A 227,385-nucleotide genomic window follows, 5' to 3' on the forward strand; every position below is an offset into this window, starting at 1 on the left:
CGGCGAGAACGGCGCCGGCAAGTCGACCCTGATCCGCATTGTCACCGGGCTGACCGTGCCGACCGACGGAACTGTGCGATGGGACGACACCGATCTGTCCGGCGCCGACGCGGAATCGGTCTGGCGGCACGTCGGCCTCGTCCCCCAGAAGAGCGGACACTGGCCGCTCCGCGCCAGGGAGAACATCACCCTCGGCCAGCCCCGCGAGCACACCGACGACAGGATCTGGGACGCCGCGGACCAGGTCGGCATGACGGAGGCACTCCAAGGGCTCCCGGACCGGCTCGACACCCTGCTTGCCCGCTCGGTGTGGGGCGGACACGAATTGTCCGGCGGGCAGTGGCAGCGCCTGGCCTGCGCGCGGGCGATGTACCGTGCGCCTGCCGTACTCGTCCTGGATGAGCCGACCAGTGAGATGGACGCCCGCGGCGAGCACCTGATCTTCCGAAAGCTTCGCGAAATGGCCCCGGACAGGATCACAGTGGTCGTCACGCACCGTCTGGACAACGTGCGGATGGCGGACCGCATCATCGTCCTCGATCACGGACGCATCCGCGAGGAGGGCACCTTCGACGCCCTCGTCACGACCGAGGGGAGTCTGCTGGGCGAGCTGTACGCACTCTCCCAGGACCGCTGACCCTCCTCACGCATCGACGGCGGGCCGCGTCCCGGCGCAGGCCCGCCCCCGCGTTCCCGAGGACCTCAGGAGCATCATGACCGGCACCAAGCCGGACCGTTGTCAGTTCCGGCGAGAGGTACGGCTGCGTCGGTACGGCTGCGTTGCCCGTCAGTGTGGGTCACCCCAGTTCACGCTGATCACGGCGTACGTCTCCCCGTCTTCCGGTGGTCGCGTCCATGAGCGGGTGGTGAACGTGTGCGGCCGTCCCCGCGTGATCGCGTGGCGCGGCAGGTGGACACCGAACTCCCCGGTCACGGCCTCCAGCAGCGACCGTTCCACCTCGATGTCCACCTCCCGGGAACCGAAGAACCGGCAGGGAGTCCGACCACTCCCCGCTCCATCTGAGCAGGAACGGCCGCCAGTCGAACGCTGGTGTATTCGTCATGCGCCCGATGCTGCCATCCGGCGCTGACACTGCTCTGCAATCCTGGTGTGGGCAGGCCGTCGGCACTTGTCGCGGCCGGTCCGGCGGTCGAGGAGGTTTCATGGCTCGGGATGCCGCAGGCCCCTGCCGAGATGGCTGGGGACCCGCGGCATGAGCAGCGGAGGACCGCCGGGACCTGTCGTCGACGAGCAACATCCTTGCCGACACGGCCTACCGTCGGCCGGTGGCCCGACGGCCCGGCCTCACTTCAGGTGCCGCACGAAGAACCGGGCCGCGTCGTCCCCCGCGAACTGCGGGACGCCGGTGTGCCCGCCCATGTTGGCGTGCAGCGTCTTCTCCTTGGAGCCGAAGGCGTCGAACAGGTCCAGGGCCGCCTGCCGGTCGTTCCCTTCGTCGTCCCACTGCAGCAGGACGTGCAGCGGAACGGTGACCCGGCGGGCCTCCTCGAACATGGCGCGAGGCACGAAGCTCCCGGCGAAGAAGCCGGCGGCCACGATACGCGGCTCGACCACCGCAAGCCGGATGCCGATGGAGATCACTCCTCCCGAGTACCCGACCGGCCCGCCGATCTCGGGCAGCGCCAGGAGGGCGTCCAGGGCGGCCTGCCATTCCGGGACCGACTTTTCGACGAGCGGGAGGATGAGGGCGTCGATGATCTCGTCGGTGACCGGCTCACCCGCCTCCAACGCCCGGCGCAGGTCGACGCGGGCCTGTTCGGCGGCGGCCCAACGGGGCCGGTCACCGCTCCCGGGGAGCTCGATGGTGGCCGCGGCGAAGCCATCCGCCGCAGCGTGCCGGGCTCGCCCCGCCAGCCGGGGGTACATCCTGTGCAGGCCGAGTGGGGGATGGCCGAGGAGGATGAGCGGCGCCGGTGCCGATGCGGTTGCGGATGCGGGCGTCCACAGGACGCCGGGAATCTCGCCGAGGGTGAATTCGCGTTCGAGGACGCCGTCGTCGAGGCGCTTTTCTGAAGTGAAATGCATGGTCGTGCCTTTCGGGAGTGCTCTGGAACGGCGCTCCCGGACGACCTATCGCCCGACCGTGACCCCGGAGGGGAGCACCCATGTCGATACTGCGTTCACGGGTACCACCTCCTCGTTCTCTCGCACGGCCTCCGGAAACGTAGCAATGGTCGCCGTGTTCCGCCAAACGGATTCTGGCCTCATCGCGGCTTCACCGCGGCGGGGCGTGCTGGGGGCGCTGTCGTGTTCCTCATGAACTTCGGCCATGCCGCGCCGGCAGCTCAGGAATCGCGAGACCGATCAGAGCCACCGCGACGGGGTCACCAAGAACGGTTCGCCCCTGATTCGACCCTGGCCCGCCCCGGAACGGCCCCTGACAACGGCACTGGGCGGCCGTCGGTGCACCGAGCCTGCTGGGGCAGTCCCGGCCGGACTCGCCCATTCATGAGCGCGTCTCCCACTCCCGGTCTCGTCAGGAGAACGATTCATGCTGTTCAGAAGCAGGTCCGCGCTACGGCGCGTCGCCTTACGAAGCACGGCCGTGATCGCGGGCGCCGCTTTTGCCGTCGGCACCGGTTTCACGGCCGCCGCACCTGTCGTGTCCGCGGCGCCCGTGACCGCCCGAACTCTGCACTGGGCTCCGTGCGACGCTCCGGACAACCCTGGCGCCGAGTGTGCCACCCTCACGGTGCCGGTCGGCTGGGCCCATCCGGACGGGCCGATACTCGGCCTGGCAGTGGCCCGCCGCCAGGCCACCGGCCCCGGTACACGCCTCGGCTCTATGGTGTTCGGCCCAGGGGGGTCCGGGCGACTCCGGCGTGGAGCGGGTGGTGACCGGAGTCAGCCGGTTCAGTCCCGAGGTCCGCCGCAGGTTCGACATCGTCAGCTTCGACCCGCGTGGCGCGGGCCGGAGCAACCCGGTGACCTGCTCAGGCGAATTGCTCGCCCGGCGACCGTCACCGCAACTGGCCGGCCAAGCGGACTTCGACTCCACCTTGGCGTACAACAAGCGGCTCCGGGCGGACTGCCGGGCACGCACCGGCCCGGTGTTCGACCACCTCGACACCCTCCAGACGGTCCAGGGCCTGGACACCCTGCGGACCGCCCCCGGCGAGGCCGAACTGACCTTCCACGGCAGCTCGTACGGCACGTTGCTCGGGGCGGAGTACGCAGAGACCTATCCGCACCGCGTTCGGGCGATGGTGCTGGAGAGCGTGATGGACCACAGCGTTTCCACCACTCGCGAATTCTTGCGGTCGGAGGCGATCTCCGCGCAGGACTCCTTCGACGAGTTCGCGAGATGGTGCGCCGGTGACTCGACCTGCTTCCTGCACGGCCGCGACATCCGCACCGTCTGGCGCGGGCTGCTGATCCGGGCCGAAGGAGGCGAGTTGGAGGACCCCGCCAAGCCGGGAACTCCCCTCTTGTCAGCGGATCTGGTCAACAGGATCGCCTTCCGGAAGTACTACACCGCCGACTACGCGGGCCTGGCGAAGGCCGTCGCCGAAATGGTGTCGAGCAGCCCGCTGCCCGCCTCGCACACCTCGGTGTCGCCGCTGCCGCCGGCGACCCCCGTCTTCTGCACGGAATGGCATCTTCCGGTGCGCGACCACCGGGAGTACGCCTCGCTCATCGGCATGATGAGAAGGACCGCACCCGACCTTCCCTCCCTGCTCCCGATCCAGATGACAGCTGCGTGCCTGGGCGCGCCGACCACCAACCCGCAGCATCCTCTGGCAGCCCGCGGCGTCCCCCCGATTCTGGTGTCCAACGCCCTCCACGACCCCGCAACCGGCTACCCCTGGGCAGTCGCGGTGGCCCGGCAGCTCGGCCGCAGCGGCGTGCTCCTCACGTACGAGGGCCATGGCCACGGCAGCGTCACCCGCGGCCCCTGCATGGAGTACGCCGTCGACAGCTACCTGACCGACCTGGCAGTTCCGCCGCGCGGCACCAGGTGCCCGGTCGTGCCGTCCTGAGAGGGAAGAGTTGCGGACTGGTTCTCCCGCGCACCGGACTGAGCATCGGAGTGGCGAGCAGGCGTACACAGACCGGCTGGAGCCCGTCTCTTTGACCGGTGAGTGCCTCGTGGTGGGGGCTGGTTGGTCTGCTGCGATGACGAATAGTGAGCTGATCGTCGACCTGCGCGGTCGGCCGATCGAGACACTCGACGACTTCTGGGATGCTGTCGCCGAGCCGTGCGGGCTACCGGAGTGGTCTGGTCGGAACCTGGACGCGTGGTCGGACACGATCGAGACCCGGGGCATCTCCGAGGTGATCGACAGCCACGACATTCCGATCGTGCACGTCGACCAGCGGGGTCTCTTCGGTGGGGACCGGCGGGAGGCCAACGTCCTGGCCGGCATCTTTGACGGGGAACAGAATCGCCTCGTCGTCCATGGGCTGGTCTGACGAAGCCTTCGAACGCCTTGCTCAGTGACGGGTAAAGATGAGGATGGCAGCAAGGTGGAGTGCGGCCTGGTAGGCGATGGCGAGCTTATCCGTCCGCATTGCGAGGCCGCGCCACTGCTTGAGTCGGGCGATGCACCGCTCGACGGCGTTGCGCTCCTTGTATGTCTCGGCGTCGAAGCCGGGCGGGCGGCCTCCGGCGCGACCTCGCCGCAAACGGTGACCGATCTGATCGGCGGGCTGGGGGATGACCGCACGGATGCCACGCCGACGGAGGTGTCCACGGATCGCGCGGGAAGAGTGGGCGCGATCCGCAAGGACGATCGCAGGGCGGGTCCTTGGCCTGACGAGTCCTCTTCGCGGGACCCGGATTCCGCGGATGCGGGGCCGGCCCAGCCCGAGGCGACGAACCCGGATGCCTTCCAGCGTGGCTGTGAACTGCGGGCTGTCTCCCCGCTGCCCAGCTGTGACCAGCAGCGATAACGGTTCTGCCCTTGTTCGCAGGCCAGGTGAATTTTGCGGTCGTGGCGGCTGGAAGTGCGGAGACGTCTGATCCAACCGCTGGAATGAAGGCCCTTGACGGGCGGCTCCCCCCGGCTGGCGTATCCGGGCAGGCGTACCGGCGGGGTGGGCCCGAGTCTGGAGTCATGCACAGGCCCAGGGTTGTCGTGGAACCACCGGACAGTCGTGGCCTGCGGAAGGTCCGTGTGGGGGGTGAAGTCGTGGGTGCGGCCTGGTCGCTGCGCGATCTTCGGAAGATCCTCGTCCGCAATGGCTTCCCACCGGACATGAGCCTTGAGGATCGGGTGCTCATCTCCTGGCGCGAGGCGGGCAGCGACAGCTGGCCCGACCGCACGCGCACGAGACGCGCGACCGCCGTAGCCATGACTGCGGGCTTGATCGGGTCGGCGGTCTTCCTCATCGTCATCGGCAGCGAGGATGCCTTCGGCGCGCTGACCTTCGCGTCGCAGGCAAGCGGCTTCCTCCTCTTCCTCGCGGGCGTCACCCAGTTCCTGGCTGCCTGTGCTGTGCAGGACTACTGGGGCAAGCGGACGGTGCGGTACTCGGGGATGCTGATCCTGGTCAGCGTCTTCATTGCGCTGCTGGTCCATTCCATGCTTGTGGCCATCTGGTTCAAGGAGATGGAGTTCACGCCCTGGGTCTTCAGCTATGTGCCGCTGTTGGTGTGGTCCCTGTGGGCAAGCTGGCTCGTCGTTCGGGAGAAGGTCTGGCGTGGCACCCCGCACCCCAGACAGGTCACTGCGGGAGTGCTGGTGACTGCCCTCATCGCCGGGGCGAACTTCGCGTACTCGGCCGCGTATCAGCCGTACGCCACGCACCCCCAAGTCACGCTCAGCGCCAAGTTTGGTACGCCGCAGCTGGACCCCAGGGAGTCCGTAATCCATATTCCGGTGAGGTTCTCCCTGCAGAACACTGGAAAAGTGTCGACCATGATCCTCGGCAGCGAGTTCCAGGTGCTCGGCCGGTTTTCGGCCCCTGAGACCGGCGAAATGGGGCTGGATGGGGTCCGAGAGGATGCGGTGTCGGGCACGGACAGTGAGCTTTATGCCGGCTTGCAGAAGCGGAGTCTGATCATGACTGGGCTGATCATCGGTCCCGGAGACTGGTTCGACCCGGGGACGGGGCACGTCAAAGAGGTAACGGTACAAGTACCGAAGGAAGCCCCTTACGAGAGTCTGGAGGTCCACGGAGGCGTCACCGTGCTCAGAAGAGACCGGGGAAGGGTCGACGACTCCTTCCAGTATCCGAGGTGGTCCTGGAAGAAGGGGAAGACTGACATCTTCGAGTGTCCGCCGAAGAAGTGCGGTGACTACGTGCTGTACGTGGGCAAACTGACCCACAACAACAACATCATCAACGTGACGCGCAGACAGCGCTACGTCTTCGCGCGGCGACAGCTTGGCGACGAGTCGTTCGTGTATACGTTCATTGCCCCGCTCAATGCCCAGGGGAGGGTGTCCTACAAATACGAATCCGAAGAGACATATGGGATGGCAACCGTCCCTACCGGAACCGTCGTCATCCCCTATGCCACTGTCCTGAAAACCGCCGCCTAATGCTTCTCCTGCAATCGTTCAGGCGCGTGGTGTCCCGCAGTCAGCTCGGTACGGCGAGTGTCCGGCCCCAGCCGCGGATGACAGTCGGGGCGTCCTGGGCCGCCAGTCTCGCGGAGGACGGAGATTGCGACCGGACTGAGCCCGCGCCAGTTCCGGAAGCAGGGGACCGCCCCACGCCGCGAAGGCGCCGATGATGTCAGGCCGGGCCGCCCCTGGCGCCTGCCGCTGGATGATCGCGTGCGGCTGATCACGGCGTACTGGCGCGCCAACTTGACACTGCGACAGCTCGCCCGGACGGCACCCGGTACCTACCCGTGATCACGAGATCACCGAGCAGTTGCTGAGCAGCCCACGGAACAGGCCGGACGGGCTCGCCCCCCAGTCCACACCACAGCACCCGGAGGAACCCGGACGGACCGCCAGCCCTGAACAGCCCCGCCCGCCGGAGCGCCCCCAACCGTCCCTGGAGCCAATGCCATCCAGCCGAGGGGCGCCATACCGGGAATGCGCCTGGTCCCTCCCGCCATGCACGAGGCCGCGAGGGACCTTCACGGACGAAATGCGGCGCATCTCGTCCGCCGGATACGCAACGCACCGCACGACCACAGTCTGAATCACTCTGGTCAACTCAGAAGGGTTCAGATTGAACAATTTCTGGTCGCCCGGCTCCTTTCGGAGTGTGTGCGCCCGAGTTGCGGGATGCGGTGCGGGAGCCAAAAGTGGATATGACCTCCCTGCGCCCGTTGAGCTTTGGATCACCAGTGCCTCGGGCCGACACAAGCACATCCGGGGTAGAAGAGCACGTCCCGAGAGCATCTGGAGCCATCATGGCCAAAACCTCCCGGCGACAAATCTCCCGCATCATTGGCGCGTCCTGCTTGGCTGCCACATTTGCCCTGCCGGGTGTCAGCAGTGCTGCTGCCGCGCCTGATGCCGTCGCTCGTGCCACGACCCCAGCGCCGACCCAACCCACACCCCCAACGCCGAACCCGTCGAAGCCGGAGATGCCCCCACCTGTGGATGGTACGCCGTCGGCTACGCCACCATCTGCCGACACCCCACCCTCTGCCGACACCCCACCGTCTGCCGACACGTCGGCGCCGCCGGACTCGCCACCCCCGGATGCGTCGCCGCATCCGGAAGAGCCCGGGGAGCTTGAGGCGGAGGTGGAGAATCGGATAGCCCAAGCGCCGGCAGAGGTGAAGGAGGAGGTCAAGGAGGTGCTGACCAAAATGCTGGACCTCATCGATGACCCGAATGCGACGCCGGAGGATCAGGCCACGTACATGAACATCGCGGGAGGGCTGACCGCAACGCTGAAAGCTATCCAGGATCCGGATGTTATGCCGGAGGATCGGGCCGCGTACATAGGGATCGTGAAGGCGATGACCGCAGCGGTGATAGCAACCCTGGGACCGTCGCCACAGTCGAATGCACCGCAGGGGCCCAAATGGGCCATGAGGGCCCTGAGTGAGAACAGCGCGGGGTTGAAAGAACTCCTTGACTCGCAGTCGGCGCCGGCGAATCCGAAGGAGCGAAAGATGATCCAGAAGACCATCGCGACAGGCTTTAAGTCAGTGTCGACGGTTCAAGATCCGAAGGCATCACCGAAAGAGCGGAAGGGGGCACAAGAGACGGTGAGGCAGCAGCTCGAAGCGCTCAAGAGTCCCCAGTACCTGAAATTGATGAAAGAGATCAAGCGATACAAGCCGTCGGCGGCATGTGTCGAGACGATCGAGAACCGAACGCGTCAGGTCGGTTGGTCAGACGGATCTCTCTGGGGTCTGTCTGGTTCGTCGTGCGCTGCGACGGTGGCTGCGGGTACCAGTCAGGAAAGCACAGAGTGGCACGCCCTGTTCGTGTGCGTGCAACGAAAGCCGTTCTCTTCGTGTGTGGACTACGTACCGGAGGGTTGACAAGGCAAAGCCTGAGGCCGACTGTCCCTGACCCGGCCTCAGGGGGGAGGCGGTCTTCGGCGGGCCTTGGCCGCAGGCAGACTCCGACGCTCGCGGACGCGCATGGCTCTGCCTCGCGGCTCTGCCTCGCAACCGGTTCGGGCTCCAGGAGCCTGAGCCTGTGCGCCGTCGGACCGCTTCCACCCCTCTCCCAGGGAGTCCCGATGCGGACGACCGTGGACTCAGCGCTGCGATGACGGCAGCCCGCGGACTCCCTTCAGATTCGCGCCCGTGCAGCTCGCGTCGGTCGTGTCCGCGCCAGTCAGGTGCGCACCGGTCAGGTCAGCCTCTTGAAAATCCATCGCAGCGAATTTACTGCCGCCTTGCCCGGACCTCAGCCCCACAGATCGGTACAACTCACATCGAGCCCACCTACCTCGCCGACACCGAGCGGGCGTTTAGGACTCTAAACAAAAGTGGTGGGATTGACCTGGTCAGCGGTCGGTATCGTGCACGAGGCCGCCGGGTAGCAGGACGCGGTCAGCCGCGCAGTCGCACGCGATAAACCCGGCGACGCAGACGGTCATCCCCGGGATACTGGCTGCCCGTGGATGAGGTCAAAATTGTCGTCGCCCATTCCGAGCGCGCGACCCTGCGCGTCGGCGATGTGTTCCTGAAGGTGGACGCCGACCAGGCGCGCATCGACGTCGAGGCGATGGCCCTGGCGCCGGTCCCGACCCCGGAGGTCCTGTGGCGCAAGCCGCCCGTACTCGCGATCGCCGCGGTCCCGGGGACGGCACTCGGCCGCCTCGGCGAGCGTTACGAAGCCTGCTGGTGGTTCGCTGGCTGGCCGAACACAGCTTCGACCGTTCACGGTGGGCTGTGAGTCGACGTGCTGAGATCCCGGATGTGAGGCTGCGCGGGCCCGCTGCTGTGAGTGCCTTCTGACACATCGAACAGACCATCTCCCGGGGTGTATCGCCGGGGTGCATCGCTTGCCCCTACTCCCGACAAAGCGCGGTGCGGAGTCGTCGCCAGCAGATGACGGCGCAGCCGGACCTGGCCGAGCAGGCCATGTCCGTGCACACGGACGGGCCTGTTGCCGGGCTCTACGCTGGAAGGGACCGCAGTCGAGCGGCATCCCTCCGCAGGAGATCCTTATGGACTACTACGACCTCGGAACCCTGACCCGGCCCGTATCGACCCGTTCGCCCGATGCACAGCGCTGGTTCGACCGCGGTCTGGTCTGGAGCTACGCGTTTCACCACGAGGAGGCGGTCACCTGCTTCGAATCGGCGGCGACCGCGGATCCCCAGTGCGCCATGGCGCACTGGGGCATCGCGTACGCCCTGGGCCCCAACTACAACAAGCCCTGGGAGTTCTTCGACGAAGCCGACCTGCGGCGCACGGTGGAACGCACCCACGCCGCCGTCGAACGAGCCCATGCGCTGTGCGACGGGGCCACGCCGACCGAGCGGGCCCTCATCGACGCGCTGCGCGCACGCTATCCCTCCGCGCGCGCCGCGAAGGACTGCTCGATCTGGAACGAGCCCTATGCCGACGCCATGCGTGCCGCGTACGAACTTGCGCCCGACGACCCGGACGTCGCCACGCTCTACGCGGACGCGCTGATGAACCTCACCCCCTGGGAGCTGTGGGATCTACGCACGGGCGAACCCGCCGCCGGTGCGCGCACGCTGGAGGCGAAGGCCGTCCTCGACCGCGCGCTGCTGAGCGATGCCGGCGCCGACCACCCGGGCATCCTGCACCTGTACATCCACCTACTGGAGATGTCCCCGGCGCCGGAGCAGGCCCTTGCGGTCGCCGACCGGCTGCCGGGACTGGTACCGGACGCAGGGCACCTGCGCCACATGCCCTCACACCTCGACGTGCTGTGTGGCGACTACCGACGAGTCGTGTCGGGCAACAGCGATGCGATCAAGGCCGACGAGAAGTATCTGCGCCGGGCCGGGGCGATGAACTTCTACACGCTGTACCGCTCGCACAACTATCACTTCAAGATCTACGGCGCGATGTTCCTCGGCCAGTCCCGGACGGCCTTGGAGACGGCCGTGCAGCTCGAGGCATCCATCCCGGAGGACCTGCTGCGGGTCGAGAGCCCGCCCATGGCCGACTGGCTGGAGGGGTTCCTCGCCATGCGGGTCCATGTGCTGATCCGGTTCGGCCGGTGGCAGGACATCCTCGCGCTGCCGACGCCGTCCGACCAGAAGCTGTACTGCGTCTCCACGGCGATGCGGCACTACGCGCGCGCAGTGGCGTACTCGGCCACCGGGGCGATCGCCGAGGCCGAGGCTGAACAAGACCTGTTCCGCCGCGCGGTCGACCGTGTCCCCGAGACGCGCATGCTGTTCAACAACACCTGCCAGGACATCCTGGCGATCGCATCCGCCATGCTCGACGGAGAACTTGAGTACCGCAGGGGCGAGTACGACCTGGCGTTCGCCTCCATGGAGCGTTCCATCGACCTGGACGACGGCCTCCCCTACGACGAACCGTGGGGCTGGATGCAGCCGACCCGCCACGCGTATGGGGCCCTCCTGCTGGAGCAGGGCCGTGTCGAGGAGGCCGAGGCCGTCTACCGGGCCGACCTCGGGCTCGACGACACCCTGCCCAGGCCCTTGCAGCATCCGGGGAACGTCTGGGCTCTGCACGGCTTCCACGAGTGCCTCGTGAAGCTCGGCAAGACGGGCGAAGCTCGCATCGTGGCGCAGCAGCTCACCGTGGCCACCGCACTCGCGGACGTACCCGTCCATGCGTCGTGTTTCTGCCGCCTCGACAACATGGGCGGGAAAGACGGCGGCTGCTGCTCCGACTGACCGGCGCCGGGGCGGTGGCCCGCGCGAGGGCCACCGCCCCGGCGCTGGGAGAAGGCCACCGTGTACCCCCTGGAGGCGAACTTCCTTTTCACCCAGGACAGTTACACGGTGACTGATCTCGTGTTGCTGCTGGCCAGGCTCAGCACGGCGAAGCAGCTCGACCGGTCGCGGGCGGTGAGCGACTCCTCCCATGTCCGGGCTGCTCGGCGGGGCCCGAATGCGGCCCCAGCCCGGTTGGTGGCGCACGGCCGGGCAGCAAGCACCACATCCACGTCGACGGACAGGGCGTTCCGATCGCGGTCTCCGACCGGCGCAAACCGCAACGACGTCACCCTGCTGCCCTGCGCGCGAAGACCCCCTCGGTCCCGGACTCGTGGGACGACCGCGTCGACGGCCTGATGACCTGCTCAGCGACCGCGGCTACGACCACGACAGGTACCACCGTGCGGTCTGAGCTCAGGGCATCAAACCGGTATTTTGCCCGCCGCGGCGTCCCGCACGGCTCCGGCCTCGGTGTTCACCGCTGGGGAGTCGAGCGCACGAACGCCTGGTTCCACGGCTTCAGGTGTCTCCGCATGCGCTGGGAATGACGCGATGACCGAACTCGCCCGGGCGGCCCCGCCCATGAGGCCGGACTGCCTTTACAGGTCGAGTTCGGCGACGATGGCAGCGTGGTCGGAAGCCTGGTCGTCGGGCCCGGTCACGGTGTCGAACGGGGTGCCGGACTCGAAGATCCCACGCCGCTCCACCTCGACCGTGTCCACCTTGGCGAACAGCTCCGGCGAGAACATCAGGTAGTCGATCTTGTCGTTGGGGCTCGTGCACTTCCCATGGGTGCCGGGCGGTCCCTCGTAACTGCCATGGGTCATCGCGTCCTTCAGGCTGGTGGCCTCGAGGAACGCGAGCGGCGGGCTGCCCGGGGTGTCGTTGAGGTCCCCGGCGACTACGACATGGGCCGAGCGCTCGAGCGCGGCCTGGTAGAGCTGGGCGACGCGCTCGCCCTGGAGCTTGCGCTTGTCGCCGCCTCCGCCGCCGCGCTTGCTCTTGAAGTGGTTCCCGAGGAGCCAGAGCGGTTCGCCATCGATGTCGATCTCGTATTCCGGGCAGTCCCGGCTGAAGATGTCCCGGGAATCCTTCTTGTCGAAGATGTGCGAGCGTACGGAGGTGATCGGGTGCCGGCTGAACAGCCCCACGTCGATGCCGCGAATGTCGTTGCCGTCGATCAGCATGTTGAACGGATACGCTTCCGCTTCGAACTGGCCCGCCAGCACCTGTTTGTTGAAGCGGTGCAGGGTGAGCCGATCCTCGACTTCGACCGTCAGCAGTATGTCGGCGTTCACCTCGGCGATCACCCTGGCGGTGTTCTTGACGGCCTCCCAGCCGAGGTCGTCCTTGACCAGTTCGGCCCAGCCGACCCAGGCGGACCGTCCCGTGGCCTCGGCCCTGACCTCGATGTTCCTGCCCTCGCCCTTGAGTAGCCGGGCCCGTCCGCGGGGCTCGTTCACCAGGATCGTCTGGGTGGAGATTTCCTGGGAGACATCGACGCTGTGCTTCTTGAGAAGCTCGATGATTCTTGTCTTGTCGTTGGCCGTATACGTTTCGTGATCGAGGATTTCGACAAGTTTCCTGAAGTCCTCGAGCACGGCGTCGCGTATGGGGTCGTTCCCGCTACCGAAGACGACGGGCCTCCGGAAGAGGTTTTCGCAGTTGAAAGTGGCTATGCGGATGCTCATGGCCCCTCCTTACACACATCCGATTCTCCGGCGGCGTGCCGTGGCTGTCGAACGGAGCAGGGCCGCTCCCGGGGAGCAGTTCTCAAGGGCGTCAGCCGCAGAGCGGGCCCTCACAACGCTGGTCCGCCGACCCGACAGGCGATGATCTCCGAAGGCGACATGTTGCTTGCCCTGATCGGCGAGACCCGCCGCTGGGAACCCAAGCGCCTTCACCTGCGGCTGTTCTCCGCCGCTGCTCGGCTCGTGCACACCGGCCGCTGCCACTGGCTCTGCAGCCGACTGCCACTGGCTGAGCACGATGCTCGGACGAGCCGACTGAGCCGCTCAGGAACCAACTGACGTGCTCAGTAACCTCGATTGTGACTGAGCGCGCTACCTGGCCCGTATGGACAACTTCGATGCTCAGATTCCGCTCGCCCTCACCGCGCTGCGGCCAAGCGCGGGGTGGCCTCAGTCGTCGCTTCCGGCACCGCGATCGGGTGCGCTCATGTCCCCCGTCGCGGGCGTGCCGTCGGCGAGCCCGTAACGCAGGTACACGGTGCCTTTCGGGCCGGCTACCGGAGGTGCGAGGAGCGTGACGTTCGTGGGCACCGCGCCATCCTCGAACACCTTCTTCCCGACGCCGAGCACGATCGGATGCAGCCAGAGGTCGAGACGGTCGAAGAGCTTTTCGCGCAGCAGGGTCTGCACGAGGTTCAGGCTCCCGACGACCTTCACGTGCTTGTGCCGGTCACGGATCTCGCGCACCGATTCGGCGAGGTCCGGGCCGAGCTGCGTGGATCCGGCCCAGGAGAGGTCGGGCCTGCCGCGAGAGGCCACGTACTTCGGGACGCTGTTGAAGAGGGTGGCGATCTCGTTGTCCTCGCCGCCCTCCTGGTGAGGCCAGTAGGCGGCGAAGATCTCGTACGTCCGCCGGCCGAGCAGGAGGGCGTCCGTGCCCTCGTACGCGGCACCGACCTGTGCCCCGGCGACCTCGTCCAGCAGGGGCGCCTGCCAGCCACCGAACGGGAACCCCACCGGGTCCTCTTCGGGGCCGCCGGGCGCCTGCCCGACAAGGTCGAGGGTCGCGAACAGCTCGATGTGGATGGAGCCCATGACTTACTCCCGATGAGTCGGTTGTCTCCCCCAAGAAATAGACCAGCGGACGCCCGCAGACTCATCGCCACGACGGCACCCGGGTTCACCCGGTCGGGCGGAATGACCACGAGGTCGCCTCGCCAGGGAACGGTAAGAAGACCAGTCCGTTGCGACGGCGATTCACCGGGCCGGCTCCCCCGCGGGCCGCCTATCGCTCATCCGGCCAACCAGAACGCCTCAGGGGCCATCTGCAGCGCTCGGCCCCTCGGCCTCGCGGACGCTGAAACCCAACGGGAACGGCTCTCTTCCAGCTGTCCAACGCCGCCGACTTCCCCGGACCGCCGCCCCACCTGGCCCGAGGGTGCGAGTCCATCCCTCCAACGGCCCCCGCCACCTGCGAAGACACCCACACCCATGCCATGTTCGCTTCGTGTGTGTCCGACCGAAAGGCTTCCCATGGACCAGCAGATCGTGCAGGTGAAGATTCATCCGGCGATCGGTGTCGCCCGGGTCGGCAACAGTTCCGCAGCGCCGTTCATCGGCCCCGAGTCACCGCACCAGAGGCCGCTTTCTCCCGGTTCCACCAAGGACGCGTCCGGGGCGGTTATCAAGCAGGCGGCCCGGTTCCGGGTTTACGGCTACAACCAGGCGGGCCAGGTTGTCCGCGAGCTGAAGCTCGGCCAGGACGGCGTGAGCGAGATCCGCTGGTCGGTGCACCTGGCCAACAAGAAGGCCGCCTGGTACCGCTTCCACATTCCGCTCGACATCCCCGAAGCGGCCTCCCTGACGCCGGAACAGCGAGGCAGGCGAAACGCCGACGTGATCGGCGCCGAGCGCCGGAATCTCGTCATCGACCCCGGCATCCGTACCGTTCGCGCCTCCCTGCATGACGTGGGTACCTTCGACACCGGCACGATCATGGGCCGAAAGGTCCCGCTCGGCACGATCTCTACCGAGCCCACCGGCCGCCTGCTGGTCGTCGGCGGCAACGGGAAGTCGTCCTCCTACACCACCCCGGAGAAGCCGATCACCGGCGTCACCAACAACGACACCTGGTACGACGACGTCTCCGACGGCCCTGTGACCGCGGAGGTCGCGATCGGCGGACAGACGAGGACGGCGACGCCGGCCTGGGTCGTGGTGGCCCCACCGCACTACGCCCCTGGCGTGAAGACCGTCCGCACCCTCTACGACGTACTGCAGGACGTGTTCACCACGGAGGGAACAGTGCCGGGCGAGGACGTCGTCGCCTATGCCGACCACATCGAGCCGATCCTCAGCAGGTTCTGCGGGCTGCAGTGGACCAACCACGGCTTCGCCACCCAGTTCGGCTGGAAGGGCCCCCACAACTTTCTCGACCCCGCACTGCGTGCACGCCTCGCTGACCCGGGCGGCAGCAGCCAGGAGCTGCGCCGCCAGATCTACGTCCAGATGCGCGACTACGCACGGGACGGAACGTCACCGCTGCCGTGGCCCTGGCTGTACGGCGACGCGATGTCCAGCGGCGGGGGCACCTCGGAACGGCAGCACATCAGGCTCTCCCCGACCCAGGACCGGCTGCTCGCCCGGTGGGCGGAGGGCCGATTCCAGCCCGGTCCGCTCCACACTCACCACGAGGACCTCGATGAGGCACCCGTCCAGGAGCAACCGGCCCTGCTCGACCGGGCCGCGCTGGACAACTGCGCCGCGGACGCTTTCCACCCCGGCTGCGAAGTCACCTGGTCTGTACGGAGCAAGACCATGTACGCCGAGCCCTTTCGCATCCTGCACCGCTCACCGGGCACCCCCGAACGCGACTACGGGGACGTCCTCAGCGACCAGGAGGTCAAGTCCAAGGACGGCCCACTGTCCGCGCAGGGCCCGGGAGACCTCACCCGTTGGATGGCCGCCCCCTGGCAGTGCGACGCCGCCAGCTGCCGCTCCGGCTACCAGGTGCTGAGCGGTCTTGGCCCGCGCTACAGCCCCTACCTGCCCACTTTCTGGCCCGCCCAGATCCCCAACCACGTCCTGAAGCGCTCGGACTTCGACATCGTCAACGACCCCGGCGCCGACCTCCAGGCCAGAGAGCAGGCCTTCGAACGACGCGCCGTGTGGCTGCGCGGCCTGACCGGCTCCGACTTCAACAAGCAGCGCCGGCAGATGATCGACGACTGGCCCGACTTCGGCATCGTCGAGACCCACAGATACGAGGGTGGGGACGGCAGGTTCCCGGAGTTCATCCAAGTCGAGTCCATCCCCGGCGAGCAACTGCGAGGGGCACCCGATCACGCCAACCTCGTCAACGTTCAGGTCCCGCAGGCCGCCAGCCCTCTACTGGCCGCTGAGGCCGGCAGTTGGAGCGGGGAACTTTCGGCCGAACAGGTGGAGGACGCCCTGGTGACCCAGGCCATCGGCGAGGCCATGCGCGCTACCGGCCATGACGAGGCGGCGATCGCCGCCGGCTATCTGGAGAACCTCGACCCGCTCCACGAATCCCAGTGACCTCCCAGACGGCGACATGCAGACCGCCACGCGAACACTACGACGTCGTGGTCGCGGGCGGCGGCCCCGCCGGCTGCGCCGCCGCCCTCACACTGTCCAGGGCAGGCCGCACGGTGCTTCTTGCCGATTCCGCGACCGGCCCGCCGAAGACCGGCGAGGCCTTGGTGCCGGCGGCGAGCCTGCTCCTGCACGACCTTCAGGTCCCCGACACCGTCCTGACCACAGGACATCTGCCGTGCCACGGCAACCACTCCGCCTGGGGCTCCGCCACCCTGCGTACCGTCGACTTCATCCGCGATCCCTACGGCCACGGCTGGCACCTGGACCGCTCACTGTTCGACCGCACCCTGCGCATAGCGGCCCGCGCGGCGGGAGCGGACGTGGCCGAACACACCGCGGTACGCCGACCCGTACGCCACCGCGATGGCACCTGGCGGCTCACCCTGCACGCGGCACCCGCCGGACCGTGCACCGTCACATGTCGCTGGATCGTCGACGCCACCGGCAGACGCGCCGCGATCGCCGTCACCGCAGGTGCCCGCCGACACGTCGAGGACCGACTGACCGCCCATCACCTCACCCTCGGTGCCCTGCCCGATGCCACCGACGGCCACTCCCTGGTCGAATCCACCCCTGACGGCTGGTGGTACACCACCCTGCTGCCCTCCCGCCGCCGTCTCGTCTCCTACTTCACCGACCCCGACCTGTTCACCCCTGCGGACTTCCGCCGCCGCCTCCTCACCACCCGGTATGTGGCGCCCACCGCCGACGCGCACGGAATCGGGACACCGAACCATCCCCGCCGCGCCCCCGCCCACACCGCCCACCTGGACCAGGTTCACGGCGACGGCTGGATCGCGGCAGGAGACGCCGTCCTGGCCTTCGATCCCGTGTCCTCCCAGGGCATCCTCACCGCCCTCTACACCGGACTCGGCGCGGGCCAGGCGATCGACACCCACCTGCGTGGCATCCCCGGCGCTCTGGACGCGTACACAGCCAAGATCACCACAGCCCGCACGGCGTACCAGCACGCGCACCGGACCGTTCACGCCCAGGAGACACGCTGGCCCGACCGCCCGTTCTGGTCCCGAAGACAAGGGACGGCGGCGGCACGGACGGTTGGTCCAGCACATGCTCCTGGACTGCATGTCTACCGAGAAGCTGACCGATGACATTCTGGCTGCGTGTGTGCCGGCCCTGGTGCTACCGGAGGGGGCACAGCTCGCTGCGCCCGAGAAACTCGGCGCGAGAGGCTACGACTGATCGGTCAGCGTGTAACCCTGCATCCTCGGCTGCGCGACAGCGCCGCGGCGCCCCTGCACGAGGCAGCTTCCTCTGCGTGGGTGCAGGGCATCGGCCACGCCAGGAATCTGCGCGCCTTCGGCCGCACGAAAGGGCATCCCTGGCCCGTGGGCTCGCGCTGACCAGCGCCGACGCCAAGGGTTTGGCGAAGGTGTGGGGGTTGTCGTACTTCTCCCCCGGCCCACAGCTGTGGAACGCCCCTCCCCCTACGACGTGCATGAAACCCCTTCGCCCAAACAAATCCTGAGCGACGACCACCGGGTCAGCGCTCATGCCGCCCTGACGTGCATCCCGCACCTGCGACGACGCGGTTCCGTCCTGGCTCAAGGAGGCCGCGGTCTGGCACGCCGAGCCCGGCCCCGCAGCAGCTTCATGCGCTCCGTGTCCTGGCCCGCCTGATCACCCGACCCGTCCCATACGGCGACGGGCTGCTGCCGCTGTTCCGTCTCCCTCAGTGCCGCCGCCCCGGCCGCCATCGGGAGCGGCGGCCGGCCGACCTTCATGAGGGCTGCTGACGCAGCGATGTACGCGGGCAGGCAGCACACCGGTGCCATCGCCCAGGCCAGCCCCGACCACGCCCAAACCCCCAGACAGTGTGGCAGTCGCGCAGGATGCTGCCGGGCCGGTCGATACGGATGCCGAGTCCAAGACCTGCGAGGTCGTCGACACCGGTGTTCTGGGTGATCCGGGCAACCACTTTCTCAAGGGTAGGTTCACGTCGAGAGTCTGGCTGTCCATCAGCCCGCAGTGGCGGGTACCCAGATCAAGTTCAAGGTGTCCGCCGCCCACCCCGCCATCCGTAAAGTCTGAGTCGACGGCGGCTACCGCAATACTTCGTTGAGGGCACAATTTTCCCTCCACTGGCCGTCCGCCATATGGATGTGCGGCCGAACGGAACCTGTGTCAGCGTGGAGAGGTAGAGCTATCGGCACCGTCATCCTGTCGATGTCATTCCGGCGGTTCAGACGACGGGTCGTAGTTCAGGAAGTACGGCCGCGCGCCGGACTCAGAGGCTGAAGCCCGTACGGCAGACCTATGCCTTTCCGGCGCAGACACTTGCGGATTTCGATCCGACCCCCAGCCGGAGACTCTCACGCGTCACCACGTGGAAGGGGAGCGAATATGCCCAGGCAGGGAATGAATGACGGAAACCGCCGACCGCAGTACGACGAAGTGCGAGGACATCCGGAACTCATCTGCGCGGTGGCGGAGGACGTGGGCGTGGAGATCACGCCGTCGGGCGCCTCGTCGGCCCTAGGCGCTGATGTGGCCGGTCTGAATGAGTTGGCGGCTGCGCCCGACATCGTCCTGAAGCCGCTGTTCGACGCCGACCTGGGGCGACTGGGCCGCCAGGTCCACCAGATGCCGCAGGCTGGCGAGTCCGCTGACCATGTCCAGGAGAGCCTCAGCAGAATGGTGCGCTTCTACCAGGTGGACGCGCCCGAGGAGCGACTCGAGGAGATCGCCGAAAGACTCCGGCGACTCGATGTCATCGAGGCCGCCTACATTAAGCCGGCCGCCCAACCCGCCCGGGCCGAAACCGGGGCCCGGCCCTGGACACGCCCCTTCTCCAAGGCCGAGGAGCGCAGCAAGGAGTCGCCCATCAACGACATGGCCCCCACAGGGCCGGACGCACCGTCGATGACGCCCGACTACACAGTCCGCCAGATCTACCTGGACCCGGGGCCGGCCGGCATCAACTCCCGCCACGCATGGCAGCAGCCCGGCGGCACAGGGCACGGGGTCCAGGTGATCGACTGCGAATGGGGCTGGCGCTTCGGCCACGAGGACCTGCTCCAGAACCAGGGGGGTGTCATCTCAGGAATCAACAGCACCGACACCGATCACGGCACCGCCGTCCTCGGTGAAATCAGTGGTGACGTGAACGGGTTCGGCGTCACCGGTATCGCGCCCGACGCGGTGATCAGCGCCTCATCGTTCTCCCTGCCGACCGCGACCGCCATCCGGGCCGCCGCTGACCGACTGGGTCCCGGAGACGTTCTTCTCCTGGAGATTCACCGGCCGGGGCCACGGGCCACCGGGACAGGCCAGCAGGGGTTCATCGCAGTCGAGTGGTGGCCGGATGACTTCCTTGCCATCCGGTATGCCACGGACAAGGGCGTGGTCGTCGTCGAAGCCGCCGGCAACGGCGCGGAGAACCTCGACGACCGGGTGTACGACGGGTCCCCCGGCTTCCCCCCGTGGTGGGCCAACCCATTCCGGCGCAACCCGCTCGACTCCGGTGCCGTCATCGTCGGCGCCGGAGCTCCCCCGCCCGGCACCCACGGCGCAGACTGGGGCCCCGACCGTTCCCGCCTCGACTTCTCCAACTTCGGCTCCTGCGTGGACGCGCAGGGTTGGGGCCGAGAGGTCACCACGACGGGATACGGCGATCTGCAGGCCGGAGGGAATCCCGACTTCTGGTACACCGACAGGTTCAGCGGGACGTCAAGCGCGTCCCCGATCGTCGTTGGCGCTGTCGCCTGTGTGCAGGGCGTACTGAAGGCGAGCGACCGTATTCCGCTGGACGGGTGGCAGGTCCGGAACGTGCTGAGGAACACCGGCTGGCCTCAGCAGGACGCGCCCGGACGCCCGGCCAGCCAGCGGATCGGAAACCGGCCCGACCTGAGTCAGCTGATTCCGGCCGCGCTGGCGTGATCGTCGGCGATCGCCGACAACAGCAGGCGTTGTGACGGCTGGACCGCCCGTCGCAGCGCCTGGGCGCGCTTGCGCCGCATGATGAGACGGGAGTCATAGTATGACCTCATTCACCCCTGATGGCTGCTACCGGATCAGTGCTCCCGGCGGCGACCTTCTCACCCTGGAGAACTCGGACGACGACTCGTCACCGGTACAGTTCCTGCCTCCCAACGGCAGTGGCGAGCAGGAGTGGAAGGTCCACCCCGCCAGTCACGGCACCTGCACGATCACGAACGTCAGAAGCAAGACGTTCCTGGGCTTCGCGGGCGAGCCCGACCACAATGTTCCGGTGGGCGGATCCACAGAACCTAGCGCATGGCAACTCACTCCCGTTGAGGAGCCGGACCGCTTCGTTATCGGTGCTCCCGGCACCGAACTCGTCCTGGGGCGCAGCCCGGTGCGTATCCTTCCGCCGCGCACCGCCCTGGTGGAACCTCATGGCGAGGCCATCGCATGGCACTTCCAGCTGGTCGGTCAGGTTCTGGCAGCACCGGCTGAGCGGAATTCTCCCGTGCCCCCTGAGTGAACTCCGTCGGGCCGAAACCCCCTCGGCGAGGAAGGAACCGAGCACCATGTCGGACCCCAAGTCATTGGTCGTCGAGCGGTATGGGGTTGGGCGTGAGGTGACCATGCGGTTACGTCGTCGTAGAGGGTAGCTGCGGGTTTTGAGGCAGCCGTGGAGACTCTGCTTCTGGAAGGGCCGAGCGCTGTGGGTCCAGCACTTCCACCTGGTGGAGGGCGAAGGTGGAGCGGCAGAACCCGGCATTCCGGCCGGGCGCGGAATGCCGGAGGCCGGTCTGCCGGAGGCCGGTCTGGTGGCCGCCGGGGCAAGCAACACCGACGCCTGGAGCTGGAGATCTTCCACCTTCAAGGCGAAATCGGCCGTCTCGAGGGGCTGCCAGATCCCTGGTGGGCGAAGCGGGCCGCCTCGTGGTGTGCCCTCAGCCATTGCAGATGTTCGAGGTGTTTGCCGCGTCGTTTGCGTGGTGGGGTGACGACCAGGCCGTAGGTTTGCGCCGCGAGGCCCTGAGAGCCGGCGTCGGCAAGGATCTGCAGGTCAATGGTGTCGGCGAGCAGGTCGACCAGGCCGGCGTCACGTGCTTGGGTGATGTCAGCGACGGATCCGGCCCGGACCTCGCCGCAGAACAATGGCCGTCCGCGCTCATCAGTGACGACGAGGGCTTTCATGGCGTTGATGCGGCTCTTGCCGGAGATCGACCGGCGGCGTCCGCCGCGGTGTGCGCTCGGGCGACGGACCCTGATCTCGGTGGCGTCCATCAGTGCCGGCACCCTCGATGCGGCAGCCGCGGTCGGCGAGTAGAGGCCGGATCTCGCCGACCGCACGGGTGATGGTCGACCGGTCCACCTGGAACCAGCAGGCCAGCACGTCGTGGGTAACGCCGTGCCTCAGGCGAACTTGTGTGGCCAGGAGTCGGTCGACGAAGACCAGCTTGTACTTCGCGCCCGCTCCGACCGCTCGCCGGCGCGGTCGGTCGAGTAGCTCGAGCTCGGCATCTCTGCGGGCCTGCCAGAAGCCCCAACTCCGCTGCCAGATCGGCAATCACCGCCGTTGAAAGGCCCGTGACCCGACGCTCAGACATGATCAACCCACGCGCGCCTGCATCCCCACCACGAACGGCCTAACGAGCAGGCAGGGCCAACGTCACTGCTAACCATGCACGAACTCGTAAGGGGCCGACGAGTTCTGCTCGCCCCCTGCGCCCTCCGAAGAACCGAACCGCGACCGGGCCGCCGTCTCAGCTCTGCCCAGCTCCCGCCAAGGCGGTGAGGATGCGTCGAGTCTTGCTCTCGGGGTGCTCGGAGAGCGCGACCCCGCGCTCCCGCACCGTATCCTCCAGCTTCCGCTGCTTGCGCTCGGCCCGCGCCGTGAACTTCTCGATGTCGTCCTCGTCCTTGGGCTTCACCCGGATCGAGACCTCCAGGAAGTCCAGGTCGGCAACCGACCATGCCTCCAGATCGACCTCCAGGTCGTCAAGTGGAACGTCCTCGGCCTTCGTCGAGAGGATCGGCCCCAGCGCGACCAGCCCGTCCAGCTGGACGGCGGGCGCGCAGACGTGCAGGAACTGGTTCTGCACCGCGTCGATCGACGCGGCGGGATCGGCCCCGGGCTTCACCGCGTCCGGCAGGACCCCCGGCGGGTGACCATGCACCAGAGAGGCCGCCAGCACCTGATGGTTCCCCGACCAGTCCTCCTCGATCTTGTACGTGAACGGGTCCGCTTCGAACGGAGCGGAGAACCGGCCGGCCAATTGCTTCCCGGTGCACGGGCGCAACTTGACGGTCAGATCGTCCCGACTCCCGCCGATCCTGAACCGTACGATGACGCCGCAGTCCAGCAGCCGCACCCGGCCCTCGGCGACGCCGTTCCGGTCCTCGGCAAACCAGATTCGACGCTTCGTCATCGGGCTGCTGGACGCGCCCAGGGCCGACAGTGCGGCCGCCACGTCACCCTCGATGTTGACCTTGACCTCGATCGGCAACAGGTGCATCGCATCTCTCCTATACGCTTCCTGAACCTTGTCGCGGGCGTCCTGCAAGTTACTGCCGGACGAGGGCATTGAACGCCGTATGCCGGCCTTGCTCTTCCTCCAGCTCGGGGGCGCCCCCGTCCGGGTACTCCCGGAAGACGAACTCGCCGAGGCCGTCCGGCCGCATCGCGCACGAACCGGAGATGCCTCGGCGAAGAACCCCATCCCGGGTGCCGCCCCACGCGAACTCGTTCCGAGCCGGGCGGTCCACTTGCTGGTCTCCGCCGGGCCAAGAATCACCGCGCGGAGACCACGCTCGCGCATCCCGCGACACGCGCGAATGATGACTCGTCTCCGGTTACCAGTCGGGTCTCACGTTGGATCGGAGGCCGCCACCTGCGGGGCGCTTTTCGAAGTGCAGATGGGGGCCGGTGGCATTCCCGGTGGAGCCGACTTCTCCAACCTTCTGGCCTGCCCTCACAGAACCGCTGCGCACCGTCCGCTCGTCGAGGTGGCAGTACCAGAAGTCGAAACCGCCGACGCGCAACACGACGAACTTGCCGAAACTGGGGTCGAGTCCGCTGCGGACTATGGACCCGCTGCGCACCGCGACACATGGCTCACCCTTCGGAGCGGCATAGTCCGCGCCGGTGTGATAGCCCAGGCTCCAGTGAGGCCCCTTCTTGCGGTAAGGGGTCGTGACGTCGCGTCCCGGTACGGGAGATGCAACGCGGGCACCAGAAGGTGTGGGCGACGCAGTCGGCACGTGGAGCCGGTCCCAGGAGGTCTTGCCCGGAATACCGTTGGCATCGGCCCCGTCAAACTTGAGCTTGCGCTGCCAGGCGGCGTACGACTGTCGGTCGGCATCGGACCACTCGAGATCGGGACCCGCCCGGTACTTTCCGCACCCTTCCGCCACCAGGCGTTTACCCATCGCGGTGATCACGGGACTGCGTTGTCCCTTGTGGAAGAATTTTGCTCCTGGGAACGGCGCCAACGCAGGCATAACCTTCCCTGCTTTCAGTAAGGGGCCGGATCGCGATGCGGACTCGCCTGCTGAACGTGCGAGATGTCACCGTACCGGCGCCAGATGTAGTTGATTGCTGCCGCGATATTCGCCACCGGGTCGTAGATTCGGTCGGACGTGCCCGCCTGGTGGTTCTCGGCGAACGTATCGGGTATCACCTGGGCATAGCCCCGCGAGCAGTTGAGCCTGGCACCATCCGACTGGACCGAGCCTGTTGCGTTGACGTCGTCCCGGTTCACCGCGTTCGGCTTGAAGGACGACTCGCGGAATATGAGGGTCAGCAGGTTCGCTCCGTTTCCGACCCCCGTTACCCAGCTCCTCGGTGCACCGGTCCTGTCGCATGCCTGCTCGGCAAACACGCGGGCGGTGCCCTCGTCGATGGCCAATCCCGAGTTCTTCGAGAAGCGCACCGAACTCTTGCTGAGGGCACCGGGATGGCGGCAGTCCACTACGAACCCGGCTTTGGCACCCAGTTTCGCCAGTGAGGAGCAGCCGGGGGAACCATCGGCAGCCGAGCCCGTGAATCCCAGCATGCGCTGCCACGCCGCGTAGGCCGATCTTGTCTGCTCGCCGAAGAACCCGGTGGCGCCCGCGGGGATGCTCATGCCGACTGTCATGAGCGCCGCCTGAGTGGCTTTGACCTCATCGTTGCGCTTGCCGAACCGCACGTTGGAGAGAGTAACCATCGTGCCTCCTCGGACTGTTGGAGGCCGGAATGGAGTGAGTCTGCCGGTAGGAGCAGCAGCGCCCCTGCCTGGAAGCTGCGCACCCCCGGGACTGTGTGCTGCTCACGTAACAGCTCTCCTTCTTTCACCATGCGCCTGATGAGAGTCGCGCGCAAACCCGACAACGTGCAGGCCATTGGAGGTTTCGGACGACCAGTCCCGTCAATGCCCTCGGACCGGGGAGTCGTTGCTGTGCAACCCAGTTTTCGCGAGGTTCTTGTAGCAGGTCAGGGCGGCGGCCATAGCAAGGCCTCGGCTCTGCCAGTCGTTGCGGACCACGTACGGGATCTTGAGACCACGAGCAGCCCATGGCAGGCTCATGCCGCATGATCGATGAATTCGCGAAAGACAACCTGCACGGGAGACTGCGGCGGGACCGCAAGGCGTTGCTCTGGAAACTCGACGGCTTGTCCGAGTACGACGCCCGCCGACCTTTGACAGCGACCGGGACCAACCTCCTCGGCCTGGTCAAACACGTGGCCACCGTCGAGGCCAGGTACTTCGGCGAGGTCTTCGACCGCCCTTCCCCGAAACCGCTGTCCCGGTGGCAGGACTCCGACGGCAGCGATCAGTGGGCGGCCGAGGACGAGACCCGCGATCAGATCATCGGGTTCTACCGGCGCACGTGGGAACACTCGGACGCGACGATCAACGAGCTTCCCCTCGACGCTCCCGGCCACGTGCCGTGGTGGCCGGAGCCTTACGCCAACACGAACCTGTTCGCTGTCATGACCCATGTCCTCAGCGAGACCGTCCGGCATGCCGGGCACGCCGACATCCTGCGCGAGGGCCTCGACGGCCGAACCGGGCTGCGCGCCGAAAACGAGAGGCAGATCGACGAGGAAGTTCGTGCGGCCTACTGTGCGAAGATCGAGCAAGCCGCCAGGTCGGCCGCACCAATCAAGGCTTGGAGTTTGTCTCACGTGACTTGATGTTCGTGCGGCATGATGCCGGTCGTGGGTGCTGATCTATCGAAGCGTCTGGTTTCTGATGAACTCAGGTAGCCGGCCGCCCCGTTGCTGCCGTTCCCTGCTCGTCCGCAAGGTGGTGGGACCGCTCCGTGTGACGAGCAAGCCGTGTTCACGGCAGTGGTGCAGACGCAGCACCTGACGGCGGCGACCGCTCAGTGGGTGGTCGCGGCTGTCGCCGCGCGCACCTGATACCTCACCGGCATTGTCTAAAAATCGGCCGGGTGAAGTGGCTGGACAATCCTGAAGCAGGCGGACTGAAGCTCGTCAGGGGTTACCACCGACTCGGCAAAGAGTTCGAAGTTCCTGTGCCGGATGAATCGATCTGGGAACTTCACGGAACGGAACGAGGCCTGGTTCGGGTCGATTTCCGCCCGTTCCAGGACGTAAGTCGATTCCTCGATGACTTGGTCTCTTACCTGGGGGTCCGTGATTCCGGTGAGGAACTTGCTGTGTATGCGGAAGTCGTCGAACGTCGCGATGCGCAGACAGAAGCCCGGCGGAGCAACTGCTCGTACCAGCATTCCTTCTTCGCCGAAATTCAAGCTGCGGCCGGTCCACTGGAACGTGGCATTGCGACGATCATCTTCGGTCTCGATCTTGGCGATGTCGGCGAGGCCGCTGTGATCGATGATGAAGAAATCGGGAAGGTTATTCGAAAAGAGTGAAAGCTTGAGCACCGTCACGGTGTCCCTCGTTCCATGATGCGTCCACTTGAGTCGACGGGTAGCGGACTACTCGAATCGGCATCAACCACGCCAGCTCTTTGGGGCGTAGGGCCGATAAGCCCGTCACTCTCCTGCATCCATGCGGGTGAGAGCACTGTCTTCATCATGCGCCGCCACGAACGTGAACGCCAGCGCTTCACACGGTTACCAGTTCAACCATACGACTACGTCGAAGCCTGCAGTTGATGACGGCGATGCCTGCGAGGTTCTCGGCACCGGTCCGCGGAGAACCGATGCCCGAGGCCCGAGCCGAATGACCCCGCACCCAGCGGAGCCGTGAGCGTACGCTTGGCGGACGTGAGCCAGACGGTCGCGACGCTCGTTCTCACCGACCTCTCCGCTTCTTTTCGGGTGACTCCTCCCCCGGCTGAGCCGGGGGTTTCCCAGCTTTGCCGGGTTGGCGTCGCGACGGAGCAGCCCGGGCCGTAGAACTTTGCCGGCTGCCCCTGTGTCGACGCGCGGGTTGTGGCCGCAGCTTGACGCAGTGGCACCTCTCCTGGGTGGGCCGGCTCCCCGCTGAGACGTGGCCGCATTCGAGGCAGGTCCGGGAGGCGTTGCGGGGGCCACGGCGATCACTACCCGGCGGCGGAGCGGGATGACCCCAGCGGTGTCAGCTGTACGTGGATCACGAAGCCTGGGCATAGGGACCGACACCGCGATCGCCTCTCGAGTATCAGCAGCCTCGTTCAACGACCAGATGATCCAAACGCAAGGCCCTGGCTGAGCGTTGCCTGCACACCGAGGGCCTACGAGCCAGCGGCCACGTTCGGAGGCCTGCGGTACGACGTGTGACGGTCGGCACATGACGACGAGCCAGTGACGCTCCTTTCGATGCTCCGGCCGGGCTCGTTCACGGTCAAGTCGCCCTGCCCTTCCAGGTCAGGATCACCCAAAGATCGGTAACCGTACCCACGTCGAAATGCAGTGCCGTTTCACCCACGGCCGGGGGCAGCGTGATGTTGGCGAGTCGACCCGTAAACAGGCCACCGAGTGCGTCGTCCCGGCTGAGCACGTCGCTGGGCGCGGTCTGCTCCGGCCCCGCGTACACGTTGATCGCGTCGGCGTCTGCCGGTCCGCGAGCCAGCAGCATCACGCTGGTGGTCTCCCGGGTGTGCCCGAGCGACCAGTACGGGTAGTGCTCCTCCCGCAACGTGACGGTCAGCCGGGGGCGGTCGCCTTCGTCCGCGCGGAAGCGCGCCCACTCGCCCGGGAACTCCAGCCGCGTCGCAAACAGCCGTGCCGTGCAGTCGGCTTCCGCCCGGCCGATCAGCTCCCCCAGATGACCGGTGGCCTTGTTGCGCAGCACTTGGCCGCCGTCGCGGGCCGTGTAGCCGAGGTGCACGACGACGTCGGCGATGGTGTCGTACGCAAACTGCCGCAATTTTGTGGGGAGTTCGATCCGCCAGGTGCTGATGGCGCCGGCGCCCTCGAAGGGCAGTGGACGGTCTTCGGACGCCGAGGAGGCGAACATTCCGGCGTCGTCCCGGGCGGTGCTCGTCACGATGGCCCGGATCGCGCCCGAGTAGTCCTGGAAGCGTTCGTCGTTGTCCTCGTGCCGCGGGTAGTCGGCGCCGGTCGCGACCGTACGGACCGAACTGCGCAGCAGGGAGAGTGTGCAGTTCACGCTGGTGTAAGGGCCGGTGACGGCGGGGATCGACACGCTCACGTGCTTGAGCCGGCGCATGTAGTGCCCGGGGCAGTCGAGATCGAAGAGGGACTCCGGGACCGTGATCTCGCAGGTGCCGGTCTCACGCAGGCGCACGAGTGCCAGGGGGTCGAGCTGATTGACCGAGACATGCCGCACCAGTTCGCACTCGCGGTGGCGGTTCTCCTGATGGGCCACCTCCAGTCGGCGCAGGTCAAAGGCGAGGGAGTCGGCCGCGAGCAGGCCCTTGCGTCCGGCGTTCCAGTAGTCGCTGCGGATGAACTGCACCGCGTCGAATTCGGGCTGCATCAGCTCCCGTTTGAGGGTCAGCTCGGCCTTGCGGGCGACGTCGAGCGCGAAACGGTAGGAGTCGAAGTAGACGCGGGACAGCTCGCCCTGCATCCAGCCGTAGAGCTCGCGGTTGGTGTATTTCTCCTTGAGCAGGGCGTCGATCTCCGACAGGTCCGCGATCTGCGCCCGGGTGTTGTGGTACTCGCGGTGGGCGGCCTGTTCGGCGATGATCGCGCCGAGCATCTGCCGTCCCAGGTGCATGAGCTCGTGCGCGGCGACGTTGGTCTGCAGCCTCCATTCGTCGGCGCGGCGTTCGTACGACGCCGTGCGGGCCGCCATGCCGGCCTGGTCGTGTTCCCAGGCGGCCTTCGTGCGGACGATACCGGCGGCGATCTTGCTGATCTCCGACAGTTTGTCGCCGCCGAACACCTTGCTGTGCAGTCCCAGGCCCCAGAAGTGCAGGTCGACGTCGATGTCGGGAATCATTCTCACCACAGAGGCGACCGTGTCGAGGATGGAGGACGACAGATTCAGGTCGCGGGACGCCGGGAGGTGTTCGTTCAGCTCCTTGTCCTCATTGGCTGTCAGGTTCAGCCGGCCGGGACTCGACGCGCCGGCGCTGGCGGTCGGGCCGCCTCCGGCGAGCTTCAGCTGGGGGTACAGCTGCAGCGGGAGCGGCCGGTCGAACTGCAGGACCAGCTGCCGGTAGGCCTCGTCGAAGTCCTTCTCGGTGGTCAGTTTCGGTGCTTCGTGAGGCGTGGCCGGTCGGGGAGCCACGAGGGGACCGGAGGCGGCGTGGTCGGAGTCGAGACCGAGCAGGCGGAGGTGGAAGCGGTAACGCTCGAGTGCCATCTCCCGGCTGCGTGCCAGCGCGTCCGTGCTCTCCTGCGCCTGTCGCCAGGCCAGGTAGCGCACGTCCTGGGCCCGCTGGTGGATCTTCAGCTCATGTTCCTGCCGCAGCAGGACCATCGCCTCTGCGTCCTCCTTCTCCAGCGCGCTCAGCAGGGCGTTGCCCAGGGCACGCACGTCGTCGCAGAGCCCGCGGGCCAACTGGAGGAACGTATGACCGCGCACCGAGCCGGCGGGGCCGGAGAATCCGGCGGCGACGGCGCCGGTGTCGATGCCGGCCGCCGCCGCCTTGACCAGCAGGCCGGGCTCGATCGCGGGTTCGAAGAGGGCTAGTTGCCGGACGACACCTTCGAGGCTCATACAGTTACGGATCTTGGACAGCCGATCGGTCACACGGTCCCAGTAGGCGAGCATCCGCTGGTTGCGCGGGACGCAGAAGTAGGGAGCACGGGTGATCCAGTCGTGGGAGACCTCCGGGCTGCCCGGCGTCGAGGGCGACGGTGCGGGGGCGAGGTTGAACGGGAACTGACTCTCCAGCTCCACCAGGACGTTCCCGATCTCCTGGAGCCGGGCTGCGCGCAGCTGAAGGAAGCTCTGGGGCTGCCGCTCGCCCTGCGCCGGGACTTCCTGTGGCCGGGGCCCGAGGATGTTGGCGGCCAGCACATAGCGCTGTGTCGCCTCAGTGACCGACTCGGCGGTGTCCTCGCGGAACAGACTGTCGCCCCAGGCGATCAGGTTGTCGAGGTACTTCATCACCACCTGGTATTGGTAGGCGACCGGGCGGGTGGCTGCGACGCGGTGCGGTTCGAAGGGGAACCGTCTGATGGAGCCGTAGCCCTCCAGCAGAGTGTCCTTGGTCATGCGCTGTTCGGCCGACAGCTCGTCGTCGGGCGTGCTGAGCAGGTTCACCACCTGGGTGATGTTCTGCGTCTCGGCGTCCCCGCGGAAGGCCAGGAACTTCCAGTAGCGCGCGGGCCCCTGAACGCTGGTGTCCGTGCTCGTGGGATCGAAGATGTAGTGGAACCAGCGTTGCGCCTCCGCGAAACGCTGGTTGTTGCTCAGGTGCACGGCGATCGACAGTGGAACGTGGAACAGCAGTTCCCAGTTGTAGTTGGCGTACGGCCCTCCCGGACGCACGTCGATGTCCTTCGGGAACGACGTCACCAGGCCGGTCGGGGCAGGATCGTAGAAGCTCTCGAAGAAGCCCTCGCCCTTCGCGTTCAGCTTCTCCTGGTAGACCGGGTCGAGCAGTCCCGCCACCGAACCCTTGTTGAGGCGCTCGATCAGCTCCCCGACGTAGGGATGGAAGAAGTTCTGGAACGTGTAGGAGAACTCGCTGTCGGCGACGTCCTCGCCGGCGGTCGAGGCGCCGAGCCGCGTGTCTCTGCGTTCATGGAATCCAGGGCTCCGTCCGCGGTCAGGCATGGCGCGGCCTCCTCGTCCTGTTCTCGGAGTTCGGTCTGCCGACCCGTCCCGTGGGCGCGATCTCGACGTCGCCGTGTACGACGCTGCGGGGCGAGTCGATCTGGAAGGTCAGGGAGGCGTCGGTCGCCGTGTCCAACGGCGTCAGGATCCTGGGGATCGGCTGCGGGATCGGCTCCGGGCGGGGCAGCCCGAAACGCGGGCTGTCGGCGAACGGCGGAGTCCGCCGACGGGTCGTCACATAGAAGGCATGCCGGCTGTCGCTGTACAGGAAGGGCGCTTCCCACGGGTTCTGGATCAGGCTCTGCTGGTCGCCATCGGGGAAGTAGCTGATATGGAACGGCGAGGAGACGCGGTACGACGTGCCGTCCCGGACGGTGATGACGTCCCGCGCGGTCTCGCCCTCTTCGGCTCCGATGTAGGAGATCCGCAGGGTGGGAGACGATGGTTCGATGTGCCGGACGAAGCGTGCGAAGCTCTCGACGTCCAAGGGGTCCTGGGACCGGTCCTCCTGGCGTTCGGGGAGACTGTGAGTGTTGTAGAACATGAACGAACTGCCCTTGCCCTGTCCCCGGATGCGGATCCGCAGGGCGTCCGATTCCAGGGTCTCGCCCAGCACCAGCAGGTCGCGGTGGAACGCGCCCTCGCCCGACGTGTCGAATGGCCTGCCGAATCCGGTCGGCATGGTGATGTCGGAGGTTTTCGGCGGCTGCCAGCGTCCGTTGTAGTACTCGCTCCAGCACAGGGCAGCCTGCGGAAACAGCTTGACGTTCTGCGTGCCCTCGCCCTGCACCTGCCCGATCGTGAGGTCGGTGAGGGCCGTGCCGGCCAAGCCGGGGGTCATCGGCTGGACCGGCGGGGCGGTGCTCATGAGCTTCAGCCAGAACAGAAGCAGCCGGCCTTTCCACAGCACCGGTGCCACCGGATTGTCCTCGATGTCGAGGCTGATCTGCTCCCATGCCGTCCAGGTACCGGTGGCTCGCCTGCGGTAGTAGTACTTGCGCTGGGCGCCCGCGGTGCGGGCGATCACATGGGCGACCTCGTCCCCGAAGTCCTTGTCGCCCTCGTCGTAGTGGATGGCGCATGGTTCGAGCTTGGCGACCTCTTCGAGCCGTGACAGATAGCCGAGCAGCGCGGTGGTCGCGGTCTCCTCGGTGATGTCGCTCTGCAGCAGCTCGCTCAGCGCCTGGCGGAAGGCGGGCGACTGGTCGGTGCGCAGCTCGGGCTCGAGCCAGTTCTCGGGCCAGAGGAAGACCTGCCGGTTGGCCTCCCACAGCCGGTAGCGCTTCATCCAGTTCCAGCGGGAGGCATTGAGCGCCGCTGCGGGGACGTCGGGGTCCAGGTTCATGAGCGCGCGTTCGATGAAGAGCTGCACCGCGGAGATGGCACTTCGTACGCGCGAGGTCCGCATACACGGTTCCAGCCGTACGTCCATCAGGAAGAACTCGAACAGCTTGTCCGCGGTGTCGATATGCGCGGTACCGGGCCTCGATCGCAGCTCGCGGAGGATGTACGCCACCAAGGCGTCCCGGCGCCGGGAGCGAAGGGGGTCGTTGACGGACTTGAGCACCTCGAGCAGGCCCGACCCGTGCCGGGCGCGCAGCGCGGATTGCATGAGCTGCACGGCCTCGGGGCCGGGGTCGGGGGTGACGGCTGTGATCAGGGTGTCCATGGAGGTACCGAGTGCGGAGGCGAGCGTCATCGCGTCGGCGACCCGGCGGAGCACGGACACGTCGCCCAGGTCCTCGGCCACCAGCTCGCGATGCTGCAGCAGCGCCTTCAGGGAGTCCTGGTCCCATCCGGTCGCGCGGATCAGCGCCGGCTCCTGGTTCTGCGGCTGGTCACCGGGCGACCGGAGTGCCGCCAGGTCGCCGCCCTCGAGCTTCAGGGCCGCACGCAGGCGGGAGAAGTCGAGGAGCGCGTCGAGGACGGCGCCCATGTGCGGTTCGTCCGCGTCCACCGGCACGGCCAGCGTGTTGAGCCAGCCCACACCGTCGACCGCCAGCCGGTCCAGCCGGGCAAGATACGCGATTCCCTCGGTCCCCAGCGAGAATTCCTGGGCGACGTCCCTGGCCGCCAGGTAGCGGGCCAGGATTTCGCGCAGCCCGGCTACGGCGGCTTTCCCGTAGAGCGCCTCGGGCGGGACGGGCTGCCAGTCCTGCCCGGCGCGCTGCCATTCCAGGGCCGGCTGCTCGGTCTGCGCGGCTCCGACCGTCAAGGTGATGGCGAGCAGCCGGTTAGCCGGGAGGCCGACTTCGTTCAGTGTGCGGAAGGAACCGCCCTCGTCGACCAGTTTCGTATCGGCTTCGTCGAGCATGAGTTTGACGCGGGTGTCCGGACGAGTGTGCACTCTGATCCGGTACCGGCCGGTCTCCGCGACATCGAGGTAGCCCCTGTACACGGTTGACGTGCCGTCACCCGTTTCGGCTTCCAGGCCCGCCTCGCCCGCCTCGAGCAACGCGGTGAGTGCCGCCTCGTCGCTCCTGTCCGGTGCGTGGACGGCCCGTGCGTCGGTCAGCAGCGTCTCCGCCAGGGCGAGCGGGGTTCCCGTCCCGGCCACGACAGCCGTCAGCGCCTGGGCGCGCCGCCGTTCCTCGCGCACGGTCGTCAGGACGTCGCGCAGCAGCGTGCGCCTCCGGGCGGCCGGTGGGTCGGCCGACGTGAGGTGGCCGCGAAGGAGTGCCTCGAAGTCCGGATACCGCTTGAGGGACCGTTCGATAAGCCGGCCGGCCTGGGCGAAGACACTGTCGCGGGACCGCCGGTCCTCGCTCACCGCGAAGAGCGCGTCGACAGCGGCGCCGAAACCCTGAGGGGTGCCCTGTACGGCTTTCAGCGCCCCGTGCGTCGCGGCGTGGAGCGCTCCGGCGTAGGAGAGGCGCCCGCCTTCGGCGTCGTAGGCGATGCGGCAGCCGGCAGCCTCGACCACGGCCGCGGAAAGGGCCGGAGCCTCCTGCCTGTAGGGCACTTCGACCGCGGTCGACCGGCTCAGCAGGCCTGTGAAGGCTTGGGCGGCCTCGATCCCGAACCGTGCGGCAAAGAGCGTCTGGATCCGGTCGTCCGTGGTGGACTCGTCGGCGTCCAGTTCGGCGTCCACCACGCTCCGGCGGCCTCGGAGGTCGCGCAGGAGCGAGAGAGCCGTGCCGTCCGGCTGGGATCCCTCCGCGGGAACCCCGGCCGGCCAGAGGGCGGCGAGGACAGCCGTCGGTGTCGTACCCGCCGCCGCCAGCGTGTCCAGGCGATCGAGCAGTTCGGTCATCCCGGGCTGCGGGCGGCCGTCCCAGCTGAAGGGATCGATGCCGGTCAGCCGGAGCAGCCGGGAGAACTCACGCTGCTCCAGGCCGAGAGTCCGCGCGAGCCAGGCCCGGCGGTGGGCGGCGCTCACGTTCGCGAGCGTGAGCGGCGTACCGTCGTCGAAACCCAGATCGTCGACCAGCGCCTTGAAGCCGTCCGCCGATACGTTGCACGCGGCCCGTACCGCGTCCGCGTGGAGGAGAAACCCCTGGCCGGGATCGCGCAGGACGTCACCGAAGCCGTTGTCGGCGAACACCTCCGTGTCGGCGCGACCGGTCAGGAACAGCCGCCGGTACAGCGAGCCGGGGCCGTACGTATCGAGGTCGGCCCAGCAGGCGAGCAGGTGCGGCAGGTGGTCATCGGGGTTCAGCGAGCGCCGATTCAGCACCGCGACGACAGTGCCCAGCCGGTCCAGGACCGTGGCGACGCCGCTGTCCAGTCCGGCGAGGGTCGGCTCACCGCCGCCCTGCTCGCCTTCCACACCGGCGGGGAACAGGGCGCCGAGCGCGCTGTCCGTCTGCTCGATGGTCCAGCCGAGTTTGCGCCACAGCCGCACGAAGCGGACCAGGCGTACCGCGTCGACGGACTGCAGGGCCGCGCCCGCGGGATCAGGACCGGCGCGGCGCACCCGGAAGTCATCGAAGGGCGGGGTGGCGGCCCGGCCGCCACCGTCCTCCGCGGGAGGAGGCGGCACGGTGACGAGCAGGCGCATGATCCGCCTGTGGTTGGCCTCGTCCGTGGCCCATGCCGCCACATCGCCGCCGTACGCGCTGCGATCGAGGCCGGGCGGGAGCATGGCATCGAACTGCGCGACGGACAGCGTGCCGTTCTTGAGTCGCTGGAGGTCGGCGAAGGAGACATTGAGGAGAGCGATGCGCGGCTTGAGCGTGACACTCGGATTCACGAATCTGGTGTCGAGGACTCTGACGATCTCGTCGTACGTCAGGGCGAGCCGGTTCGCCCAGGTCCGTACGGAGGAGAGATCCTCGAGGACATCCGCCGCCGGAGTGTTGTCCGGGTATCCGAGCAGCCTCGGCAGCGGCACCGAACTGTCGGTCAGCAGCTGCGCCTCGGGTGGGGAGATGCCGATCCGCTCATGTGCGATCTCCCGTAGGCCGTAGCCGGCCGGGTTCTCCGGCTTGTCGTTCTTTCGTAGCGTGAGCATGGCGTCGGCCAGCGGGACGCCCATGCGTGCGAACAGCGCCCGCAGGGTTTCCAGGTGTTTATGGAAGGGCAGCGGAGGCGGGAACAGCGCGTTGCGTAGAGGCTCGTACGCGTCGTCGTCGATGAATTCCGACTGCGCCAGGAGCTCTTCGGGGGTCCGGCGGGCGGGTGTGCTGTGACCCACGAATTGCTGGAGCGAGAGCGAGTGCGCGACGAAGTGCTCCAGCGTTTCGTTCACGAGGTCGATATGCGGCAGGACGGTTTCGGCGTTCTCGCAGCTCAACGGCAGATGCCCGATGTCGGGTCGGCGTGCCATCAGGACGTCCAGAGGGTTCTTGACCGCGTCGGGCAAATCCATGAAATGCAGGAGGTCGACGAGGTACGCCGCTGGACTCAGGATGGATCCGCAGTGCTCGCAGGCGGCCACATTGAGCGACCCGAACAAGCCTTCGAGGGTGGGAAAGGCGACCACGCCCGCCGGCGCGTCGGAGGAGTCCGGGGTCGCGACGATCGGGGCGGCGAGTCCGAGCGAAGGGGCCCTGCGCGCAACCAGAAAACCGGTGGCGATGTTGGCCACCGCATCGGAGATCTGCACGGCGCGGGCATGGACGGCACGGGCGTCGGACTCCCCGAGATCGCGGGAGCGTGCCGCGATGAATTCGCTCTCCCGCAGCCCGGCGATCTTGGTCGCGGAGTCGAGCCCGTTGGCGAGTAGCACGGCGAGGGCGTTGTCGTCCGGGGTGAGCTGGTAGACGCGCTGGAGTTGCCTGATCGCTTCGAGGGTCTGCGGGTCGTCGGGTGCCGTCACGTCGTCATTGCGGGCGATGAACCGGTCGACCGGTTCCACCCCCATTTCGAAACGGCCCACGTGCTCGGAGAGGAATCCGGCGACGCTGTCCCGGACGTCGGGTTCCGCGGTCACCGGCAGGTCGCCCTCCGAGACTCTCACCGCCATGACGGCGGTGGGAAAGCTCAGCCGGACCTGGGCGGCCAGGAAGTCCGCGTAGTTGGCCTTGCGTTCCTCCGGCCCTGTGCCGGGGACGCCGTCCGGCACGGTGTCGCCGAGAAGATCCAGCCAGCGCTCGGGCCGGAAGTACGAGCGCCGGGCCAGGTCCTCGGTGACTGTCAGGGGACCGTCGGGGTTCTGTTCCTCTGCCGCGTGCAGGGCCTTGATGAGCGGCGCATTGTTCACGGTGAGCACGCCGAGCCGCCCGTCGAGCCGGAGCCGCCGGCTGTTCTCCGGGCCGAACGAGGATTCCACCTGCTCCCAGAAGGGTCCGCCGCCCTCGGGCATGGCTACGTGCAACCTGGCGAAGGCACGCTTACTGTCCTCGTCCCCGGGAAACGTGCGGTCGAGCAGGCCGCCCACGGACGACGCCCCGACGGGGTCCGCCTGCAGCATCCGGCCGGCCGATTCCTCCGCGAACGCCGACAGCGCACCCGGGAGTTCAGCCTCGGCGGTGCGGGGCACGACACCCAGATCGATGGCCTCGCGCCAGACCGCCTCGACCTTCCGGATCTCCGTCCGGTACAGGACGTCCGCGGAGGCCGGCAGTCCCGCACGGAGCAGGGCGTAGAAGAACGGTGCCGAGATGGTGCCCCCGCTCTCCGTCGCCAGCAGGTCGGCCTGCGCCGCCATCGCCACCGCGCGCGCGTCCCAGCCCGTCTTGTTGAACAGGTGGGTGACGTCCCGCCTGGTGTCCGACTCCTCGATGTCGGCGATGCGGCCGTTGACGAACGGCCGCATCGATCGCTCCAGGGCGTCGTACTCGCTCTCGAGGGCGGTCGAGTCCGGTGGCACTTCGACATCGAGCCGCACCACCGGCGCCGTGGCCCCGTAAGCCACCACGGATTCGCCCACGAAGGCCGCCGTCTCGTCGTCGCTCGTCCACACCCGGGCCTGGAGATCAGGCGCCGGCCGCGCGGTGTCCACGACGTCGGCACGGAAGGCGCCGTGCCCATCGGTGACCGCGGAGCCGACCCGAACGTCCTGTCCGACGAGGCAATCGACGATCTCCACGAAGAGTCCGGAGGATCCGGTGCGTCCCGGGGCGAAGACCCGGCCCTCGCCAACCGGACGCCGGGCGGCCGACGACCCCGGCTCGGCGGAATTCATTGTTTCTCCTCTGGCTCAGCGGGGTCGGCGACGATGGTGGCGCCGACTTCGGGACGCTCCGCGGCTCGGATGAATGTCCGCCCGAGCGGCTCGGGTTCATCGTCCGGGGAGTCGGCGGCCGGTTCCTCTTCCGTGGAGCCGACTACGTCACGGAAGCCGGTGGCCTCGGGTGCGTCGAGTGACTCGAAGTCCTTTTCGAGTTTCAGGAAATCCTTGTCCTGCTTGTCCTGGAAATCCTTCCCGTCCTTCAGCTGTTTCTCGGTGGGCGTATCGGGGTCATCCTTGCTATCCTTTCCGTCCTTTTCCTCCTTACTGTCTTTCTCGTCCTTCTCATCTTTCACATCCTTGTCCTCCTTCTCCTTGTGTTCCTTTCCGTCCTTGTCGTCCTTCTGCTCCTTGTCGTCCTTCTGATCTTTTTCGTCCTTTTGCTCCTTGGTGTCCTTGTCGTCCTTCTGCTCCTTGTCGTCCTTCTGCTCCTTGTCGTCCTTCTGTTCCTTGGCGTCCTTGCTGTCCTTTTGCTCCTTGGTGTCCTTGACCTCCTTCTCCTCCTGGATCAGGAACTGTCCGAAGAAGGCCACCTCGTCGTCCCAATAGGGCGGGAGGACGTCGAAGACGGCTCCCAGGTTGGGGTCCTGGCGGGATCTGGTGATCCAGACCGTTCCCGCGGCCCGCTCGCCGACGGCCAGCTCGCCGACCGACCGCATCGCGTCCGCGTCGCGACAGTCGTTGATGACATGCACCCCGCGCCACCGCAGGCCGGCCCCCGGATCCCACCAGTCCGGCACATTCGGGCTCGCGTCGGGACGACAGGCGTCGCGCGCGTGAAACCGCGAGCGGTACGGCAGGACACCCGCCTCCCACAGCTCGAGGAAGTCGGCCTCCAGTGCACGCAGCCACGGCTTGTCCGGCTGGCTGCCCGGCTGGTTGTCCGGATACTGCGCGGCCTGGACGAACACGCTGTAACCGGGCTGACGGGCAGCCAGCACGTAAGCCGCGTAGTTGGCCGGAATGCCGAGCACGCTTCCGGGACGTGCGGGGTCGGTGCAGTCGACCGGGCCCGAGTCCAGGTAGATTCCTGCGATCTTGTCGCCGTAGAGCCTGCGCCAGGCGTCGATCTGATCCGCTACCGCGGGGACCTGACGTCCCGGCCTGAGCGGGTCGTCCAGCAGCGTTCCCACGGCGCCTAGGCCGAGCTTGCCGCCCGCGACATAGACGCGCCCGAAGACGAGCTGCTCCGCGTCCCCGCACGCGGTGAACTTGGCGCGAGCGGCGTCGCGCCGGACCTCCCCGGCAGGCGTGCCCAGCTCGATGCGGCTGTAGGGCTGGTCGGCCACGACCAGCCGGACTACCGCGCCCGCACCCGCGACACGGTCCCACTGCCTCATGGCCCAGTCCCAGTCGGCACGTGTCCCGTCGGGGTCGATCACGCGTCCGTCGAAGGGGAAGTATCCCCAGACAGCCATGCGGGGCCCGACGAGCCTGGGCGGAATGGTCGGTCTCATCAGGCGGCCTCCGCCTGCAGCAACCGGGCGACGGATCCGGCGATGTCCTGTCCGTGGCGGTCGTAGAACGTGAACGCCGGTGAGGGGTTGACCTCGAAGCAGTACCAGGCCGCGTCTGGGGTCAACCGCAGATCGATCCCGGCGAGCGGGAGACCGAGGTCGGCGGCGAGCTCCCGGCACCGGTCGGGCAGGTCGTCGGGCAGGCAGGCAGGCGACAGTGAGACCTCGGCGCCCTGCCTGGCCGCGTAACGGTAGTCGTCGGCCCCAGACTCGATCCGCGAGCAGAAGACGTCGTCACCGACGACGTGCACCCGGTAGTCGACGCCCGGCACGTGCTCCTGGAACTGGGTGGGGCACCACGCAAGGTCGGCGAGCCTCTCCTCGTCGGGCCTCAGCCGGGAGACGATGCTGCGGACGCCGCTCACCGACTTGTAGACGACGCTCTCGTGGCCGGCGGCGAAGGCACGGGCCTCGTCTGCGTCCGTGGTGATGAGCGTGTCCGGTACGCGGAAGCCATGGGCCCGGAGGGCTGTGGACTGGCGCGGTTTGGAGGCGTTGCCGGCCATCCGGCTCGGGCGGTTCACGACACGCGCGGCGGTCAGCTCGCACCACAGCCACAGGCTGTCGTCGAACTGGGCGGTGTGCCGGCACTCGTCGCTGTCCCGGCCCGCGCGGGCGACCGCGCCGATGCGCCAGGAGTCGTACGGGCGTACGTAGGCCGCGGTGACGTCCATCAGGTCGACCTCGACGTCACCGACCGTGAGCACGCCGCGGATGTCGTCGTCGACCTCGACGCGGATCCCGGAATCCAGCACCGCCCGTTGGTCGACGAACACCACGGGGGCACCGAGGCGCTGGAGTTCGGCGTGCACCCGCGCCAGCGGCATATCCTGAAGCAGTCCCCACAAGAGGATCACGGCTTCACGCTCCCTCGGTGGGTATCCGGCGCCGATGCGGCGCCGGCTCGGCGAAAATAGTCACGCATGGCGTCGGGGACCTGCGGGTCGAACGCGTTGGTCCATGGGTGAGCGTCCACAAACCTGACCTCGGAACCGTGCTTGTCGAAGAACGCCGTCAGCGCCGGAACGCCGGCCGCCGTCGCCAGGGCTTCGGCGTACTCCGCCAGGATGTGTTCGCCTCCGCCGATGCACCTTCCGCCGATCACGGCTACCTGGAACCCCGCTCGGCCGACCGGTGGAGCGTGTGTCCCCTTACCCGAGGACGCACGACCCCCGGATGCGGCGCGCAGATACGGCTGCACGTCACGGCTGCGCGGCCGGACCGGGATCCCCAGGCGACGCGCGACCATGACCCACTGCTCGCTTCGCCAGCCCGGACCGCACAGCCCGGTGGGAACGGGTGGGTTGAGGACCGGGCACGGCAGTACCGAGAGCCAGTAGTTGAGGAACGCCGTCATCTCGCTCGCGGCGTAGTCGCGGTCCTCCGGCTGGATTCTCCTGACCTCGTGTGAGGTCACCGCGGGAAGACGCGTCACGACACCGGTGAGCTCACCGACCGTGATCACCTCGCCCTGAACGACCGCTCTGGAGGAGGACGGGTCCTCCGTGCGGATGCTCCAGCCCGGGCTCGACAGGTCGTCGGCCGTGAGCAGGCGGGCCTGCCCGGGGCCCCACGCGTTCACCAGCCGACGCGCTCCGCCGTCTCGGCGCGAAGCGAGGACGAGAATCATGAAACGGCCTCCCGGGTCGAGCAGGTGCCTGCCCTCTCGCTGATCATTTCTTGATCCGATCGCCCATGGTCCGCCCAAGGGCTACCGACGGCGCCACGGTGGTCGCGCTCACGCCCGCGACGATCCCGCCCGCGACCAGTGCCGTGCCGTCATGGCCGACCCGTTGCCTGACGCCCTGCCGGACGCTTTCGCCGTGTTCCGCCGCGACCTGGTCGATGCCGGGGAGGCTGTTCCCCGCCTCACCCGCATCCGTGCACAAGTGCCCGGCCCCGACCGCTGGGACGGTCTCCGCCGCGTCCCAGGCAGCAGGAGTTACGGCCAGGACGCGTTCCACGGGACCGAAACCGCCCTCCCCCATGGAGGGGTGCCACGTCGGAGCGTCGCCCTCCGTGATCAACACGTCGGCAGGGCCGTCGCCGGCGAGGTCGGTGAATGACAGGCTGTTGTCTCCCCAGGAAGATCGGGAAGCTGCTCGAACGCGCGGAACGGTGCCCAGCCGCGCTGGTCGGTGCGCTCGAAAAATCCGGGCGACGGTCCCTCGAACGCCACCAGGTCGAGACGGCCCTCCCCGGGGAGCTCGAGCAGTTGGCCACCCTCGCCCGGCGCGACGGGGCTGTAGCCGAGTTCGAGCGCCGACAGGGCACGACTCGTCAAGTCGTCGGACGTCCGCCGGTATCCGCGTTGCGTCCCTGGCAGCGCACCACCGCCCTGGGGCAACGACACCGACGGCGCTGCGACTGTCGGGCGATCATCCGTGGGAGACGCCTGCTTTCGTGGACCATCCGCCGGCTCCATCGCGTCTCCTCAGCCATCGCGGGGGATTTGCACCATTAGAACCATTACCGGGCCCTGATCACTGGAGAAACTCCGGGGAATCACCTGGTTGGACCCGCTCCCCCGGCCGTTCCGGACCGCTCACCGAGGGGAAGCCCCCGCACGCACCGCTCCTGGCGCGCCAGGGCTGTCGTCGCCCGGCCACCCACCCGTATGGGTGCGCTGGACGAGCAACATGTGGCGCGAATTGTGGAGGCTGGCGAAGAGGCCCTCGCCCCGAGGCACCTATCCCCCGCCGCAGTAAAGGTGACGTATGAACGCCGACCCGTCGGATTCCTCCCACCGAACCAGGAAGACCGCTGCCCGGAGTGCAGCGGCCAAGAAGGCGACCCCTTCAAAGAAGAAGGCAGCTCGCAAATCCACGTCCTCCGCCAACGGGACGGGCAGCGGGGAGCTCCGCTCGGGCCCTGTCGCCGGAACCACGCTGGTGGACGGTGTGAACTTCCGAGCGAAGGCCCTGCATTACGCCGAGGTGGACGGGCTGGCGATGTTCGAAGGGGACATCGTGCTCGGTACCGTGGAGGAGATGACCCAACGGGCCGACGCAGGGCCGGTGCTCGAGTCTGTCGGGATCGTGCCGTTCGAGGAGGGGCAGCAGCGTCGCTGGCCGAACGCGACAGTGCCGTTCGAGATCGATCCCGGTCTGCCCAACCAGCAGCGCGTCACGGACGCCATCACCCACTGGGAGTCCCGTACCCGCATCAGGTTCATCGAACGGACCCCTGCCAACGCGGCTCAGTTCCAGGACTTCGTGCGCTTCATGCCAGGGAGCGGATGTTCTGCGAACGTCGGCCGACGCGGCGGTCTGCAAAGAGTCACACTCGGCCCCAACTGCTCCACCGGCAACGCCATCCACGAGATCGGTCACACCTTGGGGCTGTGGCACGAGCAGAGCCGCGAGGACCGGGATCAGCACGTCGCGATCGTGTTCGCGAACATCAAGCCGGACATGCAGCACAACTTCCTCCAGCAGATCGCGGACGGCGACGACCTGGGACCGTACGACTTCGGCTCGATGATGCACTATCCAGCGACGGCCTTCGCGATCGACCCGACCCAGCCGACCATCATTCCGCGGGTGGCGCTGCCGCCCGGCGTGACGATGGGGCAGCGCACGGGGCTGTCCCAGGGCGACATCGACGGAGTCCACATGATGTACCCGGCCGATCTCACGCCTGCCGAGGAAGTGTCCAAGGACCCGGTGGGCCATTGGACTGGCAAAATTCCCGGGCTGGACATCATGAGCCCGCCGGCGTATGCCATTCCGTTCGTGCTGGCCACACCCCACCAGTCACCGATGATGACCGGTCAGCCGGACGGAGTGGTCGAACAGGTACGCCAGTTGGGCCAGATGGTCGCCTCGCTGCAGCATGGGTTGTCCGCAGTCCAGGGGAGCTACAACCTCCTTCTGGCCCAGGTCGGCGCCCAGCCTCCCGGTGGTGGCGCCTGGCAGCCGCGTTGACATCCTCCCCCTCGTGAACGAGGGGATACCTCACTTCGCAGTAAGGGATCCTGCTTCGCGGCAGGTTGCCCCGTCCGGGAGGACTCCCGTTGAGGCCTTACACCCGCTCCACAGGCTGTAACCGCCAGTCCGGCGGCCAGAACGGTGCGTGCCGCGTTCACGTCACGGTCGTGGGTTGCACCGCAGCCGCACGTCCGTTCCCGGACGGTACCGCCTGCGGAGCACAGCTACGTGGAAGGGAACCAGCGGTCGATGGCGACCAGGTTCCTGCCGCACCACGTGCACTTGTACTCCAGCGTGGACCGCATATCCGTCCAGGCCGCGTCCGAGATCGCGCGGGCCAGATCCTTGTTCCTGACCATGCTGCGCACAGTCAGGACCGGGTGAACCCGGCGGGTCAGCCGTCGTTCGTGGAGGAGCGGACCGGACTGCCCATCACGGCCGAGATCGCCGTGCTCCTGTCGCATCTCGACGGACGTGAGACCGGACCGGCCACGGCAGTCTGGTCTCTGCCAGGAGAAGCGCTGTGACAGACACCGTCACGGGATTCGTGTCCCTGCCACCCGACACGCCGGCGGGAACGGCCGCCTCCTTCCTGGTGGAGGTCCGCGACGTTTCCCGGGCCGACGCCCATTCCACAGTCGTCGGGGCACAGGTACAGACAGACGTCCAGCTGTCTCCGGGCGAGCGGGTGCCCTTCAGCGTGACCGTGCTTGCACTCGACCCCTCCGCCTCCTACGGACTGCGTGTCCACATCGACCGCTCAGGAAGCGGAACCCTCGAATCAGGCGACCTCATCAACACCCAGGCCGTATCCGTCCGGGCAGAATCCACCGAAGGACTGGAGGCGCCGGTGAGCGTTATCTGACCTCAAGCGGTCTGCGCGCCCGAGCTGGTTCGAGATGATCGATGTTGATCACCTGCAGGAAGCCGGAACTGCTCACGCCCAGTGTGCATCTCAGCACCACAGAGCCGTGGCTGAGAGGTATTCGCCCCAGGTGGCAGTCAGGGGCCATCCCACAGAAACTGGATTGTGTGGTGAGGCGCCACCTCTGGAGGACACCGTCCGCCCGACGCAGGACGGCCCACCTCCTCACGAAGGTGAACAGTTACTCCTCGGGACCCAGTCGGGAGGAGACATTCATGTACGGGCATGTGCGAGCCATCACCAAGAAGCAGCCGATCCACATGATCAAGGTCAGCGTCTATCGCGACACGGCTCTCGTCGACCACGCATATACCGACACCGAGGGGCGGTACGACCTGGCGATTCCCGCCGGTGACACTGTGACCGTACGGTTTGACACCCATGAAACGCTGAACAACGCCCGGGACTGGCATCCGTCGGTGGTGGCCAATGTAGTGGCAAGCGACGGGGTTCCCTTCGACCGGTATCTGCTCCCCACCGGCCACGCCGCTGCAGAGGATTCGTCCGTGGACGCCCTGAGCGGATATCTCTTTGCGGCGGGCCTGTGGTCCGATTCCGAAAGGAATGCCCCATACGCCCATACGGCAGCCTCGCGCCTGTCCGGCCTCAAGCAAACCAGCAGGGTGCTTCAGGACATCCAGCAGCGGCTCGTCGAGTACTTCCGGACGCCCGAGGAGTAGGTCGTTCGGCCCCGCGCCAGCCGCGTGTCGCCCCTCTCCCTCAGCTCGTGAAGTCGACCGGAACTGGACAAGTCGCTCCTGAGCCACACTCGTAGAGAGTCACGCAGCGTCATACCGGGGCTTGTTCATCGAGGACCTCCGGGCGGGCGACCCGGACGGTGCGTCATGAGAGCGGGCGAGCGAGCAGTTGCTATCGTTTTCTGCATACCATGACGTAATTAAGGAAACGCCCACATCGCCTCATAAGAGTATGGACTTATACGCAAAATTCGGGAGGTAGCGGATGTTCAGGTCCGGTGAGGGTGCCCGGTCGGCCGCTGGTGTCCGGGGCCAGGTGTGAGCGCTCCTGGCGGTGATACTGGCACGAGTGACGTGTCCGGTTCCCATGACACGTTCACCGTCACCGCGCCTTCCGTCAGCATGCCGAAGGGCGGAGGCGCGCTGCGCGGTATCGGTGAGAAGTTCGCCGTGAGCGCGGTGACCGGGACGGCGGGCCTGCAGATTCCGGTCCCCATGCCGCCCGGGCGGGCGGGCTTCGGCCCGCAGTTGAGCTTGACCTACGACTCAGGTGCGGGGAACGGCCCGTTCGGGCTGGGATGGAGTCTGGGCCTGCCTTCGGTCACGAGGAAGACCGACAAGGGCCTGCCGCGATACCTCGATGCCGAGCACTCGGACGTCTTCCTGCTGTCGGGCGCGGAGGATCTGGTACCCGTACTGGTCGAGGAATTGGCGGGGCAGTGGGTGCGCATGGTGCTGCCGGACCGGACCGTCGACGGTCGCACGTACCGGGTGCGCCGCTACCGGCCGCGCACAGAAGGCCTGTTCGCCTGTATCGAGCGCTGGACCGAGACCGCCACCGGCGTCGCGCATTGGCGTTCGATCAGCCGAGACAACGTCATCACCCTTTACGGCACGGACGACGAGTCGCGCGTGCAGGGGCCCCCGAATCCTGACGGATCGCCGCGACAGGTGTTCAGCTGGCTGATCAGCGAGACATCGGACGACAAGGGCAACGTCGTCCGTTACGAGTACCGCGCGGAGAACTCCGACAAAGTGGAGGTGACCACCGCTCACGAACAGTGCCGCACCGAGACATCCCGAGCAACTCAGCGCTATCTCAAGCGCATTCGGTACGGCAACCGGACCTCGGCGCTTGTCGGCCGACGCCCTGACGTGGACGAGTGGATGTTCGAAGTGGTGCTGGACTACGGCGAACACGACACGGCCGACCCCTCTCCGAGGGGTGAGGGAACGTGGCTGTGCAGGCGCGATCCCTTCTCCACCCATCGCGCCGGTTTCGAGGTGCGCACCTACCGCCTGTGCCAACGCATCCTCGTCTTCCACCACTTCCCGCTGGAACCGACGGCCGGCCCGGACTGCCTGGTGCGGTCCCTCGAACTGTCGTACAACGACGAGCCGACGACAGAGGACGGGCGCGGGGACCGGGCGGTGTCGCTGCTCATCTCGGCGACCGAGTGCGGGCACCGCCGGACCGATGGGGGGAGGCTCCGCCGAGCCCTGCCCCCACTGGAGTTCGCCTACTCGCCGCTGTCGCTCGACGCTGCCACGGACGTCCGTACACCGGAGGGGGAAGCGGCACGTCTGCCGGTGGGCGCTCCCGGCACAACCGCCCGGTGGGCCGACCTGGACGGCGAGGGAATCCCGGGCGTGCTCGCAACCGAGCCGGGCGCCTGGTACTACGCGCACAACCGCGGCGGCGGGAGCCTCGGCGCCCTCCAGCAGGTCATCACCACACCGACGTCGGCGTCACCGGACAACGGCGGCACGTTGCTCGACCTGGCCGGCGACGGACAGCTCGACATGGTGTCTTTCACGGGCCCGTGCCCCGGCTTCTCCGAGCGCACGGCGGACCGGGGCTGGGCCGCGTTCAAAGCCTTTGCCCAACTCCCCAACCTTCGCTGGGACGACGGCAACCTGCGCTTCGTCGACCTCAACGGGGACGGGCACGCCGATGTGCTGGTAAGCGAAGGGGAAGCGCTGACCTGGTACCCCTCGGCAGGCGAAGCAGGATTCGGCCCGGCAGTCCGGGTGCCGACCGCTCTGACGGAGGCAAAGAGTGCCCGGCTGGTGTTCGCCGGCGGGCAGTACGCGATCTTCGTGGCGGATATGTCCGGTGACGGGCTCGCCGATCTGGTGCGCGTGTGTCACGACGAGGTCTGCTACTGGCCGAATCTCGGGTACGGCCGATTCGGCGAACGTGTGGAGATGGACGATCCGCCGCTGCTGGACCATCCGGACGTGTTCGATCCCCGTCGTGTACTGCTGACGGATCTGGATGGCGCCGGCCCGCAGGATCTGCTGTACGCGGGAGCCCGCGGGGTGCGGGCCTACCTCAATCTCGCGGGGAACCGCTGGAGCCCGGAGCCCGTGGAAGTGGCCACCTTCCCGGCGCCGGAGGCCGTTGCCACCGTGGACCTCCTGGGTACCGGAACGCCGTGCCTCGTATGGTCCTCTGCGCTACCGGGCACCGCGCACGCCCCCTTGTGGTACCGCGAACTGATGCCCGTCGGCAAGCCGCACCTGTTGGTGGGCGTGCAGAACAACCTGGGCGCCGAGACGTGGATCTCCTACGCCTCCTCCACCTCGTTCTACCTGGCGGACCAGGCTGCGGGGCGGTCGTGGTCCACACGCCTGCCGTTCCCTGTGCACGTGGTCGACCGAGTGGACACGGTCGACCACGTCAACTGGAGCCGGTTCGTCACCCGCTATGCCTACCATCACGGCCACTTCGACGGGGAAGAACGCGAATTCCGCGGCTTCGCCTGCGTCGACCAATGGGACACCGCGCACCTCGCCACGCTCAGCGCCTCGGACGAACTCCCGGCGCACGTGCCCCACGCGGTGAACCTCGACGCCGCCTCCCACGTACCCCCGGTGCGAACCACGACCTGGTACCACACAGGAGCATTCACCGACGGGCGCGATGTGCCCCAGGCGTTGGCCGCAGAGTACTACCGCGAAGGCGATGCCGACGAAGATCTGCCCGGCCTGGGCCCGGACGACTTCGCCGCGATGCTGCGCCCCGACCAGCCGCCGCCCCCGCTGCACCGCCTGCCGAACGGCACCCTGACACCATGGCCCCTGTCCCCGGAGGAGATGCGGCAGGCCTACCGGGCGTTGCGGGGCTCGGTACTGCGTCAGGAGATCTACGCTGAGGATGCCTCCGACGCGTCCGACCGCCCGTACTGGGTGGATGAACGCAGCTACGCGGTGGAGGTCGTGCAGCCCGCCGGGCCGAACTCGCACGCGGTGTTCTTGTGCCATCCGCGCGAGTCCGTTCAGTTCCATTACGAACGCATGCTCTACGACGCCGACAGTTCCGACGGTCGCGCCCCACTGAGGGTCGCCGACCCGCGGGTGAGCCATGAACTGGTGCTGGCCGTCGACGCCTTCGGCAATGTGCTGCGGTCCGCGAGCGTCGCCTACGGACGCCGTCACCGCGACACCGACGAGCGGCTGACCGACGACGACCACGCCGTCCAGCGGCGCTGCCACGTCCAGGTCACCGACACAGCCTGGACCGCCCCGACCGACGCACCGGACGCGTGGCAGGCACCGCAGCCCTGTGAGCGGCGCAGTTACGAGATCCACCACTACCCGGTGCCGCACGGCACGCCCGTGGCGTCCGGTGTCGCGATCACACCGCTGCTCGCCCCAGGAGCCCTCGCCGCTGATCTGACCGCGCTCGAGGACGGCCACGCCGACGTGCCGTACGAGGATGTCACCGCGGCGACCGTGACTGGACAGGGCCCGCACCGGCGACTCATCGAGCACACCCGCACCCTGTTCCTCAGCGACGACCTCAGCGGGCCGCTGCCTCTGGGCTCGGCGGGGGTTCGGGCGCTGCCGTTCGAGCGCTACCGGCTTGCGTTCACCCCGGGCCTGCTCGCCGCCGTGTACCGGCGGGACAGCGGCGGCGCCACCGAGCCGCTGATCCCCGAACCCGGCACGGTCCTCCCGGGCATCGGCTACGTCGACGGCGGCACGCTGCGCGGTGCTGGAGGCTTCCCCGGCGACGACCCCGACGGGCACTGGTGGCAGCGCTCCGGCACCGTTGGGTACGCCGCCGCAGCAGGGGATGCGACGGACGAATTGTCCGAGGCACTGAGCCACTTCTTTACACCCCGCCGATTCCACGACCCGTTCGATGCCGTCACGACCGTCCGGTACGACCCGTACGACCTGCTGGCCCGGGAAACGACCGACGCACGCGGCAACCAGGTCACCGTCGGTGAGCGCCGACCGGACGGCACCGTCTGGCGCAACGACTACCGGGTCCTGGCACCGGCAGTCATCACCGACCCCAATGGAAACCGAGCCGCGGCCGCCTTCGACGCGCTGGGCCAGGTCACCGGAACCGCGATCATGGGCGAGGTGCGTGCCGACGGCACCGATGAGGAAGAGGGCGACAGCCTGGCCGGCTTCGAACCCGACTTGCCCGACGCAGTCGTGCGAACACATCTGGCGCAGCCACTGCACGATCCGCCGGCGGTGCTCGGCCGGGCGAGTACCAGGCTGCTGTACGACCTCGGCGCCTTCCACCGCTGGCGTACCGCTCCGACAGAAGAGGGGGTGGCCCCCGCCGGCGCTCCGCCCGCCGTCGTGCTCACACTGGCGCGGGAACGACACGCCGCCGGCCCGGACGCCGACGCCGACCCGCGGGTCCAGGCCCGTCTGTCGTACTCCGACGGCTTCGGCCGCGAGATCCAGCACAAGGCACCTGCGGAAAAGGGCCCGCTTGCCGCCGGCGGCGAGGACGTCGGCAAGCGCTGGGTGACCAGCGGCTGGACAGTGTTCGACAACAAGGGCCGGCCGGTGCGTCAGTACGAGCCCTTCTTCAGCTCCACTGCGGCCTTCGAGTTCGCCCGCGCCGAAGGGGTGAGCCCGGTGCAGTGCCGTGACCCGCTCGGCCGTGTCGTGGCGACTTTGCACCCCGACCACACGTGGGAGAAGGTGGTCTTTGACCCGTGGCGGCAGGTCACCCACGACGTCGGTGACACCGTCGCCGTCGACGACCCGTCGACCGACAAGGACGTCGGCGGCTTCTTCCTGCGGTTGCGCCCTGACGAGTACCTGCCGTCGTGGCGGACCACCCGCCTGGCAGGACCTCCCGGGCCTGAGCGCGAGGCTGCCGAACAGTGCGAGGTCTTCGCCGACACGCCGACCACGGCATTCGCCGACAGCCTCGGCCGCTCGCTTCTCACCGTCGCCGTCAACCGGTTCACCCGGGACGGCGCCGCCGTCACCGAGCAGCACGCGACCCGGGTCGCCCACGACATCGAGGGCAACGAGCGCGAGTTCAACGACGCGCTTGGCCGCGTCGTCATGCGCTACGCCTACGACCTGCTCGGCCGGCGCATCCACCGAGCAAGCATGGAAGCCGGCGAACGCTGGACCCTCGTCGATGCCGCCAGCCATCCGGTGCGCATCTGGAACAGCCTCGGCAACGACCTTCGCCTCACCTACGACACACTGCGTCGGCCCACCGGAGAATGGCTCCGGCAGGCCGGCACCGCTACGGAACTCCTGGTGTCGCGCATCACCTACGGCGACGACCCCGACCACCCCGGTGGCCGGCCCACCGCCGCATCGGGGAACCTCCTGGGCCGCGTCCACCAGCTGTTCGACGGAGCCGGCGTCGTCACCCACCTTCAACACGACTTCGCCGGAAATCTCACGCACAGCGAGCGCCGCCTGGCCGCGGAGTACCGCCATGTGCCGGACTGGGCAGTCTCACCCGCCCTGGACGGGCCCGCCTACGCCACCAAGACCCACTTCGACGCACTGCACCGTCCGGTATCGGTCACCACGGCGGACGGCACCGTCATGGCACCCACGTACAACGACGCCGGCCTCCTGGAGACCATCAACGCGAACGTGGGCGGGGCCGCCGGCACCACCACATTCGTCGCCGGCATCGGCTACGACGCCAAGGGTCGCCTGACCGACATCAACTACGGCAACGGCGTACGCACCGAGTTCCGGTACGATCCGCACACCTTCCAGCTCACGAGCCTGCGCACCAGGCGGGGCGAGCTCTTCCCCGACGACTGCCCCTCGCCCGGCCGAGTTCCTTGCGGCATCCAGGATCTGACGTACGTGTACGACGTGGCCGGCAACGTCACACACATCCGTGACAACGCCCAGCAGACCCTCTTCTTCCGCAACCAACGGGTCGAACCGAGCACACGCTACGTGTACGACGCCGTGTTCCGGCTGATCGAATCGGCAGGACGCGAACACGTCGGCCTGACGGCCGGGGCACGGTCGGCACCCACACCCTCAACCTGGACCGACACTCCCAGAACCGGCCTCGCCCACCCCGGCGACGGCAACGCCATGGGCACCTACCGGCAGCGATACACCTACGACGCGACCGGCAACATCCAGGAAGTCCGGCATGTGGCCACCGACCCTGGGAGCCGCACCCCCACCAGCGCCGGCTGGACCCGGACCTACAGCTACACAGAACCGAGCCAGTTGAACCCGCAGGACCACAGCAACCGCCTGTCCTCGACCCGCACAGGCACTGACGTGGAAAGCTTCACCCACGACGCGCACGGCAGCATCACCGGACTGCGGCACCTGACCGTCATGCGGCACGACCATCACGACCAACTGGCCGCCAGCTCCACTCAGCGCGTCACCACCGGAACCCCCGAAACCACGTACTACGTCTACGACTCCACCGGGCAACGTGTCCGCAAAGTGACCGACGGTGCTGCCCCGGCAGGAGCCCGGCCGGTCCGCAGAAGGGAACGGCTCTACCTCGGCAACATCGAGATCTACCGCGAATACGGCCCCGACGGCACGACAGTCACTCTCGAACGCGAAACCCTGCACGTCTCGCACGACACAGCCCGCGTCGCGCTCGTCGAGACCCGCACCCTCGACACCGCAGGCAACGACCCCGCGTCGGCACAGCTTTTCCGCTACCAGTTGGGCAACCACCTCGGCTCCACGAGCCTCGAACTGGACGACCGGGCGCGGATCATCTCCTACGAGGAGTACACGCCCTACGGCAGCACCTCGTATCAGGCCGTCAGGAGCCAGACGGAGACTCCGAAACGCTACCGATACACAGGCAAGGAGCGGGACGAGGAGACGGGTCTCGGCTATCACGGCGCACGCTATTACGCACCCTGGCTCGGGCGGTGGGTGTCCTGCGACCCCGAGGGCATCGATGCCGGGCCCAACGCCTATGTCTATGCCGCGGCGATGCCCGTCCGCCTCGTCGACCATGACGGTCGCGAACCGCGCCACCCGGCCGACCGGGAACTGCACCAGGTGCGGCCCAAGTCCCCGCCCTCCATCAGCGCGGCGGCGGCACCGCCGTCCGGGGGCGGCAGGGACGATGCCGACCGGCCTCGAGAGCGTGGTGGGGGCCGCTTCAAGCGCGGCCAAGGTGAACAACAACGGGAGGGCCTGGAGCGCGCCCGTGAGCATGCTAAGGGGAATCGACCCTCGATCAAGCCGAACCCGAAAAAGGAAGGTCCCGGCGCGAACGAATGGGAGGGCACGCGGAAGCGCCCGAAACAGACAAAAATCGAAAGTGGGAAGAAATCCCAGGACCGTGATGCGAAGGAGCGTGACGAGAAATACAAAGACAAAGATCCGGCGGGCAAGGCCAAGCCTCAGGAGAAATCCACCGTCGGAGTCGGGCCCGGAGACCCGTACCGGCAGCCCGCCGAGCGGCCCGTTCAACCGGACCATCCATACTTTCCGGACCCGGTTCCCCGACCCAAGCCTGCGCCCCCGCCACCCGTTCCCCAGCCGGCCCCGCCCCCTCCTACGCCGGCACCCAAGCCAGATGTGCCGCCGGCTCCGCCAACCCCCCCGCAGGAGCCGTACTTTCCCAAACCAGGCGGTGAGGGGCGGACCTCGACTGTGGACAAGGCAGTGGTATATCTGACCCTGGCCTTGGTCGTGGTTGCGGCGGTCGCGGTCCTCTTCATGACCGGTGGGAGGCCGATGGCTTCGCCTGCCGGCGGCCCAGTGGGGCCGGGCCGGGGCGGGGCGTAGGGACGCCGACAGGTCTTCCTCCGTCATTCCCGCGTGGCCGTCAGTGGGCCGGCGGGGCCGCCGACCAGTGGCCCACCGCCCGGTTCAACGTGTCTCCGTCGATGCGGCCCGGCAACCGCCGCACCGTCGCCTCCGCCGGCAGACACCGCTTCGGGGACAGCGGATCGGTCCGTACGCCAGGGCGCTCCACGACGGACGGCGGGGCGTCGTTGATCCACTCACCCAGCGCCAGCAGGGATGGCGCTCCGGCCAGAACCGCGAAGGCGGTCAGCGCGAGCACGACGACCAGAGCGTGCCGTACGCCGCGCGGATCGCGAGGGTCGGGCACCTCGGCCAGTCGCTCCAGCAGGCCGGGGTCTCCACGGGCACGGCCCCGGGAGGCTCGCGGGAGTTGGTCAAAAGCAGGCGGGATCGGCGATGGTACGTCGTCCTGGGGCACGTCGTCGCCGTCCGCGGCGTCCTCGGCCTCCCACCGCACCGTGCCGGGACACAGCCGCCCCCCTTCCATGGCATGGCGGGTGCGCGAACCGCCTTGATCTTGCCGAAGTCGGCCCCCTTGAGCACACATCGGACACCACCCGACTACACCGAATGGCGCGCGCGAATGCTCATCGTGCACGAGGCCGTAAAGCTTGTCCCGTAACCGATCAGGCGTGTGGTGTCCCGCGGTCGGCTCAGCGGGGTGTCCTGGGGTGTCAGTCTCGCAAAGGACGTAGTCGGCGGTTGTGACATCGTGGGGATCACAAGTATCGCCACGGCATACCCCCGCCTCAGAAGCAGCAGTTCAGCGGATGCGTACGCGCTGGCTCAGCGCCGATCTGCCTCCCGCAGGACCTTGAGCGGGCCGGGCACACGCTCGGCAAGCAGGCCGAGTGTGTGCGGTGGTGCAGGCGTGGGCGGTACCCACCGAGATACCGTAGCCAGCGGCGATCTGCGTGAGGGTGTCGTGCTTGCACAGGTACACCAGGGCGACCGGCGCGCGCTGGTGCGGCGGGAGTTTGCAGCGATTCACCCTCACGGGTGACTATGAGCATGGTGGTGCGCTCGACCAGGGCGTGAGGCAGGTCGAGCGCGGCTCGATAGGGCCTCGCGCGTTGCGTACCCTGCCGCCGTCACCCGATCAGTGGCAAGCTGAAAGAGCTCACTGAGCGTCGGTGGCGAGCGTGGCAACTCAACGGGACACCATGTCAGTCCTGCATGCTGAGGTATTCCGACAAGCCCACGTGGTCAATCCTATCGAGGACAGTGGGAATGGTTGATGCTGCAAGCGCACCACCAACTGCCCCCAGAACGGCTGCTGCCGAGCGATCCTGGCGCGTCATGCCGCCGGCTGCCGCGGTGCCGCCGACCACCGCGTATGCGCCGAGAACTGCGCCAACCATCACCCGCGCTCGAGAGCCTCTGTTCGGCGGCTGCTCAAGGATGTCCGCGATCGCCACCGCGAGTGCGCTGGCGTCGGCACGCTGCTTGATCCGCGTCGACTTGTCGGTGACATCGACGTCCTCGAAAGCGAGGCGCCCAAGCTCGCGCAAGTCCTCCACATCCGTTTCGGTAAGACCGACAGTGGTCAGCCGCAGGAGGTGATAACGAAGCCTCCTCTGCGCGACGTCGTCGAAGACGCGTTCACTCCCGGAGCGAAACAGCTCGCCTGCCTCGCGAGAAACGTCCTGGGCACTGCTGGTAGACACTTCGCCGTCCTTCCTGGAACTCAGGCCACCGGATCGAATCGGTGCCGTCCCCTTCCCTCCTCGCCATTGCACCAGCCCACGACCTGGCTGTCCCGCCGGCCTATACCACCTGGGTGATGACCGGAACCGAGCAGATCTTCCCGGCCGCAGCTCCACTGGCTGATGTTTTCAGCCTACCGAGCTCTTTCAGAGTGGCCACTGATCGGGCGACGGCGGCAGCTGGTGACGTCCCCCAAGGCGAGCGGCCATTCCCTCGACGAGCGCCCAGGCCGCAGTGAATGCGGCGACCGCAGCCGCCGCCATATGCTCACGTCGAACGGGGTGGTGAGGATGCGACCGCCGACGAACCCTGCAGGAACGTCGCCACGCCGAGCTTGGCCAGATCGCGGGCATACGTCTTGGCGCCCCAGATGACAGTCTGCGTGTCGAACAGGGGGAAGCTGGTCATGGGGTCCTCTTCTCCAGCGCGGTGAGGCGCTTGTCGAGGGCGGCGATCTGCTGCTCCACAGTCGGGGGCTTCGGTGCCGGGGGCGTCGGGGGTGTCGTTGCCGTCGGCGACCAGTTGGCCGGGTGCTTGAGCCGCTCGGCGACGTCCGCGCGGAACTGCTGGCCGGTGAAGTCGAAGCGTCCCCGGGTGCCGTACCCCTCGACTGGCCCCTTGGGGTCGATCTTTCCTTCGATCGACGTCTCCTTGTGGCAGCCGCAAGACTCGGCCGACCACTCGTACTCGCGGCAGAACGCGGCATTGATACGCACCCAGGCGTCGTACTGTGCCCGCGTGTAGACGTCGGTCCCGTTGCCGAGGTTCTCGGTCTCGATGCCGTAGGCGGCGTCGTTGCCATCGATGGTGCCCGACGCCTTTGAGGGAGCCGGGTGGGTGGCTTCCTCGTTGAGGAAGGAGTTGTAGGCGTTCTTCGCCATCAGGTCGGCGTGGTTCGCGCGGCCCGCGCTGCACATCGTGGCCAGGCCGGACTTGGCGAGGTGGATATGGGCGAGCGGGGCGGGCAGGCCCGCGACGCCGTCCTTGGCAACGGCCGCGAGCGAGTTGGTTCCGGCGGTGTGGTGGTTGAGCACCATGTGGACGGGGCCGAACGGCTTGCCGGTCGCGGCGTCCCGCTCGCGGGTACGCCAGCCGGAGAACTCGGCAGTCTTCACGCCCTCGGCCTTGAAGATGGCGAGGAGTCTGTCCGCGGTGAGTGGTGTGGCCATGTACGTCTCCAGACATGCAGAGAGCCCCAGCCACAGGCTCGGGGCAGCGACAATTCAGCGGTGGGTCAGTCGAGTTCGAGGAGCCCGGTCTCGCACAGATTCTCGCCGCCGACGACCAGCACCGCCGGGTCTCGACGGGAGTGGTCGACGTGCCGCTGTACAGATAGACGCGGGACAGGGCCAGGCCAACCGACACCCCGCACCGGACATCGCGCCCAGCGTAATACTCGTCATAGGTGACCTGCATCGACGACACTCGGACAGCACCCACGACGTGCAGGAGTTGCAGATGGTCCGCGTGCTGGATCGCCCGGACGGCGCGTGCACCGCATCGTCGATCAGGTGCCACCCGGCGCCCGTGTTGCGGAGCGCGCAGGAGATCACCGACAGACGCGGGCTCTCCGTAGCCAGAACGCGCGTTGCCATGGGTCTCCTGGGTTGCGGTCCCGTAGGTCATGTGCATTGTCAGGCGCCCGCCTGACAATGCAGGTGACAGGCACAGACGACGACGCCCACGCCAGGTTCGCCGGCGCTGCCGAACATCGCGTCCTGGAGGGGCTCGAAGCGGTCGGCAAGCGCCCCGGGATGTACATCGGGCCCACTGTCAGCCGCTTCTGCTCGCTCATGCTGGTTCGAGCGCGTGACCGATCTCTGCAGCAACGCCGGGGTGGGCGAGATACTCCTCAATGCTGTGTGCCCTGTCGCGCGCGTTCGCCACGGCCATGTCGGTCAGCTTGCCCCAGGTGGCGTGAAGGGGGCAGCCGACGGCGACTGCGTCTGTCGGGCACCAGACATTGACCCAATTACTCACTCGCTCAGGTCGTTTGGCGCCCCCGACAAGGAGTCGGCTGTGCACGGTGTCCATGCCCAGCGGGCTGCCGGCGGTGACGAGCAGTGGAACGCTCAGGCCGTCCGGAAGTCGTTCGATCAAATCGACCCCGACCACGGTACCGAGGCTGTGGGTGACCAGTACGACTTCTCCGGATGGAGGCAGCGTTTCCAGTACCTGGGCCAGTACCGCCTCGCGGACCTCGGCGTCATCGAGGTACGCGTCCACGTCCCTGAAGACGGTAGCGATGGTCAATGCGTCCACATCGGTCTTGGCCGCGAGCCAGCTCAGTGCCCGGTGAACGGGTCCGGCCAGCGCAGTGCCAAGACCTTCCATGGCTGCCGGACCGTCCTGTGGCATACCTGCCGCCACCGCTGCCTCTACGAGGAGCCGCTCGTACGACCCTGTTGTGGAAGCAGCAGCGAACGCCTCCACCGCTACGGCCGCCGGAGGCGCACTCTCGAACGTGCCCCCGACGGCCTCTCGCTGCCTGATGGCCTCGATGATCCGGTCGCCGTAGTACGGAAACCAGGCATCCGCCGGGTCGATCGCAGGGATTCCCGCACGTGTGAGCCCGTGGTTCAGCCCTGCGGTCCAGTTCCGCCGCAGCACCTCGGGGTCCTGCTTCTGCTGGCTCCTGCCGTGCAGAAAGACCAGGTGCCGTCCGCCGACGGAGGCAGGGCCGCGGGCGGGGCGACCGGTACGAGGCACGGTAGTTTCCGCCGCTCTATCCGTGCGTTGGGGTGCTGCCCTCTCCGGGCTCGGGGCGACGGTGCCCTGCTGGAGACCCGACTCCGGGCCCATTTCGGCCAGGAGCGCCCGTTTCGCGGGATCAAGCGCGGTGGCAGCGAGATGCTTGAGGATCGAGCTGATGCGGACGCCTTCGTTCGACACGTACTCGACGGTGTCGTCGTCGTCCCCGGGCTGCCAGACTTGGCCGTCCTTGCGCAACACTCGCCCCTGTGGATCCAGCCTCGGCACACCGCTGTGGTGGAGAGCAACGACTTCCCACTGGTCGTTGAAGACCGGAGAACCCGAGTTGCCGGGTTCGCTGTCGGTTCTGTACTGGAGGAAGTCCTCGAGCCGGATCTGGAGAGCGTTGTCCCGAAGGGCAATCTCTTTGAGACGGCCATTCGGATGGCCGATGATGTTCACCGGTTCGCCGATGACCAGTTTGCCGAGCTGACGGCTCAGCCGGTGCCAGCCAAAGACATCACCGGCGAGGTGGCCGTCGCCAGTGGGATTCACAGCCACCAACGCGTAGTCAAGATGTTCGTCCGCCGTGAAGAAGGTGGCGGGGTCGAGTTCGAGACGGAGGGCCGTGTCCGGGGTGTTGTCCACGGTGACCTGAGCGTTGAACTCGAGGAAGCAACGTCTCGTGAAATCTTCATCGGGGAAGACGTGTTGATTTGTCAACAACAGCCGCGGCGAAACCAGAAACCCGGTGCCATGCGGGAGTTCCCGACCGTTGTGTCGGAGAGTGATCCGGGCAACAGCGCTTGCCGCCCGTGTGCCACGCGGAAGGAAGCTCCACGCCTGCATGTCGTTGGAGGCGCCGATGATGCGCTCATAGGCGTCGGGCATCTCCAGAGCCTCGGCGTGAATTCCCGCGACGGCGGCCGAGGGCGCCACTCCGCCTCGGTCCAGGAGCCGTCCGGCCCGGGCAGCGATCGACGCCCGTGAGTCCGGATACTTGGTGCCCGCTTCCATCCGCTCCGCAATAGCCTGTCGTTCGGCACTCGTTGCCTGATAACGCTGCGCTGCCGCAGCAGCCTGCCGCGCCATCTCTTCGCGCGCCTTCTCGATCGTCACCATGGATCCAACCTCCTGCTTGTCTGTGTCCCTCCTTCCAGAAGGCAGCCGCCCGGGCCGCTTCGCAACAGGAGTCCGCGTTGGATGGATGAAGGCTCTCGTCCCCTGATCCGCCCGAAGCTTGAGGAAGGTTCCGGAGCACACACCGGTCAGGCGAAGGATGCAGGCCCGCCAGTGCACACAATCACGGTGTTCGGTCAGTCCCCGGATTCACCCCGCCGGAATCAACTCCACTATTCACTCCCGTGACGTCGCGGTGGCTCACAGCGAGAACCCCGACTCCTGCCCGGTGCGCTGCTGGTCGGCCTGGAAGGAAGCCGCCCAGCTCACCGCAGGGCGGCCTTCCTGCCCGTCGACCAGAAGGGCCGCCGCCCCGGCACACAGAGGCGTTCAGCGTCGCCAGCCGCCGTAGCGGCCCCCACTGTTCATGGCGTTAACTGGAACGCGGGGCGTGGCCCCACACACTCGTCGCGGCCTCCCCCGCGGTTGCCGTGCTCACCGCCGTGCTGCTGCGCCTCGCACTCGCCCCGGCTGCGGCGGCCGATGGTCTCGGCCCCGCGCGGCCCTGCGCCGGTCCTGGTCGCTGACGTTGAGGCGCGCGGGAGGGGTCCGCGTCCTCGCCCTTGCGCTGCCTCCGGCCGCGCTGACCGCCGGGGTGCTCCGGCTGGTGGTGCAGCTCGCCCTGCCGCTGCGCCCCCTCGTCCGATCCCTGCTCGAACAGGCAACGGGAAACTGCCTCGCCGCGTACTACGCCGGTATTCTCGCCCCCGTCATCGTCGGGATCCTAGTCACGGCGGCGTTGGCCCTTCCCCTCACATGCACGGCCTTCGCGACCCTCCACGACCGCCTGCGGTCGCCGGGCACCTCTCCCTGACGTGCCGGGGACACGGCGGACCGACGTCATCGGGGGGCGCAGCCGGACGGCCGCCGGATGGCTTGCGCACGGAGCCGTCCGTCAGACGACTCCGCGTACGACGCGTCGGGTTCAGTCGGTGATGTACCAATTGCTCTTGAGGTACTCCAGGGTGTAGCTGCCGAGGTCGTTCTCGGAGAAGGAGGCGGAGGACCTGACCGCTTCGACCGGCATTTCAATCTTGGCGGGCGTGCGCACGACGATGTGCTGCGGGTCGACCGTCGCGGTTCTGAGGGCCTCCTTCTGCGCGGGCGAGATCATCTGGATCACGGCGGCGTACGTCGACGTGCACGGGCCGAGTCCTTGGTCCTGTGCCTTCTTCGCCGCAGGTCCGGCTACCTCGCAGACCGTGTCGATGTCCTCACGACCCAGGGCGTGGAGGTACTGCTCGTACCGCTGGATCGCGCCCTCCTCCGTCCTGGGCACAGGCTGGTCGCCGGTAGGCTCGGCCGACGGCTTCGCGGTCCGAGCGGACACGGAGGGCGTGGCCGACGGTTCATCGGCCCGTGTGGACGCGGACGGCTGATGAGGCTTCGCGCCCGTGTCCTCCTTCGCCTCATCCGGACCGCACGCGCACGCCACCAGCGCCACACACGTCGATACCAGCACGCTCACCATCGTCCGGGCTCTCATTCGGTCCCCTCGACGCCGCCGACAACACGTCAAGAGGTCACGCGGAATCCGGGGGGACGGTTCCCGGGCCGTTCCGGAGGGAACGACGACCGGTTCCCGGAGTACCCGGAGTCCGCGTGCCGACGTCTGCTGTTCGAAGCCGGGGACCGTCTCCGAGTCGATGGATGACCGGGACCGCCGGGTCCATGGGGGTGCGGGCCAATAGACGTGTGCACCGAGTTTGACGTTAGGGTGCCGCGACAGCACATCGTGAACCCGAACAAGGAGCAGACGTGAGCGAGCCGGCGTCCATCGCCCTGCAGCAGAAGATCGCCCAGGAACTAGAGGTCGCTGAGACCTTCGAGGCCGAGCGGGAGATCGAACGCCGGGTAGCCTTCCTCGCCGAGCGGCTGACCTCGACCGGTCTGCGCTCCCTGGTCCTCGGCATCAGCGGCGGCGTCGACTCCACCACCACCGGTCGTCTGTGCCAGCTCGCCGTCGAGCGGGCCCGCGCCGCCGGGCACGAGGCGCGGTTCTACGCGATGCGGCTGCCCTACGGAACCCAGGCAGACGAGCACGACGCGCAGCTCGCGCTCTCCTTCATCCGCCCCGACCAGGTGCTGACCGTGGACATCAAGCCCGCGAGCGACGCCGCGATCGAGGCCTCGCTGGCCGCCGGCGTGAGCTTCCGCGACGCCCACCACCAGGACTTCGTGCACGGCAACATCAAGGCCCGGCAGCGCATGATCGCGCAGTACGCGGTGGCCGGTGCGCATGACGGGCTGGTCGTGGGCACCGACCACGCCGCCGAGGCCGTCTCCGGCTTCTTCACCAAGTTCGGTGACGGCGCCGCCGACCTGGTCCCGCTGACCGGCCTGACCAAGCGCCGGGTGCGCGCCGTCGCGGACACGCTGGGCGCGCCCGCCGAGCTGGTGTGGAAGCTCCCGACGGCCGACCTGGAGACCCTCGACCCGGGCAAGGCCGACGAGGAAGCGCTCGGGGTCACCTACGACGACATCGACGACTTCCTCGAAGGCAAGCCGGTGGACGAGCGGGCCTTCGAAACGATCACCAGCCGTTACCGTCTCACCGAACACAAGCGCCAGCTGCCTGTAGCCCCCTGATATGACGCCCCGGCCCTTCGCCGCCCGGCAGTCGGACCATTGGTCTGTCGCCCATATCCCTCTCCCGCCGCCGTAGGGGCGTGGGTCACCGTAGCCAGCCGGTTGCGCCGACCTCGCCCGGCGTGGCGTCCCACATGCACGTGACCGCCTTCCGACCGACAGGTGGTCACATGCATGTGGGACGCAGCCGGAGCGGGCGGCGCATCATGCAATTCGCCCGTCATCAGTCAGCCCGGCCGCTCGGCGAGGTCCGCCGCCTCGGACCGAAACGGCGCGGGGCCGACGACCCGGTGTGCAATTGCCTCGCGCTCAGCCGCCCCGCGATCTACCCTCCCTGCCATGACGTCACACGAAGCGCCTGCAGGCTCCCGGATCGCTCCGGGTGGTGCCGAGTTGGTGATCCGGGAAGAGACCCCTGCCGATCACGGAGATGTGCGCGAGGTTCATACGCGCGCCTTCGGTGAAGGCGATCGGGTTCCCGGGCTCGTGAAGGCACTTCGCGTTCCGGAAGCCGCCTTGGCGCCGATGTCCTTCGTGGCTGTCGTGGATGACCGGGTCGTCGGGCATGTCCTGCTGAGCGCGACGCGGTTGGACGCTCCGCGCCGGATCGTGGACGTCCTGTCGCTGTCACCGCTGGGCGTGGTCCCGGAGTTCCAGCGTCAGGGCATCGGTACGCAGCTCATCGCCCACGCCCTCGAGGCGGCCGACAGCCAGGGCGTGCCGTTGGTATTCCTGGAGGGTTCGCCGCACTACTACGGCACGCGCGGCTTCGAGGGTGCCGGCACGATGGGCTTCCGTTCGCCGTCGCTGCGTATTCCTGAAGCAGCTTTTCAGGTCGCCCGGTTGTCCGCACACGAGCCGTGGATGACGGGCACCTTCGTCTACTCAGAGGCCTTTTGGGCCTTTGACTGCGTCGGCCTGCGCGACCCCGAGGGCTGAAGGGCTGCCGCTCGCCCCGAAGCGGATCGTGGCCCCGCCGCCCAAGCCCGGCCGTCCCGCCACTGCGGACGAGACCAACGTCTGACAGCGTGCGCGCCGGCACCAGTCGTCCGGACTCATCTGCGTCGAGCACCCCGTCGCCGAGCTCAAGACCCGGGGAGTCCTCAAGCACTACCGCGACAAGCGGGAGCACCAGGACCCCCACTGCGGTCGTCGCCTCAAGAAGCGGGTGTGCCGGTCAGTTTTCGTTCCCAGAAAACTTCGTCGCGCCACGCGCCGTCGGCGTAGAAGTGGTCATGGGCGATGCCCCAGGAACTGAACCCGTGCTTGCGGAGGACCGCCTGGGACGCGAGGTTCTCCAGTTGCGTGTGTGCCTCCAGCCGGTGCAGGATCAGTTCGTCCTCGGCGATGCGCAGCGCGAGGCCGACGGCACGGCTCGTGTGTCCGAGGCCCTGGTGGTGAGTGGAGACCCAGTAGCCGAGGTACCCCTTCTGGAACGGGCCGCGCAGGATCGAGCTGATGCTGACCTGCCCGATGACGGCCCCGTCGCAGACCACGACGCCGGGCCACGCGAGTCCATTGCCGTGGGCGGCAAGGAGGGATTCGATGACCGCGGCCTGCCCGTCGGGTGTGTAGAACTCTGCGGGCCTCGTCGGCATCCAGCGCGCATACGCCTCCTTGTCCCGGGTGTGCAGGTCGGCGAGTACGGGGCCGTCGGCGTGCTCGATCAGGCGAATCAACGTGGAGCTCATGGGTGTTCCACTGTCTTGTCGGCTGCGGTGGCGGTCGCGCGGGAGTCGTGCGGTCGTCGCGCTCCATGACCGATCCAAGAATACGCCGCCGTCAGCCCGTTCCGCTGCCTCAGCGGGGGGCCGTCCCGGACGCGGTCGGTACGAGTGCGGACTGGAGGTCGCACCGTGCGGGAGTGCGCGTGCCGTCCGTGCCCCGCAACGTCACCGTCACAGCGCCATCGGTGCTTTCCGCGAACGCCACCGTGCAGACGAGCTGCCGCTCCGCGGGCCGGGTGATCCCGTCGAGCGGGGCCTTCAAGGCGACGTCCACCCCGTCCTCGGTCACCTCTGTCGTCGCCAGGGTGCCTGGGACCGGCAGTGATGCATCGTTGACCATGCCCGCCCGCTTCTCCGCCTCGTTCGGGCCGGCGAGCAGTGCGGCAATGGTCTTCTCCGTGGGAGGACGGGCGGCCTCCCCATTGCTGTCCTGGCCCAGCTCGTCCCCGGGGACCTCGGTCTCGCCGACTGTCCGGGGAATCGGTATCAGCCCGGAGCCGTGGGAGAAGAACAGGAGCATCCGGACCTGACGGGCGGGGAGTACGTCGATGGTCGCGGCGCCCCCGGCGGCGATGACGTCCGTCTCCTGGATGCCGCAGGCTGCGAGCGGGAGCCAGGCCGCGAGCAATGCCGCCGTGCGCATGCGCGCCCTCATCCCACTGCCCTCTCCGTGTCGTTGCGTGACGGATCCGCCGCCCATGCCCGTTGCCCTGCCTCGTCTCTGCAAGGTCCGCTCATGCCGTTGCCTCGTCGCTGCGGGGTTCGTTCATGCCGTTGCCTCGCTCGTGCCCGGTGGACACGCCGAGGGGGATCTCGACCGTGAAAACGGCACCGCCGTCCGGTCCGTTCCCGGCGCGGACTGTGCCACCGTGCAGCCGGACGTTCTCCTGGGTGATCGCCAGGCCGAGACCGCTGCCCGCCGACCGGGTACGGGCCGCGTCCGCCTTGTAGAACCGGTCGAAGATGTGGGGCAGTACCTCCGGCCGTATGCCGGGCCCGCTGTCGGCGACCTCGAGGATCAGCGTGCTCTCCCCGTCGGCGGCCGTCCGTGTCCTCAGTCGGACCGTCACCGGCTCCGAGCCGTGCCGCAGCGCGTTGCCGACGAGATTGGCGACGACGACGTCGAACCGGCGTGGATCGAGACGGGCCCTGATCCCGTCCGGCAGGTCCGTGCGTACGCGGCCGTCCCAACGCCGGTGCAGGAGCGTCCTGCCGATGGTCTCTGCTGCGTCGACCTCGTCGGTGTTCAGTTCGGCCGCGCGTGCGTCGAAGCGGGAGATCTCCATCAGGTCCTCCACCAGGACCGCCAGTTTGCCGGTCTCCGCGCTGATCAGTCGGACGGCCTGCGCCGTGTCCGGGTCGAGGCCGTCGGCGTCCTCGTCGAGCACCTCGGTGACGGCGAGCATCCCGGCGAGCGGGGTGCGCAGTTCGTGCGAGACGTCGGACGCGAACCGACGGGCACGGGCCTCCGCCTGTTGCAGTTCGTCGACCGACTTCTCGAGCTGCCCCGCCGACTCGTTGAACGTACGGGCCAGATCTGCGAGTTCGTCGCTCCCCGAGACCTTGATCCGTGCGTCGAGCCGGCCACTGCCCATGGAGCGGGCTGCCCTGCGCAACTCGCGGACCGGGCGCAGCACACTCCGCGCGGCGATCAGCGCGGGCACCAGGGCGATGGCGAGGCCGGGCACAGCACCGTCGCGCGCGGCGGTGACCAAGGCGTCGACATTGGCCTGCTCCTCGCTCATCTGCATCACGGCGAACAGGACCAGCCCGGTCGGCACGGTGCTGTCCCCGCCGGTCCTCGTCAGGACCGGCACTCCGATCGTGAGGTACGGGACCCCGTCCTTCACGACCCTCTCGAAGCTGCCGTGCGACGACGTCAGGGTGGTGCGGCGCAGCTCGGGGGTGATGACGGAGGAGGTGGGTCTGGTGCTCGACGAGACGCGCAGCGAGCCGTACTCGGCGAAGAGGATCCACGGGTGCGGCTTCGCCTTGCTCGCGAGGACGAAGAGCATCTCGCGCAGTATCTCCGGATCGACGGGGAGTTCGGGTGCGAGTGTCTCCACCTGTTCGCGGAAGGACACGACCGCGGTGTCCTGGGCGCTGACGAGGACGGCGCTGCGCGCCTCACGGTAGGTGAGTGCCGCGGTCGTCCCCGCGCTGACGGCGGCCACGAGCAGGAACGCGAGGACGAGGCGTGTGCGCAACCCGAAGGTGGCGATCCGGCGCACGCGACTCGTGCGGCCGGCGTTCACAGGGGTCCGAAGCGGTAGCCGAAGCCCCGCAGGGTCTGTATGTAGCGTGGGCTGCCCGGGGTGTCCTCGATCTTGTTGCGCAGCCTGCGGACGCAGGCGTCGACGAGGCGAGCGTCACCGTGGTAGCTGTGCTCCCACACGTGTTCGAGCAGTTGCTGTCGGCTGAACACCTGCTCCGGCGCGGCCGTCAGATGGAGGAGCAGTTTCATCTCGGAGGGCGCCAGGGCAACCCGTTCACCGGACTTGGCGATGGTGAGGCCGGCGCGGTCGACGGCGAGGTCTCCGTGGAACTCGACGGAGGGCCGGCCGCTGCCCGGGGTCTCCATCCTGCGCAGCACGGCGCGGATGCGGGCCTCGATCACCTCGGTGCGCGCCGGCTTGACGATGTAGTCGTCGGCGCCGGCCTCAAGGCCGATGACGACGTCGAAGTCGTCGCCTCGGGCGGTGAGCATGATGATGGGCAGTTGGCTGTCCTCCCGCACGAGGCGGCAGACCTGCACACCGTTCATGCCGGGCAGCATCAGGTCCAGCAGGAGCAGGTCGGGCCGGAACTCGCGGAGTGCGGCCAGTCCGGCCTCCCCCGTGGCGGCCGTGCGGACCTCGTGGCCGCGGCGGCGCAGTCCCAGCTCGACACCCTCGCGTACGGAGGGGTCGTCTTCGATCAAGAGCACGCGGGGCATGTGCGGGGCGTCCCTGGGGGTCGTGGTGAATAGGTCAGGAGGGTTCACGCTCTCGGCGCGCTGCGCGGTTCCGCGGGCCTCAGTGTCGGCGGCGGACACGGGCGACCGCACCGGTGACGAGGGAGTCGACTTCGGCGAGACGTAGCGGGCGGGCGAGAAGGACGAAGACCGCTGCGACGGTGAGCGCGCCGGCTCCGGCGGCGACGGCCGGCCCGGCGGGGGCGGACAGCCGGGTGGCGCCGAGGCCGAGGAGGGTGGCGGGCACAGCGGCGGCGAACATCCCGGCCTGGGCGGCGACGGTGGCGGAGCGCCACAGCCGGGGCGGTCCGTCGGCGGGGCCCTTGCCGGGCGTCAGGCGGCGGTGCAGCACCAGCGCGGTCAGGGCCCAGCCGGCGAACAGCGCCAGCGAGTAGCCGCCTGCCATGCCGGTGACCGCCCAGCGCGCAGGCAGGAGTTGGTACGCCGTCCACGACAGCCCCGCGTTGAGACCCGCGATCATCAGGTTCAGCAGGAACGGGGTGCGTGTGTCGGACAGGGCGTAGAAGGAGCGGGAGAGCACGTACTGGCCGGAGAAGGCGATCAGTCCGGGGGCGAACGCCATCAGGATCCCGGCAAGCACGGCGATGTCCTCCGGTCCTGTCCTGCCGTGCTGGAAGACCAGCGCCGTCGCGGGGTGTGCCAGGGCGAGCAGAGCGCACGCTGCGGGCACTATGAGGGCTCCGCTCGTGCGCAACGCGTATCCGGCGTCCCGCCGGACCGCCGCCGTGTCGCCGTCGGCAGCCGATCGGCTCATCCGTGGCATCAGCGCCGTCACCAGGGAGACCGTGACGATGCCGTGCGGCACCATCCACAGCGTGTACGCGTTGTTGTACGCGCTGAACCCCGCGCCCTCGATCTGCTCGGCGGCGGCGCGGGCACCGGCGGACGTGGCGAGCCGGGTGGTGACCCAGTACGCGGCCTGGTTGCTGAGCACCAACAGCACGAGCCAGCCCGCGGAACGCAGTGGCCGGGTCAGGCCGCTGCCCAGCCAGTCGAACCGGGGCCGGAACCGGAACCCGGTGGCCCGTAGCGACGGCAGCAGGGCGAGCGCCTGGACGACGATGCCGGCCGTGGTGCCCCACCCGAGGAGGCAACGCTCCCCCGGTGTCAGCTCCCCGCCCGCTCCGGTCGCCAGGTACAGGCCGAACACGGCGATGACCACGACGTTGTTGAGGACCGGCGTCCACATCATGGCGCCGAAGCGGCCGCGTGCGTTGAGTACCTGCCCGAGCAGCGTGAACAGGCCGAGGAAGAAGATCTGCGGCAGGCAGTAGCGGGCCAGCGCGACCGTCATCGTGTGCTGGTCCGGCGGGTAGTCCGAGTAGAACCCGACGATGGTCGGCGCCGCCCACACCGCCGCACCTGTGAGGAGGAGCAGGGCCAGCACGCACAGGGTGAGCAGCCGGTCGGTGTAGGCCGCACCCCCGTCCGCGTGTTCCTTCGCCGCCCTGACCAGCTCCGGCAGGAAGACCGCGTTGAGCGCGCCCCCGAGCAGCAGGATGTAGACGATGGTGGGGACCGAATTGCCCACCGCGTACCCGTCGGCGACGATCCCGAGGCCGAGCGCGGCGGCGACGACCGCGGACCGCAGGAATCCGGTGGCGCGTGAGACGACCGACCCGGCCGCCATGATCGCGCCGCTGCGCAGCGCGGACGGCTGCTTCGCCGTCGGCTCGGCTGTGGCGGTCGTACTCATCGTCGCGCCAGATAGGTCTGGAACGCGCGGTACAGCGCGTGGTTGGCCGTGCCGTCCAACGGTCTCTCCCACTCCCCCAGGGTTTCGACGACCTCACCCCCGGTGCCGAGCTTCCAGCGCAGCAGCCCGTATTGACGGTCGTCGGGGTCGAGGGTGGAGGGTACCCCGCGCATGTCGTAGACGTCGGCGCCGAGTGCCTGTGCGTCCAGCAGCATGCGCCACTGCAGGAGGTTGGAGGGCCGGACCTCACGGCGGTGGTCGGCGGAGGCGCCGGTCTGGTACCAGATCCGGCGGCCGAAGCGGATCATGGTGTGGGCAGCGAGGATCTCGCCTTCGTGACGAGCGAGGTAGAGCTGCATGCGGCCCGGTTCCTCCGCGTTGAGGGCCGCGTACTGACGCTCGTAGTACTCCAGGGAACGGCCGAGGCGGAACCCGTCGCGTTCCTCGGTGATGCGCAGCAGCCGGTAGAACTCCGGCAGGTCCGCCGCACTGCCGACGACCACCTCGACGCCCGACTTCTGCGCCCTGCGGACGTTGCGCCTCCACTCCTGGTTGAGTCCCGCCCACAGGTCGTCCGCCGTGCGTCCGGTGAGCGGTATCCGGAAGACGTGGCGCGGCTGCGCGTCCTCGTCGTCCTCGCCGCCGCACCGGTTCCAGCCCCGGGCTCGGAGCCGTTCCGCGACGGCCGTGCCCAGCGGGTCCACCTCGCTCGCGAGGACGTCGGCGAGCCTGCGGCCGGGCCCGGCGCCCGATTTGAGCCGTGCGCCGTTCCAGCGCCGGTACGCAGGCGAGGGTCCGATCCGTACGGCGAACACTCCGGACGCGCGCAGGTGTCTCAGCAGCGGGTCGAGCCAGCCGTCGATGCCCGGGTCGGCCCAGTCGGCGACCGGTCCCTCCGGAAGGTAGGCGAAGTACTTCCGGGTTCCGGGGAGTTGACGCAGCAGAACGAGCGCCACACCGGTCAGTCGGCCGACCGCCGGGGCCGGCCCCCAGCCCACCAACTGGGCACGCCAGCCGTCCTTGACCTGGGCCCACGAGGGGCACTGCAGGAACCCTGCGCCCAGGTCGGAACCCACGCCGGAGCGCAGGAACGAGCGGTACCTCTCGGCGGTGATGAGCGCCAAGGGGGTTTCCGGGCCGCGGGCAGCCGTCACGAGCAGTGCTGACACGGTGTGAGCCTCTCTGTGGGAGTGCACAGGATGCTCACAGCCGTCCGTGACCGCTCCGCGCGGCGAATGTGACCGGACGATGACCGTTGTTCTGCAGTCGTCGTCACATGGCCGCAGGGCCGCTCACCTGGGCTTTCCCGGTTCTAGTGTCGCGGTATCCACATTCGAACCACCACGGACGGAGACTCCGTTGAGCCGTATATGTGTACGCACCGCGGCGGTCGCGGTACTGCTGGCCCCGCTCGCAGCCTGCTCCTCCGGAGCAGGCTCCGGCGCGGCGGCCGAGGACGCCAAGGGCGGCGGCACGAGCGCCACGGAGGACCGCCCCGCGACGGTGACCGTGACACCGAAGGGCAACGGCGTGCGGGCCGGCGGCACGGTCAGGGTCACCGCGGCAGGCGGCACGCTCACCTCGGTCGGCGTCACGGACGACGAGGGGCGCGCACTCGCCGGCAAGGTGGCCGCCGATGGGGCGACATGGGTCTCGATACGCAAGGCGGCCCCCGGCACCTCCTACACGGTCACCGCCACGACGACCACGAAGGCCGGGACGAAGAGCACCGTCACGTCCGTGCTCGCCACGGCCGAGGCCGACAAGGTCAACAAGGTCGACTGGCGGCCGGGAACGAAGGCGGTCGTCGGCATCGCCCAGCCGATCTCGCTGGTCTTCGACAACCCCGTCACCGACAAGGCGGCCGTCGAGCGGCAGTTGAAGCTGACCACGTCGAATCCCACCGAAGGCTCCTGGTCCTGGCTGGAGGACTGGTCCGGCCGAGACCGGATCGACTGGCGACCCAAGGAGTACTGGCGGCCCGGCACCGAGGTCACGCTGAGCGCCGAGCTGAACGGCACGGACTCCGGTGACGGCGGCTGGTTCGTCCGCGACTACTCGACCGGCTTCACCGTCGGCGGGAGCCAGATGGTCAAGGTCGACCTCGACCGCAAGCAGCTCACCCTGGAACGGAACGGGCAGGCGGTGCGGAGCATCCCCGTCTCCGGCGGTACCCCCGGCGGCGACAAACGCTCCTGGCGCGGGACTGCCGTCCTGATGGCCAAGGAGGGCACGATCAACATGAACTCCGAGACCGTCGGCCTCGGCGACGCCTACGACAAGATGGTCGACCGCTCCATGCGGCTGACCTGGTCCGGCATGTACGCGCACGCGGCGCCGTGGAACGACAGATGGTTCGGCAACGCGAACATGAGCTCCGGCTGCATCGGCATGAGCGACACGAACGCCGCCTGGCTCTACGCCCAGGTCCGGCCCGGCGACCCGTTCGAGATCACCGGCAAGGACACCAAGGGTGTCGTCGCTCCGGGCAACGGCTTCGGCGACTGGAACGTGCCGTGGGCCGAGTGGCAGGCGAAGAGCGCGCTGCGCTGACACCAATGATCTCCCCGGCGCTCACAGCTCCCACACGACGGGCAGGCCGGCCTCCGTTCCCTGGGCCGAGTAGTCGTGCACGACGTCGAGGAGTTCGGCCATCCGTGCCTGCCAGGCGATGTTGACCGGCAGCGTCTCCAGCGAGGCCGGCAGCGCGGCGTAGTCCTCGCACTCCAGGAGGTGGAAGAGATCAGTGCCACTGCGCCAGATCGTCCAAGAGGTGGCGCAGCCGGAGCGGATCGCCGCCGTCAGCGCCTCCGGGACGTCGCGGTGCGCCGCCTCGTACTCCTCGATCCGGTCGGCGCGGAGCTTGGTGTGCAGCGCGATCCTCATGGCGGCTCCTCGGGCGTACGGGTGTCGGCGTCCGCGTCTGCCCGGCTGTCCCGTCCCGCCACCGGGACCGGGACATGCTCCGGCAGCAGGCCGTCGGCCCGCAGTTCGGCCCACAGTTCGTCAGGGACTGTGCGCGCCAGCTTGTCGGCGGCGTCGTGGACCTCGTGCGCGGAGCGGGTACCGACCAGGATGCCCGCCACCGCCGGATGCCCGAAGGGGAACCGCAGGGCGGCGGCGCGCAGGGGGACACCGTGCCGGTCAGCGACGCCCTTCATGCGCAGCGCGCGGTCCAGAACATCCGGAGACGCGGCCGCGTAGTCGAAGGTGGCACCCGGTTTCGGGTCCGCGAGCAGCCCCGAGTTGAAGACTCCGCCGACGACGACGCTCTTGCCGCGCGCGTCGGCCTCCGGGAGGAGCTCGTCGAGGCCGCCCTGGTCCAGGAGGGTGTAGCGGCCGGCGCACAGCACCACGTCGACGTCGGTGTCGCGGACGAAACGGGTCAGCATCTCCGCCTGGTTCATGCCGGCGCCGATCGCGCCGACCACACCTTCGGTGCGCAGCCGCTCCAGCGCCGGATAGGCCTCCTTGAAGGCCTGCTCCTCGTGGTCGTCCGGATCGTGGAGGTACACGACGTCGATCCGGTCGAGGCCGAGTCTCTCCAGGCTCGCCTCGATGCTGCGTCGTACGCCGTCGGCGCTGAAGTCCCAGACACGACGATGGGTGGCGGGCACGGCGAATCCGTTGGCGAGGTCGTCGCCCGCCGCCGCCGTCCGCTCCAGGCGGCGGCCCACCTTGGTCGAGACGACGTACTCGTCGCGGGGCCTGATGCTCAGTGCCGCGCCGAGCCGGTACTCGGACAGGCCGAGGCCGTAGTGCGGGGCGGTGTCGAAGTAGCGGATGCCGGTGTCCCAGGCGGCGTCGACGGCAGCCGTCGCCTGGACGTCGTCCACCGCGAAGAAGAGGTTGCCGATCGCCGCTGCCCCGAAGGCCAGTTCGGTGACGGCGATGTCGCTCGTGCCGAGCGTGCTGTCTCGCATGTGCCGGCCGCCTCTCAGTTCTGGACCGGGCGAAGGCGCAGGCCCTGCATGCCCCCGTCTACGGCGAGCGAGGTTCCGGTGACGGATCCGGCGGCCGGGCTCGCCAGGTAGACAATGGCAGCTGCCACTTCGTCTGCCGTCACCAGGCGGCCCATCGGCTGTCGGGCGTCGAGCGCCGCCCGTTCGGCCACCGGGTCGTCGGCGGCGTCGAGGAGCCGGCCGACCCAGGGGGTGTCGGCGGTACCCGGATTCACGCAGTTGACCCGTATTCCTTCGCGTACGTGATCGGCGGCCATGGCGAGGGTCAGGGAGAGGACGGCACCCTTGCTCGCGCTGTACAGGGCGCGCTGCGGCAGCCCGGCGGTGGCGGCGATCGAGCAGGTGTTGACGATCGCGGCCTCCGACGAGGACCGCAGGTACGGCAGGGCCGCGCGGGTGGTGCGGACGATGCCGAGGACGTTGACGTCCAGTACGCGGTGCCACTGCGCGTCGTCGTTGTCCTCGACGGTGCCGGCGGCGCCGATGCCGGCGTTGTTGACCAGGATGTCGATTCCGCCGAGATCCTCGGCGGCGGCCGCGACCGCGGTGCGTACCCCCGCGTCGTCGCTGACGTCCGCGCGGTATCCGCGCAACGGCTTGTCGACGGCGTCGGGGGTGAGGTCGAGCACGGCCACGTCCGCCCCGCGCTCGGCGAGCAGTCTGGCGGTTGCCAGGCCGATGCCCGACGCTCCTCCGGTGACGACGGCCTTGAGCCCGCTCAGCTCACTCATGCCAGGACCTCCTTCTGTACTGTCTCGGGTACGGCGTCGTGTGCGGCCTGCCCGGCGCTGTGTGCCGCTCGGTCCGCGGCCCAGAACCGGCCGTCCGGGTAGCTGAATTCAGCGATCGAGCCGGTGTGCATCTCGGCCGAGAAGCCCGGGGTGTCCGGAGCCCGGTAGTGCCCTTCGCGTATCTGCACGGGGGCGAGGAAGTGCTCGTGCAGATGGTCGACGAACTCGATGACTCGGTTCTCGGTCGAGCCGGACAGGGCCACGTAGTCGAACATGGCCAGGTGCTGGACGAGTTCGCACAGGCCCACACCGCCCGCGTGCGGGCAGACGGGCACGCCGAACTTCGCGGCGAGCAGCAGGATCGCAAGGTTCTCGTTGACCCCGCCGACGCGTGCGGCGTCGATCTGCAGGACGTCGATGGCGTCGGCTTGGAGGAGCTGCTTGAAGATGATGCGGTTCTGGACGTGCTCGCCGGTGGCGACCTTGACGGGTGCCACGCCCTTGCGTACCGACGCATGGCCGAGCACGTCGTCGGGGCTGGTGGGTTCCTCGATCCAGTACGGGTCGAACTCGGTGAGCGCCCTGGTCCATTCGATCGCCTCGCCGACGTTCCAGCGCTGGTTGGCGTCGATGGCGATGCGGATGTCGGGACCGACGGCGGCGCGGGCCGCACGGCAGCGGCGGACATCGTCCGCCAGATCCGCGCCGACCTTCAGTTTGATCTGGGTGAAACCGTCGGCGACGGCCTGCTGTGCGAGCCGCGTGAGCTTCTCGTCGGAGTAGCCGAGCCAGCCGGGCGAGGTGGTGTAACCGGGGTATCCGCGTTCGAGTAGATCCCTCTCGCGGCCGGCGGCTCCCTCACGGCCCCTGCGCAGCAGCGTCAGCGCGTCCTCGGGGGTCAGCGCGTCGACGATGTAGCGGAAGTCGACCTGGGAGACCAGCCATTCGGGCTCGGCGTCCGCCAGGAACCTCCACAGCGGCTTGCTCGCCCGTTTGGCCGCCAGGTCCCAGGCCGCGTTCACCACGGCGCCGATGGCCATGTGCATCACGCCCTTCTCGGGGCCGAGCCAGCGCAGCTGGCTGTCCCCGATCAGGTCGCGGTTCAGGGATCCCGGATCGGCGCACAGCGCGTCGGCCGACCGGCCGATGAGGTGCGGGCGCAGCGCGTCGATCGCGGCGACCTGGACATCGTTGCCACGCCCGATGGTGAAGGTGAAACCGTGGCCCTCCTGGCCGTCGCCCGCATCGGTGCGGAGCACCACGTAGGCGGCGGAGTAGTCGGGGTCCGGGTTCATGGCGTCCGAGCCGTCCAGTTCCCGGGAGGTGGGGAATCGGATGTCGTACGTGTCGACCGCGATGATTCTCGGGGCAGTTGAGGTCACGTTCGGGCCTCTCAGGCTTGTGCGAAGGTCTGGCGCTGGCTGCCGAGGCCGTCGATGTCGAGCTCGACGGTGTCGCCGGGGCGCAGGTAGGGGTTGCCGGGCAGCCCGAGGGCGACGCCCGCGGGGGTGCCGGTGTTGATGACGTCGCCCGGCTCGAGCACCATGTAGTTGCTCAGGTACGCGACGAGGTGAGCGACCTGGAAGATCATGTCGCGGGTGCTGCCTCGCTGGCGCTTCACCCCGTTGACTTTCAGCCGCAGGGCGAGGTCCTGCGGGTCGTCGATCTCGTCTGCGGTGACGAGCCAGGGACCGAGCGGGTTGAAGGTCTCGCAGGACTTCCCGAGGTCCCACTGCGGGGAGTGGTCGAGCTGGAACTCGCGCTCGGAGACGTCGTGGCTGACGGCGTACCCGGCGATGTGAGCGAGTGCCTGCTGCGGGCTCTCCAGGTAGCGGGCCCGCGTGCCGATGACGACTCCGAGCTCGACCTCCCAGTCGGTCCTCGACGAGCCGCGCGGTATGAGCACCTGGTCGTACGGGCCGATGACGGTGCCCGGGTCCTTCATGAAGACGACGGGCCGTCCGGGAATCGGCGCGCCCGTCTCGGCGGCGTGGTCGCGGTAGTTGAGGCCGACACAGACGACTTTGCCCGGACGGGCGACAGGCGCTCCGATGCGTACGCCCTCGGCGTCCAGTGCGGGCAGCTCGCCGGACGCGAGTGCCGCGCGGGCACGGTCGAGGCCGTTCGAGGCAAGGAAGGCACCGTCGATGTCCGGGGTGACGGAGGACAGGTCGAGCACCCGGCCGTCGTCGGTGCGGACGGCCGGGCGCTCTTCACCGGGGGCACCGAGACGCAGCAGTTTCACGTGTTCGTCCTTGCGAGTTGGGCAGGTTGCGGGTCCACAGCGAACGAAATGAATATTCATCGGATCTTTCTTCCCAGTCAAGCCCCGAAACTGGCCAGGTGGCCGCCAGGATCCCGAGAATGACCCGATCACAGCTCCAGATCCGCCCTCAGAACCCCACTAACCCACGCACTCCGCCCGCCGGTTTGAGCGGAAGCGCCAGTGCCCTACAGCCATCGGACGTCTCTTTGTTTCCGTCCACGGCCACTGCCTGGCTGACGGACCTCGCAGGGTGAAAAACAACCACCATTGGTGACTACACCCCACGCGCGGAACCCGGCTCCCTGCCTAGCGTGAGCACATGCCGATGCAGCCCTGGTTCACCGATGCCAAGTTGGGCATCTTCATCCACTACGGGATCTACGCCGTCGACGGCGTTCCCGAGTCCTGGTCCTTCTACTCGGGCAAGGTCCCCCACGAGCAGTACATGAAGCAGCTCGACGGCTTCACCGCCTCGAACTACGACCCGAAGGCATGGGCCGAGGTGTTCGCCAAGGCCGGCGCGAAGTACGCGGTGCTCACCGCCCGGCACCATGACGGGGTGGCCCTGTGGGACACCGGGCAGGGCGATCTGAACGTCGTCAAGCACACCCCGGCCGGCCGTGACCTGATCACCGGTTACGCCGAGGCACTGCGGGAGCAGGGCCTCAAGGTGGGCCTGTACTACTCCCACTCGGACTGGAACCACCCCGACTACGCGAGCGTGGTGCACCCCGACCCGCCGAACGAAGACGTGGGCACCAACCGCTATGTGACGCCGAAGGACGGTGTCGAGGACCCCGAGGCCTGGGCGCGCTTCCTCTCGTACCGCAACGCCCAGGTCGGCGAGCTCGTCTCACGCTTCCGACCCGACCTGCTGTGGTTCGACGGCGAGTGGGAGCGCAGCGAGGACCAGTGGAAGATGCGGGAGCTCTCCGAGGAGATCCTCGCGGGCAACCCCGACACCGTCCTCAACGCGCGCATGCTGAGCTACGGCGACTACGCCACACCCGAGCAGGGTGTTCCGCTCCGGGCCCCCGACGGACCGTGGGAGCTGTGCCTGACGGTCAACGACTCCTGGGGCTACCAGCACCAGGACGACAACCAGAAGTCGGTCGGCCAGCTGGTGCGCTACTTCGCGGAGACCATCGGCATGGGCGGCAATCTGCTGCTCGACGTGGGCCCGCAGGAGGACGGCACCATCCCGGCCGCCCAGGTCGAGCGCCTCGAGGGCCTAGGTGGCTGGATCGACAAGCACCGCGGCGCCGTGTACGGAACGGTGGCCGGCCTGCCCGCCGGTCACCACTATGGTCCGAGCACGCTGTCCGCCGACCGCCGCACCCTGTATCTGGTCTGCTTCGACACCCCGCGTGAAATCATCGGACTGCGCGGTCTGCGGACGCCGGTCAGGCGCGTGAGCGTGGTCGGCACGGGCAGCGAGCTGCCCCACCGGGTCATCGGCGGCCTCGGCGAAGTGCCCGGGGTCACCTGGATCGACGCCCCGGTCAGCGCCGATGCCGACGCGTACGCGACCGTGCTCGCCGTGGAACTCGATGGTGAACTGGACCTCTACCGGGGCGCGGGCCGCGACTGAGGTCAGCCGCTGCCGACGCGGTCCGAGATCGAGGTCAGCCGCTGCCGACGCGGATCGCGCGCGGGGACGCGCCCAGTTCGCGCCGGCATGCCTTGTTGAAGGCCTGCAGATCGCCGATACCGACCAGGGCCGCCACGGCGGGGATCGACAGCGTCGACTCCCGGAGCAGGTGCCGGGCCCGTTCCATCCTGCGCCGGCGGATGTAGGCCACCACCGTGTCGCCGGTTTCGGCACGGAACAGCCGGATGAGGTGGTTGTGCGAGATCCCGGCGGCCGCGGCCACCTCGGGCACGGTCAGCGGTCCCGCCAGGTGGGACTCGATGTGCGCGACGGCTGCGGCGGCCGCCGCGTGCCCCCGCTCCTCCACTCCGCCCGAGGGCGCCGCCAGGCCGGCGACCCGCCACAACGCGGCCCACACCTCGGCCGCCGCCCGGGCGGGGTTGCGCGGAGCCACCGCGATGGCCTGCTGCAGCAGGTCGGTGAGGATCGGCGTCTCGGTGCCGGCGTCCTGTATCACCGGAACGGTCAACGGATCGCCGGACTGCGGGAGTTCGAAGTGCACGTAGAGGTGCTCGGACCGCCCGCCGTAGCGGAACTCCACGACCGCCCCGGGCGGCACGAGGCTCACCCTGCCGGGCCGGATGGCATGAACCACACCGTCGACGGTCAGTTCGGCGGCGTACCGGTACAGGTGCAGCTGCCACAGCTCCGGAAGCCGGAAGACGTCGCGCAAGCCGGTGGTTCCGTGCACTCCGACGCCCAGGTTCGCCACCCGGGGCGGCTGGTCCAGGCAGAACTGGACGTGGAAGCGGTGAGGCTCGGTCGTACTCACCATGAAAATCTACCAGTGTCGAAGACGAAGCGGGGAGCGCCGACGACTCGCGCACACAGCGGTGTACGTACGACCGACCTGCCGGCTGTCAGGGCTCCGTCGAGATTCGGATCCGAGCTGCTTCGTGAATCCGACCAAGTCGCCGCGGCCGTCGGTCCAGTCCGTGATGTACGCGTACGACGGGTCGCCGCACGGGATCGCCGCGTACACGTCCGTACCGCCGGACGCACAACCTTCCCGGACGACCGACGCGTTCGCCGGCGATGCGGTGACCGGCGTCGTGGCCGTGGCCACGGACACGATGGGCGGCAGACGGCGCCGTGTGCGGGTCAGGTGCCGCTTCACCTGACGATTGCCGCCCAGCGGGTATCGCTGAGACCTGTGCGGATGTGGAGCAGCGCGGTGCGTCGCGGCGATCGTCATCGGGAGTGTGGTGCTCCAGGTGGCGCCCAATGGTCGAGGTGTGGGTGATCGTGACAGAGATGCTGGTGATGGTGCCGCGGTTCACGATGCAATGTGGCGCTCGGCATCGTCGCCGAGGCCCTCAACGGGCCGCTGTTGCCGGTCCGCGTCGCCAAGGGCCTGCCCGCCCACAACTCCGGCACCTGGACACCGTCTACTCGGAGACCGGCTGGGACCAGGAGGGCCTGGACTACTTCAGCTACGGGCTCGGCGCCGGCGGCCCCGGCGTGACCGGCTCGATCGACTCGGGCATCGGCGCACTCAAGGCGAAGTGGCAGCGTCCGGGTTTCGCCGACCTCCTGCTGCACAGTAGCTCGCCGCAGCCGGACAAGGCCCGTCTGCAGTGGGGGGTCGGCACCTCCACGGGCGCCCCCCTGCCGGGCCTGATCTTCACCCAGGCACCCGCCGACCAGCAGGCGGCGTGGCTGTGGCAGTACGAGAAGTCGGGCGGTGGAGGCGGGGCCTACGAACTGCTCGACTACCCGTACGGCGTCACTCCGCAGGACCCCGACGAGGCCCCCGCCGCGGTCCGTCAGGCGCTGCTCGACGACCACGGCGGCTCGTGGGACAGCCCTCGCCGTCGGCAGGGGCACTCCGCCCACCGCCACCGCGTCGGGCGGCGGACTCACCCTGGGCGCCACCACCTACAACCTGGACAACCTACGGGACTACGACCCTTCGCGGCAGTAGCCGAGGACGCACGAGGCGGCGGGGACCTGCCCGGTCCCCGCCGCCTGTTCTCGGAACGAGCGCATGGCGAGCGCTTCGCATTCCACCGCTGCACGCCACCACACGGGCGACGGCAGGCCACACGGCGCCGCGCCTCGGGTTCCCGGTCAGCTGCTGCGTCGGGCGAGGCTGTAGATGAGAATCAGCACAGCCGCCGCCATCACCAACACGTGCAGCCATGCGGGAGCAGCTGAGACGTCCGCAGCTGCGATCGTCCTGAACGGGGTCATCGCGCGCTCTCTCCTTCTCTGCGAGTGTCCGAGGTGGGACTACAACCGGTCAGGCGGTGTCACCGTCGGCGTGTTCGCCACCCATTGCCGATGCCTGCGACATGAAGGGCCAGCAGGCCCAGGCCCAGCAGCATGACGTTCACCGAGGCGAAGACGTCGTTCGTCGTTATGTCGGCGGCGTTGATCAGAAACGCGATGAAGAACAGGACCGCCGCAGCTATCGCCAGCATGATGTGACTCCTTCGGGTAGTTGGAACACGTGTGCCCCCTAAGGCAGAAAACAGGCCTGGGAGAGCTCCCGCGAAAGAAGTCGATCCGCACCGGACTCGTGGCTGACCCCGCCGTTCCCACCCGACGCACTGGGGAACCGACGGCACAACGCCCGTTCCGCAGTGTCGAAGCACCTTCCGTACCGGGGGTGCGCCCTGAGACCCCAGGGCCAACGCTGCCTGCTTGGCCCGCCCGTACGACGGCACAACCTCCGTCTGTCGACCCGGGCACCCACTCCGCTGCTTTGTCTCTCGACAAGAGAAAGTTGCGACTCGGTGCGTCAAAGGGGTATCTGGCCGGAGAAAAAGCCATTACCTTCCTGATCTGAACCGGACACCAAGGACCGAGTGCCTCTCCTCCCCCTGGGGCACCCGGCCTCCCGGCGCGACGGCGCGCGCCTGTGCTCCACCCCGACCCCGTCACCACACGGAGGATTCGCGTGCACAGGAGACTCACCCGAGCTCTCGCGGCAGTGGCCTGCACCTTACTCGCCGCCGCGGGCACCCTCACCGCCCAGCAGAGACCGGCCGCTGCCGCACCTGCGGCAGCGGACGAGTTCCAGCAGGTCACCCTTGCCAAAGGGGTGGCCGAGACCGGCGAACCGATGACGCTCGCCGTCCTGCCCGACAGGTCCGTCCTGCACACTTCACGGGACGGCACTCTGCGTCTCACCGACGCCGCCGGCACCACCAAGGTCGCCGGCCGGCTCGACGTCTACTCGCACGACGAGGAGGGCCTCCAGGGCATCGGCGTCGACCCGGGCTTCGCCGCCAACCGCTTCGTCTACCTCTACTACGCCCCGAAGCTCACGACGCCCACCGGGGACGCCCCCGCGGACGGTTCAGCAGCCGACTTCACGCCGTTCAACGGCGTCAACCGGCTCTCACGCTTCGTTCTCAGGACCGACGGCACCCTGGACACCGCTTCCGAGACGAAGGTCCTCGACGTCCCCGCCAGCCGTGGTCTGTGCTGTCATGTCGGCGGCGACATCGACTTCGACGCACAGGGCAACCTGTACCTCTCCACGGGCGACGACAGCAATCCCTTCGCCTCGGACGGGTACGCCCCCCTCGACGAGCGGCCGAACCGCAACCCCGCCTACGACGCCCAGCGTTCGGCGGGCAACACCAACGACCTGCGCGGCAAGGTGCTGCGCATCAAGGTGAACGCCACGGGCGGCTACTCCATCCCGACGGGCAACCTGTTCGCGCCGGGAACCGCGAAGACGAGGCCCGAGATCTACGCCATGGGTTTCCGCAACCCCTTCCGGATGTCCGTCGACAAACCCACCGGCACCGTCTACCTCGGTGACTACGGCCCCGACGCCGGCACCGCTAACGCGGGCCGCGGGCCTGCCGGGCAGGTCGAGTTCAACCGGATCACCAAGGCGGGCAACTACGGCTGGCCCTACTGCGTCGGCAAGAACAGCGCCTACGTCGACTACGACTTCGCCACCTCGGCGTCCGGGGCCGCCTTCTCCTGCGCGGCCCCCAAGAACACCTCGCCGAACAACACCGGCCTGACCGACCTCCCTCCGGCCCAGCCCGCCTGGATCCCGTACGACGGCGGCTCGGTACCGGAGTTCGGCAGTGGTTCCGAGTCACCCATGGGCGGGCCCGTCTACCGCTACGACGCGGCCTCGACCTCGGCGGTGAAGTTCCCCCAGCACTTCGACGGCGACTTCTTCGCCGGCGAGTTCGGCCGCAAGTGGATCAAGCGCATCGAGCAGGGCGCGGACGGCACCGTACAGTCGATCAACGCCTTCCCCTGGCAGGGCACCCAGGTCATGGATTCGGCCTTCGGGCCGGACGGTGCGCTCTACGTACTCGACTACGGCACCGGCTACTTCAACGGGGACGCGAACAGCGCGGTCTACCGCATCGAGTACGTCACCGGCGGACGGGCCCCGCTCACCAAGGCGGCCGCCGACCGCACGTCCGGCAGAGCCCCCCTCACCGTGAAGTTCTCCTCCGCAGGCACCTCCGACCCCGACGGCGACCCCCTCACCTACGCCTGGAAATTCGGTGACGGCGGCACGTCCACCGCGGCGGACCCCTCGCACACCTACACCACCAACGGCCGCTACACCGCGGAGCTGACGGTCTCCGACGGCACCGGAAGGACCGCGAACGCTTCGGTGATCATCACCGTCGGCAACACCGCGCCCAGCGTCACCCTCGAACTGCCCACCGACGGCTCCATCATCGACATGGGTGCCGCCGTCCCCTTCAAGGTCACCGTCACCGATCCCGAGGACAGCGCGATCGACTGCTCCAGGGTCAAGGTCAACTTCATCATCGGACACGACAGCCACGGCCACCTGCAGACATCCGCCACGGGCTGTTCCGGCACCCTCAAGACCATCGCCGACGGTGAGCACGACCCGAACGCGAACATCTTCGGTGTCTGGGACGCCGAGTACACCGACGGAGGAGCGAACGGACAGCCCGCCCTGACCACCCACGACCAGAACCTCAGTCAGGGCAGCCAGCGCCAGGCCGAGCACTTCGGGGACTCCGCCGGTGTCACGATCGTCGACAAGACGGCGGCACATGGCGGCAAGGCGGTCGGCTACATCGAGAACGGCGACTGGATCTCGTTCAAGCCGTACCTCCTCACCAACGCCACCAAACTGACGGCCCGCATCGCCTCCGGCGCCGCGGGAGGGACCCTGGAAGTACGGGCGGGCTCACCTACCGGCACCCTGCTCGGATCGGCGGCAGTCCCCGCCACCGGGGGCTGGGAATCCTTCCAGGACGTGTCCGCGAACCTCACCGACCGTCCTGCCGGCACCACCACCCTCCACCTCGTCTTCAAGGGGGGCAGCGGATCCCTGTTCGACATCGACGACTTCACCTTCACCACCGACGGAACGCAGGCACGGACGGGCCGGATCACGGGCATCGAAGGCAAGTGCGTCGATGTGGCGGGCGGAGCCAGTGCGGACGGCACGCAGATCCAGCTGTACGGCTGCAATGGGACGGTCGCCCAGCAGTGGACGGTCGGCACGGACGGGACCCTGCGCGCGCTCGGCAAGTGCCTGGACATCAGCGGGGGCGCGGCAGCCGACGGAACGAAGATCCAGCTGTACGGGTGCAACAACACCGGAGCCCAGAAGTGGGCGCCTCAGTCGAACGGCACGCTGCAGAACCCGGCAACGGGCAAATGTCTTGATGCGATGGGAGGGGCCTCCGCAGACCGCACCAAGATCCAGCTGTGGACCTGCAACACCGGCGCCAACCAGAAGTGGATCCTGCCATGAGTCGACGGTTCATCCGCTCCACCTGCTGGGCCGCGTGTGTGCTCCTGAGCACCGCCGCCTTACCGGCAGCGTCCTCCGCTGCCGCCGAATCCGAGCCCGGAGCACCCGCTGACGTCCGCTCCTCGGTGGCGGCCGCGGCCGACCCGGCGTACGACGTGCTGGTGTTCTCGAAGACCGCCGGCTTCCGCCACTCCTCCATCGACGAAGGCGTCACGGCCCTACGTGAGCTGGGCGCCGCCAACAGCTTCACCGTCACCGCGACCGAGGACGCGGCCGCCTTCACCCCCGCCAACCTGGCCGGCTACGAGGCTGTGGTCTTCCTCTCCACCACCGGCGACGTGCTCAACGCCTCGCAGCAGACCGCGTTCGAAGGGTACATCGGCGCCGGTGGCGGCTACGTCGGCATCCACGCGGCGGCCGACACCGAGTACGACTGGGCCTGGTACGGCGGTCTGGCCGGTGCTCTGTTCCGGTCCCACCCGCAGATCCAGCCCGCCACGGTGACCGTGGAGGACCGCGCTCACGACGCCACCTCCCACCTCGGCCGGACCTGGCAGCGGACCGACGAGTGGTACGACTACCGCACCAATCCGCGAACGACCGCACACGTCCTGGCCTCGCTCGACGAGTCCACGTACAGCGGCGGTGCGATGGGCGGTGACCACCCGATCGCCTGGTGCAAGGACTACGAGGGCGGGCGGGCCTTCTACACGGGCGGCGGCCACACCGAGGACTCCTACACCGATCCCGCCTTCCGACGCCATCTGCTCGGCGGCATCCGCTGGGCCGCGCGCCTGACAGAGGCGGACTGCCGACCGGAGACGGGCTACACCCCCCTGTACGGCACCTCGGGTACCAGTGGGTGGAAGCAGGCCGGACCTGGGTCCTTCGCCGAGTCCGACGCCACTCTCACCTCGCAAGGCGGCCTCGGTCTGTTCTGGTACGAGGCCAAGGAGTACAAGTCGTACTCGCTGAAGCTCGACTGGCGGCAGGCAGGCGACGACAACTCCGGTGTGTTCGTGGGCTTCCCGGCCTCCGACGATCCGTGGTCGGCCGTCAACAACGGCTACGAGATCCAGATCGACGCGACGGACTCCTCGGACCGCACCACGGGATCCGTCTACGGCTTCAAATCGGCTGACCTGCCCGCCCGTGACGCGGCCCTCAACCCGCCGGGAGAGTGGAACACCTACGAGATCCGGGTCGAGGGCGAACGACTCCAGGTCTTCCTCAACGGCCGCAGGATCAATGACTTCACCCAGACCGATCCCGCCCGCAGCCTCCAGCAGGGCCACATCGGACTGCAGAACCACGGGACCGGCGACGACGTCTCCTTCCGCAACATCCGCATCAAGGAACTCGGAGTCTCGACCGGACCCCGGGAGGGTGCCGTCACCGGCATCGGTGCCAAATGTCTCGATGTCGCGAGCGGCGCGAGTGCGGACGGCACGCAGATCCAGTTGTGGACCTGCAACCGGTCGGCAGCCCAGCAGTGGACGGTCGGCGCGGACGACACACTGCGGGCGTTGGGCAAGTGCATGGACATCAGTGGCGGCGGATCGGCCGACGGCACGAAGGTCCAGCTCTACAGCTGCAACGGCACCGGCGCCCAGAAGTGGGTGCCTCAGGCCAACGGCACGCTGAGGAACCCTCAGTCGGGCAAGTGCCTCGACGCCGCAGGCATCTCCTCGGCGGACGGCACCAAGGTCCACCTCTGGTCATGCCACACCGGTGCCAACCAGAAGTGGGTTCTGCCCTGATCAACCCCTCGACTCCGTCGTCACCGCGGGAGGCGGTGTCGACGGAACCGGCCGCGACACCGGGCCGGTGACGGCGGCGGGAGCGCGACGCCGAAGCGCCCCGCCGCCGTCTCTCCGGAGAGGAAATTCGCGGTGCGCGTGCTCGACAGCGCGGCCACCCGCGTGTGCCTGCGACAGCGGGGCGCTGCGGACGGCTCGGCCACCGTCGACGTCATGGCGAAGCTCTTCGGCAGTACGGCTCGATCGTGGCCGACCACCCGACACACCCACCCGCCACGTACAACAAGCACTGTGACTGGTACGGGGGTTCCTGCCGTGAAGCCCATTGTCCGCTCCAGCGGCGTGCACGGGTCACCGCCGTCCTCAACGGCCCATGAGGCGGGACCTACGGTGTGGCCTCCCCGGCCCCGTCATGGTTCGAGACGGAAGCGGACTCCGCGACAGGGCTGTAATAGACGGAGCGTCCCTGCTTGAAGCGCTCCAGCAGCCCATTGGCGACCCCCTGTTCAAGCGTGTTGCGCACCACCGCGACCTGGGTCTTGCGCTCGGGGTACGACTCGGTCAGGGCAGCGGCCACCTCGGCGGCAGACCTCGGTTCCCTCTGCCCGGCGAGATATCCGGTGACCAACTCACGCCATGTCGGCTCGCCGGAGCCCTTCGATGCTGCGACCCCGTCGGCGGGAAGCTCCTGGACGGCCTTCGCCCGGGACTTCGGCTCACGTCCCTTCTTCTCCGATGCCGCCTTGCCCTTGGGGCGGCGAGCTGCGGGAACGGACGCCTCCTTGCGGTCCTTGGCCTCGGGCGCCTCCGGCCGTGCGGAACCGCCCAGTACTTCCTGCATCTTGACCAGGACCTGCTCGCCCTCCTCCAGCTGGATGAGCTCGTCCTGCAGACGGGTCAACTCGGCACGCGCCCGGTCCTGCTCTCGCCGGTTCGCCGCAAGATCCTCGGTGATCCGCTGTGTGTAGTCCGCGCTGATGGTGGACGTAGGAGTATTTTCGGACATGCAGTCCTCGGCTTTCGCTGTGTCTCAAACGTCTATTGATGCTGATGCTACCGACCTCAGCAACGGCAACGGTCCAAGAGATACCAATTCGCCACGGAAGATGGCCTCTTACGGCACTCGGTCACAGGGCGCCGAGCCAACTGGGAGTGCGCCCCTCGACGCGCTGCGGCTCCCCGGCGTTGGCGCGAAACAGTGCAACGTCATCAAGCGACGGCTCTACGACGGATACGGCGAGGGCGCCCGATCCATTGACGTGACCATGTCGCTTAGCTAGCGTCGGAGAGCGCTCTCCTCCTTGAGCGACGCACCCCTCACCGTGACCCAGACGTTTCAGGAGCCTCCTCCATGAAGCCACCGAGAACTGCATCCATCGCTCTCCTCTCGTGTCTGACAACGTTGTCCTCGCTGCTGGTCGGCGTGCTGCCTTCGACCGCCGCAGCGGCACCGGCAGTCGTGTGCAACAAGTACTGCGACGCGCGGGATCCGGGACTGAGCCCTCAGGACCGTGTCCCCGTGACCGCCACGATCTCCTCGCGGTCCATCGCGCTGCACTTCGACGACGCGGACGCGATGGGATGGGCCTCCATCGACAACGGCGGGCCCGACGACCACGTCTGGCTGGACCGGTCCATGGACGGCGGCCGGACCTGGGCGTCGGGAAGCCGTCTCGGCGACACCGCGGTGCCCGCCGGAGGGCGGGGCTGGCGCACTCAGATGTACAACGTCGACGACTGGAACACCCAGGGCGTCGGCGCCCTTCGGGCATGCGGACAGCCGGCCGGAGGCTCCATCGCGTGTACGCCATGGGCACGCACCACATGGAACGCGGGCAGCAGGAGCACCGCGGCGGCCACCGCTCTGATGATGTCGTTCGACCGGGGCACCAAACTCTTCGGCGGCAACGGCTGGTGGACAGGCGCGAATGCGCTGACCGCCGTCATCGACAACATCCGGATCAGCGGCATGGGCAGCTACACCTACGCCATCGCCGACACCTACGAGAAGAACCTGAACGCGCAGGGAGGGCAGTTCAGGAACGAGTACCTCGATGACACCGGGTGGTGGGGCCTGGCCTGGATCGCCGCATACGACCTGACCGGCGACCGCCGGTACCTCGACACCGCGCGGGCCGACGCGGACCACATGTACGCCAACTGGAACAGCACCTGTGGCGGCGGGGTCCGGTGGAGCACGAACGGCAACTACAAGAACGCCATCACCAACGAGCTCTTCCTCCAGCTCACTTCCGCCCTGCACAACCGCATTCCGGGCGACACGGTCTACCTGGAACGGGCGAGGAACGAATGGAGCTGGTTCCAGCAGAGCGGCATGATCAATGGTGACCGCATGATCAACGACGGCCTCAGCGACTCCTGCGTCAACAACGGTCAGCCCACCTGGACATACAACCAGGGCGTCATCCTGGGCGCGCTGACGGAATTCCACAGGGCCACCGGCGACTCCGGCCTCCTCACGACTGCCCGCGGCCTGGCCGACGCCTCCTCCGTCCGGCTCCAGACGGACGGCGTCCTGCGCGAACCCGGCGAGGGCGACAGCTGCACGGGAGACGGCCCGAGCTTCAAGGGTGCCTACGTGCGCGGCCTCGGCACCCTCAACCGCCAACTGTCCGACCGCCCGTACGCAGCGGCCCTCACCCGCTGGGCGAACAGCGCCTACGACCGCAACCGCAACCCGCTCGACCAGTACGGCCCGCACTGGGCCGGGGGCAACACCACCAGCGGCTACGGCTGCCAGCAGAGCGTTCTGGACCTCCTCAACGCCGCTACGGGCTGAGGAAGCCGAGGAGCGAACTGACGGCGTGCCACATCGAGCCTTCGGTGGTGGACATCGCGTTGCAGCTCGGCACCGACAGGGCCAAGATCACGGTGCCTCGCGACGCGATCGTCGATGTGGAGGGTCTGCACACCGGGTGGAAAGACACGCGCTACAAGGCCCGGCGGCGCTCCCGCCTCGCCGGGCCGAGGATCCGGATCTCCGGGATCATGGGTTCCGGGCGCTCACCCTGGTGGCTGCGCGGGTGATGAGCGCCGTGCACTTCACCAGGGCACTACGCCGGCGTCCTCGAAGAACTGGCCCGTCGGGCCGTCGTCGGGCAGGGTCGCGAGTCGGATGGCGATGGCCGCGCCCTGTTCGGGGGTGCGCACGCCCCGGAAGCCGTTGAGGTCGGTCGCGACGTAGCCGGGGCAGCCGGCGTTGATCAGGATGTTCGTGCCGCTCAGCTCCCGGGCGTACTGGAGGGTGACGGCATTCAGGAACGTCTTCGACGGCGCGTACGCCACGGCCACGGGACCTCTGAGCAGCTCACCAGCGGTCCCTGACTGCCGGGCGAGGGAGCCGACGCTGCTGGACATGTTCACGATCCGCGGTGAGGCGGAGCGGCGCAGCAGCGGCATCATCGCGTTGGTGACGCGCATGACGCCGATGACGTTGGTCTCCACGACCGTGCGGATGGTGGCGGGGTCGACGCGGGTGGGCTCCTGGGGCATGCCGCCTGTGATGGCGGCGTTGTTGACGAGCACGTCGAGGCACCCGGCCTGTTCCTCGATCAGCCGTGCGGCGGCTGTCGCGCTCGCGTCGTCGGTCACGTCCAGCGGTACGCCGAACGCGTCGACGCCGGCCGCGCGCAGTCTCTCCACCGCGGCCTTGCGACGCTGATCGTCGCGGGCGCCGACGCCGATGCTCCAGCCGAGGGCGCCCAGGCCTGCGGCGATCTCGTAGCCGATTCCCTTGTTTGCACCGGTGACCAGCGCAATCGTTCGTTCGCTCATGGGGACCATGCTGCTCTCGGATCCCGGCGGGGGTCCAAGACCGATTGGGTGGGCAACGATACCTTCCAGGTATTGATCTGGAGTACCGTGGGCGGATGGAGACCAGGGAACTGCGCTACTTCGTCGCTGTGGCCGAAGAGTTGCACTTCGGGCGCGCCGCGCAGCGGCTCGGGATCGCACAGCCGCCTCTGTCACGAGCGATCCAGCAGCTCGAACGTCGACTCGGGGCAGCGCTGCTGGATCGGACCAGCCGCACCGTCACGCTGACCGAAGCCGGCTCGGTGCTGCTGGTCGAGGGCCGGGCGGCCCTCGACGCGGTCGAAGCGGCCGAGCGCCGGACCCGCCGCGCCGCCGTTCCCTCGACCGGCCGTCCCGGCCTGGTCCTGGTCACGAAGGCCAGCGCGTCCCGCGAACTGCTGGGGAAACTGCTGGACGCGTACGCCGCCGAACCCGGCGCGGTCCCCGTCGACGTCATCCTGTGCGGCCCGGCCGAGCAGGAACGACTTCTGCGCGAGGGCCGGGCCGACGTGGCGCTACTGCACCGGCCGTTCGACTCGACGGCCGGGTTCGACACCGAAGAACTCAGCACGGAGGGCCAGGTTGTGGTCCTGCCGGCCGGGCATCCGCTCACCGTCCGGACCCACGTGCACATGGCCGACATCACCGGGCTGCCCGGCCTGCCCCTGCCACGCTGGCCCGACCCCGACGGCACCTACCCGCCCGGCCCCGGCCCGCAGGTCCGCGACCACGCGCAGTTGTTGCAGCTCGTCGCGCTCGGCCGTGTTGCGCGGTCTCGCCGGAGTCGTGCCGAGCTCAACTGCACCATGACCTCGCCGCCGTGCCCGTGCTGGACGCGCCGAAAGTCACCGCCGTGATCGCCTGGCCGCCGCACAGTCGGTCCAGAGCCGTCGCCGACCTTGTCCGGACGGCCACCCGTCTCCGGTAGTTCCCATACGCCTGGCCAGGTTCCACCCATCGTGTCCCGGCTCACGTGTCACCGCTTCTGAGAGGCATCAGAGGTGCCGACTGAAGGGCTCAGGTGCCAACTGGAGTGCCCAGCCACACTTCCAACCAGACGACTCGCGCGAACGGCACCGCCGGAGCAAAGCTCCACCCCTACGCTGACCTCCAGCCCGCCGGAACCCGATCCGCCGACCTCAACCGGCTCGGCCACACCAGCCAGGGCAGCGCGGGATGACCACCAGCCCACGCACCGTGATGCGTATCTACCGAACCCGGTAGCGGCAAGCTCTGTGCCGATCAGGAGACCCCGCCATCCGAGCCGTCGTGATCCCGCGGGGCCGGGCAGCGCCGAGCGGGCATGCGCGGTTCGGACCTGAGCCACAGTAATCGGACCGTCAGGAGAGGCAGCGATAAGGAGGGGCCGTGTGAGGCCAGTCCCTCGATACGCATCAGGGCGCCGCGGCGCGCTGGTCCGGGCATCTACTCAGGCGGGTGCGGTCCAGCGCGTTCGTGCTGCGCCCGCGCAGAAGCCCGGGACCTACTCCGAAGAGGAGTCCTTCGGCTCCTTCGGCCGGTGGGTCGTCGTGCGTCCGGGCCAGGATCCGCAGCACGGCCGGGCCGCCGGTGTTGCCTTCCTCGCTTGAACGCGCGGAACGGGGCCGGGCCATCAACTGACTCTCTTCGGCGAGAAGGTCATCGCGGCCATCCGCACCTGCCGGGCCAGTGCACGAGTCAGTCCTGATCTTGAGCGTCATCGGCCCTGAGCTGTGAGCCGATGGTGTTCCACATGAAGCCGTCCTTCCAGTCCGCCTTACCAGCCACCCACCCGAGCACGGCAGTCAGGACCTTCTCCTGGGAGATGGTTCGCGTCTGATAGTGCTCGGCCGCAACGCCGTCCCGGAAGTCGAGTTGGTACGTGTTGTCGTCACGCCGCAGCACCTGGACATACCAGCTGCCCTCCAGGTCCTCCTCCGCGCGCTCCAGGACCAGATGCGCGTTTCCACGCTGGAGGTTGGCCAGCATTCTGCCTATCGCCGGCTTCGAGGGCTTCTTGACCACTCGCCCTGCCTCATCAGTTGCCATCAGCATGGCTTGATCTTCCAGCACGACTCTGACACCGCCCCGGTGATCTCATGACGCGGCTTCTTGGCATCATCTCGGCATGGGCCCAGTTCTTCCTCGCACCGTCCGAGCCGTCGACACCAGCCAGCTCCTCGACCTGGCCCAGGAGGCCGCCATGCACGGCTTCAGTCAGCGGCTCCCCGTCGACCGGCTCCGAGCGCACCTCGCCCGCCGAGGCGACGCAGTACCTGTTCCCCTCGCTCGTGGAGTGGCTCACGCACCGTCCCGAGGTGAGGTGCCAGCAACTGCTGAAGGACCTCGTCAGCCGCATCGAGCAAGCGGAGACCGTGCGGGTATGGGTGGAACGGATGGCTGCCGATTCCGGTTCGTCACGTCCCCTTGTAGCTGCAGCCTGCCGGACCGTCCGGGGAAATGACACCGCTCTGAGACAGCCGCCGGTCGACACGTCGTGAGACTGAAGCGGAACGTCCAGCTCACAGCGTCGGCGCCCGACACCGAAAGTGAGAACCTGCAGAATCTGTGGGATCTCAATTCCCGTGTCGGAACCTCACGGTCGATGTCCGACAGAAGTCGGATCCGACATCATGTGGGCCTCCGGCCCTCCGAAGCAGTGCCGCTCCGCCGACCTGATCGGCTGCGGCGTCCTGGGGTTTCTCGTCAGTCCACGGCGCGGCCGATAAGTTTGTGGCTCCCGGCCGGTCCAAGCTCGTGACACCCCTTGGAAAGGACACCACCATGTCAGAGCTTCTCGTCGACTTCATCACCTCCCTCGACGGCCACGCATCGGGAGAGGGGTGGCCCGGGTTCTGGGGCCTGGAGGGCCCGGAGTATCTCGCATGGCTCGGCGAGCAGCCCGAGGCCACCTACCTGATGGGAGCGAACACCTACCGCCTGATGTCGGGCTTCGCCGCAGGCGAGGTCCCGAACGGCCAAGACGAGTTCAGGCTCGAAGAAGAGGCGTCCGTCGACGAGCTCACGCAAGCGCCCAAGGTGGTGTTCTCCTCCGCACTCGAGGAGCCACTGGCGTGGGCCAACTCCGCGCTCGTCCGCGACGACGCAGTCGAGGCGGTCCGCGCCATGAAGTCGAGTGGCTCGGGGCTCCTCAGCACGATCGGCAGCCTCAGCCTGTGCCGGTCCCTGCTACGAGCCGGTCTCGTCGACCGCTTCCGGGTCGTGATGTTCCCGGTGATCACCGGGGCCACGGGCGAGGAACGCATCTACGACGGCTATCCGGACGTTGCCCTCGAGATGATCGAGCACCGCACCTTCGACCGCCGCATCCAACTGGTCGAGTACAAGCCCCGCGTGCTTGAGCACCCGCCGCTCGGCGTCCCTGCGTGACGTCGCCCCGTCCGGCCGGTCTGGACGGCGGCCAGGCAGGCGCCGACGGGCGCGGAGCCGTCCGGAACTGCCCGCACTGCAATCAGCCCGTCACCATCGTCGCCCTGCTGGCCACCCGGGAGCGGCCCGTCCCACCATCGCCAGCAGAGTTCGCGAGATCACCTCCCTGCGGCGGACTCCGTGGGCCCCGCGGGCTACAACTTCGTCTGACCGCCACCGATCAACAGGGCCCGCCGACCTTCGGTCGCCGGGCCCTCACACGCGCTCTTTGCTCCCCACATTCCCCATACCCCTCAAGACGCAACGAAGTGGAGGGAGGAGCGTCCCTGGCGATTTCAGGGGTCTGACCGGAGTTCCGTGAAATCCCAGGTCAGCGGTATGCATGCAGGATCGTTTCCCTGCGGGAGGACCTGCACGTGGTTCTCCGCTCGATCGAAGAATCAGGAACCTCACCCGGGGATGGGTCCAGGGCCCTCGATCAGACCGTTTCGGGGCGCTCCTCCGGATCACCGGCGAGGTTATCGAAGTACTCGTCGATCAGGCCGATCAGGCCAGCCACGGCGTGCTGCTCGGTCTCGGCTGACCAGGGCTCCTCGGGGCGGCCGTCGGGAAAGATCAGCTTCTCGGCCAAGGCCCAGTACACCAGGTTCCAGCCGTGTCCCAGCTTGGCTGCGAGCCATTCCCTGAACCCGTCCAGCAGGGCTTCGTCGGAGGCGATGTCGTAGCCGTTGAGGAACCCGACCACCGCCCCGAAAGTGACACGGCCGACGAACATCCCCGGGCGCCTCTTGAAGTTGGCCCAGATGTCCTGGTGCGACCGCGTCGGCTTGCCCCGGCCGCGCCCCCAGGCAGCGGGCACGTGCGACAGGTCGGTGCCAGCCCCCCAGGTGGAGTACGAGACCGCCTCCGGCCCCACGCCGAGAGCAGCGAGGAGGCCGCCCGCGCGGGCGGCCGGATCGACAGGCCCACCCTTGCGGGTCCACACGTGGGTTCCCGGAGCGTCCCCCTCGTGGTGGGTGACGACGAAGTCCGTCCCGTCCAGCACGAAGAACGCCGCCCGCACACTGCCGTGCCCGTCCCACGAGGTCTCAAGGGTCAGCTTCAGTCGCCGCGCCACCGCCTCCAGGTCCACTGAGAGCAGGGCCAGCGAGCTCAACGGCCAGGTTGCGCTCTGGAACATGGACGCCTGCCGCGCCGGATTGCGCCCACTTGCCGGGAGCTCCGTCGCGGGCTCCCGGTCACCCTCTGCATCTGGTATTTCGATCGCCTCGGTCACGACGCATAGTCAACCAGTAGGCGATCTCGATCCGGCCGGCCGCCGACGGAGCCGCAGGCATCCTTCCCAGTTGTTCACGGAACTCCGGTCAGAGCCGATTTCAGAGATCCTCATCCCTGCGAGCGGACCATGGGTGAGCTAATCTGCCCGCATGCGCGCACAGTTCACCGGCTGGCCGGAGCAGGCCATGGACGTGTTGTGGCAGCTCCAGGGCGAACCGACCCACGCGACCCGCGAGCTCTCTCGCGCAGACCGCGAACGCCTGGTCCGGCAGCCGATGATCGCCCTGCTCAACGAGGTCGCGGACACCGACCCCCGATACGAGGACTTCTCCGTCTGGCACTACCGCACCGGCTCCTGGTGGTGGCAGCACCAGAGCGCGGTGATCCGGCTCGGCCGCAAGATCGAGATCGGTCTCCGGTTCGACCTGGACGGGCTGCGGATCCAGGGTGCCTGGTGGTACCCCGATCCCGGCCAGGTGGACATGTTCCGCAAAGCCGTGGCCTCCGAGGGGAGCGGCCGCGAACGAGGACGTGCGGAAGAAGGGCTACGACATCTCCGGGGACGTGATGAAACGCGTCCCACGCGGCTACCCGACGAACCACTCCCGCACGAACCTGCTGCGCCACCGTTCGCTGATCGCCGCCCGTCCCCTCGGCTGCGAGGAGTGGCTGCACACCCCCGAGGCAGTCGACCGGGTCCTCTCGGCCGCCGCCGACTTGGACGACCTGCTGATGTGGCTGGTCCGCCACGTGAAGCGCGCCGCCTGACGTCACGAGGGCGCCGCACGGCACGGGAGGAGTTGGACCCGTGCTTGAGGCGGCCGACCGTGACCGGCCACCGAGCGCGTAGTTGCCCAGGCATAGGCGCCCGACTGCCCCGTGGTCGGCAGGACCTTCCCCAGCGCCCAACGGTCCGGGGCGCTGCTGCAGGTGCGCTCGTGTTGTCCGGCTGCTGCTCCGCGGGTCTGGCGGGCCCACCAGGGCCTTGATCCGGACGTCGTCGTCACGCTCGAAGAGGCAGGTGCTACCGATTCGAGCCGGTCAGGTCCGAGCCGGTCAGGTCCGAGCCGGTCAGGTTCACGCCCGACAGGTTCGCCCCGGTCAGGTACGCGACGGACAGGACCGCTTGTGACAGGTATGCATCGGTCAACTCCGCGTCGAACAGGACCGCGTTGGTCAAGCTCGCACCGTCCAGGTTCGAGCCGGTCAGGTGCGCGCGTGACAGGTACGCGTCGGACAGGTCGGCGCCGCGCAGGTGCGCACCGCCCAGGTCGATGCGGGCGGTGCCGTCGCGGTCCCGGCTGCCGAGTGCTGTGAGAGCCGCGTGGACGTCGCCGGCCAGCCTGGTGTTGGAGGCGGCCGTGCCTTGCTTCGGCTTGTTGGCGTGGTTACGGATGTAGGTGGACAGGACGTCGACGATGGAGGGCTGGTCGCGAGGGGAGTCCTCCATGATGCACTGCAGGGCGCAGATGCCGCCCAGACGTACGTCCAGGGAATCGTCGCCTGTGGTGCCGACGGCGGCGTTGTAGCGGTCGGTGACCTGCCCCTCCCGAGTGAGAGCGTGCTCGTCATCGACCTGCTGGAGCGACAGCCAGGTGAAGACGATTACGGCGAGGGTGCCCACGACCTGCTTGCGCGTCCACCGGTCCGCTGGTGCGATGACAGCCGACTGCCGGGCAGCGGGACCTACGGAAGCGGGGATGCGGCGGCGCCGGCCTGGCGGCGGGAGCCGATCGGAGCGGCAGCGCGGCGGGGCGCGGTACGGGTGCGGCGGCGGACGACCCGTTGCAGACGGGCGGCGGCGCCGGAGCGGCGGGGCGATGCGGCTGTCAGGAAGACGTTGTACGGGCAAAAGACGGCCGGAGCTTCCGATATGGCGAAGCTGTAGAAGTGCGTGCATGTCTGCACGGCGCTGCTCGAGGTTACTCCGTCCCGCCGGTGGCCCACTGCTTCAGGGCGCCGGGATCGTTCCCCGGCGGGCTGGCATGTGCGGAAGAATCCCCGAGGTGACTACCGCAGCGCCACCGCCGCGCTTCACGCAAGGCCCTGCAGAGCACCGCCGCCGACCCGAGCCGTTGCACCGTGTCGTGGGGCGTGTGCCCCGAGCACGACGGCACCCTCAAGTCCCGCCGGGCCGACGAGATGGTCGGGGGCGATGTGCTGCTTGTCGAGGCGGTGGAGTCCCGAGCAGATCCGCCAGGCTCTGCGGACCGCCTTCCCCGACCGGCGCGACGCCCTGGTCAAGACCGTCAGCTGCCTGCCCCGTCACAGGTCCGGATCAGCTCCACCGAGCGCGCCCCGGACGGCACGTCCGCGTCGATGGTGAGCTCGTTTTCTGGCATGCCGACGGTCACGCACATGGGGAACGGTGCCGGGCCACCTCCGCCGAAAACGGCACCTTGAAGCGACGAGTCCACCAGCTGGGCCGACAAGACCCTGAGCCACCAGGTCAGAGCCCGAGGACGGCCCAGGTGCGGCGACCGTCGGGCCCGGTGTCCGTCCCGCATCCCGAGACCGAGGGGTGGGCGGTGATCCGGTGCAGAACGTCGTCCCCCCCGTCCTCGTGCCCCGATGTCAGGGAGGTGCTGTGGGAGAGGGTGAGGATGCACGCCTGCCCCTCCTGGTCGGACAGGTGGACGGTGATGCGGGTTCCGGGGTCGGTGGTGGCCGCGTCGACGAGGAGTGTCACGACCGCCTCCACGGCCGTCACCGTGCCCGCCGCCGGCCGGTAGCCCCACTTCTGCAACTGGCCGACAATCGCGCTGCGGGCCTTCCCCGCAGCCCACGGTGCCGACTCCAGCACCCAGTTCGCACCCCGCCGGTTCACCATCCCCACCCCGCGCCGCCCGGACCGCACCGGCATCCGCCGTGCCGCGTCCTCATTCTCGCCCGCAGTCTCCGGGCGGGGCGGGGAGACCGGCCGCTTCGGCGGAGGCGGGGTCCGCGGCGGATAGTCCGGTGTGTGGTCGGTGGCCGGTGTGGTCATCAGTGGCTCCCCGAGGGTGTGGGCAGAACGTCGCCGTCCTGACCGAATGGTAGATCCGGGCAGGCGGCGCGGTGAGAGGTTCGGTGCGATGGGGTGACGGGCGCCGATGCGCGCACCCACCTCAGGCGGTAAGCCAGGTGGTCGGACCCCTTGGTGTGACTCGTGAGTAACCTGCTGGCCTCGCCTTCACCGCCATCGCCCTCTCCCGGCCCCGAGGTCCGCAACGCCGTGGAGGTCCGTCGGCGACCGAACTCGCCGACACATCCCGGGGTTCGAGGAGGACGAGACGGCCCGGGTGCCGGTCCTGTGGGGCGAGGGCGGCACGTTCTGCGCGGGCGCGGACCTCAAGGCGCTCGCCACGGAACGCGGCAACCACGTCACCGAGGACGGCGACGGGCCGATGGGTCCGACGCGGATGCGGCTGTCCAAGCCAGTCATCGCGGCGGTTGCAGGCCACGCCGTCGCCGGCGGTCTGGAGCCGCCCTTCTGGTGCGATCTACGGGTCGCCGAGGAGGACGCGGTCTTCGGCGTCTTCTGCCGTCGCTGGGGCGTACCGCTCATCGATGGCGGCACCGTACGTCTCCCCCACCTCGTCGGCACCAGCCGTGCGATGGACATGATCCTGACCGGCGCCCGGTCACAGCCTCCGAGGCGTACGAGATGGGACTCGCGAACCGTGTCGTTCCACCGGGCCGGGCACGCGCGGAGGCCACGCGCGGAGGCCAAAACTCTGGCCGCCTCCATCGTCGGCTTCCGCCAGCCTGCCTCCGGGCCGACCGAAGCTCCGTACTCGACCAGGAAGGCCTCAACGAGCAAACCGCGATGCAGGTCGGACTCCGCCACGGGACGGACGTGCTGGGCGACAGCATGGACGGAGCGGCGCCGTTCTCTGCCGGGGCGGGACGACACGGGTCCTTCGGCGAGCACTGATGCGTTACGAGGCTTGGGCGGGGCGGTGCGGTCGACGACGAGACGGGGTGAGCGCGACCCGCAGGTCCCGGAACGGGCACGCGCTCACCGAGTGCCGCTCAGGCCGTCCTGATCGCCGGGTCGGAGACACCCGGGGCGCCGGTTTCCACGTGACCGGCGAAACGGCGCAGGAAGGTGGGGTCTGCGTCGGAGACGACCTTGACGTCGTACCAGCGGGCGGTGGCACGCAGGTCCACCGTGTGGGAGACGGTTGCGCCGGGGTTGACCTTGAAGGTCTGGGCCGCGCCGCCGTACGCGTTGGTCACCGTCAGGTTGACCGCGGCCGAGGCGGAGTTGGCCATGCTGAGCGTCAGGTTGCCGTTGGCCGCGACGTGACGGGCGGTGACCTCGGGACCGGCCTTCTTCGCCGGGCCCTTCCAGGTGCGCACGAAACCGTTCGGGCCCCAGACCGTCAGATTGATCTGGTTGCCGGTGGAGCTGCTGGTGCTCCAGGTGTCCGAGAGGGTTTTGCCCGCTTCGACGGTGTAGGGCCAGGGCCCGTCCGTACGGTTGCCCGAGGTGCTGTGGAAATGGGCGCCCAGGGCGGGACCACCGGCGAAGGTCAGGGTGAACTTGCCGGTGGAGACGGTGGCCCGGCCGTCCACGTACGGGCTGTAGCCGAGGGCGCGGGTCGGCTTGGAGCCGGCCTCCTGCTTCGGGAGGGTGCCCGTGGCCGGCGGCGTCGGGTGGTAGGACGGGTGGCGGTTCTTGTCCGGCGGCACGTACCCGGCCGTGGAGGGCAGCGCGGCGGGGGCCGCGTCGGCGCGGGTGAAGTCGAAGGCCGACGTCAGGTCCCCGCACACGGCGCGGCGCCAGGGGGAGATGTGGGGCTCCTGCACCCCGAAGCGCTTCTCCATGAAGCGGATCACCGAGGTGTGGTCGAAGGTCTCGGAGCAGACGTAGCCGCCCTTGCTCCACGGTGAGACGACGATCATCGGCACGCGCGGGCCGAGCCCGTAGACACCCGCCGCGTATCCCCCGCCGCCCTTGTACAGGTCCTTCGACACGTCCGCCGTGGACAGGCCCCAGGCGGAGGAGGCCGGCGGGTACGGCGGGACCACGTGGTCGAAGAAGCCGTCGTTCTCGTCGTAGGTGATGAACAGGGCGGTCTTCGCCCAGACTTCGGGGTTCGCCGTCAGCGCGTCCAGGACCTGCGAGATGTACCAGGCACCGAAGTTCGGCGGCCAGTTCGAGTGCTCGCTGAATGCCTCGGGGGCCGCGATCCAGGAGACCTTCGGGAGGGTCCCGTTGACCACGTCGGCGCGCAGCCGGTCGAAGTACCCTTCACCTGCCTTGGCGTTCGTGCCGGTGCGGGCCTTCTCGTACAGGGCGCTGCCGGGCTGTGCGTTGCGGTAGTTGTTGAAGTACAGCAGGGAGTTGTCGCCGTAGTTGCCGCGGAAGGCGTCGTTGATCCAGCCCCAGGACCCGGCGGCGTTCAGTCCGTCGCCGATGTCCTGGTAGACCTTCCAGGAGACGCCGGCCGACTCCAGCCGCTCGGGGTAGGTCTTCCAGCCGTAGCCGGCCTCCTGGTTGCCGAGGACCGGGCCACCGCCCGTGCCGTCGTTGCCGGTGTGGCCCGACCAGAGGTAGTAGCGGTTGGGGTCGGTGGCTCCGATGAAGGAGCAGTGGTAGGCGTCGCACACGGTGAAGGCGTCCGCGAGGGCGTAGTGGAACGGGATGTCGTTCCGTGTCATGTGCGACATGGTCGTGGCCGTCTTCGCCGGTACCCACTTGTCGTACTTGCCGTTGTTGTAGGCCTGGTGACCGCCGGCCCAGTCGTGGTCCAGCCCTTCCAGGAACTGCATCCCGAGGTCGGCGACCTGCGGGTTGAAGGGGAGGATGTCCTTCGTTCCGTTGGACTGGTGGAAGACGGACTTGCCGTTGTCCTGGAGTACGGGCCGGGGGTCCCCGAAGCCTCGCACTCCCTTCATCGCCCCGAAGTAGTGGTCGAAGGAACGGTTCTCCTGCATCAGGACGACGACGTGCTCGATGTCCTGGATCGTTCCTGTGCTGCCCTGCGCCGGAATGGCGGCGGCCCTCGCGATGCTCTCGTTCAGCATGGCGAAGGCGGCGGTGCCTCCGGCGATCTGCAGGAACCTGCGACGGTCAAGCTCTGCCATGGGTGACGACCTCTGGGTGATGGGGGGTATCAGGGGCGCCCCAAGGACAGCGGTCCCGGGGTACCGGCCGGGGGTGGGTTCGTGACACCACGGCGTACACCTGGGGAACGAAAACCCCCTTTGCTGCACGGACCTGCCCACGCCGGCGGCTGGTGGGAGGGTACGGGTAACCCCGCTGGGCACAACAGGGCCCAGTTGCAGTCTCTTTGCGCAGGGTTCGGTCTCCGCCACCCGTGCTCAACCCGTTGCGCACCGCGGGGAAACCGGAGGGCCCATGGGTCCTCAACCGTGGCGGTCTTCAGGTAGCCGGTGGCCAGGCCGCGCCGTTGGTGAGGCACATGATGGCGCGTTCGATCGGGTGGTGTGCTCGGGATGCTTCTGCAGTCCGGCGGCAACGTGCGCCGAAAGGGAACCACGGCCCCGGGCGGGCTCGTGTCCTGGTACGGGTGGACGAGCAACCGGGCCGGGTTCGCGGGGGGATCGTGCAGATCATCGAGGTGACCGGGTACGCCGTCCGATCTGCCGTGATCACCATGCGGCGGAAAGGTTCGCCACTCGAATTCGTCATCTTCCCGATGCTGCATGTGGCTTCGCCGGCGTTCTACGCCCAGGTCCGGCGCAGGCTCAGGGAATGCGACCTCATAGTCATGGAGGGAATCCGGGGTGACTCGGTCGGAGTGAGTGCCCTCACGCTTGCTTACCGGTTCGCCCCTCGTCGGCGGCGCAACGGCCTGCAGGAGCAGCGCGCAGAGCTGCTCCTGCCCGAGGGCGCGGAGGTCATCAACCCGGATGTGACCGCGGAGGAGGCGAGCGCGGACCTCAAGACACTGCCGCGGGTGACGTACTGGCTGCTCATGGTCTCGGCTCCGGTGATGGGCCTGGTGTTCGCACTGCGCGGTCCGCGCGCCTTCCTCGATGAAGACCTGGTGGTCGAGGATCTGCCGTCGACGTTGCGGGCCGAGCTGATGGCCGACGACCCTGTGATGCACGCGATCACGGATCGGCGCGACCAGCGGTTGCTCGCCGCGCTCGGCGAAATACACGCGGAGCGCGGCGACGAGCCGATCCGGGTGGCGATCGTCTACGGAGCCGGCCACGTCCCGGCAATCGTTTCAGGACTGAGAGGCCGTTACGGGTACCGGCCGCGTGAAGCGGAATGGGTGACCGTGTTCATACCTGCGTAGATCACCGGGCAGAACCGGTTCTGCGCGATCCGTCGGGGACGTTCTAGCTGCACAGAACCGGGTTTTTGGAGCCGTCCCGGTCGGGAAGGAGAACTGCACCCGAGAGCCGAGCTCCCGGAACGGAGTGCTGCGGATGACTGACGATCCTCGTCCGCGATCCACGTGCCCTGTCACGGGCCGGTGGCGCCAAGCGATTCACGCCCGCCCTGGGGCACGTCGTCGCCGTCCGCGGCGGCCTCGGCCTCCCACCGCAGCAGGTCGCCCGGCTGGCACTTGAGCACCTCGCAGAGCGCGGCGAGCGTTGCGAAGCGCACCGCCTTGGCGCGGCCGTTCTTGAGGACCGCCAGGTTGGCAGGAGTGATCCCTACCCGGTCCGCGAGCTCGCCCACGGACATCTTCCGCCTGGCCAGCATCACATCGATGTCGACGACGATCGGCATCAGATCACCTCGTCCAACTCGGCCTGCATCCGCGCCGCTTCGACATCGCGCGCGACGGCCTGGGCGAGCAGCATCCGCAGCACGAGCACGAGAAGCGCGACCCCCAGGATGGCCAGACCCACCCCGCCCATGATGACGGTGACGCCCGGGTCCTCCCGCTGACCCGGCGCATTGATGGCCGTGACCGCGAACCAGAGGAGGGAGGCCGCCACAATCGCGCCGATCACGCCGTCCACGTACCGAAAGGCGGTGTGGGAGAACACGGTTCCGCGTCCCACCATCGCCACCAGGCGCCACACGCAGACCAGGGCAACCTGGGCCGACACCATACCCAGGACCGTGATCACGCGCAGCGGGGTCAGTGGGAGCGACCCGTCCTCCGGGTCACTCCCACTGACCAACACCCACACCATCAATGCCTGTACGCACACGGTACCGACGAGCACCACCACGAGCACGGCGCGCAGCGCACCCACTGTCAGCTTTCCCATGACCCACTCCTCCCATCGAATTTCGATGGCAATCTATCGAGTTTCGATAGATCACACAAGGCATGCGAGTCGGTGCAGCGAAAGGCGCGTGCGGCGGCGCGGGGGCGGCCGATCTGCATCGGCGTCGGCATCGACATCGGCAATGCACTCGCTGGCACGTGACGGCAAACGAGGAACGGATCGCTGCAGACGCGTCCGTAGCGGGTCACGACCCTGTTACCGCTGCGGTACCCCGCACCCCGCCTGCCACACCATGTCTCCACTCGTGTCACACCAGGGGGGATCATGCGTATCCGCACCACCGCGGCCGTCGCCGCCGTACTCGCCGTCACCATCGTTGGGTGCAGCAGCGACAAGGGCGGCGACAACAAGGCCGGCTCCGTCGAGAGCACGGCACCCGAGGCGTCGAGTGCCGCAGACAACAGCGGCACCGCCAAGAGCATCGGCATACCACCCGAGCCCACCGGTGCCGAACGATCCGCCGTCCTCGAGGCCATCCATGACGTCAACGGCAACCTCATCCATGACGAGGACAAGGCCATCGACGCGGCCCGCAACCAGTGCGCGGCCCTCGATGGAGGCGCGACGAATCCGGACCACACTGCCGCACAGCGGTTCTCCTACGGCGGCATCACGCTGAGCGATGACGACGGAAGTCACATCAACTTCGGCCTGCGCAAGACCCTCTGCCCGGAATCCTGACCAGTCACGGACGCCGGCCCGGCCACGATCGCATGCGGCCGGGCTTCGCCGTGTCGGCCGGCGAGAGCGTAGCTACTCACCGGTTACGAGTACCGGCAGGAGTGATAGGCGACCTCGCAGCAACCGGCCGGGCCGGCACCCGCTGGTGTCAGTGGTGACGGATACGGTCTCCGCATGGTTGATCAGTGGGCAGGGATCCGCGAACGAGTCGGCGCGCTGGGCACTCAGGCGGCGAACAGTAAGGTGTTCGGGTCGCTCGGTCACCGGTGGGCCCTGGACGAGCCGCTCACCGAAAGCGGTGTCGCCGAGCTCGAAGAGCAGATAGGTGTGAGGCTGCCGGAGGAGTACCGGACCTTCCTCCTCCAGGTCGCTGCGGGCGGCGCTGGTCCCGCCTACGGCCTCTTCCACGTGCGGCGCGTGCAGGGCCGGTGGCGCTGGGAGGGCGACGGCGCCGACCTGGCCGACCTCTCCACGATCGCCGAGCCGTTCCCTGACCAGGGTCCGGACCCCGAGGCGCTCGAGGAACTCCTGGCCCAGCGCCCCGAGGAAGAGGAGTTCGATGAGATCGAGGACTTCGACGACGCCATCGAAGCATGGGATGAGCAGTGGGCCGCCCTCATGTTCGCGCCCGAGCGAACCGCCGGCGCCACCCTGATCTCCCATCTGGGCTGCGCCCAGAGGGAGTGGCTGATCATCAGTGGCCGCCACCGAGGAACGATCTGGTCCGACCGCCGAGCGGACGACCTCGACCTCATGCCACTCCTCGACGACGACAGGAAACCGGTGACCTTCGCCCGCTGGTACATGACGTGGTTGGAACGGGCCGAGCATGCGGTACTGACGTCCCCCTCGAGCACCTGACGCCGTTGCGGGGAGCACGGGGCAAGCGCTCCTCGTAAGCGGTACATGCGGCTCCGGGGCATCTGCCGGAGCCCGGCCGCCCACTTCGATCAAGTGACCCACGTCACATTCGACTCCTGTCAGCAATCCGGGCGCCCTCTCGTTCAGAGGGCACGCGAACGAGACAGGAGCAACGTCATGAAGCACCGCATCGTCGTACTCGGCGCCGGGTACGCCGGGGCCTTCGCCGCCGGGAACCTGGTCCGTCGGCTCTCCCCCACCGACACCGAGATCACCGTCGTCAACGCTGTGCCCGACTTCGTCGAGCGGATGCGGCTCCACCAGCTCGCGATCGGCCAGGACCTCGCGTTCAGCAAGCTCGCCGACGTATTCGCGGGCACCGGGGTACGGCTTCGCCTGGCGCGCGTCACCGGCGTCGACCCCGAGCGCAGGACCGTCGCCGTGACCGGCGAGGAAGGCGATGGCGAGCTGGCCTACGACACACTTCTCTACGCACTCGGCAGCTCCGTGGCCCACCACGGCGTCCCCGGCGTGGCCGAGCACACCTTCGATGTGACCGGCCGGTCCTCGGCGTTGCGTCTGCGCGACCGCTTGGCCGGCCTGGGCGAGGGCGGCACCGTCCTGGTCGTCGGTGAAGGGCTGACCGGCATCGAGACCGCCACCGAGTTCGCCGAGTCCCGGCCCGACCTCTCCGTCGCGCTCGCCGCCCGGGGCGAGCTGGGCGCCTGGCTCTCCCCCAAGGCCCGCCGTCACCTGAGGCAGGCCTTCGACCGGCTCCGCATCACCGTCCACGAGCACACCAGCATCGAAGCCGTCGAGCCGACACGGGCGATCGCCGCCGGCGGTACGTCCATCCCGGCCGACGTGACCGTGTGGTCGGCCGGGTTCTCCGTGCACCCCATCGCGGCAGCCGGCGGCCTCGAGGTCGCCGAGACCGGCCAGATCGTCGTCGACCGCACCATGCGCTCGGTCTCGCATCCGGACGTATACGCCGCCGGTGACTGCGCCTACGCGATCGGCGAGAACGGCCGGCCGCTGCCGATGTCCTGCGCCTCGGCCGGTTTCACCAACATGCAGGCGACCGCCGCGATCATCGCGCGTCTGACAGGCACCAAGATCCCGACCACCGGGATGAAGTACTACGGCAACCACATCAGCCTCGGGCGCCGGGACGCGATCTTCCAGATGGTGGACGGCGACGCCCGGTCGAAGTCCTGGTACCTGGGCGGCCGGACCGCCGCGCGGCTCAAGTCGGGCGTGCTCAAGGGCGCGGGGTGGGGGATCGCCCACCCGACCTTCGGCATGCCGAAGCGCAAGCGCCGCCTGGCCGACGCGCCTGACCGGGCCGGCGTGAGGACCGCCGCATAGGCTGTTCCGCATGGACAGCGCAGCCATCGAGACGTTCGAGGCCAGCCGGGGCCGGCTGGCCTCGCTCGCGTACCGTCTGCTCGGCTCCGCCGCCGACGCCGAGGACGCCGTGCAGGACGCGTTCCTGCGCTGGCAGGCCGCAGACCACGAACGGGTCGAGGTGCCCGAGGCGTGGCTGACCAAGGTCGTCACCAATCTCTGCCTCGACCGGCTCAGATCGGCTCAGGCGCGCCACGAACGAGTGGCCGGTGCCTGGCTGCCTGAGCCGCTCCTCGAGGGAGACCCGATGCTCGGCCCTGCCGACACCTTCGAGCAGCGAGAATCGGTCTCCTTGGCCGTACTCACCCTCTTGGAGCGCCTCTCACCGGTAGAGCGGGCCGTCTACGTCCTGCGTGAGGCCTTCTCGTACAGCCACGCCGAAATCGCCGGAATCCTGGACATCAGCAAGTCCGCGAGCCAGCAGCATGTCCACCGGGCCCGGATCCGGGTCGCCGCAGAGCGCCCCCGCGGCGGCGAGGCCGACCCCGCGTCCGCGCGACGGGTCGTCGAGGAATTCCTCGCGGCTGCCACGTCGGGGCGCACCGAACGCCTGGTCGCGCTGCTCACGGACGACGTCACAGCGGTCTCGGACGGCGCCGGACTGAGCAAGCGGCTGTTGGAGTACAGGACGCCCGAGCGGGTCGCCTCCTACGTGCGGGCCGGCTTCAAGCCCACGCCGGCGAAGCGGCGGCTGGCCGGCGGCTCGCCCTCGATCCACATCGCTCTGGTCAACGGCTCCCCGGCCATCCTGGCCGTGCTCGGCGACCGGGTCGTGGGCGCCGTGGCGTTCGAAGTCAGGGACAGCAAGGTCGCGTCCTTGCGGGGCATCGCCGCCGCCGACCGGCTCGGGCGCCTCAACGAGGCCTGGCGGCAGCACGAACCCGACGCGCCGGTCATCAACGCATGGTGACCGGAGCCACCGGAACCCAGTGACCCGCGCCGGAGCGATGACGCCGCTACGAAGCGACTTTCCTGGTTGCAGCCATCAAGGAGTGGCTGTGAGGGGGTGGTGACGGGCGCACGGCTCTGCGGGTGACCACGGGACCCAGGAAAAGGCATCACGCCAACCGGGCCGCTCGGAGGCCCAGCCCTGGAGCACCGCAGCCACAGGTTCCACGGTGAAGACCCCGCGCCCGCGGGGGACCCATGTCTGGAAGTGCCTGTCCGGCCCTCCCTCGCGGTATTCCACCTGATAGCTGAGGTCGTCGTTGAGATAGACCTGCATCGAGCCGCCACACGACGACGAATCGCCACGTGAGGCTCATGTCAGCAAGCAGGTCGTGCAGCTGCTCCTCGGACGGGTCGTCCCAGGTCGTCCCGTCCGCCTCAACTGCGCGAAGCGCTGGTGTTGCCATGCAGCCGACTCTAGTCTCCCACCAGGCTATCGACCGTCGCGGGTTCCACTGTCGAAACACGTTTCAGTAGCGGCCCACCGGCCTGCTCATCCGGTACCGCCGCGGAGTCGGCCGGCTTCCCACCTCTCCGCCCCGTGGAGAGTGGTCAGTCGATACAGAACTCGTTGCCCTCGACGTCCTGCATCGGGATGCACGCATCGTGGCCGTCGTACAGCGTTTGCACGTGTACCGCGCCGAGCGGGATCAGCCGTGCGCATTCGGCCTCAAGTGCGGCCAGACGCTCTTCACCCACGAGTCCGGTGCCGACCCGCACGTCGAGATGCAGCCGATTCTTGACGACTTTCCCTTCGGGAACGCGCTGGAAGTACAGCCGCGGGCCCACACCCGAGGGATCACCGCAGGCGAACCACGCATCCCGCTCCCCAGGCGGCTGCGAACTGTTGAAGTCGTCCCACGTGGCAAAGCCCTCCGGGGGCGGCGGTACGACGTACCCCAACACCTCACACCAGAAACGAGCGAGACGCTCAGGGTGTGCGCAGTCAAAAGTGACTTGGAAACTCTTGATCGCCGACATCGACGCACGATAGCAAGCGGACTGCGCCGCCTGATTCCCAGACGGTCGATCGTGTTCCACGTGGCGGAGACAGTCGACGAACTGGTGGTGATTCCCGTTCAGAGCCCGTGCCTCAGTCGTGGTGACTGGTCGAGCCACCGTCGGACCAGCCGCCCGAGTCCAGGTAGTGGGCCAGCCCCTGGTCGCCGGTGGTGACCTCGGAGTAGAGCGTGACGAGCTCGTTCGCGAGCTGGCCGGCGGGCAGGAAGGTCTGGGTGACCGGAGTCCCGGCGTCTCCTTCGCCGTACGGGGCAGCGGCCTGCGTGGAGGCGAGGAGGGGGCTGCCGGTAGCGGTACGGGCGGCCAGGCGACGACGGGCTGCGGCGCCCCGTACACCGGGGTACACGGCAGGGGCGATGTCCGCCACCCGGACCAGGACGGCCAGCGCGAGGTCGTACGGTTCGGCGGGCGGCGTCCCGGGGCCCGAGCGAGTCACTGCGTCGAGACGGTCCAACACGCCTCGGCGGCGGGGCAGGTCGACGGAGAGGATGTCGTGCGTGGTACGTCCGCCCGCGTCGCGTCGGCGGCGGGACCTCAGCGCCTCCTGGTCCTCCAGCCGGGAGAAGTATTCGCTGATGAGTGACCGCGGCGTCAGGCGCAGCCAGTCGTGGAGGGAGGGCGGCGGGACGGTCCGGCCGAGGCCGAGCAGGACGTTGTTGAGGCGGCGGTCCTCGACGGGCCCGGGGTCGATGATCTCGATCCGGCGGGTGCCGAAGGCGATCCGGCCGGCCAGGCACAGTTCGGCCAGCTCCGCAGCACTCAGGGCGATCCGGAGCCGACTCTCGGACCGGATGCGCGGATGCCGTCGGCCCGTCCCCACCGCGAGTAGAAGCAGTTCGTCCCCCATGGTCATGCTGGTCACTGTAGGCGCGGAGGCGCTGCGGACGGGATGCTTCCGCGACTGCCCCCAATTCCGCCGGACTCGTACGACCGGAGGACACGCACGGGATCGAAACCGGCGAGATCGACGTCTACCTCGGCCTGGACGTCGGCAAGAGCGACCATCACGCCACCGCACTCACCTCCGGCCGGGACGAAGGTCATCAACCGGTGCTTGCCCAGCAGCGAGCCCAAACTCCGCGAGGTCTTCGCCGAACTGCAGGCCGAACACGTTGCCGTGCTCGTCCTCGTCGACCAGATTCGGGTCAACCGCTGACCGTGAGACGGATGTTGCCGATCCGCCCCATCGGGTCGAAGGAGACGACGGCGGCGTTCCCGGTCGGCAGATCGGCGATCAGCCGGTCGCCTTCCACGCGCTGCGGCACTCCGTGGTGCTCGAAGTACCCCGTGACGGCCTGTCGCGGCGAACGCCCGATGAGTGAGACCCCGGCCATGAGTACGCGCGGGAGGGCGACCGGATCGAGCTCGGCGCTCGGCACCTTGGGGTCGTCGGGCAGGAAGTACACCTGAGTGCCGGGCCCGGCGGGCTGCCCGATGTACCCGGGAGCGTTGGCTACCCCCATCCCCGCGAAGGCCAGCATCTCGGCGGCCCGCCGAGGATCGTCGAACCCGGAGAGATCGAGTTCATCAGCGGTGAACTCAGGAATCCCGTGCGCCTGCCCGTACCGTGCCACGGCAGCGGACAACGCCACGACCTCACTCCCGCCGAGCCCCGGATTCGCCCAGCCCCACAGCCAGGAACCCCCCTCCATGTCGTACGTCCCAAGGACACCGACCCGTATCTGCACCTCCCCCTGCTGGTACGAACACGTCGGCAGGTCCGCGCTCCACGGCGCCTCGGGCAGGAACTCCATGAGCGTCTCGAGCTGAGCGGCGCCCCAGACGGAGTGCCGTTCCGCCTCGAGCAGGAACTGGTCGCTGAATACGTTCGTCATGATCACGAGCGTAGAGGGCGGGCCCCAACGACAGGTAGCCCGGGCTCCGTTCCCCCGCTACCTGCTTCCGGGAGCCCGCCTTCCGCACGACCTGACTCGACGGCGCCTACGGTCAGCACCTCGTCGAGCACGCCGCCGCGCTCGGCATCGACAGGCACAGCGTCCGGGGCGACTGATGAACCACCGGCACCTGGCCCGCGACTACGAACTCCGCCCGTTCCCTCCATGCCGGGGTGGCCATCCGATGGCGCCCTCCGCTCGGACGTTGCGCAGGAACGCTCCCTCGAACCGGGCGCCGGTCATGTCGGTCTGCCCGAAGGGAGGCACGCCGGTGTTCACGCTTCCGAACTCGACGTCGGTCAGATCGGTGTCGCGCAGGTCCGCACCGCGCAGGTCGCATCCCGCGAGGCCGACCGCACGCAACGAGGCCCCGCGCAGGTCTGCGCCGCTGAAGTCACAGAACGTGAACCAGCACCCGTCCAGGGTGGCGTGGCGTAGATCTGCCCCGGTGAACGAGCAGCGGCTGAACCGCAGTCGGGACGTGCGAGCGGAAGCAAGGTCCTGGCCGGTGAAGTCCTCACCGTTCACGGCCGCGTACATGTGCAGCGCTGCAAGTCGTTGTCTCGCGGTCGGCGGCGTGGTCATGGGGTCAGCGTTTCAGCCGGGTCGGCGACTGTCGCCCGGATTTCCGGCAGTTCACAGTCCGGGAGCCGATCACCCGGACCCCGGCCTCCAACGGGCGGTCCCGTCGCGACTACGAAGGAACCTGCCTCTAAGGTGGACCGATGGCGTCGATCAAGCAGGTTCAGATCACCTTCGACTGCGCACACCCTGAGCGCGTCGCTCGTTTCTGGTGTGAGGTGTTGGGGTACGTCGTACCGCCGCCCCCGGAGGGCTTTGCCACGTGGGACGACTTCAACAGTTCGCAGCCGCCTGGGGAGCGGGATGCGTGGTTCGCCTGCAGTGATCCCTCGGGTGTGGGCCCGCGGCTGTACTTCCAGCGCGTTCCCGAAGGGAAAGTCGTCAAGAATCGGCTGCATCTCGACGTGCGGGTCGGCACCGGACTCGTGGGTGAAGAGCGTCTGGCCGCACTTGAGGCCGAATGCGCACGGCTGATCCCGCTCGGCGCGGTGCGCGTGCGACTACTGCCCGCCGATGACGACAACGAGTCGTGCCTCGCCATGCAGGACGTCGAGGGCAACGAGTTCTGTCTCGACTGAGTGCCGCGAACGTGCACCTTCCGAGTCGACCCGTGCAGTCCGCCGTCCGAGGGTCGCCATCCCGCGGCGCGCCCACGGTCCTGACCCGGCCCTCGGGGCGCACTCACCGCTTCACACGCCTACGCGCTCAGGCATCTCGTAAGGGGCAGCTCGCGGCGGCGAGTTCGACCTGCGCTTGCGTGTCGTTGCGGGACTCCTTGCTGACCGAGGCTGTCATGGTGATGCGCACCATACTGCGGGCGCCTCGGGGCAGGCGTGCACGATCATGACCGGCATGGACACTCGTTTCCTCGGTATCCCTGATCTGGTCGAAACCCCGGACGTGGCGGTCGTGGTCGACGTCATGCGTGCCTTCACGGTGGCTGCCTGGGCCTTTGCCCAGGGTGCGGAAAAGATCGTTCTTGCTGAGTCGCTGGACGAAGCGCTGGCCCTCAAGGCCCGCCACCCGGATTGGGTGGCGATCAAAGACGGTCCGCCCGCGCCCGGGTTCGACACCGTCAACTCGCCGGGCATGCTGCGGTCCATCGACCTCGGCGGACGGACCGTGGTGCACAAGACCACGGCAGGGACGGTCGGTGCCCTTGCGGTCAAGGAGGCGTCGCTGGTGCTGTGCGCCGGCTTCGTGGTGGCGGAGGCAACGGCTCGGCTCCTGCGGACGCGCAGGAGCGGCAGTGTCACGTTCGTGGTCACCGGCGAAGACGGACGAGCCGATGAAGACCTGGCGTGTGCTCAGTACATCGCTCGACGAGCCGCTGAGGCCGGGACGGATGCTGCCGAGTTCCTCCGCCGCGCTGCCTCGTCGCGCGCCGCCGCCGAACTGGCGGAGGGTGTGCGCCAGGGAGTCCATCCCGATGATGTTGCGCTCTGTCTTGAGCTCGACCGGTTCCCCTTTGCCATGGTGGCGACTTCGGAAGCCTCGCTCATGGTCCTGCGCCCACACCCGTAGTCCTCACAGCCTGACGAGGACCCGGTCCGATAGCTGCCGAGGCTGCTTTCAGGGTCGGGGCCGGGCGTCGCGGTGAGGTGGCGGCGGAGCTTGGCCGAGCCGGGTGGGACCGGCGGACCGGTCCGTCACCGTGCGTCGCGTAGCTGCAGAAGGTACGCCGCAGTCACCGCAACAGCACGGTCCGCGTCGTGCGACAGCTCCTCGAGTGCCCGTGACGCCCTCGTACCAGGGATGCCTGCCAGAGCCTGGGTCAACCGTCCACGTGCAGGCGCTTCAGCGGTGTCGTGGGCAAGGCGGTCGACGAGGCCGGTCGCGATCTGATCCGCCGCCGCTGGGCCGCTCGCCAGCACGCTCAGTGCATCGGCTGCATCGGTGTCGTTCCTTCCCTCCACGATCATGTCGATGAGCGTGGGAACCGCATCGGCCGTGCCACGTGTCCCGAGCGCCAGAGCCGCATACCCTCGGACCACGACGTCGGGGTTCGCCAGGGCAACCCGGAGCCCCTCGGCGGCCTCGGCATCGGGCATCTCGGCGAGGGACTGAACGGCACGTGCGCGCACCGCCGCCACAGGTGAGCGGAGGCCCTCCGCGAGCAGTGCCGAGCCGCCCTCGCCCGCTCGCGCCAGCGCCCATCGCAGGGCCCCCGCGACGTTCGGGTCCGTCTCGCTCAGTGCCGCATCGACCAGAGCCTCCACCGGCACCGGAACCTCGCCGGCCGAGGAAAGGGCAGCGCGCTGGCGCGCGTCGGCACTCTTCGATCCCAGTGCCTGGAGGAGCACAACGACATGGAGGACGTCTTCCCAGCCGGCGGGGTCCGCGGCATCGATCCGGCGCAGCCGCGTGAGCAGTTCGGTCTCCGCCGCGATGCGTTCGCTTGTCTGCCGGATGAGGTCGCCGACGAGCGCCGAGGGCGTGAAGCCGGGCTCATCGAGCGCGCGTCCGATCTCACGCAGGGACAGACCCAGCGACCGCAGGCTTTCGATGTGGAAGATCCGCCGGATGTCCTCCCCGGAATACTCCCGATAGCCGGAACCGGTACGACCCGAAGGACGCACCAGACCCAGCGACTCGTAATGCCGAAGCATGCGGGCACTGACCCCGGACCGTCGCGCCATCTCACCGATCAACACGCCCTATCGTCCCTCCTCGCCGGACCCGCCCAGGGCCACGACGCGCTTCGCCTCCTCGATGGCGGACTCGAATCCGGCGTCCGGGTCGCGCAGAAGCCGTTCTGTGGCGAGTGCGTGCGCACGCGCGCGCGGGTCGGGGGCCGTCGTCGCAGCTTGCAGAGCGGACGCAGTCGCTTCACCCAACGCGACCAGTGCCCGGCTGAGACTCAGCTGCGTCTCCCGCCCGCCGCGCCCGAGCTGCGTCGCCAGCACCGTGGCCAACGCGGACTCCTCGCCTTCCGGTACGAGCACGACCGCTGCCCGCCAGGCGCTCCGCGCCACCTCGTCGTCGGCGTCGGACAGAAGCGTCCGCGTGATGGCCGGCCATGCCTGCGGGTCCCCGATCTTGGACAGGGTGTGCAGCGCCTGGCTCCGTGCCTGCCCCCGCTTCGAGCGGACTTCGCGGAGCAGCTCGGGAAGCGTCATGGACACGGGGTGCCTGGTGAGCGCCCAGGTCAGCATGTCGCGGACGAAGAACTCAGGCTCGATCGCGCAGCGCTCGATGAGCTTGGCGACGAAGCGCGGGTCGGGCGTCGTGCCGACGGCCAGAGCAGCCCGCAGTCGCACGGACGAACGGTCGTCCGCCAGCCCCCGGAGTGCTCGTACCGCATCCGTGTCCTGATGAGTGATCGTCATCGAGATCACCTCCTTGGCAAGGAGTGAAGACCTTGTCACGGTGTCAAGGTCAAACCGGGTCTGGGCGCGAGCACCCGTCACCCGCAGCCTCCCGAGTGTGCCCCCGGTCGCGTGACGGTACTGGTCACGGGGCTGGTGTACGCGGGCTTTGGGTACTCGGGCCGGCCAGGGGACGGCATCGGTCAAGATGATCGGGTACCGGGCGCATTCGCGGTCCTCACGCAGATCAGCAGGGCTCCGACCAGGGCAGTCGTCCGATTACGGGTGTGGCATCGGCTGCGTGAAGTGGTCATGGCCGACCACCTCAACGCGTCGTCGCCCTGCCCCCGTTCAATCGAATCGGCGTCGGGGCGACCACCGCATCGCCGAAGTCGGCCCTTCCTGCCGTCCGTCTCGTCCGGCAGGTTCAAGAAGGCGCGCCGCCAAGGACCTCCACCTGGCCGGTGTCGAGCGAGTAGTAGGCGCCGACCACGGCAAGTTCGCCCTTCTCCACGAGCGGGGCGAGGTCGTTGTTGTCGCGAAGGTCGGCAGCGGTCAACGTGACCTGGGCGCGGGCCATGGCCTCGACCGGGTCGGCGCCGCCCTCCCCGACTGCCTTTTCGTACGCCGGGCGCAGCGCCTCGACGATCGCCTGCAGGTTCCCGGGCAGCGGCTTTCTGTCACGAAGGGATTCGTACGACGCTCTGATGGCGCCGCAGCGTTGGTGGCCGAGGACCACGATGAGCGTGGTGCCACTGGTCATGGGCCCGTACTCGACTGAACCAGTGACTACAGGGCCGACCGCCTCCCCGCCCGTACGCATCACGTAGAGGTCACCCAACCCCGTGTCGAAGAGGAGCTCAGGCGGCACTCGGGAGTCGATGCACGAGAGGATCGCGCCGAAGGGTTCCTGCTCCTGGGCCAGGAGCTGACGTCGGTCCGGATCCCGGTCGGGGTGCTGAAGGTCTCCGCTCACCCATCGCCCGTTGCCTTCCATCAGCCGCGCGAAAGCTGCGGTGGGTGTGGTCGGGCGCGGACTCGCCGAAGCTCCGGCCGCCGCCGGGGCCGCCCTCGTCAGCGACCCTGCGAGCGCAACGGTGGCGTCCGCGAGACCACCGCCCGGCAGCCCTCCACGATCCGGACGACGTCCTGCTCTGTTCATCGGTTTCCCCTCGATGCCGCCCGGACACGTCCCTGTCTCGACCAGGGGCAATTGTTCAGCGTGGTGCCGGCGACCCGGCAGCAGGCGCAAGCGGGCGCGGGCTGCGTTGCCACAGACGGCGCACAGAACGGCTCGGGAAGGCTTCTCCACAAGCCGGTCGATCTCGGAGGAGGCGGCGAGCGCCGGGCAGGCAGCGTTGATCAGGATGTTCGTATCGGCGAACTGTCGGGCGTTCCCGCACGGTGACCGCGTCGAGGGCCGAATCGGGCGAAGGGCGACCCATCGCGTAGTGCTACTTCGTCGAAGGCCGTGGTAGGACGTGTGTGCTCGTTGATGGGTTGCGCGGCCCTCAAGTTACCCTCCAGGAGATCGGCCTGATAGGCCGTGTACCGTCGGAACCGGACTGAGACGCGCGCTCGAACGATGAGAGCAAGGCTTGGACAGGCAAGGGTCGAAGCGTGGGACACTCGATCATGCCTGTGCCCAACGAGTGGCTGGCCGGCCCGTCCCCGAGGAAGCGCCTCGATCGCGAGCGACTCGAAGAGAGAGAACTCAACCTGCTGTCGTCGCAGAACATGTGCGTGATCGCGACGGCAGGCCCGGATGGGCCGCTCGCGACGCCGGTGCGGTACTTCCACCTCGACTTCGCCGTCATGTTCAGCACGGCTCCCGCGTCGCCGAAGATGAGAAGGCATCGCTGCTGATCCGCGGATGTCAGTGGGCATCTTCGCTCCCTTCGTCGGGCAGGCCAGCAGCCGGGGGGGGGGCTCAGGTCTTCGGGCGGGCTCGCGTTCTGTCGGAGGAAGACCCCGACTTCGTGCTCTACTGGCCTGCATTCCGCTGGCAGTCCGACCACGTCGAGCGGTCGCGCGCGCTGGACGAACCTTCGTCGGGACCTCTCGTGGTGGTCGAGGCAGAGCGGATCGTCTATACCGAACACTGGTTGCGGCGCGAAGGGTTCGCGCCGCGTCAGTTCTGGACCAGGGCGGGTCAGTAACGGCATCGCCTTCCGACGCCCGTCCAGCAACAGGCCCAGCACCCAGCAGATTCAGCCCACCTTTCACCCGCTGGTCCGCACCCGCCGAAGCCGCGCGAACACCTCACCATCCGACTTCCTCCAACTGCCCCCGACACGCAGCGAGTCATCTGCCCGTGCACCAGCAGGGAACCACCGGAACGACGACGCACCAAGGCCCTACCCGGAGCCTGCCCGAACGACCATGGGCTCCCCCGGGCTGACCTCCATGGGTCGGGCCCGGTCTGTCGACTCAGGAGTGACAGAGCAGGTCGAGGACGACAGCCTGGGCGTCGAGGTCGTCGAGATAGCGGTTGGCTTGTTCCCAGTACCCGTCCGTGTCCGCGTCCATCCACTCGCCATCGAGGGTGACCAGGGCGAAGCCCGGCACTGCGCACCGGACCGACCACAGCCGAGTTTTCTCATGCTCCTGCGCGAAGTACGCGACCGGGTCGTTGAGCAGGAACGACGTGCCGAAGTGCGGATCTCCTGCGACGGCCCGTTGAGCCACGTCCTGGACCAGCGGCTGGGCCAGATGCTCTTCCCTGGCGTCTGCCCGGGAGTACCTTGGCGAGTCGGCCTCGTGGCGGGCGAGGAAGTCGGTGAGCGGGCGGGCCGGCGGGTGTATCGCGGTCAGCTCGTTCCAAGCGGTGAGCAGGGCGTCCTGCGCGCGGACCGCTCGTTTCCGCATGCTTGCGAAGTCGAGCAGCCCTCGAGGCCCTCCGTAGCATTCCAGCGGCCCGAGGGCATCGAGCTTGGCTTTCCTGCGCGGCACGGTTGAGGCCGTGACGAGCCTGCGGTCTCCGTCGTGCGGAGGCAACACGAGGTAGGCATTGCCCGTGCTGGAGTGTATGGCCCACCAGTCCCAGTGGCCGACCGGATTCCATTCCTCGGTGAGGTTGAGGTCGTAGGGCGCCATGATGGCAGCTACGGCCTGAGGAACCTTCCGAGGCGCGGTCGGCGGCAGGCACACCGTGGCGAAAAACTTGGTCATACCCGGGAGCGTAAGCCCTGGGATCTTCCCGACCTTGCGAATATCACGTCGGCGGATCCTTGCCTCGCCATGGCGCGGGATGATCCGACATTTCTGGAGTGGGAGCGGCTGCGGCCGTTCCTGCCGGTGGGGCCGGGAGGCACGGACGAGCTCCCCAGAGAACAAGAGGTGGGCGTGACCTTGGCCTCAGCCTCCGCGGATGTTTCCTGCGCCGCCATCGGAGGTCATCACACGTCGCTACGACGGGGCAGCCCTGGGATGCTCCGCTGACCTCGGCGTCATATCCTGCCCTCATGGGTCTCTACATGTCCTGGGAAGTTTCTGGGATTGCATCGGCAGGTGGGGACGTGCGCGACATCGCGGGGGCCCTAAAGGCCCTCAACACGTCTGTCGAGCGCATCCAGGAGCGAGTTGGCCTGAGCCCTTCGGAACAGCGGAGCTTGAACAAGAGTGCCGCTGAAGTACGCTCACGGGTACTCACGGACGGGAGCGCAGCCGTGGAGAAGGGCCGCTCATACTCCATCGTGATCGGCGAAGTGAGGCTGTCTCTCCAGCCCACGGAGGACACCGTCTGAACGCCGCGAACGATTCCGACCCCACTCGCTTGCGGCCCGCGAAATGCGCACAGCCGGCAACGCGGCGGCGGATCTATCCCCCCTCAAGGATGCGCTTGCCGCCGGGCTCCTGTCAGGGCTTGCTGCGCAGGCGTGGGGCAAGGCAGAAATGCACACGCCGGTCTTGGACGGCACGTGGATGTGGGCCCGCGTCAGCGGCTCTCTCGCAGACGAGGCCCCGGTCACGACCGTGGGGAAGAATGGCTGGTCATCGGCGTCGCGAACGGCACAGTACTGTCCGTACCAAGACACGCACGGTGGCAGCAGGTTCCATCCACGTTCCGCACCCGGACCGCGGCCAGATGGGGTCTGACCATCGGCGAAGGCCAGGACGGCTCCCCACTGGGATGGGGACGGTGGGACGGCCACGGCCTCGCCGTCGAGAGCTTCGGCGACGAGAACCGTACTGCTGGCGGTGAGCCCCAGCGGAGACCGCCTGCTCACCGTGACCCATGACCAGGACACTCTTGCCGTACTGCTGGAAGTGTTCTGCGACCGTGGAGGAGCGATGGATGAAGTACCCGTTGCCGACGTCCGGCAAGGAGACCTCTCAGAGGACCCGATAGAGGGTGGTCAGGTCGGAAGGAATCGGTGTCACGTCCACCAGCGCATCCATCGCCCTGTGGCTCTCGTCCGTTGCGAGAGCGACGACGTCCTCACCTGGTGGAAACCCGTGAGTCCTGACGAATGACAACGTCAGAATCCTGATCGCTGAAGCTGTCTGCTCACACCAGCCACGCATCCACCCCTAGTCCAGCCGCTCGCGGACACACTCATCCCCTTCCTCACGCCGAAGACGCCGTCCCCCCGAATTCTCGGCCTCGCTCGAGCAGGGGTGCCTTTCCGTCAGGTCGTCACCCGAGCCGACGCGGCTCGTCGGGGGCTATCCGAAGCGACCGGTCCTCAGCCGGCGGTCCTGGTTCTGATGAGCGGCGCGTCCCGCGTGAACTCCGTGAACCCGACGCCGTAGTACAGCCCGCGCGCCTGGGGATGACCCGGCGCACCCAAGCAGGCGACCATCACACGAGTGGCCCCCGCAGCCCGCGCCACATGCATTCCGTGCCGGAGCATGGCCTTTCCCAGCCCCAGACGCCTGTAGTCGGGATGCGTCCCGACCGGTTCGAACTCAACTGTCCTGTTCGCCTCGTCGAGCCACATGATCGTCGAGGACGCCATCGTGCCGTCCGGCGCCTCCACCAGGATGTGGAGGTCGCCGCGATATGCCGCCGTCTGCCGGACGCCCTCGTATCCCTCGGCCGTGTACGTCGAGGGAGCCCATGCGTCGAGATGGGCCTGGACCGCGGCCTTCGGCCCGGCCTCGCCGGCGGTGCGGAAGCGGAATCCCTCTGGCAGTACAGGTTGTTCCAGGTCGGTGAGGGGTCCCGCTGATTGAGCTGGGTCCAGGACCCGGCGTCGCCGAGCGATTCCGGGTCGGTCCCATAACCGTGCGCCGCCCATCGCTTCAGGGCGAACTCATCGGCGGCGCTCGGCATCACCGTACGCTCGACGTCCTCCGCCGTACCGTCGTACCAGTCGATGACCTCGTCCACCAGCCCGGCGTGGTCGGGGTGTACCTGATACGCCAGGTAGGCACCGCTGACGTCCTTCACCGACCCATCGCTCCGCCTCACCCGGCGCGGAAGCCAGGCCCAGCTCCACGCCACCAGATCCCCACCGGAGAACCACAGGCGACGCGGCCAGTGTGCGCCGTCGGCTGCGTGCCCCTTGCCCCAGTTCCAAGCCAGCTCACCGAACGTCGCGTCGCTGTTGACGAGGTCCGGGCGGATGGCGGTGACACGCTGCGCGAGACCCTGCATCAACTGCATGTCCGCGGCCGTCACAAGCTCGAATTCCGGCATAGTGCGCCACTGTGTCAGGACTCCACAAGGCCGTCGAAAGGTTTTCCGGGCCGGCTCTCACCGCAGCCGACAGCACAGCGCGCCGCGCGTGCGTTCGTGCGCGTCGGCGCTGCTGAGGTTCGGGGCCGACTGCGGGGGTGCGCACCAGAAAACCGGTGATCCTTCGCGCTCTGGGTCTGCGCGAAGGATCACCTCATATCCGCCGCCCGCCTGCCGCCACGTAAAGCCGGACAGGGGCCTTCGGCAGCTGTCTGCCGGGCCGCGCCCGGTGTTCAGTCCTCGGCTCCCGCCCTGCCGCCTGTACTGCCGACGGATCTGCGTCGCAGTACTAGCTCAGCGTCTTCAGCGCCGACGCGTCGTACGGCTTCATCCCGTCGACCTGGCCGGCCAGGACCTTCGCTGCCCATTCCGGGTCCTGGAGCAGGGCGCGGCCGACGGCGACCATGTCGAACTCGTCGCGCTCCAGGCGGTCGAGGAGATTGTCGATGCTGCCGACCGCGGCCCCCTCGCCCGCGAACGCGCGGATGAAGTCGCCGTCGAGGCCGACCGAGCCGACGGTGATGGTGGGCCTGCCGGTGAGCTTCTTGGTCCAGCCCGCCAGGTTCAGGTCGGAGTCCTCGAACTCGGGGAGCCAGTAGCGGCGGGTGGAAGCGTGGAAGGCGTCGACGCCGGCTGCGGCAAGCGGGGCCAGGATCGCCTCCAGCTCTTCCGGGGTCTCGGCGAGCCGCGCGTCGTACGCCTCCTGCTTCCACTGCGAGAAGCGGAAGATCACCGGGAAGCCGGGCGAGACGGCTTCGCGGACCGCTGCCACGATCTCTGCCGCGAACTTCGTACGGGCCACGGGGTCGCCGCCGTAGGCGTCGGTACGGCGGTTCGTCCCCGCCCACAGGAACTGGTCGAGAAGGTAGCCGTGGGCACCGTGCAGTTCGACGCCGTCGAAGCCGATGCGCTCGGCAGCCGCGGCGGCCTCGACGAAAGCACCGATGACGTCGTCCAGGTCCTGCCGGGTCATCGCCTTGCCGGTGCCCTCGGTGCCGTCGACGCGGATGCCGGAGGGGCCGACGGCCGGGGCGTCGGCGTAGGGCGCATCCCCCTGCTTGCGCACCATGCCGATGTGCCACAGCTGCGGGACGATCGTGCCGCCCGCCGCGTGAACGGCGTCGGCGACCTTCGCCCAGCCTGCCAGCTGGTCCTTACCGTGGAACCGCGGCACGCGGTCGCTCTGCCCGGCCGACTCGTGACCGACGTAGGTCCCCTCGGTGACGATCAGGCCCACACCCGCGGCGGCGCGACGGGCGTAGTACGACGTCACGTCCTCACCGGGGACGCCGCCCGGGGAGAACATGCGCGTCATCGGCGCCATCACGATGCGGTTCGGGACGGTCAGGCCGTTCAGCGTGACGGGCCGGGACAGGATCTCGGCCGCACGGTGGGCCGAAGACACGGTGACGGTCACGTAGGTGCTCCTCGCAGGTACTTGATAATATTGATGGTTGATAACTTCAAGCAATAAGGAGACGGTAGATCTAAATATTTGAGATTGTCAAGTTTCCTGGGTAAAGTGACCCCCATGACAGGAACTGCCCGCATCGACACGGCCCAGCTCATGGAGCTGCTCTCGGTGTCCCTCGGTGTCTACTACGGCGACTTCACGGTCGCGGCAGCGAGCGAGAACCTCACCGCGAGCCAGGGCAAGGCACTGACCGTGCTGCGCCGGGGCCCCGCCGCGATGCGCGCCCTGGCCCACACCCTCACCTGCGACGCCTCCAACATGACCGGGATCGTCGACCGGCTGGAGAAGCGCGCCCTGGTGCGCCGCGAACCCAGCCCTTGCGACCGGCGCATCAAGAACGTTCTCCTGACCGCGGAGGGCGAGCGCGTCGCCGACGCGATTCGCGCGAAGATGTGCACCACCCAGGAGGGGCTGGACAGACTCAGCGACGAGGAGCGGGACTCCCTGCACACCCTGCTGGAAACAGTCTTCGTTTCCCGGCCAGGTACCTGTAGCGGCGGCGTGTGACCGAGGACGAGATGCGTTCGCACGTCGACGGCCGCGGCCGAGTCGACCTGCTTCCCGACCGGATCACAGCCGCGAAGCAGCGCCGGATCGAGGGGATCGCCCGCGCGCTCGGCTACCAGGTGCTCATTGTCGAAACCTCGGTCGCATGGGCATCCGGCTCGTCTTCCGACGCGACGACGGCCCGCTCGCACGCCGCCGCAGTGAGCTGACCATCGCACGGCTGCGAGCGGGTGGGCCGCTGCTGTCGCCGATGGAACCGCCCCGCCCCACCACCCGCTCCACCGCCGCCGGTCACACCACGGCTCCAGCGCCGACAGCCCAGCCGTCCACCCTCCACACCCCCGCCGCCGCCACCTGTGGGACCGGCCCGACCGCGTGTTCCGCCGCCGCCACCTGTGGGACCGGCCCGACCGCGTGTTCCGCCGCCTCCGCCTTTCCCGCCGCCGCCCCCACCCCCGCCCTCTTACGGCCTGAAGCCCCACCCGCACCGGGGCGGTGACCTGCGGCCGGGGCGTGTCCGGCGCAACGGGAGCGATGGCGAACAGGGCCTCGCGACCCGCCGTTGACCGGCATCACGGTCCGTCGGCCACAGCGTCGTCGGTCCGCCGGTTCGGTGCCGAGGCAGACCGACGGCGACTTGGTCTATACCAAGCATCGCGGTCCCAGTATCCTCATCCGTGGCCAGGAGCACACTCTTCCCCCACCCAGGTTGCGTGGTGGCGCGGGCGACCCCACCTGCCTCTCCCCCGAGGAGCCGGGTGACCTCCCCATTCGCCGCCTCTAGGAGTAACGGTGAAAATTCGCACCAGAAGCTCGGCGATCATCGGCGCCATCTGCCTCGTGGCTTCCCTCGCCTTGACCACGGCGTCCGCCGACGAGCCCGCCGCCCCACGTCAGGCGGCGAAGGTCACGCTCAAGAAGGTCGCCACGGCCCAGAATCCGTCCGCAGGAGCCGCCGGCCCCGGAGGCACGGTCTGGATTGCCGAACGTGCGGGCACCGTAAGGGTCTTGGGTCCCAAGGGGCTCGGTGGGCCCGTCCTCGACATTTCCGGCGAGACCACCACCGATGGCGAACGCGGCCTGCTGGGCGTCGCGTTCGACAAGAGGTTCGCTCACTTCTACATCTCGTTCACGAACCTTGAAGGAACCAGCACCGTGGACGAGTTCGCCGTACGGGGCGGCAAGATCCAGCCGAACACCCGTCGCACCGTCCTCACCCAGACGCAGCCCTACTCGAACCACAACGGCGGCGACATCAAGTTCGGCCCCGACGGCTACCTCTACATCGCGTTCGGCGACGGCGGCGCGGGCGGCGATCCGCACGGCAACGGGCAGAACCTCGACACGCTGCTCGGCAAGATGCTGCGGATCGACCCGAGGGGCGGCAAGCCGTACGCGATCCCGCCGGACAACCCGTTCGTCGACGACCCCGACGCCAGGGACGAGATCTGGGCGTACGGGCTGCGCAACCCGTGGCGGTTCTCCTTCGACGCGGGTACGGGCGACCTGCTGATCGGTGACGTCGGCCAGAGCGACTGGGAGGAGATCGACTGGGCCCCCGCCGACAGCAAGGGCGGTGAGAACTACGGCTGGTCCCAGATGGAGGGCACCCACCCCTTCCGAGGCGCCACGGAGCCCGCGAACCACGTCCCGCCTGTCCACGAGTACGACCGCAACGGGCTGGGCTGCTCGGTGATCGGCGGATTCGTCTATCGGGGCAAGGCGATCCCAAACCTCAAGGGTCAGTACGTGTTCAGCGATTACTGCGACGGCACCGTCCGCGCCCTGCAGATGGAGAACGGCACGGTGACCGGCGTGAGTGACCTCGGAGTCAACGGCGGCGAGACCGTCTCATTGGTGGAGGGCTGCAAGGGCGAGCTGTACGTGCTCGGCATAGCCGGCAGCGTCTCCCGCATCGACCCGGCGTAACGGTCACCGGAGACAGAGCCGCCGACGGAGCAGCGAGTGCCCAAGCCGGCTGGAGAACCTCCGAGTTCTCCGACCGGCTTGGGGTTGTTTTCGGGGGTCGGGCTCGGAGTCCGGTCTCTGTGCCGGACTCCGGGCCCCGGTTACCAGGCGCCGTGGTGGGCCAGGCCCAGTGCCAGGGCGGCCACCGCGGTGAGGAGGAACACGATCCCGCCCACGATGTTGCGGGACCCCACCCGCAGATGGGCAATGATCGCGCCGATGAAGTACAGCACGAGGCCCGAGGCGGCGAGAGTTCCCAGGAGCGGCACGGCCAGGCCGGCCAGCAGCCCCACGGTGCCCGCCGCCAGCAGTATGCCGAGCACCGGTACCCACTTCCGGTCCAGCCCCTTCATGTCCGCCTGGGTCTTGGGGTATTCGTGGCCGATCAGGTAGGTGACGGCCGCGGCGCCGTTGAAGACCGCGCCGAGGATGGTGACCGTGACATAGGCGGCGAACACGATTTCTCCGTTTCTGTGGTGCGTAGCGTTCCTGAGCGGTCCGTCAGGGGATGCCGCTCTCCTGCATGACGAACCATCGACCCGTTTTCGTGACATCGGTGGGCAGCCGAGCCTGCCAGTGGCCTCGACGCAGCATGGTGTCCGCCGGCACCACCGCGGGCGGAAGTGCTGTCGGAGCCTGAATCAATGCTTCCCGTGCGTCGATGACCCGCCCCGGGTCTACGGAAACGGAGTCAGCCGGAAGCCCCCGGGAGCCGGGCGATGACACCGGGCAGATCGGCGCCGGCCGGGAGCGTGCCGAAGGCCAGGCCCTGGTCACCGGCCAGCCGCGAGGCGCAGAACGCGTCCGCGACGGCGGCCGGGGCGTGTCGGACCAACAGGGAGCCCTGCAGCACCAGCGCCATGCGCTCGACCAGCCTGCGGGCGCGCAGGGCCACGTCCTCGGTGAGCACCAGTTCGCCGCGCAACTGCCGCCAGGCCGCGTCGAGTCGTACATCCGCACCCGCGGCGATGTCGATCTCGGCACCGAAGGCGTCGAGGGACTCGGGTTCACGGGTCAGGGCGCGCAGTACATCGAGTGCGTTGACGTTGCCCGAGCCCTCCCACAGACCGTTGAGCGGTGCCTCCCGGTACAGCCGGGGCATTCCCGATGCCTCGTCGTAGCCGTTGCCGCCGAGACACTCCAGGGCTTCGGCGACCGCCGCCGGCTGGCGCTTGCACACCCAGTACTTGCCGACCGCCGTGGCCAGCCGCAGGAACACCCGCTCCCCCGCGTCGCCGCGCTGCGCACGGTCGGTCGCTCCCGCGATCCGCAGCGCCAGGGTGGTCGCCGCCTCCGACTCGATGCCGAGGTCGGCGATGACGTTGCGCATCAGCGGCTGGTCGATCAGGTTGGTGCCGAACACGGAGCGGTACCTGACGTGATGGGCGGCCTGCGCGAGCGCGGCACGGGTCCCGGACGCGGAGCCCAGGATGCAGTCGAGCCGGGTCATCGTGACCATGTCGATGATGGTCCGCACACCCTGCCCCTCACGGCCCACCGGCCAGGCAACGGTGTCGTCGAACTCCGGCTCGCTGCTGGCGTTGCTGCGGTTGCCCAGCTTGTCCTTCAGCCGCTGGATGCGGAAGGTGTTACGACTGCCGTCCGGGAGCACTCGCGGAACCAGGAAGCAGGACAGCCCTCCCGGAGCCTGGGCCAGCACCAGGAACACATCGTTCATCGGGGCGCTGGTGAACCACTTGTGGCCACGCAGCCGCCAGGTGCCGTCGGGCTGTTCGGTGGCGACGGTGGTGTTGGCCCGCACATCGGTGCCGCCCTGCTTCTCCGTCATGCCCATGCCCGCGAGGAGGCCGCTCTTGCTTGCGGGCGTACGCAGACCGGGGTCGTACGTCCGGCTCGTCAGCAGCGGCTCGTAGAGAGCGGCCAGCTCCGGCGCCGAGCGCAGGGCGGGGACGACCGCATACGTCATCGAGACCGGGCAGCCGTGCCCCTGCTCGGCCGAACTCCACACCATGAAGCCCGCCGCGCGCGCCACATGGGCGCCGGGCCGCGCATCCGCCCACGGCGCGCCACCGAGGCCCTCGCTGATCGCCACCTCCATGAGCGCGTGGTACGACGGGTGGAAGTCCACCTCGTCGATCCGGTTGCCGTAGCGGTCATGGGTGCGCAGCACCGGCTCGTTGCGGTTGGCTTCCTCGGCCCAGCGCTGGACCTGCTCCGAGCCTGCCAGCCGGCCTATGCGGTGCAGGTCCTCCACGTACCACCCGGCGCCCTCGCGGTGGACTCCCTCCAGCAGTACGGCGTCGTCGGCGACGTCGTGGCCGACCAGCGGTGGCGGCTGGTTGGTCACCTCATGGGTGCGTCCGGTGGGGTCGCTGCGCAGTGCGGCGTCTGCTGTCGTGGTCATCACGGTCCTCCGGACTCGGGGGTCGTACCCGGGCGTGGTCACAGTTGGCCGGCGTCGGCCGTGGCGTCCGGCCTGGCATCGAGCGGTGTGGCAGCACCCGCGCAGCGCAGGGCCATCGCCACCAGCTCGGTGACCAGATGGCCGGCGTCGGCGCCTTCGGCGGGAGCGGACAGTGGGTCGACGAGCACTTCGCCGATCGCGCCGGTCAGCGCGGCTGCCGTGACCTCCGGGTCCTGGTCGGGCAGCAGGCCCGTGTGGATGCCCTCGCGGATCACCTCGGCGAAGACCTCGCGGTAGCGACGCCGGAACCCCAGCCGCTCCTGGCCGAGCGCCGGTTCGGCCGGGGCGGCAAGCAGGGCGTGGGCCAGGCCGGGGGACTCCAAGGCGCGGCGGGCGAAGACGCCGACGCCCAGCGCGAGCCGCTCGACCGGGTCACGGCCCCCCTCCGTGAGGACCTTGCCGAGCACCTCGGCCTCCCGTCCCGATGCGCGGCGGAAGACCTCGACGGCCAGCGCGCCTTTGGAAGGAAAGTGCTGGTAGACCGAACCGACCGACATCCCGGCCGCCGCGGCGACCACGGTGACGGATGCGTTCGCCCAGCCGACATCGGCCACGACTACGGTGGCCTGCTCCACCAGGTGCTCCCTGGCGGCGGCGAGGCGGTCCTGCACAGCGGGTGTCTTGCGGTAGGCCATGCAACAAGTGAACCACTGTTCAGATCTTCACGCCAGCATCCGTCTGCGCAGGGCTCGCCGCCGATCGAGCTCACCTCACCCACGAGCCGCGCGGCACACGGAGCGCATCCGCTGGTCGGTTCCGGTTCCGGTTTCGCTTCCGAGTGCGCGGTCACCGCAGAGCCGGGTAGGGGTGTGCGGCCCAGTGTTCGGCGGCGGTGATACCGAACAGCACGACGTCGTGATAGCTGCCGGCGAAGAATTCATGCTGCCGAAGCCGCCCCTCCTCCACGAATCCCAACCTGCGGTAGAGGCCGAGGGAGGCGTCGTTGAATGCGTAGACCTCTACCTCACACTTATGGTGGCGCTGCTCGGCGAACATGTAGGTGAGGACCAGTTCGGTGGCCTCAGCCGCGTACCCCTTCCCGCGATGATCCCGGCTGATCTCGATTCCGGTCTTGAATCGTCCGGCACGGGTGTCGGTCTCTCCGACCGTCACAGCCCCTGCGAACGCACCGTCGTCCAGCACCTCGACGACCAGCCGGAATGCTTCACCCCCCGGCGGACGCCCCGCACGTTCAGCAGTCCAGGAACGATAGCTCCCGTCCGAGCGCGGGGGCTCGACCAGGTCTGCGTTGCGGACGTCCACGGTGTGCTGGGCCAGGTCACGGAAGGACTCCCAGTCGTCCGCCTCGACGCCTCGCAGACGCACCTTCTCGCCGGTCCACATCTCACTCATGGCACCTACCACTCCAGTCGGTTGCGGGCACTGACGGCCATGCACTCAAATGCCACACGGTAGCGGTGAGTCGCGGCCGCCTCCGAGCGGGCAATCCGGTCGCACGTCGTCACCACCTGCTGGCGCGACGCTGTCAGTAGCGGATCTCATGAGCCTCGTACCCTCTGAGGCCCGCCGTCACGAGGGCGGGGACGAGCGCGTGCAGGTACCAGGCAAGGTCGGTGAATTCCGGCGCCACAGGAATGCGCCGACGGTCGATCGCAGGAATGAAGGACACGTCCGTGCGACCGGATTGGAACATGAGCATGCCGCCTGTCTTCGCCTCCGAGTGGTAGATGCCGAGGGCCACGGTGTACGGCTCGTTCGCCGTCGCGTCCAGGTTCCCCAGCACCTCGTCGATACGGTCGGCCGCGCTGTCGTACCACTCGTACATGTCGTCCGGGTCGTTCACCATGTACGAGACGTGGTCACCCCGTTGCGCGGCGGACCAACCGGCCGCAGCCAGGGAGTCCAGGACGGCGCGCACGGTGGTCGGACGCGCGAAGGTGAAGTCGATGTCGGCGTCTCTGGATCCCACGGAACCTCCGGGCGGCTGGAGCGGTTACCCTCGCATGATCAACCGCCGAACCGGGCCCGTCGATCTGTTTTCCCGGCCTGACCGCTCGCGTCGACGAAGTGGGCGCTGGGCCTGGGACAGCGACCTCGCACCCTTCCTCGAGCAGATCGCCGCGGACTTCCGAGGACGGGACGGCGAACGGAGTTGGCAGACGCATGACGGCGACCTGACGGTGTCGGCCGCCTTCCGGTCAGGGGCACGTCGGACTGACCTGGACGGTGCGCCCCTGGCCCGACGCCGTCGGCGGATGGAGCGCCCCGGTGACCACCTGGCTCGAGGCCGGAGAGCAGATGACCACGCTCGCATCCGGTGTCCGGCACTTCCTGGCCGGTGAGCTGTGACGGCAAACCGGCTCACCGCGTCACGCCCTGCCCCACCGCGTCCCACCGCGTCCCACCCCGCCCGTCACCTCGACCGTCCGGATGCGGTACGAAGTCCGGTGTGAACGAACAGACTCAGCCCGCGACCGTTCGCGTGTTCATCGCTCTCGCCCCGCCCGACCAGGCGAAAGAAGAACTCGCCCGAGAGCTGCGCCCCGCCTATGACACGCACCCTCAGATGCGGTGGAATCGCATCGAGGACTGGCACATCACCCTGGCGTTCCTCGGGGAACTCCCGGCAGAGACGGTTCCGCTGCTGCGCTCGCCTCTCGCCGAACTCGCAGCGCACCACCGACCACCCCGCCTGGCACTGCGCGGCAGCGGCAGCTTCGACGACCGGGTGCTGTGGAGCGGGATCGACGGCGACCTCGATGCGCTGCACATGCTCGCGGCCGATGTGCGTACGGCGGTCAAGAGCTGCGGTGTCGCCTTCGAGGATCGGCCCCTGCGCCCGCACCTGACATTGGCCCGTGCACGCCGAGGCGATCGATCCTCGGCGGTGGAAATCGCCGCAGGGCTCGCCGCATTCGCCGGCCACCGATGGCCTGCCGAACGCCTGCACCTGGTCGGCAGCAATGTCGGCCGCAGCCGTGGACCGATCCACTACCGCGACATCGAGGCCTGGGCTCTCGGCACCGGGGACGTCGGGGGAGCTTGAACGGTGCTGCCCGGCCGGACCGCCCGAGCCGCCGACCAGACGGCCGCCCCGCTTGCGCCTCACAGCTGACGTGGCAGCGCAGCGTCAACAAGGGGGCGCACGGTAGACGAACGAGGGGAACGGGTCGGTCGTGGCTGCCCGCCAAGCCCGTCTGATCTCGTCGGGGGCCCGTGCGCGATCTTGCGGTGGTTTACGCCCGAGCCAGATGGCCGGCGCCGCTGCGGTTGCGGTACCGAGGTAGACGTAGCGTCGTATCTGGTGGCAACGGCCCTGGCGTGCTTGGGCTTGTTGACGGCCTGTTCGACGGTGTTTCGTTCTCTTGTACCGCTCTTCGTCGAAAACCGGTGGCCGTCCGCCGCGTGAGCCCGGCCCGGTGTCACGATCAGGGACAGCGTCGGCAGCGTCCGTCGGCGCTCACCAAGACGCCGCTTCTTATGGCGGTTCTGGGGACCGGAACTGCCCGGGGATACTGCTGGGGTGCTGTTGACATGGATTGCCGAGGTAGGGGACGAGCCCCTGATGCTGGAACCTGCCAACCGGCGAGTGGAGTGGGAGACCAACACGTGGTCGCTGGGGGCGGAGGACGAAGACAGGATGTCGTTGTCCGTCTCCGAGGTAGTGGCTGTCTTCGAACGGACCGCTACCGCCATCCGGGACCGCGTCCGCGAGCTGGGCTTTCCGGGGGCGGCGACGTTCTATGTGTGGCACGACGAGCAGGCCGTGCAGCTCCGGTGCTCGACCGGTTCGGTGCCTCCAGATGAGTTGCCGTTTTGCGGTGCCTATGTGCTTTCCGGCGATCTCGGGCGGATCATTGAAGGGTTCTTGACCGACAGCGAGCCGGGCGTCATCACCCGGTCTGACCTGGTTGAGGTGCACCATCACTCGGAACAGACTGCGGCCGAGGCAGAGATCGTGCCCTTGCGTGTTTGGGCCACCAGCGTCGGAGCGGCCTCGTAGTGACGGTTCGGCTCGTCCGTGCGGACGAGGCGCCGGTGGCAGATGAGGGCTGTGGTTATACCGACGAAGGCGAGGAAGTGCTCCGGCTTCCGCTCGTAGCGGCGGTGCAGTCGTCGGCAGCCTGACAGCCAGGACACGGTCCTCTCGACCACCCAGCGATGACGGCCGAGTCGCTCGGACGACTCGATCTTTTGTGAGCGATACGGTGGAGGATGCCCCGTTGGCGGAGTCATCGGCGCAGGTGGTCGTAGTCGTAGCCCTTGTCGGCGTGGAGCTTGGCAGGGCGACGGCGACGGGGTCCGCAGCGTGAGCGGATTGGCGGGATCCCTCGCACGAGCGGCTTCAGTCCGAGGCTGTCGTGCATGTTGGCGCCGGAGATCCCCAGCGACAACGGCAGACCGTTCCGGTCCGTGATGAGGTGGATTTTCGATCCCAACTTGCCACGGTCGGTCGGATTCGGTCCGGTCAGGGACCCCCTTTTGCCGCCCGTACGCTGACGGAGTCGATCGCGCCCCGCGACCGGTCCACCTCACCCCGCCTGCCGAGTTCGTCCAGGATGACGCGGTGCAGCCTGGCCCGGTCCCGGACCCGGTCCCGGACCCGGCTTCGCTGGGCAAAGCGCCGGGAGACAAGTTCCCGGCACCACCACCGCCGTAACCACGTTCATGGACAACGCCATCGCACCGACCGCACGGCAGTCCACCGGCATCGGGACTCGACGCGGATCGGCGGGGCCTCCGGGCGTAGGCTTCGCCCAGCACCGACCGGGGGGAGCGGAAGACATGACGGCCGAGGCAGCGCAGAGGTGGGGGTCGACCCTCGATTCTGTGGTGGTGTACGAGCAGGGTGCGGTCTGCCGCCGCCTGGCCCGGGGCAGTGTCCCGCCGGGCGGCAGGGTGCGGGTGACGGGACTCCCCCGCTCGCTGGACCCGGGGTCGTTGCGGGCCCGTGTTCTGGGTACCCCCGGGGTCCGCGTCAGCGAGGCCCGCGTGGAGGTCGAGGCCGAGCCGCTCGGCACGTCCGCGCCCGACGAGTTGCAGCGCAAGGTCGAGCAGTTGCGCGACGAGTACGCGGCGGCGCAGCATCGCCGGGGGCACCTGGTGAGCCTGATCGAGGAGGTCAGGGCTCTGCATCCGGTCCCGCCGGCCCGCAGGCGTGAGGACCAGCACCGTCGCACCCCGGTCGACGCGTGGCTGGAGCTCGCCGGCTTCGTGGAAGAGCGGCTGACGGGACTGCACACCCGCCTCGTCGGGTCGGAGGAGGCGCTACGCCGTATCCAGCACGAGCTCGACGTCACCGAGGACAGGCTTGCCCGCGCCTCCACGGACGCGCCGTCGGCACACGTGGAGACCACGGTCTCGGCTTTCGTGATCGTCGACGCCTCCGGCGCCGGTGACGGAGGCGTGGACGCAGACGCGGAGATCGAACTGGAACTGGAGTACGGGGTGCCGGGCGCCGTCTGGGTGCCGGCCTACCGTCTCACTCACCGTCAGGGCGACCGCGGCGGCCGTCTGGTGCTGCGTGCATCGGTCGCCCAGCGCACCGGCGAGGACTGGACCGACGTGTCCATCGCCCTGGCCACGGCCGACCTGCGGCGCGGTACCGACCTGCCGAGGCTCCGCTCGATCCGGATCGGACGCCGTCAACCCGCCTCCGCGCCGTCCGGCTGGCGCGAGCCCCCGGCCGGGCTCGCGGACCTGTTCGCCGGCTACGACGCGGCGGGCCCTCGCCCCGCCACGACCACCGCGGTGCCCGTCTCCGTCGCCGCCCCGTCCTGGCCCGTCGCGCCACCGCCACCGCCGCCTGCACCGCAGGCCTACGGCGCGGCCACCGGTGCGTTTCCTGTGCCAGGTGGCGCGGGCGGGGCCTTCCCCGAGGCCTTCACCGGCGCAATGCCTGCCGCTGCTCGGCCGGTCCAGGCTCCGGGTTCCAGTCGGAGTTCCGGGGGCCGGCCCTTCGCTGCCCCCGCCCCCATGGCACCCGCGGCTCCTGGTGGATCCGCACTGCCGCCGCCACCTCCTGTACCGGCGGCCGGTCCGCCGCGGCCGAGCGTGTCCGAGCTCGACTACGCCGGCCTCGTCCTGTGCGGCCCCGACGAGCCGGGCGGTCGCAGGGGCCGGTTGTTCCCCGGCTCGCCGTTCGACGCGGTGACCGCCGAGCACCGACGCCGCGCCGAATCGGTGGCGGCGCTGCGGCTGCCCGGGCACTCCGTGCGGCCCCGCGAGTCGGCGGGTTCCTTCGACCACCGCTTCGATCCCGCCGCCCGCGCCGACATTCCGTCGGACGGTACCTGGCACACCATCACCGTCGGCGAGATCCCGGTCGGTCTGCACACCGAGTACCTGTGTCTGCCGTCCGTGGAACCGACCGTGTACGCGACGTTGGTACTCTCCAACGCCACCGACCAGGCTCTGCTCGCGGGCCCGGTGGAGGTCACCGTCGACGACGACTTCCTGCTGACCGCCGCACTGCCCACGGTCGCCCCCGGTGGCGTCTGCCAGGTCGGGCTCGGACCTGCCGAGGGCGTTCAGGTCACCCGCCGTACGAACCTCCACGAGTCCACCTCGGGCCTGCGCAACAACACCACCGTGCTCGACCACCGCGTCCATGTGGAGCTGGCCAACCGCCTCTCGACGCCGATCACCCTCGAGGTCCGGGAGCGGGTGCCCGTCACCTCCGAACCGGATGTCCGGATCGTGGAACGCGCCGACTGGACGACTGGCGAGGACAGCCAGGGGTCCGATCGCCATGCCCCGGGCACCCGCGTCTGGCGGGTGGACCTGCCCGTCGGCGGCTCCGCCGTGCTCGACGGCGGTTACGAGATCCGAATCCCGGCCGGCAAGGCCCTCATCGGCGGCAACCGCAGGAGCTGACACACCCCATGACCACAGCCCCGAAGCCGATCGCCCTGCCCGTCACCGCCGTCACCTGTCTGGAGGACCGCGCCCACGTCGAGCGTGCCGTCGTACTCGACCTGGAGGCCGGAGTCCACCGGTTGCGTCTCGGACCGGTCAGCGCGACGGCCGTCGACCGGACCCTCCACGCCGAGCTGACCGCCGATCATGCGGCGGCCGTACTCGACGTGCGGATCACCCGCAGCTGGACGCCGCGCGGGCCGCAGCCGGACACGGATGACGACTCCGCTCTGCGTCGTCGGGTACACGCGCTCGAGGAGGAACAGCTCGCCCTGGCACAGCGGCGCGACCGGCTGCAGGCCCGCCGGGACCTCCTCGGCCGCCTTGCCGCCGATCTGCTGCGGGAGATCGGCGAAGGTGCCGGTTCCGGAGAGACCGATGGACCCCGCTGGGTACGCGAACTGGACCGGGTGGACGGCGAGCGCGACTCGTGCGGAGAGCAACTCCGCACCGCGCAGGCCCGGCTGGTCGCCGTCGCCGACGAACTCGGGGAGGCGCAGCGAGCCCTCTACGTGTCCGAGGACGAGCCCGCCGAGCTCGTCGGCCATATCGAGCTGACCGTGGATACGGCGGTTGCCGGGCCCGTCGGGCTGCGCCTGAGCCACCTCACCCCGTGTGCGCTGTGGCGTCCCGCGTACCGTGCCGTGCTCGACGGGGACTCCCTGACGCTGGAGACCGACGCGATGATCTGGCAGCGCACCGGCGAGGACTGGTCGGACGTACGGATGACGCTGTCGACGGCGCGCTCGGCCCTCGCCACCGATCCGCCGCGCCTGGGAGAGGACCGGCTGACCCTCACGGACCGGTCCGTCGCGGAGCGCCGCACGGTCGACATCGAGCTGCGCGAGGAGGAGATCGGGAATCTCGGTCCGTCCCCGGTGCTCGGCCTGCCGGGGGTCGACGACGGCGGCGAAGCACGGGTGTTGCGGTCCCCGGCGCCGGTCTCCGTGCCCAGTGACGGCCACGCGCACCGCGTGCCGTTGTCGACCTTCACCACGGCCGCGCAGAGTGAGTACGCCTGTTCGCCCGAGCTGTCCCCCTTGGTCACCCGGGTGGTGCGATTCGACAACGTGGCCGGCCATGCGCTGCTCGCCGGACCCGTGGACCTGGTCCGCGACAGCGGATTCAGCGGCCGCGGAACGCAGGACTTCACCGCCCCCGGCGCCCCCGTGGAGCTCGCCTTCGGCAGCTGCGACGACCACCGGGTGGTCCGGCAGGCCGAGGAGTCACGCGACTCCACCGGAATCACCCAGCGGACCGTCATCACGCGCACGATCCGACTGCACCTGTCCCGGTTCTCCGCCCCCGGAGAGCAGGGCGACCAGGTGGTCGCCCTGCGGGAGCGGCTCCCGGTCTCCGAAGTCTCCGCGGTGGAGGTCCGCATGCGCGAGGAAGCCTGTTCCCCCGCGCCCGATGCGGTCGACGCCGAGGGCATCGCCCGCTGGGACGTCACCCTCCCGCCCAACGGGCACCGGACGGTCACCCTGGTCTACGAGCTGTCGGCGAGCGCCAAGGTCACCGGGCTCTGAGCTCCACGCTCCGCTGTACCGATTGCCGCGGGTCGTGCGGGACCCGGCGGCACCGCACCCCCGTCGTGCTGCTTCCCTCTCGGAGGTCCGCAGCGCTGCCGCCGTCAGTCCGTCGCCGCCGCCCGGTAGGGGCGGAAGAACGCACGCAGCTCCTGCGCGTAGAGCTCGGGCTCTTCGAACGGCGCGAAGTGCCCACCGCGCGGGGGCTCCGTCACGCGTACCACGTTCGTCGTGCGCTCGAGCCATGCCCGCGGTGGGCGGACGACGTCGCCCTGGAAGAGCGAGAAGCCGGAAGGAACCTCGACCCGGCGGGCGTGCTGGGTGGGCGGGATCGCGGCGTTCGCGCGGTACATGCGCATCGACGAACCGATCGTCCCCGTGAGCCAGTAGAGAGTGACGTTCGTGAGGATCTCGTCCTTCGTGAAGCTCCGCTCGACATCGCCGTCGCAGTCGCTCCAGCCCCGGAGCTTCTCGACGATCCACGCGGCGAGCCCGGCCGGCGAGTCGTTGAGGCCGAAGGCCGCGGTCTGCGGCTTTGTTCGTTGCATGGCGGCGTAGGCGCCCTCGGCCGCTCCCCAGGCCGCGGCGCTCTCGATCCAGGCCCTCTCCTCCGGCGCGAGGTCCGCGGGGTCGCCGGTGAAGACGGGCAGCCCTCCGTCGGTGCGGTGGACGGCCACGACCCGGTCGGGGTGGTCGAGCGCGAGGTAGCGGCTCACGTGGCTGCCCATGTCTCCGCCCGCCGCGCCGAACCGTGCGTAGCCGAGGACGTCCATCAGCTCGGCCCACAGACCGGCGACGGCGATGGAGTCGAGGGGCTGGCCGGTGGGGCGGTCGGAGTACCCGTAGCCCGGCATGTCGGGCACCACCACGTCGAACGCGTCGGCGGGATCGGCGCCGTGTGCGCCGGGGTCGGAGAGGAGGGGGATGACCTTCGCGTAGCGCCAGAACGAGTCAGGCCAGCCGTGGCTGAGGACCAGCGGCAGGGCGGACCCGGCAGGCGCACCGGCGGCCCGGACGTGCACGAAGTGGATCCCGTGGCCGCCGAGGGGAACACGGTAGTGGGGCAGCCGGGCGAGCGCCGCCTCCTGCGCGGGCCAGTCGAACTCGTCCGCCCAGTAGGCGACGAGTTCGCGGAGGTGGACGAGGTCGGTCCCGAGTGACCACCCGGCGTCCTCGGGCGCGTCCGGCCAGCGCGTCGCGCGCAGCCGTGCCCGGAGGTCCTCGAGCGCCGCGGGGGCGGTCTGCGGGGTGAATGGCTCGGGGCGGGGCAAGGCGTCCGGCATGGTCCGTATGCTAGCGCCTCCCTTTCGGATCACGCCGGGCTCGCGGGGCCTGACACGCGACGCTGCAGACGCGTCGGCGAGGGCACACCACGCGGGGGCGTTCGCCCGACCGTCCCTACTCGGCACAGCGCCTGACCACGCGTCACCCGGACCCGCTTGCCGTGTCCGTCGGCGGGCGCGGCGCGCCGCATGAGGCGACATCCATCCAGCTCAGCCACGCGTGCCGCTCCCCCACCCCGCTCCGCGATGCGTCCTTCGTCGGGTGGTCCGACCCGCGCCGGGGTCATCGGACAGCAGGGGATCAGCGAACATAATGCCGTCCATGAACTCCGCGCACCGGGTCGGCACCGACGAGGGCAAGCCGGCGCACCGCCTGGTGCCCATGACGGGCCGTGACCCGGAGGAACTCGCCCGGTCCTCCTCCCCACTGGAGCTGCTGTTCGACCTGACCTTCGTGGTCGCGGTCGGTACGGCGGCCTCCCACTTCGCCGAGATGGCGGCCGAGGGGCATCCGGGGCAGGCGGTCACCGCGTTCGTACTGGCGATGTTCGCGATCAGTGTCGCGTGGATCAGCTTCAGCTGGTTCGCCTCCGCCTTCGGTACCGACGACTGGCTCGACCGGGCGCTGACGATGGTGCAGATGATCGGCGTCGTCGTGTTCTCACTCGGCCTGCCGGCCATGTTCCACTCCGTCGAGGAGGGGGGACACCTCGAACTGCGCGTGATGGTGCTCGGATACGTCGTGATGCGCATCGCGATCGTGCTGCAGTGGTGGCGCGCCTCCCTGGAGTCCCCCTCGTACCGTGCCGTCTGCACGGCGAACATCCGCTGGATCGTGACCGCCCAGGTGGGTTGGGTCGTGGTCGGATTCACGCAGCCGCCACTCGCCGTCGCGTTCGTCGCCTTCGCCGTGCTCGGGGCACTGGAACTGGCCGTTCCGGTGCTCACGCAAGGCAGTGCGGGCGGAACCCCCTGGCACCCCCATCACGTGGCCGAGCGCTACGGCCTCTTCGCGATCATCGTTCTCGGCGAGAGTGTCGTCGGCACCGTCGCCTCCTCGGGTGAGCTCCTCGGTGGAGTGGACGGACTGCACTGGAGCGCGAACGCCATCGCCGTCGTCGTCGCCGGCGTCGGACTCACGTTCGGCATGTGGTGGGTGTACTTCTCCACCCCCTTCGGTGACGTCCTCGTGCACCGCCGCAACCGCGGATACCTCTTCGGATACGGACACATCCCCCTGTTCATGGGGATCGCCGGTGCCGGCGCCGGACTCCACGTGGCCGGCCTGCAACTGGAACACCACTCAGAGCTCGGTGACGTCGCCGTCGTCCTGTCCCTGGCCGTCCCGGTCGGCCTCTACCTGCTGATGGTCTATCTGCTGCACACCCTGCTGCTGTCCGCCGCAGACCGCTTCCACCTGCTCCTGATCGCCGTCACCCTTGCCGTACTTCTCGCGGCCGTCCTGTTGTCCGCGGCCGGAGTCGCGATCGCGGTGTGTCTGCTCGTCATCATGCTCGCCCCCTTCGTCACCGTGATCGGTTACGAGACGATCGGCCACCGCCACCAGCGACGCATGCTGCGGGAACTCGTCGAAGGGAACCACTGACGAGCCGCCGGAGCCCACTGACGCCGGAGCCGCACCCGTGGGAGGCGAGGCGGTTCAGCCACTCCCCCAGCAAGTGCTGCTCCCCGCTGCTGAGGGCCGTCTGTTCGGGCAGCGCGGCGCGCAGGGCGCGGGCGGCGCCGGCCGGGCCCGCTTCCTGAACGGCCGGTTCCGCGTTGGTGACGGCGGCAACCCCTCACCCTGGGCACGGTCCTGCGCGAGCAGTTGTCAGGCAACGCCCGGGCGCTGACTCGCCCGCGCGTAAGGTCTGAGGCTGCCGATGACGAAGGTGCCCTATGCAGGTATTCTGCTGCGGGATTTGCAGGCGACAGCGACTAGCTGACGCAGTTTCAGCCAGGGGGTCGACGTGGTACGCGTGCTGAAGGCGGTGGTCCCGGTCATCGCCATGGTGGTGGTGGCGGGATGCTCCTCGTCCGAGGGCAAGGACGAGCAGCGGCTGACGGAGTTGCGGGAGAACTACTGCACGCAGCTGGGGACTTGGCAGAAGGCGCGGAACGCGGCAGACACGGACACGCCCGATCCGTCGGAGTACGACGAGGTCGGGGCCGTCGCTCAGGACGCCCTCCGCACGACGCGACCGCTCCGGGACGAGACCGTCGGCGGAGGCCGCACCTTGGCGGAGGCGACCGTGGCAGCGATGAAGAACAACGACTCCGAGGCGGAGGGACGCATCGTGCAGTACTGCGCTGATTCCGGCTTCGAGACACTGACCCGCTAGCGACCTGGTCTTCCCCTGTCGCTGAAGGCTCGCCGGTAGCTGTGAGGGCTGACCCCGGTGGACTTCTTGAAGCGGGCACGGAAAGCGGTCAGTGAGCCGAAGTCGACCTGGGCACCGATGCGTTCAACGGTGTGCTGGGTGGATTCCAGCAGATGCTGGGCCTGGCGGAGGCGGGCTCGGTGAAGCCACTGAAGTGGGGTGGTGCCCGTCTGTTCGCGGAAGCGGCGTATCAGCGTTCGGGTGCTGACCCCGGCGTGGGCGGCGATGTCGGCAAGGGTGAGCTCGGTGCCGAGGTTGTCCTGGAGCCAGGCGAGAAGTGGTTCGAGGGTGCTGCCCCGAGGGGTGGGCGCGTAGTCGTGGACGATGAACTGCGCCTGTCCGCCTTCGCGTTCCAGAGGCATGACGGACAGCCATGCCGCGTCGGCGGCGACGGCCGAGCCGTAGTCCTTGCGGATCATGTGCAGGCACAGATCCAGCCCTGCGGCGGCACCGGCCGAGGTGAGGACCTGGCCGTTGTCGACGTAGAGGACGTCCGGGTCGACCTCGATGTCCGGGTAGGAGCCGGCGAGGAGTTCGGCTGCGATCCAGTGGGTCGTGGCGCGCAGGCCGTTCAGGAGGCCGGTTGCGGCCAGAGGGAACGTGCCCGAGCAGATGGAAGCGATGCGCGTGCCGTCCTGGGCGGCTGCCCGCAGCGCGTCGCGGACGGCAGGAGTCGGCGGGACGGTGGGCCGGGCGGTGCCGGGCACGATAATCGTGTCCGCACCCTTGAGGCCCTCCAGCCCCCAGGGCGCGCGCAGGGTGAACGCGCCCGCGTCGGTCTCCGGCTGCTCCGCGCACACGCGGATCTGATATCCGGGGCGGCCGTCCGGGAGGCGGGTGCGCGTGAAGACCTCGACTCCTCAGCCGGGACGGTGTCCCGACCGGCGTCGCCCACGGGGCGGGCGAGGAGGTCCCCCTCAGTGACGTCGCGCTCGACGGCGACCGGCTCACCTGGAAGCAGAAGGTCACCAAGCCCATGCGCGTGAACCTGGTGTTCGCCCTGGAGGTCGACGGCGACACCCTGGTCGGCACCTCCAAGGCCGGACGCCTGCCGGCCTCCGAGGTCACCGGCCTGCGCCGCGCCGTCCCGGCAGCCTGACGCCCAAGCGGTCCAGTGGCCGGTCGCACCACTGGACCGCCTCGGTTCATGTCAGCCGAGCGGTTCGATCCAGAGGTTCCTGAAGCGGACCTTGTTCCCGTGGTCCTGGAGCCGGATCGCGCCTGTCGCTGCCGATTCGGCGTCACCGGCCCCGGTCGGGCCGTCGATGGCCACGTTGTCGTGGACCTTCTTGCCGTTCCACACCACGGTGACCCTGGCGTCCTCGGTCTTCGTGCCCGCGGCGTCGAAACGGGCCGCGCGGAAGTCGATGTCGTACGTCTGCCAGGTCTCGGGGGCGGTGGCTGCGTTCAGGTCCGCGGCCTTCTTGTTGTAGAGGGACGCGGCGTCGTTCGCGGCGAGCTTCTCCACTCCGAAGGAGTCCAGGATCTGGAGCTCGTACCGCTCCTGGAGGTAGATGCCGCTGTTGCCGCGATCCTGCCCGGTGACGTCGTCCGGCAGCTTCGGCACCCGGAATTCGGCATGCATTCTGAAGTCGCCGAAGGCCTGCTTGGTACGGATGTCGCCACAGCACACCTCGATGGAGTTCTCGGCGGTACGCGGCCATTCGACGCCACGGCCGTCGGTGTGCTGCCAGGCGGTGGAGACGCTGCCGCCGGAGAACAGGGCGATGCGGCTGCCTGGCCTGCGCACCTCGATCATGTCGAGGTTGACGTGGCCGGTGTCCTCGGGCCGATAGGTGTAGGTGATGGTGTTGCGGCCCTTGCGCAGGTCGAGCCGCTCGGTCCCGGTGGACCACCGGTTCCAGGCGCCGGTGGAGGGGAGGCTGGTCTGCCGCGCCTGCCCGCCGTTGGCGCTCACGCCGATCGTCTTGGTGCCGGTGAAGGGGTTGGGGCCGTTGGCGTAGCGAAGCCCCACGTCGTAGGTGCCCTTCACGGGTACGTCGACGTCGAAGGTGGCCGTGGCACCCACGGTGCCGAAGCCGTCGACGAAGCCGCCCCCGGAGTAGCCGGCGTGCTCGGTGTCGATGTCCGCACCCCCGGAGAGTCGCGCGGACTCGGCGTCGTACCCGGTGACGGGCTCCTCGGGGCCCGGGCGGGCGTTCAGCGTGTACCAGGCTTCGGTGGACCAGAGCTGCTCACCGTCGGCCGAGGCGAAGGGGCGCGGCGAGCGTACGTGCACCACCCGGTCGGTCTTCAGGCCGGGCACGGTGATCCTGACCGTGCGGCGGTCGTCGGAGATCTGGGCGGCGGAGACGGGGAGAGTCTCCTCGTCGATCTTCGGGCCCCCGTACGCGGGGGTGGGGACGTAGCGCCACTGCTCGACGGAGTAGGCGCCGCTCGTCAGCTTGGCGACGGTCTCCTCCGACAGGGGCTCGGTGTAGCTGAGTTCGAAACCGTCACGGGTTGCGCGCATGGTCTTGATGTCGAAGACGCTCTTGCCGTTCGGCGTGAGTTTCTGGAGGCCGAAGCGGAGTTTGCCTTCCTGACCCCAGTTGCCGTCGGCGCCGAGGCCGCCCGCGTAGATGGCGCCGTCCGGCCCGGTGCTGATACGGGTGATGCCTGCTTCCAGGCCCTGCGTGTGCCGGAACACCGCGCCCTGGTACTCGCCGTCCACCTTCTCCAGGTCGGCGCGCTGGATCCCACCGTAGGTGACGTCACCGAAGAGCAGCTGTCCGGCGTAGGGGCCCTCCTTCAACAGCATCGGCGTGCTGGGCGAGTTGGCGATTTCGTTCTGCGGCAGCCACAGCACCGGCTTGGTGACCGTGCGGTCGTCGAACGGGCCGTCCGGGTTGGTGTAGTGGTTGAAGAACCGGTCCTGCTTGACGTGGACCAGCTTGGAGGCGGGCAGCCAGCCGCCCTGGTTGTCGGTGACGAACAGTTCCCCCTCGGGGCCCCGTCCGATCCCGTTCGGTGTACGCAGGCCACCGGCCAGGTAACTGACCTTCCCTGTGGCCTTGTTGACCTTGATGGTGGTGCCACGGTTCGCGGCAGGCTGCGGATCCGTCGTCGCACCGCCGTAGTTGATGGCGACGGACAGATTCAGGTAGAAGTTCCCGTCCTCGTAGAGAAGGCCGAAGGCGAACTCGTGGAAGTTCCCTCCGTAGGGCCACTCGGCGACCTTGCGGATCTCGCCGGCGGTGTTGTCGCCCTCGAGGTCGGACAACTCCGTCAGCTGGTGCTTCTCCGAGACGTACAGCTTTCCGTCGACGTACTTGATGCCCATCGGCTCCCTGAGGCCGCCGGCGATCTTCTTGTACGTGACCTTCCCCGGGCCGGTGTCACCGGTGACGTGGTCGAGGACGTACACCTCTCCCTCGGTCTCGGTGCTGCCGCCCCAGGTGGTCACGGCGAGCCGACCGTCCGGCAGCCAGTCCATGGCGGAGACCTGGGGCTCGAAGCCCGCGGGACGCAGGTCGGTGAGGGTGTAGCCGGGATTGACCGACGTCAGCGGGAGGCCGTCGCCGGGGGTGTCGTGGGTGCCCTCGCACTCCTTGCGCCCGGGGGCGGTGACCCGGACGACGTCGGCGTCGGTACTGAGGACGGAGTTCGGGACGACGGCGAAGTCGGCTGCCCCCGGCGGCTTCCACTGGAGGGTGACCTGCTGGCCGCCGCCGCGGTCGAAGTGGTCGATGTGCAGGGCGTGGTAGCCGGGAGCGAGGGCGATCTCACCGTCCTTGGGTTCGGCGCCGTGCAGTCCGTCGTGGTCGATGACCTGCTGGTCGCCGATGAGGAGGCGGGAGCCGTCGTCACTGATCAGCCGGAAGGCGTACGTGCCGTCGGCGGGGACGTCGATGTTGCCGATGATCTGCGAGACGAAGTTGTCGGTGAATCCGAAGCCGTCGGTGGAGGACCAGTCGGCCGTGGGGATCAGCTTGTCGACATTGGGTGTCTGGGCGGGCTTGAGGTCGCAGAGTGCGTCCAACGGGGACTGGATGTCGAAGACGCGGAGAGTGACACCGGGTTCCTGGGGCGGCAGGTCCGCGAAGGGCCTCTCGTCCGCACCGGCGGTGCCGGCGGCGAGACCGCTGGTGAGAAGCACCGAGAGGAGCAGCCCGGTGATTCTTTGTGCTCTGGGGCGATGGCTACGGCGGTTCGGGTACTTGCGTGGCGTCACTCTTCCTCCTGCTGGGCGCTGCGATGCGGCGCGACCGGGGCGGCCCGCGTCCGCGGAGTGGAGTTCGTGCGCGTACGAGTGGTGCGGTGGCGTTCCGCTCCGTTCCATGCGGTCCGCCGCGCGAAATCGACGCCCAGCGTACGAACATCGCACCGAACCGTCCACACTTTGTCCTCAACGAGGAAGAACTGGTGTGGAGTTGACTGCCCTCGAGGCGCAGAGGGCCTGCTCCGGACGACGGTTGCTAGTGTCGACGCCTTCGGCAGGAGGGCGGCGGCGGGCCATGCGGGTATCGATGACGAGCGCCGCGGCGCGGGCCGGCCACGTGAACGAGGACTTCACCGGCGCCGTGCCGACGGCCGCGGTGCTGATCGACGGCGCCGGCATCCCCGGCTCGGAATCGGCCTGTCGGCACGGCGTGGCCTGGTACGCGTGCCGTCTCGGAGGCGGACTCCTCGGTCTCCTGTCCCGTGACCGCAGTCTCCCGGCGTTGCTCGCGGAAGCCATCGAGCAGGTGACGGGCGATCACCGGGACACCTGCGACGTCGCCGACCCCCTCGCCCCGTCGGCGACGGTGGCCGTGCTGCGCGTGTCCGACGGCCTCCTCGAGTACCTGGTGCTCGGCGCCTCCTTCCTCGTACTCGACCGAGCGGACGGTGCGCCGCTCGTCGTGTCCGATCCCCGGGAGGTGACGATCAGCCGGTCATTCCTGCCCGCGCTCCTGGCTGCCCCGGAGGGCAGCGCGGAGTACCACCGGGTCCTGCGGGACCTGCGCGCCAACCGGAACCGACCGGGCGGCTTCTGGGTGGCCAGGAACGACCCACGCGCGGCTGACGAGGCGGTCACCGGGAGTTGTCCGCTCCGCGGGCTGACCGCTGCCGCCCTGCTCAGCAACGGAGCCAGTCGCATCGTCGACCGGTTCGGGCTCACCGACTGGCCGGGGGCCATGGCTCTCCTGGCGTCGAACGGACCTGCCGAAGTGGTGCGTCGTGTCCGGCAGGCGGAGGCTCGCCACGCGGTGGCGGCGGACGATGCGACGATCGCGTACTTCACCGGACTCGGCGAGTCCTGACGGTCGTCGGCAGAGAGCACTTGGGCTCGGCGCCCAGCCCACGACGCCGAAGGGTGCAGGGCGGTACGCCGGGACTTCAGCAGCGGTCCCGGCGTGAGGACCGGAGAGGTGGCGCGGTACCGGACTCCCGACCCTGCCGCTCGACACCGGCAAGCCCGTGGTCGACGAGCGCCTTGAGCATGCGGGTGACCGCCTCCTCGTCCGCGTCCGTCAGGACCGGGTCCGCCGGCTCACTGTCCGGCCGGTCGACGAGGAGCCGGTGGACACCGCCCTGCTCGGGATCGAAACACCACGCACGTCTACCGCTACGGCCCCGCGGACCCCGCCGCCCGAGCCCGTACCCCCGTCGTCCTGGTGCACGGGGTGGGCTCCTGCTCCGCCATGTGGTACCCCCAACACCCCCGCGCTCAGCACCGACCGCCCCGTCTACGCCATCGACACCCCGGGGGACCCCGGCCGCAGTGTGCAGCGCGAACCCATCCACCGGCCCGAACGCGCGCGTGGCTGGACGAGACGCTCGCCGCGCTCGGGCTCGACCGCGTCCACCTCGTCGGTGCCTCGTACGGCGGCTGGCTCGCCCTGAACCAGGCACACCGCAGACCCGACCGCCTCGCCTCGGTCACGCTGCTCGACCCCGGCGGCCTGGAGGTGGGACTGCGCTTCTTCGTCTGGATCTTCGCCGGCCTCTTCGCGACCTTCGCGCCCAGAGCCCCCCGCCCACGACTGGGCACCTGGCTGGAGCAACCGGTCCTCGTCAGGCCGGAGCTGCGCGCCATGGTCAGAACCTCCGTCCGGGCCTACCGCATCCGCCGCCCGGCCCCACTCCCCTGACCGACGACGAGTTGTCCACCGTCCGCACCCCTCTCTACCTCGCGCTCGGCAGGCGCAGCCTGCTCGTGCACCCGCAGCGGCAGATGGAGCGCGTACCCCGCCTGGTACCGGGGACCCGGGCGGAGATCATCTCCGGGACGGGTCACGGACCTCAGATCGACCGAGCGGAGGAGATCGACCGCCGGATGCTGGACTTCATGAACACCGTCGACTGACAACCGCGGGACAATCCCGGGGTGGGACTGGAACCGAGCGGCACGCGGCGAATCAGGCCGGGGTCACCGGTGCCTGGAGTTCCGTCACCCAGTCGTCCCGGTTCTCCGGGCACTCCAGGTTGATCTCGCGCGGATAGCCGGCCGACCGGTAGCCGTTGGCGTCGATCCAGCGTGCCAAGGTCTGCGCCGTGGGGAGCACGGTGTCCATCGAGCCGCGGTGGACGATGGTCGCCGCCCGGTCGAGGGGCATCAGGTCGAGGACCCGGACGGCGCCGTCCTGAAGGGGGGCGGATACGTGGACGGCGGCATGGACGCTGATCCGCCCGTCGCCTTCCGCAGCATCCTCGTAGTAGGCGACCGCGGGCCCGGTCGCGGTGATACCCGCCGCGTCCAGACGCAGGAACAGCTCGTCGTAGAGCGGCCCGATGACCGGGCTGATGGCCTCGGGCTCGAAACTCGCGGCAGTCGCGGTCAGCTCCGCCACCCGCACTGCGGGTACGGCCTTGATCACAACATCGTTCGTGGGCATGCGCCCCTCGCTCTCGATCGCCCGGAGCCTCGCCTCGACCTGCACCAACCGCGCCCCTGCGGTGGCCACCGCAGTCTCCAGTTCGGCTCGCCGCAGCCGCAGCATGCCCCGCAGTTCCTCCGTGGCGACCTTCTCGTCCACGATGTCCTGCACCTGCTGGAGGGTGAAGCCGAGGTCCTTGAGAGCGATCACCCGGTTGAGGCGGGCCAACTGGGCAGCGGTGTAGTAGCGGTAGCCGGTCGCGGGGTCGACATGCGCCGGACGCAGCAGACCGGTCGCGTCGTAGTGACGCAGCATCCGGACCGATACGCGGCCGTGCCGGGCGAAGTCTCCGATGGTGAACATGACGTCTCCGAGCTGACCACCTGACACGGTGTGAGGGTCAAGACGGTATGCGGCAGCCGACGAACAGCGGAGGGCGGGGGTGTCACCAGCTCAGCTGCGACCAGCCCCCCGCCCCCTCCCCCGCACTTCAGGTGGCCGGGGCCCCGTCGAGCCAGGGACGCCGCCCCGGACCGGTCGGATGCGTCCCCGTGACAGCCATGACCACCGAGTAGAGACTGGTTTCGGCGGTGATGAAGAGACGGTTCCTCTTGGCCCCGCCCCAGGAGATGTTGGACACGGTCTCCGGTACGTTCAGCCGGCCGATCAGCGTGCCGTCCGGGTCGTAGCAGTGCACGCCGTTGCCCATCGCGGCGACCCACAGCCGACCGCCGTCGTCGAAGCGCAGGTTGTCGAAGCGGCTTCCGGCCTCGGGATCGGCCGTGGCGAAGACCTTGCCGTCCGAGAGGGTGCGGCCGTCCGCCCGGACGTCGAAGACACGGATGAAGCCCGCCCTGGTGTCGGAGACGAACAACTGCCGCTCGTCACCGGAGAAGACGAGCCCGTTGGGGGCGCCGAAGCAGTCGGCCACCAGGCTCACGTCGCCCGTGGCCGGGTCGATCCGGTACACGTTGCAGGACCCGATCTCGCTCTCCGCGAGATAGCCCTCGTAGTCACTGGTGATGCCGAAGTCCGGGTCGGAGAACCAGATCGAACCGTCGGACTTCACGGCCGCGTCGTTGGGGCTGTTGAGGCGCCTGCCCTGCCAGCGGTCGGCCAGCACGGTGAGGGTGCCGTTGTGCTCGGTGCGGGTGACCCGGCGGTTCCCCTGCTCACAGGTGACGAGCCTGCCTTCGAGGTCCAGGGTGTTGCCGTTCGTGTGCCCGGCGGGTTCGCGGAAGACGCCGACGGTGTCGGTGGTCTCGTCCCAGCGCAGCATGCGGTCGTTGGGGATGTCGCTCCATATGAGCTGGCGCCAGGCCGGGAGGTAGATCGGGCCCTCCGCCCAGCGGCAGCCGGTGTACAGGACCTCGAGGTCGTCGTCGCCGTTCATGCACCGACCGGTACGGAAGCGGTCGTCGAGGCACTCGTACAACCCAGGGTGTTCGGTGGTCATGTGCGTCTCCCGTCCCAGAGCGTGAGCCGAATCCTGTTCGGCTCATCGCAAGTATTACCGTATGAAGTATCGTTCCTTCAGGTACTCACCGAATGGAGTGTTGTGGATCACGTTGACCGAGCGTTGCTTACACAGCTTCAGCAGGACGCCACCCAGCCCTACGCCGCCCTTGGCCAGTCCGTCGGCCTCTCAGCCGGTGCCGCCCATGAGCGCGTCCGGAAGCTGCGCGAGCGCGGCGTGATCCGGCGCACCGTGATCGAGGTGGACCAAGCGGCGGTCGGGCGCGGTGTGCTCGCGTACGTGATGGTCGACTCGACTGCCTGGATGGGCGATGCGGCGGAGCAGTTTGCCGCGCTGCCCGAGATCCAGGAGGCGCACGTCATCGCGGGCAGCGCCTCGTTGCTGGTCAAGGTCAGAACCGCGACCACGGAGCAGCTCCAGGACGTGCTGCGCCGGATCTACGCCATCGAGGGCGTCAGCGGGACGCACGCCACCATCGTGCTGGAAACCTTCTTCGAGCGTCCGCTGCCGCCCCAGGAGCTGTAGCCGCAGGCGAACGCTCCTCAGCGGGGGCCGGCACCAGAGGGTCCGGGGGGGGACCAAACCAGTACGTCGAAGTGCGCGTCGGGAAAGGCTGAAGCGACAGTCACAGAACCGCACTTGGGGGAACCGATGGGCACCTTCGCCGTCGCTCGGCGGAATCCGGCATCGCCACGGTCTGCGGGCGTACGCAACAGTGGTCTGCTTCCCCTGGATGGACATCGTCTCCGAGACCACGGCCTCGCTGGACATGCTGCGGGCCGCCCGGACCTTCGTGCCCCGGACGGGACACGGCCTGGAGCGCGGTCATGGTCACCGGCTTCTCGCAGGGCGCCTCTGCGGCACTGGGGCCCGGCCGGGCCCTGGGGTCGGGCGGGGACCGCTGGTTCCGGCTGGGGGCGCTGGCGCCGGTGAGCGGTGCCTACGACTTCGGCGGGGCGGAGCTGCCTGCCCTGCGGGAAGGCGGACTGGAGCCCAAGTCCAGTGTGGTGTACACGGCTTACACGCTCGTGGCGTTCAACCGGCTCCACCCCATCTACGACAGTCCCGGCGATGTCTTCCGAGCCCCCTATGACACCACCGTCGAGGCGCTCTTCGACGGTGCCCACACCAGGGAGCAGCTGATGCGCGGCACCCCGGACGCTTTGGACGAACTGCTGACCGGGCACGGCAGGAAGTCGCTCGCGCATCCGACCGGGGCCCTGGCTGCGGCGCTGCGTACGACCGACGCGGTGTGCACCGACTGGGTCCCCCCGTGCGCCCCTACGGCTGTACATGGCGGCCGGGGACGAGCAGGCCGTCGACGTGAACACCGAGCACTGCCGGGCGGGCCTGCTCAGGAACGGCGTGGACGCCCCGGTCGTCGATCTGGGTGACGTCGACCATCTCGGATCCCGCCACCTGGGGTCCGACGTCGCGGCCACACCGGCGATCGTGCGCTGGTTCGGCGAGCTGAGCCGAAGGCCGCACCTGCCGACGATCGCGGACCGCTCCGTCGACGGCGGACATGCGTCGGACTGATCGACGCGGCAGACGCGCCGCGGCCAGGGTCCGGGGGATGCCCTCCCGGACCCTGGCCGAGCACGCTTGCCGGCTTCCGCGCGTGCCGGGATCGAGCTGCTGCAGTCGTTGTCCGGGACCCGCGGCGGCGCCGGAACGTACTACTTGCTCACGGCGAAACGCATGAGGGCACGCTCGTCACCCTGCTTGATCTTGCCCGTCTCGTTGATCACCTGGAGCTTCCAGCCCGCCCCGTCCCGCATGGCCTTGGCCACGGCACAGCCGTTGTCGTCGGTGAGCAGGCTCGGCCAGATGTCGGCAACCTGCTGGGTGGTGCCACCGGTCGCGTCGTAGACCTTGAAGCTGATGTTCCGGGCGTTCTGGAAGGCGCTCCGCTTCTTGTACGCGGCAGCGATGAACACGACGGACGTGATGTTGGTCGGCACCCTGGCAAAATCCACGGTCACGGTCTCGTCGTCGCCGTCGCCGCGCCCGGTCTGGTTGTCCCCGCTGTGCACCAGGGAGCCGTTGCCCAGCGGGTCCAGGGAGTCGAGCCCGGCCAGCCGCACGGGTTCCGCCCCCTGCATCGCGATGGCGATCAGGTCAAGATCGGTTCCGGCCTTCTGCCTGAGCTTGCCAAGGATTCCCCCACTGGCCCCGACGGTCGGGTCCCAGGACACCCCGATGGACAGATGTGTCACCCCGTCGAGGTCGGCCGGGCCGTCTTCCTTCTTCAGCGTGATCATGGTGATCCTCTTGGTCGTCAGACTGGTACGTATGAATTGTGCCTGGCGGCGTCGGCTCCCGGCCGACCCGGGGCGGAACACTCCGAACGCTACCCCCGAGGGCTGCCGCCGAGATGCCCTCTTCTCCGGCGCGTTCGAATCAGCGGACGCGCAGCCCCGGACCAGGGACGGTCCGGACCTCTACGCGTCGAAACGGCGACGGGCGGCCTCGATGTGACCGAGGTACTGGTGGGTCCAGTCGCACATTCTGTGGACGGTCTCCCGCAGGGCCCGGCCCGACTCGGTGAGGGTGTACTCGACCCGGGGCGGCACGGTCGGGTGCACACACCGTTCGACGAGGCCGTTGCGCTCCAGCATGCGCAGGTTCTGGGTGAGCATCTTGTGGCTGATGCCCTCGATGCCGTTCCGCACCTCACCGAAGCGCAGAGTGCCTTCACCCAGGGCGTCGATGATCAGGAGCGCCCACTTGTTGGCGACGTCCGAGAAGATCTCCCGCGCCAGGGAGTCCGCGCGTGTCAGGTCCGCCTGTTCCTCGGCCGAGCCCGTGAACTCCTTGGTAACCAAACGGTTCCCCAGTCACCGAAAAGTGCGTTCTTCCATGTCAGTGGCCACTCTCCTACGGTTTCTGAGTAACCACAAGTGACCGGCGGACGGACGGCCCGGTCCGGTCCGGTGGAGACGAGCCCTCGGGCTCTCATGACAAGGAGGCGGGCAGTATGGCCATCACCCTGGTGAACCCCGGCGGACTGCCGGAAGTCGATGCCTACAGGCAGGTGTCGATCGCGACCGGGTCGAAACTGGTCTTCGTCGCCGGGCAGGTCGCCTGGGATGCCGACGGGGTCACGGTCGGCCCGGGTGATCTGGCCGCTCAGGTCGAGCAGTGCTACCTCAACATCGGCACCGCCCTGGCCGGAGTCGGTGGCTCCTTCGCCGACGTGGCGAAGCTGACGGTCCACGTCGTGGACTGGACCCCGGAGCTGATGCCCCTGCTCCTGGAGGGCATCTCACGTGCGGCCGCGAGGCTGGGAGCCACCCCGGTACCCCCGGCCACACTGTTGGGCGTCGCAGCGCTCGACGTACCCGACCATCTGGTGGAGGTCGAAGCCACGGCGATCATCGACTGAGCAAGTGCGCTGCGCACCCGTCCGCACCGCCTGCGGTGTGCGGGAATTCAGTGGTGGGCGTGGACGACGGCGTGGCCCTTCCCGCGGCCGATCATCCACTTGTTGACCGGTGTGGTGACCAGGAAGGCCACAGCGAACCCGCCCAGCAGCGCCGCCCAGAACAGGCCGTCGGACAGGTGGGCGTCCATCGCACCGGGGACCAGAGCGATGATGCCGTTGTCGACGAGTTCCATCACCGCGATCGAAACGGTGTCCGCGGCGAGCGCCACCTTGACGGCGCTCCTGAAGCCCAGGCCCGCCCTGCGGACTGCGAACAAGGTGAAGGCGTAGCCGAAGACGAACGCCAGGGTGATCGCCAGAACCATGGTCTGGACATTGCCCCAGAGCAGGGCGGTGCCGATGACCATGCCCAGGATCTCGCCGATCGCGCACCCGGTCAGGCAGTGCAGCGTGGCCTGGGCCGCGGCCTTCCAGGTGGCTCCGCCCACCCCCTTCGCGGCGGGGTTCTGATGCGCGTGGTGTTCGTGGGTGCTGCCCTCATGGTGCGTGGTGTGGTCCATGGCGTTCATCCCGTTCCCGTCCGGTGGTCCGTCCCTGAAGCGTCCACACCTCAAAACCATATACCCCCCCAGGGTATTCCAGGCGGTGTGGAAACGCTCCGGGCGGGGCCGGCCCCGAGGGCCCGCCTCGCCCCGGGCGGGACTGCCGCTCAGACCTGGCCGAGGTCCGAGCTGAGCCAGCGCTGCGGTCGCATGTGGATGACCACCTGCTCGCCGTGCTCCTTCCAGGCGAAGTCGACGTAGCCTTCGACCTTCCCGGCAGGAAGGTAGCGCGCCGAGATCTCCAACAGCTGTTCGCGGGTGGCGGGGGTTGTCGCGATGACGGGGCCCTCGACGGAGACGTAGCGGATGGTCGGGGCGACTCGGTCGACCATCAGGCTGAACCGTCCCGCCCCGGCGATCAGGACCCCCTTGCGGGAGTCGCGCCCCGTCATGATCCAGATGTCGCCGCCGGGCTCGTACTGGTACCAGATCGGCACGGTGAGCGGGGCCCGTCCGGTCTCCGCAGCGTCCACGGCCAGGGCGGCGACATGGGGCTCGGCCAGAAACTGTTCACGCTCTTCGCGGTTCAAAGCCACGGGTTCGACTCCTTCGTGAGCACTTGTCGGGGCGTCAGATGCCGCATTATGCAAGGTTCGCCCCGCTTCTTCGGTATCGACAGGTCCCGTTGCGCAGAGGGAGCGCGGACAGCCTTCCGGGCACCGGGCGCGGGGTTCCTTCCCCCTGCCACCGACGCCTCGCGAGGGCACCTGCCCTGGTATCGGGACCGCTCAAACCATCACCTGCCGCTCGCTCGCCTTGGACCCGCACACCCACGGACCACGCCGCTCCTGACCCGGATGCACGCGAGGGACGGGGCGTCCCATGCGTCCAGTCGGCAGCGTTGCGGGCCGACAGACTGCCGAACCATGCCCAGGCACGTGCAACCGGGATGATGAAGGATCCCGGACATGACCCATGCGCTCGAAGTGACCTGCCGCGCCCTCTGGAAGCGCACCCTGTGGTTCTTCGTCGGACTCGGGGCGGTCTGCGCGGGCCTGGCGGGCGTGCGCCTGGTTCTCCGGGGTCCGGACCCGGGGCTGGCCGTCGGCCTGTTGCTCGCGGCGGTGGGCATCGTGTCGCTCCACAGGGTCACCGCCGAGGTGAAGGCGGACGCGCGCGGGCTGCACCACCGGACGCTGCTGCGCCGCCGTAGCGTTCCCTGGCACGACATCGCCGACGTACGTGTCCACCGGAAGTACACGAACACCTCCCGGGGCGAGGAAGCCCGTCGAGTCAGCGTGTTGCTGCGCGACGGACACAGGCGAATGCTGCCTCTGCCGCACAGCCGGTCCCTCCATGACCCGGACTTCGACGCGAAGCTGGACGGGCTCCGCGCGCTGCACCGCCGTCACGGAGCCCCGGAGTCGACCCACCTCCCCGTCATCTCCCCCCGTACGGCCGGGCGCGGCTGGGCCGCGCTGCTGGGCCTGTGCGTACTCCTGCTCGCGTGCGCGGGCGGGGCCGCGTGGTTCGTGCCGAACGCCGCGTCGAACGAGCGGGCGTGGAAGTCGGCGACCCCGTGCACCGCGGCCACGCCCGCGGCGGAGCGCCGCGAGTGCCTGACCACGCTGCCGACCGTGATCGCGCGGACCGATGCCAACCGGCCCAAGCAGAGCAGCTGGCTGTACTTCGCCGACAACCGGCCCGTGCGGCGGGTCGCCGTCTCCCAGGAGGACGCGCGGGCGTTCCGGTCCGGTGACCGCGTCGAACTGACCATCTGGCGCGGCAGGGTGAGGGAGGTCGCCGGAGAGCTTCACGTGTGGCGCGAGCACATCCACACCGCCGGAGAGGCGGCCGTCATCGCGGCGGCGTTCGCCCTCGCCGCGGGCTGTCCCGGCGCGCAGTCGCTGCTGCGTCTGCGCGGGCGCCGGCTGGCCGACGACGAGGTCCTCCCGTCGGTCCTCCCGTTCGGGGGCGCGCTCGTCGGAACTGCCCTGTGGCTGCTGCCGCTCTGCTACCTCCACCCCACGACCCTGCCCACGACTCCCGTCACGGTCGCGTGGGCGGTGGCGGGGGCATCGGCCACTCTCGCCCTCTTCATCTGGGCCTGGCGCGCCACGGGTGTCCGCAAGCCGGGAATCGGGGTGGCGGGAAAGGTCGGAGAGCAGGGACGGGAGGTGCACCTGGCGGCCCGCTTCCTGGAACACACCGAGTACAACCCGCACGGCTTCGGCACCCACATCGTGCTCGGGGACGGTCCGCCGGCGGTGACACCGCATCCCGGCCCGGGCAGGTTCGCGGCACGTCGGATACCGGTGGAGCGACTCACCGTGAAGGACGTGCGGCGCATCCGGGGCAGCGACGGCGACACCGTCCCCAGGAGCTGGCACATCGCGGAACTCGATGACGCGGGCGAACCAGTCCGCCTCGCGGCCGCCCCCACCGACCTGACCCGCATCGTCCACGAGCTGCGCGCTGCCGGCACACCGGTGGAGGCGGTGAACCGCGAGGCGTGACCGTCCGCGGCAGCCGGAGCGAGCAGGTTCGGACGGCCTGGCGGGCTCCTTCAGGGTGCCTGGAACAGGGTCGGGAACCGCGGTGCGAGCCGGGGCTTGCGGCCCCAGGTGAGAATGCGACCGCGGGCGATGGCCCCCCACGGGTCGCAGCGGCCGAGCGCGATGAGCAGGAAGGTGACCGGTTCGATCAGGATGGTGCAGTCCGTGCGGCCCTCCGGCTGCGGGCTCACGACCGCCGCGCCGTCGGTGAAGGTCACGGTGAAGCGTGTTCCGCCGCGCAGCCGGATCCCGAAGCGGGCGGTCAGGCCGGCGGCGGCCGCATCGACGACATGCGGCATGACCGTGAACATGAACGGCAGGGCCAGTTCGACCCGGGTGCGGTCGACCATGTGCGGCCGCCCGACGGCACGGGCGAGGTCGTAACCGTGGCCGAGCATGTGCGTGAGCAGATAGGAGCCGAAGACAGCCATGTTCATGGGGCCGAGCGGCGTGGCCACCGTGTCCTCGGCCGCACGCCGCTCCGCCGCGTCGAGGAACACATCGGCCTGCGCCACGATCATGTCGGCCAGCGGGTCACCGGCGCGCTCGCCGAACCGGGCGAGCGCACGTTCGTTGGCCGCCGCCAGACTCGGGGCCGTCCCGTCACCGTGACTGCGCTCGCGGCCCGACGCGATGTCCGCCATCAGCTCGTTGGCCAGCGCCAGATGGGCCGCGGCCTCGCCGAGCGTCCACGTCGAACCGGGAACGGGGCCGCCGGTGTCGGCAGGACCGCGCAGCAGTGCCGCAATCTCCGTCGCGGTCTTGCGTATCGCATCGGCGACACCGGGAGGCAGGGCGCCTCGCACGTCTCGGGCAGGCGTTGCTTCCACGTCCGGCTCCCCACTCTTCGCCCGGGAGGATCTCGCCGCCCCGGTCTCGACGGTCGGCCTGCCTGACGCGAGGGCCGACGGATCCGTGAAGGATGACAGGACGCTCAGCGCGAGCCGTCACCGGGCGGGCCTGCAGCAGGTGACGGGGTCGGCGCCCCCGCTGCGCACCTGGGCTCAGGCCGACAGCACTCTCAGTACGAGCGCGGCTGCGGCCAGCAGGGTGAGGATGACGGGCGCCGCGATATCGAAGTCCTTGGCACGGACGTGGGTGATGACCGCCCCTATGAAGTAGAGGACCGCACCGGCCGCGGCGGCGGCACCGATGAAGGGCACCGCGAGTCCCACCAGGAGCCCTGCGGCGCCCGCGGCCTTGAGCACGGCGAGCCTCGGGAACCACGAATCGGGGACGCCCACCTTGGCCATCGAGGCCGCGACGGTCTCGTTGCGTGTGAAGGTCAGTACGGCTGAGGCACTCAGAGCCAGAGCGAGAAGGATGCCGACTGCCGCGTAGGCGATGAACATGGCGTACCCCGATGTCTTCAATGATGGATGCTCGAATATCGTTGAAGCGTATCAATGATTTATCGGGTTCCACAATGGAGTCCCTGATACGGTATGGGTATGGCAGCTCAGGACGGGGTCACCCAGGAACCGGCGGGGTCGCCCGCATCGCCCGGCGACCCGGACCACCGCCTCGGCTTCCTGCTCGCCTATCACGGCGGCATCACCGAAACCGTGATCCGCAAGGCTCTCGCGACCACCGGGCTCACGCCCCGGAAGACGATGACGCTCCTGCAGCTCGCCGACGGGCCTGTCACGCAGAAAGCCCTCATCGAGAGGCTCGACGTCGACCCGAGCGTCCTCGTCGCCCTGCTCAACGATCTCGAGGGCGACGATCTCGTACGCCGCAGGCGCGACCCCGCCGACCGCCGTCGGCACATCGTGGAGATCACCCCCGAAGGGACCTCGCGGCTCCGGAAGTCGGACATCGCGCTCGACACCGTCGAACGGGAACTGTTCGCCGGCCTGTCCGAACGCGAGCTCACGACTCTGCGTCGACTGCTGGACAAACTGCGGACCTCTCCGGAGGACTTCAGCTGTACGGAGGTATGAAGCGGCCGAGGGCCCCGTTCACCGCCGCCGAAGGACCGGCCACGGGGTACGAGTTCCCCCACGCCCGTCGCACGGCCGCTGAGAAGCAACACGTTCGACCTGCCTTCGGCAGGCGTTCACCGATCGTTCCCGCCGATCTCTTCGGCGCTCCCGACGATTCCCTCATGACGCACATGACTCGTGTCAGGGCCTCCTCCACCGCCCTGGCCGCTGCCCTCCTCGTCGGCCTGGCAGCCCCCGCGGCCACCTCCGCCGGCCACTCCCCCCTCGGCCACGAAGGTTCTTCCCGCACGCGCCTCCCGTTCAGCTCCGCCGAGGTGACGGCGAACAAGGACGGCTCGTTCACCGTCGAGTGGACGGCCCCCGGTATCCGTCATGTCGCCGTCCGCGCGGACGGCCGCACCGTCGCCACCGGCGGCTCCACGGGCAGGGTCACGGTGCGAGGGCTGCCCGCCAAGGACCGCCGGTGGTTCGATCTCACCCCCGCACACGGCGGCTCCCTGCGTCTCGCCGACCGACTCATACAGCTCGAGGGGGCCGTCAACTTCCGTGACGCGGGCGGCTATCGCACCGCGGACGGGCAGTGGGTGAAGATGGGCGAGATCTACCGGTCCGACGCCCTCGACAAGCTCACCGCCGCGGACCTCGCAAAGCTGCGGCGCCTGTCCATCCGTACGGTCTACGACCTGCGCACGGAGTCGGAACGCGGTGGCGCACCCGACCGGGTCCCCTCGGGCGCCACGCACGTCGTCGCCGATGTACTGGCCGGCTCTCCGGGCTTCACCACCATGCCGACCACCGCCGCGGAGGCGACCGCGATGATGGTCGAGGGCGAGAAGTTCATGGTCAGCGGCGACACCGCCGCGTCGGCCTATCGCACGGTGTTCTCCGGAATCGCGGACGACGACGCGCACGGCGTCCTGTTCCACTGCACCGCGGGCAAGGACCGTACCGGCTGGGCGAACGCCGCCCTCCTCACGGCACTGGGCGTGCCCCGCAACACGGTGATGGCGGACTACCTCGCCTCCAACGACTACCGTGCCGAAGCCAATGCCGCAGCACTCGCGTCCATGCCGCCGCAGCAGGCTGCGGTCTACAAGCCCCTGCTGGACGTCCGTGCCGAGTACCTCAACTCGGGATTCGAAGAGGTCACCCAGGCGTTCGGTTCCTTCCGGACGTACGAGCAGCGCACGCTCGGTCTGAGCAGCAAGGACCTGCACGGCCTGAAGCGGGACCTGCTGGTCGGCTGATTCCGCCGGGCGCCCGGTGCCGGTCCGGTCCTGTCCCGGTCCGGTACTGCGTCCGGGCGCCGGAGGACGCCGGATGCCGCCCGAAGGATGCGCACCCGCACAAAGTGCGGACCGATGTGGCGTTTCGACGTGCGCGGCAGCTCCTTCGTGGGCGACGGTGGACCCGCCCCGGTATCTGCGGGCCACCGCACCCGTCCTTCTGAGGAGACTCGCATGAACCTGACCATCGAGGTCATTCCCGTCCCGGTCACCGACATGGACCGCGCGAAGGAGTTCTACACCGTCAAGGCCGGCTTCAAGCTGGACCTCGACGACGAGGTCGCCCCGGGCATGCGCATCATCCAGATGACGCCGCCCGGTTCACGGTGTTCGATCGCGATGCTCGAAGGGATGCCCGCCGCGCCCGGTATGAAGCAGATGACTCCGGGCACGCTGCAGGGCATTCAGCTCTGCGTCACGGACATCGAGGCGGCCCGCGAGGGCCTGGTGAAGCGGGGTGTGGACGTCTCGCCGATCCGGCACGTCGGCGCGACGGGCTGGGAGGACGGCAAGGGCGACACCTGGAACTCGTTCATGTCGTTCGAGGACCCGGACGGCAACGGCTGGGTGGTGCAGGAGGCCCCCTCGGAGCTCTCGGAGCGCTGAGCGGCAACCTTTCGGACAACGGCGACCACTGTCTTCCTGTCAGCCGTCGGCCAGGAAGAAGGAACTCGTATGCGTGTCGTCAGCATGTCCACGGTAGTGGTGCTGAGTGCCGTGCTCTCGGCGGTGGCGGTACCCGCCGGGGCCGCCACCGCCTCGTCGGCCATCGTCGTGGCCGTGGACGGGGACGACTCCGCCACCGGTACCCTCGACCACCCCCTGCGGACCATCCAGAGGGCCGTGGACAAGGCGCGCCCCGGTGACACCATCGCCATCCGGGGCGGCACGTACACGCTGGTGGACAACATCACCATCACCACCTCGGGCGAGGCGTCCCTGCCGATCTCCCTGGGCGCGTACCAAGGTGAACGGGTCGTCATCGACGGGGAGCAGCTGCCCGCGTCCCACACACCGGTCGGCGGCAGCATCCCGCGCGCCGAGCGCGGTGCCATCCACCAGGAGGCGTCCCACTGGCGGGTGTCGGGCCTGGAGATCGTCAACGGTCCGTACGGCTACTACTGCGACGGCTGCGACAGCAACGTCTTCTCCCGGCTCACCACCCGCGACAACTACGAGACCGGCTTCCAGCTCCAGGGGGACTCAAGCGACAACCAGATCCTCGACCTCGACAGCTACGGCAACCGCGACCCGCGCAAGAACGGCGAGAGTGCGGACGGCCTGGGCATCAAGGAGGGAAGCGGAACGGGCAACGTCGTGCGCGGCGCGCGACTGTGGAACAACGTCGACGACGGCTTCGACGCCTGGAAGTTCGCGTCCCCGATCCTGATCGACAGCACGATCGTCTACGGAAACGGGTTCAACCGCTGGGGCTTCCCCGACTTCGCCGGCGACGGCAACGGCTTCAAGCTCGGCGGCGGAACGCCTGCGCCGGCGATGGGCCACACGCTGCGCAACTCGTTCGCCTTCAAGAACGCGAAGCACGGGATCACCGACAACGGCAATCCGGGCGCCCTCGCCCTGACCGGCAACACCACGTTCCGCAACAGCGGCACAGGCTTCGACGCCGACACCTCCGGAGCGGTCGCCGTACTCACCCGCAACCTGTCCGTTGCCGACGGCAAGGCCGCCGCTCTCGGTACGGGAACCGTCACCGACGGCAACTCATGGAACCTCGGCGGTACATGGAACGAGGCTTCGGTCCTGAGCACGGACACGGGCGCCGTCACCGGGGCACGCGCGGCCGACGGCTCCGTCCCCTCCGCACCGGACCTGTTCGTACCCCGCAACGGCGCCGCCGTGGGCGCCCGGATGTGACGGGCCCGGGCAGGAGCGCGTCAGGACGCTGTCAGGACGCCTCCACAGCGGCCTTGATCCGCTGTCCGAACGCGGGGGCGTCCTTTCGTGCCCCGGCGACGGCGAGGCCGACCAGGAGCTTGCCCAGGCGGTGACCTTCGAGGTCGTTGAAGATGCGCACCCTGGTCCTGCCGTCCGCGAGGGACTCGAGGTCGTAGCCGCCCTCCCGGGCCGTCACGAGGTTGCTGGACAGCTCGTTCCACCGGATCCGGTTCGGTGCGACGAACTCGCTGATCCGGAACTCCCTCCGGGTCGTCATGCCGGCGTCCTTCACCGTGCTGCGGAACACGGTGCCCACGGCGGTCGGACCGGCCGGCGTCCTGGAGATCTCCTGCACACGAGGGCTGAACTTCCTGTCGTTCTCGCCGTCTGCGAGAAAGGCGAAGACCTCTTCGACAGGACGGTCGACCTCGACCGTCGCCTCGAACTGAGCCATGGGTTCTCCTCGTGACTGGCGGGCGCAGTGTCCGGGGGACATCGCTGTGGCGTATCCCGGGTGCATGGTGCCTCTCGCCATCCGCCGTCCGCCACCGCGCGGCGGCCGGTACGGCACGTCCGGCCGGACCAAGGGGCCGGTGACGGCGGCCCGTGACGGCAGATGGACCGGTCGGGGGCGAGTACTGCGAATGGGTGGCCCGGACGGCAGTCACAGCGTGGCGTTTCCGGCGCGGCGGGAGGCCCTGCCCACGCGCAGGTACACGCAGGTTCCCTCCCTGCCTGTCCCCTCAGGGATGACGGCCGGACGACGCCGGACCGCGCCTCGGTCGGACGCCCCTGCCGGTTCCCCCGCGCCCTGTCTTTCACGCTATTGACGACAGGTCACTTTCCCTGCCTCAAAGGGCGGCCTGCGGCCCAGCATGCCCAAGTGGACAGTCGAAAAGAACTGAAGTCCCGAGCCGCGGTGCGGCCCGGCGAACATGGGGTTCCGCCGGGCCGCCCGCTGCTGCGGGCCGTGGACTACTCGTCGATCGCGGCAGCGTACGCGGCGTCCACGGCCGGTGCGCCGAGCGAGCCGGCGCCGTACGTCCACGATCCGGCGGTGGTGATCCCGCCGGAGCCTGCCGAGAGCACCCACACGACGCCGTCGCCCGTGTTCTCGCCGGGGGCGGAGGCCAGCAGACCGAAGCGGCCGTCCCTGTTCGGGTCGGTCAGCCTGACCTGACCGCCCCAGCGGTCGCCCTTCTCCGCCGCGCCCGGAATCCGGGCGGAGTTCTGGTCCCACGAGGCGGCGCCGGTGGCGGTCAGGCCGGTGGCGGCTCCCCGCAGCACCCACACCGCTCCCGCATCCGTGACCGTGCCGATGTCCTCGCCGGCCGCGCCCACGGCCACGTCCGCGTAGCCGTCGCCGTTGGTGTCGGCCACGGACAGATCGGTGCCCCAGCCGTCACCGCGCTCGGCCGTGCCGGGCACGCCGGCCGAGTCCTGTGTCCACCACTGCGGCGGGCTGCCCGCTCCGTCGACGCCGAGCGGGCCGTCCGGGCTGCCGTAGTAGACACCGACCAGGCCACCGCTCAGTGTCTCGCCACCGTCGTCGGGGCTGTTCGGCTCGCCGGTGACGAGGTCGTCGTAGCCGTCGTTGTCGATGTCTCCGGACGCCGCGACGGGGCCTCCGCGCAGCTCGCGCTCGTACACCAGTCCCTCGTCCTGGCCGGAGAAGAAGGACGACCAGCCGTAGCCGGGCTCCGTTCCCCCGGTGACCCCGGAGACGATGAGGTCGGCGAGACCGTTGTTGTCGTAGTCGCCCGTGGTCAGGGACTTGGGCAGGATCTGCCGCTCCTGCGCCCGTGCTGCGGGGCGGCTCCGCTCGGTGCGTCGCAGGGGCGCCTTGCCGGCCTTGGACGCCGAGTCGTACGCGTACAGGTGGAGCTCGTCGCGATCGAGTACGGCCAGGTGATCACCCGGGACTTCGGGGCTGAAGCGGGCCGCGGCGAGGGCGCTGCCGAACTTCTTCCCGGTGGCGGGCTCAGCTGGATCCAGCCAGTCGCCGGCGGCACCGGTCAGCCCTTTCGGGGAGCCCCACAGGACGGTGAGGCGACCTGCGTCGGCGGCGGCCCCGAGGTCCTCCCCCGGAGTGCCCACGATCGCGTCGTCGTAGCCGTCCGCGTCGAGGTCACCGGTCGCCAGGGCAGCGCCGAACCGGTCACCCGTCTCGGCGGATCCGGCGACTCCGGATGTGGACTGGCTGATGAGCGCGGCGCGGCTCGTGCCGATGCCGGCCGACGCGCCGTACTGCACGGTCACGTATCCCGCGCTCTTCTTCCCGCTGACGGTCCCGCCGGGAGCGCCGACGAGCACGTCCTCGTAGCCGTCGCCGTCGAAGTCGCTGTTGCGGTCACGTGCGTGCGTCCCGCCGGGGGTACCGGCGTGAGCAGTGGGTGCGGCGATGACCGCTCCCGCCGAGAGGAGAACTGCGGCCGCGGCAACGGCGGCCGAACGGTGTGTGCGCACGAGCGGCTCCTTGACTCAAGGACGACCGGGCAGGCGCCGGGGGGATGTCCGGAAGGGCCCGTTCCTTCCTGGCGCCTTGTTTGACCGCGCGTGAGGCAGAAGGGTTGTACGGAAAGGCCCGCACAGTGCCGGGGCGACATCGCCGTTGCGGGAGGTCAGTGCGCGATGTTGTCGATCAGCTCGCGTGCGCCCTGACGCAGCAGGGCGACGGCCACGGAGGTGCCGAGGGCCGCCGCGTCGAGAGGGCCTGCCCACTCCTGCGCGTTCAGCACCGTCTTGCCGTCGGGGGTGAACACACAGGCGCGAAGGGAGAGGTCTCCGTTGCGATGGGCCGTGGCGTAGCCGGCGATCGGCGAGTTGCAGTGGCCCTGCAGGACGTGGAGGAACATCCGCTCCGCCGTGGTCTCCCGGTAGGTATCGGGATGGTTGAGTCCGCTGACCGCTTCGATCGTGGCGGTGTCGTCCTCCCGGCACTGCAGGGCGAGGACTCCGGCGCCGATCGGGGGGCACATGGCGTCCGCTGTGAGGATCTCGGAGATCACGTCGGCGCGGTCGATGCGCCGGAGTCCGGAGACGGCCAGGAGGAGGGCATCGGCCTCACCCGCGGCGAGCTTGGCGAGGCGCCTGTTGGCGTTGCCCCGGAAGGGCACGCAGTCCAGATGGGGGTGGGAGGCGGCGAGTTGGGCGACGCGGCGCACGGAGGAGGTGCCGATTCTCGTTCCGGGCGGGAGCTGACCGAGGGTGAGTCCCCCAGGGTGGACGAGGGCGTCGCGGATGTCGTCCCGCTCGAGGAAGGCGGCGAACGTCGTGCCGGCCGGCAGCGGCCGGTCTGCGGGGACGTCCTTGACGCAGTGCACGGCGAGGTCCGCCTCGCCCGCGAGCAGGGCCGCGTCGACCTCCTTCGTGAAGGCACCCTTGCCTTCGACCAGGGCGAGGTCGCCCATCCACTTGTCGCCCGTCGTCCTGACCGGGATCACCGCGGTGGCGGTGGCGGGATGGAGCGCCGCCAGTTCGGTCCGGACGCGTTCGACCTGGGCCAGGGCCATGGGCGAGTCGCGGGAGACGATGCGGATCAGCTCAGGGGCGGACATGCCGTTCACGATAGTGCGCCGGAGTGGAGCCGCGACGGTCCGCCGCAGGAACACCGGCCACGGGTACCGAATTCTTCGCGGAAACGGACGGCACGTCAGGCGATTTCCAGCCGCTTTGAAACGGCGCTCCGGGCACGGTCGTTGTGCGCGTGCCCGCTCGGGAAGCCCCCGGCGATACGCACGGACGATCTCTGCGGACCCTCCGACCAGGGAGACTCCAGGTCCTGGCGTGACACGCCCCTCGCACCCGCATGCTCGAGCGACCGAGAACTGGGCGGATTCGACGCCCCGCACCCGCAGTATCTGGCCGATTCACCTCCGTGCGCCGCCCCTCACTCCCCCGAGGACTGTCAGCCCCACGACGAGATCCCTAGCATGACCCCTCACGGCTACGAGAATTCTCTCTTTGACCTGGCGAGGGGCTGGATGAGCAACGGGGACACCTTCATTCCGAAGAACATCGACGTGAACGTGCCGAGCGTGGCGCGGATGTACGACTACTACCTGGGCGGCAAGGACAACTACCCGGCCGACCGGGTGGCCTGCGAACAGTTGCTGGAGGTCGTTCCGAGCACCAAGGTCCTCGCCGTGAACAACCGGCGGTTCCTCCGGCGTGTGGTGCACCACCTGGCGTCCGAGTACGGGATCCGGCAGTTCATCGACCACGGATCCGGCCTGCCGACGCAGGACAATGTCCATCAGGTCGCCCAGCTCGTCGACCCCGAGGCCCGGGTCGTGTACATCGACAACGACCCCATCGTCCTGGCCCACGGCAAGGCGATACTCGAGGAGAACAGCCGGACTGCCGTCATCCAGGCGGACATGCGTGACACCGAAACGATCTTCGAGCACCCCGAGGTCACCCGCCTGATCGACTTCGACGAGCCCGTGGCCGCCCTGTTCGTGTCCGTGATGCACTGCATCCCCGATTCGGACGAACCCGCCGCGCTGGTACGCCGGGTGGCGGACCGGCTGGCTCCCGGGAGCTTCCTGGTGGTGTGCCAGCTCGTGAGCGAGGACAAGGCGACCCGCGACTTCGTCACGGACTTCATGGCGAAGAGCACGGGCAACCGGTGGGGGCGGGTGCGCCGGGAGGAGGACGTACGTGTCTTCCTGGAAGGGCTGGAGGTGCTGGAGCCCGGCCTGGTCGAGGTGTCGACCTGGCGGCCCGACTCGGATCTGGCGCCGAAGCAGGAAACCCAGGAGTGGATCGAGTTCGGCGGGGTCGGCCGCAAAGGGTGACGTGACGGGCCTGCCCGCACGGGACGCCCGCCGTTCCGCCGGCTCCGCTCAGGTGTAGCGCCTGAGCGCCTCCCCCAGCAGGTGCCGGCTCTCGACGGGGCTCGGGGACTGGGCACTGAGGGAGTCCAGGATCCACCGGTACTCGTCGGTGCTCTCCGGCTTGTTCACGGACGTGGCGTTGGTCAGGTGCTCGATGTAGGCGACGTCGGGGAGTCCGCTCATCGCGAACCGAAGGTACGTGATGCCGTTGCCCGGCGACGTATGGGCGGTCACGTCGAACGGGGCGACCTGCACGATCACATTGGGCAGTTCGGTCATTTCCAGCAGGTGGGCCAGCTGCTCACGCATCACACGCGCGCCGCCTGTGGGCCGCATCAGAACCGCTTCGTCCAGGAGCACCCAGAGTTTGGGCGCATCGCGACGGTGCAGCAGCTCCTGTCGCTTGAGCCGCAGCTCGACACGCCGCCTCGTCGTCTCCTCCGCCTCCATGGCGTGCCCCGAACGCACCACGGCGTAGGCGTAGTCAGCCGTCTGCAGGAGCCCCGGAATGTAGTGTCCCTCGTAGGTCCGGATGGACGCGGCCGCCTCTTCCAGACCCACCAGGGGCTCGAACCAGTCCGGCAGCACATCGGCGTAGCTGCGCCACCAACCACGCTGCCCGGCCACGCGCACCAGTTCGACGAACTCGGTCGCCCGGTCCGGATCGGTGACGCCGTACAGCGCCAGCAGGTCGACGGCGTCGCGTTCCTTGCACGGGGAGTGCCCCGTCTCCATCCGGCTGATCTTCGCCGTGGAGCAGCGAATCCGGGCGGCCGCGGCGTCGGGGGTGATGCCCGCCTCACTGCGCATCCGTCGAAGCTGGGCGCCCAGAACCAGGCGCAGGGCCGTAGGACTTGACCCTGCGGCCGGGGTGGGCGCCGGCTTCGGTGAAGGCAGCGGTTTCGTTCCGGGCATGCGGGCTCCTGAGGGCGGACGTCTCAACGCCAGTGTGCCATCAGGGAGTCCCCGAAGGACCGGGTCAGCACGAGACCATGGCGCGCTTTCAGCCGATCACCCTGTCGAAGTCACCGTCCCTGACGCCTGCGAGGAAGGCTCGCACCTCGGCCTCGGTGTAGACGAGGGCGGGCCCTTGCGGGTGCCTGGAGTTGCGCACAGCCACATCGCCGCCGGGCAGCAGCGCCATCTCGACGCAGTTGCCACTGGGGTTGCTGTGATGGCTCTTCATCCAGGTCACATCGGTGAGGGAGTCGGCGGGGACGCCGTTGTCAATGTGCTGCATGCGGTGCACTCCTTGTGCGGCAGTTGCTCGGACCACTCCTGGCGCGCGGCCAGGGCCCGCACCGGGTGAACAGTTGTCCCCTGCTCACACCCGGGGGTGCAATTTCGGATGCAATTGCATGGAAGGGCGGACGGCGAGGATACTAGTGGGCGTCCGACCCCTTGGCACCACCAATCGGCTTTCACCGGAGAGTGATCAGCGCTCATGCATGCGGAGAAGGCACCCCCTCGCGGAGAGGGCGTCGAGTCGTCGGATCCGGCCGAAAGCGAGAGCGCGCTTCGCCGGGACTGGGCGCGGGACCTCGGCATCGGGGCAGCCGGATTCACGACTCACAGCCTGGCCGCCGATGCCGAAAGTCTGCAGCGGGCACGGTCGTTCGTCCGCGACGCACTGGAACAGTGGGGTCTGCGGTCCTTCTCGGACGAGGTCGCGCTCGTCGCGGGTGAGCTGGTCAGCAACGCCGTGTGTCACGCGCTGCCCGCGTCCGGGGAGCCCGCCGCGAGGTCCACGGCGTGGCTCGGCCTCGCACGTCAGGACAGCACACTGGTCTGCGCGGTGAACGATCCGAGCCCCGAGGTACCCGTACTACGCGACGCCGACGAGTCTTTGGAGCGCGGCCGGGGCCTGCGCATCATCAACGCCTTGAGCAGCTCGTGGGGTTGGTCCCTTCCTACGAGCGCGGGCAAGACCGTCTGGGCGCGGATCCCTGTTGCCCTGGGGCCCTCCTCGGGGCCCGGCGCCGTCCGGCCCGGTTCGGCCTGATCCGACCGGCCCGGGGGGGGGGGACCGCCGAGATCCGGCCCGATCGGGTGGGGCCGCTGCGGTAGGACCTGGCCGGGAAGGCGGGCGTGGCCCTCCGGGAGCAGGGGCCGGGTCCTGACAGCTACAGGCCGACGAGCGCCGTCCAGGCCTCGGCCAGCACCGCGTGCCCGAGCGGGGTCGGGTGGACGCCGTCCCCGGCGATGTGCCGGGCTCCGCCCGAGGTCCGCGCGGCCTGGTTGAGCAGACCGTCGGCGGCCAGCAGCGTGGCGTCGAACTCCTCGGACAGCCGGCGGACCGCGTGGATCCGGGGGTCGAGGTCCTCGCGCCAGGCCCACTGCTCGGCCGTGACCGGAACCAGGAAGGGTTCGACGAGAATCAGCTGCGCGTCCGAACCTTCCCGGATCTGCGTGAGCATGGTCCGGTAGTCGTCCTCGTACGAAGACAACGAGGTGATATCACCCGAGTCGTAGCGGCACCAGGTGTCGTTCACGCCGATCAGCACGGACACCACGTCGGGCTCGAGGTCGACGGCGTCCTCGCGCCACCGGGCCCGGAGGTCCGAGGTACGGTCGCCGCTGATCCCCCGGTTGATGAAGGTGATGTCGCTCTCCGGCCGCGCAATCCGTACGAGATCGGCGGCCAGCCGCGCGTAGCCCCGGCCCAGGGGGTGGCCCGGGTCGGTCGTCCGGCCCGCGTCGGTGATGCTGTCCCCCTGGAACAGGACGGTGGCTGAGGCGTGCAGGCTGATGGTCACGCAATGCTCCGAAGGGTGTAGAACGCCGAGGCGCGGGTGCCCTGTCCACCGTGTGGCGGCACAGCTGCAACCTGGCAAGGGCTTCGCCTCCGGAGCAGCCCGCTTCCGTCCACCGGGACCGTCGGCACCGGGTCGAGGACTACCGGAAGGACGCGGGTGCGCGCACCGCGCTGAAGTCGAGCGCCCTGTCCACCTCTCGCAGGGTCTGCTCCGCCACCCGTCGCACCTCGGCGGGAACGTCACCCTGTTCCTCCACGAGGCCGGCGTAGATCGGTGCTTCGGATCTGTCTACGAAACTCACGGCGAATTGCCCATCGATAGGTAATGCCCGCCAATCAGCGGAAACGGGAGCAGAGTCTACGCGTCCCCCTCCGGCCGCCGAGGGGCGCATCGGGGATCGGGCGCCACGCCGCGGAAAACCGCTTGTCGGCAGGCATGACCGCTGCCAGGATGATCACACCGAAGGGGTGTAGCTCAGAGGCCAGAGCGCCGGTCTCCAAAACCGGATGCCGCAGGTTCGACTCCTGCCTCCCCTGCTCGCGCAGGACCGCCGCCGGCCCGCGACCGCACGTGCGGTCGCGGGCCGGCGGCGTGAGTGGAACCGGGCCGGTTCGGTTACTCGATGACGAGTTCGACGTCTATGTTGCCGCGGGTGGCCTTGGAGTACGGGCAGAAGGCGTGCGTGGCCTCGACCAGCCGACGGCCGGTCTCGCCCTCAAGAGCCTCCGGCAGCTCGACGCGCATGACCACCGCGAGGCCGAAGCCCGTGTCGTCCTTCCCGATCGACACCTCGGCCGTCACGGAGACGTCCTTGGTGTCGAGCTTCATCTCGCGGCCGACCGTGCTCATCGCGCTGGCGAAGCAGGCCGCGTATCCGGCGGCGAACAGCTGCTCCGGATTGGTGCCCTTCCCGTTGCCCCCGAGGGCGGGCGGCAGGGCGAGGCCGAGGTCGATCTGGCCGTCCGAACTCACTGCCCGGCCTTCGCGGCCGTTCGCGGTGGCGACAGCGGTGTACAGCGCGTCCATGGAATGACCTTCTCTCGTACGACGGCGACCGCGGGCCGGCCGCCTCCAAGAGAATTGCACATAACTTAATTGTGCACAACTCAATGACGGGCGGCAGGTTACTCTGGACTCATGACGCCACCGCCGATTCCCGCACCCGACCTGACGGACCTGCCGGACTCCGAGCTCCTCCGGCTGGACCACCAGGTCTGCTTCTCGCTCCAGGCAGCCTCCCGCGCCTTCGGCGGCGTCTATCGCGAAGCACTCAAGGAGCTCGGCCTCACCTACCCCCAGTACCTCGCGATGATGGTTCTGTGGGAGCACGGCCCACTCCCGGTCAAGACGATCGGTGAGCGGCTGCACCTGGACTCCGGAACACTGTCCCCGCTCCTCAAGAGGCTGGAAACGGCCGGACTCGTCCGACGCGAACGCAGCCCGGAGGACGAACGGTCGGTCACCGTCCACCTCACCGGGGCGGGAACCGGGCTGCGCGAGCGCGCGCTGCCCGTTCCGCGCACGATCCTCGGAGCCACGGGCATGTCGGTCCAGGAGATCCTCGCCCTGCAGGAGACTCTCGGACGGCTCACGGCCTCCCTGAGCCGGAACGACTGAGCTCGCTCGTCGCCCTCGCACCCGAACCGCAGCGGTAGCAGGACTGTGCCCGCCGAAATAGGATGCACGTACTTACGCACCGCGGAGCGGCCCATGAACCGGCGTCGAACTCCCAGATCAGCGAGCGCCGAGGACCTGCTCAGCACACTGCAACACCTGACTGCCCGTGCCCGGCAGGAGGTCGAGCTGCATCAGGCGCGAGTCGAGCTGGCCGGCGCCCTGCAGCGCAAGATGCTGCCTACTGCGCTGCCCTCGCTGCCGGGCCTCCAGATCGCCGCCCGATACGCTCCCGCCCGCGACGGGCTGGACATCGGCGGCGACTGGTACGACGCATTCCTGCTCCCGGACGGTTCGCTCGGACTCGCCATAGGTGATGTCCAGGGCCACGACGTCGAGGCGGCGGCCTTCATGGGGCAGATACGGATCGCCATGCGCGCCATCGCCATCACGGCAACTGATCCGGGCGAGGTCATGGGCCGGACGAACGACTTGATTCTGTCGGTGGACTCCAGCCTCTTCGCGACCTGCTCGTTCCTCCGGCTGGACCCCGTGACCGGGGACCTCCAGAGCGCGCGGGCCGGTCATGTGGCCAGTGTGTGGGCCACCGCCGACGGTCGGTCGGGGATCACGGCGGACGCGGGAGGGCTCCCACTTGGCATCGACGCCCAGCAGGACTATCCGGTCACGCGGCGCACGCTGGCCGCCGACGGATCCTTCGTCCTGGTCACCGACGGGGTCGTCGAAGGGCCTTCGCTGTCGATCGGGGACGGTCTGGAGCGGGTCAGGCGGCTGGTGAGCTCCCACGCCGGGGCCACGGCCGAGGAGCTGGCCGACAGAGTGCTCCGGGCAGGGGCGCTCACCGGCCACGAGGACGATGTGGCCGTCCTCGTGCTGCGTCACGAGCCTCCCCCGCCGGGCGCCAGGTGACGTAGGGGCCGGGCCGCGCGTGTCACGGCCGCCCGCTGTCATGGGCGGTGTCTGATGAGATGCGTGATCCGCAGCGAGGTAACGAGACGTCGGACCCTGCTCGGCCTGCAGATGGCAGGCATCGCAGCTGCCTATTACGCGTCCGGACAGCTCGGTCTGTTCAGGCAGGTGACCGTCAACGGCGCCGTCGTCTCGCCGCTCTGGCCTCCCACGGGCATCGCTGTGGCCGCCCTGCTGTACCTGGGTATGCGGGTCTGGCCCGCGATCGCGGTCGGATCGCTGCTCAGCGTCGTCTCGATCAGCGGCGAACTCAGCCTCTCGAGCGCCGGCATCGCGGCAGGCAGCACGCTGGCCCCCGTGTGTTCGTATCTCGCGCTCCGAGCGGTGGGTTTCCGCATGGAGCTGGACCGCCTGCGCGACGGCGTCGTCCTCGTCTTCCTGGGAGCCATGGGCAGCATGCTCATCAGTTCGACCGTCGGTGCCGGAGTCCTGCTGCTCAACGGGAATCTCCCGTCGGGGAAGTTCTGGCCCGTCTGGTCGGCCTGGTGGGCCGGCGACACCATGGGAGTACTCATGGTGACTCCGCTGCTGCTCGTCCTGCGTACGGCACGCCTGCCGCGGCGTGGTGACCGGTGGGCGGAGCCCGCGGCACTGGCGGTGGTCACGGTGGTGCTTGCGGTGATCGCCACCAGGAGTCCGCTGTCCATGATCTACCTGGTGTTCCCGCCGCTCGTCTGGGCCTCGCTGCGCTTCCAGCTGGCAGGCAGCGCCCCGTGCGCCCTCCTGGTTTCCCTCATGGCGATCATTTCCGGAACCGACCGAGTGGGGCCGTTCGACGGCCACTCCTGGCTCGAGATCATGCTCAACCTGGCGATCCTCAACGTCTGCGTGGCGCTCACCGCACTGCTCCTGGCGGCGATCGTCGCGGAGCACAACAACATCCGCCACGAGACGGAACTGGCGTGCGATGAGCTCGCCGCCCTGGTGGAGGAGCTCGCACCACACCCGGCACGGCGCCGCGGGGCGGCCGGGCCGGAGGAACGGCCCGGCTCTCTCTGACCGCTTGGGGGCGTCCGGTCGAACTCAGCCGTTCCCGGCGGCGTCGTTGCCGTTGCCCGCACGGGGAAAGTGGTACGCGAGGAACTCGTTGCGGAAGGTACCGGTGGGGTCGAACCGGTGGGCGAGCTGCTCGAAATCGGCGTAGTGGCCGTAGAGGGTGCGCAGCGTCCCCGGAGGGGTGGTGAACACCTTGCCCCAATGCGGCCTGGCCCCGAACGGGGCCAGTGCCTCCTCGATGGCCGCCAGGACGGGTGTGACCGCTGCCGTGTCGGGCACCCAGGTGAAGTGGAAGGCCACGGAGTCGGTGCCCTGGGCGGGGCTCAGCCACAGGTCGTCGGCGGCCACCGTGCGGATCTCGGCGATCTGCAGAAGCGGTGCGATGCGCTCCCGGACGCGGCCCAGGGCTTCGTAGGCCGCGACCGCGTCCTGCCGGGCGACGAAGTACTCCGACTGGAGTTCCTCTCCGTTGCTCGGGGTGAATTCGAGCCGGAAGTGGGGAAGCCGGGCGTGCCAGGGGCCGGGGTCGCCCTGCTGCGGCGTGCAGTACTCAGCCGGCATACCGGGTACGGGATGGCGCGGCCCGTCCGCGAGCGTCGCGCCGAGCCACCGGGGCGGCGCCGTACGGTGTCCGTCCCCGGTCACCCGCTGCTTGAGCCACACCTGGTCGATCGGTCCCTCCCGCCAGCGGGTGAAGAGGCTCACGCTGTAGGCCTCGGCCATCACGTCGCCGAAGCGGCCGAGCAGTTGTTCCTCGGGCAGCCCCTCGTACACCCATTGCTGGATGTCGAACGCGGGCACGAGGTCCAGGGTCACGCTGGTCACGATCCCCAGCGCGCCGAGGGAGACGACGGCACCCGCGAACTCGGGGTCCCCCCTGCGCATCGTCACCACGGTGCCGTCCGCCGTGACGAGCTCCAGCGCACGCACCGCACCCGCGAGGGAACGGTTGCCCACGCCGGAGCCGTGAGTGCCCGTCGCGCAGGCGCCCGCGACCGAGATGTGGGGCAGCGATCCCAGGTTGTGCAGGGCGAATCCGCTTCGGTGCAGCGTCTCGGTCAGTTCGCCGAAGCGCAGCCCCGCGCTCACCGTCGCGGTGCCGGCCTTCCTGTCGATCTCGATCGACCGGGGCAGCCCGGCCACGGATATCAGGTCGCCGTGGGTGTCGGCGACCGTGTTGAAGGAATGGCCGGTGCCCAGCGCCCGTACCGCACTCCCGGCGGCGACGATGCTCCGGAGCTCGGCCGTCGTGGCGGGCGTGTGCAGCTTCCGCGCCCCGAAGGTGATGTTCCCTGCCCAGTTGCGCCGCGGGACCGTGCCCGCCGTCCCGGGGTCCGACGAATGATCGATCATGACTCGGGAGCTTACGCTCCACCCGTCCACCCCCGGCCCTGTGCCGCGCTCCGGCTCAGGCCTTGCGTCCGACACCGCTGACCGCGTGGCTCTCCGGGGAGTCCGGCCTGTCCTGACCGGGGTCCGGGCGCCAGGCCGACGTCCTGACGATGCCCGGCTCGACCACGTCCAGCCCGTGGAAGAACTCGGCGATGCGTGCGGGACTGCGCAAGTGGTAGGAGCTCGCCGAGTTCGCGTTGTAGGCCTCGATGGCGCTGTTCAGCGAGTCGCTCGTGTCGGTGCCGTCGGCGAGTGCAAGACAGCTCCCGGACGGCAGCCCTGCCAGCAGGCGGCCGACGAGCGCCCACGGGTCCTCCTCGTCAGGCAGCTGGCCCATGATGCCGAGCAGGGTGAGGCCGACAGGCCGACCGAGATCCAGGGTCCGGGCAGCCTCTTCGAGGATGCGGTCCGTGTCGCGCACATCGGCGTCGATGTACGCGCAGGCGCCTTCGGGTGTACTGCTCAGCAGCGCCCTGGCGTGCGTCAGGACGAGTGGGTCGTTGTCGACGTACACGATGCGGGACTCGGGAGCGATCCACTGGGCGACCTCATGCGTGTTGTTCGCCGTGGGCAGCCCCGTGCCGATGTCGAGGAACTGGCGGACTCCGGCCTCGCCGGCCAGGAAGCGGACCGCGCGGGCCAGGAAGGCGCGCTGGTCACGGGCGATACCCGCAATGTCGGGAAACATCCGAAGGATCATCTCGCCCGCCGCAGCATCGGCCGGGTAGTTGTCCTTGCCTCCGAGCAGGTAATTCCATACGCGGGCGGAGTGCGGCCGGTCCGACTGCAGGTCGGCCGGCGGCTGTCCGGGAATGCTCATGGCGAAAGCCTCACACACTGCACCTTCGGGACACCGGCAGGGAGTGGACGACCGGAGCGCTCCTCAGTAGGGCAGGGTCCGCCCGGACGGGGTGCGCAGGTCCAGTGGGGGCGGCCCCGTGGGGGGCGGCGGACGACGGACGATCTGGATGCGGCCCACTGCCACCACCTCCTCCTGGTCATCCGGTATTTGCCCACCCTGGCGCTCTTCACACGTCCGGACCGGTTCCGGACGTGTGAAGAGCGCCAGGGCGCCGACCGAGGATGCGGCCGCCGCGATGTGCGGTGACCCTTGAGGGGAGGGGGACGCCGACCGGAGGAGACCAGTCATGTCCGCACTGGACAAGATCAAGAAGATGTTGAAGGGGCACGAGGACCAGGCCGGCAAGGGCGTCGACAAGGCGGGTGACATGGCCGACGGCAGGACCCAGGGGAAGTACCGCAGCCAGGTCGACACCGGCCAGGACAAGCTCAAGCAGCGGCTCGGCGCCGACCGTGACAAGGACAACCCGCCCCGTACCTGACGAGAGAACGCCGACTGCTTGGCCGGCCCTTTCCGTACCACGCGTATCCGCACGCCGGACCGGGTGACACCTTCGTGCCACCGCGGTCCGGCGTGCGGTGTGCCGGGCCGCGGTGGCACGGTGCGGGAAGGAGCTCACAAGACCGGGCCGGGGATTCCTGTTATCGTCCCCGCCGCACGCCGTCTCCCGAGTGTGGGCAGTGACGGAACAGGATCCCGGAAGAGTGAGCACACCATGGGCGAGGCACGCGAGACGGCGTTGATCAAGGCGGCGCAAAAAGGGGACCAGCAGGCCCAGGACCAACTCGTCGCGTCGTACCTGCCGCTGGTCTACAACATCGTCGGCCGTGCTCTGAACGGCCACGCCGACGTCGACGACGTCGTGCAGGAGAGTGTGCTGCGCATGCTCAACGGCCTCCCCTCGCTCCGCTCTCCGGGGAGCTTCCGGTCGTGGTTCGTGGCCATCACCATGAACCAGATCCGGGGGCACTGGCGGGAGCGAAGAACCGGGGACATATCCGCCGACCAGATTGAGGACGCGTACGACGTCGTCGATCCCGGGGCCGATTTCGTCGAGCTGACCATCGTCCGCCTCGGCCTGACCGGACAGCGGCGGGAGGCCGCCGAGGCCACTCGCTGGCTGGACGAGGACGACCGCGCGCTGCTCTCGCTGTGGTGGCTGGAGACGGCGGGCGAGTTGTCCCGGGCCGAGGTCGCCGCTGCGCTCGACCTCTCCCCGCAGCACACCGCGGTACGCATTCAGCGGATGAAGGCCCAGCTGGAAGGGGCCAGGGTGGTGGTGCGCGCGCTGGCCGCGCGCCCGCGCTGCATCCTGCTGGAGGACCTCACCGCCGGATGGGACGGGGTGCCGTCCGCCCTCTGGCGCAAGCGCATGGCCCGCCACGCGCGTGAGTGCACGGTGTGCTCGGGCCACGGGTCGGGCATGGTGCCGGCCGAGGGCCTGCTGGTGGGCCTGGCTCTCGTACCCCTGGCGGCGTCCGCCGCCGGTGCGGGAGCGTCCATGGCCGGTAGGGACATCCTCCCGGTGGCCGAAGCCACGCACCTGTCCGGTCCGGGACGCGCCGAGCGGCGGCGGGGTCAGGTGCGGCGGCGCCGCCGCACCACCGTGCTCGCGGGGCTGGTGGCGGTGATGGTCCTGGGCGGGGGAGGCACCGCGGTGCACCTCTACACGGACGGGGACGACGAAGGTCCGGCAACGGCGGTCGCGCCTCAGGCCGGCTCCTCCCCCTCACTGTCCGCACCGGAATCCCTGTCCGCTTCGCCTTCCCCCTCGCCGTCCTCCGCATCACCCTCTCCATCTCCGTCCCGGACGAAGAAGAAGAGCGCCTCCCCCACCCCCAAGGCCGCTCCGAGCACGCGTGCACCGTCCTCGAAGCCGCCGGCCGCACCGGCGCCGAAGCCCGCGGACCCACCGCCGTCCTCGGCCGCCGAGGCGGTCACGGCGCTGGTCAACGCCGAACGCGCGAAGGAGGGCTGCGCAGCGGTCCGCAGCAACAGCGAACTGGCGACGGCCGCGTCGCGGCACTCCGCCGACATGGTGTCGCGCGACTACTTCTCGCACACCTCCCCCGACGGCACGGACCCGGGCGACCGCATCACGGCGGCGGGCTACCGCTGGAGCACGTACGGCGAGAACATCGCGAAGGGGCAGAGCACTCCGGCCGCGGTGATGGACTCCTGGATGAACAGCCCCGGCCACCGGGCGAACATCCTCAACTGCGCGTTCAAGGAGATCGGGGTGGGACGTGTGGACTCGTCCGGCGGCCCTGTATGGACGCAGAACTTCGGAGCCGCCTTGTGACGTCGCGCGTCCGGCAGGCCGTCACATTCCGGAAACGAGCAGGTAGCGCCCCCTCCACGTAAAGGATCTACGCTAGGGAGGCGCCCAGGCCGAAGGTGTCCGCCGGCGATCTGATGATCCCCCTGCGCGGACAGGAGCCCGGTGTTCACACCTGCTTTTCTCTCCACCCTCCCTCCCCTCCCTCCGTGGCTCGCCCATGTGCTGCGGGCACAGCGCGGACCGGTCCCGTGGAACGCGGTGCTGCGGGGGTCCCTGGCCGCGGCCCCGCTGCTCGCGGCAGTTCTCGCCGATCGGCCGACGGCCGGGATCCCGGCAGCGCTGGGGGCGATGCTGGCCGGAATCAACGACCGTCCCGGCAGCCGGCGCGCCGCGCTCTCCCGGCTCGGGATTCCTGCGCTCGCGGGATCGGCCGGCCTGCTGCTCGGCACCATGACCTCGGCCGCCGCCGGAACCGGTCCGTACGTGGTCGTTATGCCGCTCCTGCTCGGGGTGCTGGGGATGATCGCGGGAGCGGTCAGCTCGACCGGTCCGGTCGCGTCCGCGTGCGGTACGCAGCTGCTGGTAGCGGCTGTGATCGGGGCCGGCATGCCCTTGCCCGAGCCGGGTCCGCAGCGTGCCCTGCTGTTTCTGGCCGGTGCGGGATGGCTCATCCTCCTCCGTCTGGTCCTGCCGTCCCCCGTCCGGCCAGGCGGCGGCCCGTACCGGCTCGACGGGGAGCGGGAGGCTGTTGCCGCCGTCTACGGGGCCGTGGCCGGGCTCCTGGAGGCGGCGGGCGGCCCGCGGGCTCTCGCACGGCGCGCCGCGCTGAGCGCGGCCCTCGACGACGCTCAGGACGCGCTGACGGGGCCGAGGCTCCGTCGGCGGGCGAGCTCGGCGGCCGAACGCAGACTGCACGCGCAGTACGCCGCGGCACTGCCGCTCGCCGAAGCGGCGACCGCGCTGGCCTGGGCGGGGGTTTCGCTGCCCGCAGGAATCGTGGACGGTCCACGCCGGCTGGCCGACGCGGTGCGTACGGGCGGCTCCTGCGGGCCGCTGTCGGCCCCGGCGCGTACCGATGCCGCGCTGCGGGCTCTGGACGATGCCATCCTGCGGGCCGCAACGGCCTTCGACGGCCCCGCGGGTGCTCCGGTACGCACCCGGAAGGGGCGTTCGTACCTCTCCGCCGTGAGCGGGGCGTGGAGTGCCGCGGGACGTGAGTACGGGGTACGGGTCGCGCTGTGCTGTGTGGCGAGCACGGTCGTGGCACAGGCTCTGCATCACGAGCACTGGTACTGGCTGCCCGCCACGACCGTGTTCCTGGTCAAGCCCGATCTGGGTCCGCTGGTGTCGCGGGTGGTGTGCCGGGCCGTGGGGACCGTCGCCGGTGCCGCCGTCTTCGGTGTGCTGGCTCTGCTGCTGCCCGGCCCCTTCACCCTGGTCGGAGTGGTCGCGCTCTGCGGTGCGCTGCTTCCCGTCGCCACCCGGCATTTCGCGGTGCAGACGGCGGTGGTGACCGTGCTCGTGCTCGCGCTCGTCCTGCTGGGCGGAGAACCGCCGGCAGCCTGGGGCCGGGTCGTCGAGTCCCTGCTCGCCTGCGCCACGGTGCTGCTCGTCGGCCACCTCCCGCTGCCCGGCAGTCGGGGTCACAGGGTCCGCGCCGCACTCGACAGTGCGGTGGGCGCGGCGCACCGGTACCTGCGGCACGTACTGGGTGCCCCGGAGGACCGCCACGGGCGGGACGCGCTGCGGCGCGACGCGTACCGGTCGCTGGCCGCGGCGCGTAAAGCAATCGACCTGTCGGCGGCCGAACTTCCGGCGGTGGCCCGTCATACGGCCGGGTCCGAGGACGTGGCGAGTGCCCTGGAGCAGCTCATCGACACCACGACGGCCTGCGCCGTGCAGTTGGGGCACCACGCCGACGGACTTCCCCCCTCGCACGCCGAGCAGCTCGCCGCGCAGCTGTCCGCGCTCGACCGGGCGTGGCCCGCGCCGCGCCCGGTGGTTCCGGCCGCCTGATCGACGGCCGCGCGCCGGGGGACCCAACAGTTCTGTGCCCGGGGGCCGTCAGCATTCGCTCATTCCCCGGTGGAGCCGTCGATCCTCTCCCTGAGCAGGTCGGCATGACCGTTGTGCCGGGCGTACTCCTCGATCATGTGGGTGAGGATGTACCGGAGCGAGAACAGGTCGTCGCGCCACTTCACGGTGGCGTCGAGCGACTCGGCGGCGTCGACGATCTCGCGGGACCGCGCGCAGGCCGTGCGCCAGACGGTGAACGCCTCGACGGGGTCGGCCTCATGGCTGTCGAACTCGGCGAAGGTGCCGTTGACGGTACCCGGCCAGTATGCCCCGGCGTCCTCGCCGCCCCAGATGTCCTGGAACCATATCCGCTCGACCTCGGCGGTGTGCCGGACCAGTCCGATGAGGGACAGACCGGACGGAGCGACGGCCTTGTGCCGCAGCTGGTCCGTGGTCAGGCCGGCGCACTTGAGTTCCAGCGTCTCGCGCTGGTACTGCAGGAAGCTCGTGAGCGACGTGCGGTCGTCGGCCGTTCGGGAGGGTTCGGTGCGCCGGTGATCATGCATGCCGGCATCCTGTCAGGGGCCGGCGCGACACGTTCCGGGTTTTTCGGCCTGCTCGTAGGATGCTGACCATGATCGCCGAACTGCAGTGTGTGGTGCTGGACTGCCCGGATCCCGTCGTGCTCGCCGACTTCTACGCGACCGTGCTGGGCGGCAGCGTGAACCAGCCCGATCCTCGATGGGAGAACGGCGAGGACTGGGCCACCGTCCATGCACCGGCCGGGTTCGTGCTCGCGTTCCAGCGGGTCGAGCCGTACCGCCCGCCGCGGTGGCCGGATCCCGAGCACCCGCAGCAGTCCCATCTGGACTTCGGCGTCCCCGACCTGGATCGCGCCCAGGAGCAGGTGCTCGCGCTCGGCGCGACGGTGCTGGACGACCGGCCCGCCTCACGGAGCTGGCGCGTCTTCGCCGATCCGGCGGGGCATCCGTTCTGTCTGGTGCGTCACTGACCGCGGCCGGCCGTTGCCCCGGGTGCCGCACCGAGCGCCCGGGGCCGCGGTCACCGGCTGATCAGTGTGAGGGCCGTGCAGGTACCGCTCGCCGCGCCGACGACCAGGACGGACGCTGCCACACAGCGGGCTCTGAGCCGCTCGTACCGTGCGGTGTACTCACTGCGGAGTTCGCCGGCGCGGTCGGCGATCCTCACGAGTGACTGCCGGGAGAGGGCCACTCGGTCGGCGACGTAGACGCGCTCGACGTCCTCCAGCTGGGCGGTGGTCAGCCAGGGCAGCTGCTCGGTGAAGCGGGAGGCCCCTCGGCGGGCCTCCTCGACCTCGGCGTTCCACAGCAGGTAGCCCTCCATCTGGGCAAGGCCCCGGGCACTGTCCTTGTCCGGTTTCACGCAGTCCTCCTGTCGTCCGACCGTCGTTCGGGCCCTGCCTCATGCCTGCTTGTCCCCGGGCGCCACCGTCTTCGAGTCCGCGGGGCGGTTGACCACTTCTTCGAGCGCGCGGACCGCGGGGTGGTGCAGGTCGAACGCCGGGGATTCGGAACGGATCCGCGGCAGCGTGAGGAAGTTGTGCCGCGGGGGCGGGCAGGACGTGGCCCACTCGAGCGAACGGCCGAAGCCCCACGGGTCGTCGACCTCGATCTTCTTGCCGTACTTGGCGGTCTTCCACACGTTGTAGAGGAAGGGCAGCACCGACAGACCGAGCAGGAAGGAGGCGATCGTCGAGATGGTGTTGAGCGTGGTGAAGCCGTCCGCCGCGAGGTAGTCCGCGTAACGACGGGGCATGCCTTCGGCGCCGAGCCAGTGCTGCACCAGGAACGTGCCGTGGAAGCCCACGAACAGCGTCCAGAAACTCATTTTCCCGAGCCGTTCGTCCAGCATCTTGCCGGTGAACTTGGGCCACCAGAAGTGGAATCCGGCGAACATCGCGAAGACCACGGTGCCGAAGACGACGTAGTGGAAGTGCGCCACCACGAAGTACGAGTCGGAGACGTGGAAGTCCAGGGGCGGCGAGGCCAGGATGACGCCCGTGAGGCCGCCGAAGAGGAAGGTGACGAGGAATCCGACCGACCAGAGCATCGGTGTCTCGAAGGACAACGACCCCTTCCACATCGTGCCGATCCAGTTGAAGAACTTCACACCGGTCGGTACCGCGATGAGGAATGTCATGAACGAGAAGAACGGCAACAGCACACCGCCCGTCACGTACATGTGGTGCGCCCACACCGTCGCGGAGAGACCGGCGATGGAGATCGTCGCCGCGATGAGACCGATGTAGCCGAACATCGGCTTCCGGCTGAACACCGGAAAGATCTCGGAGACGATTCCGAAGAACGGCAGAGCGATGATGTACACCTCTGGATGGCCGAAGAACCAGAAGAGGTGCTGCCAGAGCAACGCGCCGCCATTGGCCGCATCGAAGATGTGCGCACCGAATTTCCTGTCGACCTCGAGGGCGAGCAGGGCTCCCGCAAGGACGGGGAAGGCCAGCAGGACCAGAACACCGGTGAGAAGGACGTTCCATACGAAGATCGGCATGCGGAACATCGTCATGCCGGGGGCGCGCATGCAGATGATCGTGGTGATGAAGTTGACCGAGCCGAGGATCGTGCCGAACCCGGAGAAGGCCAGACCCATGATCCACAGGTCGGCGCCGATACCAGGCGTGTGGACCGAGTCGTTGAGCGGGGAGTAGGCGAACCAGCCGAAGTCGGCGGCACCCTGCGGGGTGACGAAACCGGCCACCGCGATGGTCGATCCGAAGAGGTAGAGCCAGTACGCGAACATGTTCAGCCGCGGGAACGCCACATCGGGCGCGCCGATCTGCAGCGGCATGATCCAGTTCGCGAACCCGGCGAACAGCGGCGTCGCGAACATCAGCAGCATGATCGTGCCGTGCATCGTGAACGCCTGGTTGAACTGCTCGTTCGACACGATCTGATTACCCGGCCGGGCCAGTTCGGCACGCATCACGAGCGCCAGAACACCGCCGATGAGGAAGAAGGCGAACGACGTGAGCAGGTACATCGTGCCGATCGTCTTGTGGTCAGTGGTGGTCAGCCACTTGATGACCACATTCCCCGGCTGCTTCCGGTGAAGGGGCAACTCGTCCTGAAAGGCGGTATCGGATTCCACCGATTCTGCGGGGCCCCTCGTCGTCACTGCGGCACTCCTTCGGTCGACGGCCGGTTGCGGACTCGGCGACCAGGATGGACTCCCCCGTGGCGGTACTGCGGGACATCCCTGTCCGCACTGCACCAGTGGCTGGCAAAGGACACTCCATTGGCCGACGGACACGCCGCCCTTGTTGACGCACGGACCGCGGCAGACGGCGGGGTGCCTCCCCGCTCGGCCTCCCCGTCGAGGGCGCTCAGCCCTTGGCCCAGGCCCGCATGGCCGCGCGCGAGGAGAAGTCGGCCACGTTCTTGTCAATCGGCCGGTCGGTGTATTGGTGAATGCGCCAGGGCGCCTCGATCCGCGGCCTTCCCGCCGTTACGTAGTCGGCGATCCAGAGACCGTCACCCGCATACGAGGTCGTGTCGTGATTCAGCCAGAAGGAGCGATTGCAGTACAACAGGACACGGTGGTCGGGTCGCAGGCGCTTCACCTCACGGATGAAGCGGTCCTTGTCCCCGTTGCTCGCGTGGGTCCCCTCGCCGGTCGTCTCCCAGTCGACGGCGAGCAGATCGCCGGCCTTCTCCGGCGCACCGGCGACGAAGTAAGCCGCCTGTTCCTTGACGTTCCCCGGCCACAGGAAATGGTAGAAGCCGACCACGCACTCGGCTCCCCTGGCGCGTGCCGTCTGGCCGGCGAGGCGCGGATTGACGTAAGAACGTCCTTCGGTCGCCTTCATGAATACGAAGTCCAGACCGTCCGTGTCGAAGGACGTCTGATGGGAACTGACATCGACGCCGTCCAGCACAGGCGTCACCTCCACATGGGGCATTGCGGTTCCGGTTCTCCTCCCATGCGTGCCCGCGTGCACGGCTTCCATCCGCCCCCGGCACGCAGAACCCATTCGGTGCGGTCGGAATAGTCGCCGCCCGAACGCGGTTGGTGGTCCCGCGAGACGTTCTCACCCAACGCAGCAGCATCGGAAGGTCGAATCCATGAAGATCGGCATCATCGGGGCCGGCAACATCGGCGGCAACCTGACGCGGCGTCTTACCGGGCTCGGACACGATGTGTCCGTCGCGAACTCTCGCGGACCCGACACTCTCCGGGCACTCGTCGAAGAGACGGGCGCCACCGCTGTCACAGCGGCACAAGCGGCGCGCGACGCCCGGATCATCGTGGTGACCGTCCCTCTCGGAAGAGTCCCGGACCTGCCCTCCGGGCTCATCGACGGGGCCGCACCCGGCGCCGCTGTCATCGACACCGGCAACTACTACCCTCAGCGTGACGGACACATCGCCGCCATCGAGGACGGCATGCCGGAGAGCCGGTGGACCGAACTACAGATCGGCCACCCGGTGATCAAGGCCTTCAACGGCACGTACGCCCAGGACATCCTCGACAGGGGACTTCCCCAGGGGACCCCCGGCCGTCAGGCGCTCCCCGTCTCCGGTGACGACCCGGCGGCCAAGCAGGCGGTACGGGAGCTCATCTCGGAGCTGGGCTTCGACACCGTGGACACCGGCGTTCTGGACGAGTCGTGGCGCCAGCAGCCGGGGACACCGGTCTACGGGAACCGGGGCGACGCGGACACCATCCTGAAGGCCCTGGCGGACGCGTCGCCGGGACGTACCGCGGAGTGGCGCGCCTGACCGGCGCACCGGGGCCTTCGCCCCGATCCCCGTGCCGCGCTCCCCGGTCGGGGGCGCGACACGGGGCTGTCGTCAGACGGGCTGGCCGATCGGCCGGATGATGACGTTGTTGACGTCGACACCCTCGGGCCGGCTCATGGCCCACACGATGGAGTCGGCGATCTGGTCGGCCGTCAGCAGATGCCCCTCGGGCAGGCTGCCGAGGCCGTCCCAGAACGGGGTCTCCACGCGACCCGGCGCGACCAGGGTCACGCCCACACCGTAGCCCGTCACCATGCGCCGGGTGTTCTCGGCCAACCCGGTGACCGCCCACTTGGTCGCCCCGTAGATGTTTCCCGGGGTGTGGACGAAGCCGGCGACGCTGCCGACCAGAACGATGCGCCCCCGCGTCTCCTTGAGTGCCGGGAGTGCCGCCCTGATCAGCAGGGCAGGTCCCAGGACGTTGGTGAGGACCATCTCCCGCCAGGCCTCGGGGTCGCCGTCCGCCAGGGTGTCGTGGGTGGCGAATCCCGCGTTGGCGACGACGGCGTCGAGCCTTCCGAACCGGTCGACCGTTGCGTCCACGGCGGACTGAACCGCTTCGTGGTCGGCCGCGTCGCCGGTGATCGCCAACAGCGCGTCGGGCTTGCCGAGTTCCTCGACGAAGCGACTGAGCCGGTCCTCGCTGCGCCCGGTGACGGCCACTCGATGGCCCCGTTCGAGCAGCTGACGGGCTGCCGCCGCGCCGATGCCGCTGCCACCTCCGGTGATCAGCGTGACCGGTGATTCACTCATGCTTCGCTCCCCCTCGTCGTTCCTTGCCGCGTACGGTGCGCGCATGCCGGGGATTCCACCATTTTGAGCGCACTCGAAGTCAAGGTCCCTTTCCGGACGCGCATTTCGAGGGGGGTGGAGGGGGCGTACGGATGGGCGAAAACGGCCGGGGGCGGAGTCCTCGGGTCCGGTGTACCGGTCGGTACCGGGCATGAGCCACACTGTCCGACAAGCGACAGACGCCAACCGTTCGCCCGCGATCCGCCCGGCCTGCGGCAGGTGGCCCAGGACGGCCGTGGACAAGGAGTCCCCCATGCCCCGCACCATGTCCGTGTCGGACAGCATCGTGATCCACGCGGCCCCATCGGCCGTGTACGAACAGCTCAGCGACCCCACGGCGATGGGGCGCTGGAGCCCGGAGAACCGGGGCGCGACGGTGCTCGGGGAGCACCGGGGCGCCCACGTGGGCATGGTCTTCGAGGGCCGCAACAAGCGCGGAGCCTTCCGGTGGACGACGAGATGCACGGTCACAGCCGCCGATGAGGGCGAGCGGTTCGCGTTCCGTGTCCACGCGATCGGGGCCAGGCAGCCACGGCTGCGCGGGCCGATCGCGACGTGGGAGTACCGCTTCGAGGCGGTCGAAGGCTCCACCCTGGTCACGGAGATATGGACGGACGACCGGCGGTCATGGCCCGATCTGCTCGCCAACACGTTCGACCGGGTCGCCACGCGCGGGCATACGTTCGCGGAGTTCCAGCGCGGCAACATCCGCACCACGCTGGAACGGCTGAAGGCGGCGCTGGAACAGGACGGTGCGGCCGCCGCGGGACACGCGGAGGATGGCCCGCGCCCCGCGTGACCCGGGCGGGGCGGCGATCACAAGGGTGTTCAGCCCTGTCCCGCGGCCTGGCCGGACCAGTGCGCGGGACGCGTCAGGGACGGTGGGAGCCGTGTGGCGGTGTCGCCCTTCGCCGCGTTGAGCTGGGCCTGGGTGAGGAACAGGGCTCCGGTGAGGTCCGCGCCGGACAGTTCGGCGTCACGGAAGTCCGCACCGATGAGGTCTGCGAGCCGCAGGTCGGCCCCGCGCAGGTCTGCGGCGATGAGGTAGGCCCCCCGCAGGTCCGCACCCTGCAGATCGGCGCCCCGCAGGCGGGATCCGATGAGGTCGGCGCCCCGGTGATTGCGCTTCTTGCGCCGGGGAACAACGGCGCGTGCCAGCTCGCTGGTGCGCAGCAGCAAGGACGCGACCTCGTCGCGGTGTGCCGACACGTCGAGTTCCGAAAGGACTTCGGCCGAACCGCGGGTGAGCCGCTCCGTGCTGTCGAGGGCGCTGCGGAGTTCTGTGCGCAGGGGACCGGCGGCAGGCAGGGCGAGGGCTTCGGTGAGGTACCAGAGCAACTCGTGGAGTCGGCGCATCACGGGAAAGACCTGGAACATCTGCTGGGCGGTGTCCGGAGCGGCCCGCCAGTCCCGGCCGTCGTAGGTCTCCTGGGAGACCTTCTGGCCGGCGCCGAAACAGTCGTACACCGTGCAGCCGGAGAACCCCTTGGGCCGCAGTTGCGTGTGGATGCCGCACCGGAAGTCGCCCCGCAGGTTGCGGCAGGGCTCCCCGGCGTCCTTGTTGATCGCAAAGTCCGCGGACGCTGTCAGCGTCAACGCGACGCAGCAGAGACCGAAACAGTTCGCACAGTCGGCGCGCAGGTCATCCCGTTCGGGGGCCGGAACGCCCGTTGGTCCATGGTCGGGCACAGGACGTGATTCCTCCACGGGGAGCGGGCGGGTGTGCCGATCCTACCGACACCTGACAACTCCCGGCCCGGCCGCCGTTGTCAGTGGGACGGCGCACACTTGGCCGCAGAGCACCGCACTCCACCGCACCGGCGAAGGGGATACGCATGGGCACCTCGCGGGAGTCCGCGTTCGAGCCTCTCACCGGGGACGGTCCGCCGCTGTCCGGACCCGTCGACGAGCGTGCGGGCGTGGTGCGCACCGCGTTCGAAGGGATGCTGCAGATCCGGCGGCTGACCAATACGGGGCACGCGGATCCCGAGCACGTACCCGCCCAGTGGGAGCTGCTCCGGCCGGTCCGGGCCGTGGCACTGGCCCTGGAGGCCGCGGAGGTGCCCGCGTCGGCGGTCGGAGCGTCCGGGGAGCGGACGGCCACGGGGTACCGGGTGTGCGAGGGCGAGTCCTCCGGCTCCGTGCGGGTGGAGTGGGTGGGCCCTCCCGGCAGCGGTGCCGCCCATGACGAGGAGCGTGCTCTGGCCGGCTGCGTCACCGTGCTGTCGCGCCTGGGCTGGACAGTTCTGTCGTACCGCGGTCCGCGCCGACGGCGTTTCCTGGAGGTCGAACCACCGGCCGCAGGGCCTCGATCACAAGACGTCCGGTCCTGATCGCCGCACCGCTCGGGCGGACATTGTCAGACCCATGGGGGATGCTTGACGGTCCGACACCTCTGACCAGGAGATGCTGAGATGCGCAATGACGAGATCGCCGCGGCCCAGGCGTACGTCCGGCTACTCGCGGCCACCCGCGCCGCGCTCGCGGACCCGGCGGACGCCCCGCTCTACATGCCGCTGCTCGCCTCCCCGATCGAGGAGGCCGACGAGGCGCTGCGGAGCGCGGGCCTCTCGGGCAACGAGGAGAGGCTCTTCGCTCTGGTGCGGGCCCTGCAGCCGAGCCTGACCGGTTCGTCCGGCCGCTGACCACTGCGGCTCGCGTCGGCTGTCGCGCTCCCGGCCGGGAGCGCGACAGCCGACGTGCGGCATGTTCAGCAGGGGTGACTGTCTAACTGTTGCCGCTGTACATCAGGGAGCCCGGCGTGGTGAGCAGCTCACCCGTCTCGAGCCACGTCTTCAGGCCGGAGAGGATCATCGGCCAACCGCCGTAGAGCTCGTCGTTGGCGCCGTCGCGCAGCTCGTCATGGGTGACGGTCAGTCGGCAGGAGTCACCGACGGGCTCGATCTCCCACGTGACGCGGGTCGGCCCCTCGCTCTTCACCTCTTCGCTCCAGAGCGCCACCATGCTCTGGACCAGCTTGCGCGGCGGGTCGACCTCGAGGTTCTGGCCCTCGCCGAGCGGGCCCGGGGCCCCCGGGGCACCCATCTCGAAGCGTGACCCAGGTGTCCAGTCCGAGGTGACACGGGCACCGAAGTTGTACTTGCTCCTGATCTCGGGGTCCGTGATGGCTTCCCAGAGGCGCTCGGGAGTGGTGCGGATGTAAATCTCGAAGATCTTCTCCATGGGGTTCTCCAGTCGGCTCTTGAGGCCGCTGAGCCCTGCGGCCCAGGGCTCCGCATACTTGCCCACCCACCGGTCGTGGACGAGTCGGATGGGCACCGGGTTCAGGAAGTGGAGCTTCTCCCGGCCTCGCCGCCTGGTGACGACCAGACCCGCCGCCTCGAGCAGCCTGAGGTGCTTCATCACCGCGAACCGCGTGATCTCGAAGCGGGCTTCCAACGCACTCAGTGTCTGCCCGTCGTCACGGAACAGCTCGTCGAGCAGACTGCGCCGCGTCGGGTCTGCCAGGGCTTTGAACACCGCGTCCATGAATCCAAAATATGTGACCTTTTGGTCACCTGTCAACCGCAAGAGAAGCAAGCGCTTTCGATGAATTGATTCAATCGCTACAAAACTTGACTAGCTGCTTGACTAGCAGCATCAGCCGAACCTAGCGTACGTTTTCGATGAAACGATTCACATCCCCGATCCTGACCGGTCGCCGGATGACTCTGATTACGAGGTGTTCATGTCTGATGTGTCGGCCGTCAAGGCAGCCCTGAAGTCTCAGGTCATCGAGACGCCGTCCTGGGGTTACGGCAACTCCGGGACCCGTTTCAAGGTCTTCGCCCAGCCCGGAGTCCCGCGCGACCCGTTCGAGAAGCTTGCGGACGCGGCGCAGGTGAACAGCTTCACCGGGGTCGCCCCGAAGGTGTCGTTGCACATTCCGTGGGACAGGGTCGAGGACTACGCGGCGCTGACCCGGTACGCCGAGGGGCTCGGGCTGAGGATCGGCGCCATCAACTCCAATGTGTTCCAGGATGACGACTTCAAGCTGGGCTCGGTCACCCACCCGGACCCCAAGGTCCGCCGCAAGGCCACCGACCACCTGCTCGAGTGCGTCGACATCATGGACGCCACCGGGTCGCCCGACCTGAAACTGTGGTTCTCGGACGGCACCAACTACCCCGGTCAGGACGACATTTCGGGCCGCCAGGACCGGCTTGCCGAGGCACTTGCCGAAGTCTACGAGCGGCTCGGCGACGACCAGCGGATGTTGCTGGAGTACAAGCTCTTCGAGCCCGCGTTCTACACCACCGACGTCCCCGACTGGGGCACGTCGTACGCCCACTGCCTCAAGCTCGGCCCGAAGGCCCAGGTCGTCGTGGACACCGGCCATCACGCACCGGGCACCAACATCGAGTTCATCGTGGCGTTCCTGCTACGCGAGGGGAAGCTCGGCGCGTTCGACTTCAACTCCCGCTTCTACGCGGACGACGACCTGATGGCGGGCGCCGCCGATCCGTTCCAGCTCTTCCGGATCATGCACGAAGTGGTCAAGAACGGCGGTATGAAGCCCGAGACGAACGTCAACTTCATGCTCGACCAGTGCCACAACATCGAGGCCAAGATCCCGGCCGTCATCCGCTCGGTGACCAACGTGCAGGAAGCGACCGCGAAGGCGCTGCTCATCGATGTCGAGGCGCTGGCCGCCGCGCAGCGCTCCGGCGACGTACTCGCGGCCAACGGCGCACTGATGGACGCGTACAACACCGACGTACGACCGCTGCTCGCGGACGTGCGCGAGGAACTCGGCCTGGCCCGCGACCCCTTCGCCGCCTACCTCGCCTCCGGTAACCAGGAGCGCATCGCAGCCGACCGGGTCGGCGGCGAGCAGGCCGGCTGGGGCGCCTGAACCCCCGGCGCTCCTCGCATCCTGCGCATCCGCCCGGCACCCGCCCGCCCATCACCTCGAAGGAACCCTCATGACGTCCGCGACGCACACCGAAGTCGCCGCGCTCCTGGAGCGCGCCCACCGGATCGGCTCCGACCCCCGTAACACCAACTACGCCGGCGGCAACACCTCGGCCAAGGCGACGGAGACCGATCCGGTCACCGGCGGCGAGGCCGAACTGCTCTGGGTCAAGGGCTCGGGCGGTGACCTCGGCACGCTGACCGAAGCCGGCCTCGCCGTGCTCCGGCTGGACCGGGTGCGCGCGCTCAAGGACGTGTACCCGGGGGTGGAGCGCGAGGACGAGATGGTCCCGGCGTTCGACTACTGCCTGCACGGCAAGGGCGGCGCCGCCCCGTCCATCGACACCGCGATGCACGCGCTGGTCGAGGCCGCGCATGTCGACCACCTGCATCCGGACTCCGGTATCGCCCTGGCGTGCGCCGCCGACGGCGAGAAACTCACCGCGGAGTGCTTCGGGGACAAGGTCGCCTGGGTGGGCTGGCGCCGGCCCGGTTTCCAGCTCGGTCTCGACATCGCGGCCGTCAAGGAGGCCAACCCGCAGGCGGTCGGCGTCGTCCTGGGCGGCCACGGCATCACAGCCTGGGGCGACACCTCGGAGGAGTGCGAGCGCAACGCCCTCTGGATGATCCGTACGGCCGAGACGTTCCTCGAGGTCCACGGCAGGGCGGAGCCGTTCGGCCCCGTGCTGTCCGGCCGGGAGGCACTGGCGCGGGAGGCACGCCGGGAGCGGGCCGCGGCGCTGGCCCCGGTGATCCGCGGCCTGGCGTCCACGGACCGTCCGCAGGTGGGGCACTTCACCGATGCCGAACCGGTGCTGGACTTCCTCTCCCGCGCCGAGCACCAGCGCCTCGCCGCACTCGGTACGTCCTGCCCGGACCACTTCCTCCGTACGAAGGTCAGCCCGCTGGTCCTCGACCTCCCGGCCGACGCTCCGCTCGACGAGACCATCGCCCGCCTCCGGTCGCACCACGAGGAGTACCGCGAGGCGTACCGCGCCTACTACGACCGTCACGCGACTCCCGAGTCGCCCGCGATGCGTGGCGCGGACCCGGCCATCGTGCTGGTCCCCGGTGTGGGGATGTTCTCCTTCGGCAAGGACAAGCAGACCGCTCGGGTCGCGGGGGAGTTCTACCTCAACGCGATCAATGTGATGCGGGGTGCGGAGGCCGTCTCCTCGTACGCTCCGATCGAGGAGTCCGAGAAGTTCCGCATCGAGTACTGGGAACTCGAGGAGGCCAAACTCCGCCGTATGCCGCCGCCGAAGGCGCTCGCCACCCGGGTCGCGCTGGTCACCGGCGCAGGGTCGGGCATCGGCAGGGCCATCGCGCACCGGCTGGTCGCGGAGGGTGCCTGTGTCGTCGTCGCCGACCTCGACGCCGAGAACGCGGCGGCGGTCGCCGACGAGCTCGGCGGGCCGGACAAGGCCGTCGCGGTGACGGTCGACGTCACCAGCGAGGAGCAGATCGCCGAGGCGTTCAAGTCGGCGGTGCTCGCCTTCGGCGGCGTGGACCTGGTCGTGAACAACGCCGGGATCTCCATCTCCAAGCCGTTGCTGGAGACCACCGCGCGGGACTGGGACCTCCAGCACGACATCATGGCGCGCGGCTCGTTCCTCGTGTCGCGCGAGGCCGCCCGTGCCATGCAGGCCCAGAAGCTCGGCGGCGACATCATCTACATCGCGTCGAAGAACGCCGTGTTCGCCGGGCCGAACAACGTCGCGTACTCGGCGACCAAGGCAGACCAGGCCCACCAGGTGCGTCTGCTGGCCGCCGAGCTCGGCGAGCACGGTATCCGGGTCAACGGCGTCAACCCCGACGGGGTGGTACGGGGCTCCGGGATCTTCGCCGCGGGGTGGGGCGCCCAGCGCGCGGCCACGTACGGCATCGAGGAGGAGAAGCTCGGCGAGTTCTACGCCCAGCGCACGCTCCTCAAGCGAGAGGTGCTTCCCGAGCACGTCGCCAACGCCGTGTTCGCGCTGACCGGTGGGGATCTCACCCACACCACCGGCCTTCACATTCCCGTCGACGCCGGTGTGGCGGCGGCCTTCCTGCGCTGAACACGCGCGTCGAGCCGTGTCTCGCACCGTCTGCGCACGTGTGAGACACGGCCCCGCCCGGATCGGATGAGATTTCCATGTCTGCGACTTCACGACACGACCCGGTGTTCGCCGCGGTCGACCTCGGTGCCACCAGCGGCCGGGTGATCACCGGCCGGGTCGGTGCCGACGCGTTGGTGCTGACCGAGGCGCACCGCTTCGCCAACACTCCGGTCCGGCTGCCCGACGGGCTTCGGTGGGACGTGCTCGCCCTGTATCAGGGCATGCTGGACGGACTCCGGAACGCGGCGCGCAGCGGGCCCGTCGCCTCCGTCGGCATCGACACCTGGGCCGTGGACTACGGACTCCTGGACTCCGACGGGGCGCTGCTCGGGGTGCCGTTCCACTATCGGGACAGCCGCAACGTCCGGGCTGCCGACGAGGTGCTGGCCCGGGTCGGGGCACAGGAACTGTACGGCGTGAGCGGATTGCAGCATCTGCCGTTCAACACCGTCTTCCAGCTCGCCGCGCATCGTTCCACCGCACAGTGGGAGGCGGCACGGACGCTGCTCCTGATGCCTGATCTGCTGGTGTACTGGCTGACCGGCACGGTGGGTGCGGAGGTGACCAACGCGTCGACGACCGGGCTGTTCGACGCCCGTACCGGGGGCTGGTCCGAGGCGCTGATCGGGCGGCTGGGGCTGGAGCGTTCGCTGCTCCCCGCACTGCGCGCGCCGGGTGACCCGGCGGGGACGCTCCTGCCGCACGTCACCGAGTTCACCGGTCTGCCCACGGCCACTCCGGTGACGACGGTCGCCTCGCACGACACGGCTTCGGCCGTCGCCGCGGTCCCTGCCGCCGAACCCGGGTTCGCGTACGTGTCGTGCGGTACCTGGTCGTTGGCCGGTCTGGAACTCGACGCACCGGTGCTGACCGAGGAGTCGCGGGCCGCGAACTTCACCAATGAGCGCGGCGTCGACGGCACCGTCCGCTATCTCCGCAACATCATGGGCATGTGGCTGCTGGAGGAGTGCCGTCGTACGTGGGAGCGGGACGGTCGGTCCCCGAGCCTGCCCCGGCTCCTCGCGGACGCGGAGCGGGCCAGGCCGTTCGCCGCGGTGATCGATCCCGACGATCCGGCATTCCTCGCCCCGGGTGACATGCCCTCGCGCATCGACTCCGCTCTCACCCGGACCGGACAGGCACTGCCGGACGGCCCCGGCGGGTATGTGCGCTGCGTGCTGGAGAGCCTTGCTCTGGCCCACCGCCGCACGCTGCGGCAGGCCGCCGGACTGGCGGGCCGCGAGCTGACCCGCATCCACCTGGTCGGGGGTGGTTCGCGCAACGAACTGCTGTGCCAGTGGACCGCCGACGCGACGGGTCTGCCGGTCACCGCGGGTCCCGTTGAGGCGACCGCGCTCGGCAACGTGCTGCTCCAGGCGCGGGCCCACGGCCTGGTGGGCAGCCTGGCGGACATGCGCCGGCTCGTCGCGCGCACCCAGGAACTGCGTCACTACAGCCCGCAGGGGGACCCGGCGGCCTGGGACAGGGCCGCGGACCGCCTGGAGGCGACGCGTGCGGCGGGCACCCCGGCCGCCACCGATCGCTCCGCACGAGACGAGGGAAGGCATTCCGATGGCTGACGACGCCACCGCCGCACTCGACTCCGCTCTCGTCCGCACCGCACGCCGCCGGACCCGCGTGGGCCTGGTCTCCGGCGGGCTGGCCGCCTACTGGCCGCAGTTCCCCGGTCTCCGGGACCAGCTCCAGGACTCGGCGCGCGCCACCGCCGGACTTCTCGGCATCCCGTTCCGCGCGGTCACCGGGCCGGGCGACCTCTGAGCGGCGTTCGTACCGCTCGGAGGGGACGCCGGTTCAGCCCGATGCCAGGCCGAGTTCGAGTTCACCGAGCGGCTCGAAGTGGCGGGCGACGTCCGCGTCGGTGACGTCGCCCGGCTCGGCCGGGTGCCACTTCGGACGACGGTCCTTGTCGATGATCTGGGCGCGTACGCCCTCCACCAGATCGGGTCCGGCGAAGGCCCGGCAGGAGACCCGGAACTCCTGGTCCAGTGCCGCTTCGAGGCTTTCGAGACTCCGGGCGCGGCGCACGGCGGCAAGGGTGACCTTGAGCGCGGTGGGCGACTTCGCGAGGAGTGTCCCGGCGGTCTCCTTCGCTGCGGGCTCACCGCTGTCGAGGAGGCGGCCGATGATCTCTTCGACGGTGTCGGCGGCATAGCAGGAATCGATCCACGAGCGGTGCGCCGCGAGCTCCCCCTCGGGTGCCTTCGTGGCGTATCGCACCACCGTGTCCGTGACCTCGGCGGCCGTGGTGCTGAGGGCAAGGGCGGCGGTGAGCTCCGTCAGCCGCTCGGAGGGCACGAAGTGGTCGGCCAGCCCGCACAGCAGGGTGTCGGCGGCGCCCACGGCCCGCCCGGTGAGCGCGAGGTGGGTGCCGAGCTCGCCGGGTGCCGCGGCCAGCAGATGGGTACCGCCCACATCGGGGACGAATCCGATCCCGGTCTCGGGCATCGCCACGCGGGAGCGCTCGGTGACGATACGGACGTCACCGTGGGCGGACACCCCTACCCCTCCGCCCATCACGATGCCGTCCATGAGCGCCACGTACGCCTTGGGGAAACGGGCGATGCGGGCATTGAGCCGGTACTCGTCGCGCCAGAAGTCCACGGACGCGTGGCGTCCGGCTCGCGCGTCCTCGTAGATCGACCGGATGTCGCCACCGGCACACAGTCCGCGCTCCCCGGCTCCGCTGATCACGACGGCCGTGAGGGCGTCGTCCTGCTCGGCGAGGGTGAGCGCCTCATCGATGCTCCGCACCATGGTGTGGGTGAGCGCGTTCAGTGCCCGGGGACGGTTGAGCGTGATGTGCAGGTTGTGACCCTCGGTATGCAGCAGGACGGGCTCGTCGTCATTCATATATGGGCTCCGGTCAGGCATGGGTGGTGCGTCCACGGTCGTGGGAGATCTCTGCCTGCCATTCTGCGACGGACTCCTCGACGCTCCGGAGGCGGGTGCCCCGGCGAACCGCTGTGGCACTCCCGCACGACGGGCTCGACAATTGAGACCTACGGGCCGCCACGTCCAGCAGCCCCGCCGGACGACCTCCGGAGCAGGAATGACCGATCATCCACGGCGAGCAGACTCCAAGGCTCCGCCTCCCCTCCGGTCCGACGGGACCGGCAGCAGCGAAACGGGGACGGCGGAGCGTCTCGCCATGAACCGGACCGGCAGTTTCGAATGGGACCTGGACGCGGGGACCCTGGATATCGACGAAGCCGGGCTGATGGTCTTCGGCATGGACCCGGACACCTTCGACTCCCGGCCGGCGTCCGTGGTGGAGCAGCTGGAGCCGTCGGAGCGAGCCCGTCTGGACCTCACCATCGACGAGGCGCTCTCCAGCGGGAGCAGTTCCTACAGCGTGCACTTCCAGGTTCCCCTGTCGAACGGCACCCGCCAGTGGACTCATGTTCAGGCCAGGATCCTGCGTTCCGAGGACGGCCGCGCACACCGTGTCATCGGCGTGGTACGGGACGCGACTGCGGAAGTCACCCATTCGGCCTTCGTGCAGGATCTGGAAAAGCGCCGCGAGCGCCAGACCAACATCGTTGAACGCACAACGAGTGCGATGTCGCGGGCGGTGACCGTCGACGACGTGACGGCAGCGCTCACGGGCCCGGGCGGCCTGGCCGGGCTCGGCTCGGACGGACTGGCACTCGGGCTGGTGGAGAACTCCGCACTCAACATCATCGCGTTGAGTGGCGACTCCGTGGAGGTGCTCGGCGGGCTGGGCTCCGGGGAACTCGACGCGAACCTTCCCCTGGGCGACACGATCCTCAGCGGAAAACCCCGGTTCATCACCTCGCTCGACTCCCTGATCCGGCGCTATCCGGTGCTCGAGCCGCACATGGGCCGGCTGAAGTTCCGCGCCGCCGCCTACCTTCCGCTGGTCGCGCAGGCCCGGCCCCTCGGCGGGCTCGCCCTCTTCTACCGGGAACGCACGGTGTTCAGCGCGGACGAGCGCATCCTCTGTCTGGGGCTGGCCGCCATCGTGGCCCAGTCACTCCAGCGGGCCATGCTGTTCGACGAGGAGCGCGAGTTCGCCACGGGGCTCCAGTCGGCCATGCTTCCGCGGCGGATCCACGACATCGAGGGCGGGGAGATCGCGGTCCGGTACCACGCGGCGTGGAGCGGCCGGCAGGTCGGCGGCGACTGGTACGACGTGATCGCGCTGCCCAATCACCGCTTCGGCGTCGTGGTGGGCGACGTACAGGGCCACGACACGCACGCTGCCGCGATCATGGGCCAGCTGCGTATCGCCCTGCGCGCGTACGCGGCCGAAGGGCACCCGCCGGCAACGGTACTGGCTCGCGCCTCCCGCTTCCTGGCCGAACTGGACACCGACCGCTTCGCCACGTGCGCGTACGCACAGGTGGATCTCGCCACCGGCACCGTGCGTGTGGTGCGTGCCGGACACTTCGGCCCGCTCATCCGGCACACCGACGGCAGGGTGGCCAGCCCTCAGGTGCGCGGCGGTCTGCCGCTGGGGATCTCCACGACCTTCAAGGACGAGGAGTTCCCGGAGACTCGGCTCGACCTGGTACCGGGCGAGACGCTCATCCTGTACACCGACGGACTCGTCGAGGAGCCCGGCGCCGACATCGACTCGGGCGTGGCCACGCTGGTTCACGAGATCAGCAACGGGCCGGCAGGCGCCGAGGCGCTCGCGGATCATCTGTCGGACCGGCTGTGGGAGCGGTGGGGTTCGGGGGACGACGTGGCGCTGCTGGTGCTGCGACGCAGCCCGGACCTGGGGTCGCCACGCGCTCCTCGGCTGCACCAGTACATCCATCAGGCGGACCCGGAGGGTCTGTCGGATGCGCGCGCCATCGTGCGCCAGGCGCTGACGGACTGGGACATGGCCGCACTGGCCGACGACGCGGAGCTGGTCACCGGGGAGTTGCTGGTGAACGTGCTGCTGCACACGGAGGGCGGGGCCGTTCTCACGCTGGAGGTCCTGCCGGAACCTGTCCGGCGCATCAGGCTGTCGGTCCAGGACCGTTCGAGCGTCTGGCCTCGGCGTCGCACTCCGGGCGAGACCTCGACTTCGGGACGTGGTCTGCTGCTCCTGGACGCGGTCGCCGCACGCTGGGGCATCGAACCCCGTGGGGAGGGCAAGGCCGTCTGGTGCGAGATGGGCCCGGCTTCCCCGGATTCCGCCGCCGCCCCGACGGTCGCCTCGGCTGCACCTCCCCCCTGATCGGAGTCGGACCCCCGCATCCGTCGCGGCCACGAGGAACGCGGTGAGGGGCGTACCGCATCGCAAGCGATGCGGTACGCCCCTCACCCGGCCTCCCGGTACTGGCCCGTCGGGCCGGACTGCCGGGCTATGTCAGTGCTGCGCGGAACGGCGCTTGCGGACGGACCACAGGATGCCGCCACCGGCGAGCAGAACCGCGATCGCGGCTCCCCCGATGACGGGCGTCGCGGACGACGAGCCGGTCTCGGCCAGGTCGGGCGCGCTGGGGCTCGGCTCCGCCGGGGCGGGCGCGGTCTCCGTAGCGGTCTCGCTCGGCGTGGCGCTCGGCTCGGGGGTCTGCGTGGCCGGCGGCTCGGTCGGCTTCGCCTCGGTCGGCGTCGGCGACGGAGTGCTGTCCTTGCACACCGGGGCCTGCTTCGTCTCGTCGCGCGAGAACTTCTCGCCGTCTCCGGCCTTGACGACGAGCCGGATTGTCAGCTCCTTGTCGTGCGCCGGCAGCTGGAGCGGCGTCTTCGTGTGGAACTCCCGACCGAACGTCGTCGCGGGGAGCAGTTCCTTGCCGCCCACCACGGAGACGGTCACGGTGTTGGCCACGTCGCTCGAGTACGCGGTCAGGTCGACGCTCACGTCGGAGCAGGTCACGACCCAGGTGGGGGTGTGAGCTGCGGCCGGCGCGGCGGAGATGACTCCGCCGGCCAGGCCGACAACCGCAGCGGCCGCGAATGCTCCCGCGCCACGCCACGATCTCCTGGGTATGGTCATGGATTCTTCCTCCATACGAGTTTCCCCGCCGGACTGGCGGTGGGGCGCACAGTACTGCCCTCGCCCCCCGGGTGTGCACCCACCCCACGAAGCATCGGACACACCAACTGCTGTCACATCACCGCGACTTATGACATGGCGGACACGCCGGGGCGGGTGCGGGTGCGGCCTGGGATGGCTCGATGAGAGGGTGACCAGTACATATATCTGTTGTCGCACGATGCGACCCGCCTCGGAGCCCACCCGTTCTATGCGATTGCTGTTGATCCGTCACGGTCAGACTCCGTCCAACCTCGGCCACTTCCTGGACACCGCGCGCCCCGGGCCCGGGCTCACCGATCTGGGCCTGCGTCAGGCGGCCGAACTGCCGGCCGCCCTATTCGGTGAGAACATTCGCGCCCTCTCCGCCTCGACGCTGACGCGCACGGAACCGACGGTGGCGCCCCTGGCCGCCGAACGGGGTGGTGAGGTCCGCATCCGCGACGGCATCCGCGAACTGACCTCCGGGGAGCTGGAGATGCGCGCCGACCGGGCGGCGGTGGCCGAGTAGCTGACAACGGCATTCGCCTGGTCCGCCGGCGACACTGCGAGGCGTATGGCGGGGGCGAGAGCGGCGCCGAGGCGCTGGCCCGTTTCGACGCGGTAGCTGCGGAGGCCGCCTCGGCTGCCGGACCCGCCCCCGCGGGCACGGCTGCTCTGATCAGTCACGGCACGGCGATCAGGATGTGGACGGCGGCCCGTGCCCACAACGTCTCGGTGGAATCCGCAGCCGCTTATGCCCTCGACAACACGGGAGTCGTGGTGGTCGAGGGCACGCCCGAAGATGGCTGGAAGGCACTGTCCCGGGCCGGCACCGTAGTCGCTCCGGGGACCGGAAGCGGTGAGGAGACGCCGGACCCGCGGGTCGCACGATCTCCGGTGTCGGCGACTGAGCGGTCGGCGGGCGCTTCAGAGGGCCTTGTGCATGATGTGCAGTCCGACGTAGCCCTCGACCGGATGGTTGAATCCTTCCGGAAGCGTCCCCAGCACCTCGAATCCGAGCGAGCGGTACAGCCGTACAGCGTGGGTGTTGGTCTCCACCACGGCGTTGAACTGCATGGCGCGGAAGCCCGCTTCCCGCGCCCACTCCACGGTGTACTCGCACAGGGCCCGGCCCACCCCTCGGCCGGAGTGCCGGGAGTCGACCATGTAGCTGGCGCTGGCGATGTGCGATCCGTTGCCCATGTGGTTCCGGTTCATCTTGGCCGTGCCCAGGACGGTCCCGGCGTCGTCGACCGCGACGACCGTACGGCTCGGTGCGGACAGGAGCCACCAGCCCCTGGCCTCGTTCTCCTCCAGGTCCAGGGGAAAGGTGAACGTCTCGCCTGCGGAGACGATTTCGTGGAAGAACGGCCAGATGGCGGGCCAGTCCTCCGTGGTGGCTTCTCTGATCAGCATGGGGCAAAGATGCCTGTGCGCACGGGCCGGTCGCAAGCACTTAATGATCTCGGCTGCGTCGCCTGCCCAGTCCGATCCGGGCAAGGAGACCCGGCCCGGTGACGGTCGCCGCAGCGGCGCGACCCGGCAGCCGGTCGACCGCCTCTCTCGCCCGCGGCGGCACAGGTACCGACGCGCTCCCGGGTTCGCCACCTGGCCGGGGAGCAGAACGGCGCTCGCGCGCCCGGTCCAGCTCCATGGCCAGGTTCACCCGCCGCCAAAGGATTTCGTCCGGATCGTCGGCCAGCATCAGCTGCCCCATGGTCTCCCTCCCGGACACGGATCCGGGCCGTCCGAAGGCAGGTTCCGGCCTGACACGCGCAAGGTAGGCGCGTTCGTACGGGTCGTCCACCACTTCCGCGAGCTGGACCGCGTCCAGCGCGGACGCCTGCACCGCGGCACGCGCCCACGGATCCTCCGTCCGGCTCAGCAGCCTGTCGATCCTGCGCGAACGCCAATTGCGGGCACGCCAGTCGACACCGGCCTCCAGCATGGTCCGCATCCCCACCGGACTCTTTCCGGCAAGCAACTCGGGCTCCTTGGCGCCGAAACCTGCGAGTTCGTCCACGAGATAGAGCCAGACCACCGCACGGTACCGGTTCAGGTAGAACGCCACCGGTGAAATGCACCCGATCCGGGCGAGCCCGCTGAAGCGGACACCGCTGATGCCGAGCAGTGCGGCGCCCTCCGCCGTCCCCGCCGTGCGCACCCTGTCCCGGAGGGATTCGGGGAAGCCGGCCATGGCTTGCAGCCTCTCGACTTCTTCCCTCCGGACCCGCGGCCTCCCGCCGCCCGGCGGCGCGTCCGCGCTGATCAGCCCGAGATGAACGGCAAGATCGAACTCGCCGCGCTTCAACTCCAGCTCCTGCGCGGCGCGCCCTGCGGCCAGCGTGCTACCCGCAACCCCGCCCGCTCCGGCGCCCTCACCCGCTCCCGCATCCGTTCGCTTCGCTCCCGCGCGGGCCGTGCGTGCCGCTTCCTTGACAGCCATGACTGGCCTCCCCCGTGTGGTCGAATACTCTCCGTGACCACGGTAGCCAGGGGAGGCAGATCCCGCTGCCCCTGTGGATAACTACGACTACTCAGCGAAAAGCGCAGCTCAGAGGCGGTCGGCTCGCTCCGCACCTTGTCGCGCTGTAACCCCGAGGTGCTCGCCCACGCGATTGACCAGCAAGGTCATCTCGTAGGCGACCTGGCCGACGTCGGCTTCCGCGGAACTCAGCACGCACAGACAGCTGCCGTCGCCCGCCGCCGTCACAAAGAGCAGTGCCTCGTCGAACTCCACCATGGTCTGGCGCGCTCTTCCGGCCCGGAAGTGACGCCCCGATCCCCTGGCCAGGCTGTGCAGTCCGGACGAGACGGCCGCCAGGTGCTCGGCGTCCTCGCGTGCCAGTTCCGTACTGGCTCCGGTGACCAGCCCGTCGTTCGACAGCACCAGCGCGTGCTGTATGTGCTCCACCCGGCTGGTGAGATCGTCAAGGAGCCAGTCGAGTCCCTGGTCCATCGGCATGTGCTCATCCTCCCCGTTCGTCCGTTCCCCGCGTCGATGGGCAAGCCTCGCGCACGGGTCCCTCGCGGGCAAGCGCCTCCCCGCCTCCGGGGCGTCGCTTCGCGCCATGCTCGGGATCTCGTCCGAAGATGGGTTCCTGGCACACCACATGACCCAGGACGAATGGCGGGCGTTCCTCTCGGAGGGGACCCGCACAGCCAAGATTTCGACCGTACGCGCGGACGGCAGCCCGCACATCGCGCCCGTCTGGTTCCTGCTCGACGGCGACGATCTCGTCTTCAACACCGGGAAGGAGAGCGTCAAGGGCCGCAATCTCGCGCGGGACGGGCGGGTGTCGATCTGCGTGGACGACGACCGGCCCCCGTTCGCGTTCGCCGTGCTCCAAGGGCGCGCGGACCTGAGCGAGGACCTCGACGAACTACGCCATTGGGCGACGCGTATCGCAGGCCGGTACATGGGTGCGGAGGCGGCCGAGGAGTTCGGGGCACGCAACGGTGTGGCCGGCGAACTCGTCGTACGCGTGCACATCGACAAGGTGGTGGCCATGGCCGACATGGCCTCCTAGACCGTGCCGACGGGCCGGCACGGTCTCCGTCCGGCTCAGTGAGTGCCTGCCTGCCCCACCGAGTCGAGCAGCCGGGCGGTGTGCATCCGCCCGGCGTACTCGACCATGCGGATCAGGACCTCCTTTCCGGAGGCACGGTCGCGTGCGTCGCACAGCACGACGGGTGTGCCCCGGTCGAGGTCGAGTGCGCGGGAGACGTCCTCCTCGCCGTACGTACGTGCACCCGAGAAGCAGTTGACGGCAACGACGAACGGAATGCGGCGGTGTTCGAAGTAGTCGACGGCCGGGAAGCAGTCCTCGAGCCGTCGGGTGTCGGCCAGGACGACTGCTCCCAGCGCCCCCGTGGAGAGCTCGTCCCACAGGAACCAGAAGCGGTCCTGCCCCGGGGTGCCGAACAGATAGAGCGACAGCCCGGACCTGATGGTGATGCGGCCGAAGTCCATGGCCACGGTCGTGGTGGTCTTCTGGTCCACGCCGCCGGTGTCGTCCACGGAATGTCCTGCCTCACTGAGGAGTTCCTCGGTGCGCAGGGGCCTGATCTCACTGACGGCTCCGACCAGGGTCGTCTTGCCGACCCCGAAGCCGCCGGCGACCAATATCTTCAGAGCGAGGGCCGTGGTGTCCTCGGTCTCTTCCCCACCCGTGCTGTCCACATGCTCGGAGGACATCCATCACTTCTCTCGCGAGTGCCATCAGTAGAGGCGACAGCATGGCAAGGAGCGGCTGTCGCCGAAGGAAGTGAACGGTTTTTGACCGATGTGACCGGACAGACCCGTTCGGTGTTCACATCCGGTCGCTCCGGTCGGAATTCGACTCGGTGATCGAGGTATTCGGGGCATTTCAGGTATCCGGGCATCCCAGGTTTGCGACGTGGCAGCCGCGATAGGGCAGCGTGCACGGGCATCCCGGAGGGGGCCCGTCACAGCGCGCGCAGGCCGTCGATCACCTCACGCAGGATCCGCTCGTCGGGCAACTGCGCCGGGGGCACCGGACGGCTGACCCGCACGAAGCCGGCTTCGAGCAGATCGCCGAGGAGCACTCTCACCACGCCGACGGGCAGGTCGGCGTCGGCGGAGAGTTCCGCGACCGACTGGGTCTCGCTGCGGCACAGCGTCAGCAGGGCCCGGTGTTCCGGGCCGAGCAGTCCCTCGTCGGAACCGTCCGGTGCGGCCTCGTCGACCGCCACGAGCGCGATCAGGTCGAAGCGCACTCCGCTGGGCCCCGGATCAGTACGGCCTCCCGTCACGGCGTAGGGGCGGACCAGCGGGCCTGCCTCGGCGTCGTACCACTGACTGCCCTGCGCTGTGCCGTCGTCGCTCATCCCCGTGCGCACGTCCGCCCCTTCAGCCGGTCGCCGGTGGTTCGGCGAGCCTCACCGGCGTGGCGAGGTGCTCGCCCACCCGCTTCACCAGGCGCGCCATCTCGTAGGCCACGAGGCCGATGTCCGCGAAGGCCGTGCTCAGCACGGCGAGACAGGAACCGTCGCCGGCTGCGGCGACGAACAGGAAGCCCTCGTCCATCTCGACCATCGTCTGGCGCACTCCCCCGGCCCGGAAGTGCCGGCCCGCCCCCTTCGCGAGGCTGTGGAAGCCCGACGCCACGGCCGCGAGGTGCTCGGCGTCCTCTCTGCTGAGGGCGCTGGACGCACCGACGGCCAGTCCGTCGTTGGACAGCACGACCGCGTGCCGGACCTCGCCGACCCGTGCGACGAGATCGTCCAGCAGCCAGTCGAGTTCGCCGGAACCGCGGGAAGCCGCCGCCCTCTCGTTCGCGATCATGCCTGGTCTCCTTCGGTGTACGGCCGGATACCGGAAGCGGGTCCGGATGTGCTGCCGCCCGGTGCGGTCCCGCCGCCGCGGACCCATCCGTTGCGGTAGGCGGTCATGCGGTCACGGGCCTGTTCGGGCGTGCGTTCGACCGGCGGCGTGGCCCCTCGGTCGCGCGGGTCTCCGCGCTCCGGGCGCGGCTTCTCACGCAGCTGGGGTACGAGGCTGGCCTGCCGAACGCGGCGCGGCAGCTCGCCCTCCTCGTCCGAGGAACTGGAGGGCCCCGGGACTCCCGAGAGACCCGTGGAACCCGAGGGGCGTGCGCGCCGGTGCAACGTGGTGACCGGCGCGGGTGCGGTCTTCGGCCCGGTGCGGGCATCGACGGGGGTACGCGGCTCGATCGCGGGCACGGCCACCGGGGCCGGGAACGCGGTGGGGCGTGGGGCCGCCTCCGGGCGTGGCCCTTGCCCTTGTGCCCTGCTGCCCTCGTCGTCCCGGGCCACCGTTGCAGCGCTCCCGGAGTCGGCGCCCGCGGGAGCGGCCGACTGCCCTGCCGGCAGTCTGCCCTGGAGCAGTGCGGTCGGCAGCAGCACCACCGCGGTCGTGCCCCCGTACGGCGAGGTGCGCAGCTGGACCTTGATCTGGTGACGGGCGGAGAGCCTGCTCACCACGAAGAGGCCGAGCCTGTCGCTGTCGAAGAGGTCGAGCGCCTCCGACTGCTCGATGCGCCGGTTGGCCTCGCCGAGCAATTCCTTGCCCATACCGAGCCCACGGTCCTCGATCTCCAGGGCGTACCCGTTGCCCACCGGTTCGCCGCTGATGCGCACCTTGGTGTGGGGCGGGGAGAACTGTGCCGCGTTCTCGACGAGTTCGGCCAGGAGGTGGGTGAGGTCGGCCACTGCGGCCCCCTTGACGCCCGCGTCCGGCAGCGCCCGCACCTCCACCCGTGAGTAGTCCTCGATCTCGGAGACGGCGGCACGCACGACATTGGTCAGGGGTACGGGCATCCGCCAGGCGCGCCCTGGTGCCGCCCCGGAGAGAATGATCAGGCTCTCCGCGTGCCTCCTCATCCGGGTCGTGAGGTGATCGAGCCGGAACAGGTCGCCCAGCTCGTTGGGATCGTCGGCGCGGCGCTCCATGCCGTCGAGAAGGGTGAGCTGGCGGTGCACGAGAACCTGGCTGCGTCGGGCGAGGTTGACGAAGACTCCGGAGATCCCGCTGGCGAGTTCGGCACGTTCGACGGCGGCGCTGAGCGCGGCGCGGTGAACGGTGTCGAGCGCTTCGCCCACCTGGCCGATCTCGTCGTGGGACGGCCTGCCCGGCGGCGCCTCCGCCCGGATGTCCAGCTCCTCGCCGGCGCGCAGTCGCTCCATGGCGCGGGGCAGTTTGCGCCGGGCGATCTCCAGCGCGCTGTTGCGGAGGCTGACGAGCTCGACGACGAGTGCACGGCCGATGCGCACGGAGATCATGAGTGAGGCGGCGGCGGCGAAGAACCCGAAGAGGACTGCCGCTCCGGCGGGGCTGAACAGCGCGCGGGCGAGGGGGTCGGCGCGGTCGGCGGCGCGGTCGACCGCGCCGGTTTCGATGGAGCTCAGCTCCTCTCGCACGGCTGTCGCGTCGCGTTCCCATGCCGCGGCGGACACCGACTGCGCGGCACGGCGGCCCGGCTCCGCCCGGAGCACCTTGTCCTCGGCTGCCGTGATCCTGCGATAGGCGTCGCCTTCGGTGAGGGCGCGCCAGGCACTTCGGCCGGTGGACGGCAGATCGGCCCCGGCCGTACCTGCGAGGCTCCGGCGGGTCGCCACCGCGCCGGTGAAGTTGCGCAGCTGCTCACCGTCGAGTGTTCCGGTGAGTCCGGCGGAGGCCAGCAGCGCGTCCTCCCGCGCCAGCATCTCGCCGCTCCGTGCCAGTTCGAGCAGGATGCGGGCCTCGGACCCCAGCTCGGCGTCCTGAATTCCGGTCAGTGCGCCGGAGACACCGAACGCTGCGGTGATGACCTCGGAGTACTGCGTGAATGCGGCGTCCGCGTCGGCGCGTCGGCCGGCGTCCCGGCCCCGGGAACCGCCGGCGGGAGGGGCCAGGAGGCCGCGGCGCAGGGTGGGGAGTTGCTGGGTGTGCTCGAGGAAGGTGGTGAGCCGGCCCGCGACTCCCGCGGGGAGGTTGCCCGCGTCGGCGACCGTGTGCCGGTCGCCCAGGCGCAGTGCTCCGAGCGTGGCATCGGTGTGCTTCGCCTGCCGCTTCAGGTCGGCGGCGTGCCCGGCACCCGGGTCCACCGACTGGCGCAGTGCCGCCTCGCGTTCGGTCTGCAGAGCGGCGACGGCCGTCTGGACCGGGGCTCGTACGGTGCTGTCCACGCGTTGCAGTTCGCGCAGTCGGGCCACGTCCTGCGCCGTGGTGACGGTGGCGAAGCCCCACAGGGCGAGCAGCGAGACGACCGGGACCATCAGGAGGGAAATGACCTTGGCCCGCACGGTCCTGGGGCGCAGGGATCCGCGACGCGCCGGGGGATGGTCCGGCGACGGCGAACGCACCTCGTGGCCGGTGCGCTCGTCGGCCGGCCGGCCTGCGTGCGCGCGTCGTCCGCGTGGCGGTGGCGCGGGCCGTTCGGCGTGCGCACCGGGGTCCGGGGTCGTCGTGCGGGGTGGGCGCATGGCCTCCTCGTTCCAGGTGTGGAGCTGAGTGCCCCGAGTGCTGTGTACGGCGGGATTCCGCGCCGTCCGTTCGCCGGGCGGCGTTGCCGCCGCCCTGGCGTCAGGGCGCCATGGCCGCCGGGGCCCGTTCGGCGGCGTCCTCCACGCGCTCGCGGGCCGCCGGTGAGAGTGCGACGAACGCCGAGGTGAGGAAGAGGTAGGAGCCCAGGCCGACGGCGAGCGGGAAGATGAACTGCATCACGGTCGCTCCGGAGAGCTCCGATCCCGACGGCGCGACCCTGACTCCGACGGCCAGCATTCCGGTGTAGTGCATGCTGCTGACTGCCGCGCCCATGACGAGTGACGCGAGGGCGACGGCCCCCGGCGTCCTGATGTTCAGGGCCGCCCAGAGGGCGGCTGTCGCGGCGACGACGGCGATGGTCACCGAGAGCGCCACGAGCAGCGGGTCGTACGCGACGGTGCCGTGCAGTCTCAGGGCTGCCATGCCGAGGTAGTGCATGCTGGCGACCCCGAGCCCGGTCGTGAGGCCGCCGATGAGGAGCGCACGCGAGCGGTCACGGCTGTAGCCGACCACGAAGACCCCGGCCCCGACCACCACCATGGCGACCAGCAGGCTGAGCAGGGTGAGCGGAACGTCGTAGCGGATGTCGGTGCCGGTGACGCCGAAGCCGAGCATGGCGACGAAGTGCATCGTCCAGATGCCCGTTCCGATGGCGGACGCGGCGGTGAAGAGCCAGTTGCGGCGCGAACGGCCGCTGGTGGCGAGCGCGCGCACGGTGCAGCGGAGCCCGAGTGCGGCGCCGATCGATGCCATCGCGTACGACAGCGCGGGTGTCAGCCAGCCGAAGGTGGCGTGGTCCAGGTGTCCCATGAACCGGGGACGCTAGCCCGCTCAGGGGCGCATGCCAGGGGCGCATTTCGAAAGCTGCTGAAATATGACAGAGAGATGTTCCCGAACGATCAGGCCAGGTTCGAACGTGCACACCGCTCCGTGCCGTTTCGCTCGGATACGGACTGCGCGATCATGTCTGTATGGCCGACGAACACGCACATGTCCAGGACTTCTTCACGGTCCGAGCGGCGGACTGGGACAGCCGGTTCCCCGATGACGGCCCCGCGTACGCCGCCGCCGTCGGCGCCATCGGGCTACGCTCCGGCGACGCCGTTCTCGACGCGGGCTGCGGTACGGGGCGCGCGCTGCCGCACCTGCGGAACGCGGTGGGACCTGGCGGCACGGTGCTGGGCGCCGACCTCACACCCGCCATGCTGGATGCGGCGGTACGGGCGGGGCGGGCCGCCAGTGGCGCCCTGCTCGCGGCCGATGCGGCACGGCTGCCCGTGCGCGGCGCAACGCTCGACGCGGTGTTCGCGGCCGGCCTGATCTCCCATCTCGCCCACCCGGAAGGAGGACTGCGCGAGCTGGCACGCGTCGTGCGCCCCGGTGGCCGGCTGGCCCTGTTCCATCCGATCGGCCGGGCCGCGCTGGCCGCACGCCACGGCCGCAGCATCTCGGACGACGATCTACGGGCGGAGCCGCGTCTCGGTCCCCTGTTGGCACGCGCGGGGTGGAGGCTGGACTCGTACACGGACGAGGACGACCGCTTCCTGGTACTCGCCGTACGCGCGCACTGAGCGTCCGCGCGTCACACCGAGCGCTCGGCCACAGCCCGCACCAGCGCGTCCGGGCGGTCGAACATGAGGACGTGTCCCGCCTTCGGGACGGTCTCCACCCTTACGCCGGAGGCCATCAGCTCCTCTCTGCCGGGGAGTTCACCGCTCAGCGCGCCCTGCAGGAACACACGCTCGGCAGGCGACTCCATCAGCATCCGGCGCATGGTCGGGTCGGTGCCGCGCACCAGGCCGGTCGCCGTGCGGTGCAGGGCGACCGGGTCGGCGAGCCGCATGGTCGCCGCCCAGGCCGGGCCCACCCGCGCCAGCACGCGGGCGAATCCGCCGCCGTGCACGAACTCCTCCTCCGACAGTCCGGCGATGCCACTGCTCCCCGCCGTGACCGGCGGGTACGGATCGAGGTTGGCCTCGGTGAGGACCAGCCGCCGGACCAGCTCCGGACGCCGGTGCGCAAGGACGATCGCCACCGCGCCGCCCATGCTGTGGCCGACGAGGTCCGCGCCGCGCACTCCCGCTCCGTCGAGTGCGGCGGCCAGCGCGTCCGCGTGGTCCTCCAGGGTGTAGCCGAAGTCCTGGGGCCGGTCGCTGATGCCGTGCCCGGGAAGGTCGACGAGGAGTGAACGGCGCCCGGACAGCGCCGGGTCGGCCGCGATGTGCGCGTGATAGACGGAGGACATCGCTCCGAGCCCGTGCACGTACACCGAGGCCGCACCGTCGGGCGCCCCGCCCGACTCGGTCCACCGGACGACACTGCCCCGCTGGTCGAACTTCGCCTCGTGCACAGGCCCGCTTCCCCATTCGTCGACGTCCCACTTCACCGAGAGCATACCTCGTCACCGATGTATCACCGCAACGATGTACCGCGTGCATGAGGCAGAATGCGGACATGCTGGAGCTCTCCATCCTCGGATTTTTGTACGCCAGCCCCCTGCACGGCTACGAACTGCGCAAACGCATCACGGCCCTGACCGGACATGTGAGGCCGGTTGCGGAAAGCACTCTGTATCCGGCCATCAAGCGGCTGGAGAAGGCCGGGCTGCTTGCCCGGGAGACGCAGCCGGGCAGCACCGCCGCACCCCGTCACGTCCTGACACTGACCGAGGCGGGCAGAACGGAGCTGCGACACCGTCTGGCGGAACCCGCCAGGGGCGACATCACCGACGAGAACCGCTGGTTCACGCTCCTGGCGTTCCTGCGCCATCTGCAGGATCCGTCGGCCCAGGCCGACGTGCTCCGGCGGCGGTTGGCCTTCCTGGAGGAGCCCGCGAGCTTCTTCTACTCCGGGGACCGGCCTCTGCGCGCCGAGGAACTTGACGATCCGTTCCGCCGGGGCATCCTCACGATCGCCCGGGCGACCAGTGAGACCGAGCTGAGATGGCTCCGTGCCACCCTCGACTCACTCGACAGGCGTGTCTGAGGGCCGCCCGTGCGGGACCGGGCACCCGCGGACGCCCGGAGTGGGGAACGTCCCGAGCCCGGCGACCTCGTACCCGTTCGGGTAGCCCATGATCTCGGGGTTCTGACGGGCGTAGTGCGCGGTGGAGCGGGGCGGCAGGAGCCGTACGGCGCGGGCCCTCACGCGCAGTGCTCCGCGGGTCAGTCCCCGGGCGACGGGGCCGGGGCGTTCGTAGCGGAAGGTCCGCAGCAGCGAATCGTCGAGCAGGGCGAGCGCCGCCTTGCGCACGACGGGTGCCAGCGGGCCCGGGTACCAGGAGCCCATGAGGGCCAGCGTCGCGTCGGAGACCGAGCGTGCGCCCTCGTCCCAGGCGAAGTACTCCTCCTCGTAGGTGTCCAGGGTGCGCTCGAAGTCCTCGTACGTCTGCGGTACGTCCTTGATGCCCAGGTGCGTGCCGAGGGTGCGGTAGTAGGCGGCGAAGGCGCGCAGCTCGTGGTCGGACAGCCTGCGCCAGCCGTAGGTGTCGAGCCATCGTTTCGGGGTCACCACGAAGGTGCACAGGACATAACGCATGTCGTCGTCGCTGATGTCGTAGCTGCGGTGCATCCGGTTGATCCGCCGGACCGCCGTGCGTCCTGCCTCGCTGTCGAAGCCGTGCTCCACGACGGCGTCGAGGAGAAGCGCGGTGTCGTCGTACCGCTTCTGTGAACGTTCCGTCAGTTCCCCTGTCTCCGCGAGGAGTCGGCCGATGGTGGGGACGGCGTAGGTGCGGTACAGGGCGAGTTCGAGTGCGCGGGTGATGTCCCACGGGAATTCGTACGTCACGGTGAGCCGGTAGATCTCGAGGAAGTCCCGCTCCGGGTCGAGTCGCTGGATCTCCTTGAGCCGTTCGAACCGCTTCACCCTGGCTGTCCCCTCGTCGGCCGAAGGCACAAGCCTACGCGGGCCGGGCGGACGGGCACCACGGTGCGAGGGGTGCTCCGACGTGCCGGAGCTGCTGCTGAGACCACCCCTCCAGCGGGCAAGATCCCTTGTCAGGGCCTCGACGGCAGGGTTACCGAGTAGTTAAGGTGCGCCGACGGACGAAGCTGTGAGGAAAGAGGAGGGTGCTGTGGCCGGGACCGACGAGGCGGTCGCCGACGACGACGCACTGTTTGTGCTGACCGCGGTACTGCTGACCCCCGCGCAGTTCCCGAGCGTGCTCGGCGACGACTACGTGGCCGCGTGTGGCGCACTCGGCCTCGAACCGTACGCCGAGGGCTACGGTCTGGTGCTCGGCCAGGACGGCGGCGGCGCCCGCTGGACGGTCGTCGTCGACGATGTCTCCCTGGTGGCCGTCGCCATCGCCTCCTGGGACTGCGGCATGGAGTACGACCTCTCCCCGGACGACCGCTCGGTGGTGTGCGCGCTGCCGGGCTGGCCGCTGGCCCTGGCGGTCGCGGCGCCCGGCGTTCCCGAGCCGCACGACCCGCTGCCGGACCCGGAGGCCGAGGGAACCGACCCGGCACCCCTGACACCGCCGGACACCGAGACGTGGGGAGCGGCCCAGCGTCGTCTCGGCGCGGACGAGATCGCCCTGCAGTGGGCCGCGTGGCGCGAGCAGATCGACGACGACACCACGTTCAGCAGGCCCGACGAGAAGGCGCCGGAGGACGGGAAGGCGTCGGCGGACGGGCAGTCTGCGGCGGAGCAGCCGTCGGAGGGTGGACAGGACGACGCCGGCGACGCAGCTGAAGGCAACAACGGCTCCCGGCAGCACCCCGGCGTTCGCCGGGCGCTCGAGGAGGCCCTCGCGTACGTCACGACCCCACCCCCGCCCGGCCGGATACGCTCCGCGTTCGCCCCCGGCGGGGCCCGCATGCTGCGTGTCGACGGCCCCGGCTGGTCCCTGGTCGCCCGAACCGACGACATCGCTTTCGTCCTGCTGGACGAGGAGCCGGGGGAGGTCCTCCCGGTCGGCCGCGGCCCCGAACTGCCGGGACTGCTGAAGTCGCTGGACGAGCTGGCGGTCCGGCCGGCCTGAGCCAGGGGCGGTACGAGTGTCCGGCAGCCACGGGCCGGCCTGTGGGAGCAGGCGGCCTGCGGGACCGGGGGACCGGCCCACCCGCACCCGAGCGGGCCGGACGAGAGGTCCTAGACCCGCTCCAGCGGACGGTGCGGCTCGGCGGGCAGCTCGGTCCTGACCGGGTCACCGGGCCGCACGACTCCGCCGACCCTGACGGTGCCCATGATCCCGGCCTTCCGGACGATGCCGCCGTCCTCGTCCCTCCCGACGACCTGCTTGAGCAGTCCGTCCTGGAAGTGGTCGATCTGGAGGCAGGGATTGCGCAGGCCCGTCACCTCGACGACGGCCTCGTCGCCGAGGTGGAGCAGCGTGCCCACCGGAAGAGCGAGAAGGTCGATGCCGCCGGTGGTGACGTTCTCGCCCAGGTCACCGGGTGCAACGTCGAATCCCGCCTCCCGCAGCTCGGCGAACAGCTCCTGATGGATCAGATGGACCTGACGCAGGTTGGGCTGCGTCGGGTCCTGCGCGACTCGCGACCGGTGTTTGACCGTGACACCGGCGTGGACATCGCCCTCCACGCCGAGCCCGGTCAGCAGCGTGACGCTGTCCCGGTTCGGTTTGGTGAACGAGTACACGCCGTTGCTGCTGACGGCCACGACTGTGCTGTTCAGCGCCCTATCTCCTTGCGGCTGATCCTGCGGAGCCTGCGCCTCTGGGCCGGATCGAGCATCAGGTAGCCCACCGTGGGCACCCCGATGAGGACCAGCAGTGACCACCAGAATCCGATGAACGGAATCAGGATGACTGCCGCGACGACTCCCCCGATGGCGATCTTTGCACCGTTCGACATGATCCGTGCCTCCTTCGCGGCCGGAGCCGCTCCTGGTGTGAGAACGCCTGCGACCGCCCATCGGTTCCAGCAGGCCGCCCCCGGTCTAGCGCAGCGGCTCGCCGACCTCGTGCATGTGCTCCAGGGCCTGCCGGTAGGACTCGGTGAGGCCGGTCTCCGCGTACGGCATCCCGATCTCGCGGCAGTGGGCCCTGACCAGCGGCTGCGCCAGGCGCAGGTGGGGGCGGGGCATGCTCGGGAAGAGGTGGTGCTCGATCTGGTAGTTGAGGCCGCCGAGGAACCAGTCGGTGAGGACGGCGCCGCGGACGTTGCGTGAGGTGAGGACCTGGCGCTGCAGGTGGCCCCAGCGGTCACCGTCCGGGTCGGGCATCTCCATGCCCTTGTGGTTCGGCGCGAAGGCCATGCCCAGGTGGAGGCCGAAGAGCGCGTGGTGCACGAGGGCGAAGACGACGGCCTTGCCCGGCGACATCGTGGTGAGCAGCAGCGTGGCGTACAGCGCGAGGTGGCCGGCCAGCAGCAGACCGGCGAGCGCACGCTCGCGGACGGGCTGGCGGCGCAGGAACTGGAAGCCGTAGATCTTGAGGGCGATGCCCTCGAGGAGCAGCATCGGGAAGAAGAGCCGCGCCTGGTTGCGGGTGAGCCAGCGGGCGAAGCCCTCGCGCTGCGCCGCCTGCTTCTGCGTCCACACCAGGGCACCGACCCCGACATCGGGGTCCTTGTCGATGTGGTTGGGATTGGCGTGGTGGCGTACGTGCTTGTCGTTCCACCAGGCCTCGTTCATGCCGAGGAGCAGGTTGGCGTGGATCAGCCCGACAGTGCGGCTCGCCTTGCGGTTCCCGGATATCTGCGCGTGGCCGGCGTCGTGCCCGAAGAAGGCGGTACGTGTCCACAGGATGGCCAGCGGAAGGGCGAGGAACAGGGTCCACCAGCTGTCCCCGAGGAACACCATGCCGGTGATGACACCTCCGAGGGCAACCAGGTTGGCGGCGATGCCCGCCGCGTACCAGCCGGTGCGGCGCTCCAGGAGTCCCTGGCTCTTCACGACCTTCAGCAGCGGTGCGAAATCACTGCCGGAGGCCTGGGAAGCTCCCGGGCCCTCCGATCCGTCACGGGTGTGCTGCGCAACGGTGGCTACCGCCTGGGGCATGACGTCTCCGGTTTCTGGGCATCTACGCTGACCTCGTCAAACGTACGGATGGCGGGCCTGCGGCTGCCATGACGTCACCACCCCGGTTGTACGGGGGCCAACCCCCTACCCCCGTGGTGGTGCCGGCTGCACCCCAAGCTTCAGAAGGCAGAAATGAGTGAGGTGGTTCACTGTGCATTTCTCCCGGAACGGGCCGTGGATGGAGTACCCTCGGCGACCCCGGGCTCACTAGTCAAATTTGAGGAATCTGACATCGCTGTGCACAGGCTCCCTGCGGCAACAACACATGACGAGATCGTTGAACTGTCCCGCTGCTCCGCAGTCTTCCTCCCCGCGGATCCGGCCCGTACCGGCCTGATCGCGTTCTGGAACCCGGACGGTAGCACCCCTCCCGGTGGACCAGGGAGTTCGGCGGAGCTGACCGTCGTCGGAAGCGACGCCCGCCCGTGCACCGTGCAGGCGTTGGCCGTGCCGGTACGTGACGCCCTTCCGGTTCTCACACGGGCACGCGCGAGCGCGCAGGCCTCCGCCGCGACGGCGTTCTGGGGCGCCGCCGCGATGCTCGCCCTTCAACTCGTCGCCCGCGGGATGCTCCTGCCGGGTCTGAGCCCCGGCGACAACGACGCCTGGCGTGCGGGCCCGCTGACCGCCGAGGACCTGGAACGGATCAGGGTCCTGGCGGCTTCCATGCCGCCCGCCGCTCACGCGGTACCGCTCGACGCGGCAGCGGATCCGCTCATGCTCGCCGACCCCGAGCCGCTGCTGCGCTCGTTCCTCGATGCCGTCGCCGACGGAATGCCTCGCACCCCGGCCGCCGAACTCGTCACGGGAGGGCCCGCGTTCGCGGCCCGGACCGCCCAGCACCTGCCGGGCCTGCGGCCGTGGGCGGCCGATGTCGCCGCCGGGAACGACGCGGGCGTCCGGCTCTCGCTGCGTATCGAGGTGCTGGGGCTCTCCCGGGCGACCGACCCGGCAGACGGCGCGGACGCACGGCCGTCGTTCCGCGCCGTCCTGCAGATCCACAGCGTCCAGGATCCCGCCCTGGTCGCCGACGCGGCCGACGTCTGGGCTGCCCGCTCCCCCGGCGCCTCGTTGTTCGGCCCGCGCGCCCGCATGGACGCCCTGTTGGCACTGCGCCGTGCCGCCCGCGCCTGGCCTCCGCTGACACCGCTGCTGTCGGCCGCCGTGCCGGACGTGGTCGAGCCGGCCGACGAGGAGATCGCGGAGCTGCTCGGCCCCGCCGCCCGTGCCCTCGCCGCGACAGGAGTTCAGGTGCACTGGCCCAAGGAGCTCGCCAGGAAGTTCACCGCCCGCGCGCTGATCGGCCCCTCGGGCACGTCCGGCCGGGACGACGGCGAGGGCGGGGCCGACCGCCCCGCGAGGACGGAATCGGACACGCCCTCGCTCATGTCCGCCGACGCGCTGCTCTCGTTCGACTGGCGGTTCGCACTCGGGGACCGGAAGCTGAGCCGCGAGGAGCTCGACCGGCTCGCCGAGGCCGGCAGACCCCTGGTCAGGCTGCGCGACCAATGGGTCCTCATCGACCCGGAGGAGGCACGGCGCGCCCGGGAGGCTCAGGACCGCAAGGTCACGCCCATCGACGCCCTGGGCGCCGTGCTGACGGGAACCGCCGACATCGGCGGACGACGTGTGCAGGTGTCGGCGACGGGCTGGCTCGAGGAACTGCGTGAGCGGCTCGCCGACCCGGAGTCGCGGGCCCTGCAGACGGTCGGTCAGCCGAAGGCACTCGCCGCGAACCTGCGTGACTACCAGCTGCGCGGCCTGAACTGGCTGCACACCATGACGTCGCTCGGCCTCGGCGGTTGTCTCGCCGACGACATGGGGCTCGGCAAGACCATCACCCTGATCGCCCTGCATCTTCACCGGCAGGGCATCCAGCGCACCGCCGGGCCGACCCTCGTGGTGTGCCCGACCTCCCTGATGGGCAACTGGCAGCGGGAGATCGAGAAGTTCGCCCCGGGCACGCCGGTACGCCGCTTCCACGGCGCGGCGCGTTCCCTGGAGGACCTGGCGGACGGCGAGTTCGTCCTCACCACGTACGGCACGATGCGCCTCGACGCGGCCCGGCTCGCACAGGCGTCGTGGGGCATGGTCGTCGCCGACGAGGCCCAGCACGTGAAGAACCCGCACTCGGCCACGGCCAAGCAGTTGCGGACCATCGGTGCCGGAGCACGCGTCGCGCTCACCGGTACCCCTGTCGAGAACAACCTCTCCGAGTTGTGGGCGATCCTCGACTGGACGACCCCCGGGCTGCTGGGCAGGCTCGGTACGTTCCGTACCCGGTACGCGGGTGTGGTCGAGGGCGGCAACGACCCTGCCGCAGGCGAGAGGCTGGCGGCGCTGGTACGTCCGTTCCTCCTGCGGCGCCGCAAGTCCGACCCGGGCATCGCCCCGGAGCTGCCGCCGAAGACGGAGACGGACCGTGCGGTGTCACTGACCGCGGAACAGACCGGTCTGTACGAGGCGGTGGTGCGGGAGACCCTCGCCGAGATCTCCGGCGCCGACGGCTTCGAGCGCCGCGGACTCGTCGTGAAGCTGCTGACGGCGCTCAAGCAGATCTGCAACCACCCGGCGCAGTACCTCAAGGAGGAGCGGCCCCGGATCGCGGACCGTTCGGGCAAGGTGGAGCTGCTGGACGAACTGCTCGACACGATTCTGTCCGAGGGGGCGAGCGTGCTGGTGTTCACCCAGTACGTGCAGATGGCGCGGCTGCTCGAACGGCATCTGGCCGACCGCGGGGTCCCCACCCAGTTCCTGCACGGTGGCACGCCCGTCGCCGCGCGGGAGGCCATGGTGAACCGGTTCCAGGAGGGCGGCGCCCCGGTGTTCCTGCTGTCGCTCAAGGCGGCGGGTACCGGGCTCAACCTCACCCGGGCCGGCCACGTGGTGCACTTCGACCGCTGGTGGAATCCGGCCGTGGAGGCGCAGGCCACCGACCGCGCGTACCGGATCGGCCAGACCCAGCCGGTGCAGGTGCACCGGCTGATCGCCGAGGGAACCATCGAGGACCGGATCGCCGACATGCTCGTCCGCAAGCAGAAGCTGGCGGACGCCGTCCTCGGCGGGGGCGAGGCGGCGCTGACGGAACTGACCGATGCCGAACTGGCCGACCTGGTCGAGCTGCGAGGGGGCGCACGATGAACGACAGTTACGGACCGGAGCGTACGTTCGCGGCCCTCCCGCCCGCACACGGCAGGGGATTCGCGTCGTCCTGGTGGGGACGGGCGTGGCTGAAGGCTCTGGAGGACACGGCGCTCGACGGGCAACAGCTCAAGAAGGGCCGCAGACTGGCCCGCGAAGGCAGGGTCGGCACGGTCTCCGTCCGGCCGGGCCGGATCACCGCGGTCGTACAGGACCGCGACGCGACCGCGTACCGAAGTGATGTGCTCCTCCAGCAGCTGAGCGAGGCGGAGTGGGACCGGTTCCTCGACATGGCGTCCGAGCGGTCCGGGCACATCGCCGCACTGCTGGACCGTGAGATGCCCCCTCACCTGGTGGAGGACGCGGCGGCAGCCGGGGTCGAGCTGCTGCCGGGGATCGGCGACCTGGAGCCCGAGTGCAGTTGCGAGGCGTGGGACCACTGTCCGCACACGGGAGCCCTGTGCTACCAGGTGGCGCGGCTCCTGGACCAGGACCCGTTCGTACTGCTGCTGCTGCGGGGACGTGACGAACGGCGGCTGCTCGACGAGCTCCAGGTGCGCAGCGCCGCGCGTGCGGTCCGTGAGGCGGACGGTGCGGATCCGGAGCCGGACCCCCTGGCGGGTCCAGGTCTCCCGCGCGGCGTCCGGGCCGACGAGGCGTTCGCAGCGCGGGACATCCTGCCGCCCCTGCCCCCTCCCCCGCCGCTCCCGGCGGAACCGGGTCTGCCCCTGTCGCTGGACTCGGAGACGGACCCCGTGGCGGGCGTCGATCCGGCCTGTCTGGAGGTACTGGCGGCGGACAGCGCGGCACGGGCGTTCGCGATGCTGGCGGACGCCCTCGCCGAGGGCCACGACCGGCAGCCCGTGGCAGGCGGGCTGACGCCGGAACAGGACGCGGTGCGGCTGGCTGCCGTGACCCGGCCGGACGGGCAGGTTGCCGCACGCCTCGCCTCGGCTTCTGGACGGCAGCGGGCGGACCTGGATGCCGCTGTGCGGGCCTGGCGGTACGGCGGGACGGCCGCGCTGGCAGTGTTCGACGAGGAGTGGCTGCCCGGCCCGGAGGAGCTGGCGCGGGCCCGCGCGCAGCTGGCCACCGCGTGGGAGGAGGGCGAGGGCCCGCGGTTGAGCGCCGCGAACAACCGCTGGACCGCGACGGGCTCCGGTGCGCAGTTGCGCTACGGGCGGGACGGGCGCTGGTGGCCGTACCGCAAGGAGGGGGGCAGGTGGCTTCCGGCCGGGCCGGCGGACGACGATCCGGCGGGCGCGCTGGCCGGAGCACTGTCCGACGCCTGAGCGGCCGTCCCGTTCCTCACTGCTGTCCCCACGTTCAACTCGATGTCACCAGGCGTTGAGCGTGGGGGCAGAGCCTGACGACCGACCGAGCGTCAGTCCACCAGGAGGCCCCATGTCCGCGCGCGTTGTCCGTCGTTCCCTTGCTGTCGGGCTGCCGCTCGCCCTGCTCTCCACGGTCTGTGTCGCGGCGACCGCGGCCGGTTCGCAGGGCGGCCCCGGATCCGGTGGCCGCCCCGAGCGCACGGCGCGGGTCACCGGCAGTGTCGTGCTCGGCGATGTGCCGCTGGCCGGGTTCAGCAACGGCCTGCTGCCGGGTACGGTCGCCGACGACCGGGACGTGATGCTGGGCGGGATCGGCAGCGACCTCTTCCCGACGGGCCGCAGGGGCGAGTTCTGGACGGTGACGGACCGGGGTCCGAACGGTCAGATCAAGGTCGACGGCCAGAAGCGGCGCACCTTCCCCGTGCCGGGTTTCGACCCCGCGATCGTCAGGATCCGCGCCGAGGGCGAGCGGATCGAGGTGCTGGACTCCCTGCCGCTGACGACGCGTTCCGGCAAGGCTGTGACGGGTCTGCCGAACCAGGCGAGCCGCGACGAGGCCCCGTACACGTTCGACGCGCGGACCCCGCTCGCGTACAACCCGAACGGGCTGGACACCGAGGGCATCGTCCGTGCGGCGGACGGTTCGTTCTGGCTGGTCGACGAGTACGGTCCTTCGCTGGTCCACGTCTCCTCGCGCGGCCGTGTCCTGACTCGTTACGTACCGCAGGGCCTGCGGCTCGAGGGCGCGGACTACCGCGTCGTCGAGGCGCTGCCCGGCGTGTTGCTGCACCGCAAGATCAATCGCGGTTTCGAGGGCTTGGCACTGCTGCCCGGCGGGGACCTGGTGCTCGCGGTGCAGAGCCCTCTCTCCCTTCCGGACGAGGACGCGGGCGAGGCTTCCCACAACGTGCGGTTCCTGCGCTTCTCGACCGAGAAGCAGAAGGTCACGGCGGAGTACGCCTACCGTTTCGACCCGGTCGAGGTCGTCGACCCGGGCGAGGACGACACGTCCGAGCTGAAGATCTCCTCGGTCGTCGCGATCGGCCGCGAGAGCCTGCTGGTGGAGGAGCGCACCGACAAGTCGGCCCGGCTGCACAGGGTGAAACTGCCCGCCGGTTCCGGCATCCTGGGCTCGGTGTGGGACGATCCGGCCACCTCGCCCGCGTACGAGGAGCTCGACGACCCCTCCGCATCCGGGGTGCGGGTGCTGCGCAAGAGCCTGGTCGTCGACCTCGGCACGGTCGAGGGCGTGCCCGGCAAGATCGAGGGGGTGGCGGTCACGGGCCGCGACACCCTTGCACTCATCAACGACAACGACTTCGGGATGACGGACGGCGCGGAGGCCTTCGACGCGAACGGCCGATTGGTGGACAGCGGCATCGAGACCTCGGTGACCCTGCTCAAGCTGACTCGGCCGCTGACGGGTTGATCCCGCACGAGACACCGTCACCGGGCACAGCCGTCGGTCCCGCGACGCCTGCGCCCGGTGCCTTTGTGCGCACGAGCACGTGCCGTTCCTTCGCGGGAAGCCCTCTTCCTTCGCCCGTGTCGCAGCCCTGCGGTGAGACGGCCGGTTACCCTGCCGTACATCGGACGGCCCGTCACGGACTACGGACGTCTCCCGAACAGGAGTGTCGATGCGCCGCAGAAGGATTCTCCAGAGTGCAGCCGTCACAGCCGCCGCGGCCCTCCTGCCGGCATCGGTCCGAGCAGCCGCCGTACCCACCGGCGACACGGACGCCCCGTCGGCTCACTGGGCCCCGGCCTCCCCTTCCAACTACACGGCGTCGAGCCGCCCTTCGGCGTATCCCGTCGACTTCGTCGTCATCCACGTCGCCCAGGAGACCTTCTCCGACACCGTCGGCATCTTCCAGAATCCGGCGAAACAGGTTTCGGCGCACTACGTGGTGCGCTCGGGGGACGGTTACGTGGCCCAGTGCGTACGCGAGAGCAACATCGCCTGGCACGCGGGGAACTGGGACCACAACACCCGCAGCATCGGCATCGAGCACGAGGGCTGGGTGGATCAGCCTGCGTACTTCACGCATTCCATGTACGAGCATTCGGCCAGGCTCACAGCGAACATCTGCGACCGCTACGGACTGACCAAGGACCGTGCACACATCATCGGTCACCACGAGGTCCCGGGCAGCGACCACACCGACCCCGGGGCCGACTGGGACTGGGTCCGCTACATACGGCTCGTCAACCTGCTGTGACCCCACCGGGCACGCCGGCGGGGTCACACCTGCTCAGCCGTGCCTCAGCCGCCCGGGTCCCGGTCCACGTCCGCGCCCCGATTCCGTACCGGGGCGGGAGCACCTGTCGCACTGTCCGGCCGGTCCTCCCCGGAAGCCGCCTCCTCGCCACCCGGCACCATCGCTCCGCCGCGCAGGCGTTCCAGGTCGGAGGCGCGTACCTGAATGACGAACAGGGCGATCAGTGCGGCGACGACGGCCATGACGGCGGCGACGACGAACGCGCTGGAGACACCTGAAGCCAGCACCTCGTTGCCCCAGGGGGCCGGGAGTTCGCCCGTCCTGCGGAACTCCAGCTGCTGGGCCGGGGTCGATTCGGCCAGGAAGCTCGGCACCTGGTCGGTGGCCTCGTTGCGGCTGGCCGTGCCGAAGACCGTGACCAGGATGGACAGCCCCAGCGAACCGCCCACCTGCTGAGTTGCGTTGAGGACCCCGGACGCGGCTCCCGCCTCCCGCGGGGCGACTCCGGAGACGGCCATCAGCGTCAATGACACGAACTGCATCCCCATGCCGAAGCCGAAGACCAGCATCGGGCCCAGGATGCTCCCCAGATAGCTGCTGTGGATGTCGGTGAACGTCAGCCAGCCGAGTCCCAGGGCCGCCAGGATCGCACCCACCACCATGAAGGGCTTCGGCCCCCACTTGGGCAGCAGCTGCGAGGCGATCCCCGCACTGATGGCGATGACCACGCTCACGGGGAGGAAGGCGAGCCCCGCCTGCAGCGGACTGAAGTCCAGGATGTTCTGCACGAAGAGCGTCAGGAAGAAGAACATGCCGAACATCGCCGCCGCCAGGCTCAGCATCATTCCGTAGGTGCCGGCGCGGTTGCGGTCGCGGAACATCTTCAAGGGGGTGATGGGCTGCTTCGACCGGCTCTCGACGACGAGGAACAGGCCCAGGAACACCAGGGCCGCGAGGAACGAACCAATGGTCAGGCTGTCGCTCCAACCGTCCTCCGAGGCACGGATGAAGCCGTAGACGAGGAGCACCATTCCGATGGTGGAAGTGAGCGCACCGAGGACGTCGAAGTGACCGGGATGACGTTCCGACTCCCTGATGTAGCGGGGCGTCGCAAAGGCGATCAGCAGCCCGATGGGCACATTGACGAAGAAGACCCATCGCCAGTCGAGCCACTCCACCAGGATTCCGCCCGCCAGCAGCCCGATCGCGCTGCCGCCCGCGGAGACTGCGGCGAACACACCGAACGCCCTGTTCCGCTCGGGTCCTTCGCGGAACGTCGTGGTGATGAGGGAGAGCGCGGTCGGGGAGGCGATCGCTCCGCCGACGCCCTGCAGCGCACGGGCTGCGAGCAACTGCCAGGAATCCTGGGAGAGTCCACCGAGCAGCGAGGCGAACACGAAGAGGAGGACGCCGAAGATGAAGACTCTCCGGCGTCCGAGAATGTCGCCCAGCCGGCCGCCGAGCAGGAGCAGCCCGCCGAAGGTCAGCGTGTAGGCGTTGATGACCCAGGACAGGCTCTCGGTCGAGAAGCCCAGCGAGGTCTGGATGTGCGGAAGTGCGATGTTGACGATGGTGATGTCGAGAACCACCATCAGCTGGCACGAGGCGATGACGAACAGTGCCATCCCCTTGCCGCGGCCCCGCTGCGGGGATTCGGCAAGTGTCGAGGTCTTCGCCGGTGATTCCGTCATAGCAGTGCTGCGATTCAGGCTGTTCGGGCGATGGGTGAACAGAAACGTTCACCCATCGACCGTAGGCCGAACGGGCGTTCCTCGCCAATCGAACCCACCGGCGCCTCTCGGCTGCCGTCGGACAGGCGGCGCGGACCCCGCCGGGCATGGCGGGATCCGCGCGATGTCCCGCCGGACAGGGGGATCCGGCGGGACAGTCGTGCGTCAGACGAAGTTCACGTCACTGCACAGGAAGTACGTCTGGTCCATGTGCGAGGCCTGCCAGATCGTGTAGACCACGTGCCGGCCGCTGAGGCCGGAGGTGCTCACCGGGATCTCGTAGTTCTGGCTGGGGCCGTAGCTGCCGGTCTCCGCCACCAGCTGAAGGTCGCCCCACGTCAGCGGCTGGGCGGCGGGGTCGAAACCCTGTTCGGTGACGTAGACCTTGAAGTAGTCGGCGCCGTGACTGGCCTGGTCGTACAGCTTCACGCTGAAGTCGCTGCCGATGTCCGTGGTCTTCCAGGCACCCACCGTGTCCAGCGAGTTGTAGCGGCCGCTCTCGGTCCGGCCGCCGCTGCACAGCTGGCCGTCGGGCACCGCTGCCGGGAAGTTGCCGGCGGAGCCGTTGCGGTACAACCCGTTCCAGTTCCACATCGCGTTCGGATCCGCCTGCCACGCCTGCCAGCACATGGGGTCTTGCTGCGCCATGGCGGGGTTCTGGAAGTCGCTGCCCCAGCGCAGCCAGCAACCGTAGTTGCGGGAGGCCGGGTCGATCACGGAGCCGTGGGCGTTCGCCGTCCCGGTCCAGGGGAGCAGGCAGAGCAGCGCGGCGACGAACACGCCGCCCAGGCGAAGCACCCAGGAGCCTAACTTGAAGTGATCATGACAACTCATGCTCGATCTCCATCTTCGGGAGTGGGGGGACACACCGGCGTGGGAGCGCTCCCGCGCCACTTGGGCTGTGCCCGGCCGCGCGCGGTCCAAACACGTCCGGACACTGCCGTGAGTTCACCAGTAGTGCTTGCGGCCGCCGACCGCATGACCCACGGACCCCAGGAGCCAAAGGATGAGCCCGATGACCAGCAGGATGATGCCGATGGTCCACAGGAAACCCAACCCGGCCAGCAGGCCGACGATGAGGAGAATTGCTCCGATAATGATCATTGTTTCCTCCGATGGTGCGGCCCTCACCCCGAAAGGGGAGCACTTTTGAGCATATGCCCGCTGTGACCGCAATGCCCACCATGTACATTCACTCCGATGCGCCAGGCATTCACAAGCGGCGTATACAGGAGAGGGGCTGTTCCTACGTGGTGCGCCGTATGCCCGCGCACCGGGGAGAAGGGCACGATGAAGGCACTCACCTGGCAAGGAAAGCGCGACGTGCGCATCGAGACGATGCCCGATCCGAAGATCGTGGATCCTACGGACATCATCGTGCGCATCACATCCACGGGGATATGCGGGTCCGATCTGCATTTGTACGAGGTCCTCGGCCCCTATCTCGACGCCGGCGACATCCTCGGCCACGAACCGATGGGAATCGTCGAGGAGGTCGGCCCGGAAGTCACCGCGGTTTCGGTCGGCGACCGAGTCGTGGTCCCCTTCAACGTCTCGTGCGGGACGTGCTGGATGTGTGAACAGGGCCTGCACTCGCAGTGCGAGACCACGCAGGTACGGGAGCGCGGCTCCGGGGCATCACTCTTCGGGTTCTCCAAGCTGTACGGGCAGGTACCCGGCGGCCAGGCGGAACTCCTACGCGTCCCCTTCGGCAACACCCTCCCCGTCAAAGTGCCCCACGGCCCGCCGGACGACCGCTTCGTCTACCTGTCGGACGTGCTGCCCACCGCGTGGCAGGCGGTCGCCTACGCCGATGTTCCGCCGGGCGGAAGCCTGACGGTTCTCGGCCTCGGCCCGATCGGTGACATGGCTACGCGAATCGCCCTCCACCAGGGCGTTGAGCTGGTCATCGGTGTGGACCTGGTACCGGAGAGGCTGGCCAGGTCGCGCGCACGTGGCGTCACCGCCCTGGACCTCAGGGAGCACGACAACGTGGCGGACGAGATTCGCCGCCTCACCCACGGACGCGGCACGGACGCCGTCATCGAGGCCGTCGGCATGGAAGCGCACGGAGCCCCCTTCGCCAGGGGGGCCCAACAGATCACGGCCCGCTTGCCCGACGCACTGGGCGCCAAGGTCATGGAGCATGCCGGCCTCGACAGCATGGCCGCCTTCAACACGGCCGCCGACGCCGTGCGCCGCGGCGGGACCGTCTCCGTCGTCGGTGTCTACGGAGGTGCGATCGATCCCGTGCCGATGCTGACCCTGTTCGACAAGCAGGTCCAACTACGCATGGGCCAGGCCAACGTCAGGCACTGGGTGGACGACATCCTCCCGCTGCTCGAGGATTCCGACCCCTTGGGCGTCGACGGTTTCGCCACACACCGGCTGCCCCTGGCGGAGGGACCGCAGGCATACCGCACCTTCCAGGAGAAGAAGGACGGGATGGTCAAGACCCTCCTGACCGTCTGAGCCCCGTCAGCTACGCGGCAGCAGCGTCCCCAGCGGCCCCAGGTCGAGATTGAGGTCCTCGGGCCGTACGCCGTGCAGATCGCACAGTTCGGTCATGCGCTGGTCGAGCAGCATGAGCGTGGTGCCGATCTCGTCGACCTGTCGATCGGTGAGGTCCCCCTGATCGATGCGGCGAATGGCCTGGCGTTCCATCAGCTGCCTCAGCAGTTCCACCACGGTCAGCACGAGAGCGACGAGGTCGTGCCCCAGCTGCTCCGAATCCACGTCCACCCGGGAGGCGGTCACAGCGGACCCCCGTCCGCCCACGGAGAAGGGATCCGCTCGTTGACGGACGACAGCAGGGCGTGGAGCGACAGCCGTACGAGCGGGACGTCCGCGATCGCGATCACCAGGTCTCCACTGACCACCACACCGGTTGCCAGCAACCGGTCCAGCAGGTCGACGAGCGGCACACCGATGGGGCCGGTCAGCGGCTCGGGATTGTTCCAGGGCACGACGTCGTGCGCCATCCGCTACACCTCGCCGACGAATGAGTAGGGAACCCAGGGCCCCGACAACTCGATCTGCGCGCCGGTACTGTCCTGGAGCGTCCTGGTCAGTGTCTCCAGCTCGCCCGACCGGCGTTCCGCTACGAGATACGTGGCATTGAGCACCTGGACCCGTTGGGCGCCGGCCAGTTCGGGGCTGTGCGGCCGCAGCCTGCGGGCGGCCGACGCCACCTTCTGGAATTCGGCGTCCACCGTTTCCGCCATGCGGAGAGCCTCTTCCTGTCGCTGTTCGCGCCGGGCCTGCATCCCGCGTTTGCGGTCCAGATAGGCAAGGCCCGCTCCCGGGGCCGGACGGGCCCGGTCGGCGGGCACGACCGCACGGTGCGGAGTGGTGCTCACGTCCTCCGCGGGGCGTTCGGTGTTCTGCGCGGGGCGTTCTGCCGCGTAGACCTTGACCCCCCATTCGGAATGGTCCGCGGTCCGGGCGAGCGCGGCACGGAATCGCCCGGTCTCGCCGGTGAGCGCCAGCCGGGCCCGCTCCTCGTCGTGGTAGAGGGTGGCCAGCGGCAACGGAACGGTCGGGCAGGCCGCTGCGGCGGCCGTCACGATGTGGTGATGCGCCCGTGCGTAGCGTTCGAGCTCGACCGTGTCGGACAGGCGCGCCTGCCAGGCTTCGTCGGAGAATTCGGCAGCGCGAACCGTCTGGACGACGGCCGTCAGCTCTCCGAACGGCATGGTGCGTACCGGTGCGTCCGCAGCGACGCCCGGCAGTTCCTCGACCGCGGCCTGGACCGGGGCCCCGCAAACAGCGAATACGTAGATGGCGTTGCCGTCCGAAGAATCGGCTCCCGACTCCGTCATGTGCCTCGGTTCTCCTTGCTCACGTGCTCATCGCCTGGCCGCTGCGTCGTGGCCCGCCGGCAGTTCGTCCGCCTTGGACTCAAGTGCCTCAAGGCGTTCGCGGAGTTCGCGGTTCTCGTCCTGGAGCGCGTTACGGGCGGCGTGCGAGCTCAGCGCCGGATCCGTCTCCCACCAGTCGATACCGGCCTTCTTCGCGGTGTCCACGGACGCCACGAACAGACGGAGCCGGATGGTGAGCAGCTCGATATCGAGCAGGTCGATCTTGATGTCGCCGGCGATGACGATGCCCTTGTCGAGAACGCGTTCGAGGATGTCGGCGAGGTTGGTCGTCTGAGGGCCGGGTACCTGGTAACCGCCCTGCACGAGATCCGCGTCAGTCACGGCTGCGCCTCCGGCCCCGGTGCTTCTTGGGCGCGGGTGCCTCCTCCTCAGGCTCCTCGTCTTCTTCTTCCTCTTCTTCTTCCTCTTCTTCCTCTTCCTCCTCGGGCTCCTCGTCCTCCTCCTCGGGCTCCTCGTCCTCCTCTTCCTCCTCGTCCTCCCCCTCACCGTCTCCCTCGTCGTCGTACTCCTCTTCCTCGGGCTCGCCCTCTTCTTCGTCCTCCTCTTCTTCCTCGGCCTCCTCCTCGGGCTCTTCCTCCTCGGATTCGGCTTCCTCTCGTTCCACGGCGTCATCGTGGCTCTCCACGACTTCGCCGTCGCGGATCTCACCGCGCCAGCCCTCGGGCTCTTCCTCGGTGAGCGTGACGTACCGCTGGAAGTGCTTGAAGTCCAGCCTCATACGGCGCCCCTGGGCACGCCACACGTTGCCTGTCTTCTCGAAGAACCCCGAGGGGTAGTACTCCACGACCAGGACGATCCGCGTCAGCTTCGGAGCGATTTCGTGGAAGCTCACAGCGCCTCGGGTCGTGCCTTTCGCGCCCTCGGAGGTCCAGACGATCCGCTCGTCGGGCACCTGTTCCTGGACGGTCGCCTTGAAGCTGCGGGAGGACGGACCGATCTTGACCTTCCAGTCGCTGGTCATCTCGTCACTCGTGGAGACGTCGCGCACACCCTTGGCGAAGCTGCTGAACTTGTCGTACTGGGTCCAGTAGTCATATGCGTCCCGCAGCGACACACCCACATCGAGGACCTCGATGATGCTTGTGATCTTGCTGCCGCTGGACTTGCGCTTGCCCTTTCCTCCGCCGAAGGCTTGCTTGGCCTTGTCCACGACGTTGTCCTTGACGCCTTTGGCCTTTTCCGATACGAACGCCTTCACCGGTGATTCGCCCTGCAGGACACGGGAGCCGATCGCGGGGAGCGAACCTCCGTTCTCCGCAACGTCCGTGAGCTTCCCCGTGACGTCACTCAGTTTTCCGCCGGCCTTCTCCGCAAGTTTCTCCACCTGCGCGCTGAGAAAGCTCGACGCCTCTCCGCGAAGCCGGTCCATGCCCGACTCCGCAGCCTCCGGTTCGTCTTTGTCCGTCTTGGCCATGACTGGCTACCTCCGCCGTTCGGTGCGCTTGGACGCGGCTCGCTTTGATGACGTGGCCTTCTTGGCCGGGGCTTTCTTGGCCGAGGACTTCTTGGCAGGGGCGGACTTCTTGGCCGAGGACTTCTTGGCCGAGGCCTTCTTGGCGGGAGTCGTCTTCTTCGCGGCGGCCTTCTTCGCCGGTGCCGTCTTCTTGGCGGCGGCCTTCTTCGCCGGTGCCGTCTTCTTCGCGGCGGCCTTCTTCGAGGGGGTCCGCTTGGCGGGAGCCTTCTTTTCCGGAGCCTTCTTCGCTGCCGCCTTCTTGGCGGGAGCCTGCTTCGAGGGCTGCCGAGAACCGCGGGACCTGCTCGGCTTCGGCTCCTCTTCCTCTTCTTCTCCCTCGTCCTCTTCTTCGCCGTCCTCGTCCTCGGCCGGCTCCTCCTCGAACTCTTCCTCTTCCTCCTCGTCCTCGTACTCCCCCTCGGGCTCCTCCTCTTCCTCCTCCTCGTCCTCGGGCTCTTCCTCTTCGTCCTCGTACTCCGCCTCGGGCTCTTCCTCTTCGTACTCGCCCTCGTACTCGCCGTCCTCGGCCGGCTCCCCTTCGTACTCTTCCTCTTCCTCTTCCTCATCCCGGTCCGTGAGCCGGGACGTACGGTCACTGAGCGCATCAGCGAGCGAGTTCATGCCGCGGTCCGCCGCGGCAGTCAAGGCCTTTCGGCCCGACTCGAGGACCTCGCCCTTCAACTGCTCCTGCAATTCGGCAAATTGGGGCATCTCCCCCAACCTGCGGATCCCTTCGGCGGCAAGCTGGCGTGGTTCCAGACCGAACCGCCTGCCCGCCAGATAGGTTGCGATGGTGATCGCCATACGGCCCTTCTTCGTACGGCCGAGCACATATCCGCCGACCACTGCGGCCGCCAGAGTCACCTTGGTCTGGTCTTCCATGAGTCAGTCACCTTCGATCGTTCTGCACGGAGCGGGCCCGAGCGACGTGCAGCCGTTCGAGCAGTTCTTCCTCTTCCCGTTCGAATTCCTCCAGACTGACGTTGCCGTCCTCCAGCTCCTGGTTCAGCGCCGCCAGTTGGGCCCGGAGCACTCCGGGGTCGTGCATCTCGCGGTCGGCTTGTTCGTTCACCTTCTCGGCGACCCAGATGACTCCGCGGACCGGTGCGAGAGGGAGCAGGAGAATCCCGCTGATCAGTCCCATCTCATCTCCCCGCCGCCGGTGTCCGGGCCGGCCGGGAAGAAACGAAGCTGTAGCAGGGCAGTGGTCCTGCAATCCGTAGTTCGACGAGCTCGCGGTGGGTGTTCGCGAACGTCTGTGCCTCTGCCCGGAAACGGTCGCTGTCGCTCCGGTCGATGAGGAACGACACGTTCAACGCGCATCCTTGGACCTCCGGCCCAGCTGCCACCGCACGGGCCATGGGCGTCAGCGTGCGCACGATCTTCTTGCCGGCGTCCGCCGCCCTGCGCGAGAGGGCGGTGGCAATGGCCTCCCCCAGCCGGACACTTGCCTCGTAGCCGGGGCGTCGGCGCACTTCCTCCCGGAGCCGCCGTACCTGGTTCTCCTCGGCCACGACCGCAGCGAGTGCGTCCTGGGCCGGAAGAGCCTTGAGGTTGATCTCGACACCGTCGGTGAGGTGCCGCAGGGAGGCGAGATGGGCTTCGCGTGAAGCGCTCAGCTCTCTGCGCACCGTGTTCTCGTCCGCCGCGACCATTCCGAAGCGCATGGGGAGCACGGGGCCGATGTCCGCGAGGCCCATCAGCAGGTCCTGGTGGGCCATGAGGTCCCGCCGTCGCGCGCGGAGCTGCGGCGGAGCATCGCTCACCACAGCGGTGACCGGTCCTTCGCCGATCAGCCGCAGCGCGGCCGGCGGGTTACCCACACCGGCGGCCTTCCGCGGCAGCGATCCGCCCGTCGGGACGATTGCGTAGACGTAGACGCCGGTCGTCGTCGTTGTCACGCTCATGCCTCCGCGCGTCGTCGTTGGCTCCCGCTACGTGCGGGCGCCCGGCGCTTCCTGGGCCGCTCGTGCTGCTCTTCCTCGTCCTCCGAGTCGTCGTCGTCATCACCACCGCCCACCGCCTTGCGGACGCTGTCTCCGACGGACTCCGCGGCCTTGCGCACCTTGCGCTTGCCGACGGACTTGGCCGCGCCCATGCCGAACAGCTCCGGGACGGTCCTGCTGCCCGAGTCGCGCTCCAGGTCGAGGCGGTTGCACGCCTCGGCGAAGCGCAGATACGTGTCCACGCTCGCGATCACGATGCGTGCGTCTATCTTGAGGATCTCGATGCCGACCAGCGAGACCCGGACGAACACATCGATGACCATCCCCCGGTCGAGGATGAGTTCCAGAACGTCGTAGAGGGTTCCGGCACGCGGCGGGCACGGCGCTACTTCGTCGGCGTACATGGTGGTCATGGAGTTTCCTTCCGGCTGATGGGGCAACACGGGTCACTCGTCGGCGGCGCCCCGTCGGTACCGGCGGACCCTGCTGTACTCCAGGAGCTCGCCGTCCTCGTCCAACTGCACCTCGTAGGAGGCGAGCAGGCTCGTCGTGTCGGGGATGCGCTCGACCTCCAGCACATCCACCACGACGCACCATCCGTCCTCGCTCCGCCGCACCGCGGACACCCCCTCCGAGGGATGGCCGATGAGCCTTTCGAGGCTCTGACAGGCGACACGGGCGGCATGCTCGGGGCCTCGCCGGGACGAGGAGCGCGAGGCTGTCGCCTTCTTCGCGTGCCCGGTACGGGTGCGCTGTTTCTCTGCCATGGGATCCAGTCTCACGACAACAGGGCTCCGCGCATCTCGGGCGGCGGGCAGGACGGGAGTGCGGCCCACACGGCCCTCACCCCTTCGGCCCGTCGGCAGAACGAAGTCGGCGGGAAGGGGTGCACAGTCGTAGTCATGCATGAGACACCTGAGGAGAGCGGGCCCCGTACCGAGCACGAACGCCCGCCGGGGATCGGCGACACCACCGTGGAGGCGCTGGGGTCTTTGACCGAGGCGCTGGAGACGGTGGAGCGGGCCCGGGGCCACCTCTACGGGTTCCATCAACTGACGGGCGGCGCCGACCTGACCCTGGACCGCGCGGTGGAGCTGCTGCGCCGGGCGGGCCACACGGAGCAGGCCGACCTGGTGGAGCGCGAGATCCTGGGCCGCAACGTCATCCCGGGCTGCTGGACCTACCAGGTCGTCGAGGCGTACAACACGACCTACTACCAGCCGTTCGTGGAGGTCGAGGCCCGGGTGCGGCAGGAACTCGCGGCGGGGCGGCAGCATCTGTACGAGGCGGAGATGAAGGAAGCCCGCCGTACCCGCGGGCACCCCGACCACACCGCCGGGCTCTGACCGTGGAGGCCTCCACGGCCCTGCGCCGGATCGCGTTCCTGCTGGAGCGGTCCCAGGCGGCCACGTACCGGGTGAAGGCCTTCCGCACGGCTGCCGACGCGGTCGCGGCCATGGGCGCGGGCGAGCTCGCGAACCGGGTGGCGCAGGGCTCCCTCGAGTCGGTGCGGGGAATCGGCCCCCGGACGGCGGAAGTGATCCGGGAGTCGCTGGCCGGTGCGACACCCCGGTACCTGGAACGGCTGGAGGAAGAAGCTTCGGAGCCGCTCGCCCAGGGAGGTGAAGCGTTGCTGGCGGAGCTGCGCGGCGACTGCCATACGCACTCCGACTGGTCCGACGGTGGGAGTCCGATCGCGGAGATGGGCAGGACGGCTGCGGAACTGGGTCACGAGTGGACCGTGCTCACCGACCACTCCCCCCGACTGACCGTGGCCAACGGGCTTTCCCCGGAACGGCTTCGCCGGCAACTGGACGTGGTGGCGGAGCTGAACGAGCAGTGGGCACCCTTCCGTCTGCTCACCGGAATCGAGTGCGACATCCTGCTGGACGGCTCCCTCGACCAGGAACCAGAGCTCCTGGAGCGCCTCGACGTGGTCGTCGTCTCGGTTCATTCGAAGCTGCGCATGGACGCGGCGGCGATGACGAAGCGGCTCCTCGCGGCCGTACGCAATCCTCACGCGGACGTGCTCGGGCACTGCACGGGGCGTCTCCTGGGCAAACGGACCCGCCCTGAGTCGGAGTTCGACGCGGACGAGGTCTTCGCGGCGTGCGCGGAAGCAGGGACCGCGGTCGAGATCAACTGCCGGCCCGAACGACTCGATCCCCCACGCCCGCTGCTCAGGCGCGCGGTCGCTGCGGGGGTTCTCTTCTCCATCGACACGGACGCGCACGCACCGGGTCAGCTGGACTGGCGGATCCACGGATGTGCGCGGGCGGAGGAGTGCGGGGTCCCGGCCGACCGTGTCATCACCTCATGGACGGCTGACCGGCTGTTGGAGTGGACCCGAGGGAAGGCGGCCGGCTGACCGTCCCTCATTCCGCGGTGGCGGCGCCCGTAGCGGGCGCGGCGGCGATACGGACCGCGATCAGTGCCACGTCATCCGTACCGGCGGCCGCGAGTCCGTCGAGCAGCTCGTCGCAGAAGGTCTCCAGCGGCTCGCGCGCGAGTGCCGCGGCGTGCTGGCGCAGTCGGGCCAGGCCCCGGTCCAGCATTTCGTCACGGCGCTCGACGAGCCCGTCCGTGTAGAGCAGGACGGTCGAGTTCGGGGGGAGCACCTCCATCCCGGCCGGGCGGTACTCGTCCGGGTCGACGCCCAGCATCATGCTCCTGCCGCCCTCGAGGAATCGGGTCTCGCCCTCCCAGGTCACCAGGAGCGGCGCGGGGTGGCCGGCCACGGCGTAGTGCAGCTGCCAGGGACCGTCGGCGACCGGTTTCTCGACCAGGGCGTAGATGCACGTCAGCGTCTGGTGGGGGTAGAGGATGTGGGTGGCGGCGTCCAGCCGCCCGAGGATCTTGCCGGGTGGCTCCTTACGGTCGCAGGCGATGCCCCGCAGCATGTTGCGCATCTGGCTCATGGTCACCGCGGCGCGCAGGTCGTGGCCCGCCACATCTCCGATGATCAGCGCGGTGGCGCCCTCGGGCAGCAGGAACGCGTCGTACCAGTCGCCACCGACCTGTGCCGCCGCGACTGCCGCCTGGTACCGGGCGGCGAGCTCCACGGGCCCCTCGGACGGCAGGTCGGGCAGGAGCGAGCGTTGCAGGCGTTCGGCGGTGTGCTGAGCCTCGAAGTGCAGGCGCGAGTTGTCGACGGCCAGGGCGACCCGATGGGCGAGGTCCTCGACGAGGGAGAGCCCGTCCTCGTCCAGCGGGGCCTCGTTCGTGGTCCGTACGAGCGTGATCACGCCCAGCACCTGACGGCGCGCCCGCAGGGGAGCGATGACCGCGGTGTCGGCTGTCATGCGGTCGAAGAGTTCGAGTTCGCACGCGTGCAAGGGGTCGGCGGCACTGTGCGGCGGGAGGAAGTCAGTCAGGAGCGTCGGTCCGGCCCCCTGCAGAGCCCGTGCCACCGCTGCCGCGGAGCCCTCGGTCGGTGGGAGGAGTCCCTCGTACAGACCTGGCGAGAGGCGGTCGGCGTCGCGGTGCTCGACGACGATCCGGCGCAGTCGGCCCCGCCGGTCCACCAGGTCGACGGCGCACCAGTCGGCGAGCCCGGGTACGAGGGTGTGGCACAGCCGGCGCAGGCCGGTCTCCTCGTCGAGGGTGCTGGCCAGCGCCTCCGCCGCGTTGATCAGCAGCGTCAGCCGGTCGAGCGCGTCCTGGACCTTTCGGTCCACTTCGTACGCGTCACCGTCCGTCGGATCGCCGGGGTGGAGATCCCGGTCAGCGCACATGCGTGCTCCTTCGAGCGGGGCGGGCGTTCCCGTCCCTTCCCCGATTGTCCGCCTGGCCGGCGGGCCCGGCACGCGCCGGAAGGCCGGGGCGGGACCTCCGGCGTACAGTCGATCATGATGTCTGTGTGGTTTCCGTGGATGACGGGGCAGGAGGTGCCCATGTCCGATCAACGCACTGGACCTTCTCTTCCGCGAACGCGTGGCCCGGTGTCGGCGGGCGTGGTCGGCTTTCTGCGCGGTGACGCGCCTCTGCCGGATCCCGGCTCCGCCGGGGACACGGATCCGTACAGCGACGATCTGCATCTGGCCCTGTACGTCTGTTACGAGCTGCACTACCGGGGCTTCGCCGGCGTGCGACCGGAGCTGGAGTGGGATCCGGGTCTGCTCACCGTCCGCGCCACGTTGGAGGAACGTTTCCTCGCGGCGCTGCGCCGTGACGCCACGGGAACGGCTGATCTCGACGATGTACTCGCCGGCCTGCTGGTGGAACCGGTCCACGGGACCGGGCTTTCGTGGTTCCTGCAGGACCGGGGCGAACTGCGGCACCTGCGGGCCTACGCGGTGCAGCGCTCCCTCTACCACCTCAAGGAGGCCGACCCGCACGCCTGGGTGCTGCCACGCCTGAGCGGCCGGGCCAAGGCAGGCATGGCCGCGATCGAGTACGACGAGTTCGGGGGCGGACGCGCTGACCGGGTTCACGCACAGCTCTTCGCCGACCTGATGACTGATCTGGGTCTCGACAGCACCTACGGCCGCTACCTCGACGACGGCTGCGCGGAGATGCTGGCTCTGGTGAACCTGATGTCGCTCTTCGGCCTGCACCGGCGGCTGCGCGGGGCGCTGGTGGGGCACTTCGCCGCTGTCGAGATCACCTCCTCACCCGCTTCCCGGCGTCTGGCCCACGCCATGAAGAGAACGGGTGCGGGACCGGCCGCGGAGTTCTTCTACACGGAACACGTCGAGGCCGACGCGGTCCATGAGCAGGTGGTGCGCCGTGACGTCATCGGCGGGCTGCTCGACGACGAACCGGAGCTGGCGGCCGATATCGCCTTCGGTGTCACCGCGACGTCCTTTCTCGAGGAACGGCTCGAGGACCGGCTGCTGGCGGACTGGCAGGTGTGATCCAGCCGCTCCCCGCACAGGGATCCGTGGGGCCGGATCCATCGAGTCGTTTCACGGAGGCAAGGAGTTCGGAATGTCCGCAGAACTATCCGAGAAGCAGGTACGTCCGGCCCGGCTGCTGACACTCCCCGGCGTGTACGCGCCGCAGCACGACACCCGCCTTCTCATGGCGGCACTGGAGCAGGAGGAGATCGGCCCGGGCGCCGATGTCCTGGACCTCGGCACGGGAAGCGGTGCGCTCGCCCTGCACGCGGCACAGCTGGGGGCGCGGGTGACCGCGGTGGACATCGCGTGGCGGGCGGTGGTGACCGCACGACTGAACGCGTTGCTGCACCGTCGGCGCATCACCGTGCAACGCAGCGATCTCCTGTCCGCACTGCCCGGCAGGTCCTACGACCTGGTGATCTGCAATCCGCCGTATGTCCCGTCCCCCATCGGCCGGCTGCCCGGCCACGGTTCCGCGCGGGCCTGGGACGCCGGTAACGACGGACGCGCGGTCCTCGACCGTGTCTGCGCCGCGGCTCCGGCAGCGCTGCGTCCCGGAGGCCGCCTGCTGATGGTCCACTCCGGTCTGTGCGACAGCGACGCGACCCTGCGCCGCCTGGCGGACGCCGGCCTGCACGCGCAGGTGAGCGACCGCGCCCGCGTACCCCTCGGGCCCGTGCTGCGGTCCAGACTCCGTTGGCTGAGGGAGTCGGGCCTGCTGGGCCGGAACGACACGACAGAGGAACTGGTGGTCATCCGTGCCGAACACCCCTGAGCGTCCCCGCAGGATTTCTGTCGACGACGAAGGCCCCCTGCTCATCGAAGGGCCCGTGGAAGTCACGTGTGCCGACGGCCGGGTGGCCGTGTCGAACCGGTTCGTCGTGGCAGTCTGCACCTGCCGGCGGAGCCGGATGTACCCGTGGTGCGACACCAGCCACCGGCGCCGCACGAACCGCGAGACGGACGGGCCCGCCCACCGGACGCAGTGAGGACCGCAGACTGCACGAACGGGACAGGCCCTTGAGCCTGTTCACC

Annotated in this window: 210 protein-coding genes, 1 tRNA gene and 18 pseudogenes (1 of these 229 only partly in view); 103 read left to right on the forward strand and 126 right to left on the reverse strand. The window is 69.1% G+C overall.

Annotated features, from left to right (window positions below):
• Positions 1-637, forward strand: the end of a protein-coding gene (locus OG844_RS10665) for an ABC transporter ATP-binding protein (protein WP_406396077.1). The gene continues 1,130 nt to the left of window position 1, outside the view; the window shows 637 of its 1,767 coding nt (coding positions 1,131-1,767); the start codon falls outside the window, past its left edge; its stop codon occupies positions 635-637.
• Positions 638-787: 150 nt separating this feature from the next.
• Here the strand turns inward: OG844_RS10665 and OG844_RS10670 are convergent.
• A pseudogene (locus tag OG844_RS10670) lies at positions 788-997 on the reverse strand (SMI1/KNR4 family protein); the annotation flags it as partial.
• A 309-nt stretch (positions 998-1,306) separates the two neighbouring features.
• Entirely contained in the window at positions 1,307-2,047 is a 741-nt protein-coding gene (locus OG844_RS10675) for an alpha/beta hydrolase (protein ID WP_406389651.1), read from the reverse strand.
• Positions 2,048-2,856: 809 nt separating this feature from the next.
• Here OG844_RS10675 and OG844_RS10680 point away from each other — a divergent pair.
• Together OG844_RS10680 and OG844_RS10685 are read left to right on the forward strand one after the other, a co-directional pair.
• On the forward strand, positions 2,857-4,002 hold the full coding sequence (locus tag OG844_RS10680) for an alpha/beta hydrolase (protein WP_406389652.1): 1,146 nt from the start codon (positions 2,857-2,859) through the stop codon (positions 4,000-4,002).
• A 136-nt stretch (positions 4,003-4,138) separates the two neighbouring features.
• Positions 4,139-4,435 carry a barstar family protein gene (locus OG844_RS10685; RefSeq protein ID WP_406389653.1) on the forward strand — a complete coding sequence of 99 codons (297 nt, stop codon included), beginning with the start codon at positions 4,139-4,141 and terminating at the stop codon, positions 4,433-4,435.
• Between the two features lie 21 nt (positions 4,436-4,456).
• On the opposite strand, the pseudogene OG844_RS10690 reads toward OG844_RS10685, so the two are convergent.
• Positions 4,457-4,950 (reverse strand): annotated as a pseudogene (locus OG844_RS10690) (transposase); the annotation flags it as partial.
• Between the two features lie 129 nt (positions 4,951-5,079).
• Here OG844_RS10690 and OG844_RS10695 point away from each other — a divergent pair.
• From OG844_RS10695 to OG844_RS10705, 3 genes and pseudogenes are all read left to right on the forward strand, one after another.
• Positions 5,080-6,510 (forward strand): hypothetical protein, encoded by a 1,431-nt coding sequence (locus OG844_RS10695; RefSeq protein ID WP_406389654.1) that lies wholly within the window; start codon positions 5,080-5,082, stop codon positions 6,508-6,510.
• Positions 6,511-6,633: 123 nt separating this feature from the next.
• Positions 6,634-6,801, forward strand: a pseudogene (locus OG844_RS10700) (IS5/IS1182 family transposase); the annotation flags it as partial.
• Positions 6,802-7,337: 536 nt separating this feature from the next.
• A complete protein-coding gene (locus OG844_RS10705; RefSeq protein ID WP_406389655.1) occupies positions 7,338-8,426 on the forward strand; it encodes a hypothetical protein in 1,089 nt (362 codons plus the stop codon).
• A gap of 221 nt (positions 8,427-8,647) precedes the next feature.
• Here OG844_RS10705 and OG844_RS10710 read toward each other — a convergent pair whose 3' ends face one another.
• Complete coding sequence (locus OG844_RS10710) at positions 8,648-8,767, reverse strand: pentapeptide repeat-containing protein (protein WP_406389656.1); 120 nt, start codon at positions 8,765-8,767, stop codon at positions 8,648-8,650.
• 245 nt (positions 8,768-9,012) lie between these two features.
• On the opposite strand from OG844_RS10710, the pseudogene OG844_RS10715 reads away from it, so the two are divergent.
• Both OG844_RS10715 and OG844_RS10720 read left to right on the forward strand, forming a co-directional pair.
• Positions 9,013-9,252: pseudogene (locus OG844_RS10715) on the forward strand (aminoglycoside phosphotransferase family protein); the annotation flags it as partial.
• Between the two features lie 313 nt (positions 9,253-9,565).
• Positions 9,566-11,242 carry a hypothetical protein gene (locus OG844_RS10720; RefSeq protein ID WP_406389657.1) on the forward strand — a complete coding sequence of 559 codons (1,677 nt, stop codon included), beginning with the start codon at positions 9,566-9,568 and terminating at the stop codon, positions 11,240-11,242.
• A 641-nt stretch (positions 11,243-11,883) separates the two neighbouring features.
• Here the strand turns inward: OG844_RS10720 and OG844_RS10725 are convergent.
• Positions 11,884-12,975 (reverse strand): endonuclease/exonuclease/phosphatase family protein, encoded by a 1,092-nt coding sequence (locus OG844_RS10725; protein ID WP_406389658.1) that lies wholly within the window; start codon positions 12,973-12,975, stop codon positions 11,884-11,886.
• 450 nt (positions 12,976-13,425) lie between these two features.
• A complete protein-coding gene (locus tag OG844_RS10730) occupies positions 13,426-14,070 on the reverse strand; it encodes a dihydrofolate reductase family protein (RefSeq protein ID WP_406389659.1) in 645 nt (214 codons plus the stop codon).
• 438 nt (positions 14,071-14,508) lie between these two features.
• On the opposite strand from OG844_RS10730, the gene OG844_RS10735 reads away from it, so the two are divergent.
• The 4 genes from OG844_RS10735 to OG844_RS10750 all read left to right on the forward strand — a co-directional run bounded on the left by OG844_RS10735 (position 14,509) and on the right by OG844_RS10750 (position 21,061).
• Positions 14,509-16,533 (forward strand): LodA/GoxA family CTQ-dependent oxidase, encoded by a 2,025-nt coding sequence (locus OG844_RS10735; protein ID WP_406389660.1) that lies wholly within the window; start codon positions 14,509-14,511, stop codon positions 16,531-16,533.
• A 47-nt stretch (positions 16,534-16,580) separates the two neighbouring features.
• Entirely contained in the window at positions 16,581-17,705 is a 1,125-nt protein-coding gene (locus tag OG844_RS10740) for an FAD-dependent monooxygenase (RefSeq protein ID WP_406389661.1), read from the forward strand.
• 1,252 nt (positions 17,706-18,957) lie between these two features.
• Positions 18,958-20,493 carry a S8 family peptidase gene (locus OG844_RS10745; protein WP_406389662.1) on the forward strand — a complete coding sequence of 512 codons (1,536 nt, stop codon included), beginning with the start codon at positions 18,958-18,960 and terminating at the stop codon, positions 20,491-20,493.
• Between the two features lie 100 nt (positions 20,494-20,593).
• Positions 20,594-21,061, forward strand: a complete 468-nt coding sequence (locus OG844_RS10750) for a hypothetical protein (protein WP_406389663.1) — start codon at positions 20,594-20,596, stop codon at positions 21,059-21,061.
• Positions 21,062-21,402: 341 nt separating this feature from the next.
• On the opposite strand, the gene OG844_RS10755 is transcribed toward OG844_RS10750, so the two are convergent.
• The 6 genes and pseudogenes from OG844_RS10755 to OG844_RS10780 all read right to left on the reverse strand — a co-directional run bounded on the left by OG844_RS10755 (position 21,403) and on the right by OG844_RS10780 (position 24,737).
• Positions 21,403-21,813: a transposase family protein gene (locus OG844_RS10755; protein ID WP_406389664.1), complete on the reverse strand. Its 411-nt coding sequence runs from the start codon at positions 21,811-21,813 to the stop codon at positions 21,403-21,405.
• Positions 21,701-22,096, reverse strand: a complete 396-nt coding sequence (locus OG844_RS10760) for a transposase family protein (protein WP_406389665.1) — start codon at positions 22,094-22,096, stop codon at positions 21,701-21,703. The genes OG844_RS10755 and OG844_RS10760 overlap by 113 nt, the downstream gene beginning before the upstream one ends.
• Positions 22,097-22,292: 196 nt before the next feature.
• On the reverse strand, positions 22,293-23,114 hold the full coding sequence (locus OG844_RS10765; protein WP_406389666.1) for a hypothetical protein: 822 nt from the start codon (positions 23,112-23,114) through the stop codon (positions 22,293-22,295).
• Positions 23,115-23,382: 268 nt separating this feature from the next.
• Positions 23,383-23,790 carry a M23 family metallopeptidase gene (locus OG844_RS10770; protein ID WP_406396078.1) on the reverse strand — a complete coding sequence of 136 codons (408 nt, stop codon included), beginning with the start codon at positions 23,788-23,790 and terminating at the stop codon, positions 23,383-23,385.
• Positions 23,785-24,027: pseudogene (locus OG844_RS10775) on the reverse strand (peptidoglycan-binding protein); the annotation flags it as partial. The pseudogene OG844_RS10775 and the gene OG844_RS10770, both read right to left, overlap by 6 nt.
• A gap of 17 nt (positions 24,028-24,044) precedes the next feature.
• Positions 24,045-24,737 (reverse strand): transglycosylase SLT domain-containing protein, encoded by a 693-nt coding sequence (locus tag OG844_RS10780; protein WP_406389667.1) that lies wholly within the window; start codon positions 24,735-24,737, stop codon positions 24,045-24,047.
• Between the two features lie 365 nt (positions 24,738-25,102).
• On the opposite strand from OG844_RS10780, the gene OG844_RS10785 reads away from it, so the two are divergent.
• Entirely contained in the window at positions 25,103-25,708 is a 606-nt protein-coding gene (locus tag OG844_RS10785) for a DinB family protein (RefSeq protein WP_406389668.1), read from the forward strand.
• Between the two features lie 245 nt (positions 25,709-25,953).
• On the opposite strand, the gene OG844_RS10790 is transcribed toward OG844_RS10785, so the two are convergent.
• The 8 genes from OG844_RS10790 to OG844_RS10825 all read right to left on the reverse strand — a co-directional run bounded on the left by OG844_RS10790 (position 25,954) and on the right by OG844_RS10825 (position 41,096).
• Complete coding sequence (locus OG844_RS10790; protein ID WP_406389669.1) at positions 25,954-26,430, reverse strand: AbfB domain-containing protein; 477 nt, start codon at positions 26,428-26,430, stop codon at positions 25,954-25,956.
• Between the two features lie 898 nt (positions 26,431-27,328).
• Positions 27,329-30,682, reverse strand: a complete 3,354-nt coding sequence (locus tag OG844_RS10795) for a hypothetical protein (protein WP_406389670.1) — start codon at positions 30,680-30,682, stop codon at positions 27,329-27,331.
• Complete coding sequence (locus OG844_RS10800; RefSeq protein ID WP_406389671.1) at positions 30,675-37,250, reverse strand: neuraminidase-like domain-containing protein; 6,576 nt, start codon at positions 37,248-37,250, stop codon at positions 30,675-30,677. Before OG844_RS10800 ends, OG844_RS10795 begins: the two co-directional genes overlap by 8 nt.
• Positions 37,247-38,584: a hypothetical protein gene (locus OG844_RS10805; RefSeq protein WP_406389672.1), complete on the reverse strand. Its 1,338-nt coding sequence runs from the start codon at positions 38,582-38,584 to the stop codon at positions 37,247-37,249. The genes OG844_RS10800 and OG844_RS10805 overlap by 4 nt, the downstream gene beginning before the upstream one ends.
• A 167-nt stretch (positions 38,585-38,751) precedes the next feature.
• On the reverse strand, positions 38,752-39,669 hold the full coding sequence (locus tag OG844_RS10810; RefSeq protein ID WP_406389673.1) for a RimK family alpha-L-glutamate ligase: 918 nt from the start codon (positions 39,667-39,669) through the stop codon (positions 38,752-38,754).
• Complete coding sequence (locus OG844_RS10815; protein ID WP_406389674.1) at positions 39,666-40,442, reverse strand: hypothetical protein; 777 nt, start codon at positions 40,440-40,442, stop codon at positions 39,666-39,668. The genes OG844_RS10810 and OG844_RS10815 overlap by 4 nt, the downstream gene beginning before the upstream one ends.
• Before the next feature lie 43 nt (positions 40,443-40,485).
• On the reverse strand, positions 40,486-40,842 hold the full coding sequence (locus tag OG844_RS10820) for a hypothetical protein (protein WP_406389675.1): 357 nt from the start codon (positions 40,840-40,842) through the stop codon (positions 40,486-40,488).
• Positions 40,836-41,096, reverse strand: coding sequence for a hypothetical protein (locus OG844_RS10825; protein ID WP_406389676.1), 261 nt, complete (start codon positions 41,094-41,096; stop codon positions 40,836-40,838). Before OG844_RS10825 ends, OG844_RS10820 begins: the two co-directional genes overlap by 7 nt.
• Positions 41,097-41,529: 433 nt before the next feature.
• Between OG844_RS10825 and legP the strand changes: the two genes are divergently transcribed.
• Positions 41,530-42,738, forward strand: a complete 1,209-nt coding sequence (gene legP, locus OG844_RS10830) for a Dot/Icm T4SS effector Zinc-dependent metalloprotease LegP (protein WP_406389677.1) — start codon at positions 41,530-41,532, stop codon at positions 42,736-42,738.
• Here the strand turns inward: legP and OG844_RS10835 are convergent.
• A pseudogene (locus OG844_RS10835) lies at positions 42,672-43,115 on the reverse strand (zinc ribbon domain-containing protein); the annotation flags it as partial. The gene legP and the pseudogene OG844_RS10835 sit on opposite strands and share 67 nt — an antisense overlap.
• 6 nt (positions 43,116-43,121) lie before the next feature.
• Here OG844_RS10835 and OG844_RS10840 point away from each other — a divergent pair.
• The 4 genes from OG844_RS10840 (at position 43,122) to OG844_RS10855 (ending at position 52,389) form a co-directional block, all read left to right on the forward strand.
• On the forward strand, positions 43,122-43,268 hold the full coding sequence (locus OG844_RS10840; RefSeq protein ID WP_406396395.1) for a hypothetical protein: 147 nt from the start codon (positions 43,122-43,124) through the stop codon (positions 43,266-43,268).
• Positions 43,265-43,606, forward strand: coding sequence for a YbaY family lipoprotein (locus OG844_RS10845; RefSeq protein WP_406389678.1), 342 nt, complete (start codon positions 43,265-43,267; stop codon positions 43,604-43,606). The genes OG844_RS10840 and OG844_RS10845 overlap by 4 nt, the downstream gene beginning before the upstream one ends.
• A 275-nt stretch (positions 43,607-43,881) precedes the next feature.
• Positions 43,882-44,346 carry a carboxypeptidase regulatory-like domain-containing protein gene (locus OG844_RS10850; protein WP_406389679.1) on the forward strand — a complete coding sequence of 155 codons (465 nt, stop codon included), beginning with the start codon at positions 43,882-43,884 and terminating at the stop codon, positions 44,344-44,346.
• A gap of 372 nt (positions 44,347-44,718) precedes the next feature.
• Positions 44,719-52,389 (forward strand): SpvB/TcaC N-terminal domain-containing protein, encoded by a 7,671-nt coding sequence (locus tag OG844_RS10855; protein ID WP_406389680.1) that lies wholly within the window; start codon positions 44,719-44,721, stop codon positions 52,387-52,389.
• Between the two features lie 40 nt (positions 52,390-52,429).
• Here the strand turns inward: OG844_RS10855 and OG844_RS10860 are convergent, their stop codons facing one another.
• The 6 genes and pseudogenes from OG844_RS10860 to OG844_RS10885 form a co-directional block, all read right to left on the reverse strand.
• Entirely contained in the window at positions 52,430-52,897 is a 468-nt protein-coding gene (locus tag OG844_RS10860) for a transposase family protein (protein WP_406389681.1), read from the reverse strand.
• Positions 52,898-53,205: 308 nt separating this feature from the next.
• A pseudogene (locus tag OG844_RS10865) lies at positions 53,206-53,423 on the reverse strand (transposase family protein); the annotation flags it as partial.
• Positions 53,424-53,576: 153 nt separating this feature from the next.
• Complete coding sequence (locus OG844_RS10870; protein WP_406389682.1) at positions 53,577-54,077, reverse strand: hypothetical protein; 501 nt, start codon at positions 54,075-54,077, stop codon at positions 53,577-53,579.
• A 307-nt stretch (positions 54,078-54,384) separates the two neighbouring features.
• Complete coding sequence (locus OG844_RS10875; protein ID WP_406389683.1) at positions 54,385-54,525, reverse strand: hypothetical protein; 141 nt, start codon at positions 54,523-54,525, stop codon at positions 54,385-54,387.
• The gene (locus OG844_RS10880; RefSeq protein ID WP_406389684.1) at positions 54,522-55,286 is read right to left on the reverse strand and encodes an N-acetylmuramoyl-L-alanine amidase; all 765 of its coding nucleotides are present in this window, start codon (positions 55,284-55,286) and stop codon (positions 54,522-54,524) included. Before OG844_RS10880 ends, OG844_RS10875 begins: the two co-directional genes overlap by 4 nt.
• Positions 55,287-55,908: 622 nt before the next feature.
• Entirely contained in the window at positions 55,909-57,930 is a 2,022-nt protein-coding gene (locus OG844_RS10885) for a trypsin-like serine peptidase (RefSeq protein WP_406389685.1), read from the reverse strand.
• A gap of 586 nt (positions 57,931-58,516) precedes the next feature.
• On the opposite strand from OG844_RS10885, the gene OG844_RS10890 reads away from it, so the two are divergent.
• The gene (locus OG844_RS10890) at positions 58,517-58,801 is read left to right on the forward strand and encodes a hypothetical protein (RefSeq protein WP_406389686.1); all 285 of its coding nucleotides are present in this window, start codon (positions 58,517-58,519) and stop codon (positions 58,799-58,801) included.
• Between the two features lie 111 nt (positions 58,802-58,912).
• Here OG844_RS10890 and OG844_RS10895 read toward each other — a convergent pair whose 3' ends face one another.
• A complete protein-coding gene (locus OG844_RS10895; protein WP_406389687.1) occupies positions 58,913-59,449 on the reverse strand; it encodes a hypothetical protein in 537 nt (178 codons plus the stop codon).
• 296 nt (positions 59,450-59,745) lie between these two features.
• Between OG844_RS10895 and nadE the strand changes: the two genes are divergently transcribed.
• On the forward strand, positions 59,746-60,576 hold the full coding sequence (gene nadE / locus OG844_RS10900) for an ammonia-dependent NAD(+) synthetase (RefSeq protein ID WP_406389688.1): 831 nt from the start codon (positions 59,746-59,748) through the stop codon (positions 60,574-60,576).
• Between the two features lie 339 nt (positions 60,577-60,915).
• Positions 60,916-61,515, forward strand: coding sequence for a GNAT family N-acetyltransferase (locus tag OG844_RS10905; RefSeq protein WP_406389689.1), 600 nt, complete (start codon positions 60,916-60,918; stop codon positions 61,513-61,515).
• Between the two features lie 218 nt (positions 61,516-61,733).
• On the opposite strand, the gene OG844_RS10910 is transcribed toward OG844_RS10905, so the two are convergent.
• The 6 genes from OG844_RS10910 to OG844_RS10935 all read right to left on the reverse strand — a co-directional run bounded on the left by OG844_RS10910 (position 61,734) and on the right by OG844_RS10935 (position 68,142).
• Complete coding sequence (locus OG844_RS10910; RefSeq protein ID WP_406389690.1) at positions 61,734-62,267, reverse strand: GNAT family N-acetyltransferase; 534 nt, start codon at positions 62,265-62,267, stop codon at positions 61,734-61,736.
• Positions 62,268-62,376: 109 nt separating this feature from the next.
• Positions 62,377-62,946: a hypothetical protein gene (locus tag OG844_RS10915; protein ID WP_406389691.1), complete on the reverse strand. Its 570-nt coding sequence runs from the start codon at positions 62,944-62,946 to the stop codon at positions 62,377-62,379.
• A gap of 91 nt (positions 62,947-63,037) precedes the next feature.
• Complete coding sequence (locus OG844_RS10920; protein ID WP_406389692.1) at positions 63,038-64,558, reverse strand: ATP-binding protein; 1,521 nt, start codon at positions 64,556-64,558, stop codon at positions 63,038-63,040.
• On the reverse strand, positions 64,555-65,238 hold the full coding sequence (locus OG844_RS10925) for a response regulator (protein WP_384612560.1): 684 nt from the start codon (positions 65,236-65,238) through the stop codon (positions 64,555-64,557). The genes OG844_RS10920 and OG844_RS10925 overlap by 4 nt, the downstream gene beginning before the upstream one ends.
• Positions 65,239-65,317: 79 nt before the next feature.
• The gene (gene murJ / locus OG844_RS10930; protein WP_406389693.1) at positions 65,318-66,973 is read right to left on the reverse strand and encodes a murein biosynthesis integral membrane protein MurJ; all 1,656 of its coding nucleotides are present in this window, start codon (positions 66,971-66,973) and stop codon (positions 65,318-65,320) included.
• Positions 66,970-68,142: a lipid II:glycine glycyltransferase FemX gene (locus OG844_RS10935; RefSeq protein ID WP_406389694.1), complete on the reverse strand. Its 1,173-nt coding sequence runs from the start codon at positions 68,140-68,142 to the stop codon at positions 66,970-66,972. Before OG844_RS10935 ends, murJ begins: the two co-directional genes overlap by 4 nt.
• A 190-nt stretch (positions 68,143-68,332) precedes the next feature.
• Here OG844_RS10935 and OG844_RS10940 point away from each other — a divergent pair, with 190 nt between their 5' ends.
• A complete protein-coding gene (locus OG844_RS10940) occupies positions 68,333-69,526 on the forward strand; it encodes an Ig-like domain-containing protein (RefSeq protein WP_406389695.1) in 1,194 nt (397 codons plus the stop codon).
• 21 nt (positions 69,527-69,547) lie between these two features.
• On the opposite strand, the gene OG844_RS10945 is transcribed toward OG844_RS10940, so the two are convergent.
• The 5 genes from OG844_RS10945 to OG844_RS10965 are packed head-to-tail and all read right to left on the reverse strand — an operon-like array spanning position 69,548 to position 73,911.
• Positions 69,548-69,859 (reverse strand): L-rhamnose mutarotase, encoded by a 312-nt coding sequence (locus OG844_RS10945; protein WP_406389696.1) that lies wholly within the window; start codon positions 69,857-69,859, stop codon positions 69,548-69,550.
• The gene (locus tag OG844_RS10950; RefSeq protein ID WP_406389697.1) at positions 69,856-70,896 is read right to left on the reverse strand and encodes an aldo/keto reductase; all 1,041 of its coding nucleotides are present in this window, start codon (positions 70,894-70,896) and stop codon (positions 69,856-69,858) included. Before OG844_RS10950 ends, OG844_RS10945 begins: the two co-directional genes overlap by 4 nt.
• Before the next feature lie 14 nt (positions 70,897-70,910).
• The gene (locus OG844_RS10955; protein WP_406389698.1) at positions 70,911-71,666 is read right to left on the reverse strand and encodes an SDR family NAD(P)-dependent oxidoreductase; all 756 of its coding nucleotides are present in this window, start codon (positions 71,664-71,666) and stop codon (positions 70,911-70,913) included.
• The gene (locus OG844_RS10960; protein ID WP_406389699.1) at positions 71,663-73,048 is read right to left on the reverse strand and encodes an enolase C-terminal domain-like protein; all 1,386 of its coding nucleotides are present in this window, start codon (positions 73,046-73,048) and stop codon (positions 71,663-71,665) included. Before OG844_RS10960 ends, OG844_RS10955 begins: the two co-directional genes overlap by 4 nt.
• Before the next feature lie 11 nt (positions 73,049-73,059).
• On the reverse strand, positions 73,060-73,911 hold the full coding sequence (locus OG844_RS10965) for a fumarylacetoacetate hydrolase family protein (protein WP_406389700.1): 852 nt from the start codon (positions 73,909-73,911) through the stop codon (positions 73,060-73,062).
• A 340-nt stretch (positions 73,912-74,251) separates the two neighbouring features.
• Here OG844_RS10965 and OG844_RS10970 point away from each other — a divergent pair, with 340 nt between their 5' ends.
• Positions 74,252-75,523, forward strand: a complete 1,272-nt coding sequence (locus OG844_RS10970; protein ID WP_406389701.1) for an alpha-L-fucosidase — start codon at positions 74,252-74,254, stop codon at positions 75,521-75,523.
• A gap of 34 nt (positions 75,524-75,557) precedes the next feature.
• Here the strand turns inward: OG844_RS10970 and OG844_RS10975 are convergent, their stop codons facing one another.
• Positions 75,558-76,355 carry a helix-turn-helix domain-containing protein gene (locus OG844_RS10975; protein WP_406389702.1) on the reverse strand — a complete coding sequence of 266 codons (798 nt, stop codon included), beginning with the start codon at positions 76,353-76,355 and terminating at the stop codon, positions 75,558-75,560.
• A gap of 124 nt (positions 76,356-76,479) precedes the next feature.
• On the opposite strand from OG844_RS10975, the gene OG844_RS10980 reads away from it, so the two are divergent.
• Together OG844_RS10980 and OG844_RS10985 are read left to right on the forward strand one after the other, a co-directional pair.
• Positions 76,480-76,704: a hypothetical protein gene (locus tag OG844_RS10980; RefSeq protein WP_406389703.1), complete on the forward strand. Its 225-nt coding sequence runs from the start codon at positions 76,480-76,482 to the stop codon at positions 76,702-76,704.
• A 124-nt stretch (positions 76,705-76,828) separates the two neighbouring features.
• Positions 76,829-77,740 (forward strand): hypothetical protein, encoded by a 912-nt coding sequence (locus OG844_RS10985; protein WP_406389704.1) that lies wholly within the window; start codon positions 76,829-76,831, stop codon positions 77,738-77,740.
• 95 nt (positions 77,741-77,835) lie between these two features.
• Here the strand turns inward: OG844_RS10985 and OG844_RS10990 are convergent, their stop codons facing one another.
• The gene (locus tag OG844_RS10990; protein ID WP_406389705.1) at positions 77,836-78,006 is read right to left on the reverse strand and encodes a hypothetical protein; all 171 of its coding nucleotides are present in this window, start codon (positions 78,004-78,006) and stop codon (positions 77,836-77,838) included.
• 479 nt (positions 78,007-78,485) lie between these two features.
• Here OG844_RS10990 and OG844_RS10995 point away from each other — a divergent pair, with 479 nt between their 5' ends.
• Both OG844_RS10995 and OG844_RS11000 read left to right on the forward strand, forming a co-directional pair.
• Positions 78,486-81,308, forward strand: a complete 2,823-nt coding sequence (locus OG844_RS10995) for a PQQ-dependent sugar dehydrogenase (protein WP_406389706.1) — start codon at positions 78,486-78,488, stop codon at positions 81,306-81,308.
• A complete protein-coding gene (locus tag OG844_RS11000; protein ID WP_406389707.1) occupies positions 81,305-83,068 on the forward strand; it encodes a ThuA domain-containing protein in 1,764 nt (587 codons plus the stop codon). The genes OG844_RS10995 and OG844_RS11000 overlap by 4 nt, the downstream gene beginning before the upstream one ends.
• Positions 83,069-83,453: 385 nt before the next feature.
• On the opposite strand, the gene OG844_RS11005 is transcribed toward OG844_RS11000, so the two are convergent.
• On the reverse strand, positions 83,454-84,074 hold the full coding sequence (locus OG844_RS11005) for a hypothetical protein (RefSeq protein WP_406389708.1): 621 nt from the start codon (positions 84,072-84,074) through the stop codon (positions 83,454-83,456).
• Between the two features lie 345 nt (positions 84,075-84,419).
• Between OG844_RS11005 and OG844_RS11010 the strand changes: the two genes are divergently transcribed.
• A complete protein-coding gene (locus OG844_RS11010; protein ID WP_406389709.1) occupies positions 84,420-85,868 on the forward strand; it encodes a glycoside hydrolase family 76 protein in 1,449 nt (482 codons plus the stop codon).
• A 47-nt stretch (positions 85,869-85,915) separates the two neighbouring features.
• Positions 85,916-86,116 (forward strand): hypothetical protein, encoded by a 201-nt coding sequence (locus OG844_RS11015; RefSeq protein WP_406389710.1) that lies wholly within the window; start codon positions 85,916-85,918, stop codon positions 86,114-86,116.
• A gap of 15 nt (positions 86,117-86,131) precedes the next feature.
• On the opposite strand, the gene OG844_RS11020 is transcribed toward OG844_RS11015, so the two are convergent.
• A complete protein-coding gene (locus OG844_RS11020; protein WP_406389711.1) occupies positions 86,132-86,863 on the reverse strand; it encodes an SDR family NAD(P)-dependent oxidoreductase in 732 nt (243 codons plus the stop codon).
• Positions 86,864-86,958: 95 nt separating this feature from the next.
• On the opposite strand from OG844_RS11020, the pseudogene OG844_RS11025 reads away from it, so the two are divergent.
• Both OG844_RS11025 and OG844_RS11030 read left to right on the forward strand, forming a co-directional pair.
• Positions 86,959-87,809: pseudogene (locus OG844_RS11025) on the forward strand (LysR family transcriptional regulator).
• Between the two features lie 105 nt (positions 87,810-87,914).
• Positions 87,915-88,061 (forward strand): hypothetical protein, encoded by a 147-nt coding sequence (locus tag OG844_RS11030; protein WP_406396396.1) that lies wholly within the window; start codon positions 87,915-87,917, stop codon positions 88,059-88,061.
• Between the two features lie 214 nt (positions 88,062-88,275).
• Here OG844_RS11030 and OG844_RS11035 read toward each other — a convergent pair whose 3' ends face one another.
• Together OG844_RS11035 and OG844_RS11040 are read right to left on the reverse strand one after the other, a co-directional pair.
• Positions 88,276-88,494: a hypothetical protein gene (locus tag OG844_RS11035; protein ID WP_406389712.1), complete on the reverse strand. Its 219-nt coding sequence runs from the start codon at positions 88,492-88,494 to the stop codon at positions 88,276-88,278.
• Between the two features lie 64 nt (positions 88,495-88,558).
• The gene (locus OG844_RS11040; RefSeq protein ID WP_406389713.1) at positions 88,559-88,915 is read right to left on the reverse strand and encodes a hypothetical protein; all 357 of its coding nucleotides are present in this window, start codon (positions 88,913-88,915) and stop codon (positions 88,559-88,561) included.
• Positions 88,916-88,988: 73 nt separating this feature from the next.
• Between OG844_RS11040 and OG844_RS11045 the strand changes: the two are divergent.
• A pseudogene (locus tag OG844_RS11045) lies at positions 88,989-89,361 on the forward strand (hypothetical protein).
• A 283-nt stretch (positions 89,362-89,644) separates the two neighbouring features.
• The gene (locus OG844_RS11050) at positions 89,645-90,250 is read left to right on the forward strand and encodes a dihydrofolate reductase family protein (protein ID WP_406389714.1); all 606 of its coding nucleotides are present in this window, start codon (positions 89,645-89,647) and stop codon (positions 90,248-90,250) included.
• Positions 90,251-90,728: 478 nt separating this feature from the next.
• Here OG844_RS11050 and OG844_RS11055 read toward each other — a convergent pair whose 3' ends face one another.
• Positions 90,729-91,430: a hypothetical protein gene (locus tag OG844_RS11055; protein WP_406389715.1), complete on the reverse strand. Its 702-nt coding sequence runs from the start codon at positions 91,428-91,430 to the stop codon at positions 90,729-90,731.
• 629 nt (positions 91,431-92,059) lie between these two features.
• Between OG844_RS11055 and OG844_RS11060 the strand changes: the two genes are divergently transcribed.
• Entirely contained in the window at positions 92,060-92,296 is a 237-nt protein-coding gene (locus tag OG844_RS11060) for a DUF2461 family protein (RefSeq protein ID WP_406389716.1), read from the forward strand.
• Between the two features lie 256 nt (positions 92,297-92,552).
• Here OG844_RS11060 and OG844_RS11065 read toward each other — a convergent pair whose 3' ends face one another.
• The 3 genes from OG844_RS11065 to OG844_RS11075 all read right to left on the reverse strand — a co-directional run bounded on the left by OG844_RS11065 (position 92,553) and on the right by OG844_RS11075 (position 94,514).
• Positions 92,553-93,152 carry a pentapeptide repeat-containing protein gene (locus tag OG844_RS11065; protein ID WP_406389717.1) on the reverse strand — a complete coding sequence of 200 codons (600 nt, stop codon included), beginning with the start codon at positions 93,150-93,152 and terminating at the stop codon, positions 92,553-92,555.
• A 62-nt stretch (positions 93,153-93,214) separates the two neighbouring features.
• Positions 93,215-93,436 carry a hypothetical protein gene (locus tag OG844_RS11070; RefSeq protein ID WP_406389718.1) on the reverse strand — a complete coding sequence of 74 codons (222 nt, stop codon included), beginning with the start codon at positions 93,434-93,436 and terminating at the stop codon, positions 93,215-93,217.
• A gap of 541 nt (positions 93,437-93,977) precedes the next feature.
• The gene (locus tag OG844_RS11075) at positions 93,978-94,514 is read right to left on the reverse strand and encodes a hypothetical protein (protein WP_406389719.1); all 537 of its coding nucleotides are present in this window, start codon (positions 94,512-94,514) and stop codon (positions 93,978-93,980) included.
• Between the two features lie 194 nt (positions 94,515-94,708).
• Between OG844_RS11075 and OG844_RS11080 the strand changes: the two are divergent.
• A pseudogene (locus tag OG844_RS11080) lies at positions 94,709-95,444 on the forward strand (crotonase/enoyl-CoA hydratase family protein).
• Between the two features lie 98 nt (positions 95,445-95,542).
• Here the strand turns inward: OG844_RS11080 and OG844_RS11085 are convergent.
• The gene (locus OG844_RS11085) at positions 95,543-97,603 is read right to left on the reverse strand and encodes a phosphocholine-specific phospholipase C (RefSeq protein ID WP_406389720.1); all 2,061 of its coding nucleotides are present in this window, start codon (positions 97,601-97,603) and stop codon (positions 95,543-95,545) included.
• 446 nt (positions 97,604-98,049) lie between these two features.
• Between OG844_RS11085 and OG844_RS11090 the strand changes: the two genes are divergently transcribed.
• Positions 98,050-98,787: a hypothetical protein gene (locus OG844_RS11090; protein WP_406389721.1), complete on the forward strand. Its 738-nt coding sequence runs from the start codon at positions 98,050-98,052 to the stop codon at positions 98,785-98,787.
• Positions 98,788-98,957: 170 nt separating this feature from the next.
• Here the strand turns inward: OG844_RS11090 and OG844_RS11095 are convergent, their stop codons facing one another.
• Together OG844_RS11095 and OG844_RS11100 are read right to left on the reverse strand one after the other, a co-directional pair.
• Complete coding sequence (locus OG844_RS11095; RefSeq protein WP_406389722.1) at positions 98,958-99,227, reverse strand: helix-turn-helix domain-containing protein; 270 nt, start codon at positions 99,225-99,227, stop codon at positions 98,958-98,960.
• Complete coding sequence (locus tag OG844_RS11100; protein WP_406389723.1) at positions 99,227-99,718, reverse strand: DUF2975 domain-containing protein; 492 nt, start codon at positions 99,716-99,718, stop codon at positions 99,227-99,229. The genes OG844_RS11095 and OG844_RS11100 overlap by 1 nt, the downstream gene beginning before the upstream one ends.
• Before the next feature lie 285 nt (positions 99,719-100,003).
• Between OG844_RS11100 and OG844_RS11105 the strand changes: the two genes are divergently transcribed.
• The 4 genes from OG844_RS11105 to OG844_RS11120 all read left to right on the forward strand — a co-directional run bounded on the left by OG844_RS11105 (position 100,004) and on the right by OG844_RS11120 (position 103,598).
• Positions 100,004-100,420 carry a hypothetical protein gene (locus OG844_RS11105; RefSeq protein ID WP_406389724.1) on the forward strand — a complete coding sequence of 139 codons (417 nt, stop codon included), beginning with the start codon at positions 100,004-100,006 and terminating at the stop codon, positions 100,418-100,420.
• Between the two features lie 174 nt (positions 100,421-100,594).
• On the forward strand, positions 100,595-101,281 hold the full coding sequence (locus OG844_RS11110) for an SMI1/KNR4 family protein (RefSeq protein ID WP_406389725.1): 687 nt from the start codon (positions 100,595-100,597) through the stop codon (positions 101,279-101,281).
• A 177-nt stretch (positions 101,282-101,458) separates the two neighbouring features.
• Positions 101,459-102,649, forward strand: coding sequence for an NAD(P)/FAD-dependent oxidoreductase (locus tag OG844_RS11115; RefSeq protein ID WP_406389726.1), 1,191 nt, complete (start codon positions 101,459-101,461; stop codon positions 102,647-102,649).
• A gap of 10 nt (positions 102,650-102,659) precedes the next feature.
• Entirely contained in the window at positions 102,660-103,598 is a 939-nt protein-coding gene (locus OG844_RS11120; RefSeq protein ID WP_406389727.1) for a sigma-70 family RNA polymerase sigma factor, read from the forward strand.
• Positions 103,599-104,188: 590 nt separating this feature from the next.
• Here OG844_RS11120 and OG844_RS11125 read toward each other — a convergent pair.
• Both OG844_RS11125 and OG844_RS11130 read right to left on the reverse strand, forming a co-directional pair.
• A complete protein-coding gene (locus OG844_RS11125; RefSeq protein WP_406389728.1) occupies positions 104,189-104,617 on the reverse strand; it encodes a VOC family protein in 429 nt (142 codons plus the stop codon).
• A gap of 112 nt (positions 104,618-104,729) precedes the next feature.
• Complete coding sequence (locus OG844_RS11130) at positions 104,730-105,509, reverse strand: GPP34 family phosphoprotein (RefSeq protein WP_406389729.1); 780 nt, start codon at positions 105,507-105,509, stop codon at positions 104,730-104,732.
• A gap of 95 nt (positions 105,510-105,604) precedes the next feature.
• On the opposite strand from OG844_RS11130, the pseudogene OG844_RS11135 reads away from it, so the two are divergent.
• Positions 105,605-105,794 (forward strand): annotated as a pseudogene (locus OG844_RS11135) (transposase); the annotation flags it as partial.
• Positions 105,795-105,801: 7 nt separating this feature from the next.
• Here the strand turns inward: OG844_RS11135 and OG844_RS11140 are convergent.
• Positions 105,802-106,491 carry a DUF6882 domain-containing protein gene (locus OG844_RS11140; RefSeq protein ID WP_406389730.1) on the reverse strand — a complete coding sequence of 230 codons (690 nt, stop codon included), beginning with the start codon at positions 106,489-106,491 and terminating at the stop codon, positions 105,802-105,804.
• Between the two features lie 95 nt (positions 106,492-106,586).
• On the opposite strand from OG844_RS11140, the pseudogene OG844_RS11145 reads away from it, so the two are divergent.
• Positions 106,587-106,708: pseudogene (locus OG844_RS11145) on the forward strand (IS5/IS1182 family transposase); the annotation flags it as partial.
• Here the strand turns inward: OG844_RS11145 and OG844_RS11150 are convergent.
• Positions 106,693-107,136, reverse strand: a complete 444-nt coding sequence (locus OG844_RS11150; protein WP_406389731.1) for a pentapeptide repeat-containing protein — start codon at positions 107,134-107,136, stop codon at positions 106,693-106,695. The pseudogene OG844_RS11145 and the gene OG844_RS11150 overlap by 16 nt on opposite strands.
• 140 nt (positions 107,137-107,276) lie before the next feature.
• Between OG844_RS11150 and OG844_RS11155 the strand changes: the two genes are divergently transcribed.
• Positions 107,277-107,711: a VOC family protein gene (locus OG844_RS11155; protein WP_406389732.1), complete on the forward strand. Its 435-nt coding sequence runs from the start codon at positions 107,277-107,279 to the stop codon at positions 107,709-107,711.
• 274 nt (positions 107,712-107,985) lie between these two features.
• A complete protein-coding gene (locus OG844_RS11160; protein ID WP_406396079.1) occupies positions 107,986-108,657 on the forward strand; it encodes a 2-phosphosulfolactate phosphatase in 672 nt (223 codons plus the stop codon).
• A gap of 125 nt (positions 108,658-108,782) precedes the next feature.
• Here OG844_RS11160 and OG844_RS11165 read toward each other — a convergent pair whose 3' ends face one another.
• The 3 genes from OG844_RS11165 to OG844_RS11175 form a co-directional block, all read right to left on the reverse strand.
• Positions 108,783-109,787, reverse strand: a complete 1,005-nt coding sequence (locus OG844_RS11165; protein WP_406389733.1) for a MerR family transcriptional regulator — start codon at positions 109,785-109,787, stop codon at positions 108,783-108,785.
• Between the two features lie 3 nt (positions 109,788-109,790).
• Complete coding sequence (locus OG844_RS11170; protein ID WP_406389734.1) at positions 109,791-110,462, reverse strand: HEAT repeat domain-containing protein; 672 nt, start codon at positions 110,460-110,462, stop codon at positions 109,791-109,793.
• 406 nt (positions 110,463-110,868) lie between these two features.
• A complete protein-coding gene (locus OG844_RS11175) occupies positions 110,869-111,417 on the reverse strand; it encodes a carbonic anhydrase (protein ID WP_406389735.1) in 549 nt (182 codons plus the stop codon).
• A gap of 659 nt (positions 111,418-112,076) precedes the next feature.
• On the opposite strand from OG844_RS11175, the pseudogene OG844_RS11180 reads away from it, so the two are divergent.
• Positions 112,077-112,600: pseudogene (locus tag OG844_RS11180) on the forward strand (pyridoxamine 5'-phosphate oxidase family protein).
• 271 nt (positions 112,601-112,871) lie between these two features.
• On the opposite strand, the gene OG844_RS11185 reads toward OG844_RS11180, so the two are convergent.
• The gene (locus OG844_RS11185; protein ID WP_406389736.1) at positions 112,872-113,612 is read right to left on the reverse strand and encodes a hypothetical protein; all 741 of its coding nucleotides are present in this window, start codon (positions 113,610-113,612) and stop codon (positions 112,872-112,874) included.
• A gap of 293 nt (positions 113,613-113,905) precedes the next feature.
• Between OG844_RS11185 and OG844_RS11190 the strand changes: the two genes are divergently transcribed.
• Complete coding sequence (locus tag OG844_RS11190; RefSeq protein ID WP_406389737.1) at positions 113,906-114,187, forward strand: hypothetical protein; 282 nt, start codon at positions 113,906-113,908, stop codon at positions 114,185-114,187.
• Positions 114,188-115,129: 942 nt separating this feature from the next.
• Here OG844_RS11190 and OG844_RS11195 read toward each other — a convergent pair.
• Together OG844_RS11195 and OG844_RS11200 are read right to left on the reverse strand one after the other, a co-directional pair.
• Positions 115,130-115,684 carry a GNAT family N-acetyltransferase gene (locus OG844_RS11195; protein ID WP_406389738.1) on the reverse strand — a complete coding sequence of 185 codons (555 nt, stop codon included), beginning with the start codon at positions 115,682-115,684 and terminating at the stop codon, positions 115,130-115,132.
• Between the two features lie 729 nt (positions 115,685-116,413).
• The gene (locus OG844_RS11200; protein ID WP_406389739.1) at positions 116,414-117,541 is read right to left on the reverse strand and encodes an NADH:flavin oxidoreductase; all 1,128 of its coding nucleotides are present in this window, start codon (positions 117,539-117,541) and stop codon (positions 116,414-116,416) included.
• Between the two features lie 114 nt (positions 117,542-117,655).
• On the opposite strand from OG844_RS11200, the gene OG844_RS11205 reads away from it, so the two are divergent.
• The 3 genes from OG844_RS11205 (at position 117,656) to OG844_RS11215 (ending at position 120,034) form a co-directional block, all read left to right on the forward strand.
• Positions 117,656-118,105, forward strand: a complete 450-nt coding sequence (locus tag OG844_RS11205; protein WP_406389740.1) for a MarR family winged helix-turn-helix transcriptional regulator — start codon at positions 117,656-117,658, stop codon at positions 118,103-118,105.
• Positions 118,102-118,314 carry a hypothetical protein gene (locus OG844_RS11210; RefSeq protein WP_406389741.1) on the forward strand — a complete coding sequence of 71 codons (213 nt, stop codon included), beginning with the start codon at positions 118,102-118,104 and terminating at the stop codon, positions 118,312-118,314. The genes OG844_RS11205 and OG844_RS11210 overlap by 4 nt, the downstream gene beginning before the upstream one ends.
• A 583-nt stretch (positions 118,315-118,897) precedes the next feature.
• Complete coding sequence (locus OG844_RS11215; RefSeq protein ID WP_406389742.1) at positions 118,898-120,034, forward strand: PQQ-dependent sugar dehydrogenase; 1,137 nt, start codon at positions 118,898-118,900, stop codon at positions 120,032-120,034.
• Between the two features lie 140 nt (positions 120,035-120,174).
• Here OG844_RS11215 and OG844_RS11220 read toward each other — a convergent pair whose 3' ends face one another.
• The 5 genes from OG844_RS11220 to OG844_RS11240 all read right to left on the reverse strand — a co-directional run bounded on the left by OG844_RS11220 (position 120,175) and on the right by OG844_RS11240 (position 124,428).
• Positions 120,175-120,531, reverse strand: coding sequence for a DoxX family protein (locus tag OG844_RS11220; RefSeq protein ID WP_351181566.1), 357 nt, complete (start codon positions 120,529-120,531; stop codon positions 120,175-120,177).
• 233 nt (positions 120,532-120,764) lie between these two features.
• Positions 120,765-122,438, reverse strand: a complete 1,674-nt coding sequence (locus OG844_RS11225; RefSeq protein WP_406389743.1) for an acyl-CoA dehydrogenase family protein — start codon at positions 122,436-122,438, stop codon at positions 120,765-120,767.
• A 38-nt stretch (positions 122,439-122,476) separates the two neighbouring features.
• On the reverse strand, positions 122,477-123,133 hold the full coding sequence (locus OG844_RS11230; protein ID WP_406389744.1) for a TetR/AcrR family transcriptional regulator: 657 nt from the start codon (positions 123,131-123,133) through the stop codon (positions 122,477-122,479).
• Positions 123,134-123,284: 151 nt separating this feature from the next.
• Positions 123,285-123,851, reverse strand: a complete 567-nt coding sequence (locus OG844_RS11235; RefSeq protein WP_406389745.1) for a GNAT family N-acetyltransferase — start codon at positions 123,849-123,851, stop codon at positions 123,285-123,287.
• Positions 123,852-123,984: 133 nt separating this feature from the next.
• The gene (locus tag OG844_RS11240) at positions 123,985-124,428 is read right to left on the reverse strand and encodes a hypothetical protein (RefSeq protein WP_406389746.1); all 444 of its coding nucleotides are present in this window, start codon (positions 124,426-124,428) and stop codon (positions 123,985-123,987) included.
• 34 nt (positions 124,429-124,462) lie between these two features.
• On the opposite strand from OG844_RS11240, the pseudogene OG844_RS11245 reads away from it, so the two are divergent.
• The 3 genes and pseudogenes from OG844_RS11245 (at position 124,463) to OG844_RS11255 (ending at position 126,462) form a co-directional block, all read left to right on the forward strand.
• Positions 124,463-124,808: pseudogene (locus OG844_RS11245) on the forward strand (DUF6228 family protein).
• A gap of 100 nt (positions 124,809-124,908) precedes the next feature.
• Complete coding sequence (gene thpR, locus OG844_RS11250; RefSeq protein ID WP_406389747.1) at positions 124,909-125,505, forward strand: RNA 2',3'-cyclic phosphodiesterase; 597 nt, start codon at positions 124,909-124,911, stop codon at positions 125,503-125,505.
• Positions 125,506-125,982: 477 nt separating this feature from the next.
• The gene (locus tag OG844_RS11255) at positions 125,983-126,462 is read left to right on the forward strand and encodes a hypothetical protein (protein WP_406389748.1); all 480 of its coding nucleotides are present in this window, start codon (positions 125,983-125,985) and stop codon (positions 126,460-126,462) included.
• A 26-nt stretch (positions 126,463-126,488) separates the two neighbouring features.
• On the opposite strand, the pseudogene OG844_RS11260 reads toward OG844_RS11255, so the two are convergent.
• Positions 126,489-127,086 (reverse strand): annotated as a pseudogene (locus OG844_RS11260) (IS5 family transposase); the annotation flags it as partial.
• Positions 127,087-127,244: 158 nt separating this feature from the next.
• Between OG844_RS11260 and OG844_RS11265 the strand changes: the two are divergent.
• Positions 127,245-129,335, forward strand: a complete 2,091-nt coding sequence (locus OG844_RS11265; protein ID WP_406389749.1) for a DUF4139 domain-containing protein — start codon at positions 127,245-127,247, stop codon at positions 129,333-129,335.
• A gap of 8 nt (positions 129,336-129,343) precedes the next feature.
• Positions 129,344-130,906, forward strand: a complete 1,563-nt coding sequence (locus tag OG844_RS11270; RefSeq protein ID WP_406389750.1) for a mucoidy inhibitor MuiA family protein — start codon at positions 129,344-129,346, stop codon at positions 130,904-130,906.
• Between the two features lie 104 nt (positions 130,907-131,010).
• Here OG844_RS11270 and OG844_RS11275 read toward each other — a convergent pair whose 3' ends face one another.
• The gene (locus OG844_RS11275; protein ID WP_406389751.1) at positions 131,011-132,189 is read right to left on the reverse strand and encodes an epoxide hydrolase family protein; all 1,179 of its coding nucleotides are present in this window, start codon (positions 132,187-132,189) and stop codon (positions 131,011-131,013) included.
• A gap of 322 nt (positions 132,190-132,511) precedes the next feature.
• Between OG844_RS11275 and OG844_RS11280 the strand changes: the two genes are divergently transcribed.
• Positions 132,512-133,795 carry a low temperature requirement protein A gene (locus OG844_RS11280; protein ID WP_406389752.1) on the forward strand — a complete coding sequence of 428 codons (1,284 nt, stop codon included), beginning with the start codon at positions 132,512-132,514 and terminating at the stop codon, positions 133,793-133,795.
• A gap of 34 nt (positions 133,796-133,829) precedes the next feature.
• On the opposite strand, the pseudogene OG844_RS11285 reads toward OG844_RS11280, so the two are convergent.
• Positions 133,830-133,985: pseudogene (locus OG844_RS11285) on the reverse strand (TetR family transcriptional regulator); the annotation flags it as partial.
• 174 nt (positions 133,986-134,159) lie between these two features.
• Between OG844_RS11285 and OG844_RS11290 the strand changes: the two are divergent.
• Positions 134,160-134,531: a hypothetical protein gene (locus OG844_RS11290; RefSeq protein ID WP_406389753.1), complete on the forward strand. Its 372-nt coding sequence runs from the start codon at positions 134,160-134,162 to the stop codon at positions 134,529-134,531.
• Here OG844_RS11290 and OG844_RS11295 read toward each other — a convergent pair.
• Entirely contained in the window at positions 134,528-135,370 is an 843-nt protein-coding gene (locus OG844_RS11295; RefSeq protein ID WP_406389754.1) for a GlxA family transcriptional regulator, read from the reverse strand. The two genes, OG844_RS11290 and OG844_RS11295, sit on opposite strands and share 4 nt — an antisense overlap.
• A gap of 68 nt (positions 135,371-135,438) precedes the next feature.
• On the opposite strand from OG844_RS11295, the pseudogene OG844_RS11300 reads away from it, so the two are divergent.
• A pseudogene (locus tag OG844_RS11300) lies at positions 135,439-135,669 on the forward strand (hypothetical protein); the annotation flags it as partial.
• A 51-nt stretch (positions 135,670-135,720) separates the two neighbouring features.
• Here OG844_RS11300 and OG844_RS11305 read toward each other — a convergent pair.
• On the reverse strand, positions 135,721-138,744 hold the full coding sequence (locus tag OG844_RS11305; protein ID WP_406389755.1) for a family 16 glycoside hydrolase: 3,024 nt from the start codon (positions 138,742-138,744) through the stop codon (positions 135,721-135,723).
• 283 nt (positions 138,745-139,027) lie between these two features.
• Between OG844_RS11305 and OG844_RS11310 the strand changes: the two genes are divergently transcribed.
• The 3 genes from OG844_RS11310 (at position 139,028) to OG844_RS11320 (ending at position 140,862) form a co-directional block, all read left to right on the forward strand.
• Positions 139,028-139,816 carry an integrase gene (locus tag OG844_RS11310; protein ID WP_406389756.1) on the forward strand — a complete coding sequence of 263 codons (789 nt, stop codon included), beginning with the start codon at positions 139,028-139,030 and terminating at the stop codon, positions 139,814-139,816.
• Positions 139,817-140,197: 381 nt separating this feature from the next.
• Positions 140,198-140,647 (forward strand): alpha/beta fold hydrolase, encoded by a 450-nt coding sequence (locus OG844_RS11315; RefSeq protein ID WP_406389757.1) that lies wholly within the window; start codon positions 140,198-140,200, stop codon positions 140,645-140,647.
• Between the two features lie 11 nt (positions 140,648-140,658).
• Entirely contained in the window at positions 140,659-140,862 is a 204-nt protein-coding gene (locus tag OG844_RS11320; protein ID WP_406389758.1) for an alpha/beta fold hydrolase, read from the forward strand.
• 52 nt (positions 140,863-140,914) lie between these two features.
• Here the strand turns inward: OG844_RS11320 and OG844_RS11325 are convergent, their stop codons facing one another.
• Together OG844_RS11325 and OG844_RS11330 are read right to left on the reverse strand one after the other, a co-directional pair.
• Positions 140,915-141,736: a MerR family transcriptional regulator gene (locus OG844_RS11325; protein WP_406389759.1), complete on the reverse strand. Its 822-nt coding sequence runs from the start codon at positions 141,734-141,736 to the stop codon at positions 140,915-140,917.
• A gap of 127 nt (positions 141,737-141,863) precedes the next feature.
• Positions 141,864-142,829: an SMP-30/gluconolactonase/LRE family protein gene (locus OG844_RS11330; protein ID WP_406389760.1), complete on the reverse strand. Its 966-nt coding sequence runs from the start codon at positions 142,827-142,829 to the stop codon at positions 141,864-141,866.
• Between the two features lie 102 nt (positions 142,830-142,931).
• Between OG844_RS11330 and OG844_RS11335 the strand changes: the two genes are divergently transcribed.
• From OG844_RS11335 to OG844_RS11345, 3 genes are all read left to right on the forward strand, one after another.
• Entirely contained in the window at positions 142,932-143,375 is a 444-nt protein-coding gene (locus OG844_RS11335) for an Lrp/AsnC family transcriptional regulator (RefSeq protein WP_406396080.1), read from the forward strand.
• A 302-nt stretch (positions 143,376-143,677) separates the two neighbouring features.
• Entirely contained in the window at positions 143,678-144,244 is a 567-nt protein-coding gene (locus tag OG844_RS11340) for a hypothetical protein (protein WP_406389761.1), read from the forward strand.
• Positions 144,216-144,389 (forward strand): hypothetical protein, encoded by a 174-nt coding sequence (locus OG844_RS11345; protein WP_406389762.1) that lies wholly within the window; start codon positions 144,216-144,218, stop codon positions 144,387-144,389. Before OG844_RS11340 ends, OG844_RS11345 begins: the two co-directional genes overlap by 29 nt.
• Positions 144,390-144,529: 140 nt before the next feature.
• On the opposite strand, the gene OG844_RS11350 is transcribed toward OG844_RS11345, so the two are convergent.
• The gene (locus OG844_RS11350; RefSeq protein WP_406389763.1) at positions 144,530-145,114 is read right to left on the reverse strand and encodes a TerD family protein; all 585 of its coding nucleotides are present in this window, start codon (positions 145,112-145,114) and stop codon (positions 144,530-144,532) included.
• Between the two features lie 180 nt (positions 145,115-145,294).
• Positions 145,295-145,678: a winged helix-turn-helix transcriptional regulator gene (locus tag OG844_RS11355; RefSeq protein WP_406389764.1), complete on the reverse strand. Its 384-nt coding sequence runs from the start codon at positions 145,676-145,678 to the stop codon at positions 145,295-145,297.
• Between the two features lie 152 nt (positions 145,679-145,830).
• Between OG844_RS11355 and OG844_RS11360 the strand changes: the two genes are divergently transcribed.
• Positions 145,831-146,238, forward strand: coding sequence for a RidA family protein (locus OG844_RS11360; RefSeq protein WP_406389765.1), 408 nt, complete (start codon positions 145,831-145,833; stop codon positions 146,236-146,238).
• Positions 146,239-146,285: 47 nt separating this feature from the next.
• Here OG844_RS11360 and OG844_RS11365 read toward each other — a convergent pair whose 3' ends face one another.
• Both OG844_RS11365 and OG844_RS11370 read right to left on the reverse strand, forming a co-directional pair.
• Positions 146,286-146,798, reverse strand: coding sequence for a DUF4396 domain-containing protein (locus OG844_RS11365; protein WP_406389766.1), 513 nt, complete (start codon positions 146,796-146,798; stop codon positions 146,286-146,288).
• Positions 146,799-146,947: 149 nt separating this feature from the next.
• Entirely contained in the window at positions 146,948-147,376 is a 429-nt protein-coding gene (locus tag OG844_RS11370) for a pyridoxamine 5'-phosphate oxidase family protein (RefSeq protein ID WP_406389767.1), read from the reverse strand.
• Positions 147,377-147,748: 372 nt separating this feature from the next.
• On the opposite strand from OG844_RS11370, the gene OG844_RS11375 reads away from it, so the two are divergent.
• Positions 147,749-149,296 (forward strand): PH domain-containing protein, encoded by a 1,548-nt coding sequence (locus OG844_RS11375; protein WP_406389768.1) that lies wholly within the window; start codon positions 147,749-147,751, stop codon positions 149,294-149,296.
• A 50-nt stretch (positions 149,297-149,346) separates the two neighbouring features.
• On the opposite strand, the gene OG844_RS11380 is transcribed toward OG844_RS11375, so the two are convergent.
• Positions 149,347-150,165: a maleylpyruvate isomerase family mycothiol-dependent enzyme gene (locus OG844_RS11380; RefSeq protein WP_406389769.1), complete on the reverse strand. Its 819-nt coding sequence runs from the start codon at positions 150,163-150,165 to the stop codon at positions 149,347-149,349.
• 174 nt (positions 150,166-150,339) lie between these two features.
• Complete coding sequence (locus OG844_RS11385) at positions 150,340-150,708, reverse strand: DoxX family protein (RefSeq protein WP_406389770.1); 369 nt, start codon at positions 150,706-150,708, stop codon at positions 150,340-150,342.
• Positions 150,709-150,786: 78 nt separating this feature from the next.
• Here OG844_RS11385 and OG844_RS11390 point away from each other — a divergent pair, with 78 nt between their 5' ends.
• The 4 genes from OG844_RS11390 to OG844_RS11405 all read left to right on the forward strand — a co-directional run bounded on the left by OG844_RS11390 (position 150,787) and on the right by OG844_RS11405 (position 154,445).
• Positions 150,787-151,278 carry a MarR family winged helix-turn-helix transcriptional regulator gene (locus tag OG844_RS11390; protein WP_406389771.1) on the forward strand — a complete coding sequence of 164 codons (492 nt, stop codon included), beginning with the start codon at positions 150,787-150,789 and terminating at the stop codon, positions 151,276-151,278.
• A gap of 164 nt (positions 151,279-151,442) precedes the next feature.
• Positions 151,443-152,528: a tyrosine-protein phosphatase gene (locus OG844_RS11395; protein ID WP_406389772.1), complete on the forward strand. Its 1,086-nt coding sequence runs from the start codon at positions 151,443-151,445 to the stop codon at positions 152,526-152,528.
• A gap of 213 nt (positions 152,529-152,741) precedes the next feature.
• A complete protein-coding gene (locus OG844_RS11400) occupies positions 152,742-153,173 on the forward strand; it encodes a VOC family protein (RefSeq protein WP_406389773.1) in 432 nt (143 codons plus the stop codon).
• A gap of 69 nt (positions 153,174-153,242) precedes the next feature.
• Positions 153,243-154,445, forward strand: a complete 1,203-nt coding sequence (locus tag OG844_RS11405) for a right-handed parallel beta-helix repeat-containing protein (protein ID WP_406389774.1) — start codon at positions 153,243-153,245, stop codon at positions 154,443-154,445.
• A gap of 31 nt (positions 154,446-154,476) precedes the next feature.
• Here OG844_RS11405 and OG844_RS11410 read toward each other — a convergent pair whose 3' ends face one another.
• From OG844_RS11410 to hemC, 3 genes are all read right to left on the reverse strand, one after another.
• Positions 154,477-154,920 carry an SRPBCC family protein gene (locus OG844_RS11410; RefSeq protein WP_406389775.1) on the reverse strand — a complete coding sequence of 148 codons (444 nt, stop codon included), beginning with the start codon at positions 154,918-154,920 and terminating at the stop codon, positions 154,477-154,479.
• A gap of 521 nt (positions 154,921-155,441) precedes the next feature.
• A complete protein-coding gene (locus tag OG844_RS11415) occupies positions 155,442-156,932 on the reverse strand; it encodes an FG-GAP repeat protein (protein ID WP_406389776.1) in 1,491 nt (496 codons plus the stop codon).
• Positions 156,933-157,087: 155 nt separating this feature from the next.
• Positions 157,088-158,023 carry a hydroxymethylbilane synthase gene (hemC, locus tag OG844_RS11420; RefSeq protein WP_406389777.1) on the reverse strand — a complete coding sequence of 312 codons (936 nt, stop codon included), beginning with the start codon at positions 158,021-158,023 and terminating at the stop codon, positions 157,088-157,090.
• 426 nt (positions 158,024-158,449) lie between these two features.
• Between hemC and OG844_RS11425 the strand changes: the two genes are divergently transcribed.
• Positions 158,450-159,265 (forward strand): SAM-dependent methyltransferase, encoded by an 816-nt coding sequence (locus OG844_RS11425; RefSeq protein WP_406389778.1) that lies wholly within the window; start codon positions 158,450-158,452, stop codon positions 159,263-159,265.
• Between the two features lie 48 nt (positions 159,266-159,313).
• Here the strand turns inward: OG844_RS11425 and OG844_RS11430 are convergent, their stop codons facing one another.
• Together OG844_RS11430 and OG844_RS11435 are read right to left on the reverse strand one after the other, a co-directional pair.
• Positions 159,314-160,219, reverse strand: coding sequence for a helix-turn-helix domain-containing protein (locus OG844_RS11430; protein ID WP_406389779.1), 906 nt, complete (start codon positions 160,217-160,219; stop codon positions 159,314-159,316).
• Positions 160,220-160,307: 88 nt separating this feature from the next.
• Positions 160,308-160,544 carry a DUF397 domain-containing protein gene (locus OG844_RS11435; protein WP_406389780.1) on the reverse strand — a complete coding sequence of 79 codons (237 nt, stop codon included), beginning with the start codon at positions 160,542-160,544 and terminating at the stop codon, positions 160,308-160,310.
• A gap of 204 nt (positions 160,545-160,748) precedes the next feature.
• On the opposite strand from OG844_RS11435, the gene OG844_RS11440 reads away from it, so the two are divergent.
• Positions 160,749-161,306 (forward strand): ATP-binding protein, encoded by a 558-nt coding sequence (locus OG844_RS11440; protein ID WP_406389781.1) that lies wholly within the window; start codon positions 160,749-160,751, stop codon positions 161,304-161,306.
• A gap of 121 nt (positions 161,307-161,427) precedes the next feature.
• Here OG844_RS11440 and OG844_RS11445 read toward each other — a convergent pair whose 3' ends face one another.
• Both OG844_RS11445 and OG844_RS11450 read right to left on the reverse strand, forming a co-directional pair.
• Positions 161,428-162,060 (reverse strand): SGNH/GDSL hydrolase family protein, encoded by a 633-nt coding sequence (locus OG844_RS11445; protein WP_406389782.1) that lies wholly within the window; start codon positions 162,058-162,060, stop codon positions 161,428-161,430.
• A 139-nt stretch (positions 162,061-162,199) separates the two neighbouring features.
• Positions 162,200-162,361 (reverse strand): hypothetical protein, encoded by a 162-nt coding sequence (locus OG844_RS11450; RefSeq protein WP_351174722.1) that lies wholly within the window; start codon positions 162,359-162,361, stop codon positions 162,200-162,202.
• 162 nt (positions 162,362-162,523) lie between these two features.
• On the opposite strand from OG844_RS11450, the gene OG844_RS11455 reads away from it, so the two are divergent.
• Positions 162,524-162,596 (forward strand) — tRNA-Trp (locus tag OG844_RS11455).
• 79 nt (positions 162,597-162,675) lie between these two features.
• Here OG844_RS11455 and OG844_RS11460 read toward each other — a convergent pair.
• A complete protein-coding gene (locus OG844_RS11460) occupies positions 162,676-163,086 on the reverse strand; it encodes an organic hydroperoxide resistance protein (RefSeq protein ID WP_406389783.1) in 411 nt (136 codons plus the stop codon).
• Between the two features lie 111 nt (positions 163,087-163,197).
• On the opposite strand from OG844_RS11460, the gene OG844_RS11465 reads away from it, so the two are divergent.
• The 3 genes from OG844_RS11465 (at position 163,198) to OG844_RS11475 (ending at position 165,663) form a co-directional block, all read left to right on the forward strand.
• The gene (locus OG844_RS11465) at positions 163,198-163,677 is read left to right on the forward strand and encodes a MarR family winged helix-turn-helix transcriptional regulator (protein WP_406389784.1); all 480 of its coding nucleotides are present in this window, start codon (positions 163,198-163,200) and stop codon (positions 163,675-163,677) included.
• Between the two features lie 93 nt (positions 163,678-163,770).
• Positions 163,771-164,604: a PP2C family protein-serine/threonine phosphatase gene (locus OG844_RS11470; RefSeq protein WP_406389785.1), complete on the forward strand. Its 834-nt coding sequence runs from the start codon at positions 163,771-163,773 to the stop codon at positions 164,602-164,604.
• Between the two features lie 63 nt (positions 164,605-164,667).
• Complete coding sequence (locus OG844_RS11475; RefSeq protein ID WP_406389786.1) at positions 164,668-165,663, forward strand: MASE1 domain-containing protein; 996 nt, start codon at positions 164,668-164,670, stop codon at positions 165,661-165,663.
• 24 nt (positions 165,664-165,687) lie between these two features.
• Here the strand turns inward: OG844_RS11475 and OG844_RS11480 are convergent, their stop codons facing one another.
• Positions 165,688-167,013: an FAD-binding protein gene (locus OG844_RS11480; RefSeq protein WP_406389787.1), complete on the reverse strand. Its 1,326-nt coding sequence runs from the start codon at positions 167,011-167,013 to the stop codon at positions 165,688-165,690.
• Positions 167,014-167,068: 55 nt separating this feature from the next.
• A complete protein-coding gene (locus OG844_RS11485) occupies positions 167,069-167,872 on the reverse strand; it encodes an SAM-dependent methyltransferase (RefSeq protein WP_406389788.1) in 804 nt (267 codons plus the stop codon).
• A gap of 328 nt (positions 167,873-168,200) precedes the next feature.
• On the opposite strand from OG844_RS11485, the gene OG844_RS11490 reads away from it, so the two are divergent.
• The 3 genes from OG844_RS11490 to OG844_RS11500 all read left to right on the forward strand — a co-directional run bounded on the left by OG844_RS11490 (position 168,201) and on the right by OG844_RS11500 (position 172,211).
• Positions 168,201-168,395, forward strand: a complete 195-nt coding sequence (locus OG844_RS11490; RefSeq protein ID WP_406389789.1) for an antitoxin — start codon at positions 168,201-168,203, stop codon at positions 168,393-168,395.
• 234 nt (positions 168,396-168,629) lie between these two features.
• A complete protein-coding gene (locus OG844_RS11495; protein ID WP_406389790.1) occupies positions 168,630-170,216 on the forward strand; it encodes a sigma-70 family RNA polymerase sigma factor in 1,587 nt (528 codons plus the stop codon).
• Between the two features lie 141 nt (positions 170,217-170,357).
• Positions 170,358-172,211, forward strand: a complete 1,854-nt coding sequence (locus tag OG844_RS11500; protein WP_406389791.1) for an FUSC family protein — start codon at positions 170,358-170,360, stop codon at positions 172,209-172,211.
• A 59-nt stretch (positions 172,212-172,270) separates the two neighbouring features.
• Here the strand turns inward: OG844_RS11500 and OG844_RS11505 are convergent, their stop codons facing one another.
• Positions 172,271-172,777, reverse strand: coding sequence for a DinB family protein (locus tag OG844_RS11505; RefSeq protein WP_406389792.1), 507 nt, complete (start codon positions 172,775-172,777; stop codon positions 172,271-172,273).
• A 68-nt stretch (positions 172,778-172,845) separates the two neighbouring features.
• Between OG844_RS11505 and OG844_RS11510 the strand changes: the two genes are divergently transcribed.
• Positions 172,846-173,223 carry a VOC family protein gene (locus OG844_RS11510; protein WP_406389793.1) on the forward strand — a complete coding sequence of 126 codons (378 nt, stop codon included), beginning with the start codon at positions 172,846-172,848 and terminating at the stop codon, positions 173,221-173,223.
• Positions 173,224-173,273: 50 nt separating this feature from the next.
• Here the strand turns inward: OG844_RS11510 and OG844_RS11515 are convergent, their stop codons facing one another.
• The 3 genes from OG844_RS11515 to OG844_RS11525 form a co-directional block, all read right to left on the reverse strand.
• A complete protein-coding gene (locus OG844_RS11515; protein WP_406389794.1) occupies positions 173,274-173,615 on the reverse strand; it encodes a hypothetical protein in 342 nt (113 codons plus the stop codon).
• Between the two features lie 39 nt (positions 173,616-173,654).
• Entirely contained in the window at positions 173,655-175,385 is a 1,731-nt protein-coding gene (gene ctaD / locus OG844_RS11520; RefSeq protein WP_406389795.1) for a cytochrome c oxidase subunit I, read from the reverse strand.
• A 208-nt stretch (positions 175,386-175,593) separates the two neighbouring features.
• Positions 175,594-176,145, reverse strand: coding sequence for a GH25 family lysozyme (locus OG844_RS11525; protein WP_406389796.1), 552 nt, complete (start codon positions 176,143-176,145; stop codon positions 175,594-175,596).
• A gap of 49 nt (positions 176,146-176,194) precedes the next feature.
• Between OG844_RS11525 and OG844_RS11530 the strand changes: the two genes are divergently transcribed.
• The gene (locus OG844_RS11530) at positions 176,195-176,989 is read left to right on the forward strand and encodes an NADPH-dependent F420 reductase (protein WP_406389797.1); all 795 of its coding nucleotides are present in this window, start codon (positions 176,195-176,197) and stop codon (positions 176,987-176,989) included.
• Positions 176,990-177,061: 72 nt separating this feature from the next.
• On the opposite strand, the gene OG844_RS11535 is transcribed toward OG844_RS11530, so the two are convergent.
• The gene (locus OG844_RS11535) at positions 177,062-177,763 is read right to left on the reverse strand and encodes an SDR family oxidoreductase (RefSeq protein ID WP_406389798.1); all 702 of its coding nucleotides are present in this window, start codon (positions 177,761-177,763) and stop codon (positions 177,062-177,064) included.
• A gap of 292 nt (positions 177,764-178,055) precedes the next feature.
• Here OG844_RS11535 and OG844_RS11540 point away from each other — a divergent pair, with 292 nt between their 5' ends.
• Positions 178,056-178,601, forward strand: a complete 546-nt coding sequence (locus OG844_RS11540) for an SRPBCC family protein (protein ID WP_406389799.1) — start codon at positions 178,056-178,058, stop codon at positions 178,599-178,601.
• Between the two features lie 29 nt (positions 178,602-178,630).
• Here the strand turns inward: OG844_RS11540 and OG844_RS11545 are convergent, their stop codons facing one another.
• Positions 178,631-179,491, reverse strand: coding sequence for a pentapeptide repeat-containing protein (locus OG844_RS11545; protein ID WP_406389800.1), 861 nt, complete (start codon positions 179,489-179,491; stop codon positions 178,631-178,633).
• A 146-nt stretch (positions 179,492-179,637) separates the two neighbouring features.
• Between OG844_RS11545 and OG844_RS11550 the strand changes: the two genes are divergently transcribed.
• Together OG844_RS11550 and OG844_RS11555 are read left to right on the forward strand one after the other, a co-directional pair.
• Complete coding sequence (locus OG844_RS11550) at positions 179,638-180,135, forward strand: hypothetical protein (protein WP_406389801.1); 498 nt, start codon at positions 179,638-179,640, stop codon at positions 180,133-180,135.
• A gap of 81 nt (positions 180,136-180,216) precedes the next feature.
• Entirely contained in the window at positions 180,217-180,447 is a 231-nt protein-coding gene (locus OG844_RS11555; RefSeq protein ID WP_406389802.1) for a hypothetical protein, read from the forward strand.
• Between the two features lie 82 nt (positions 180,448-180,529).
• Here OG844_RS11555 and OG844_RS11560 read toward each other — a convergent pair whose 3' ends face one another.
• Positions 180,530-181,291: an ArsR/SmtB family transcription factor gene (locus tag OG844_RS11560; RefSeq protein WP_406389803.1), complete on the reverse strand. Its 762-nt coding sequence runs from the start codon at positions 181,289-181,291 to the stop codon at positions 180,530-180,532.
• 199 nt (positions 181,292-181,490) lie between these two features.
• Between OG844_RS11560 and rhaI the strand changes: the two genes are divergently transcribed.
• The 4 genes from rhaI to OG844_RS11580 all read left to right on the forward strand — a co-directional run bounded on the left by rhaI (position 181,491) and on the right by OG844_RS11580 (position 186,594).
• The gene (gene rhaI / locus OG844_RS11565; RefSeq protein ID WP_329204332.1) at positions 181,491-182,657 is read left to right on the forward strand and encodes an L-rhamnose isomerase; all 1,167 of its coding nucleotides are present in this window, start codon (positions 181,491-181,493) and stop codon (positions 182,655-182,657) included.
• Positions 182,658-182,727: 70 nt separating this feature from the next.
• On the forward strand, positions 182,728-184,773 hold the full coding sequence (locus tag OG844_RS11570) for a bifunctional aldolase/short-chain dehydrogenase (protein ID WP_406389804.1): 2,046 nt from the start codon (positions 182,728-182,730) through the stop codon (positions 184,771-184,773).
• Positions 184,774-184,850: 77 nt separating this feature from the next.
• Entirely contained in the window at positions 184,851-186,395 is a 1,545-nt protein-coding gene (locus OG844_RS11575) for a rhamnulokinase family protein (protein WP_406389805.1), read from the forward strand.
• Positions 186,388-186,594 carry a hypothetical protein gene (locus OG844_RS11580; RefSeq protein WP_406389806.1) on the forward strand — a complete coding sequence of 69 codons (207 nt, stop codon included), beginning with the start codon at positions 186,388-186,390 and terminating at the stop codon, positions 186,592-186,594. Before OG844_RS11575 ends, OG844_RS11580 begins: the two co-directional genes overlap by 8 nt.
• Before the next feature lie 33 nt (positions 186,595-186,627).
• Here OG844_RS11580 and OG844_RS11585 read toward each other — a convergent pair whose 3' ends face one another.
• Positions 186,628-187,686, reverse strand: coding sequence for an enoyl-CoA hydratase/isomerase family protein (locus OG844_RS11585; RefSeq protein ID WP_406389807.1), 1,059 nt, complete (start codon positions 187,684-187,686; stop codon positions 186,628-186,630).
• Between the two features lie 199 nt (positions 187,687-187,885).
• Here OG844_RS11585 and OG844_RS11590 point away from each other — a divergent pair, with 199 nt between their 5' ends.
• Positions 187,886-190,027 carry a SpoIIE family protein phosphatase gene (locus OG844_RS11590; protein WP_406389808.1) on the forward strand — a complete coding sequence of 714 codons (2,142 nt, stop codon included), beginning with the start codon at positions 187,886-187,888 and terminating at the stop codon, positions 190,025-190,027.
• 132 nt (positions 190,028-190,159) lie between these two features.
• Here the strand turns inward: OG844_RS11590 and OG844_RS11595 are convergent, their stop codons facing one another.
• The gene (locus OG844_RS11595) at positions 190,160-190,789 is read right to left on the reverse strand and encodes an LAETG motif-containing sortase-dependent surface protein (protein ID WP_406389809.1); all 630 of its coding nucleotides are present in this window, start codon (positions 190,787-190,789) and stop codon (positions 190,160-190,162) included.
• 250 nt (positions 190,790-191,039) lie between these two features.
• Here OG844_RS11595 and OG844_RS11600 point away from each other — a divergent pair.
• A pseudogene (locus OG844_RS11600) lies at positions 191,040-191,721 on the forward strand (histidine phosphatase family protein).
• Positions 191,722-191,737: 16 nt separating this feature from the next.
• Here OG844_RS11600 and OG844_RS11605 read toward each other — a convergent pair.
• The 3 genes from OG844_RS11605 to OG844_RS11615 all read right to left on the reverse strand — a co-directional run bounded on the left by OG844_RS11605 (position 191,738) and on the right by OG844_RS11615 (position 193,775).
• Positions 191,738-192,226 carry a GNAT family N-acetyltransferase gene (locus OG844_RS11605; protein ID WP_406389810.1) on the reverse strand — a complete coding sequence of 163 codons (489 nt, stop codon included), beginning with the start codon at positions 192,224-192,226 and terminating at the stop codon, positions 191,738-191,740.
• Positions 192,227-192,266: 40 nt separating this feature from the next.
• Positions 192,267-193,256 (reverse strand): DUF6397 family protein, encoded by a 990-nt coding sequence (locus tag OG844_RS11610; RefSeq protein ID WP_406389811.1) that lies wholly within the window; start codon positions 193,254-193,256, stop codon positions 192,267-192,269.
• Between the two features lie 108 nt (positions 193,257-193,364).
• Positions 193,365-193,775, reverse strand: a complete 411-nt coding sequence (locus tag OG844_RS11615; protein ID WP_384614268.1) for a roadblock/LC7 domain-containing protein — start codon at positions 193,773-193,775, stop codon at positions 193,365-193,367.
• Positions 193,776-193,911: 136 nt separating this feature from the next.
• On the opposite strand from OG844_RS11615, the gene OG844_RS11620 reads away from it, so the two are divergent.
• The gene (locus OG844_RS11620) at positions 193,912-194,340 is read left to right on the forward strand and encodes a PPOX class F420-dependent oxidoreductase (protein ID WP_406396081.1); all 429 of its coding nucleotides are present in this window, start codon (positions 193,912-193,914) and stop codon (positions 194,338-194,340) included.
• Between the two features lie 35 nt (positions 194,341-194,375).
• On the opposite strand, the gene OG844_RS11625 is transcribed toward OG844_RS11620, so the two are convergent.
• The 5 genes from OG844_RS11625 to OG844_RS11645 all read right to left on the reverse strand — a co-directional run bounded on the left by OG844_RS11625 (position 194,376) and on the right by OG844_RS11645 (position 199,628).
• Complete coding sequence (locus tag OG844_RS11625) at positions 194,376-195,008, reverse strand: GTP-binding protein (RefSeq protein ID WP_406389812.1); 633 nt, start codon at positions 195,006-195,008, stop codon at positions 194,376-194,378.
• A gap of 251 nt (positions 195,009-195,259) precedes the next feature.
• The gene (locus tag OG844_RS11630) at positions 195,260-195,661 is read right to left on the reverse strand and encodes a DUF742 domain-containing protein (protein WP_329204345.1); all 402 of its coding nucleotides are present in this window, start codon (positions 195,659-195,661) and stop codon (positions 195,260-195,262) included.
• Positions 195,662-195,683: 22 nt separating this feature from the next.
• On the reverse strand, positions 195,684-196,118 hold the full coding sequence (locus OG844_RS11635; RefSeq protein ID WP_329204346.1) for a roadblock/LC7 domain-containing protein: 435 nt from the start codon (positions 196,116-196,118) through the stop codon (positions 195,684-195,686).
• Positions 196,115-198,757 carry a nitrate- and nitrite sensing domain-containing protein gene (locus OG844_RS11640; protein WP_406389813.1) on the reverse strand — a complete coding sequence of 881 codons (2,643 nt, stop codon included), beginning with the start codon at positions 198,755-198,757 and terminating at the stop codon, positions 196,115-196,117. Before OG844_RS11640 ends, OG844_RS11635 begins: the two co-directional genes overlap by 4 nt.
• A 100-nt stretch (positions 198,758-198,857) precedes the next feature.
• Complete coding sequence (locus tag OG844_RS11645) at positions 198,858-199,628, reverse strand: MHYT domain-containing protein (RefSeq protein WP_406389814.1); 771 nt, start codon at positions 199,626-199,628, stop codon at positions 198,858-198,860.
• A 161-nt stretch (positions 199,629-199,789) separates the two neighbouring features.
• On the opposite strand from OG844_RS11645, the gene OG844_RS11650 reads away from it, so the two are divergent.
• Complete coding sequence (locus tag OG844_RS11650; protein WP_406389815.1) at positions 199,790-200,389, forward strand: class I SAM-dependent methyltransferase; 600 nt, start codon at positions 199,790-199,792, stop codon at positions 200,387-200,389.
• Between the two features lie 11 nt (positions 200,390-200,400).
• On the opposite strand, the gene OG844_RS11655 is transcribed toward OG844_RS11650, so the two are convergent.
• Complete coding sequence (locus OG844_RS11655) at positions 200,401-201,168, reverse strand: alpha/beta fold hydrolase (RefSeq protein WP_406396083.1); 768 nt, start codon at positions 201,166-201,168, stop codon at positions 200,401-200,403.
• Between the two features lie 104 nt (positions 201,169-201,272).
• Here OG844_RS11655 and OG844_RS11660 point away from each other — a divergent pair, with 104 nt between their 5' ends.
• The gene (locus OG844_RS11660) at positions 201,273-201,803 is read left to right on the forward strand and encodes a PadR family transcriptional regulator (RefSeq protein ID WP_406389816.1); all 531 of its coding nucleotides are present in this window, start codon (positions 201,273-201,275) and stop codon (positions 201,801-201,803) included.
• Here OG844_RS11660 and OG844_RS11665 read toward each other — a convergent pair.
• Positions 201,783-202,685: an oxygenase MpaB family protein gene (locus tag OG844_RS11665; protein ID WP_406389817.1), complete on the reverse strand. Its 903-nt coding sequence runs from the start codon at positions 202,683-202,685 to the stop codon at positions 201,783-201,785. The genes OG844_RS11660 and OG844_RS11665 overlap by 21 nt on opposite strands.
• 208 nt (positions 202,686-202,893) lie before the next feature.
• Here OG844_RS11665 and OG844_RS11670 point away from each other — a divergent pair, with 208 nt between their 5' ends.
• Positions 202,894-203,805, forward strand: coding sequence for a hypothetical protein (locus tag OG844_RS11670; protein ID WP_406389818.1), 912 nt, complete (start codon positions 202,894-202,896; stop codon positions 203,803-203,805).
• A gap of 110 nt (positions 203,806-203,915) precedes the next feature.
• On the opposite strand, the gene OG844_RS11675 is transcribed toward OG844_RS11670, so the two are convergent.
• The 3 genes from OG844_RS11675 to OG844_RS11685 all read right to left on the reverse strand — a co-directional run bounded on the left by OG844_RS11675 (position 203,916) and on the right by OG844_RS11685 (position 205,784).
• Positions 203,916-204,458, reverse strand: coding sequence for an MOSC domain-containing protein (locus OG844_RS11675; RefSeq protein WP_406396085.1), 543 nt, complete (start codon positions 204,456-204,458; stop codon positions 203,916-203,918).
• A complete protein-coding gene (locus tag OG844_RS11680; protein WP_329204354.1) occupies positions 204,455-204,637 on the reverse strand; it encodes a hypothetical protein in 183 nt (60 codons plus the stop codon). The genes OG844_RS11675 and OG844_RS11680 overlap by 4 nt, the downstream gene beginning before the upstream one ends.
• A gap of 85 nt (positions 204,638-204,722) precedes the next feature.
• Complete coding sequence (locus OG844_RS11685; RefSeq protein ID WP_406389819.1) at positions 204,723-205,784, reverse strand: fatty acid desaturase family protein; 1,062 nt, start codon at positions 205,782-205,784, stop codon at positions 204,723-204,725.
• A gap of 258 nt (positions 205,785-206,042) precedes the next feature.
• Here OG844_RS11685 and OG844_RS11690 point away from each other — a divergent pair, with 258 nt between their 5' ends.
• The 4 genes from OG844_RS11690 (at position 206,043) to OG844_RS11705 (ending at position 212,499) form a co-directional block, all read left to right on the forward strand.
• Complete coding sequence (locus OG844_RS11690) at positions 206,043-208,946, forward strand: DEAD/DEAH box helicase (RefSeq protein ID WP_406389820.1); 2,904 nt, start codon at positions 206,043-206,045, stop codon at positions 208,944-208,946.
• The gene (locus OG844_RS11695; RefSeq protein ID WP_406389821.1) at positions 208,943-210,238 is read left to right on the forward strand and encodes an SWF or SNF family helicase; all 1,296 of its coding nucleotides are present in this window, start codon (positions 208,943-208,945) and stop codon (positions 210,236-210,238) included. Before OG844_RS11690 ends, OG844_RS11695 begins: the two co-directional genes overlap by 4 nt.
• A gap of 112 nt (positions 210,239-210,350) precedes the next feature.
• Positions 210,351-211,709: an esterase-like activity of phytase family protein gene (locus tag OG844_RS11700; RefSeq protein ID WP_406389822.1), complete on the forward strand. Its 1,359-nt coding sequence runs from the start codon at positions 210,351-210,353 to the stop codon at positions 211,707-211,709.
• Positions 211,710-211,917: 208 nt separating this feature from the next.
• Positions 211,918-212,499, forward strand: a complete 582-nt coding sequence (locus tag OG844_RS11705) for an N-acetylmuramoyl-L-alanine amidase (protein WP_406389823.1) — start codon at positions 211,918-211,920, stop codon at positions 212,497-212,499.
• Between the two features lie 44 nt (positions 212,500-212,543).
• Here OG844_RS11705 and OG844_RS11710 read toward each other — a convergent pair whose 3' ends face one another.
• From OG844_RS11710 to OG844_RS11720, 3 genes are all read right to left on the reverse strand, one after another.
• The gene (locus OG844_RS11710) at positions 212,544-214,190 is read right to left on the reverse strand and encodes an MFS transporter (RefSeq protein ID WP_406389824.1); all 1,647 of its coding nucleotides are present in this window, start codon (positions 214,188-214,190) and stop codon (positions 212,544-212,546) included.
• A 204-nt stretch (positions 214,191-214,394) separates the two neighbouring features.
• A complete protein-coding gene (locus OG844_RS11715) occupies positions 214,395-215,063 on the reverse strand; it encodes a lytic polysaccharide monooxygenase (protein WP_406389825.1) in 669 nt (222 codons plus the stop codon).
• Positions 215,064-215,177: 114 nt separating this feature from the next.
• Positions 215,178-215,333: a DUF6131 family protein gene (locus OG844_RS11720; RefSeq protein WP_406389826.1), complete on the reverse strand. Its 156-nt coding sequence runs from the start codon at positions 215,331-215,333 to the stop codon at positions 215,178-215,180.
• A gap of 186 nt (positions 215,334-215,519) precedes the next feature.
• On the opposite strand from OG844_RS11720, the gene OG844_RS11725 reads away from it, so the two are divergent.
• On the forward strand, positions 215,520-216,701 hold the full coding sequence (locus OG844_RS11725; protein ID WP_406389827.1) for an alcohol dehydrogenase catalytic domain-containing protein: 1,182 nt from the start codon (positions 215,520-215,522) through the stop codon (positions 216,699-216,701).
• Positions 216,702-216,707: 6 nt separating this feature from the next.
• Here OG844_RS11725 and OG844_RS11730 read toward each other — a convergent pair whose 3' ends face one another.
• The 10 genes from OG844_RS11730 to OG844_RS11775 are packed head-to-tail and all read right to left on the reverse strand — an operon-like array spanning position 216,708 to position 222,276.
• Positions 216,708-216,986 carry a gas vesicle protein K gene (locus OG844_RS11730; protein ID WP_406389828.1) on the reverse strand — a complete coding sequence of 93 codons (279 nt, stop codon included), beginning with the start codon at positions 216,984-216,986 and terminating at the stop codon, positions 216,708-216,710.
• Positions 216,983-217,210 (reverse strand): gas vesicle protein, encoded by a 228-nt coding sequence (locus OG844_RS11735; protein WP_356417324.1) that lies wholly within the window; start codon positions 217,208-217,210, stop codon positions 216,983-216,985. Before OG844_RS11735 ends, OG844_RS11730 begins: the two co-directional genes overlap by 4 nt.
• Positions 217,211-217,213: 3 nt before the next feature.
• Positions 217,214-218,050 (reverse strand): GvpL/GvpF family gas vesicle protein, encoded by an 837-nt coding sequence (locus OG844_RS11740; RefSeq protein ID WP_406389829.1) that lies wholly within the window; start codon positions 218,048-218,050, stop codon positions 217,214-217,216.
• A gap of 27 nt (positions 218,051-218,077) precedes the next feature.
• Positions 218,078-218,431 carry a gas vesicle protein gene (locus OG844_RS11745; RefSeq protein ID WP_406389830.1) on the reverse strand — a complete coding sequence of 118 codons (354 nt, stop codon included), beginning with the start codon at positions 218,429-218,431 and terminating at the stop codon, positions 218,078-218,080.
• On the reverse strand, positions 218,424-219,524 hold the full coding sequence (locus OG844_RS11750; protein ID WP_406389831.1) for an SRPBCC family protein: 1,101 nt from the start codon (positions 219,522-219,524) through the stop codon (positions 218,424-218,426). Before OG844_RS11750 ends, OG844_RS11745 begins: the two co-directional genes overlap by 8 nt.
• A gap of 6 nt (positions 219,525-219,530) precedes the next feature.
• Positions 219,531-220,445 carry a histone protein gene (locus tag OG844_RS11755; RefSeq protein WP_406389832.1) on the reverse strand — a complete coding sequence of 305 codons (915 nt, stop codon included), beginning with the start codon at positions 220,443-220,445 and terminating at the stop codon, positions 219,531-219,533.
• A 7-nt stretch (positions 220,446-220,452) separates the two neighbouring features.
• Positions 220,453-220,707 carry a gas vesicle protein GvpG gene (locus OG844_RS11760; protein ID WP_384614304.1) on the reverse strand — a complete coding sequence of 85 codons (255 nt, stop codon included), beginning with the start codon at positions 220,705-220,707 and terminating at the stop codon, positions 220,453-220,455.
• 1 nt (position 220,708) lies between these two features.
• Entirely contained in the window at positions 220,709-221,470 is a 762-nt protein-coding gene (locus OG844_RS11765; protein ID WP_406389833.1) for a GvpL/GvpF family gas vesicle protein, read from the reverse strand.
• Positions 221,467-221,922, reverse strand: coding sequence for a gas vesicle protein GvpJ (gene gvpJ, locus OG844_RS11770; protein ID WP_406389834.1), 456 nt, complete (start codon positions 221,920-221,922; stop codon positions 221,467-221,469). The genes OG844_RS11765 and gvpJ overlap by 4 nt, the downstream gene beginning before the upstream one ends.
• A 33-nt stretch (positions 221,923-221,955) precedes the next feature.
• Positions 221,956-222,276, reverse strand: a complete 321-nt coding sequence (locus OG844_RS11775) for a gas vesicle protein (protein ID WP_406389835.1) — start codon at positions 222,274-222,276, stop codon at positions 221,956-221,958.
• A gap of 135 nt (positions 222,277-222,411) precedes the next feature.
• Between OG844_RS11775 and OG844_RS11780 the strand changes: the two genes are divergently transcribed.
• Positions 222,412-222,855 (forward strand): hypothetical protein, encoded by a 444-nt coding sequence (locus OG844_RS11780; RefSeq protein ID WP_406389836.1) that lies wholly within the window; start codon positions 222,412-222,414, stop codon positions 222,853-222,855.
• A 2-nt stretch (positions 222,856-222,857) separates the two neighbouring features.
• Positions 222,858-223,877 (forward strand): PHP domain-containing protein, encoded by a 1,020-nt coding sequence (locus tag OG844_RS11785; protein WP_406389837.1) that lies wholly within the window; start codon positions 222,858-222,860, stop codon positions 223,875-223,877.
• Positions 223,878-223,884: 7 nt separating this feature from the next.
• On the opposite strand, the gene OG844_RS11790 is transcribed toward OG844_RS11785, so the two are convergent.
• A complete protein-coding gene (locus OG844_RS11790) occupies positions 223,885-225,243 on the reverse strand; it encodes a PP2C family protein-serine/threonine phosphatase (RefSeq protein ID WP_406389838.1) in 1,359 nt (452 codons plus the stop codon).
• Between the two features lie 159 nt (positions 225,244-225,402).
• Between OG844_RS11790 and OG844_RS11795 the strand changes: the two genes are divergently transcribed.
• From OG844_RS11795 to OG844_RS11805, 3 genes are all read left to right on the forward strand, one after another.
• A complete protein-coding gene (locus tag OG844_RS11795) occupies positions 225,403-226,365 on the forward strand; it encodes an iron-containing redox enzyme family protein (protein WP_406389839.1) in 963 nt (320 codons plus the stop codon).
• A gap of 73 nt (positions 226,366-226,438) precedes the next feature.
• Positions 226,439-227,125 (forward strand): HemK2/MTQ2 family protein methyltransferase, encoded by a 687-nt coding sequence (locus OG844_RS11800; RefSeq protein WP_406389840.1) that lies wholly within the window; start codon positions 226,439-226,441, stop codon positions 227,123-227,125.
• A complete protein-coding gene (locus OG844_RS11805) occupies positions 227,109-227,339 on the forward strand; it encodes a CDGSH iron-sulfur domain-containing protein (protein WP_406389841.1) in 231 nt (76 codons plus the stop codon). The genes OG844_RS11800 and OG844_RS11805 overlap by 17 nt, the downstream gene beginning before the upstream one ends.
• The last annotated feature ends 46 nt before the right edge of the window (positions 227,340-227,385 follow it).

The sequence above is a fragment of the Streptomyces sp. NBC_00887 genome (genome assembly GCF_045207585.1).

Bases quoted from the DNA above. Each gene is read 5' to 3' on its own strand.
- OG844_RS11465 (WP_406389784.1), top strand. From the start codon at position 163,198: ATGACGCCACCGCCGATTCCCGCACCCGACCTGACGGACCTGCCGGAC.
- OG844_RS11490 (WP_406389789.1), top strand. From the start codon at position 168,201: ATGTCCGCACTGGACAAGATCAAGAAGATGTTGAAGGGGCACGAGGAC.
- OG844_RS11680 (WP_329204354.1), bottom strand. From the start codon at position 204,637: ATGTCGAACGGTGCAAAGATCGCCATCGGGGGAGTCGTCGCGGCAGTC.
- OG844_RS11010 (WP_406389709.1), top strand. From the start codon at position 84,420: ATGAAGCCACCGAGAACTGCATCCATCGCTCTCCTCTCGTGTCTGACA.
- OG844_RS11630 (WP_329204345.1), bottom strand. From the start codon at position 195,661: ATGAGCGACGACGGCACAGCGCAGGGCAGTCAGTGGTACGACGCCGAG.
- OG844_RS11705 (WP_406389823.1), top strand. From the start codon at position 211,918: ATGCGCCGCAGAAGGATTCTCCAGAGTGCAGCCGTCACAGCCGCCGCG.
- OG844_RS10750 (WP_406389663.1), top strand. From the start codon at position 20,594: ATGACCTCATTCACCCCTGATGGCTGCTACCGGATCAGTGCTCCCGGC.
- OG844_RS11660 (WP_406389816.1), top strand. From the start codon at position 201,273: ATGCTGGAGCTCTCCATCCTCGGATTTTTGTACGCCAGCCCCCTGCAC.
- OG844_RS11160 (WP_406396079.1), top strand. From the start codon at position 107,986: ATGGACACTCGTTTCCTCGGTATCCCTGATCTGGTCGAAACCCCGGAC.
- OG844_RS11400 (WP_406389773.1), top strand. From the start codon at position 152,742: ATGAACCTGACCATCGAGGTCATTCCCGTCCCGGTCACCGACATGGAC.
- OG844_RS11610 (WP_406389811.1), bottom strand. From the start codon at position 193,256: ATGGCTGTCAAGGAAGCGGCACGCACGGCCCGCGCGGGAGCGAAGCGA.
- OG844_RS11230 (WP_406389744.1), bottom strand. From the start codon at position 123,133: ATGGCCTACCGCAAGACACCCGCTGTGCAGGACCGCCTCGCCGCCGCC.
- OG844_RS11330 (WP_406389760.1), bottom strand. From the start codon at position 142,829: ATGACCACCGAACACCCTGGGTTGTACGAGTGCCTCGACGACCGCTTC.
- OG844_RS10945 (WP_406389696.1), bottom strand. From the start codon at position 69,859: ATGAGGATCGCGCTGCACACCAAGCTCCGCGCCGACCGGATCGAGGAG.
- OG844_RS10885 (WP_406389685.1), bottom strand. From the start codon at position 57,930: ATGGTGACGATCGAGAAGGCGCGCGAAGAGATGGCGCGGCAGGCTGCT.
- OG844_RS11640 (WP_406389813.1), bottom strand. From the start codon at position 198,757: ATGCGCCCACCCCGCACGACGACCCCGGACCCCGGTGCGCACGCCGAA.
- OG844_RS10725 (WP_406389658.1), bottom strand. From the start codon at position 12,975: ATGAGCATCCGCATAGCCACTTTCAACTGCGAAAACCTCTTCCGGAGG.
- OG844_RS10720 (WP_406389657.1), top strand. From the start codon at position 9,566: ATGGACTACTACGACCTCGGAACCCTGACCCGGCCCGTATCGACCCGT.
- OG844_RS10695 (WP_406389654.1), top strand. From the start codon at position 5,080: ATGCACAGGCCCAGGGTTGTCGTGGAACCACCGGACAGTCGTGGCCTG.
- OG844_RS10710 (WP_406389656.1), bottom strand. From the start codon at position 8,767: ATGGATTTTCAAGAGGCTGACCTGACCGGTGCGCACCTGACTGGCGCG.
- OG844_RS10795 (WP_406389670.1), bottom strand. From the start codon at position 30,682: ATGCCTGACCGCGGACGGAGCCCTGGATTCCATGAACGCAGAGACACG.
- OG844_RS11625 (WP_406389812.1), bottom strand. From the start codon at position 195,008: ATGTCCTCCGAGCATGTGGACAGCACGGGTGGGGAAGAGACCGAGGAC.
- OG844_RS11510 (WP_406389793.1), top strand. From the start codon at position 172,846: ATGATCGCCGAACTGCAGTGTGTGGTGCTGGACTGCCCGGATCCCGTC.
- OG844_RS11635 (WP_329204346.1), bottom strand. From the start codon at position 196,118: ATGATCGCGAACGAGAGGGCGGCGGCTTCCCGCGGTTCCGGCGAACTC.
- OG844_RS11485 (WP_406389788.1), bottom strand. From the start codon at position 167,872: ATGAGCATTCCCGGACAGCCGCCGGCCGACCTGCAGTCGGACCGGCCG.
- OG844_RS11790 (WP_406389838.1), bottom strand. From the start codon at position 225,243: ATGTGCGCTGACCGGGATCTCCACCCCGGCGATCCGACGGACGGTGAC.
- OG844_RS11155 (WP_406389732.1), top strand. From the start codon at position 107,277: ATGGCGTCGATCAAGCAGGTTCAGATCACCTTCGACTGCGCACACCCT.
- OG844_RS11360 (WP_406389765.1), top strand. From the start codon at position 145,831: ATGGCCATCACCCTGGTGAACCCCGGCGGACTGCCGGAAGTCGATGCC.
- OG844_RS11550 (WP_406389801.1), top strand. From the start codon at position 179,638: ATGGGCACCTCGCGGGAGTCCGCGTTCGAGCCTCTCACCGGGGACGGT.
- OG844_RS11735 (WP_356417324.1), bottom strand. From the start codon at position 217,210: ATGGCGCACGACGTCGTGCCCTGGAACAATCCCGAGCCGCTGACCGGC.
- OG844_RS10905 (WP_406389689.1), top strand. From the start codon at position 60,916: ATGACGTCACACGAAGCGCCTGCAGGCTCCCGGATCGCTCCGGGTGGT.
- OG844_RS11650 (WP_406389815.1), top strand. From the start codon at position 199,790: ATGGCCGACGAACACGCACATGTCCAGGACTTCTTCACGGTCCGAGCG.
- OG844_RS11055 (WP_406389715.1), bottom strand. From the start codon at position 91,430: ATGTTCCAGAGCGCAACCTGGCCGTTGAGCTCGCTGGCCCTGCTCTCA.
- rhaI (WP_329204332.1), top strand. From the start codon at position 181,491: ATGTCTGATGTGTCGGCCGTCAAGGCAGCCCTGAAGTCTCAGGTCATC.
- OG844_RS11315 (WP_406389757.1), top strand. From the start codon at position 140,198: ATGTGGTACCCCCAACACCCCCGCGCTCAGCACCGACCGCCCCGTCTA.
- OG844_RS10880 (WP_406389684.1), bottom strand. From the start codon at position 55,286: ATGGCCACACCACTCACCGCGGACAGACTCCTCGCCATCTTCAAGGCC.
- OG844_RS11540 (WP_406389799.1), top strand. From the start codon at position 178,056: ATGCCCCGCACCATGTCCGTGTCGGACAGCATCGTGATCCACGCGGCC.
- OG844_RS11605 (WP_406389810.1), bottom strand. From the start codon at position 192,226: ATGCTGATCAGAGAAGCCACCACGGAGGACTGGCCCGCCATCTGGCCG.
- OG844_RS10970 (WP_406389701.1), top strand. From the start codon at position 74,252: ATGCCGATGCAGCCCTGGTTCACCGATGCCAAGTTGGGCATCTTCATC.
- OG844_RS11120 (WP_406389727.1), top strand. From the start codon at position 102,660: ATGGACAGCGCAGCCATCGAGACGTTCGAGGCCAGCCGGGGCCGGCTG.
- OG844_RS11110 (WP_406389725.1), top strand. From the start codon at position 100,595: ATGGTTGATCAGTGGGCAGGGATCCGCGAACGAGTCGGCGCGCTGGGC.
- OG844_RS11115 (WP_406389726.1), top strand. From the start codon at position 101,459: ATGAAGCACCGCATCGTCGTACTCGGCGCCGGGTACGCCGGGGCCTTC.
- OG844_RS11040 (WP_406389713.1), bottom strand. From the start codon at position 88,915: ATGCTGATGGCAACTGATGAGGCAGGGCGAGTGGTCAAGAAGCCCTCG.
- OG844_RS11140 (WP_406389730.1), bottom strand. From the start codon at position 106,491: ATGACGAACGTATTCAGCGACCAGTTCCTGCTCGAGGCGGAACGGCAC.
- OG844_RS11085 (WP_406389720.1), bottom strand. From the start codon at position 97,603: ATGGCAGAGCTTGACCGTCGCAGGTTCCTGCAGATCGCCGGAGGCACC.
- OG844_RS11480 (WP_406389787.1), bottom strand. From the start codon at position 167,013: ATGATCGATCATTCGTCGGACCCCGGGACGGCGGGCACGGTCCCGCGG.
- OG844_RS10925 (WP_384612560.1), bottom strand. From the start codon at position 65,238: ATGCCCCGCGTGCTCTTGATCGAAGACGACCCCTCCGTACGCGAGGGT.
- OG844_RS10685 (WP_406389653.1), top strand. From the start codon at position 4,139: ATGACGAATAGTGAGCTGATCGTCGACCTGCGCGGTCGGCCGATCGAG.
- OG844_RS11375 (WP_406389768.1), top strand. From the start codon at position 147,749: ATGACCCATGCGCTCGAAGTGACCTGCCGCGCCCTCTGGAAGCGCACC.
- OG844_RS11645 (WP_406389814.1), bottom strand. From the start codon at position 199,628: ATGGGACACCTGGACCACGCCACCTTCGGCTGGCTGACACCCGCGCTG.
- OG844_RS11615 (WP_384614268.1), bottom strand. From the start codon at position 193,775: ATGCCGATGGACCAGGGACTCGACTGGCTCCTTGACGATCTCACCAGC.
- OG844_RS11265 (WP_406389749.1), top strand. From the start codon at position 127,245: ATGACGGCCGAGGCAGCGCAGAGGTGGGGGTCGACCCTCGATTCTGTG.
- OG844_RS10675 (WP_406389651.1), bottom strand. From the start codon at position 2,047: ATGCATTTCACTTCAGAAAAGCGCCTCGACGACGGCGTCCTCGAACGC.
- gvpJ (WP_406389834.1), bottom strand. From the start codon at position 221,922: ATGACCACCATGTACGCCGACGAAGTAGCGCCGTGCCCGCCGCGTGCC.
- OG844_RS11700 (WP_406389822.1), top strand. From the start codon at position 210,351: ATGTCCGCGCGCGTTGTCCGTCGTTCCCTTGCTGTCGGGCTGCCGCTC.
- OG844_RS11755 (WP_406389832.1), bottom strand. From the start codon at position 220,445: ATGGAAGACCAGACCAAGGTGACTCTGGCGGCCGCAGTGGTCGGCGGA.
- OG844_RS11170 (WP_406389734.1), bottom strand. From the start codon at position 110,462: ATGACGATCACTCATCAGGACACGGATGCGGTACGAGCACTCCGGGGG.
- OG844_RS11275 (WP_406389751.1), bottom strand. From the start codon at position 132,189: ATGCCGGACGCCTTGCCCCGCCCCGAGCCATTCACCCCGCAGACCGCC.
- OG844_RS10730 (WP_406389659.1), bottom strand. From the start codon at position 14,070: ATGGGCTCCATCCACATCGAGCTGTTCGCGACCCTCGACCTTGTCGGG.
- OG844_RS11325 (WP_406389759.1), bottom strand. From the start codon at position 141,736: ATGTTCACCATCGGAGACTTCGCCCGGCACGGCCGCGTATCGGTCCGG.
- OG844_RS11225 (WP_406389743.1), bottom strand. From the start codon at position 122,438: ATGACCACGACAGCAGACGCCGCACTGCGCAGCGACCCCACCGGACGC.
- OG844_RS11190 (WP_406389737.1), top strand. From the start codon at position 113,906: ATGGGTCTCTACATGTCCTGGGAAGTTTCTGGGATTGCATCGGCAGGT.
- OG844_RS11095 (WP_406389722.1), bottom strand. From the start codon at position 99,227: ATGCCGATCGTCGTCGACATCGATGTGATGCTGGCCAGGCGGAAGATG.
- OG844_RS11560 (WP_406389803.1), bottom strand. From the start codon at position 181,291: ATGGACGCGGTGTTCAAAGCCCTGGCAGACCCGACGCGGCGCAGTCTG.
- OG844_RS10785 (WP_406389668.1), top strand. From the start codon at position 25,103: ATGATCGATGAATTCGCGAAAGACAACCTGCACGGGAGACTGCGGCGG.
- OG844_RS11585 (WP_406389807.1), bottom strand. From the start codon at position 187,686: ATGAATGACGACGAGCCCGTCCTGCTGCATACCGAGGGTCACAACCTG.
- OG844_RS11035 (WP_406389712.1), bottom strand. From the start codon at position 88,494: ATGGCCCGGCCCCGTTCCGCGCGTTCAAGCGAGGAAGGCAACACCGGC.
- OG844_RS11695 (WP_406389821.1), top strand. From the start codon at position 208,943: ATGAACGACAGTTACGGACCGGAGCGTACGTTCGCGGCCCTCCCGCCC.
- OG844_RS11075 (WP_406389719.1), bottom strand. From the start codon at position 94,514: ATGACCACACCGGCCACCGACCACACACCGGACTATCCGCCGCGGACC.
- OG844_RS11570 (WP_406389804.1), top strand. From the start codon at position 182,728: ATGACGTCCGCGACGCACACCGAAGTCGCCGCGCTCCTGGAGCGCGCC.
- OG844_RS11205 (WP_406389740.1), top strand. From the start codon at position 117,656: ATGACAGGAACTGCCCGCATCGACACGGCCCAGCTCATGGAGCTGCTC.
- OG844_RS11535 (WP_406389798.1), bottom strand. From the start codon at position 177,763: ATGAGTGAATCACCGGTCACGCTGATCACCGGAGGTGGCAGCGGCATC.
- OG844_RS11410 (WP_406389775.1), bottom strand. From the start codon at position 154,920: ATGGCTCAGTTCGAGGCGACGGTCGAGGTCGACCGTCCTGTCGAAGAG.
- OG844_RS10755 (WP_406389664.1), bottom strand. From the start codon at position 21,813: ATGGACGCCACCGAGATCAGGGTCCGTCGCCCGAGCGCACACCGCGGC.
- OG844_RS11000 (WP_406389707.1), top strand. From the start codon at position 81,305: ATGAGTCGACGGTTCATCCGCTCCACCTGCTGGGCCGCGTGTGTGCTC.
- OG844_RS11460 (WP_406389783.1), bottom strand. From the start codon at position 163,086: ATGGACGCGCTGTACACCGCTGTCGCCACCGCGAACGGCCGCGAAGGC.
- OG844_RS11470 (WP_406389785.1), top strand. From the start codon at position 163,771: ATGAACCGGCGTCGAACTCCCAGATCAGCGAGCGCCGAGGACCTGCTC.
- OG844_RS11595 (WP_406389809.1), bottom strand. From the start codon at position 190,789: ATGACCATACCCAGGAGATCGTGGCGTGGCGCGGGAGCATTCGCGGCC.
- OG844_RS10950 (WP_406389697.1), bottom strand. From the start codon at position 70,896: ATGCGAGACAGCACGCTCGGCACGAGCGACATCGCCGTCACCGAACTG.
- OG844_RS11575 (WP_406389805.1), top strand. From the start codon at position 184,851: ATGTCTGCGACTTCACGACACGACCCGGTGTTCGCCGCGGTCGACCTC.
- OG844_RS11020 (WP_406389711.1), bottom strand. From the start codon at position 86,863: ATGAGCGAACGAACGATTGCGCTGGTCACCGGTGCAAACAAGGGAATC.
- OG844_RS11425 (WP_406389778.1), top strand. From the start codon at position 158,450: ATGAGCAACGGGGACACCTTCATTCCGAAGAACATCGACGTGAACGTG.
- OG844_RS11800 (WP_406389840.1), top strand. From the start codon at position 226,439: ATGTCCGCAGAACTATCCGAGAAGCAGGTACGTCCGGCCCGGCTGCTG.
- OG844_RS11130 (WP_406389729.1), bottom strand. From the start codon at position 105,509: ATGACCATGGGGGACGAACTGCTTCTACTCGCGGTGGGGACGGGCCGA.
- OG844_RS11310 (WP_406389756.1), top strand. From the start codon at position 139,028: ATGCGGGTATCGATGACGAGCGCCGCGGCGCGGGCCGGCCACGTGAAC.
- OG844_RS11350 (WP_406389763.1), bottom strand. From the start codon at position 145,114: ATGATCACGCTGAAGAAGGAAGACGGCCCGGCCGACCTCGACGGGGTG.
- OG844_RS11430 (WP_406389779.1), bottom strand. From the start codon at position 160,219: ATGCCCGGAACGAAACCGCTGCCTTCACCGAAGCCGGCGCCCACCCCG.
- OG844_RS11725 (WP_406389827.1), top strand. From the start codon at position 215,520: ATGAAGGCACTCACCTGGCAAGGAAAGCGCGACGTGCGCATCGAGACG.
- OG844_RS11280 (WP_406389752.1), top strand. From the start codon at position 132,512: ATGAACTCCGCGCACCGGGTCGGCACCGACGAGGGCAAGCCGGCGCAC.
- OG844_RS11765 (WP_406389833.1), bottom strand. From the start codon at position 221,470: ATGAGCGTGACAACGACGACGACCGGCGTCTACGTCTACGCAATCGTC.
- OG844_RS11150 (WP_406389731.1), bottom strand. From the start codon at position 107,136: ATGACCACGCCGCCGACCGCGAGACAACGACTTGCAGCGCTGCACATG.
- OG844_RS10705 (WP_406389655.1), top strand. From the start codon at position 7,338: ATGGCCAAAACCTCCCGGCGACAAATCTCCCGCATCATTGGCGCGTCC.
- OG844_RS11365 (WP_406389766.1), bottom strand. From the start codon at position 146,798: ATGGACCACACCACGCACCATGAGGGCAGCACCCACGAACACCACGCG.
- OG844_RS10860 (WP_406389681.1), bottom strand. From the start codon at position 52,897: ATGGAAGGGGGGCGGCTGTGTCCCGGCACGGTGCGGTGGGAGGCCGAG.
- OG844_RS11050 (WP_406389714.1), top strand. From the start codon at position 89,645: ATGTCAGAGCTTCTCGTCGACTTCATCACCTCCCTCGACGGCCACGCA.
- OG844_RS11780 (WP_406389836.1), top strand. From the start codon at position 222,412: ATGCATGAGACACCTGAGGAGAGCGGGCCCCGTACCGAGCACGAACGC.
- OG844_RS11750 (WP_406389831.1), bottom strand. From the start codon at position 219,524: ATGGCCAAGACGGACAAAGACGAACCGGAGGCTGCGGAGTCGGGCATG.
- legP (WP_406389677.1), top strand. From the start codon at position 41,530: ATGAACGCCGACCCGTCGGATTCCTCCCACCGAACCAGGAAGACCGCT.
- OG844_RS11555 (WP_406389802.1), top strand. From the start codon at position 180,217: ATGCGCAATGACGAGATCGCCGCGGCCCAGGCGTACGTCCGGCTACTC.
- OG844_RS11185 (WP_406389736.1), bottom strand. From the start codon at position 113,612: ATGACCAAGTTTTTCGCCACGGTGTGCCTGCCGCCGACCGCGCCTCGG.
- OG844_RS11395 (WP_406389772.1), top strand. From the start codon at position 151,443: ATGACGCACATGACTCGTGTCAGGGCCTCCTCCACCGCCCTGGCCGCT.
- OG844_RS11405 (WP_406389774.1), top strand. From the start codon at position 153,243: ATGCGTGTCGTCAGCATGTCCACGGTAGTGGTGCTGAGTGCCGTGCTC.
- OG844_RS11435 (WP_406389780.1), bottom strand. From the start codon at position 160,544: ATGCAGCACATTGACAACGGCGTCCCCGCCGACTCCCTCACCGATGTG.
- OG844_RS11235 (WP_406389745.1), bottom strand. From the start codon at position 123,851: ATGAGTGAGATGTGGACCGGCGAGAAGGTGCGTCTGCGAGGCGTCGAG.
- OG844_RS10910 (WP_406389690.1), bottom strand. From the start codon at position 62,267: ATGAGCTCCACGTTGATTCGCCTGATCGAGCACGCCGACGGCCCCGTA.
- OG844_RS10800 (WP_406389671.1), bottom strand. From the start codon at position 37,250: ATGAATTCCGCCGAGCCGGGGTCGTCGGCCGCCCGGCGTCCGGTTGGC.
- OG844_RS11505 (WP_406389792.1), bottom strand. From the start codon at position 172,777: ATGCATGATCACCGGCGCACCGAACCCTCCCGAACGGCCGACGACCGC.
- OG844_RS11775 (WP_406389835.1), bottom strand. From the start codon at position 222,276: ATGGCAGAGAAACAGCGCACCCGTACCGGGCACGCGAAGAAGGCGACA.
- OG844_RS11440 (WP_406389781.1), top strand. From the start codon at position 160,749: ATGCATGCGGAGAAGGCACCCCCTCGCGGAGAGGGCGTCGAGTCGTCG.
- OG844_RS11390 (WP_406389771.1), top strand. From the start codon at position 150,787: ATGGCAGCTCAGGACGGGGTCACCCAGGAACCGGCGGGGTCGCCCGCA.
- OG844_RS11270 (WP_406389750.1), top strand. From the start codon at position 129,344: ATGACCACAGCCCCGAAGCCGATCGCCCTGCCCGTCACCGCCGTCACC.
- OG844_RS10815 (WP_406389674.1), bottom strand. From the start codon at position 40,442: ATGATTCTCGTCCTCGCTTCGCGCCGAGACGGCGGAGCGCGTCGGCTG.
- OG844_RS10955 (WP_406389698.1), bottom strand. From the start codon at position 71,666: ATGAGTGAGCTGAGCGGGCTCAAGGCCGTCGTCACCGGAGGAGCGTCG.
- OG844_RS11580 (WP_406389806.1), top strand. From the start codon at position 186,388: ATGGCTGACGACGCCACCGCCGCACTCGACTCCGCTCTCGTCCGCACC.
- murJ (WP_406389693.1), bottom strand. From the start codon at position 66,973: ATGAGTACGACCGCCACAGCCGAGCCGACGGCGAAGCAGCCGTCCGCG.
- OG844_RS11590 (WP_406389808.1), top strand. From the start codon at position 187,886: ATGACCGATCATCCACGGCGAGCAGACTCCAAGGCTCCGCCTCCCCTC.
- OG844_RS10875 (WP_406389683.1), bottom strand. From the start codon at position 54,525: ATGACCAGCTTCCCCCTGTTCGACACGCAGACTGTCATCTGGGGCGCC.
- OG844_RS11685 (WP_406389819.1), bottom strand. From the start codon at position 205,784: ATGCCCCAGGCGGTAGCCACCGTTGCGCAGCACACCCGTGACGGATCG.
- OG844_RS10765 (WP_406389666.1), bottom strand. From the start codon at position 23,114: ATGCCCTCGTCCGGCAGTAACTTGCAGGACGCCCGCGACAAGGTTCAG.
- OG844_RS10780 (WP_406389667.1), bottom strand. From the start codon at position 24,737: ATGGTTACTCTCTCCAACGTGCGGTTCGGCAAGCGCAACGATGAGGTC.
- OG844_RS11715 (WP_406389825.1), bottom strand. From the start codon at position 215,063: ATGAGTTGTCATGATCACTTCAAGTTAGGCTCCTGGGTGCTTCGCCTG.
- OG844_RS11340 (WP_406389761.1), top strand. From the start codon at position 143,678: ATGGTCACCGGCTTCTCGCAGGGCGCCTCTGCGGCACTGGGGCCCGGC.
- OG844_RS11005 (WP_406389708.1), bottom strand. From the start codon at position 84,074: ATGTCCGAAAATACTCCTACGTCCACCATCAGCGCGGACTACACACAG.
- OG844_RS11740 (WP_406389829.1), bottom strand. From the start codon at position 218,050: ATGACGGAGTCGGGAGCCGATTCTTCGGACGGCAACGCCATCTACGTA.
- OG844_RS11195 (WP_406389738.1), bottom strand. From the start codon at position 115,684: ATGGGCGGCGCACGGTTATGGGACCGACCCGGAATCGCTCGGCGACGC.
- OG844_RS11100 (WP_406389723.1), bottom strand. From the start codon at position 99,718: ATGGGAAAGCTGACAGTGGGTGCGCTGCGCGCCGTGCTCGTGGTGGTG.
- OG844_RS11495 (WP_406389790.1), top strand. From the start codon at position 168,630: ATGGGCGAGGCACGCGAGACGGCGTTGATCAAGGCGGCGCAAAAAGGG.
- OG844_RS10915 (WP_406389691.1), bottom strand. From the start codon at position 62,946: ATGCGCACGGCGGCATTGCTCGCGGCCTGGCTCCCGCTCGCAGCCTGC.
- OG844_RS11760 (WP_384614304.1), bottom strand. From the start codon at position 220,707: ATGGGACTGATCAGCGGGATTCTCCTGCTCCCTCTCGCACCGGTCCGC.
- OG844_RS10745 (WP_406389662.1), top strand. From the start codon at position 18,958: ATGCCCAGGCAGGGAATGAATGACGGAAACCGCCGACCGCAGTACGAC.
- OG844_RS10735 (WP_406389660.1), top strand. From the start codon at position 14,509: ATGGACCAGCAGATCGTGCAGGTGAAGATTCATCCGGCGATCGGTGTC.
- OG844_RS10850 (WP_406389679.1), top strand. From the start codon at position 43,882: ATGTACGGGCATGTGCGAGCCATCACCAAGAAGCAGCCGATCCACATG.
- OG844_RS11710 (WP_406389824.1), bottom strand. From the start codon at position 214,190: ATGACGGAATCACCGGCGAAGACCTCGACACTTGCCGAATCCCCGCAG.
- OG844_RS11795 (WP_406389839.1), top strand. From the start codon at position 225,403: ATGTCCGATCAACGCACTGGACCTTCTCTTCCGCGAACGCGTGGCCCG.
- hemC (WP_406389777.1), bottom strand. From the start codon at position 158,023: ATGTCCGCCCCTGAGCTGATCCGCATCGTCTCCCGCGACTCGCCCATG.
- OG844_RS11125 (WP_406389728.1), bottom strand. From the start codon at position 104,617: ATGTCGGCGATCAAGAGTTTCCAAGTCACTTTTGACTGCGCACACCCT.
- OG844_RS11720 (WP_406389826.1), bottom strand. From the start codon at position 215,333: ATGATCATTATCGGAGCAATTCTCCTCATCGTCGGCCTGCTGGCCGGG.
- OG844_RS10990 (WP_406389705.1), bottom strand. From the start codon at position 78,006: ATGCTGGCGATAGCTGCGGCGGTCCTGTTCTTCATCGCGTTTCTGATC.
- OG844_RS11105 (WP_406389724.1), top strand. From the start codon at position 100,004: ATGCGTATCCGCACCACCGCGGCCGTCGCCGCCGTACTCGCCGTCACC.